The organism is Frigoribacterium salinisoli, from assembly GCF_054781095.1.
Genome location: NZ_BAAGVB010000004.1, coordinates 1 through 226413 on the forward strand (window position 1 = coordinate 1; position 226413 = coordinate 226413).

The 226413-nt window shown below is 74.8% G+C and carries 200 protein-coding genes, 7 tRNA genes, 1 other RNA gene, 4 pseudogenes and 1 riboswitch (1 of these 213 only partly in view); of the genes and pseudogenes, 125 read left to right on the top strand and 87 right to left on the bottom strand.

Annotated features, from left to right (window positions below):
- Nucleotides 1–186 precede the first annotated feature (186 nt).
- Together ACYVHQ_RS09965 and ACYVHQ_RS09970 are read right to left on the bottom strand one after the other, a co-directional pair.
- Nucleotides 187–462, bottom strand: a complete 276-nt coding sequence (locus ACYVHQ_RS09965; RefSeq protein ID WP_460512595.1) for a hypothetical protein — start codon at nucleotides 460–462, stop codon at nucleotides 187–189.
- A gap of 83 nt (nucleotides 463–545) precedes the next feature.
- The gene (locus ACYVHQ_RS09970; RefSeq protein ID WP_460512596.1) at nucleotides 546–911 is read right to left on the bottom strand and encodes a DUF7882 family protein; all 366 of its coding nucleotides are present in this window, start codon (nucleotides 909–911) and stop codon (nucleotides 546–548) included.
- A 365-nt stretch (nucleotides 912–1276) separates the two neighbouring features.
- On the opposite strand from ACYVHQ_RS09970, the gene ACYVHQ_RS09975 reads away from it, so the two are divergent.
- Together ACYVHQ_RS09975 and ACYVHQ_RS09980 are read left to right on the top strand one after the other, a co-directional pair.
- Complete coding sequence (locus ACYVHQ_RS09975; RefSeq protein WP_460512598.1) at nucleotides 1277–1999, top strand: GAF and ANTAR domain-containing protein; 723 nt, start codon at nucleotides 1277–1279, stop codon at nucleotides 1997–1999.
- A 14-nt stretch (nucleotides 2000–2013) separates the two neighbouring features.
- Nucleotides 2014–2772 carry a GAF and ANTAR domain-containing protein gene (locus ACYVHQ_RS09980; protein ID WP_460512600.1) on the top strand — a complete coding sequence of 253 codons (759 nt, stop codon included), beginning with the start codon at nucleotides 2014–2016 and terminating at the stop codon, nucleotides 2770–2772.
- 141 nt (nucleotides 2773–2913) lie between these two features.
- On the opposite strand, the gene ACYVHQ_RS09985 is transcribed toward ACYVHQ_RS09980, so the two are convergent.
- Entirely contained in the window at nucleotides 2914–3942 is a 1029-nt protein-coding gene (locus ACYVHQ_RS09985; protein ID WP_460512602.1) for a YdcF family protein, read from the bottom strand.
- Between the two features lie 68 nt (nucleotides 3943–4010).
- Nucleotides 4011–4858, bottom strand: a pseudogene (locus ACYVHQ_RS09990) (fatty acid desaturase family protein).
- Nucleotides 4859–5505: 647 nt separating this feature from the next.
- Here ACYVHQ_RS09990 and ACYVHQ_RS09995 point away from each other — a divergent pair.
- Entirely contained in the window at nucleotides 5506–6039 is a 534-nt protein-coding gene (locus tag ACYVHQ_RS09995; protein ID WP_460512604.1) for a PadR family transcriptional regulator, read from the top strand.
- Between the two features lie 5 nt (nucleotides 6040–6044).
- Nucleotides 6045–7757, top strand: a complete 1713-nt coding sequence (locus ACYVHQ_RS10000; protein ID WP_460512606.1) for an ABC1 kinase family protein — start codon at nucleotides 6045–6047, stop codon at nucleotides 7755–7757.
- A 32-nt stretch (nucleotides 7758–7789) separates the two neighbouring features.
- Here the strand turns inward: ACYVHQ_RS10000 and ACYVHQ_RS10005 are convergent, their stop codons facing one another.
- From ACYVHQ_RS10005 to ACYVHQ_RS10020, 4 genes are read right to left on the bottom strand one after another with little or no spacing between them, the layout of a single operon-like run.
- Nucleotides 7790–8554 (bottom strand): iron ABC transporter ATP-binding protein, encoded by a 765-nt coding sequence (locus ACYVHQ_RS10005; protein ID WP_460512608.1) that lies wholly within the window; start codon nucleotides 8552–8554, stop codon nucleotides 7790–7792.
- A complete protein-coding gene (locus ACYVHQ_RS10010) occupies nucleotides 8551–9642 on the bottom strand; it encodes an iron chelate uptake ABC transporter family permease subunit (protein WP_460512610.1) in 1092 nt (363 codons plus the stop codon). Before ACYVHQ_RS10010 ends, ACYVHQ_RS10005 begins: the two co-directional genes overlap by 4 nt.
- Entirely contained in the window at nucleotides 9629–10627 is a 999-nt protein-coding gene (locus ACYVHQ_RS10015) for an iron chelate uptake ABC transporter family permease subunit (protein WP_460512612.1), read from the bottom strand. The genes ACYVHQ_RS10010 and ACYVHQ_RS10015 overlap by 14 nt, the downstream gene beginning before the upstream one ends.
- A gap of 47 nt (nucleotides 10628–10674) precedes the next feature.
- On the bottom strand, nucleotides 10675–11649 hold the full coding sequence (locus tag ACYVHQ_RS10020) for an ABC transporter substrate-binding protein (protein ID WP_460512614.1): 975 nt from the start codon (nucleotides 11647–11649) through the stop codon (nucleotides 10675–10677).
- 116 nt (nucleotides 11650–11765) lie between these two features.
- On the opposite strand from ACYVHQ_RS10020, the gene ACYVHQ_RS10025 reads away from it, so the two are divergent.
- On the top strand, nucleotides 11766–12698 hold the full coding sequence (locus ACYVHQ_RS10025; protein ID WP_460512616.1) for an NADP-dependent oxidoreductase: 933 nt from the start codon (nucleotides 11766–11768) through the stop codon (nucleotides 12696–12698).
- Nucleotides 12699–12722: 24 nt separating this feature from the next.
- Here the strand turns inward: ACYVHQ_RS10025 and ACYVHQ_RS10030 are convergent, their stop codons facing one another.
- Complete coding sequence (locus ACYVHQ_RS10030; protein ID WP_460512618.1) at nucleotides 12723–13535, bottom strand: alpha/beta fold hydrolase; 813 nt, start codon at nucleotides 13533–13535, stop codon at nucleotides 12723–12725.
- Nucleotides 13536–13592: 57 nt separating this feature from the next.
- Here ACYVHQ_RS10030 and ACYVHQ_RS10035 point away from each other — a divergent pair, with 57 nt between their 5' ends.
- Nucleotides 13593–14297 (top strand): NAD(P)H-hydrate epimerase, encoded by a 705-nt coding sequence (locus ACYVHQ_RS10035; protein ID WP_460512620.1) that lies wholly within the window; start codon nucleotides 13593–13595, stop codon nucleotides 14295–14297.
- 177 nt (nucleotides 14298–14474) lie between these two features.
- Here ACYVHQ_RS10035 and ACYVHQ_RS10040 read toward each other — a convergent pair whose 3' ends face one another.
- The 3 genes from ACYVHQ_RS10040 to ACYVHQ_RS10050 all read right to left on the bottom strand — a co-directional run bounded on the left by ACYVHQ_RS10040 (nucleotide 14475) and on the right by ACYVHQ_RS10050 (nucleotide 18040).
- Complete coding sequence (locus ACYVHQ_RS10040; protein ID WP_460512622.1) at nucleotides 14475–16022, bottom strand: MDR family MFS transporter; 1548 nt, start codon at nucleotides 16020–16022, stop codon at nucleotides 14475–14477.
- 198 nt (nucleotides 16023–16220) lie between these two features.
- The gene (locus ACYVHQ_RS10045) at nucleotides 16221–17111 is read right to left on the bottom strand and encodes an ABC transporter permease subunit (protein WP_460512624.1); all 891 of its coding nucleotides are present in this window, start codon (nucleotides 17109–17111) and stop codon (nucleotides 16221–16223) included.
- Nucleotides 17108–18040, bottom strand: coding sequence for an ABC transporter ATP-binding protein (locus ACYVHQ_RS10050; protein WP_460512626.1), 933 nt, complete (start codon nucleotides 18038–18040; stop codon nucleotides 17108–17110). The genes ACYVHQ_RS10045 and ACYVHQ_RS10050 overlap by 4 nt, the downstream gene beginning before the upstream one ends.
- A 138-nt stretch (nucleotides 18041–18178) precedes the next feature.
- Between ACYVHQ_RS10050 and ACYVHQ_RS10055 the strand changes: the two genes are divergently transcribed.
- Genes ACYVHQ_RS10055 through ACYVHQ_RS10065 form a run of 3 tightly spaced genes read left to right on the top strand, consistent with a single transcriptional unit; the run spans nucleotide 18179 to nucleotide 20285 of the window.
- Entirely contained in the window at nucleotides 18179–18901 is a 723-nt protein-coding gene (locus tag ACYVHQ_RS10055; RefSeq protein WP_460512628.1) for a DedA family protein, read from the top strand.
- A 1-nt stretch (nucleotide 18902) separates the two neighbouring features.
- The gene (locus tag ACYVHQ_RS10060) at nucleotides 18903–19562 is read left to right on the top strand and encodes a nucleoside/nucleotide kinase family protein (protein WP_460512630.1); all 660 of its coding nucleotides are present in this window, start codon (nucleotides 18903–18905) and stop codon (nucleotides 19560–19562) included.
- A gap of 42 nt (nucleotides 19563–19604) precedes the next feature.
- The gene (locus ACYVHQ_RS10065) at nucleotides 19605–20285 is read left to right on the top strand and encodes a histidine phosphatase family protein (RefSeq protein WP_460512632.1); all 681 of its coding nucleotides are present in this window, start codon (nucleotides 19605–19607) and stop codon (nucleotides 20283–20285) included.
- Nucleotides 20286–20372: 87 nt separating this feature from the next.
- On the opposite strand, the gene ACYVHQ_RS10070 is transcribed toward ACYVHQ_RS10065, so the two are convergent.
- The gene (locus ACYVHQ_RS10070) at nucleotides 20373–21641 is read right to left on the bottom strand and encodes an FAD-binding protein (protein ID WP_460512634.1); all 1269 of its coding nucleotides are present in this window, start codon (nucleotides 21639–21641) and stop codon (nucleotides 20373–20375) included.
- Between the two features lie 248 nt (nucleotides 21642–21889).
- On the opposite strand from ACYVHQ_RS10070, the gene ACYVHQ_RS10075 reads away from it, so the two are divergent.
- Genes ACYVHQ_RS10075 through ACYVHQ_RS10085 form a run of 3 tightly spaced genes read left to right on the top strand, consistent with a single transcriptional unit; the run spans nucleotide 21890 to nucleotide 24328 of the window.
- Entirely contained in the window at nucleotides 21890–23347 is a 1458-nt protein-coding gene (locus tag ACYVHQ_RS10075; RefSeq protein WP_460512636.1) for a peptidoglycan DD-metalloendopeptidase family protein, read from the top strand.
- Between the two features lie 20 nt (nucleotides 23348–23367).
- Nucleotides 23368–23955 carry a GNAT family N-acetyltransferase gene (locus ACYVHQ_RS10080; RefSeq protein WP_460512637.1) on the top strand — a complete coding sequence of 196 codons (588 nt, stop codon included), beginning with the start codon at nucleotides 23368–23370 and terminating at the stop codon, nucleotides 23953–23955.
- Nucleotides 23956–23965: 10 nt separating this feature from the next.
- Nucleotides 23966–24328, top strand: coding sequence for a hypothetical protein (locus tag ACYVHQ_RS10085; RefSeq protein WP_460513172.1), 363 nt, complete (start codon nucleotides 23966–23968; stop codon nucleotides 24326–24328).
- 15 nt (nucleotides 24329–24343) lie between these two features.
- On the opposite strand, the gene ACYVHQ_RS10090 is transcribed toward ACYVHQ_RS10085, so the two are convergent.
- Together ACYVHQ_RS10090 and ACYVHQ_RS10095 are read right to left on the bottom strand one after the other, a co-directional pair.
- Entirely contained in the window at nucleotides 24344–25228 is an 885-nt protein-coding gene (locus ACYVHQ_RS10090; RefSeq protein WP_460512638.1) for a hypothetical protein, read from the bottom strand.
- A 56-nt stretch (nucleotides 25229–25284) separates the two neighbouring features.
- Nucleotides 25285–26157 carry a DNA/RNA non-specific endonuclease gene (locus tag ACYVHQ_RS10095; protein WP_460512640.1) on the bottom strand — a complete coding sequence of 291 codons (873 nt, stop codon included), beginning with the start codon at nucleotides 26155–26157 and terminating at the stop codon, nucleotides 25285–25287.
- 171 nt (nucleotides 26158–26328) lie between these two features.
- On the opposite strand from ACYVHQ_RS10095, the gene ACYVHQ_RS10100 reads away from it, so the two are divergent.
- Complete coding sequence (locus tag ACYVHQ_RS10100; protein WP_460512641.1) at nucleotides 26329–26556, top strand: hypothetical protein; 228 nt, start codon at nucleotides 26329–26331, stop codon at nucleotides 26554–26556.
- 77 nt (nucleotides 26557–26633) lie between these two features.
- Here the strand turns inward: ACYVHQ_RS10100 and ACYVHQ_RS10105 are convergent, their stop codons facing one another.
- Complete coding sequence (locus ACYVHQ_RS10105) at nucleotides 26634–27515, bottom strand: HpcH/HpaI aldolase/citrate lyase family protein (RefSeq protein ID WP_460512643.1); 882 nt, start codon at nucleotides 27513–27515, stop codon at nucleotides 26634–26636.
- A 240-nt stretch (nucleotides 27516–27755) separates the two neighbouring features.
- Here ACYVHQ_RS10105 and ACYVHQ_RS10110 point away from each other — a divergent pair, with 240 nt between their 5' ends.
- The 3 genes from ACYVHQ_RS10110 (at nucleotide 27756) to ACYVHQ_RS10120 (ending at nucleotide 31430) form a co-directional block, all read left to right on the top strand.
- A complete protein-coding gene (locus ACYVHQ_RS10110) occupies nucleotides 27756–29210 on the top strand; it encodes a hypothetical protein (protein ID WP_460512645.1) in 1455 nt (484 codons plus the stop codon).
- A gap of 82 nt (nucleotides 29211–29292) precedes the next feature.
- The gene (locus tag ACYVHQ_RS10115) at nucleotides 29293–30021 is read left to right on the top strand and encodes a hypothetical protein (RefSeq protein ID WP_460512647.1); all 729 of its coding nucleotides are present in this window, start codon (nucleotides 29293–29295) and stop codon (nucleotides 30019–30021) included.
- Between the two features lie 143 nt (nucleotides 30022–30164).
- The gene (locus tag ACYVHQ_RS10120) at nucleotides 30165–31430 is read left to right on the top strand and encodes an Nramp family divalent metal transporter (protein WP_460512649.1); all 1266 of its coding nucleotides are present in this window, start codon (nucleotides 30165–30167) and stop codon (nucleotides 31428–31430) included.
- Nucleotides 31431–31506: 76 nt separating this feature from the next.
- On the opposite strand, the gene ACYVHQ_RS10125 is transcribed toward ACYVHQ_RS10120, so the two are convergent.
- The gene (locus ACYVHQ_RS10125) at nucleotides 31507–32586 is read right to left on the bottom strand and encodes an alpha/beta fold hydrolase (protein WP_460512651.1); all 1080 of its coding nucleotides are present in this window, start codon (nucleotides 32584–32586) and stop codon (nucleotides 31507–31509) included.
- A 188-nt stretch (nucleotides 32587–32774) separates the two neighbouring features.
- On the opposite strand from ACYVHQ_RS10125, the gene ACYVHQ_RS10130 reads away from it, so the two are divergent.
- Nucleotides 32775–33395 (top strand): RBBP9/YdeN family alpha/beta hydrolase, encoded by a 621-nt coding sequence (locus ACYVHQ_RS10130; RefSeq protein WP_460512653.1) that lies wholly within the window; start codon nucleotides 32775–32777, stop codon nucleotides 33393–33395.
- Between the two features lie 37 nt (nucleotides 33396–33432).
- On the opposite strand, the gene ACYVHQ_RS10135 is transcribed toward ACYVHQ_RS10130, so the two are convergent.
- The 8 genes from ACYVHQ_RS10135 to ACYVHQ_RS10170 all read right to left on the bottom strand — a co-directional run bounded on the left by ACYVHQ_RS10135 (nucleotide 33433) and on the right by ACYVHQ_RS10170 (nucleotide 40146).
- A complete protein-coding gene (locus ACYVHQ_RS10135; protein WP_460512654.1) occupies nucleotides 33433–34725 on the bottom strand; it encodes a M18 family aminopeptidase in 1293 nt (430 codons plus the stop codon).
- Between the two features lie 49 nt (nucleotides 34726–34774).
- Entirely contained in the window at nucleotides 34775–35719 is a 945-nt protein-coding gene (locus ACYVHQ_RS10140) for a DNA-3-methyladenine glycosylase 2 (protein ID WP_460512656.1), read from the bottom strand.
- Nucleotides 35716–36300 (bottom strand): DNA-3-methyladenine glycosylase I, encoded by a 585-nt coding sequence (locus ACYVHQ_RS10145; RefSeq protein WP_460513174.1) that lies wholly within the window; start codon nucleotides 36298–36300, stop codon nucleotides 35716–35718. Before ACYVHQ_RS10145 ends, ACYVHQ_RS10140 begins: the two co-directional genes overlap by 4 nt.
- Nucleotides 36301–36404: 104 nt before the next feature.
- Nucleotides 36405–36923 carry a methylated-DNA--[protein]-cysteine S-methyltransferase gene (locus ACYVHQ_RS10150; RefSeq protein WP_460512658.1) on the bottom strand — a complete coding sequence of 173 codons (519 nt, stop codon included), beginning with the start codon at nucleotides 36921–36923 and terminating at the stop codon, nucleotides 36405–36407.
- Nucleotides 36924–37153: 230 nt separating this feature from the next.
- On the bottom strand, nucleotides 37154–37441 hold the full coding sequence (locus tag ACYVHQ_RS10155) for an acylphosphatase (RefSeq protein WP_460512660.1): 288 nt from the start codon (nucleotides 37439–37441) through the stop codon (nucleotides 37154–37156).
- Nucleotides 37442–37443: 2 nt separating this feature from the next.
- Nucleotides 37444–38433 carry an aldo/keto reductase gene (locus ACYVHQ_RS10160; RefSeq protein WP_460512662.1) on the bottom strand — a complete coding sequence of 330 codons (990 nt, stop codon included), beginning with the start codon at nucleotides 38431–38433 and terminating at the stop codon, nucleotides 37444–37446.
- Nucleotides 38434–38567: 134 nt separating this feature from the next.
- On the bottom strand, nucleotides 38568–38840 hold the full coding sequence (locus ACYVHQ_RS10165; RefSeq protein WP_460512663.1) for a hypothetical protein: 273 nt from the start codon (nucleotides 38838–38840) through the stop codon (nucleotides 38568–38570).
- Between the two features lie 97 nt (nucleotides 38841–38937).
- Nucleotides 38938–40146 (bottom strand): alcohol dehydrogenase catalytic domain-containing protein, encoded by a 1209-nt coding sequence (locus tag ACYVHQ_RS10170; RefSeq protein WP_460512665.1) that lies wholly within the window; start codon nucleotides 40144–40146, stop codon nucleotides 38938–38940.
- A gap of 191 nt (nucleotides 40147–40337) precedes the next feature.
- Between ACYVHQ_RS10170 and ACYVHQ_RS10175 the strand changes: the two genes are divergently transcribed.
- Nucleotides 40338–41807: an MFS transporter gene (locus ACYVHQ_RS10175; protein ID WP_460512667.1), complete on the top strand. Its 1470-nt coding sequence runs from the start codon at nucleotides 40338–40340 to the stop codon at nucleotides 41805–41807.
- The gene (locus tag ACYVHQ_RS10180) at nucleotides 41804–42481 is read left to right on the top strand and encodes a thermonuclease family protein (protein ID WP_460512669.1); all 678 of its coding nucleotides are present in this window, start codon (nucleotides 41804–41806) and stop codon (nucleotides 42479–42481) included. Before ACYVHQ_RS10175 ends, ACYVHQ_RS10180 begins: the two co-directional genes overlap by 4 nt.
- A gap of 21 nt (nucleotides 42482–42502) precedes the next feature.
- Here ACYVHQ_RS10180 and ACYVHQ_RS10185 read toward each other — a convergent pair whose 3' ends face one another.
- A complete protein-coding gene (locus ACYVHQ_RS10185) occupies nucleotides 42503–44659 on the bottom strand; it encodes an MMPL family transporter (protein WP_460512671.1) in 2157 nt (718 codons plus the stop codon).
- Nucleotides 44660–44712: 53 nt separating this feature from the next.
- Here ACYVHQ_RS10185 and ACYVHQ_RS10190 point away from each other — a divergent pair, with 53 nt between their 5' ends.
- Both ACYVHQ_RS10190 and ACYVHQ_RS10195 read left to right on the top strand, forming a co-directional pair.
- A complete protein-coding gene (locus ACYVHQ_RS10190) occupies nucleotides 44713–45246 on the top strand; it encodes a MarR family winged helix-turn-helix transcriptional regulator (RefSeq protein ID WP_460512672.1) in 534 nt (177 codons plus the stop codon).
- Nucleotides 45243–46652, top strand: a complete 1410-nt coding sequence (locus tag ACYVHQ_RS10195) for an L-serine ammonia-lyase (RefSeq protein ID WP_460512674.1) — start codon at nucleotides 45243–45245, stop codon at nucleotides 46650–46652. The genes ACYVHQ_RS10190 and ACYVHQ_RS10195 overlap by 4 nt, the downstream gene beginning before the upstream one ends.
- A 75-nt stretch (nucleotides 46653–46727) precedes the next feature.
- On the opposite strand, the gene ACYVHQ_RS10200 is transcribed toward ACYVHQ_RS10195, so the two are convergent.
- The 3 genes from ACYVHQ_RS10200 to ACYVHQ_RS10210 all read right to left on the bottom strand — a co-directional run bounded on the left by ACYVHQ_RS10200 (nucleotide 46728) and on the right by ACYVHQ_RS10210 (nucleotide 50210).
- The gene (locus ACYVHQ_RS10200) at nucleotides 46728–47015 is read right to left on the bottom strand and encodes a hypothetical protein (protein WP_460512676.1); all 288 of its coding nucleotides are present in this window, start codon (nucleotides 47013–47015) and stop codon (nucleotides 46728–46730) included.
- A gap of 298 nt (nucleotides 47016–47313) precedes the next feature.
- Nucleotides 47314–48981 carry a catalase gene (locus tag ACYVHQ_RS10205; protein ID WP_460512678.1) on the bottom strand — a complete coding sequence of 556 codons (1668 nt, stop codon included), beginning with the start codon at nucleotides 48979–48981 and terminating at the stop codon, nucleotides 47314–47316.
- A 356-nt stretch (nucleotides 48982–49337) separates the two neighbouring features.
- Complete coding sequence (locus tag ACYVHQ_RS10210) at nucleotides 49338–50210, bottom strand: aminodeoxychorismate lyase (RefSeq protein ID WP_460512680.1); 873 nt, start codon at nucleotides 50208–50210, stop codon at nucleotides 49338–49340.
- Between the two features lie 62 nt (nucleotides 50211–50272).
- Nucleotides 50273–50415: riboswitch (FMN riboswitch) on the top strand.
- 130 nt (nucleotides 50416–50545) lie between these two features.
- Between ACYVHQ_RS10210 and ACYVHQ_RS10215 the strand changes: the two genes are divergently transcribed.
- From ACYVHQ_RS10215 to ribH, 3 genes and pseudogenes are all read left to right on the top strand, one after another.
- Nucleotides 50546–51316: a riboflavin synthase gene (locus ACYVHQ_RS10215; RefSeq protein ID WP_460512681.1), complete on the top strand. Its 771-nt coding sequence runs from the start codon at nucleotides 50546–50548 to the stop codon at nucleotides 51314–51316.
- A gap of 56 nt (nucleotides 51317–51372) precedes the next feature.
- Nucleotides 51373–51981 (top strand): annotated as a pseudogene (gene ribB, locus ACYVHQ_RS10220) (3,4-dihydroxy-2-butanone-4-phosphate synthase); the annotation flags it as partial.
- 134 nt (nucleotides 51982–52115) lie between these two features.
- Entirely contained in the window at nucleotides 52116–52610 is a 495-nt protein-coding gene (ribH, locus tag ACYVHQ_RS10225; protein WP_460512683.1) for a 6,7-dimethyl-8-ribityllumazine synthase, read from the top strand.
- A 556-nt stretch (nucleotides 52611–53166) separates the two neighbouring features.
- On the opposite strand, the gene ACYVHQ_RS10230 is transcribed toward ribH, so the two are convergent.
- From ACYVHQ_RS10230 to upp, 10 genes are all read right to left on the bottom strand, one after another.
- Complete coding sequence (locus ACYVHQ_RS10230) at nucleotides 53167–53982, bottom strand: dienelactone hydrolase family protein (protein ID WP_460512685.1); 816 nt, start codon at nucleotides 53980–53982, stop codon at nucleotides 53167–53169.
- A gap of 157 nt (nucleotides 53983–54139) precedes the next feature.
- Nucleotides 54140–54697 carry a TetR family transcriptional regulator gene (locus ACYVHQ_RS10235; protein ID WP_460512687.1) on the bottom strand — a complete coding sequence of 186 codons (558 nt, stop codon included), beginning with the start codon at nucleotides 54695–54697 and terminating at the stop codon, nucleotides 54140–54142.
- A 76-nt stretch (nucleotides 54698–54773) separates the two neighbouring features.
- Complete coding sequence (locus ACYVHQ_RS10240; protein ID WP_460512689.1) at nucleotides 54774–55250, bottom strand: GNAT family N-acetyltransferase; 477 nt, start codon at nucleotides 55248–55250, stop codon at nucleotides 54774–54776.
- Nucleotides 55251–55334: 84 nt separating this feature from the next.
- Nucleotides 55335–56126 (bottom strand): NAD-dependent epimerase/dehydratase family protein, encoded by a 792-nt coding sequence (locus tag ACYVHQ_RS10245; RefSeq protein ID WP_460512691.1) that lies wholly within the window; start codon nucleotides 56124–56126, stop codon nucleotides 55335–55337.
- Between the two features lie 81 nt (nucleotides 56127–56207).
- Nucleotides 56208–57665 carry a serine hydrolase domain-containing protein gene (locus tag ACYVHQ_RS10250; protein WP_460512693.1) on the bottom strand — a complete coding sequence of 486 codons (1458 nt, stop codon included), beginning with the start codon at nucleotides 57663–57665 and terminating at the stop codon, nucleotides 56208–56210.
- Between the two features lie 46 nt (nucleotides 57666–57711).
- Nucleotides 57712–59073 carry a cryptochrome/photolyase family protein gene (locus ACYVHQ_RS10255; RefSeq protein WP_460512695.1) on the bottom strand — a complete coding sequence of 454 codons (1362 nt, stop codon included), beginning with the start codon at nucleotides 59071–59073 and terminating at the stop codon, nucleotides 57712–57714.
- Nucleotides 59070–59540: a MarR family winged helix-turn-helix transcriptional regulator gene (locus ACYVHQ_RS10260; protein ID WP_460512697.1), complete on the bottom strand. Its 471-nt coding sequence runs from the start codon at nucleotides 59538–59540 to the stop codon at nucleotides 59070–59072. Before ACYVHQ_RS10260 ends, ACYVHQ_RS10255 begins: the two co-directional genes overlap by 4 nt.
- A gap of 287 nt (nucleotides 59541–59827) precedes the next feature.
- The gene (locus ACYVHQ_RS10265; protein WP_460512699.1) at nucleotides 59828–60316 is read right to left on the bottom strand and encodes a hypothetical protein; all 489 of its coding nucleotides are present in this window, start codon (nucleotides 60314–60316) and stop codon (nucleotides 59828–59830) included.
- Nucleotides 60317–60407: 91 nt separating this feature from the next.
- Complete coding sequence (locus tag ACYVHQ_RS10270) at nucleotides 60408–61187, bottom strand: winged helix-turn-helix domain-containing protein (RefSeq protein WP_460512701.1); 780 nt, start codon at nucleotides 61185–61187, stop codon at nucleotides 60408–60410.
- A 443-nt stretch (nucleotides 61188–61630) separates the two neighbouring features.
- Complete coding sequence (upp, locus tag ACYVHQ_RS10275; RefSeq protein WP_460512703.1) at nucleotides 61631–62263, bottom strand: uracil phosphoribosyltransferase; 633 nt, start codon at nucleotides 62261–62263, stop codon at nucleotides 61631–61633.
- Nucleotides 62264–62340: 77 nt separating this feature from the next.
- Here upp and ACYVHQ_RS10280 point away from each other — a divergent pair, with 77 nt between their 5' ends.
- Entirely contained in the window at nucleotides 62341–62823 is a 483-nt protein-coding gene (locus ACYVHQ_RS10280) for a nucleoside deaminase (RefSeq protein ID WP_460512704.1), read from the top strand.
- Nucleotides 62824–62957: 134 nt separating this feature from the next.
- Here the strand turns inward: ACYVHQ_RS10280 and ACYVHQ_RS10285 are convergent, their stop codons facing one another.
- Nucleotides 62958–63920 carry a cation diffusion facilitator family transporter gene (locus tag ACYVHQ_RS10285; RefSeq protein WP_460512706.1) on the bottom strand — a complete coding sequence of 321 codons (963 nt, stop codon included), beginning with the start codon at nucleotides 63918–63920 and terminating at the stop codon, nucleotides 62958–62960.
- A 61-nt stretch (nucleotides 63921–63981) separates the two neighbouring features.
- On the opposite strand from ACYVHQ_RS10285, the gene proC reads away from it, so the two are divergent.
- On the top strand, nucleotides 63982–64830 hold the full coding sequence (gene proC, locus ACYVHQ_RS10290; protein ID WP_460512707.1) for a pyrroline-5-carboxylate reductase: 849 nt from the start codon (nucleotides 63982–63984) through the stop codon (nucleotides 64828–64830).
- A gap of 61 nt (nucleotides 64831–64891) precedes the next feature.
- Here proC and ACYVHQ_RS10295 read toward each other — a convergent pair whose 3' ends face one another.
- Nucleotides 64892–65563 carry a potassium channel family protein gene (locus tag ACYVHQ_RS10295; protein ID WP_460512709.1) on the bottom strand — a complete coding sequence of 224 codons (672 nt, stop codon included), beginning with the start codon at nucleotides 65561–65563 and terminating at the stop codon, nucleotides 64892–64894.
- Nucleotides 65564–65677: 114 nt separating this feature from the next.
- Between ACYVHQ_RS10295 and ACYVHQ_RS10300 the strand changes: the two genes are divergently transcribed.
- From ACYVHQ_RS10300 to ACYVHQ_RS10315, 4 genes are all read left to right on the top strand, one after another.
- Entirely contained in the window at nucleotides 65678–66205 is a 528-nt protein-coding gene (locus ACYVHQ_RS10300) for an ArsR/SmtB family transcription factor (protein ID WP_460512710.1), read from the top strand.
- Nucleotides 66206–66319: 114 nt separating this feature from the next.
- Nucleotides 66320–66418 carry a 30S ribosomal protein bS22 gene (locus ACYVHQ_RS10305; RefSeq protein WP_003792170.1) on the top strand — a complete coding sequence of 33 codons (99 nt, stop codon included), beginning with the start codon at nucleotides 66320–66322 and terminating at the stop codon, nucleotides 66416–66418.
- A 141-nt stretch (nucleotides 66419–66559) separates the two neighbouring features.
- A complete protein-coding gene (locus ACYVHQ_RS10310) occupies nucleotides 66560–66817 on the top strand; it encodes a glutaredoxin family protein (protein WP_460512713.1) in 258 nt (85 codons plus the stop codon).
- Nucleotides 66814–67116 (top strand): Dabb family protein, encoded by a 303-nt coding sequence (locus tag ACYVHQ_RS10315; protein WP_460512714.1) that lies wholly within the window; start codon nucleotides 66814–66816, stop codon nucleotides 67114–67116. Before ACYVHQ_RS10310 ends, ACYVHQ_RS10315 begins: the two co-directional genes overlap by 4 nt.
- Nucleotides 67117–67212: 96 nt before the next feature.
- Here ACYVHQ_RS10315 and aspS read toward each other — a convergent pair whose 3' ends face one another.
- Genes aspS through ACYVHQ_RS10335 form a run of 4 tightly spaced genes read right to left on the bottom strand, consistent with a single transcriptional unit; the run spans nucleotide 67213 to nucleotide 71583 of the window.
- Nucleotides 67213–68547: an aspartate--tRNA(Asn) ligase gene (aspS, locus tag ACYVHQ_RS10320; RefSeq protein ID WP_460512716.1), complete on the bottom strand. Its 1335-nt coding sequence runs from the start codon at nucleotides 68545–68547 to the stop codon at nucleotides 67213–67215.
- 59 nt (nucleotides 68548–68606) lie between these two features.
- Complete coding sequence (locus ACYVHQ_RS10325) at nucleotides 68607–69377, bottom strand: ABC transporter ATP-binding protein (protein WP_460512718.1); 771 nt, start codon at nucleotides 69375–69377, stop codon at nucleotides 68607–68609.
- Nucleotides 69374–70426, bottom strand: a complete 1053-nt coding sequence (locus ACYVHQ_RS10330; protein WP_460513176.1) for a FecCD family ABC transporter permease — start codon at nucleotides 70424–70426, stop codon at nucleotides 69374–69376. Before ACYVHQ_RS10330 ends, ACYVHQ_RS10325 begins: the two co-directional genes overlap by 4 nt.
- Nucleotides 70427–70470: 44 nt before the next feature.
- Entirely contained in the window at nucleotides 70471–71583 is a 1113-nt protein-coding gene (locus ACYVHQ_RS10335; protein ID WP_460512720.1) for an ABC transporter substrate-binding protein, read from the bottom strand.
- Between the two features lie 116 nt (nucleotides 71584–71699).
- Here ACYVHQ_RS10335 and ACYVHQ_RS10340 point away from each other — a divergent pair, with 116 nt between their 5' ends.
- The 5 genes from ACYVHQ_RS10340 to ccsB are packed head-to-tail and all read left to right on the top strand — an operon-like array spanning nucleotide 71700 to nucleotide 76453.
- Nucleotides 71700–72344: a histidine phosphatase family protein gene (locus ACYVHQ_RS10340; protein ID WP_460512722.1), complete on the top strand. Its 645-nt coding sequence runs from the start codon at nucleotides 71700–71702 to the stop codon at nucleotides 72342–72344.
- The gene (locus ACYVHQ_RS10345) at nucleotides 72344–72958 is read left to right on the top strand and encodes a TlpA family protein disulfide reductase (RefSeq protein ID WP_460512724.1); all 615 of its coding nucleotides are present in this window, start codon (nucleotides 72344–72346) and stop codon (nucleotides 72956–72958) included. Before ACYVHQ_RS10340 ends, ACYVHQ_RS10345 begins: the two co-directional genes overlap by 1 nt.
- Nucleotides 72959–73723, top strand: a complete 765-nt coding sequence (locus ACYVHQ_RS10350; RefSeq protein ID WP_460512726.1) for a cytochrome c biogenesis CcdA family protein — start codon at nucleotides 72959–72961, stop codon at nucleotides 73721–73723.
- Nucleotides 73707–75443, top strand: a complete 1737-nt coding sequence (gene resB / locus ACYVHQ_RS10355) for a cytochrome c biogenesis protein ResB (RefSeq protein WP_460512728.1) — start codon at nucleotides 73707–73709, stop codon at nucleotides 75441–75443. Before ACYVHQ_RS10350 ends, resB begins: the two co-directional genes overlap by 17 nt.
- Nucleotides 75440–76453, top strand: a complete 1014-nt coding sequence (ccsB, locus tag ACYVHQ_RS10360) for a c-type cytochrome biogenesis protein CcsB (protein WP_460512730.1) — start codon at nucleotides 75440–75442, stop codon at nucleotides 76451–76453. Before resB ends, ccsB begins: the two co-directional genes overlap by 4 nt.
- Here ccsB and ACYVHQ_RS10365 read toward each other — a convergent pair.
- Nucleotides 76438–77460 carry an o-succinylbenzoate synthase gene (locus ACYVHQ_RS10365; RefSeq protein WP_460513178.1) on the bottom strand — a complete coding sequence of 341 codons (1023 nt, stop codon included), beginning with the start codon at nucleotides 77458–77460 and terminating at the stop codon, nucleotides 76438–76440. The genes ccsB and ACYVHQ_RS10365 overlap by 16 nt on opposite strands.
- Before the next feature lie 266 nt (nucleotides 77461–77726).
- Here ACYVHQ_RS10365 and ACYVHQ_RS10370 point away from each other — a divergent pair, with 266 nt between their 5' ends.
- The 8 genes from ACYVHQ_RS10370 (at nucleotide 77727) to ACYVHQ_RS10405 (ending at nucleotide 85219) form a co-directional block, all read left to right on the top strand.
- Entirely contained in the window at nucleotides 77727–78059 is a 333-nt protein-coding gene (locus tag ACYVHQ_RS10370) for a hypothetical protein (RefSeq protein ID WP_460512732.1), read from the top strand.
- A gap of 670 nt (nucleotides 78060–78729) precedes the next feature.
- Nucleotides 78730–79638 (top strand): 1,4-dihydroxy-2-naphthoyl-CoA synthase, encoded by a 909-nt coding sequence (locus tag ACYVHQ_RS10375; RefSeq protein ID WP_460512734.1) that lies wholly within the window; start codon nucleotides 78730–78732, stop codon nucleotides 79636–79638.
- Between the two features lie 25 nt (nucleotides 79639–79663).
- A complete protein-coding gene (locus ACYVHQ_RS10380; protein WP_460512736.1) occupies nucleotides 79664–80818 on the top strand; it encodes an AMP-binding protein in 1155 nt (384 codons plus the stop codon).
- Between the two features lie 66 nt (nucleotides 80819–80884).
- Nucleotides 80885–81850, top strand: a complete 966-nt coding sequence (locus ACYVHQ_RS10385) for a 1,4-dihydroxy-2-naphthoate polyprenyltransferase (RefSeq protein WP_460512738.1) — start codon at nucleotides 80885–80887, stop codon at nucleotides 81848–81850.
- Between the two features lie 58 nt (nucleotides 81851–81908).
- Complete coding sequence (locus tag ACYVHQ_RS10390) at nucleotides 81909–82178, top strand: DUF4229 domain-containing protein (RefSeq protein ID WP_460512740.1); 270 nt, start codon at nucleotides 81909–81911, stop codon at nucleotides 82176–82178.
- A 67-nt stretch (nucleotides 82179–82245) separates the two neighbouring features.
- Nucleotides 82246–82617 carry a PLD nuclease N-terminal domain-containing protein gene (locus ACYVHQ_RS10395; protein ID WP_460512741.1) on the top strand — a complete coding sequence of 124 codons (372 nt, stop codon included), beginning with the start codon at nucleotides 82246–82248 and terminating at the stop codon, nucleotides 82615–82617.
- A 58-nt stretch (nucleotides 82618–82675) separates the two neighbouring features.
- Nucleotides 82676–84358 (top strand): 2-succinyl-5-enolpyruvyl-6-hydroxy-3-cyclohexene-1-carboxylic-acid synthase, encoded by a 1683-nt coding sequence (gene menD / locus ACYVHQ_RS10400; protein ID WP_460512743.1) that lies wholly within the window; start codon nucleotides 82676–82678, stop codon nucleotides 84356–84358.
- 9 nt (nucleotides 84359–84367) lie between these two features.
- The gene (locus tag ACYVHQ_RS10405; RefSeq protein ID WP_460512745.1) at nucleotides 84368–85219 is read left to right on the top strand and encodes a PPK2 family polyphosphate kinase; all 852 of its coding nucleotides are present in this window, start codon (nucleotides 84368–84370) and stop codon (nucleotides 85217–85219) included.
- A gap of 4 nt (nucleotides 85220–85223) precedes the next feature.
- On the opposite strand, the gene ACYVHQ_RS10410 is transcribed toward ACYVHQ_RS10405, so the two are convergent.
- On the bottom strand, nucleotides 85224–86453 hold the full coding sequence (locus ACYVHQ_RS10410; protein WP_460512747.1) for an isochorismate synthase: 1230 nt from the start codon (nucleotides 86451–86453) through the stop codon (nucleotides 85224–85226).
- Between the two features lie 67 nt (nucleotides 86454–86520).
- Between ACYVHQ_RS10410 and ACYVHQ_RS10415 the strand changes: the two genes are divergently transcribed.
- The 4 genes from ACYVHQ_RS10415 (at nucleotide 86521) to ACYVHQ_RS10430 (ending at nucleotide 90370) form a co-directional block, all read left to right on the top strand.
- Nucleotides 86521–87243, top strand: a complete 723-nt coding sequence (locus ACYVHQ_RS10415; RefSeq protein WP_460513179.1) for a class I SAM-dependent methyltransferase — start codon at nucleotides 86521–86523, stop codon at nucleotides 87241–87243.
- 5 nt (nucleotides 87244–87248) lie between these two features.
- Entirely contained in the window at nucleotides 87249–88328 is a 1080-nt protein-coding gene (locus tag ACYVHQ_RS10420) for a polyprenyl synthetase family protein (RefSeq protein WP_460512749.1), read from the top strand.
- Nucleotides 88329–88442: 114 nt separating this feature from the next.
- Nucleotides 88443–89813 (top strand): FAD-dependent oxidoreductase, encoded by a 1371-nt coding sequence (locus tag ACYVHQ_RS10425; protein ID WP_460512751.1) that lies wholly within the window; start codon nucleotides 88443–88445, stop codon nucleotides 89811–89813.
- A gap of 68 nt (nucleotides 89814–89881) precedes the next feature.
- On the top strand, nucleotides 89882–90370 hold the full coding sequence (locus ACYVHQ_RS10430) for a YajQ family cyclic di-GMP-binding protein (RefSeq protein WP_460512753.1): 489 nt from the start codon (nucleotides 89882–89884) through the stop codon (nucleotides 90368–90370).
- A 566-nt stretch (nucleotides 90371–90936) separates the two neighbouring features.
- On the opposite strand, the gene ACYVHQ_RS10435 is transcribed toward ACYVHQ_RS10430, so the two are convergent.
- Nucleotides 90937–91803, bottom strand: a complete 867-nt coding sequence (locus tag ACYVHQ_RS10435; protein ID WP_460512754.1) for an endonuclease domain-containing protein — start codon at nucleotides 91801–91803, stop codon at nucleotides 90937–90939.
- Between the two features lie 346 nt (nucleotides 91804–92149).
- On the opposite strand from ACYVHQ_RS10435, the gene ACYVHQ_RS10440 reads away from it, so the two are divergent.
- From ACYVHQ_RS10440 to ACYVHQ_RS10450, 3 genes are all read left to right on the top strand, one after another.
- Nucleotides 92150–92234 (top strand) — tRNA-Tyr (locus tag ACYVHQ_RS10440).
- Nucleotides 92235–92302: 68 nt separating this feature from the next.
- Nucleotides 92303–93127, top strand: a complete 825-nt coding sequence (locus ACYVHQ_RS10445) for an inositol monophosphatase family protein (protein WP_460512756.1) — start codon at nucleotides 92303–92305, stop codon at nucleotides 93125–93127.
- 241 nt (nucleotides 93128–93368) lie between these two features.
- Nucleotides 93369–94568 (top strand): M23 family metallopeptidase, encoded by a 1200-nt coding sequence (locus ACYVHQ_RS10450; protein WP_460512758.1) that lies wholly within the window; start codon nucleotides 93369–93371, stop codon nucleotides 94566–94568.
- 84 nt (nucleotides 94569–94652) lie between these two features.
- On the opposite strand, the gene ACYVHQ_RS10455 is transcribed toward ACYVHQ_RS10450, so the two are convergent.
- Complete coding sequence (locus ACYVHQ_RS10455) at nucleotides 94653–96371, bottom strand: glycoside hydrolase family 13 protein (RefSeq protein ID WP_460512760.1); 1719 nt, start codon at nucleotides 96369–96371, stop codon at nucleotides 94653–94655.
- A gap of 146 nt (nucleotides 96372–96517) precedes the next feature.
- Here ACYVHQ_RS10455 and ACYVHQ_RS10460 point away from each other — a divergent pair, with 146 nt between their 5' ends.
- Nucleotides 96518–97447 carry an aldo/keto reductase gene (locus ACYVHQ_RS10460; RefSeq protein ID WP_460512761.1) on the top strand — a complete coding sequence of 310 codons (930 nt, stop codon included), beginning with the start codon at nucleotides 96518–96520 and terminating at the stop codon, nucleotides 97445–97447.
- Nucleotides 97448–97525: 78 nt separating this feature from the next.
- Here ACYVHQ_RS10460 and ACYVHQ_RS10465 read toward each other — a convergent pair whose 3' ends face one another.
- A complete protein-coding gene (locus ACYVHQ_RS10465; protein WP_460512763.1) occupies nucleotides 97526–98050 on the bottom strand; it encodes a 2'-5' RNA ligase family protein in 525 nt (174 codons plus the stop codon).
- 124 nt (nucleotides 98051–98174) lie between these two features.
- Here ACYVHQ_RS10465 and ACYVHQ_RS10470 point away from each other — a divergent pair.
- The 5 genes from ACYVHQ_RS10470 to ACYVHQ_RS10490 all read left to right on the top strand — a co-directional run bounded on the left by ACYVHQ_RS10470 (nucleotide 98175) and on the right by ACYVHQ_RS10490 (nucleotide 101528).
- Nucleotides 98175–98246 (top strand) — tRNA-Thr (locus tag ACYVHQ_RS10470).
- A gap of 46 nt (nucleotides 98247–98292) precedes the next feature.
- Nucleotides 98293–98366: transfer RNA gene (locus tag ACYVHQ_RS10475), tRNA-Met, on the top strand.
- A gap of 59 nt (nucleotides 98367–98425) precedes the next feature.
- Nucleotides 98426–99631 (top strand): type III polyketide synthase, encoded by a 1206-nt coding sequence (locus tag ACYVHQ_RS10480; RefSeq protein ID WP_460512765.1) that lies wholly within the window; start codon nucleotides 98426–98428, stop codon nucleotides 99629–99631.
- A complete protein-coding gene (locus ACYVHQ_RS10485) occupies nucleotides 99628–100377 on the top strand; it encodes a methyltransferase domain-containing protein (RefSeq protein WP_460512766.1) in 750 nt (249 codons plus the stop codon). The genes ACYVHQ_RS10480 and ACYVHQ_RS10485 overlap by 4 nt, the downstream gene beginning before the upstream one ends.
- Nucleotides 100371–101528, top strand: coding sequence for an FAD-dependent oxidoreductase (locus ACYVHQ_RS10490; RefSeq protein WP_460512767.1), 1158 nt, complete (start codon nucleotides 100371–100373; stop codon nucleotides 101526–101528). The genes ACYVHQ_RS10485 and ACYVHQ_RS10490 overlap by 7 nt, the downstream gene beginning before the upstream one ends.
- A gap of 826 nt (nucleotides 101529–102354) precedes the next feature.
- Here the strand turns inward: ACYVHQ_RS10490 and ACYVHQ_RS10495 are convergent.
- Nucleotides 102355–103227 carry a UbiA family prenyltransferase gene (locus tag ACYVHQ_RS10495; RefSeq protein WP_460512769.1) on the bottom strand — a complete coding sequence of 291 codons (873 nt, stop codon included), beginning with the start codon at nucleotides 103225–103227 and terminating at the stop codon, nucleotides 102355–102357.
- Nucleotides 103228–103318: 91 nt separating this feature from the next.
- Nucleotides 103319–103645, bottom strand: a complete 327-nt coding sequence (locus ACYVHQ_RS10500; protein WP_460512770.1) for a DUF3072 domain-containing protein — start codon at nucleotides 103643–103645, stop codon at nucleotides 103319–103321.
- Nucleotides 103646–103775: 130 nt separating this feature from the next.
- Here ACYVHQ_RS10500 and ACYVHQ_RS10505 point away from each other — a divergent pair, with 130 nt between their 5' ends.
- From ACYVHQ_RS10505 to ACYVHQ_RS10515, 3 genes are read left to right on the top strand one after another with little or no spacing between them, the layout of a single operon-like run.
- Nucleotides 103776–104222 carry an FAS1-like dehydratase domain-containing protein gene (locus tag ACYVHQ_RS10505; RefSeq protein WP_460512772.1) on the top strand — a complete coding sequence of 149 codons (447 nt, stop codon included), beginning with the start codon at nucleotides 103776–103778 and terminating at the stop codon, nucleotides 104220–104222.
- On the top strand, nucleotides 104219–104650 hold the full coding sequence (locus ACYVHQ_RS10510) for a MaoC/PaaZ C-terminal domain-containing protein (protein WP_460512774.1): 432 nt from the start codon (nucleotides 104219–104221) through the stop codon (nucleotides 104648–104650). Before ACYVHQ_RS10505 ends, ACYVHQ_RS10510 begins: the two co-directional genes overlap by 4 nt.
- Nucleotides 104647–105741: a UDP-N-acetylmuramate dehydrogenase gene (locus ACYVHQ_RS10515; RefSeq protein ID WP_460512776.1), complete on the top strand. Its 1095-nt coding sequence runs from the start codon at nucleotides 104647–104649 to the stop codon at nucleotides 105739–105741. The genes ACYVHQ_RS10510 and ACYVHQ_RS10515 overlap by 4 nt, the downstream gene beginning before the upstream one ends.
- A 132-nt stretch (nucleotides 105742–105873) precedes the next feature.
- On the opposite strand, the gene ACYVHQ_RS10520 is transcribed toward ACYVHQ_RS10515, so the two are convergent.
- The 12 genes from ACYVHQ_RS10520 to ACYVHQ_RS10575 form a co-directional block, all read right to left on the bottom strand.
- Nucleotides 105874–106509 (bottom strand): response regulator, encoded by a 636-nt coding sequence (locus tag ACYVHQ_RS10520; protein WP_460513181.1) that lies wholly within the window; start codon nucleotides 106507–106509, stop codon nucleotides 105874–105876.
- Nucleotides 106510–106568: 59 nt separating this feature from the next.
- A complete protein-coding gene (locus ACYVHQ_RS10525; RefSeq protein WP_460512777.1) occupies nucleotides 106569–107936 on the bottom strand; it encodes a sensor histidine kinase in 1368 nt (455 codons plus the stop codon).
- 19 nt (nucleotides 107937–107955) lie between these two features.
- Nucleotides 107956–108762 carry an ABC transporter permease gene (locus tag ACYVHQ_RS10530; RefSeq protein ID WP_460512779.1) on the bottom strand — a complete coding sequence of 269 codons (807 nt, stop codon included), beginning with the start codon at nucleotides 108760–108762 and terminating at the stop codon, nucleotides 107956–107958.
- A complete protein-coding gene (locus ACYVHQ_RS10535; protein ID WP_460512781.1) occupies nucleotides 108759–109679 on the bottom strand; it encodes an ABC transporter ATP-binding protein in 921 nt (306 codons plus the stop codon). Before ACYVHQ_RS10535 ends, ACYVHQ_RS10530 begins: the two co-directional genes overlap by 4 nt.
- Before the next feature lie 155 nt (nucleotides 109680–109834).
- Entirely contained in the window at nucleotides 109835–112078 is a 2244-nt protein-coding gene (locus ACYVHQ_RS10540; protein WP_460512783.1) for an Ig-like domain repeat protein, read from the bottom strand.
- A 316-nt stretch (nucleotides 112079–112394) separates the two neighbouring features.
- Nucleotides 112395–113057 carry a hypothetical protein gene (locus tag ACYVHQ_RS10545; protein WP_460512785.1) on the bottom strand — a complete coding sequence of 221 codons (663 nt, stop codon included), beginning with the start codon at nucleotides 113055–113057 and terminating at the stop codon, nucleotides 112395–112397.
- Nucleotides 113054–114493 (bottom strand): phenylacetate--CoA ligase family protein, encoded by a 1440-nt coding sequence (locus ACYVHQ_RS10550; protein WP_460512787.1) that lies wholly within the window; start codon nucleotides 114491–114493, stop codon nucleotides 113054–113056. The genes ACYVHQ_RS10545 and ACYVHQ_RS10550 overlap by 4 nt, the downstream gene beginning before the upstream one ends.
- Nucleotides 114490–115098: a flavodoxin family protein gene (locus tag ACYVHQ_RS10555; protein WP_460512789.1), complete on the bottom strand. Its 609-nt coding sequence runs from the start codon at nucleotides 115096–115098 to the stop codon at nucleotides 114490–114492. The genes ACYVHQ_RS10550 and ACYVHQ_RS10555 overlap by 4 nt, the downstream gene beginning before the upstream one ends.
- On the bottom strand, nucleotides 115095–115682 hold the full coding sequence (locus tag ACYVHQ_RS10560) for an anthranilate synthase component II (RefSeq protein ID WP_460512790.1): 588 nt from the start codon (nucleotides 115680–115682) through the stop codon (nucleotides 115095–115097). Before ACYVHQ_RS10560 ends, ACYVHQ_RS10555 begins: the two co-directional genes overlap by 4 nt.
- A complete protein-coding gene (locus ACYVHQ_RS10565) occupies nucleotides 115679–117163 on the bottom strand; it encodes an anthranilate synthase component I family protein (RefSeq protein WP_460512792.1) in 1485 nt (494 codons plus the stop codon). The genes ACYVHQ_RS10560 and ACYVHQ_RS10565 overlap by 4 nt, the downstream gene beginning before the upstream one ends.
- On the bottom strand, nucleotides 117160–118926 hold the full coding sequence (locus ACYVHQ_RS10570) for a thiamine pyrophosphate-binding protein (RefSeq protein WP_460512794.1): 1767 nt from the start codon (nucleotides 118924–118926) through the stop codon (nucleotides 117160–117162). The genes ACYVHQ_RS10565 and ACYVHQ_RS10570 overlap by 4 nt, the downstream gene beginning before the upstream one ends.
- Before the next feature lie 166 nt (nucleotides 118927–119092).
- Nucleotides 119093–120298 carry a pyridoxal phosphate-dependent aminotransferase gene (locus ACYVHQ_RS10575; protein WP_460512796.1) on the bottom strand — a complete coding sequence of 402 codons (1206 nt, stop codon included), beginning with the start codon at nucleotides 120296–120298 and terminating at the stop codon, nucleotides 119093–119095.
- A 168-nt stretch (nucleotides 120299–120466) separates the two neighbouring features.
- On the opposite strand from ACYVHQ_RS10575, the gene ACYVHQ_RS10580 reads away from it, so the two are divergent.
- The 6 genes from ACYVHQ_RS10580 (at nucleotide 120467) to ACYVHQ_RS10605 (ending at nucleotide 123998) form a co-directional block, all read left to right on the top strand.
- Nucleotides 120467–120539, top strand: a tRNA-Trp gene (locus tag ACYVHQ_RS10580).
- Between the two features lie 86 nt (nucleotides 120540–120625).
- A complete protein-coding gene (gene secE / locus ACYVHQ_RS10585; protein WP_460512798.1) occupies nucleotides 120626–120907 on the top strand; it encodes a preprotein translocase subunit SecE in 282 nt (93 codons plus the stop codon).
- Between the two features lie 48 nt (nucleotides 120908–120955).
- Nucleotides 120956–121996 carry a transcription termination/antitermination protein NusG gene (gene nusG, locus ACYVHQ_RS10590; RefSeq protein WP_460512800.1) on the top strand — a complete coding sequence of 347 codons (1041 nt, stop codon included), beginning with the start codon at nucleotides 120956–120958 and terminating at the stop codon, nucleotides 121994–121996.
- A 94-nt stretch (nucleotides 121997–122090) separates the two neighbouring features.
- The gene (rplK, locus tag ACYVHQ_RS10595; RefSeq protein ID WP_460512802.1) at nucleotides 122091–122522 is read left to right on the top strand and encodes a 50S ribosomal protein L11; all 432 of its coding nucleotides are present in this window, start codon (nucleotides 122091–122093) and stop codon (nucleotides 122520–122522) included.
- A 77-nt stretch (nucleotides 122523–122599) separates the two neighbouring features.
- Nucleotides 122600–123289 (top strand): 50S ribosomal protein L1, encoded by a 690-nt coding sequence (gene rplA, locus ACYVHQ_RS10600; protein WP_460512804.1) that lies wholly within the window; start codon nucleotides 122600–122602, stop codon nucleotides 123287–123289.
- 115 nt (nucleotides 123290–123404) lie between these two features.
- Nucleotides 123405–123998, top strand: a complete 594-nt coding sequence (locus tag ACYVHQ_RS10605; RefSeq protein ID WP_460512806.1) for a GNAT family N-acetyltransferase — start codon at nucleotides 123405–123407, stop codon at nucleotides 123996–123998.
- A 70-nt stretch (nucleotides 123999–124068) separates the two neighbouring features.
- Here the strand turns inward: ACYVHQ_RS10605 and ACYVHQ_RS10610 are convergent, their stop codons facing one another.
- The 3 genes from ACYVHQ_RS10610 to ACYVHQ_RS10620 all read right to left on the bottom strand — a co-directional run bounded on the left by ACYVHQ_RS10610 (nucleotide 124069) and on the right by ACYVHQ_RS10620 (nucleotide 127605).
- A complete protein-coding gene (locus ACYVHQ_RS10610; protein ID WP_460512808.1) occupies nucleotides 124069–125112 on the bottom strand; it encodes an NADP-dependent oxidoreductase in 1044 nt (347 codons plus the stop codon).
- A 247-nt stretch (nucleotides 125113–125359) separates the two neighbouring features.
- Complete coding sequence (locus ACYVHQ_RS10615; protein ID WP_460512810.1) at nucleotides 125360–126052, bottom strand: YqaJ viral recombinase family protein; 693 nt, start codon at nucleotides 126050–126052, stop codon at nucleotides 125360–125362.
- 362 nt (nucleotides 126053–126414) lie between these two features.
- The gene (locus ACYVHQ_RS10620; protein WP_460512812.1) at nucleotides 126415–127605 is read right to left on the bottom strand and encodes an ROK family transcriptional regulator; all 1191 of its coding nucleotides are present in this window, start codon (nucleotides 127603–127605) and stop codon (nucleotides 126415–126417) included.
- Between the two features lie 183 nt (nucleotides 127606–127788).
- On the opposite strand from ACYVHQ_RS10620, the gene ACYVHQ_RS10625 reads away from it, so the two are divergent.
- The 12 genes from ACYVHQ_RS10625 to rplL all read left to right on the top strand — a co-directional run bounded on the left by ACYVHQ_RS10625 (nucleotide 127789) and on the right by rplL (nucleotide 139892).
- On the top strand, nucleotides 127789–128556 hold the full coding sequence (locus ACYVHQ_RS10625; RefSeq protein WP_460512814.1) for a sugar phosphate isomerase/epimerase family protein: 768 nt from the start codon (nucleotides 127789–127791) through the stop codon (nucleotides 128554–128556).
- Nucleotides 128553–129695 carry a Gfo/Idh/MocA family protein gene (locus tag ACYVHQ_RS10630; protein ID WP_460512816.1) on the top strand — a complete coding sequence of 381 codons (1143 nt, stop codon included), beginning with the start codon at nucleotides 128553–128555 and terminating at the stop codon, nucleotides 129693–129695. Before ACYVHQ_RS10625 ends, ACYVHQ_RS10630 begins: the two co-directional genes overlap by 4 nt.
- A 161-nt stretch (nucleotides 129696–129856) precedes the next feature.
- Nucleotides 129857–131182 (top strand): ABC transporter substrate-binding protein, encoded by a 1326-nt coding sequence (locus tag ACYVHQ_RS10635; RefSeq protein ID WP_460512818.1) that lies wholly within the window; start codon nucleotides 129857–129859, stop codon nucleotides 131180–131182.
- 88 nt (nucleotides 131183–131270) lie between these two features.
- Nucleotides 131271–132266, top strand: a complete 996-nt coding sequence (locus ACYVHQ_RS10640; RefSeq protein ID WP_460512820.1) for a carbohydrate ABC transporter permease — start codon at nucleotides 131271–131273, stop codon at nucleotides 132264–132266.
- Complete coding sequence (locus ACYVHQ_RS10645; RefSeq protein WP_460512822.1) at nucleotides 132259–133098, top strand: carbohydrate ABC transporter permease; 840 nt, start codon at nucleotides 132259–132261, stop codon at nucleotides 133096–133098. Before ACYVHQ_RS10640 ends, ACYVHQ_RS10645 begins: the two co-directional genes overlap by 8 nt.
- A complete protein-coding gene (locus tag ACYVHQ_RS10650) occupies nucleotides 133095–134267 on the top strand; it encodes a Gfo/Idh/MocA family protein (protein WP_460512824.1) in 1173 nt (390 codons plus the stop codon). The genes ACYVHQ_RS10645 and ACYVHQ_RS10650 overlap by 4 nt, the downstream gene beginning before the upstream one ends.
- 55 nt (nucleotides 134268–134322) lie before the next feature.
- Nucleotides 134323–135366: a sugar phosphate isomerase/epimerase family protein gene (locus ACYVHQ_RS10655; RefSeq protein WP_460512826.1), complete on the top strand. Its 1044-nt coding sequence runs from the start codon at nucleotides 134323–134325 to the stop codon at nucleotides 135364–135366.
- A complete protein-coding gene (locus ACYVHQ_RS10660) occupies nucleotides 135351–136283 on the top strand; it encodes a TolB family protein (protein WP_460512828.1) in 933 nt (310 codons plus the stop codon). Before ACYVHQ_RS10655 ends, ACYVHQ_RS10660 begins: the two co-directional genes overlap by 16 nt.
- Before the next feature lie 74 nt (nucleotides 136284–136357).
- The gene (locus tag ACYVHQ_RS10665) at nucleotides 136358–137098 is read left to right on the top strand and encodes a response regulator transcription factor (protein WP_460512830.1); all 741 of its coding nucleotides are present in this window, start codon (nucleotides 136358–136360) and stop codon (nucleotides 137096–137098) included.
- The gene (locus ACYVHQ_RS10670) at nucleotides 137095–138717 is read left to right on the top strand and encodes a sensor histidine kinase (protein WP_460512832.1); all 1623 of its coding nucleotides are present in this window, start codon (nucleotides 137095–137097) and stop codon (nucleotides 138715–138717) included. The genes ACYVHQ_RS10665 and ACYVHQ_RS10670 overlap by 4 nt, the downstream gene beginning before the upstream one ends.
- Before the next feature lie 210 nt (nucleotides 138718–138927).
- Entirely contained in the window at nucleotides 138928–139443 is a 516-nt protein-coding gene (rplJ, locus tag ACYVHQ_RS10675) for a 50S ribosomal protein L10 (protein WP_460512834.1), read from the top strand.
- Between the two features lie 65 nt (nucleotides 139444–139508).
- Nucleotides 139509–139892: a 50S ribosomal protein L7/L12 gene (gene rplL / locus ACYVHQ_RS10680; RefSeq protein WP_460512836.1), complete on the top strand. Its 384-nt coding sequence runs from the start codon at nucleotides 139509–139511 to the stop codon at nucleotides 139890–139892.
- A 103-nt stretch (nucleotides 139893–139995) separates the two neighbouring features.
- On the opposite strand, the gene ACYVHQ_RS10685 is transcribed toward rplL, so the two are convergent.
- On the bottom strand, nucleotides 139996–141474 hold the full coding sequence (locus ACYVHQ_RS10685; RefSeq protein WP_460512838.1) for an APC family permease: 1479 nt from the start codon (nucleotides 141472–141474) through the stop codon (nucleotides 139996–139998).
- Nucleotides 141475–141495: 21 nt separating this feature from the next.
- Complete coding sequence (locus ACYVHQ_RS10690; RefSeq protein ID WP_460512840.1) at nucleotides 141496–143088, bottom strand: helix-turn-helix transcriptional regulator; 1593 nt, start codon at nucleotides 143086–143088, stop codon at nucleotides 141496–141498.
- 191 nt (nucleotides 143089–143279) lie between these two features.
- On the opposite strand from ACYVHQ_RS10690, the gene ACYVHQ_RS10695 reads away from it, so the two are divergent.
- Complete coding sequence (locus ACYVHQ_RS10695) at nucleotides 143280–145175, top strand: ABC transporter ATP-binding protein (protein ID WP_460513182.1); 1896 nt, start codon at nucleotides 143280–143282, stop codon at nucleotides 145173–145175.
- Nucleotides 145176–145197: 22 nt separating this feature from the next.
- Here ACYVHQ_RS10695 and ACYVHQ_RS10700 read toward each other — a convergent pair whose 3' ends face one another.
- Nucleotides 145198–145875, bottom strand: a complete 678-nt coding sequence (locus ACYVHQ_RS10700; RefSeq protein ID WP_460512841.1) for a DUF305 domain-containing protein — start codon at nucleotides 145873–145875, stop codon at nucleotides 145198–145200.
- Nucleotides 145872–146504 carry a DUF3105 domain-containing protein gene (locus ACYVHQ_RS10705; RefSeq protein WP_460512843.1) on the bottom strand — a complete coding sequence of 211 codons (633 nt, stop codon included), beginning with the start codon at nucleotides 146502–146504 and terminating at the stop codon, nucleotides 145872–145874. Before ACYVHQ_RS10705 ends, ACYVHQ_RS10700 begins: the two co-directional genes overlap by 4 nt.
- A gap of 163 nt (nucleotides 146505–146667) precedes the next feature.
- Here ACYVHQ_RS10705 and ACYVHQ_RS10710 point away from each other — a divergent pair, with 163 nt between their 5' ends.
- From ACYVHQ_RS10710 to ACYVHQ_RS10745, 8 genes are all read left to right on the top strand, one after another.
- Complete coding sequence (locus ACYVHQ_RS10710) at nucleotides 146668–148050, top strand: cystathionine beta-synthase (RefSeq protein ID WP_460512845.1); 1383 nt, start codon at nucleotides 146668–146670, stop codon at nucleotides 148048–148050.
- 58 nt (nucleotides 148051–148108) lie between these two features.
- On the top strand, nucleotides 148109–149257 hold the full coding sequence (locus tag ACYVHQ_RS10715) for a cystathionine gamma-synthase (RefSeq protein ID WP_460512847.1): 1149 nt from the start codon (nucleotides 148109–148111) through the stop codon (nucleotides 149255–149257).
- 43 nt (nucleotides 149258–149300) lie between these two features.
- On the top strand, nucleotides 149301–150683 hold the full coding sequence (locus tag ACYVHQ_RS10720) for an MFS transporter (protein ID WP_460512849.1): 1383 nt from the start codon (nucleotides 149301–149303) through the stop codon (nucleotides 150681–150683).
- Between the two features lie 115 nt (nucleotides 150684–150798).
- Nucleotides 150799–151815 carry a LacI family DNA-binding transcriptional regulator gene (locus tag ACYVHQ_RS10725; protein WP_460512851.1) on the top strand — a complete coding sequence of 339 codons (1017 nt, stop codon included), beginning with the start codon at nucleotides 150799–150801 and terminating at the stop codon, nucleotides 151813–151815.
- 331 nt (nucleotides 151816–152146) lie between these two features.
- A complete protein-coding gene (mmsA, locus tag ACYVHQ_RS10730; RefSeq protein WP_460513183.1) occupies nucleotides 152147–153670 on the top strand; it encodes a multiple monosaccharide ABC transporter ATP-binding protein in 1524 nt (507 codons plus the stop codon).
- Entirely contained in the window at nucleotides 153667–155046 is a 1380-nt protein-coding gene (gene mmsB, locus ACYVHQ_RS10735) for a multiple monosaccharide ABC transporter permease (protein ID WP_460512852.1), read from the top strand. Before mmsA ends, mmsB begins: the two co-directional genes overlap by 4 nt.
- Nucleotides 155047–155151: 105 nt before the next feature.
- Nucleotides 155152–156249: a substrate-binding domain-containing protein gene (locus ACYVHQ_RS10740; protein WP_460512854.1), complete on the top strand. Its 1098-nt coding sequence runs from the start codon at nucleotides 155152–155154 to the stop codon at nucleotides 156247–156249.
- A 91-nt stretch (nucleotides 156250–156340) separates the two neighbouring features.
- Nucleotides 156341–156907 (top strand): MOSC domain-containing protein, encoded by a 567-nt coding sequence (locus ACYVHQ_RS10745; RefSeq protein ID WP_460512856.1) that lies wholly within the window; start codon nucleotides 156341–156343, stop codon nucleotides 156905–156907.
- A 42-nt stretch (nucleotides 156908–156949) separates the two neighbouring features.
- Here the strand turns inward: ACYVHQ_RS10745 and ACYVHQ_RS10750 are convergent, their stop codons facing one another.
- Complete coding sequence (locus ACYVHQ_RS10750; protein ID WP_460512858.1) at nucleotides 156950–157513, bottom strand: TetR/AcrR family transcriptional regulator; 564 nt, start codon at nucleotides 157511–157513, stop codon at nucleotides 156950–156952.
- A gap of 266 nt (nucleotides 157514–157779) precedes the next feature.
- On the opposite strand from ACYVHQ_RS10750, the gene ACYVHQ_RS10755 reads away from it, so the two are divergent.
- Both ACYVHQ_RS10755 and ACYVHQ_RS10760 read left to right on the top strand, forming a co-directional pair.
- The gene (locus ACYVHQ_RS10755) at nucleotides 157780–159009 is read left to right on the top strand and encodes a multidrug effflux MFS transporter (protein ID WP_460512860.1); all 1230 of its coding nucleotides are present in this window, start codon (nucleotides 157780–157782) and stop codon (nucleotides 159007–159009) included.
- Nucleotides 159010–159110: 101 nt separating this feature from the next.
- The gene (locus ACYVHQ_RS10760) at nucleotides 159111–159854 is read left to right on the top strand and encodes a phosphatase PAP2 family protein (protein WP_460512862.1); all 744 of its coding nucleotides are present in this window, start codon (nucleotides 159111–159113) and stop codon (nucleotides 159852–159854) included.
- 25 nt (nucleotides 159855–159879) lie between these two features.
- Here the strand turns inward: ACYVHQ_RS10760 and ACYVHQ_RS10765 are convergent, their stop codons facing one another.
- Nucleotides 159880–160506, bottom strand: coding sequence for a hypothetical protein (locus ACYVHQ_RS10765; protein WP_460512863.1), 627 nt, complete (start codon nucleotides 160504–160506; stop codon nucleotides 159880–159882).
- A 131-nt stretch (nucleotides 160507–160637) separates the two neighbouring features.
- The gene (locus ACYVHQ_RS10770) at nucleotides 160638–161009 is read right to left on the bottom strand and encodes an RNA-binding S4 domain-containing protein (protein ID WP_460512865.1); all 372 of its coding nucleotides are present in this window, start codon (nucleotides 161007–161009) and stop codon (nucleotides 160638–160640) included.
- Between the two features lie 144 nt (nucleotides 161010–161153).
- Here ACYVHQ_RS10770 and ACYVHQ_RS10775 point away from each other — a divergent pair.
- From ACYVHQ_RS10775 to ACYVHQ_RS10810, 8 genes are all read left to right on the top strand, one after another.
- Nucleotides 161154–161238 (top strand) — tRNA-Ser (locus ACYVHQ_RS10775).
- 291 nt (nucleotides 161239–161529) lie between these two features.
- Nucleotides 161530–162513, top strand: coding sequence for a D-alanine--D-alanine ligase family protein (locus tag ACYVHQ_RS10780; protein ID WP_460512867.1), 984 nt, complete (start codon nucleotides 161530–161532; stop codon nucleotides 162511–162513).
- Nucleotides 162514–162560: 47 nt separating this feature from the next.
- Entirely contained in the window at nucleotides 162561–163730 is a 1170-nt protein-coding gene (locus ACYVHQ_RS10785; RefSeq protein ID WP_460512869.1) for an MFS transporter, read from the top strand.
- Between the two features lie 23 nt (nucleotides 163731–163753).
- The gene (locus ACYVHQ_RS10790; RefSeq protein WP_460512870.1) at nucleotides 163754–164308 is read left to right on the top strand and encodes a C39 family peptidase; all 555 of its coding nucleotides are present in this window, start codon (nucleotides 163754–163756) and stop codon (nucleotides 164306–164308) included.
- Entirely contained in the window at nucleotides 164305–165453 is a 1149-nt protein-coding gene (locus ACYVHQ_RS10795) for a peptidogalycan biosysnthesis protein (RefSeq protein WP_460512872.1), read from the top strand. The genes ACYVHQ_RS10790 and ACYVHQ_RS10795 overlap by 4 nt, the downstream gene beginning before the upstream one ends.
- Before the next feature lie 100 nt (nucleotides 165454–165553).
- Complete coding sequence (locus ACYVHQ_RS10800; RefSeq protein ID WP_460512874.1) at nucleotides 165554–166741, top strand: ATP-grasp domain-containing protein; 1188 nt, start codon at nucleotides 165554–165556, stop codon at nucleotides 166739–166741.
- Between the two features lie 134 nt (nucleotides 166742–166875).
- Nucleotides 166876–169026: a phosphate acetyltransferase gene (pta, locus tag ACYVHQ_RS10805; RefSeq protein WP_460512876.1), complete on the top strand. Its 2151-nt coding sequence runs from the start codon at nucleotides 166876–166878 to the stop codon at nucleotides 169024–169026.
- On the top strand, nucleotides 169023–170216 hold the full coding sequence (locus ACYVHQ_RS10810) for an acetate/propionate family kinase (RefSeq protein ID WP_460512877.1): 1194 nt from the start codon (nucleotides 169023–169025) through the stop codon (nucleotides 170214–170216). The genes pta and ACYVHQ_RS10810 overlap by 4 nt, the downstream gene beginning before the upstream one ends.
- Nucleotides 170217–170304: 88 nt before the next feature.
- On the opposite strand, the gene ACYVHQ_RS10815 is transcribed toward ACYVHQ_RS10810, so the two are convergent.
- Nucleotides 170305–170985: an SDR family oxidoreductase gene (locus ACYVHQ_RS10815; protein ID WP_460512879.1), complete on the bottom strand. Its 681-nt coding sequence runs from the start codon at nucleotides 170983–170985 to the stop codon at nucleotides 170305–170307.
- 104 nt (nucleotides 170986–171089) lie between these two features.
- Between ACYVHQ_RS10815 and ffs the strand changes: the two genes are divergently transcribed.
- The 12 genes from ffs to ACYVHQ_RS10875 all read left to right on the top strand — a co-directional run bounded on the left by ffs (nucleotide 171090) and on the right by ACYVHQ_RS10875 (nucleotide 195751).
- Nucleotides 171090–171186, top strand: an RNA gene (gene ffs / locus ACYVHQ_RS10820) — signal recognition particle sRNA small type.
- Nucleotides 171187–171488: 302 nt separating this feature from the next.
- A complete protein-coding gene (locus ACYVHQ_RS10825) occupies nucleotides 171489–183314 on the top strand; it encodes an Ig-like domain-containing protein (protein WP_460512881.1) in 11826 nt (3941 codons plus the stop codon).
- A gap of 118 nt (nucleotides 183315–183432) precedes the next feature.
- The gene (locus ACYVHQ_RS10830; protein WP_460512883.1) at nucleotides 183433–185850 is read left to right on the top strand and encodes a DNA polymerase III subunit gamma and tau; all 2418 of its coding nucleotides are present in this window, start codon (nucleotides 183433–183435) and stop codon (nucleotides 185848–185850) included.
- A gap of 3 nt (nucleotides 185851–185853) precedes the next feature.
- Nucleotides 185854–186453, top strand: coding sequence for a recombination mediator RecR (gene recR, locus ACYVHQ_RS10835; RefSeq protein WP_460512884.1), 600 nt, complete (start codon nucleotides 185854–185856; stop codon nucleotides 186451–186453).
- 129 nt (nucleotides 186454–186582) lie between these two features.
- A complete protein-coding gene (locus ACYVHQ_RS10840; RefSeq protein WP_460512886.1) occupies nucleotides 186583–187848 on the top strand; it encodes an aspartate kinase in 1266 nt (421 codons plus the stop codon).
- A gap of 67 nt (nucleotides 187849–187915) precedes the next feature.
- Entirely contained in the window at nucleotides 187916–188977 is a 1062-nt protein-coding gene (locus ACYVHQ_RS10845; RefSeq protein ID WP_460512887.1) for an aspartate-semialdehyde dehydrogenase, read from the top strand.
- 91 nt (nucleotides 188978–189068) lie between these two features.
- Nucleotides 189069–190550, top strand: coding sequence for a malate:quinone oxidoreductase (locus ACYVHQ_RS10850; protein WP_460512889.1), 1482 nt, complete (start codon nucleotides 189069–189071; stop codon nucleotides 190548–190550).
- Between the two features lie 67 nt (nucleotides 190551–190617).
- Nucleotides 190618–191778: an Rv2578c family radical SAM protein gene (locus ACYVHQ_RS10855; protein ID WP_460512891.1), complete on the top strand. Its 1161-nt coding sequence runs from the start codon at nucleotides 190618–190620 to the stop codon at nucleotides 191776–191778.
- A 212-nt stretch (nucleotides 191779–191990) separates the two neighbouring features.
- The gene (locus ACYVHQ_RS10860) at nucleotides 191991–193214 is read left to right on the top strand and encodes a sensor histidine kinase (protein ID WP_460512893.1); all 1224 of its coding nucleotides are present in this window, start codon (nucleotides 191991–191993) and stop codon (nucleotides 193212–193214) included.
- Complete coding sequence (locus tag ACYVHQ_RS10865; protein ID WP_460512895.1) at nucleotides 193211–194407, top strand: hypothetical protein; 1197 nt, start codon at nucleotides 193211–193213, stop codon at nucleotides 194405–194407. Before ACYVHQ_RS10860 ends, ACYVHQ_RS10865 begins: the two co-directional genes overlap by 4 nt.
- Nucleotides 194394–195143, top strand: a complete 750-nt coding sequence (locus tag ACYVHQ_RS10870; protein ID WP_460512896.1) for a response regulator transcription factor — start codon at nucleotides 194394–194396, stop codon at nucleotides 195141–195143. The genes ACYVHQ_RS10865 and ACYVHQ_RS10870 overlap by 14 nt, the downstream gene beginning before the upstream one ends.
- Entirely contained in the window at nucleotides 195143–195751 is a 609-nt protein-coding gene (locus tag ACYVHQ_RS10875; RefSeq protein ID WP_460512898.1) for a thymidine kinase, read from the top strand. Before ACYVHQ_RS10870 ends, ACYVHQ_RS10875 begins: the two co-directional genes overlap by 1 nt.
- 283 nt (nucleotides 195752–196034) lie before the next feature.
- On the opposite strand, the gene ACYVHQ_RS10880 is transcribed toward ACYVHQ_RS10875, so the two are convergent.
- The 3 genes from ACYVHQ_RS10880 to ACYVHQ_RS10890 all read right to left on the bottom strand — a co-directional run bounded on the left by ACYVHQ_RS10880 (nucleotide 196035) and on the right by ACYVHQ_RS10890 (nucleotide 199702).
- Nucleotides 196035–196108 (bottom strand) — tRNA-Pro (locus ACYVHQ_RS10880).
- Nucleotides 196109–196196: 88 nt separating this feature from the next.
- Nucleotides 196197–197150: a metallophosphoesterase gene (locus ACYVHQ_RS10885; RefSeq protein ID WP_460512900.1), complete on the bottom strand. Its 954-nt coding sequence runs from the start codon at nucleotides 197148–197150 to the stop codon at nucleotides 196197–196199.
- On the bottom strand, nucleotides 197147–199702 hold the full coding sequence (locus ACYVHQ_RS10890) for a transglycosylase domain-containing protein (RefSeq protein ID WP_460512902.1): 2556 nt from the start codon (nucleotides 199700–199702) through the stop codon (nucleotides 197147–197149). The genes ACYVHQ_RS10885 and ACYVHQ_RS10890 overlap by 4 nt, the downstream gene beginning before the upstream one ends.
- Nucleotides 199703–199752: 50 nt before the next feature.
- Between ACYVHQ_RS10890 and ACYVHQ_RS10895 the strand changes: the two genes are divergently transcribed.
- A complete protein-coding gene (locus tag ACYVHQ_RS10895; protein WP_460512904.1) occupies nucleotides 199753–199911 on the top strand; it encodes a DUF4177 domain-containing protein in 159 nt (52 codons plus the stop codon).
- Entirely contained in the window at nucleotides 199908–200375 is a 468-nt protein-coding gene (locus ACYVHQ_RS10900) for a RidA family protein (protein WP_460512906.1), read from the top strand. The genes ACYVHQ_RS10895 and ACYVHQ_RS10900 overlap by 4 nt, the downstream gene beginning before the upstream one ends.
- Nucleotides 200376–200449: 74 nt before the next feature.
- Here ACYVHQ_RS10900 and acs read toward each other — a convergent pair whose 3' ends face one another.
- On the bottom strand, nucleotides 200450–202396 hold the full coding sequence (gene acs / locus ACYVHQ_RS10905) for an acetate--CoA ligase (protein ID WP_460512908.1): 1947 nt from the start codon (nucleotides 202394–202396) through the stop codon (nucleotides 200450–200452).
- Nucleotides 202397–202602: 206 nt separating this feature from the next.
- On the opposite strand from acs, the gene ACYVHQ_RS10910 reads away from it, so the two are divergent.
- From ACYVHQ_RS10910 to ACYVHQ_RS10975, 14 genes and pseudogenes are all read left to right on the top strand, one after another.
- A complete protein-coding gene (locus ACYVHQ_RS10910; RefSeq protein WP_460512910.1) occupies nucleotides 202603–203649 on the top strand; it encodes a TadA family conjugal transfer-associated ATPase in 1047 nt (348 codons plus the stop codon).
- Entirely contained in the window at nucleotides 203646–204572 is a 927-nt protein-coding gene (locus ACYVHQ_RS10915) for a type II secretion system F family protein (RefSeq protein WP_460512912.1), read from the top strand. The genes ACYVHQ_RS10910 and ACYVHQ_RS10915 overlap by 4 nt, the downstream gene beginning before the upstream one ends.
- A 118-nt stretch (nucleotides 204573–204690) precedes the next feature.
- Nucleotides 204691–204933: a DUF4244 domain-containing protein gene (locus ACYVHQ_RS10920; RefSeq protein ID WP_460512913.1), complete on the top strand. Its 243-nt coding sequence runs from the start codon at nucleotides 204691–204693 to the stop codon at nucleotides 204931–204933.
- A 2-nt stretch (nucleotides 204934–204935) separates the two neighbouring features.
- The gene (locus ACYVHQ_RS10925) at nucleotides 204936–205274 is read left to right on the top strand and encodes a TadE family type IV pilus minor pilin (RefSeq protein ID WP_460512915.1); all 339 of its coding nucleotides are present in this window, start codon (nucleotides 204936–204938) and stop codon (nucleotides 205272–205274) included.
- Nucleotides 205275–205279: 5 nt separating this feature from the next.
- A pseudogene (locus tag ACYVHQ_RS10930) lies at nucleotides 205280–205666 on the top strand (Rv3654c family TadE-like protein); the annotation flags it as partial.
- 189 nt (nucleotides 205667–205855) lie between these two features.
- The gene (topA, locus tag ACYVHQ_RS10935; protein ID WP_460513185.1) at nucleotides 205856–208753 is read left to right on the top strand and encodes a type I DNA topoisomerase; all 2898 of its coding nucleotides are present in this window, start codon (nucleotides 205856–205858) and stop codon (nucleotides 208751–208753) included.
- Entirely contained in the window at nucleotides 208750–209403 is a 654-nt protein-coding gene (gene tmk / locus ACYVHQ_RS10940; RefSeq protein ID WP_460512917.1) for a dTMP kinase, read from the top strand. The genes topA and tmk overlap by 4 nt, the downstream gene beginning before the upstream one ends.
- Nucleotides 209404–209406: 3 nt before the next feature.
- Nucleotides 209407–210552 carry a DNA polymerase III subunit delta' gene (locus ACYVHQ_RS10945; RefSeq protein WP_460512919.1) on the top strand — a complete coding sequence of 382 codons (1146 nt, stop codon included), beginning with the start codon at nucleotides 209407–209409 and terminating at the stop codon, nucleotides 210550–210552.
- Nucleotides 210553–210566: 14 nt separating this feature from the next.
- Complete coding sequence (locus ACYVHQ_RS10950) at nucleotides 210567–211244, top strand: TetR/AcrR family transcriptional regulator (RefSeq protein WP_460512921.1); 678 nt, start codon at nucleotides 210567–210569, stop codon at nucleotides 211242–211244.
- Between the two features lie 51 nt (nucleotides 211245–211295).
- Nucleotides 211296–211371, top strand: a tRNA-Thr gene (locus ACYVHQ_RS10955).
- Between the two features lie 126 nt (nucleotides 211372–211497).
- On the top strand, nucleotides 211498–212487 hold the full coding sequence (locus ACYVHQ_RS10960) for a Gfo/Idh/MocA family protein (RefSeq protein ID WP_460512923.1): 990 nt from the start codon (nucleotides 211498–211500) through the stop codon (nucleotides 212485–212487).
- A 78-nt stretch (nucleotides 212488–212565) separates the two neighbouring features.
- Complete coding sequence (gene dacB, locus ACYVHQ_RS10965) at nucleotides 212566–214119, top strand: D-alanyl-D-alanine carboxypeptidase/D-alanyl-D-alanine endopeptidase (protein WP_460512925.1); 1554 nt, start codon at nucleotides 212566–212568, stop codon at nucleotides 214117–214119.
- 58 nt (nucleotides 214120–214177) lie between these two features.
- Nucleotides 214178–214765, top strand: a complete 588-nt coding sequence (locus tag ACYVHQ_RS10970) for an isochorismatase family protein (protein WP_460512927.1) — start codon at nucleotides 214178–214180, stop codon at nucleotides 214763–214765.
- Nucleotides 214762–216246 carry an NAD-dependent succinate-semialdehyde dehydrogenase gene (locus ACYVHQ_RS10975; protein WP_460512930.1) on the top strand — a complete coding sequence of 495 codons (1485 nt, stop codon included), beginning with the start codon at nucleotides 214762–214764 and terminating at the stop codon, nucleotides 216244–216246. Before ACYVHQ_RS10970 ends, ACYVHQ_RS10975 begins: the two co-directional genes overlap by 4 nt.
- A 253-nt stretch (nucleotides 216247–216499) precedes the next feature.
- Here ACYVHQ_RS10975 and ACYVHQ_RS10980 read toward each other — a convergent pair whose 3' ends face one another.
- The 8 genes and pseudogenes from ACYVHQ_RS10980 to ACYVHQ_RS11015 all read right to left on the bottom strand — a co-directional run bounded on the left by ACYVHQ_RS10980 (nucleotide 216500) and on the right by ACYVHQ_RS11015 (nucleotide 225400).
- Nucleotides 216500–218380, bottom strand: coding sequence for an ABC transporter ATP-binding protein (locus ACYVHQ_RS10980; protein WP_460512932.1), 1881 nt, complete (start codon nucleotides 218378–218380; stop codon nucleotides 216500–216502).
- Nucleotides 218381–218520: 140 nt separating this feature from the next.
- Nucleotides 218521–219867 carry an MFS transporter gene (locus ACYVHQ_RS10985; protein WP_460512934.1) on the bottom strand — a complete coding sequence of 449 codons (1347 nt, stop codon included), beginning with the start codon at nucleotides 219865–219867 and terminating at the stop codon, nucleotides 218521–218523.
- 187 nt (nucleotides 219868–220054) lie between these two features.
- A pseudogene (locus ACYVHQ_RS10990) lies at nucleotides 220055–220672 on the bottom strand (GTP cyclohydrolase II); the annotation flags it as partial.
- 20 nt (nucleotides 220673–220692) lie between these two features.
- The gene (gene ribD, locus ACYVHQ_RS10995; protein ID WP_460513187.1) at nucleotides 220693–221700 is read right to left on the bottom strand and encodes a bifunctional diaminohydroxyphosphoribosylaminopyrimidine deaminase/5-amino-6-(5-phosphoribosylamino)uracil reductase RibD; all 1008 of its coding nucleotides are present in this window, start codon (nucleotides 221698–221700) and stop codon (nucleotides 220693–220695) included.
- 71 nt (nucleotides 221701–221771) lie between these two features.
- Entirely contained in the window at nucleotides 221772–222425 is a 654-nt protein-coding gene (locus ACYVHQ_RS11000; protein ID WP_460512936.1) for a GNAT family N-acetyltransferase, read from the bottom strand.
- 2 nt (nucleotides 222426–222427) lie between these two features.
- Entirely contained in the window at nucleotides 222428–223459 is a 1032-nt protein-coding gene (gene trpS, locus ACYVHQ_RS11005) for a tryptophan--tRNA ligase (RefSeq protein ID WP_460512938.1), read from the bottom strand.
- Between the two features lie 26 nt (nucleotides 223460–223485).
- Nucleotides 223486–224331, bottom strand: a complete 846-nt coding sequence (locus ACYVHQ_RS11010; RefSeq protein ID WP_460512940.1) for an exodeoxyribonuclease III — start codon at nucleotides 224329–224331, stop codon at nucleotides 223486–223488.
- Nucleotides 224332–224341: 10 nt separating this feature from the next.
- Nucleotides 224342–225400, bottom strand: coding sequence for a YihY/virulence factor BrkB family protein (locus tag ACYVHQ_RS11015; protein WP_460512942.1), 1059 nt, complete (start codon nucleotides 225398–225400; stop codon nucleotides 224342–224344).
- 121 nt (nucleotides 225401–225521) lie between these two features.
- Between ACYVHQ_RS11015 and ptsP the strand changes: the two genes are divergently transcribed.
- Nucleotides 225522–226413, top strand: the 5' portion of a protein-coding gene (ptsP, locus tag ACYVHQ_RS11020; protein WP_460512944.1) for a phosphoenolpyruvate--protein phosphotransferase. It continues 758 nt past the right edge of the window; the window shows 892 of its 1650 coding nt (coding positions 1–892); its start codon is at nucleotides 225522–225524; its stop codon lies off the right edge, out of view.

The window sequence follows — 226413 nt, forward strand, 5'->3', positions numbered from 1 at the left end:
CCTTCGGCACCGACCAGGTCCAGGACGAGATGCTCGTCGGCGTCGCCAAGATCACCGCCGCCACCGAGTAACACCCCGCACCACCCGCACCACCCGCACCACAGCACCACCCGCAGCACCACGACGGCGCCGCCCCCACCACCGGGGACGGCGCCGTCGCCGTGCGCCCGCGGCGTCCGCCCGCGCTCAGTCGTCGTAGAGGTCGCCGTCGAGGACGTCGACCTCGAAGGGTGCGTGCAGGTGGTCGTCCCGGGTCTGCTCGTCGACGTCCTCGGTCTCGAACGTGAGCGGGACGCCGGGGCTGACGAGGACGTCGAGGCGGCTGCCGTCGTGGACGATCACGTGGACGAGGTCGCCGCCGTGGTGCACCGCCTCCGTCGCGGTCCGCTCGACGGCGTCGAGGTCCTGGCCCTGCGCGAGGAGGTAGGGCTTCCCGTCGACCGTCATCGTTGTGCGCAGCATCCGTCCAGCGAACCCGCCGGGGCGGCGCCCGGTGACCCGTTGACCTCTCCCCGTCGAGCGACTACGCGCCCCGCGGGGCGGACTCAGGAGTGCCGGTCGGACCGGACCAGCTGCGGTGAGGAGCGGGGCGCGGCAGCCCCTTGCTGGTCCCCGAGGGGCTCGGCGAGGATCTGCAGCCCCGGTCGGCTGTCGGCCGCCCGCGCGAGGAGCGCGACCCAGGCGTGGTTGATCGTCACGGGGCCGCTGATCCTGAACCGGAACAGGAGGCTGACGGCGGGGTGCAGCCAGATCGTGCTCCGCCCGCTGCCGGCCTGGGGAGGCTCGGTCCAGGAGAGGGCGAAGGCCTCGCGACGGCGGAGCTTGTTGATGACGACGATCTGCAGGTGCGCGAGCGTCCGGTCGTCGCAGCGCAGCTCGGCCGCGCCCCGCTCGTAGATCAGGTGTCCCATGAGGTCGCTCCCGTGGACGGGGCACCACCCCGAGGCGCCGTCCCAGGAGCGTCGGTGGAGACGCGGTGGCGGCCGACGACGGAGGAGCCGTCGGTGGTGCTCCTCGTCGCGGCGCCGCCCAGGAGGTCGTGCGTGCTCGAGGAGGAGCAGGCGACCTGGATCTGGGGCTACCGCTCCTCACGGTAGGGGTCGTCGGGGGTGCGGGGCGAGGTGCGGGCCCGCACCGGGACGTGGGCGGCACGGGTGGCCTACGATGGGGACAGCGGCAGGTACCCGGACCCAGCGCTCCGTCATCCCCTCACCCAGGATCGAAGCTGGATCGGAAGGCCCCATGGACGCACCCACCTCGCTCGCGACGACATCTCGTGGGCACCCCCGTGCGTGACCCCGACCTCGGCGGCGTCGCTGCCGCCGCGCGCGACCTCGCCCTCGCGACCGGGGCCGACGCCGATCTCTGCGGACCCTTCGTACGGGTCCTCGGCGTGTCCGGCGCGGCGGTCTCGACGCTCGGCGACCCGTTCAACTCCGAGACCGTCTGTGCGTCCGGCTCCCGTGCGGCCAGGCTCGACGAGATCCAGATCGACCTCGGCGAGGGGCCCTGCTGGCAGGCCCTGAGGACGAGGAGGCCGGTCCTGGAGCCCGACCTGGAGCGTTCGGCGACGACGGCGTGGCCCGCGGCCATGTCGGCCCTGAGGGAGACGAGCACCGGCTCCGTGTTCGCGTTCCCCCTCGTCGTCGCCGGCATCGACGTCGGAGCCGTCGACCTCTACTCCTGGACCCCGATGACGCTCTCCGACCAGCAGGTCGCGGACGCCGGGCTGCTGTCGCGCGTGCTCGCCCGACAGGTGCTGCACCGGGCCCTCGTGGCTGCCGAGGGGAAGGACGCCGAGACCGGCGTCAGCTCGGGCGTCCACTCCCGCCGAGAGGTCCACCAGGCGACCGGCATGGTCCTGGCGCAGCTGCACGTCACCCCCTCCGACGCCCTGCTCGTCCTGCGCGGACACGCTTTCTCCACCGGTCGGTCGGTGCTCGACGTCGCGGCCGACGTCGTGGCCCGCACGATCGACTTCTCCACCGTCACCGACTGAAGGACCTGAGGACCATGCCCCGTAACCGTGAAGCCCTCCTCGTCGAGACGTTCGTCACCCTGGCGGACTCCCTCGTGGCGGGGTACGACGTCATCGACCTGCTGCAGGCCCTCGTCGACCGTGCCACCGAGCTCTTCGACGCCAGTGCGGCCGGGATCATCCTCGGTCCCGACGTCGAGCACCTGGACGTCATCGCGTCCACGAGCGAGACCAGCCGCATCGTCGGCCTGATGCAGCTCAGGGCCGGGGAGGGCCCGTGCGTGGAGGCCGTCACCACCGGCGCCGTCGTCTCCGTCGCCGACGCCTCCGAGCTGCAGGAGAGGTGGCCGGTGTTCGCCGAGGCCGCGACGGGCTCCGGGTACCTCTCGGTGCACGCGATCCCGCTGCGCCTCCGGGACCAGGTCATCGGGTCGCTGAACCTCTTCAGGGACCACGAGGGCGCCCTCAACGAGACCGACGCGATCGCCGGGCAGGCGCTCGCGGACGTGGCGACCATCAGCATCCTGCAGGAGCGGGTCGTCCAGGACGTCAGCGTCGTGTCCGCCCAGCTGCAGCGCGCCCTCGCCACCCGCGTCGTCATCGAGCAGGCCAAGGGAGTCCTCGCCCACACGCACGGCCTCGACATGGACGCCGCGTTCCGCCTCCTGCGCCACCACGCGCGCAGCACCCAGGCGCCGCTGACCGACGTCGTGGCGGGAGTGGTCGACGGGACCGTGACGATCCCGCTCACGCACGCCCCGCGCCAGGACGCGGCGCGGCCGGAACGGCGGTGACCGACGACCGGGAGGAGGAGCGCCCGGCGAGCACGGCCGCGCCGACGCCACCCACCTCGCCGCCGCGCGACGCCTCGGTGAGGAGCGGGTGCCGCACGCCGACCGCTGAGCGAGGGGTGCCGGCCGCGTCGTCCTGCCCGCTCAGGGCGGCGACGACGAGATCACGACCCCGAGGGCGATGATCGCGACGAGTCCCAGGATCGCGGCGGCGTTGAGGCGCTTGTGCTCGACCATGATGGCGATGTACTCGCGGAGGAACGCGCTGGGCACGTAGTACGTGGCGGTGGGGGAGCCGATGACCTGTGCGGTGCTGCCGATGGACCTGGCGAGCAGGGCCGCGCGCAGCACGTGGTAGTTGTTCGTGACCACGAGGACGTCGCCGGTGCGCCCCGCGGCCTCTTGCACCTCGCGGGAGAACAGGAGGTTCTCGCGCGTGCTGGTGGACGCGGTCTCGGGGTGGACGTCGGCGGGGTCGGCGCCCTGGGCCAGGAGGTACTCGGCCATGGCCTCGCCCTCGGGGCGGGGCTCGTCCGAGCCCTGACCGCCCGAGGGCACGAGGATCGGGCGGGTCGCGTGGGCCGGCACGGAGCGGTAGATGGCGAGGGCCTTGTCGAGGCGGCTGCGCAGCAGCGGTGGCACCTCGCCCCTGATGAGGCCGGAGCCGAGCACGACGAGTGCCGCGGGCTCGCGGGTGTGCCGGTAGCGGCTGTAGACGAGGGAGTACACGGCGAACGCGGTGAAGGTCGCTGCCGCGTACGCGCAGGCGAGCACCAGCAGGAGTCCGAGCGAGATGAGTGCCAGGTCGAGCCCGGCGGGCAGGCGGCGCGCGTCGAGGCCGGTCACGAGCAGGACGCCCAGCGGAGGGACCGTGAGGATCGCGACGCCGACGAGGAGGGACAGGAGGTTGCCGAGGCTGCGTCCCTCGGACCGGAGCATGGTGACGCCGTTGCCGATCAGGAAGACGCCCAGGACGCCGATGAGCACGAGGACGCCGAGGCCCGCGAGCAGCAGCAGCGACGCGAGGAACGGCGGTGCGAGCGCGGAGAGCGCCAGCAAGGACCACCACGCCGCGGCGACGAGGTAGACCCCGTTGCGCAGGCGGCGGACGTCGCGTCGTCGGCTGACGACGTAGAGCGCGGCGAACACGGCGGCCGGGACCAGGAAGAGCATGCCGTCATCCTCCCAGGCGACGGGTCAGGAGTCCGGGGCGACGGTCCTCGGGGGGACGGCCGCGGAGCTCATCGGGGCCGCAGCTCCGTGGCGACGGGGCAGGTGAACGGGTCGCGCGCCCCGAGGCCGACGTCGTTGAGGTAGCGCACGACGATCCGGTACGACTGCACGAGGCCGGTCTCGGTGTAGGGGACGCCGTGCTCGGCGCAGTGGGCCCGCACGAGCTGACGGGCCCGGGCCAGGTGGGGCCGGGGCATGCTCGGGAAGAGGTGGTGCTCGGTCTGGTGGTCGAGGCCGCCCATGGCCCAGGTCACCCACCGGCCGCCCCGGATGTTGCGGGAGGTGAGCACCTGGCGCGTGAGGAAGTCCACCCGGCTGCCCTCGGGCAGCACGGGCAGGCCAGGGCCGCGATGTCGATGTCGGGGTCCTTGCCGACGGTGTTCGGGGAGGCGTGGTGGCGCGTGTGCTTGGTCGTCCACCAGGCCTAGCTGACGCCGACGACGCCGGCGGCGAGCACCCGCCCGACCCGGTCGCCGACGGGGCCGGTCGCGAAGACCTGCCGGTGCGCGACCTCGTGCGTGAGGAAGGCGTACTGCGTCAGCACCACGCCGAGCGCGGCGGCGACGACGAGCTGCCACCAGCTGTCGCCCAGCAGCACGAAGGCGGTGCCCGTCCCGGCGAGTGCGAGGGTCACCGCGCCGAAGACGAGGCCGTAGAAGCCGGTGCGCCGCTCGAGCAGCCCGGCGCCCTTCACCTGGACCAGGAGGGCCGAGTACGTGCTCACGGGGCGGCGCGCGCCGCCCGGGGTGGTCGGGCGGAAGGCCGCGGCCCCGACGGGCGCCGCGGAGGCGGCGGCCGGGGCGTCGGTGACGTCCTGGCGCAGGACGGTCCGGGCGGGGGTGACGGGTGCGGTCATCGTGTCTCCTGGGAGAGGGGGCGGGCGCGGCGAGGGGGGACCGGCCTGGGTCCAGGGCGACGGCAGGGCGACGGCAGGGCGACGGCAGGGCACGGGCGGGAGGGCCCGGGCGGGCGGGAGCGAGTGCGGGCACCTGGAGGTTCGGGTCCCAGGTGCCCGCCCCGTGGCGATCCCCTAGGGAAGGACCGCTCGCGTCCTCGAGGTCTACGGGTGGGACCACGAGGGCGCAAGTCAGGGGTCCGGCGTCGGGCCGGGGGAGGTGGTGAGCAGGAGGGGCTCCCGACAGAGGTGCTGCCAGGACGGACCGTGCCCGGCGCTGGCGACGGGCGACCCCGCCGAGCCGACGTCGTCGAGGAGGGGACGGCCCTGCGTGCGGCCGGGCCCTGAGCAGCGGCCGGTGCGGCGCCCGATCGGACGGACCGTGCTCGTCATGTCGCCTCCCAGATGGTCGTACGTGCTCGAGAAGGAGCAGGCGACCTGGATCTGGGGCAACCGCTCCTCACGCTAGGGCCGATCGTCCTCGGCCGCAAGGGGGTCCGTCGGTCGGTCCCCGGACGGGCTCCCGGGCGCCTGGGCGCCCGCCCGGTGCGGGTCCAGGTCACGGGCATATCGTTCGAGCATCGTTCGACCCTCGACAGGAGACCATCATGAGCACCTCACGCACACCGGGCTCGTTCGGCGTCGACATGGACGGGATGTGGCGGGCCATGGACCAGCTGCGCTCGACCTTCGACCGTCGGGACGGCGCTCGCGCCCCTCGGGGCGAGATCAGGACCGCGATCCTGGCCCTGTTGGCCGAGCGGCCGATGCACGGCTACCAGCTCATCCACGAGATCGAGGAGCGCAGCGGCGGCGACTGGAAGCCCAGCGCCGGATCCGTCTACCCGACGCTGCAGCTGCTCACCGACGAGGGCCTGGTCGTGGCCGAGGAGGCCGAGGGGCGGAAGGTCCACTCGCTCACCGAGGCCGGCCGCGCTGCCGCGGGCGTCGACCCGTCCGACCCGTGGACGCCCCCGCGCTCCTCGGGCGACCGCCGCACGGCCCTGCCCCGGGCCGGGGTCGAGCTCGCGCGCGCGACGGCCCAGATCGGTCGCACCGGCACCGCCGCCCAGGTGGACGAGGCCGTCGCGATCCTCGACGAGGCCCGTCGGCGCATCTACTCGATCCTCGCCCGGGACTGACGCGGGTGGCCTCGCCCCGACCCGACGAGGCCGGCCCCGCGGTGCGCGACCGTGCCGGTCGCGCCCGCTACCGGCGCATCCTGCGCTTCGCCTCGCGCCACCTGGCGGTGACCTGGTGGTTCGAGCTCGTGCTGCCCCGCTTCGGGCTCCGGCGCCTCGCCGAGCGCACGCGGGCCCGTCGCATGCGGCGCTTCGCCCGCGGCTTCCACGCCCTCGCGCTCGACCTCGGCGGCCTCATGATCAAGGTGGGGCAGTACCTCTCGTCCCGGCTCGACGTGCTGCCGCCCGAGATCACCAAGGAGCTCGAGGGGTTGCAGGACGAGGTCACGCCCGTCCCGTTCGCCGGGCTCCGGGCGCTCGCCGAGGCCGAGCTGGGGGTGCCGCTCGACCGCGTGTTCTCCGCCGTGTCCGCCGAGCCCATCGCCGCGGCCTCGCTCGGGCAGGCGCACCGTGCGACGCTGGGGCCGGCGGACCAGGCCGACACGGGCCTCCTGCACGTCGTGCTCAAGGTGCAGCGCCCGGGCATCGACCGGATCGTCGACGTCGACCTCGCCGCGCTCCGCAAGGTCGGCGGTTGGCTCAGCCACGTCCGCCTCGTGTCGGACCGCGTCGACGCCCCCGCGCTGGTCGAGGAGTTCGCCCGCACCAGCCTCGAGGAGATCGACTACCTGCACGAGGCCTCGGCCTCGGCGCGGTTCGCGGCCGACTTCGCCGACGACGACCGCGTGGCCGTGCCCGAGGTCGTGTGGGAGCGGAGCACGCGCCGCGTCCTCGTGCTCGAGGACGTCTCGGCGATCAAGATCACCGATCACGAGGGGCTCCTCGCCGCGGGCATCGATCCCGTCGACGTCGCCCCCGTCTTCGCCGCCGTGATGTTCGACCAGCTGTTCTCGCACGGCTTCTTCCACGCCGACCCGCACCCCGGCAACATCTTCGTGACCCCCGTCGCCGCGGCCGAGGGGGAGCGGCCCTGGCGCTTGACCTTCATCGACTTCGGCATGATGGGCGAGGTCCCGCCGGGCACGCGCACCGGGCTGCGGCGCCTGCTCATCGCGGCGGCGTCGCGCGACGGCCGCGGCATGGTCGGCGCCATGCGGGACCTCGGCGTCCTGCTGCCGACCGCCGACACGAACGAGCTCGAGCGCGCCGTCACGGCCACCTTCGCGCGCTTCGGCGGCATGGGGTTCGCCGAGCTGAGGGAGGTCGACCCCCGCGAGTACCGCGAGTTCGCGGGCCAGTTCGGCGATCTCATCCGGTCGCTGCCCTTCCAGCTGCCCGAGGACTTCCTGCTCGTCCTCCGCGCGGTGACCCTGACCTCCGGCGTGGCGAGCGCGCTCGACCCGGCCTTCAACCTGTGGGACTCGGTCGAGCCCTACGCCGCGCGCCTTGTCCGGGACGAGCGCGGGAACGCCGTCCAGGACGTCGCCCGGCGGACCACCGACGCCCTCGCCGTGGCGGCGCGGCTGCCAGGGCGCCTCGACCACCTCGTCGGCCGCCTGGAGGACGGCACCCTCGAGGTGGGCAGCCCCCGCATCGAGAAGCAGCTGTCGCGCATCGAGCGGACCGCCCGGCGGGTGCTGGCCGCGGTCGTCTTCGGGGCGACGCTCGTCGCGGGCGCCGTCCTGCGGGCCGACGACGACGGCCTGGGCACCGTGCTCCTGGTCACGTCGGTGGTGCCGCTGCTCTACGCCCTGCTCGCCGGTCGGCGAGCGGGGTAGCCGCACCGTCCGGGTGCCCGGCCCCGCGCGCGTCAGTCCCCGCGGTAGTAGACGGCGATCCGTCGCCCCTCGACCTCGTGCACGGTCACGGGGGTGCGGAAGACGTCGGTGAGCACGTCGGCACGCACGACCTCGTCGACCGTGCCCGAGGTGTGGATGCGCCCGTCCCGGAGGGCGATGACCCGGTCCGCCCAGGCGGCCGCGAAGTTGATGTCGTGCACGACGACGACGACGGTGCGGCCCAGCTCGTCCGCGGCACGGCGCAGGTGGCGCATCATGCGGACGCTGTGCTCGATGTCGAGGTTGTTCAGCGGCTCGTCGAGCAGCACGTGCTCGGTGTCCTGGGCGAGCACCATCGCGACGAACGCGCGCTGGCGCTGCCCGCCCGAGAGCTCGTCGACGTAGCGGTCGGCGAGCGGCTCGAGCCCGAGGAACTCCAGCACCTCGCCCACGATGCGGCGGTCGTCGGGACCCGGCCGTCCCCGCGAGTGCGGGAACCGCCCGAAGCCGACGAGGTCGCGCACGGTGAGCCGGGCGAGCACGTGGGCGTCCTGTCGGAGGATCGCGAGGCGCTTCGCGATCTCGGACGAGGGCGTCGTGGCGACGTCGAGCCCGGCCACGCGCACGGTGCCCGACGTGGGCTCGAGGAGGCGGGCGATCACCGAGAGCAGCGTGGACTTGCCGGCGCCGTTGGGCCCGACGAGCGCGGTGATGCCCCCGGAGCCGATGCGGCCCGCGACCGGGCCGAGCACCACTTCGTCCGCGTAGGCCTTGGTCAGGTCCGAGAACTCGATCACGTGAGCGCCTTCTTCCGCAGCAGGAGGGTCAGGAACACCAGTCCGCCGACGCCCTCGAGGAGGATCGTGAGGTAGCCGTTGGCGGAGAAGACGTGCTGCAGCACGAACTGCCCGCCGACGAGGGTGGCGAGGCCCAGGAGGAACGCCATGGGCAGCACGGCCCGGTGACGCCAGTCGCCGGCCACCTGGTAGGAGAGCGTCGCGACGAGGAACCCGAAGAAGGTCATCGGCCCGGCGAGGGCCGTGGAGAACGCCACGAGCACGGAGACGAGCACGAGCACGGTCGTGAGCTCGCGGCGGTACGACAGTCCGAGCGCGGTCGCGTGCTCGGGACCCAGCAGCAGCACGTCGAGCCGGTCGCGCCGACGCCAGACGAGCACGCCGACGACGGCGCACACGGCGACGGCGAGCGGCAGCTCGTCGGCGCCGACGGCGCTCATCCGGCCGAAGAGATCGAGCTGCAGGACGTCGAACTCGGTGGGCGACAGCAGGCGCTGCAGGAAGCTCGAGAGCGAGTCGAAGGCGAGGCCCAGGACGACGCCGACCAGCAGGAGGGTCACGATGCCGCCCCGTCTCGACGTGAGGAGCCACCGGTAGAGCAGGGTCGCGAGCACCACCATGAGCACCGTCTGGGCCACGGTCCACGCCAGCCCGTCGGCGCGCTGCACGGTCGCGCCGCCGAGCGCGAAGACCGCCGTGGTCTGCACGAGCACGTACAGGGAGTCGAACCCGAGGATCGAGGGGCTCAGGATCCGGTTGCCCGTCACGGTGTGGAACGCCACGGTCGCGACGGCCTGCGTGAACGCGACGACCGCCATCGCGCCGACGAAGGTCGCCCGGCGCGGAAGCGTGAACGACAGCGGCCCCTTCACGAACAGGAACAGGAAGCACGCCACGAGCACGACCGCCACGGCGCCGACGAGCACGAGCCGTGCGCGCCAGTCGAGCCGTGCGCGCCGGTCGAGCGGCGCGCGCCGGTCGAGCCGTGCGCGCCGGTCGAGCCGTGCGCGCCGGTCGGCCCCGGCTGCAGGGCCCCCGTGCGGGACGGGGCCGGGGCGGGCCTCCTGCGCGGGATCAGAGTGCGGCACGGGGCCCCCTCGACAGGACGAGCGCGAGGAAGGCGGCGGCGCCGACCACGCCGAGGACGACCGAGGCCGGGATCTCCATCGGCGCCACCACGGTGCGCCCCACGAGGTCGCACGCGACGAGCAGGGCGGCGCTGAGCAGGGCCACCCACGGCAGGTTCCGCCGCACGTCGTCGCCGAGCAGCGCCGACACGACGTTCGGCACGATCAGTCCGAGGAACGGCAGGAACCCCACGACCACGCTCGTCACGCCCGACGAGAGGGCCACGAGCGAGACGCCGAGGACGACCGTGCGCCGGTAGCGCAGGCCGAGGCTCGTCGCCACGTCGCGGCCGAGGCCCACGACCGTGAGCCGGTCGGCGACGACCACCGTCACGACGGCGAGGGCGGCGACCGCCCAGAGCGGTTCGTAGAAGCCGCGCACCACGCTGCTGAAGCCGCCCGACCGCCACGCCCCGAGCGACTGCTGCAGGTCGAACGTCGTCGCGAGCAGCAGGGTGCCGCTGCCGACCACCGCACCGAGCATGATGCCCACGAGCGGCACGACGAGCCCACCGCGGGCGCGGACGCCGCGCAGCACCCCGAGGAACAGCATCGTGCCGACGAACGCGAAGGCGCTGCAGGCGAGCATGCGCACGAGCGGCGGTGCCCCGGGCACGAGCACGAGCATCACGACGAGGCCCAGGCCGGCCCACTGGGTCGTCCCGGCGGTCGTCGGCTCGACGAACCGGTTCTGGGTCACGAGCTGCATCACGACGCCGCCGATCCCCAGGGCGACGGCCGAGAAGACGAGCGCGAGCGTCCGCGGCACCCGGCTGACGAGGAACATCTCGCGCTGCGCGGGGTCGGTGAGCAGGCCCCGCGGCGTGATGTCGTAGCCGCCGATCGCCAGCGACGCCGCCACGAGGGCGAGCGTCACGGCCGCCAGGGCTCCGAGCAGGAGGCGGCGGCGCCGGCGAGCGGGCGGGCCCGCGGGTCCGACCGCCACGGGTCGGGGCGCCCCGGTGGGGTCGGCCGCCCGTGGGGGCGCCGCGGTCACGCGGTGAACGCCGCGGTGATCTGGTCGTACGCCTCCTGGTACGACTGCAGGCTCTCGCGCGTGTAGAACGTGGGGTCGAGGTGGAGGACGTGGTCCTCGCGGCCGAAGGTCGTGCCGGCGAAGGCCTCCTGCGCCGCGAAGACGGCCGCGGCGGGCGAGTCGCCCTCGCCGATCGCGGCGTCGCGGTCCATGACGATGGCCCAGTCGGGGTCGGCCTGGGCGATGGTCTCGGGTGCGAGCCCGGAGTCCCCGTGCACGTCGCCCTCGTCGCCCGCGAAGACGTCGACGAGGTCGAGGGGCTCGATGATGCGGCCGAGGCGCTGGGCGCCGTTGTCGATCCTGCCGCCCGAGACGACCGCCAGGAACACGCTCTCGCCGTCGGTGGCGTCGGCGGCGGCGCGCTCCGACCGCTCGAACGCGGCGACGAGCTCGGCGGCGTCCTGCTCGCGGTCGAAGAGGCGCCCCAGCTGTTCGGCCTGGTGCTCCAGGGACGCGACGTAGCCGCCGTCGTGCTCGTCGCTGCCCGCGACGTCGACGACGGGCGCGATCCGCTCCAGTTCGTCGGTGTACTCCGCGAACCGGTAGCCGCCGATGATGACGTCGGGCTCGGCCGCGGCGACCGCCTCGAGGTCGGGCTCCCGGTGGGTCCCGACGTCGGCGATGTCGTCGTCGGCCAGCCAGTCCTCGAAGCCCTCGCGGGGCAGGAGGCCCTTGGGGGCGGCCACGGGCGTCACTCCCCAGTCGCGCAGCGTCTCGAAGCTCGTGCTGTCGAGCGCGACCACGCGCTCGGGCTCGAGGGGCACGGTGACGTCGCCGTCCCTGCCGGAGATCGTCACGGTGCGGGCGTCGTCGCCGGGTGCGGCGGCGTCGAGCGGGGCGCCCGCGCCCGAGCAGGCCGTGAGGGCGAGGGCGAGGCCGAGCCCGAGCCCGAGGGACGTGAGGGCGAGGGCGGGGCGGGAGCGAGGGGTCACAGGGGTTCCGTCCGGGTCGAGGTCCGACAAGTGAGGCAAGGCTATCCTAACAACCACCCTCGGAGCGAGCGCTGGCGGGCACCGCGCTCGGAGGTCGGCGGCGTAGACCGGGAGCCATGAAGGTCGTCGGAGTCACGCAGTTCGGAGGGCCCGAGGCCCTCGCCGTCCACGAGGTGCCCGAGCCCCACGCGGGCCCGGGGGAGGTCCGCATCGCGGTCCGTGCCTCGGCCGTCAGTCCCACCGACGCCGGGGTGCGATCGGGCGGGCGGGACACGGGCGACGCCCGACCCCCGTACGTCCCCGGCATGGACGCGGCGGGCACGATCGACGAGGTCGGCGACGGCGTCGAGGGGTGGGCGGTCGGCGACGAGGTCATGGCGATCGCCCTGCCGCTCAGCGAGCACGGGGGCGCCTACGTCGAGCGCCTCGTTGCTCCGCTCGGCTCGTTCGCGCGCGTCCCCGCCGGCACGACGCTCGAGCAGGCCGCGACCGTGCCGATGAACGGGCTCACCGCCGTGCAGTCGTTCCACCTGATGGGCCTCGAGCCCGGTCAGGTGCTCGCCGTCACCGGGTCGGCCGGACTGCTCGGCAACTACCTCGTGCAGCTCGCCGAGGAGCAGGGCCTCGTCGTGGTCGCCGACAGCGCCGAGAAGGACCGCGCCCTCGTCGACTCGCTCGGTCCCGACCACGTCGTCGAGCGGGGCGCGGGCTTCGCCGACGCCGTCCGGGCCCTCTTCCCCGACGGCGTCGACGGGCTCGTGGACACGGCCCTGCAGCACGAGGAGGCGCTGCCCGCGCTCCGCGACGGCGGCTCGTTCGTCGCGGTGCGCGGCTGGCAGGGCACCGGCGAGCGCGACGTCCGCTTCGAGCAGGTCATGGTGTTCGGCGAGTACCTCTCGGGCGAGTCGCTCGACGGGCTCCGCCAGGCCGTCGAGGACGGGGTGCTCACCCCGCGCGTGGCCGAGGTGCTGCCCGCGGCCGAGGCGCCCGACGCCCATCGGCGCATGGAGGGCGGCGGCGTGCGCGGCCGCTTCGTGCTCACCTGGTGAGGCGGTCGGCGCCCCGGCCGGACGTCAGCCCTCGACGGCCTCGAGGAAGGTGCGCAGCAGGTCGGTGACCTCGTCCACCGGCAGGAGGCTCGACCCGTGGTCCTGCCCGACCAGCCACGAGAAGCGGGCGTCCGGCATCGCCTTCGCAGCCTCCTGCGAGTGCTGCGCGCGACGCTCGTCGCGCGTGCCCGCCACGAGCAGCGTGGGCGTCCTGACGCCCGCGAGGACGTCGAGCGGGACCCCCGGGCTCAGCTCGGCCGCCTCGAAGTAGGCGCGCAGGGCGAGCGCGTCGTCCTGCGCGAAGGCGAGGCGCGTGCCGGGGTCGAGCGGGCCTCCTGCGCTCTCCTCCCACGCGTCGAGGAACGCGGCCATGTCACCCGTGCCGAGCGCCTCGCGCCAGCGGGGCGTGAAGGTGCGGGCGATGTCGCCGTCCATGGGCGCCCAGTCGCCACCGATCGTCGTGAGGGTGCGCAGCCGCTCGGGCTCGGCGGCCGCCAGCGCCAGGCCGAGGCGCGCGCCGAACGAGTAGCCGACGTAGTGCACCGGGCCGTCGACCGCCCCCGCCGCGGCGGCCGCGTCGAGCACGGCCCGCACGTCGCCCAGGTGCCGGTCGGTGTCGTAGGCGGCGACGTCGTGGGGCGTGCCGCTGCGCCCGTGGCCCCGGAGGTCGACGGCGACGACCGTGAAGTCGCGCTGCAGGTCGCGCAGGTAGCCGAGCCCGCGCCAGGTGCCGCGGGACAGGCCCGAGCCGTGCACGAGCAGCAGCGGCGGCCCCTCGCCCGCGGCCTCCCACGCGATCTCGACGCCGTCGACGGGGTTCGGGGTGGTCGCGCGCATCCGTCCATCCTCCCACCCCGGCGGTCGGCGGCCGGTCGCGCGGGCCACCATGGCGGCATGGACGGGTACTCCGCCGCGCAGGTGCGCGCCGCCGAACGACCGCTGCTCGAGGCCGGGGAACCGCTCATGGCGCGCGCCGCCGCCGGGCTCGCCGCCGAGGTGCGGCGCCGCCTCCGGGCACGGCTCGCCGCCGCCGGGCGGGCCGACCGCGGTCGCGTGCTGCTGCTCGTCGGCAGCGGCTCGAACGGCGGGGACGCGCTGTTCGCCGGCGCCGAGCTCGCCGCCGAGGGGGTCGAGGTCACGAGCGTCGCCCTCGGCTCGCGCGTGCACGAGGACGGCTCCGCCGCCGCCACGGGCGCAGGAGTCGCGACCTCGCCCGTCGACGACTGGCAAGACCCCGCCACGGCCCGCGCCCGCCTCCGCGGGGTCGACGTCGTCGTCGACGGGATCCTCGGCACCGGCACCGGCGACGACCCCGCGCTCCGCGGTGCGGCCGCCGCGGTCGTCGCCGCGCTGCTGCCCGCGCTCGCCGGGGAGGGCGCCCCGATCGTCGTGGCCTGCGACCTGCCGAGCGGGACGGGACCGGACGACGGCGCCGTGCCGTCGCCGGTGGTGCTCCCCGCGGCCGTCACCGTGACCTTCGGGGCGTGCAAGGCGGGGCTGCTGCTGGCGCCGGCCCGCGACCTCGCCGGCGAGGTGGTCGTCGTCGACATCGGCCTCGGCCCTCAGCTCGCGGGGCAGGAGCCGCTCGTCCGCGGCTGAGCCGGCCCGCCCCTCCTGCGCCGCCGCCGCGCGGCCGCGCCGCCGCGCCGCGCCGCCGCCGTGCCGGTCCACCCCAGGAACACGCGTGCACCCCAGGAACGGGTCTGGGGTGCAGGCGGGTTCCCGGGGTGCGGGCGGGCGGGCGCGCGCGCCGGGGCGGCGGCGTGCCGGCTGCGGTCAGTGCCCCATCGGGACGCCGTCGGCGGGCAGGTTCGCCGGGCGGCGCACGAAGAACGCGCCGACGACCGATACGAGCGAGATGCACGCGCCCACGAAGAACGCCGAGCTCACGCCCTCGGCCGCGGCCGTCACGTCGCCCGCGCCGTCGCTGCTGGCGGCTGCCGCGGCGAGCGTCATGGTCGTGATGAACAGCGCGGTGCCGGCCGCGCCCGCGACCTGCTGGATCGTGCTCACGGTCGCCGAGCCGTGCGAGTACAGCTTCTGCGGCAGCGAACCGAGGCCCGAGGTGAACAGCGGCGTGAACGTGAAGGCCAGGCCGATGCTGAGCAGCACGTGCATCGCGAGCACGAACGGGATCGGCGTCGCCTCGTCGACGGTCGTGAAGGCCCACAGCGCGGCGCTCACGACGATCGTGCCGGGCACGACGAGCGGCGTCGGGCCGAAGCGGTCGAACAAGCGGCCGACGACGGGGGCGAGCACGCCCATGACGATGCCGCCGGGGAGCAGCAGGAGGCCCGTCGGCAGCGTGTCGAGCCCGTGCACCTGCTGCAGGTAGAGGGGCAGCAGGATGAGCGTGCCGAAGAGGGCGATCATGCTCACGCCGAGCACGGTGGTCGAGATCGTGAACGCCTTGGAGAGGAAGACGCGGAGGTCGAGCAGGGCCGCGTCCCTCTTCTGCAGCGAGCGCTGGCGCAGGACGAACGCGACGAGCGAGAGGGCGCCGACGACGACGGGCACCCACGCGGGCACCGCTGCCTCGCCACCCTCGCCGAGCGTGGCGAGGCCGTAGACGAGCCCGCCGAAGCCGAGCGCCGAGAGCACGATCGAGAGGCCGTCGAGGGGGGCGCGACGGGGCGTGGAGACGTTGACGATCTTCCAGGCGCCGAGCGCGAGGGCCGCGAGGGCGATCGGCAGCACGAAGAGGAACATGGCGCGCCAGCTGAACGCCTGGAGGATCAGGCCCGAGATGGTCGGTCCGACCGCGGGCGCGACCGAGATGACGATCGAGATGTTGCCCATGGTGCGGCCGCGCGTGGCCGGCGGCACGAGGTTGAGCACCGTGGTGATGAGCAGCGGCATCATGATCGCCGTGCCGCTGGCCTGCACGACGCGGCCGAGCAGGAGCACGCCGAACCCGGGCGCGAGGGCCGCGACGAGCGTGCCGGTGCTGAACAGGGTCATGGCCGCGAGGAACACCGGGCGCGTGTTGAAGCGCTGGAGCAGGAACCCCGTGACGGGGATCACGACCGCCATCGTGAGCATGAACGCGGTGGTCAGCCACTGGCCGGCCGTGGCGGTGATGCCGAGGTCGGCCATGAGTCGCGGCAGGGCCACGCCCATGATCGTCTCGTTGAGGATCACGACGAACGCCGACACGAGCAGCAGCCCGATGACGAGGCGGTCGCGGGCGGCCAGCGCCGCGTCCGTGCCGTCGGGGGCGCGCCCGTCGGCGGCGGCGCCCGTGGGCTCGGCGACCCGGCCGGGGGCGCCGGTGCGGTCCGTCCCGTCGGCGTCGGTCGTGCTGGTGGTCGTTCCGTTCGTCACGGGCGTGCTCCTCGCTCGGGCGGTGCCGACCGGGCGGGCCCGGTCGGGTGCAGCTGGATGTGTCAGGGGGTGCGCGCCCGGGGGATCGGTCCGACGCGGTGCACCGCTCCGGGACAAGCGTCGGCCGGTCGGGATCATTCCCGACCGGCCGATCGATCTGCGCGACGCGTGTCGCTCAGCGCTGGTGCTGCGTGCCGCTCACACGTCGCGGCGCTTCACGAGGGCGAGGCCGATCACGAAGAAGAGGACCACCCAGCCGGCCAGCACGAGCGCTGCCTGCCAGGGGTCCAGCACGATCGCGCCGTCCACCGGCGGCAGCACGAACGGGTTGTCGCTGCCCTCGAGCGTGTACTCGTACATGCGCGTGGCGGCCTGCGCCGGTGAGAACTCCTGCAGGTCGCTCGGCCAGGCCGCGTCCTGCACGCTGTTGACGAGGAGCGCGAACAGGATCGGCAGCACGAAGACGATGCCCACGGCCGCGGCGATCGCGCCGGCGCCGTTGCGGATGATCGCGCCGATGCCGAACGCCATCATCGCGATGAGCGCCACGCTCCCCGCCGCCGCCAGCAGGGCGGTCCACAGCTTGCCGTCGCCGAGGTCGGGGGAGACCCCGGCGCCGTCGAGCAGGGGCAGCGAGACGCCCAGTGCGCCGAGCAGGCCGAGCGCCGAGGCGACGAGCGTGAGCAGGCCCACGAGCAGCACCTTCGCCACCAGTGCCGCGGTGCGTCGGGGCACGGCCGCGAAGGTCGAACGGATCATGCCCGTGCCGAACTCGCCCGTGATGATCAGGGCACCGAGCACGGCCGCGATGAGCTGGGCGAAGACGATGCCGATGGTCAGCGCGGAGAGCGCCAGCTGCTGGTCGAGGCCCTCGGGCGCCGGGGCGCCCGGCGTGCCCTCGGGGCCCGAGCCCGTGACGCTCGAGAGCAGGGCGGCGAAGCCGACGATGACGACGACGATGAGGGCGGCGCACCACCACGTCGAGCGGAGGCTGCGCAGCTTGATCCACTCCGAGCGGAGCACGCCGCCGAAGGTGACGCCGCGGCCGGCGGAGTGGCCGGTGCGGGCGGGAGCGGTGGTCGTGGTCATCGTGCGGCCTCCTGCGGTGCGCCGGTGGTCCCGGCGTGGTACTCGACGGCGTCCTGCGTGAGGGCCAGGTAGGCGTCCTCCAGGGAGCGCTCGACGGGGGTGAGCTCGTGCAGCGCGAGACCGGCCGAGGCCGCGACCTCACCGACGCGCGCGGCGCTGACGCCGCGCAGCTCGACCAGCCCGGGCTCGAGGGCGACGACGTCGGTCGCCTCGGGCCGGACGAGGCCGACGAGGTGGTCGACGTGCGGGCTGCGCACGCGCGCGCCCACGCCGGAGGCCCCGCTGATGACGTCGCGGAGCGGCGAGTCCGCCAGCACCCGGCCGCGGCCGAGCACGATGAGGTGGTCGGCCGTCTGGGCCATCTCGCTCATGAGGTGCGAGGAGAGGAACACCGTGCGCCCCTCGCCCGCCAGGTGGCGGCACAGCTGGCGGACCCAGGTGACGCCCTCCGGGTCGAGGCCGTTCACGGGCTCGTCGAAGATGACCGTCCGCGGGTCGCCGAGCAGGGCGGCCGCGATGCCGAGGCGCTGGCCCATGCCGAGCGAGAACCCGCCGACGCGCTTCTTCGCGACCGGCTCGAGGCCGGTGAGGCCGATGACCTCGTCCACGCGCCTCCTGCCGATGCCGTGCGTCGCGGCCATGGCGAGCAGGTGGTCGCGCGCGCTGCGGCCCTTGTGCACGGCCTTCGCGTCGAGCAGGACGCCGACCTCGTGCAGCGGCGCCCGGTGCGCCGCGTACGAGGTGCCGTTGACCGTCACGGTGCCCGAGGTGGGGCGGTCGAGGCCCACGACCATGCGCATGGTCGTCGACTTGCCGGCACCGTTCGGGCCCAGGAACCCGGTCACCACGCCGGGGCGCACCGTGAACGTGACGTCGTCGAGGGCGGTCTTGGGGCCGTAGCGCTTCGTGAGTCCGTGGGCTTCGATCATGCGGTCGTCTCCATGCTGCCGACCGTACCGAGGGGTCCGCCCCGGGCGCATCCCCCGCTCGGCCGACCCGCGGGGTCGATCCCACGGCCGACCGCACGGTGCCAGGGGCGCGACGACAGCCGTTGCTAGGGTGCCCCGGTGACGATCGCCGCGACCCTCGCCTCCCTGCCCGCCGCCCTGCCCCTGCTCGGCGGCTTCACGCTGTTCGAGCCACAGGAGTTCCTGCCGCAGTTCGGGCCGTGGGCGCTCGGCATCGTCGCGCTCATGGTCTTCGTCGAGTCGGGCGTGCTGTTCCCGTTCCTGCCCGGCGACAGCCTGCTCTTCACCGCGGGCGTGCTGCACGAGCCGCTCGGCCTGCCGATCTGGCTGCTCGCGGGCACGGCCTTCGTCGCGGCGTTCCTCGGCGACCAGGTCGGCTACCTGCTCGGCAACCGCTTCGGCCGCCGCCTCTTCAAGGACGACGCCCGCGTGCTCAAGACCGCCTACCTCGAGAAGGCCGAGGCGTTCTTCGCCCGCCACGGCGGCAAGTCGCTGATCCTGGGCCGCTTCGTGCCCATCGTGCGCACGTACGTGCCGCTGGCCGCGGGCACGGCCGGGTACCGCTACCCGCGGTTCCTCTTCTTCAACGTCACGGGCGCGTTCCTCTGGGCGGTCGGCCTCACGGTGCTCGGTTCGCTGCTCGGGGGCGTGCCGATCATCGCCGACCACATCGACCTCTGGGCGATCGTGCTCGTGCTGCTCTCGGTGCTGCCGATCGTCCTCACCGGCCTGCGCAAGGTCACCGTCACGAGGCGCGAGAAGGCCGCCGCGGCGCGCCTCGAGGCCGAGGGGCGTGCCTCCGGCCGCACGGCGCACGAGTGACGTGAGCGCGCGCCCGATCGCGTCGCCGGCCGACGCCCTGGCCCGCGTGGGCGTGCTCCGCACGGAACGGCCCGGCCGCCGCCTCCTCGTCGGCGTCGCCGGCGAGCCCGGCAGCGGCAAGAGCACCGTCGCGGCCTCCGTCGTCGCCGCGCTGGTCGCGTCGGGGGTGCCGGCCGTCGGCGTGCCCATGGACGGGTTCCACCTCGCCGGCTCGACCCTGGCGCGGCTCGGCCGCCTCGATCGCAAGGGCGCGATCGACACCTTCGACGGCGAGGGCTACCTGGCCCTCCTGCGCCGCCTGCGGGAGCACGCACCGGTCACCGTCTGGGCCCCCGACTACGTCCGCGGCGTCGAGGAGGCGCTCGGCGGCGCCATCGAGGTCGGCCCCGAGATCGAGGTGGTCGTCAGCGAGGGCAACTACCTGCTCGTCGACGAGGGGCCCTGGCGGTCGGTCCGCGACGTCGTCGACGAGACCTGGGCGGTGGAGGTGCCCCGGGACCTGCGCCTCGACCGGCTCGCCGCCCGGCACGCGGCGTTCGGCATGGCGCAGGAGGCCGCCCGGGCCTGGGCGGAGGGTCCCGACGAGGCCGCCGCGCGGCTGGTGCGCCCCACCCTCGTCCGCGCCGACGCGCGCGTCGACGGCGCCGGGGCCTGGGCCTGAGGCGCGGCCGCCTCGTCGGCGGCGGCCCGTAGGCTGGGCGTCATGCGCCTCCTGCTCGTCCGCCACGGCCAGACGCCCGCCAACGTGCTCGGCGAGCTCGACACCGACGTCCCGGGCCCCGGGCTCACCGACCTGGGGCGGCGCCAGGCCGCCGCGCTGCCGTCCGCGCTCGCGGGCGAGTCCCTCGGCACCGTCGTGGTGACCGACCTCGTGCGCACCCACGAGACCGCCGCCCCGCTGGTCGCCGCGCTCGGGATCGAGCCGCTGCAGATCGGCGAGCTGCGCGAGATCAGCGCCGGCGACCTCGAGCGGCGCTCCGACCCCGAGGCCGTGCACGCCTACCTCTCGGCGGTCGTCGGCTGGGCCGAGGGCGACCTCGACCGGCAGGTGCCCGGCGGCGAGTCGGGGCACGAGTTCTTCGCCCGCTACGACGCGGGGATCGCGAGCGCCGTCGCCGCCGCGCACGCCGCCGGGCACGGCACGCTCGCCGTCGTCAGCCACGGAGCGGCCATCCGGTGCTGGGCCGCCGGCCGGTCCACGGGGCGCGACGAGGGGTTCCTCCGCACCCACCAGCTCGAGAACACGGGCGTCGTCGTGGTCGAGGGCGAGCCCGACGACGGCTGGCGGCTGGTCGACTGGCACGGCGACGCCGCGGGCGGGGCGCAGCTCGGGGACGCCGGTCGTCCCGACCCGACGGGCGAGGGCGTGCCCGACGGCCGATAGGCCCCTGGTCGCCACCGGGGTCGTGCCCGACGGGGCGTGCGCGCCGGACCGGGGCCGCGCCTCCTGCGCGGTGGCAGGAGGGGCCGGTCAGCCGAGCAGGCGCTCCAGGTAGGGCCCGCGGAAGGCCCCCTCGGGGTCGACGCGGGCGACGAGCGAGGCGAAGTCGTCGAGCCGTGGGAAGGCCACGGCGAGCTGCTCGCGGGGCATCGACGAGAGCTTGCCCCAGTGCGGGCGGGGCCCCCACGCGCCGAGCGCGCGCTCGACCCGCGGCACCAGCTCGCCGACCTCGCGGGGGTGGTCCTTCCACGTGAACGCGATGGCCAGGCTGTCGACGGGGGTGGGGGAGAGCCACTGGTCGTCGCCCGCGACGACGCGCGTCTCGCAGGTGTGCAGGTGCGGCCGGAGGTCGGCGCCGAAGCGCTGCAGCGCCCGGAGGGCCGCCGCGCCGTGCTCGAGCGGCACGAAGTGCTCGCTCTGCAGCTCGGAGCCCACCGAGGGCGTGGCGTCGATCCTGAAGTGCGGCAGGCGGTCGGGCCAGGCGCCCACGGTGCCGTCCATCGGGGTCATGTGCGACGGTGCCACGTCGTCGGCGGCCGCCACGCGCTCGTGCTCGTCGACCTGCCGGCGTCGCGCGCCGAAGAGCTCGTCGGGGACGTCGACGTCGTCGCGGCCCTCGGGTACGCGCGTCTTGACCAGCAGCTCGCGCACGGTCTCGTCGAACTCGTGGAACAGGCTCACGCTGTAGCCGGCCGCGAGGACGTCGACGAGCGAGTCGTCGACGGCCGACCAGGGCAGGTCGAGGTAGGTGTCCTGCCGCATCCGGAAGCTGGGCTGCACGTCGAGCTCGACGGCCACGACGACCCCGACCGCGCCCAGGGCGAGCACGCTGCCGCCGAAGTCGGCGTCGCCGCGGGCCACGCGGCGCAGCGACCCGTCCGCGCCGACGATCTGGACCGCGGCGACCTGGCTCGCCAGCGACCCCAGGGCCAGGCCCGAGCCGTGCGTGCCCGTCGAGATCGCGCCGCCCACCGAGATGTGCGGCAGGGAGCCCGTGTTGAGCAGGGCCAGGCCCTGGGCCTCGAGGGCGGTCGCGACGACCGCGTAGGTGGAACCGGCCGAGACGGTGGCGGTCCTCCGGTCGGCGGCGACCTCGAGCTGCGCGGGCAGCAGCTCCGTGGAGACGAGCAGGCCGGGACCGTCGGCGACGTCGCTGAAGCTGTGCCGCGTGCCGAGCGCGCGCACCCGGCGGGCGCCGCGGACGAGCTCGCGCAGCTCGTCGACCGACCCCGGCCGGGCGACCCGCTCCGCGGAGTACTCGAGGTTGCCGGCCCAGTTGCGCACGCGTGTCGTCGTCACGGGGGGAGTCTCGCACGCCGAGGTCCGCTCGCGACCGGCGGTGGGGACACGGGCACCGGGGCCGCGGGGCGCCCGCTCGAAGACCTCTCCTCCCCACGACTGGGGTGCGGGGCTTCCCCGCAGGCCTTCGATCCACGGTTTACCCTTCCGCGCTTCCCGCCTAGGCTGGTCCGGATCCTCCCCCCGTCGCCCCGACGGCCGCCGCGCGCGGACGCCAGGGCGGTGACCACCGAACGATTGGCACCTCCTTGACCTCGTCCCGCCGCACGCTGGCCAGCGCCCGTCACCGTCCCGCGATCGCAGGCGCCGGTGCAGGGGTCGGCGCGGCGAAGCGGTTCGGCGGCGCGACCTCGGCGCTGCTGCTGGCGCTCGTGGTCGTCGTGGCGGGCGTCGGCACGAGCTCGCCCGCCCAGGCCGCGAGCTACCCGTCGTGGGACGACGTCGCGGCGGCGCGCGGCAACGAGAACGCGAAGCAGGCGCAGATCCGCGAGCTCCAGTCGCTCATCAGCGGCCTGCAGGCCGACGCGTCGTCGAAGCAGGCCGAGGCCGAGCGCCTCGGCGTCGCCTTCCAGGAGGCGCAGGAGGCCGCCGACCTGCAGGCCGTCGAGGCCGCCGACCTCCAGGCCCAGGCCGACGAGCAGGACGCGATCGCCACGGCGAGCGAGCAGCGCGCCGGGCAGGTGACCGCCCAGCTGGCGCGCACCGGCGGCGGCAACGTCACCACGCAGCTCGTCGGCGACACCGACGGTGCCGACGACCTCCTCTACCGCCTCGGCACCATGAGCAAGCTCACCGAGCAGACCAACGGCATCCGCGAGCAGGCCGTCCAGGACCGCAACACGGCGCAGTCGCTGACCGACAAGGCCGTCGTCGCACGCGACGCCCTCGCGAAGAAGAAGGCCGACGCGCAGAGCTCGATGGACGCCGCCCAGCAGGCCTCCGACGCCGCCGCGGCGGCCGTGGCCGAGAAGGAGGCCAACGAGGGCCAGCTGCAGGCGCAGCTGTCGCTCCTCCAGGACGCCACCGCCGAGACCGAGGCCGGCTTCGCCGCGGGCGTGGCCGAGGCCAAGCGCATCGCCGCCGAGAAGGCCGCCGCCGAGGCCGCCGCCCGTGCTGAGGCCGAGGCCGCGGCCCGTGCCCAGGCCGAGGTCGACGCCCGTGCCGCCGCTGCGGCCGCTGCGGCCGCCGCGGCAGCACCCCGGCCGTCCGCGCCCCGCCCGTCGGCGCCGGCCCCGGCTCCCGCACCGAGCCGACCCGGCAACGGCGGCGTCGTCGCGCCCCCGCCCGCCCAGGGCGGCTCCGGCTGGGTGCGTCCCGGTGGTGGCTACATGTCGAGCCCCTACGGCTACCGCGTCAACCCCGTGACCGGCGTGTGGAAGCTCCACGAGGGCATCGACCTGGCCCCCGGCTGCGGCACGCCGATCTACGCGGCGTCGGCCGGCACCGTCAACTACGCCGGGTACTACGGCGGCTACGGCAACTACGTGCGCATCTCGCACGGCGGAGGCGTGTCGACCGCCTACGGTCACATCCTGAACGGCGGCATCCGCGTCGCCAACGGCCAGCGCGTCGCCGCCGGCCAGCTCGTCGCCCTCGTCGGTTCGACGGGCAACAGCACGGGCTGCCACCTGCACTTCGAGACCCGGATCAACGGGAGCCCCACCGACCCGGTGCCGTTCATGGCCGCGCGGGGCGTGCGCTTCTGAACCGGTGCCACGATGGTGGGGTGACGACGATCGACCCGACCAGCACCTCCGCCCCCGAGGGCACCACCAGCGACGCGCCGTACGCCGTGCACGCGGACGCCGAGCCCACGACCCCCGACCTGCGCCTCGAGCAGGTGCCCTTCGACGACCCCCGTGCCGCGCGACTGCGCGACGACATGGACCGCGAGATGACCGCGCGCTACCGCGACCCGGGCGTCGACGAGCCCGCCGAGCTCGTCGCGGCCCGCGAGGCCGCGCTGCGCCTGTCGGCCGAGCACGTCGTCGCGACGCTGCTCGTGCTCGACCACGACGACCGCGTGCTCGGCCACGCCGCGATCCGCCGTCGCGGGGACGACTGGGAGGTCAAGCGGGTCGTCGTCGTCGACGGCCAGCGCGGTCGGGGCATCGGCAGGAGGCTCATGGCCGAGGTCGAGCGCCTCGCCCACGCGGCCGGCCAGCCCCGCCTCGTGCTGCAGACCGGTGCACGGCAGCCCGACGCCGTCGCGCTCTACGAGAAGATCGGCTACGTGCGGATCCCCCTGATCCCCGAGTACGCGGAGACCATGCCCGCGTCGTTCATGTACGAGAAGGTGCTCGACCGTGCCTGAGGGCCGCCGCGTGCTGTCGGTCCGCGAGGTCGCCCAGCGCCTCGACGTGCCCGTCGAGATGGTGCGGCGGCACGGCCTCAGCGGCCGCGTGCCCGAGGCGACCGTCGTCGCCCTCGAGGCCGAGCCTCCTGCGTGGTTGCTGCAGTCGCGGGCGAACCGCACGGGCGCGCCGGTCTGGGTGGAGCTCGCGTGCGTGGTCTGCGGTCACGCCGAGAAGGAGCGGCCCAAGAAGTGGTGGCCGGAGTGGACGCACCTCAGCTGCTTCCGGCACGCCCCGACCGAGGCGCCGGCCCCCGCCGAGGGCACCGTCCGCCGCGAGGTCGACGGCATCGGCAGCCAGTTCGTCGCGCTCGTCGACGAGCCCGTCGCCTGACCCGGGCGACCGCGGTCAGGCGTAGCGGATGCTGCTCGGCGGCTCGAGCCCGGCGAGCAGGTGCACGTACGCCTGTCGGGCGTCGTCCGCGAGCATCTGCCGCTGGATGTGCTGGTCGTGCCAGTGCACGAGGTCGGCGGGCGTGACGTCGTCGACGTCGTCGGCCACGAAGTACGTGAACGCGACCGCGAGGCCCTCGTGCTCGAGCGTGCGGCGGTAGCCGAGCGGCGCACGGGTGGCGGCGTCGACGAACGACTCCCAGCCGGGGTCGGAGGGGTCGTGCAGCTCCACGTCGACGCGGGGGTGGGCCGCGCTGGCCACGGGTGCGACGACCCTCGTGCCCAGGGGCGCCCGCACGCGCAGCGGCGTCGCGGGGACCGTGCCGGTCCCCGCCGTCGCAGGGCCACCGGACCCGCCGGTCGGGGGCAGCGGAGGCGGCGTGCTCAGGTCGCGCCCCTCGACGACGTCGTCGAGCAGGCGCTCGACGGCCGCGTCGATCCAGCCCGAGAAGAGGGTGAGCAGCCGGACGGTGCTGCGCAGCCACGTCTCGAGCGCCCGACGGTCGTCCTCGTCGAGGTCGTCCCCGCCCAGCGAGTGCAGGTGGAAGTCGGCCGCCTCCACCGACCACTCCCACGAGAGCACGGCCCGGGTGAGCGCGTCGACGCGGGGCAGCACGGCCAACGTGCCGCGTCGCAGGCCCGGCGCGAAGTGCAGCTCGGGCTCGTCGAGCAGGTGTCGGACGGGGTCGGCCGCGGACCGGGCGGCAGGAGGCACCAGGAAGACCGCCTCGACGTCGCGCCACGGCGTCGCGCGGCCCGGCACGGCGTCGTCTCCCCGCAGCACCGTCAGCGAGCGGGCGAGGTCGCCGTGGGTCGCGGGGGTGAGATCGGGGGCGGGCACGGCCGCACATCTTGCCACACCCTCCCGGGCGGGCCTGGGGAGCGCCGCCCGTCGGGTCAGAGCGCGACGTCGGCGGTCTCGGCGAGCGGCAGCCACGTGCCCGCCGTCCCGGCGGGCGGCTGCGCGGTCGGCAGCGGCCGCAGGGCGTCGACGACCGCGAGCTGCGAGAACTCGAGGCCCGTGAGCTCGGCGACGTCGCGGACCGGCACCTGGAAGGTCCGGAACGGCCCCAGCGGCGGCGGGTCGCCGGCCGTGCGGTCGCTCGTGACGCCGCGCGCGAGGTCGGCCTCGTCGAGCTCGGACGACTGGTCGAGCACGAACGCGGCGGCGCGCACGTTCGCCCCGCCGTCCACCGCCCACGCGGCCACCTTGAAGAACAGCAGCGGCAGCTGCACCCCGCGGTACGTCGGGTCGTCGGGCCGCAGCACGGGACCGGTGAACACGGTGAGCCGCTGACGGTGGGCCCGCGCGTGCTCGAGGACGTGGTCCTCGAGGCCGAGCCACAGCTCCTTCGACTGGTTGAAGCCCGACGCCTGGGGTGCCGCGTTCGGGTAGGCGAAGGTGTCGAGGTTCGCCCGGGAGGCCACGCCGGGCGTGCCCCACACCGGGTCGCGCCGGCGCACGAGGTGCCCCCGGTCGAGGTCGTTGCGGGCGTAGAGCTCGCCGCCGACCTGCTCGCCCTCGGGCACGCGCGGGTCGAGGTGCCAGTCGTCGCCCCGTTCGAGGTCGACCAGCCGCGCGCCGTCGACGTTGACCGCGGTCAGGGCCGCCAGCCGTCGCTGCGGGTCGAGCAGCACCGTGAAGTGGGCGTAGGGCAGCGTGCGCACCACGCGGCCGCCCGTGTCGGGCAGGGGCACCCGCACTCCCAGGAACCCCGGGTCGTAGCCGTGCTCGGTGACGTCGTCGGGGGAGTCGGTGGCGATGCTCATGCGGCCATGATGCCGACGGCCACCGACGCGCGGCCGCGGCCCGTGCCTCCTGGCCCCGTCCCTGGACGCGCCCTCCACGGACGCCCCGGCCGCGGACGGCGCGGCCCCCGCGGTGCATCCTGGGTCGTGGCGAGGTGCACGCCCCGCCGCCACACCCGAAGGAGGAGACGCATGAGCGACATCGAGAACCCGCGCGACCCCGCCGACGCCGACGTCGTCGACCCGCTGGTCGACCCGATCGCCGACGACGAGACGGCCGACGACGACACGGTCACGGGCGTCGACGCCGAGCGCGCCGTGCCCACCGGCGTGGACGACTTCGACATCGACATCACGGAGTCCGAGGGACCCGACCTCGAGGCCGGCGACGACCTCGACACCGGGGCCGCCGCCTCCTGACCCGCGGCCGCGATCCGACGGCCGGAGGCCCGCCCAGCAGGGCGCGCCTCCGGCCGTCGCGTCGTGCGCGCCCCGGCTCAGCTGGCGGGCTGCACGCCGAACGCCGTCGCCAGCTTCTCGATCTTCTGGGCCCGGCCGAGGCGCGGCAGGTCGCTGCCGTCGCGGATGACCCGGCCGCGGCCCTCGAAGTCCGCGAGGAAGTCGTGCGCCCAGGCGACGTCCGACGGGGTCGGGCTGATGACCTCGTTGATGACGGGCAGCTGCTCGACGTCGAGGCACAGCTTGCCGGTGAGGCCGAGGGCCACCGCGACCGACGACTGCTCGCGCAGCACGGGATGGCTGCTGCCGACCGTGGGGCCGTCGATCGGGCCGGGGAGACCGCCGATCCGGCTCGCGACCACGAGGCGCGAGCGCGGGTACGCCATCGCCAGGTCGTCGGCGCTCGTGCCCGTGTCGCGGCGGTAGTCGCCGCTGCCGAAGGCCAGGCGGAAGGCGCCGCGTGCCCTGGCGATCGCGGGGGCCTCCTCGATGCCGAGCGCCGACTCGACGAGGGCGAGCACGCGCGTGCCGCCGCCGAGGCGGTCGGCCGTCTCGGTGACGTGCTCGGGGGCCTCCGTCTTGGCGAGCATGACGCCCTGCAGGCCCGGCAGGCCCACGAGCGCGTCGACGTCGTCCGACCAGAACGCGGTGGAGCGGTCGTTGATCCGCACCCAGGCGGTCCCGCCGCCGCGGAGCCAGGCGACGACGTCGTCGCGGGCCGCGGGCTTGCGGGCCGGGTCGACGGCGTCCTCGATGTCGAGGACCACCTGGTCGGCGCGCGAGGCGGCGGCGGGGTCGAACCGCTCGGGGGCCGTGCCGGGGACGAGCAGCCACGAGCGGGCGATGTCGGCGGCGGGGCGCTCGCGCCGTGTGCTGCGGCCGGGGGCCGGGGTGGTCGTGGTCTCGGGGGTGTCCGTCATGCCGTCCTCGCTGCCGTTGTCCTCCGACCACGGTAGCGTGCGCCCGCGCGTCCGCCCCGGTGCCGCCCGGCCGCGCATCCGCCCCGGGCGTCCGCTCCGGGCGTCCTCGCCCGCGAGTCCGCCGAGAGCGGCGAGGCCTCCGGCCCTCGGGCACCGTGCGGGCGTACCGTTCAGCGAGATCACAGGCGCCGCTCTCGACGTCGGCGCCCGTGCCCCGAGCACCGAACACAGGAGTGAGCCATGACCGATCCGAACGGACCCGCGTCCGACCGTCCCGACGACCGCCGCCCCCTCGACGGCGAGCGCGACGGGGACGCGACCGCCTCCGATCAGCGCGACCCCTCCGCTGGTGGCGCGTCCGACGACCACCGCCCCGCCGGAGCCCCCACCGACTTCGGTGCGGCCGACGGCCCCGCGATCGACTTCGGCGCCCCCGCCGCCCCGGCCGGGTCGAGCCCCGCCGACGGCCGGGCCCCGTACGGCAGCGGTGACGCCGGTCGGGGCGAGCCCTCGATCCCGGCTCGTGCGCCCGGCGACGACGCCGACGCGCCCATCGCCGACGGTGGGGACCGTCCCTTCGGCTCGACCGACCGTGACGGCCGTGACGCGCTGCCGCAGGCGGACGTCGACGGCGAGGTCGTCTCGACGGAGCGCAGCGAGCAGGGGCACGGCACGGCCGCCGACCACTCCGAGACGGAGCGCCTCGACGGTGCCGGCGTGGGCATCGGCTCCGCCGCCACCGGTGGCGTGGGCGCAGCCGTGGCCGGCGGGTCGGGCGACGGCGACCGTCGCCCGCTGCACGACGACGACGCGCTGCGGGCCGCCGAGGCGCACCAGGCCGCGCCGAGCGACCGCGGCGACCAGGGCGGCCGCGTGCCCCCGATCGCCGAGCGCACCTCCGACGACCACCGCGACGGCGTGCGCGACGACCGCGACGGCGACGCGCGCGACGACCGCGACCGTGACGGCGACGCGGGCCGCGACCGCGAGGCCCCCCGGGTGCCCGCCTGGTCGACCGCCGGTGCCGCCGGTGCCGCCGGTGCGGCGGGCGGGGCTTCCGGTGCCCGACCGTCCGGCAACTACCCCCTCGTGCACGAGGAGAACCCCGACCGGACCACCGTGCGCCGCCAGACGCTCATCGCCCAGCGCGACGAGTTCAGCGGCATGAAGTTCGGCGCGGGCCTGCTGGGCTGGTTCGCCGCGACGGGCTTCGGCGTGGTGCTCTTCGCCCTCTTCGCCGCCGTGGTCGGCGGGATCGTGGCGAGCCAGGCCGACGGCGCCTCGCGTCAGCAGTACCTCGACGACAACGCGCAGACCGGGGCGATCACCGTCGCGATCGCCGTGGGCGTCATCGTCCTGCTGGGCTACTTCGTCGGTGGCTACACGGCCTCCCGCATGGCCCGCTTCAGCGGCTTCAAGCAGGGCCTCGCGGTCTTCATCTGGGGCGTCGTCATCAGCGTCGTGCTGACCATCGTCGGCCTCGTGGCCGGTGCCCAGGGCGCCGGTGGCCCCATGGGCGACTTCGGCGGCTCGAGCGACGTCTCGCTGCTCGGCTCGCCGGCCCTCGACGCGGTCGTCGCCGTGCTCGTGCTGCTCGTGCTCGCCTTCGGCGGCGCCGTGCTCGGCGGGCTCGCCGGCCAGCGCTACCACCGCCGCGTCGACCGCTTCGAGCCCGTGGAGTGGCCCGAGGCCTAGGCCGCCCCGGCCCGGTCGGCGACCCCCAGCCGGCCGGGCCTACGCTGGTCACGACCAGGACCGCCCAGACAAGGAACCCGTCATGCTCCGCACCCCCCGCTCCTCCGCCACGACGACCGCGCTCGGCCTGCTCACCGCCGGGGTCCTCGCCCTCTCGCTCGCGGCCTGCTCGTCGACCTCGGACTCGTCCGGGCACAACACCGCACCCGTGCACCGCGAGAACGCCGAGCGCGCCGACGAGGCCGGCGGCGAGTCGTCGCCCGCCGAGAGCCCGCTGGCGATGATCCCCGCGTTGACGGACGGCGTCGACACGCAGGTCACCGTCGACGAGGGCTTCGTCGAGGCGCTGACGACGCTCGGGCTCACCCCGGGCACCGTCGGCTCCGCGTCGTTCGCGGACGGCGTCTTCGCGTTCCCGATCACGGGCGGCAACGTCACCTACTTCGACCCGGAGGGCGAGGTCCGCCCCTACGTCCAGGGCGAGATCCAGCACGACGGCTCGGGCATCAGCCTGACGGCCGGCGACACGGTCGTCGAGCTGTCGAACTTCGACATCGATCCCGGCACCTCCGAGCTGTACGGCGACGTCTCGGTCGACGGCACCGTCGCGGCCATGCACGTCGTGGTGTTCGACCTCTGGGGCGGCACCCTCGAGCCGTTGCGCACCGAGGGCACGAACGCGGTGCTCGAGGGCACGACGGTGCACGTGAGCGAGGGCGCCGCCGAGCTGCTCAACGAGGCCTTCGGCACGCAGCAGGTCGAGGGCGGCTTGCTCGTCGGCGAGGCGAAGATCACGGTCGCGACCGAGTAGCCACGACGGTCCACGACGACGGCGCGCCTCCTGCAGGAGGCGCGCCGTCGTCGTCCGTGGACCTCGCCTCGCTCCCGCGCGGCGCCGTGCGGTTCGTCGAAAGCTGGTGTTCGTGGACCCGAACATCTCGCTATGCTCGCAGCATGAGCCGTTCCGCGACCGACGACGCGTCCGCGCCCCGACCGGCCGGGGCCTCCGGACGGCGCCCCCGAGGGCTCCTGCTCGGGCCCGCCTTCGTCGCCGCGATCGCGTACGTCGACCCCGGGAACGTCGCCGCCAACCTGACGGCCGGGGCCGAGTACCAGTACCTGCTGCTCTGGGTGCTCGTGCTCGCCAACGCGATGGCCGTGCTCGTGCAGTACCTCTCGGCGAAGCTCGGCGTCGTCACCGGGCGGTCGCTGCCCGAGGTGCTCGGCGGGCGATTGCGCCGCGGCCCCCGCTTGGCCTTCTGGGGCCAGGCCGAGGTCGTCGCGGCCGCGACCGACGTCGCCGAGGTCATCGGCGGGGCCCTCGCCCTGCACCTGCTCTTCGGGGTGCCGCTCGTCGTCGGGGGCCTGATCACGGGTGCCGTCTCGATGGGCCTCCTGCTGCTCACCCGCTACCGCGGCGGGCGCGTCTTCGAGGGCGTCATCGTGGCGATGCTCGCGGTGCTCGCGGTCGGCTTCTGCGCGGGCCTGCTCTTCGCGCCGCCCTCGCCCTCCGGCATGCTCGGGGGGCTCGTGCCGCGCTTCGAGGGCACCACGTCGGTGCTGCTCGCGACCTCGATGCTCGGCGCGACGGTCATGCCGCACGCCGTCTACCTGCACAGCGCCCTCGCCCGTGACCACCACGGCACCGTCGCCGAGGGGGCCGACCGGCACCGGGTGCTCCGGGCGACGCGCGTCGACGTCGTGCTCGCCCTGATCGTCGCCGGCGCCGTCAACATCGCCATGCTCGTGCTCGCCGCCGCGACCCTCTCCGGGCGCACCGGCACGGACACGATCCCCGGGGCGCACGCCGCCATCGAGCAGGCGCTCGGTCCCGTGGTCGGCGTGCTCTTCGCCGTCGGGCTGCTCGCGTCCGGCTTCGCCTCGACGTCGGTCGGCGCCATGGCCGGCGCCGAGATCATGAAGGGGCTGCTGCACGTGCGGATCCCGCTGCTCGTGCGGCGCGTCGTCACCCTCGTGCCGGCGCTCGTGCTGCTCGCGACCGGGATCAGCCCCACGTGGCTGCTCGTGCTCAGCCAGGTCGTGCTGAGCTTCGGCATCGCGTTCGCCATCGTCCCGCTCGTGCTCGCCACGAGCGACCCCGCGATCATGGGATCGGCGCGGAACGCGCTCGGCACGCGCGTCGCCGCCTGGGCGGCGACGGCCGTCGTCGTCGTGCTCAACGTGGCCCTCGTCGTGCTCACGGTGGGCGGGCAGGCGTAGCCAGCGCGCGCCGCGCCACGGCGTCCGAGGTCCGCGAGCGACCCGGGCACCGGGCCCGGGCAGGGTGCCCGGGCCGCTACGGGGCGTCGGTCGCGCCCTCGGCCCGGTCCTGCGCGCCCTCGGCCTGGTCCTGGGCGCGCTCGTAGGCGCGGTCCATCACCTCGGCGTGGGCGGTCTTGGCCTCGCCGAGCGCCTCGTCGTCGTCGCGCGACACCGCCACGCTCTGCTGCACCCGGGTCGCGACGTCGGCGACGAGGTCGCCGAGGCTCGGGTCGAAGGCCTCGCGCTCGTCGCCCGGGCCGGCGCCGTCGTACTCGTGCACCTCGGGCGGGCCGACGTCGTCGAGCCGGTGCTCGGCGTGCGCGACGCAGAGCTTCGCGACCTCGTTCGCGTGCGCGTGCATGACCGAGTGCGCGGCGTTCGGCATCTCCCAGAGGCGGGCGTGCGGCATCAGCCGCCCGATGCGCTCGATCCACGCACGGTCGGCGACGTGGTCGTGCTCGCCGCGGATCACGAGCGTGTCGGCCTGGACGAGGGGCAGCTGGTCCTCGATGCGGTAGTGCATCATCGCGGGCAGGATGCGCGAGAACCAGCGGATCCCGCACTGCAGGTACGCGGTCACGGCCAGCACCTTCACACGGCCGGGCTCGTGCCACGCCGAGTGCAGGAACCGCAGGGCCTGTCGGACCACGCGCCTCTGCGCCGGGTCGACGACCGGGCCGATGAGCACGAGCGTCGACAGCTCGTGGCGCCGCGCGGCCAGGTCCACGACGACCTGGGTGCCCATGGAGTGGCCTACCACGACCGGGTCGTGCAGCTCGAGCTGGTCGATCGCCGCGCCGACGAGGTCGGCGTACTGCCGGATGCTCATGGCCTCGCCGGGGTGGGGCACGCCCGCGAACCCCGGCAGGTCGAGCGCGTGCACGGGGCCGTACTCGTTGAGGTTCGGGGCCAGGCGCTCGAAGTAGTCGGACGAGACGCCGATGCCCGGCACGAGGACGAACGGACGCTCGCCGCTCGACCCGATGGTGCTGACGCGCGCGTAGACGTCGCCCTGCTGCACGCGCGACACCGTGACGGTGGTCGACGACTGCTCGCGGTCGCGCCGGCGCGGGTGCGGCAGGCGCGGGCGCGGCAGCGGCGGGCGGCGGGTCATCGGACCAGTGTGGCACCGGAGGCCGTCCGCCCTCTGGGCGGCGGCCGCAGCGCGTGCCGCGGGGGCTCCACCGCGGCACGTCGCCGACACCGCGGCACCGACGGACGTGCCGCGGTGTCGCGGACGTGCCGCGGTGTCGGGGACGTGCCGGGCGCGCGCCCGGCCGGGCGCTCTGCCAGGGTGGCCGCATGGACCTGCCCACGCCCTCGAGCTTCCTCCTGCTGCACGGCTGGGAGAACGAGCGCCCGCCGGGGCACTGGCAGCGCTGGCTCGCGACGGAGCTCGCGCGGCACGGGCACGACGTGCGCTACCCGCAGCTGCCGTCGCCGCACGAGCCCGACCCCGCCGCGTGGGAGGCGACGATCCGCGCGAACCTGGCCACGCTCACCGAGGGGCCGGTCACCGTGCTCGCGCACAGCCTGGGCACGATCGCCTGGCTGGCCCTGCAGGCCGGGGACGCGCCCGTCGCGGTCGACAGGGTCGCGCTGGTGGGGCCTCCTGACCTGGCGCTCGTCGCGCAGGAGCCCGCGATGCACGCCTTCGTGCCCGAGGCGCGGATCGGCCCCGCCGACGGGGGCCCGCTCCACCACGGCGCCCGGGGCGAGGCCGTCGTGGTCGCGGGCGACGACGACCCGTGGCTGCCGCGGGGCGTGGCCGACACCTGGCGTGCCCTGCTGGAGGTGCCGCTGCACGTCGTGCCCGGCGGCGGGCACCTCACGCCCGAGAGCGGCTACGGCCCCTGGCCACCCGTGCTCGAGTGGGCCCTCGGCGCCCCCGCTCACCGCGCCTTCGGCGACCCGCTGGCCTGACGCGGGTCGCGGCACGCGCCGGGGCAGGAGGCGCGGCCTACGCGGTCGGGGCGAGGAACGCCTGCGCCGCGAGGGCCAGGTAGCCGGGGTCGTCGGCGCCGCACAGCTCACGGGCCGAGTGCATGCCGAGCAGGGGCACGCCGACGTCGATGGTGCGGATGCCCAGCCGCGTCGCGGTGATCGGCCCGATCGTCGAGCCGCAGGGCACGGCGTTGCTCGAGACGAACTCCTGGAAGGGGACCCCGGCCTGCGCGCAGGCGCGGACCCACTCCGCCGCCCCGAGCCCGTCGGTGGCGTAGCGCTGGTTCGCGTTGATCTTGAGCAGGGGCCCGCGGTTGACGACGGGCTGGTTCGCGGGGTCGTGCCGCTCGGGGTAGTTGGGGTGCACGGCGTGGCCGGCGTCGGCGGAGAGCACCCACGAGGCCGCGGAGGCCCGACGACGGTCGGTGCCGGAGGCGCCCAGGCCGGCCCCGATGCGCGCCAGGACGTCCTCGAGGAAGGGGCCCGCGGCTCCGGACGGCGTCGCCGAGCCCACCTCTTCGTGGTCGAACGCCGCGAAGACGGGGATCGCGTCGAGCTGCACCGCCGCGTCGGCGGCGGCCGTCGCGAGCAGGGCGACGAGCCCGGCGTGCGTCGCCGAGAGGTTGTCCATGCGGCCGGAGGCGAACAGGTCGCCCTCGAGGCCGAGCACCGCGGGGGCCTGCGTGTCGGCGACGACCACGTCGTAGCCGGCGACGTCGTCGCCGCGGAGGCCGGCGAGGCCCGCGAGGTGGCCGAGGACGTCGGCCTCGTCGAGCGGGGTCGCGCCCACGACCGGGGCGAGGTGGCGCTGCGGGTCGAGCTTCAGCCCCTCGGCGTTGACGGCGCGGTCGAGGTGCACGGCCAGCTGCGGGATCCGCAGGAGGGGCCCGGTGCGCACGAGGTGCGTCTCGCCCGTGCGCGTCACCAGCCGCCCGGCGAGCTCGAGGTCGCGGTCGAGCCACGAGTTGAACAGCGGACCGCCGTAGACCTCGACGCCGACCTGCACCCAGCCGCGCGTGCCGGTGGTCGACCTCGGCTTCAGCTTGAACCCGGGGGAGTCGGTGTGCGCGCCGACGATGCGGAAGGGCGTCGTGGCGTGCGCCGTGTCGGGCTGGACCCAGGCGATGACGGCGCCGTCGCGCACCACGTACCGGCGACCCGGACCGGTGGGCCACTCGGCGGTCTCGTCGAGCGCGGTGAAGCCGGCGGCGTCGAGGCGGCGGGCGGCCTCGGCGGCGGCGTGGAAGGACGAGGGCGAGGCCTGGACGAAGCGGGCGAGATCGTCGAGGTGGGGGCGCTGGGGAGTCATCGGGACCAGCATGCCACCGGGCGCCGACGTCCGAGGGCAGGAGGTGGGCTCAGCCGAGCGCGTCGGCCCAGAGGTGGAAGAGCGCGTACGCCCGGTGCGGCGACCAGGCCGCGCCGGCGGCGTCGACCTCGCGCGCGGTGCGGCCGCCCAGGGCACGGCGCAGCACGAGGTCGCCCGACGGCCACGCGTCACGGTCGCCGAGCGCGCGGACGGCGAGGTACTCGACGGTCCACGGCCCGACGCCGGGCAGGGCGAGCAACGTGCGACGGGCCTCGGCCCGGTCGGCCCCGGGGTGCACCTCGAGCCCGTCGGCGAAGGCCGCGGCCACCGCGTGCAGCGTGCGGGCCCGCGCGTTCGTCACGCCGACGGCGGCGCGCAGCTCGTCGACGTCGACGTCGGCGACGGTCCGCGCGGAGGGCCAGGCGAGGAGACCGCCGGCGCCCGGAGCGGCGACGCCGTGCGCCGAGACGAGCCGCCCCGCGAAGGTGCGGGCCGCGGCGAGCGACACCTGCTGGCCGAGCACCGTCGCCGCCGCGGCCTCCCAGCCGACGGGGTGCCCGGTGACGCGGATCCCGGGCCGGCGGGCGAGGGAGGGACCCAGCACGTCGTCGCGGGCGAAGGTCGCGGCGACGGCGTCGAGGTCGGCGTCGAGGTCGAGCCACCGCCGGACCACGTCCACGAGGCCGGCCAGCTCCTCGTCGTCGAGGCGGGCGCCACCGGCGGGCGTGGCCGTCAGGTGGACGTGGTCGGTGGCGAGCCGCAGGTCGAGGCGGACGTGGCCCGGGTCTCCTGCGCCGCCCGGGTCGCTCGTGCGGTCCGCGTCCCTCGTGCTGCCCGGGGCGAGGACTCCGCGCGGCACGACCCGTGCGTGCGTGCACGCCGCACGGTCGACGAGCTCGGCGCCCGGGACGGCGTGACCGGCGAGGAGGCCGAGCGCGTGGTCGAGGTCCCAGGGGCCCGCGACGGGCAGGGAGGTGCTGCGGACGACGGTCACGTGGGCCACACGCCCGACGACCCCCGCCGGTGGCTGCCCACGAGGTGAGTGTCGACGAGGCCGACCGCCTCCATCAGGGCGTGCATCGTGGTCGGGCCGACGAACGAGAACCCGTGGCCCTTGAGCGCCCGCGAGAGCGCGACCGACTCGGGGGACGTGGTGGGCACCTCGGCCGTCGTCGTCGGGCGGGGGGTCTCGGCGGGGCGGTGCGACCAGATCAGCTCGGCCAGGCCCCCGGAGGCCCGCAACGCCACGGTCGCCCGCGCGTTGCCGATCGTCGCGTCGACCTTGCGCCGGTTGCGCACGATGCCCGCGTCGGCGAGCAGGCGGTCGCGGTCGGCGTCGTCGTAGCGCGCGACGACGTCGGGGTCGAAGTCGTCGAACGCGGCGCGGAACGCGGGCCGCTTGCGCAGGATCGTGGCCCAGGAGAGGCCGGACTGGAACGCCTCGAGGCTGAGCCGCTCGAACAGGCCGCGCTCGTCGCGCACGGGCAGGCCCCACTCGTCGTCGTAGTAGGCCCGCAGCAGCGGGTCGACGGCCGCCCAGGCCGGTCGGGCGAGCCCGTCGTCGCCGACGACCAGGCCGGAGGTCGAGGTCGCGCCCGGCGCACGGGTCGCGCCGGCCCCGCCGGGTGCCCCGGCCCCGCCGGGTGCCCCGGCCCCGCCGCTCCCGGCGGGGACGTCGGTCACGCCGCGCCCTCGAGCCGCAGCAGCGCGGTCTTCGCGTCGGCCCCGCCGAGGTAACGGCCCCAGGTGCCGTCGCTGCGCACGACGCGGTGGCAGGGCACGACCACGGGGATCGGGTTCGTCGCGCAGGCCGTGCCGACGGCCCGCACGGCGCCCGGGTTGCCGGTCGCGCGGGCCACGCCGGCGTACGACTCGGTGCGACCGTAGGGGATCGCCTCGAGCAGCCCGAGCACGGTGCCCCGGTAGCCGCCGCTGAGCCGACGGTCGAGCGGCAGGTCGAAGGTGCGGCGGCGACCCGCGAAGTACTCGTCGAGCTGGGTCGCGACCGCGTCGAGCCGCACGGGCGCCTCGTCGACGCGCGGACCGAGGCGGGCCGACAGCGCGGTGAGCTGCGCGTCGTGCCCCTCGACGTCGAACGCGACGCGGACGAGCCCGCGCTCGGTGGACGCGAGCAGCAGGCGCCCGACCGGGCTGTCGACGACCCGGTAGGCGACGTCGGGGTGCGGAGCGTGGGCCATGTCGTCCTCCTGTGGGACCGAGCGTAACCGGGGCCGCCGACACGAGGGGGACCGCGCGGGGGACGGGCGTCGAGGAGGTGGGACCCAGCCGTACCTGCTAGACCTGTCCTGCGCCCTCATCGGCGCTCCCGGTCCGGGGACTCCACGCTGTCGGGTGCGTGTCGAGCTCCCGGACCGGGTCTGCACCGCCGGGCGTCGCCGGCCCGTCGTCGGGCACCGGCCCCGCCGGCTCAGTGCCGCGTGCTGAAGCCGGCCTCGCCGGTCGGCGTCGCGTCCTCGACGGCGACGCCCTCGACCTCGGCCCCGACCGGGCCCTCCTGCAACCAGTCGACGAGGGCCGCCACGGCGTCAGGAGTCCCCTCCGCCTCGACCTGCACGGTCCCGTCCGGCAGGTTCCGCACCCAGCCCGCGAGGCCCAGGCGGTCCGCCTCGCCCTCGGTGGAGAAGCGGAAGCCCACCCCCTGGACCCGTCCGCGGACGACCGCGCGCCTCCTGACCACGTCGACGACGTCGCCCACGATCAGCGGTCCACCGTGGACATGTCGGCGTAGCGGTCGCCCGTCGGGGCCGCGACGTCGTCGAGGCGCGCGACCTGCTCCGGGGTGAGGCGCAGCTCGTCGGCGGCGACGTTCTCCTCCAGGTACGTGCGGCGCTTCGTCCCGGGGATCGGCACGATGCCCTCGCCCTTGGCGAGCAGCCAGGCCAGCGCGACCTGGCCGGGGGCGGCGTCGACCTCGCGGGCGACGGCATCGACCTGTTCGACGATGCGGATGTTCGCCTCGAGCGCGTCGCCGGCGAAGCGGGGCGAGAAGCGCCGGAAGTCGTCCTCGTCGAGCTCGTCGACCGAGCGGAGGGTGCCCGTCAGGAACCCGCGGCCGAGCGGCGAGTAGGGCACGAACCCGATGCCGAGCTCGCGCGTGAGGGGGAGGATCTCGGCCTCGACGTCGCGCGTCCACAGCGACCACTCGGTCTGCAGCGCCGTGATCGGGTGCGTGGCGTGCGCGCGGCGGATCGTCTCGGGCGCGGCCTCGGAGAGCCCGAGGAACCGCACCTTGCCGGCCTGCACCAGGTCGGCCATGGCCCCGACGGTGTCCTCGATCGGCACCAGCGGGTCCACGCGGTGCTGGTAGTAGAGGTCGACGTGGTCGAGGCCGAGGCGGCGGAGCGAGCCGTCGATCGAGCGGCGCACGTACTCGGGGCGACCGTCGACGGGGCGCTCGGCCCGGGCCTCCGGGTCGGTGACGTTGCCGAACTTGGTCGCCACGACCACCTGGTCGCGGTCGACCGAGCGCAGGGCGCGGCCGAGCAGCTCCTCGTTGGTGTGCGGGCCGTACATGTCGGCCGTGTCGAGCAGGGTCACGCCCAGGTCGAGCGCGCGGTGGACCACCCGCACCGACTCGTCGTCGTCGGTGCCCGCCCCCGTGTAGAAGGCGCTCATGCCCATGAGCCCCAGGCCGAGGCGGCCCACCTCGAGTGCGCTGTCGGCCGTGCCGAGTGTCGTCGTCTGCATGCCTCGATGCAACACCCGCGCGCCGTCCGGCGGCCCGGGCCTGCAGGCCGCGACACCCCAGGAAGCCGCCGGCACCCCAGCTCGTGGGCTGGGGTGCCGGCGGCTTCCTGGGGTGCGGTGGCGCCCAGGAGGCGTCAGGCGCCGGCGTCGGGCTTCGGGTGACCGGGGATCGAGTCGCCGCTCATGTTGAGCTCGGACGGGTCGACCTCGACGTCGCCCTCGTCGTCCGGTCCGCCGGTGCCGGGCAGGGCGTTCACGGCGTCGCCGTTCACCTCGCCGTCGTCCATCGCGGGGGAGTCCTGCACGCCGCCCTCCTGGGCCGCCTGCGTGGTGCCCTCGCTGCGGGGGCTGTCGAAGCTGGGGTCGTCGGTGTCGGCCGTGCCGTCTCCGTGGCGTGCGTCCGTCATGGTGGGTCCTTCCGTCGGTGGAGCCTGGGTGGTGCAGGAGTGCGGGGGTGGTGCGGGAGTGGTGCGGGGTGGTGCGATCTCGGGGGTCGGCGCCGCGTCAGGCGACGTCGAGCACGGTCTTCAGCCAGCCGGCGTCGCGCCGGTCGAAGTGCTGGTAGGCGTCGATCGCCGACGTGGTGCCCTCGCGCTGCGTGATGAACGGCAGCGGGTCGAAGGCGCCCGTCGCGACGAGGTCGAGCAGCGGCCGGGTCACGGTGTGGTGGTCGCAGTTGCCCATGCGGATCGTGAGGTTCTTGAGCATCGCGGCGCCGATCGGGTAGCTCGTGACCGTCGGGGCGTAGACGCCGATGATGCCGATGCGGCCGTACTTCGCGACGGTCTCGACGGCCCACTGCGAGGCCTGGCTCGGCGCGTTCCCCGGCACCCACAGGTCGCCCTCGGGCTGCGCACCGGGCGCGACCTGCTCGACCTCCGAGCGGAACGCCTCGGCCTCCTCGGCCGACGGGGCGGCCGGGCCCGAGGTGGGGTGCTGCGCGTCGACGCCCACCGCGTCGATCACCGCGTCGACGCCGCTGCCGAGCGTGAGGTCCTGGACCACCTGGACCGGGTCCTCGGAGTCGAAGTCGATCACCTCGGCGTTCTGCGCCCGCGCCTGGGCGAGGCGGTCCTGCTCGTGGTCGACGGCGATGACGCGGGCCGCACCGAGCTTCCAGGCGCTGGCGATCGCGAGCTGGCCGACGACGCCGGCGCCGTACACGGCCACCGTGTCGCCGGGGCGGACGCCCGCGAGCTCGGCACCGAACCACGCCGTGGGCAGGATGTCGCTGAGCAGGATCGCCTGGTCGTCGCTGACGTTCTCGGGGAGGGGCGTGAGCGTGTTCTGGGCCCACGGCACGCGCACGTACTCGGCCTGGAGGCCGTTCCACGGGCCGGTGCTGGCCGGCCCGCCGAAGAAGCTCGTCCCGGCCTGCGGGCCGTTCGGGTTCGCGACGTCGCACTGCGCGGTGTGCCCCGCGCGGCACTGCGCGCAGACGCCGCACGACACGGTCGAGTTGATGATGACGCGATCGCCCGGGCTGAACCCGCGCACCGCACGGCCGACCTCCTGCACGACGCCGACGGCCTCGTGGCCGAGGACGGTGCCCTCTTGCATCGGTCCCATGGTCCCGCGCACGAAGTGCAGGTCGGTGCCGCAGATCGCGCTGCGGGTGACCTTCACGATCGCGTCGGTGGCCTCGACGATCGACGGGTCGTCGATCGAGTCGAGACGGATGTCCCCTTCGCCGTGCCAGACGACTGCCTTCATGGTGCACCTCCGAGTTGTCAGGGCGCGGGTCGTGCCCGCGGTGCGTGGCACGGTAGGCCGCTCCCGCCTGGGTGCACGCCCAGCGTCGGCGTGGCGTGCGCCGTGCGGACAGCGCAGGAGGCGCGGGCGGCGGGGCCGGGCCGGGACGCGCCCGTCGCGTCGCCGTCGCCGGTCCGCGCCATGATGGTCGGATGACCCGCACGGCTCCGGCCCGCACGCGCAGCGAGCGCCTCGACGAGCTCCCGTTCACCCGCCGGCACGCCCGCCTGCTCACCGGCTCCGGCATCGGCTGGGCGCTCGACGCCCTCGACATCGGGCTGCTGTCGTTCGTCCTCGCGCAGCTGTCGGTGACCTGGTCGAGCGACGCCGGCGCGCTCGCCTGGGTCGCGAGCGCCGGCTTCGCGGGCATGGCCCTCGGTGCGGCCGCGGGCGGCAGCCTCGCCGACCGCTTCGGCCGCAAGCAGGTCTTCGCGGCGACCCTGCTGCTCTACGGCCTCGCGACGGGCGTCTCGGCGCTCGCCTGGTCGGTCGGCGTGCTGCTCGCCCTGCGCTTCGTGGTCGGGCTGGGCCTCGGCGCCGAGCTGCCCGTCGCCTCGACGCTCGTCAGCGAGTTCTCGCCCAAGCGCATCCGTGGTCGCGTCGTCGTGCTGCTCGAGGCCTTCTGGGCGCTGGGCACGATCGGCGCCGCGCTCGTGGGCTTCCTGGTGGTGCCGACGAGCGACGACGGCTGGCGGTGGGCCCTCCTCATCGGTGCCGCGCCCGCCGTCTACGCCGTGTTCGTGCGGCTGCGCATGCCCGAGTCGGTGCGGTTCCTCGAGTCGAAGGGGCGGCACGACGAGGCCGAGGCCATCGTCCGCCGTTTCGAGGAGTCCGCGGGCGTCGCCGCCCCCGCCGCGCACGAGAGCCCCGCCCCCGCCGCGCACGAGGCACGCACGCACGAGGAGCGCACGCACGAGGAGCGCACGCACGAGGAGCGCGCGCAGGAGGCCCGGGCCCGCGACCGCGGCGACGGTGCCGGCCCCAGGGGCGGCGCGACGCACCCCGTCGGCGCCGGTCGGGCCTCCGGCCCCTCGCTGCTCTCGCCCGAGCTGCGCGGCCGCACGATCGCCGCCTGGGTGGTCTGGCTCGCGACGAACTTCTCGTACTACGGCGCCTTCGTCTGGCTGCCGACCCTGCTCGTGCAGCTCGGCTACCCGCTCGTGCGCTCGTTCGAGTACACGCTGCTCATCACGCTCGCGCAGCTGCCCGGGTACGCGGCGTCCGCCTGGCTCGTCGAGCGGTGGGGCCGGCGGCCCACGCTCGCGACGTTCCTGCTGGGCTCGGCGCTCGCCGCGGGGGCGTTCGGGCTCGGCGCCGTGAGCGGCAGCGAGGTGCAGATCATCGTCTCGGGCATGGTGCTGTCGTTCTTCAACCTCGGAGCCTGGGGCGCCCTCTACGCGGTCACGCCCGAGCTGTACCCGACCGCGCTCCGGGCCACCGGTGCCGGGCGGGCGGCCGGCATCGGGCGCCTCGGCTCGATCGTCGCACCGCTCTCGGTGCCGCCGCTGCTCGCCCTGGGCGGGCCGGTGCTGCTCTTCGTCGTGTTCGGGGCGGTGTTCCTCGTCGGCGCGGTGGCCGCGACGCGGCTGCCCGAGCTGCGCGGCCAGGAGCTCGCCGAGTGACGCGCCGCCCCGCCCCGCGCGGTGGCCGCGACGACACGCTCCGCCAGGCGCGCGAGCTCATGGTCGGGCTCGACGAGCTCGTCGCGCCCCGGCGCCGGGGGAGACGACGCCCGCCGCGCAGCGTCGCCCTCGTGGCGGTGCTCGTCGTGGTCGCGATCGTCGTGCTGCTCGTGCCCCGGCTGCTCGACGGCACAGGAGGGGCGTGGCCCGGAGGCGGCACCGGCCCCGGGGGAGCCGCGGTGCCGGCCGAGGTGCCCGACGGTGCCGAGCGCGCCACCGTCGAGCGCGTCGTCGACGGCGACACCGTGGTCGTCGACCTCGACGGCGAGAGCGACCGCCTGCGCCTCATCGGCGTCGACACGCCCGAGACCGTCGCGCCGGGCCGTCCCGTCGACTGCTTCGGCCCCGAGGCGAGCGCCTGGACCACCGAGGCGTTGCCCGCGGGCGCGACCGTCTGGCTCGAGGCGGACCCGACGCAGGGCGACCGCGACAAGTACGACCGCCTCCTGCGCTTCGTGTGGACCGACGCCGGTGCGCTCGTCAACCGCGAGCTCGTCGAGCTCGGCTACGCGCGGGAGGACACCTACGACGAGCCGTACCGCTACCGGGACGAGTTCGTCGCGCTCGAGGAGGCCGCCGAGGCGGAGGGCGCCGGCCTCTGGGGCCGCTGCTGACGCCGTGCCGCCCGACGGGCCTCAGGCCGCGTGCGGCGCCCGCCCGCGGTCCGGCGCCGCAGGGGTGGTCCGGGCCGGCCACCAGAAGCGGTCGCCGAGCAGGAACACCAGGGCCGGCACGAGCACGGTCCGCACGACGAGGGTGTCGAGCAGCACGCCGACGCAGACGATGACGCCGACCTGCGTGAGCGCGACCACGGGCAGCACCCCCAGCACCGCGAAGACCGCGGCGAGCAGGATCCCGGCGCTCGTGATGACGGCGCCCGTCGAGGCGAGGGCGCGGACCATGCCCTCGCGGGTGCCGTGCAGCAGCCGTTCCTCGCGTGCCCGCGTCGTGAGGAAGATGGCGTAGTCCACGCCCAGGGCGACGAGGAAGAGGAACGCGTAGAGGGTGACGCTCGTGTCGAGGGCGGGGAACCCGAGCAGGCCCTCGAAGATCCAGGTCGACGCGCCGAGGCTGGCCGCGAAGGTGGCGAGCACCGAGGTGATGAGCAGGACCGGCGCCACGAGCGAGCGCAGCAGCAGCACGAGCACCACGAGCACCACGACGAGGATCAGAGGCGCGAGCAGGGCGAGGTCGCGGTCGGCGGCCTGGCGGGCGTCCCACGCGGTGGCGTCGGTGCCGCCGACGAGGGCGGCCGAGACCTCGCCGCCGGCGTCCGCGTACCCGTCGCGGAGGGCCTGTACGGTCGCGAAGGCGTCGGCGCTCTCCGGGTCGGCGTCGAGCTGCACGGCGATCGCGGTGCGGCCGTCGGCGGCCTCGCCCGTCGTGGCGGAGGCGACGCCCTCGACGCCCTCCGCGAGGCGGGCGGCCTCGTCGGCCACGGCGGTCGGTGCGAGCACGGTCGTGCTGCTCGTGAGGCCGGCGGCGAACGACCCGTCGACGATCTCCTGGCCGACGACCGAGTCGGGCTCGCCGAGCAGCTGGTCGGTCTGCGACAGGCCCACCGTGGTGCCCGTGAGGCCCGTGGCGAGGCCGCCGAGGGCGAGCACGGCCACGGTCGCGACGAGCGCGGGGCGACGGGCGACACCACGGCCGAGGCGTTCCCAGCCCCGGGGCCGTGCCGTGCGCGGCGACCGGGCCGGCGCCTGCTCGGCGACCCGCGGCACGAACGGCCAGAAGAGCCCGCGCCCGCAGACGACGAGGGCGGCCGGCAGCACGACGAGCGCGAAGGCCAGGGCGACGACGATCCCGACGGCGCAGGCGAGGCCGAGGGCCCGGTTGCCCGAGAGCGAGGCGAGCAGCAGCGTCAGGAGGCTCAGGGCGACCGTGCCGCCGCTCGCGAGGATCGCGGGCCCCGCGCTCCGGAGGGAGGTCGCGAGCGCGGCCCGGGCGTCGGCCCGGCGCGTGAGCTCCTCGCGGTAGCGCGCGACGAGCAGGAGGGCGTAGTTGGTGCCGGCGCCGAAGACGAGCACCGAGAGGATCCCCGACACGCTCGCGTCGACCGTGACGTCGAGGGCCTGCGCGACGGCGCCGGCGACCCGTCCGGCGAGGGCGTCGGCGGTCCCGACCACGACGAGCGGCACGAGCCAGAGCACGGGGGAGCGGTAGGTGACGATGAGCAGGGCCGCGACGACCGCGACGGTGACGAGCAGGAGGCGGACGTCGGCCCCGGCGAACGCGTTCGCCACGTCGTCCTGGAACCCGACCGGCCCCGTGAGGTAGGCGGTCACGCCGTCGGGCAGGTCGGCGGACGCGGCGTCGCGGAGCGCGCTCGCGGTCCCGGCGACGTCGTCCTCCACGGCGCCGGCGTCGAGGGGGACCGCGACCAGCACGGACGTGCCGTCGTCGGACACCTGGGGTCGCACGGCCCCGGGCGTCGTCGAGAGCGCCGCGAGATCGCCCGCGCGCGCCGTGACGGTGGCGACCTGGGCGTCGGTGAGGTCCGCGCCTCCTGCCGACCAGACGACGATGCCCACGGTCCGGTCGGCCGAGGGGAAGCCCGCGAGCAGCTCGGCCACCTCGGCGCTGTCGCTGCTGTCGGGGACGCCCGACGGAGCGCCCGCCTCGCCGTCGGCGGTGGGCAGGGCGACGAAGAGCAGGGCCACGGCCACGGCGGTGCCGACGAGCACGGCCCAGGCCGACCGGGGTCCGCTGACGAGACGGGAGAGCGCGCGCACGGTGATTCCTTCAGCGAGTAGATGTCTTAGTTGCTGAGAGTATTGCACGAGCGGCACGCGGGTGCCCGGCTCCCGGTCCGAGGGGAGACAATGGACGGCAGGAGGTCCCGATGCCCGACCGCGCAGCACCCCGCCGCCTCGACGCGCGCGCCGACGTCGTCCGGCACCTGCAGCGGCTCACGACCGAGTCGCAGCGCATCGCCCAGGCGTTCGCCGCGCGCCACGGCCTCGGGCAGATCGACCTCGAGGCGCTGCTGGCCGTCATGGAGGCCGAGCGCGCCGGCGACCCCCTCACCTCGGGCCGGCTCGGCGAGGCCCTCGGCGTCACCTCGGGTGCCGCGACCGGCGTCATCGACCGGCTGGAGCGCGTCGGCCACGTGGTGCGCCGCCGCGACGACGCCGACAGGAGGCGCGTCCTCGTCCACTACGGCGAGCGCGCCCGCGAGGTGGCCGGTGCGTTCTTCGGGCCGCTCGGTGGCGTCACCGACACCGTCCTCGACGGTTTCACCGACGACGAGCTCGACGTCGTCACCCGGTTCCTCGGCGCGATGAGCGGAGGGATGGCCGAGCACGCCCGCAGCATCGGGCGCCCCGGTCCGGACGGGCCCCCCGCGTCGGACGAGACCGAGAGGATCGCCTCGTGACCGCCGCCGTCGTCGAGCACGTCTCGGCCCTCGACCTCTTCTCGATCGGCATCGGCCCGTCGAGCTCGCACACGGTGGGCCCGATGCGGGCCGCGCGCCTCTTCCTCGAGCCGTTGCGCGCCTCCGGTGCCCTCGCCCTCGTCGCCCGGGTGCGCGTCGTGCTCTACGGCTCGCTCGCCGCCACGGGGGCCGGCCACGGCACCCCCGCCGCCGTGCTCGCGGGGTTGGTCGGGCTCGACCCCGAGACCTGTGACCCCGCGGTCGTCGCCGGGCTGCCCGAGGCCGTCGAGCACGGCGGCGGGCTGCGCCTGCTGGGCGTGCAGCAGGTCGCGTTCGGGCCCGCCGACCTGCGCATGGCCCCGCTCACCCGCATGCCGCGGCACCCGAACGCGATGAGCCTCGAGGCGCTCGACGCCGACGGCGAGCAGGTCGCGAGCGACGTGTTCTTCTCGGTGGGCGGCGGCTTCGTGGTGCGCGACGGCGACGACGAGGTGCCCGTGCCCGCGAGCCCCGCGCCGTACGCCTTCGCCGACGCGGCCGACCTGCTGCGGCTCTGCGACCGCGAGGGCGCCTCCATCGCCGAGCTCGCCTGGCGCAACGAGGTCGCGGTCCACGGCGAGGACGCGGCGCGTCGTGGCCTCGAGGCGCGCTGGGACGCCATGGCCGCCTGCGTCGCCTCCGGCCTCGAGACCGAGGGCGAGCTGCCCGGGTGGATGCGCGTCAAGCGCCGGGCGCACGCGGTCGCCACGCGGCTGCAGCAGCAGGAGGCGCTGGTCCCGGTGGGCGCGCCTCCTGCCCCCGCCCTGCTCGCCGACCTGCCCGCGCAGTGGCTCCAGGCGTACGCGATGGCCGTCAACGAGGAGAACGCGGCCGGCGGGCGCGTCGTGACGGCACCGACGAACGGTGCGGCGGGCATCCTGCCGGCGGTCGGCGTCTACGCGAGCCGGTTCCACGGCACCTCGCGCGAGGTGCTCGCCCGCGACTACCTGCTCACGGCCGCCGCGATCGGCTCGCTCTACAAGCGCAACGCCTCGATCTCGGGCGCCGAGGCCGGCTGCCAGGGCGAGGTCGGCAGCGCCGCGTCGATGGCAGCCGGGGCCCTCACGGCAGTCCTCGGCGGCACGCCCCGGCAGGTCGAGAACGCCGCCGAGATCGCCATGGAGCACCACCTCGGCCTCACCTGCGACCCCGTCGGCGGCTTCGTGCAGGTGCCCTGCATCGAGCGCAACGCCATCGCCGCCGGCACCGCGGTCGCCGCGACCCGCATGGCGCTGCTCGGCGACGGCGAGCACGTCGTCAGCCTCGACACCGTCATCGAGACCATGCGCCAGACCGGCCGCGACATGAGCGCGAACTACAAGGAGACCTCGCAGGGCGGGCTCGCCGTCAACGTCGTGGAGTGCTGAGGGGCTCGGCCGTGCCAGCGGCCGGGCGGGGCGCGTCCGGGACCGACGCGGCCTCGCGGGGATGCGCCGGACGCGTCAGGCGGTGGGCGGCGTCGTGCCGGGTGCGACCTCGGTGGCCGTCGGCGGGCTCGGGCAGCGCAGGTACGTCGGTCGCGTCGCGTCGCCGCGCGTGACGACGTGGTCGGCCATGAGGGCGCCGCAGATCGGGCAGCGCGGCTCGGCGGTCGGCGTCGCGGCGTCCTCCGGCCGGCCGATGCCGACCTGCGCGGGCCCCGCGTAGGTGTACACGAACCGGTTGAGGCGGCCGAAGAACCCGGGCACGCCGTCGTAGGGGTTCAGTCCGTCACCGCGTCGCTTCCCCATGCCGCCAGCCTACGTGCCCCGGCCGTCTCGTCCCTCCTGCCCCTCCTGCCCCGCCCGCCCATCTCAGGAGGGTGTCCACGACACGCGGAGCGATCACCGCCGACAGTACGGAGTGTGGACACGGTCCCGTCCGCGGTATCCACGATGCGTGGGTCGCGCGCCCGTCCGTCCGCGTGTCGTGGACACCCTCGGAGGGGAGCGGGGCGGAAAGGGGCATGACGTGCAGGAGGCGCGGTGCCGGGCCGGCATCGCGCCTCCTGGGGGCGAGGCGGTCGCGCGGGGCGACCGCGTCCGTGCGTCAGGCGCCCGCGGGCACCCTCACGGCGCGCTCGTTCGGCACCGTGTGGGTCATGACGAGGCCCTCGACGTCGCGCGGGCCGTTGTGGCCGAGCTTCGCCAGGCGGGCCAGCTCGTCCTCGGAGAGGGTCTGGGACTGCAGCGGAGGCAGGCCCTTCACCTCGTCGAGCGTGATGCCGAGGCCCTCCCCGACGCGGCGACCGAGGTCGTCCTCGACGAGGTAGAAGTGCCAGAGCATGCGCTCCTGCACCGGGCGCGCGGCCTGCGAGATGAGGTCGACGAAGTTGGCGACGAGGTCGTCGCGCTCCCAGTCCTCCATGAGCAGGTAGCGCTGGCCGGCCTGCGCGTAGTCGTTCGTCCGCTCGATGCGCTTGCGCGTCAGGCGGCCGGTGATCTCGGGGCCCTGGTCGTCGTGCGTCGGGTACTGGCCCTCGCGCAGGCTGCCCTCGGTGATCGACGGCTCGTAGTTGACGTGCGGGTTCGCGCCACCGCCCTGGTGGTACGCCATCTGGCCGTCGCGCTGGTTGGTGGCGACGTCCGCGCCCTTGGGCGCGTTGACCGGCAGCTGCAGGTAGTTCGGCCCCACGCGGTAGCGCTGCGCGTCGGAGTACGAGAACGTGCGGCCCACGAGCATCTTGTCGTCGCTGAAGTCGAGGCCGTCGACGAGCACGCCCGTGCCGAACGAGAGCTGCTCGTTCTCGGCGAAGTGGTTCGTGACGTTGCTCGTGAGGCGCATCGTGCCCACGGCCTTCGCCGGGAACTCGTTCTCGGGCCACACCTTCGTGTCGTCCAGCGGGTCGAAGTCGAGCTCGGGGTGGTCGTGGTCGTCCATGAGCTGGACGCGGAGCTCCCACTCGGGGTGGTCGCCGCGCTCGATGGCGTCGTAGAGGTCCTTCGACGCGTGCCCGAGGTCGCCGCCCTGCACGACCGCGGCGTCGGCCTCGGTCATGGAGCTGACGCCCACCGACGGGATCCAGTGGTACTTGACCAGCTTCGTGCCGCCGTCGGCGTCGACCCACTTGTACGTGTTGACGCCGAAGCCCTGCTGCGTGCGGTAGTTCGCGGGGATGCCGCGCGGGCTGAAGAGGTTCATCAGCATGTGCATCGACTCGGGCGTCTGCGACATGAAGTCGAAGATGCGCGCCGGCTCCTGGCGGAACGTCACCGGGTCGGGCTTGAGCGAGTGGATCACGTCGGGGAACTTGATCGCGTCACGGATGAAGAAGACGGCCAGGTTGTTGCCGACGAGGTCCCAGTTGCCGTCCTCGGTGTAGAACTTCACGGCGAAGCCGCGCGGGTCGCGGGCCGCCTCGGAGGAGTCGCGGCCGCCGATCACCGTCGAGAAGCGGATCGCGATCGGGGTCTCCTTCCCGGCCTCCTGGAAGAGCTTCGCGCGGGTGTACCGCGAGATCGGCTCGTCGCCCCAGGTGCCGGTGGCGGTGAAGGTGCCGAACGCGACGGCCCCGCGCGCGTGCACGACGCGCTCCGGGATCCGCTCGCGGTCGAAGTGGCTGATCTTCTCCAGGAACTGGTAGTTCTCGAGCGTCGCGGGGCCCCGGGAGCCGACCGTGCGCTGGTTCTGGTTGTCGTAGACGGGGTGGCCCTGACGGTTGGTCAGGACCTCGCGGTCGTCACCCTCGGCGGGCGGCTGGGACGAGACGTCGGTCATCGATCGGTCCTTCCTCGGTGCGGAGCTTGCCCGGCCGAGTCTGCTCCTCCTGCCCCTGGGCCGCCCCCGGGTCGGGGGACGCTGCGCTCCCCGGCCCGCGCCTCCTGCCCCGCCCGGCCTCCTGCCCCGCCCGCCCGTCCCGCCCGCTTCACCGAGGGTGTCCACGACACGCGGAGCGGTCGTGACGGGAGCCGCACGTCGTGGACACCCTTCCGGCGACGGTGTCCACGAACGGTGGGCGTCGCGCTGCTGCGTCCGCGTGTCGTGGACACCCTCGGCCGGCAGGACGGGGCAGGACGGTGCAGGACGAGGCAGGAAGCGGCGGCGGGAGGGGCAGGAGGCCCGCCGCCCGCCGCTCAGCGGGTGCGGGAGCGGAGGTGCTCGACCGCCGCACGCGTGAACGCGGCGTCGGTGGCCAGGTCCTCGCCGTCGAGCGAGACGACGGGGGCGAGCAGGCGCCCGCTCGAGGTGAGCCACAGGCCGGAGGCGCGGCGCAGCTCGTCGACGCCGAGGGCGCGGAGCGCGGTCGGTCGGCCCTGCGCCTCGGCCCAGGCGAAGAGGTCGACCTGCGTCGTGCCCTCGAGCACGCCCAGCGCGGGCGGCGTCGAGACGAGCACGCCGTCGACCAGGGCGACGACCGTCGAGTTCGGTCCCTCGAGGACGACGCCGTCGGTCGAGACGAAGACGACGTCGTCCGCGCCGCGGCGCGCCGCCTCGCGGAGGGCGGCCTTGTTGACGGCGTAGGAGAGCGTCTTGGCGCCCTGCAGGAGCCACGGGCTGGTCTCGGCGACGTCGCTGCGGTAGCCGCGGTCGAGGGTGACGACCCGGATGCCGTCCTCGTGCTCGGCCGTGTGGTCGGGCATCGCGAAGGCGTGCAGCCAGCCCGTCGGGCGGTCGCCGAACTCGTCGCCGCGCGACCAGATCAGCTTGAGCAGCACGTGCGCCTCGTCGGCGACCTCGGCGGCCGTGCCGAGCACGAGCCGGCGCCACGCGTCGAGGTCGGGAGCGGGCAGGTCGAGCATCGCCGACGACCGCGCGAACCGCGCGAGGTGCATCTCGACGGCCTGCGGGCGGCCCTCGAAGACGCCGATGCTCTCGAAGACGCCGTCGCCGCGGGTCGCGGACAGGTCGGAGGCGCTCACCTGCGGCAGCGCCGGGTCGACGCGCTCGACGCCGGTGACCTCTCCGGTGGGGTCGGCGTGCAGCAGGAAGAGGAGGGGCGTCGGCATGACGTCACGCTACCGCCGCCCGCGGCTCGGTGTCGGGGCGCGGTGGTACGGTGCTGCTCGAGCAACGCGCTCCGGGGTCAGTGCAATTCTGAGCCGGCGGTCACAGTCCGCGAACCGAGCGCCCTCCTCGTCCGAGGCGGGTGCGAGGCCGAACCGGTGGAACCCCGGTACCGACGGTACAGTCCGGATGAGAGGCAGCGCGTGCCCGGCAGGCCCCGCCGTGGGCGCGTCGGGTGGCCTCGCGACCCCTGTGTCGTCATCGCCCCGGAGCACCGACCGGAGGCCGCCATGACCCGCACCGCACGCACCGCCCGACGCACCGAGGGCGGCGCCTGATGTTCACCGGACTCGTCGAGGCGCAGGGCACCGTCGTCGGCCTCGAGCCGCAGGGCGACAGCGTGCGGCTGACCGTGCGCGGCCCCGAGGTCGTGGGCGACGCCGCGCACGGCGACTCGATCAGCGTCAGCGGCGTGTGCCTCACCGTCGTCGAGCACGACGCCGAGACCTTCACCGCCGACGTCATGGCGCAGACCCTCCGCATGAGCACCCTGGGCGGCCTCGAGCCGGGCCAGCCCGTCAACCTCGAGCGCGCCGCCCGCGTGGGCGACCGCCTCGGCGGCCACATCGTGCAGGGGCACGTCGACGCGACCGCGCGCGTGCTCGAGGTGGAGGACGGCACCGCCTGGCGTCGCGTGCGCTTCGCCCTGCCCGACGACCTGTCGGCCCTGCTCGTCGACAAGGGCAGCGTCACGCTCGAGGGCGTGAGCCTCACCGTCAGCGGCATCAGCGACCCCGGCGCCGCCGAGGGCTGGTTCGAGGTCTCGCTGATCCCCGAGACGCTCGCGGCGACGACGCTCGGCGCGAAGGCGCCCGGCGACGCCGTCAACGTCGAGACCGACGTGCTCGCCCGGCACGTGCTGCGCATGCGCGCCGTCGACGCGGCCGCCGCTGCCGCGGGCCCGGGCGCGGGCCCGGGCCCGGGCGCTGGCGCGGCCGCTGACCCGGGCGGGGCGGCCGCGGGCGGGGCAGGAGGCGCGGGCCGGGGAGCGCAGCGTGGCGCGCCCGCCGAGGCCCCGGCCGGTCGACACGCGGAGGTCTCCTCGTGACCGGGCCCGCCCCCGTGACCGGGCCCGCCGACGACGGGTCGTCGATCGCGGGTGACGTGCACGTCGCGGGCGAGGCGCCCGTCGAGCTCGTGCTCGAGCACCTGCGCGCGGGTCGCCCGGTCATCGTCGTCGACGCGGAGGACCGCGAGGACGAGGGCGACGTCGTGCTCGCCGCCGAGCTGGCGAGCCCGGAGTGGATCGCCTGGACGGTGCGGCACTCGTCCGGGTTCCTCTGTGCGCCGATGGCCCCCGAGATCGCCGACCACCTCGACCTGCCGCCCATGGTCGCGCACAGCGAGGACGTCCGCGGCACGGCCTACACCGTGAGCGTCGACGCGGCGCACGGCGTGACCACGGGCATCAGCGCCAGCGACCGGGCCACCACGCTCCGCGTGCTCGGCGCCGCCGACAGCGTCCGCGACGACCTGCACCGGCCCGGGCACGTGCTGCCCCTGCGCGCCCTGCCCGGTGGGGTGCGCGTGCGGCCCGGCCACACCGAGGCGTCGGTCGACCTCGTGACGGCCGCGGGCCTCCGGCCGGTCGCCGCGATCTGCGAGATCGTCGGGGACGACGGCGAGATGCTCCGCCTGCCCGGGCTGTTCGCGCTCGGCGCCCGCGAGGGCGTGCCCGTCGTCACCATCGCGTCGATCGCCGCCTGGCTCGACGCCCGAGACGCCCGCGACGCCGGAGACGCCCGCGACGCCCGAGACGCCCGCGACGGCGCGGGGACGCGCGGCACCGCCGCGACCAGCACCAGCACCAGCACCACCGACCGGACCGACCCTGAAGGAGCGACCGCATGAGCGGCGACGGAGCCCCCACCGACCACGAGATCCCCGACGCGACCGGCCTGCGGGTCACCGTCGTCGCCGGCACCTGGCACGACGCCATCACCGACGGGCTGCTCGCCGGTGCGCACCGCGTGCTCGACGCCTCCGGTGCCACGACGACGGTGCTGCGCGTGCCGGGCAGCTTCGAGCTGCCGGTCGTCGCCAAGGCTGCCATCGAGGCCGGGGCCGACGCGGTCGTCGCGCTGGGCGTCATCATCCGGGGCGGCACCCCGCACTTCGAGTACGTCTCGGACGCCGCGACGAGCGGGCTGCTGCGCGTCACCCTCGACACCGGTGCGCCCGTCGGGTTCGGCGTGCTCACCCTCGACGACGAGCAGCAGGGCCTCGACCGTGCGGGCCTGCCCGGCTCGAAGGAGGACAAGGGCGCCGAGGCCGCGCACGCCGCCCTCGAGACGGCGCTCACCCTCCGTGCCCTCCGCGGCGGCACCCCGCACCCCGCCTGACCGCCGCCCGCCCCACCCGGCCGGCCCGGCCCGGTCGGCCCGGCCCGGTCGGCCCGGCCCGGTCGGCTCGGCCCGGTCGGCCCGGCCCGGTCGGCTCGGCCCGGTCGGCCCGGCCCGGTCGGCTCGGACCGGTCGGCCCGGCCCGTCCGGTTCGGTCGACGTTCCCCTCTCGTCCGAAAAGGCGACGACCAGGCGCGGGCGGTGCCTCCTGCCGGACCCGCCCTCGGCGTGTCGCGGCGCCGTGGTCGCGTTCGGCGCCGAACGCGACTGCGGACGACCGTGGACGACCGCGGGAGCCCGCAGGAGGCGCGGAGCAGCCCGCCAGCCGGGCGCGCGCCTCGGCGCCGGTCACCGCGCCGGCAGCCCCGGCCCGTCCGGTTCGCTCGGCGTTCCCCTCTCGTCCGAAAAGGCGACGACGAGGCGCGGGCGGTGCCTCCTGCCGGACCCGCCCTCGGCGCGTCGCGGCGCTGTTGTCGCGTTCGGCGCCGAACGCGACCGCGGGAGCCCGCAGGAGGCGCGGAGCAGCCCGCCAGCCGCGCTCGCGCCTCGGCGCCGGTCAGCGCGCCGGCAGCCCGGCGACCTCGTCGACGAACGCGAGCATGGCGGCCCACGAACGGCGGTCCGCCCGCTCCTGGTACTGCGCGCCGTGCTCGGGGGCGTCGGTGCCGGGCACCGCGAACGCGTGCATCGCACCGCTGTAGGTGACGACCTGCCAGTCGGGGGCGCCCGCCGCGCGCAGCTCCTGCTCGAACGTGACCACCGCGTCGTCGGGGACCACCGGGTCCGCGCCTCCTGTCAGCACGAGCACGGGGGCGGTGACGGCTCCCGGCAGCGCGGGGGCGCCGGTGCCGAGCCCGCCGTGGAACGACACGACGCCGGCCACGTCGGCCCCTGCCCTGGCCAGCTCGAGCGCGCCCGACCCGCCGAAGCACCAGCCCATGACGACGATCCGGTCGGGGTCGACGCCCGGCTCCGCCCGCAGGCGCTCCAGGCCTGCCGTGAGCCGTGCCCGGAACAGGTCGACGTCGCCGTAGAAGCGCCCCGCCGTCTCGGCGGTCTCGGACGGCGCCGGGCGCACGCCCTGTCCGTAGACGTCGGCGGCGAGCGCGACGACCCCGAGCCGCGCGAGCATCTGGGCACGCACGCGGACGTGGTCGACGACGCCGTTCCAGTCGTGCACGAGGAGCGCGGCGGGCCGCAGGGCCTCGTCGGCGCCGGAGGCCCGGGTCGCCCGGGCGAGGAACCCCTCGAGCACGGTGCCGCGGTCGTCGTACTCGACGGTGCCGCCCGTGACGGGGGCGTCGGGCACGCCGTCGAGCAGGGCCCGGAGCTCGGGGGACAGGTCGGGGATGAGGTCGGTCGTCTCGGTCACGGCCCGACGCTACGCCGCCGGGCACGCGCCGTGCCCTCGCCGTGCGGTCGGCGGGGCGCCCTCTCCGTACCGGGCCCCCTGCGCCCGAGGCCCTGCCCCCAGCGCCCCACGCCCAGCGCCCGAGGCCCGACGCCCAGCGCCGGACGCGCGGCGCCGGCTACGCGACGAGCCGCGCGACCGCCTGTCGCACGATCTCGGTGCGACGCTCGTGCGGACCCTGGTGCAGGTTCGACCCGGACGGCGTCACGAACCAGGCGAGCACGACGCCGAGCACGAGGGTGGTCAGTTCGTCGGGCGACCAGTCGGACCCGACGTGGCCGGCCTCCTGCGCTGCTCGCACGGCGTGACGGCGTGCCTCGAGCTGCTCGAGGTCGACGACGCCCGGGCTCGGGGCCGCTGCCCCCTCGATCTGGGCCCAGAGCAGGAGGCGCCCGTCGTCGGGGTGCCGGGCGAGATGGTCGTAGAGGCGGGCCGCCCACGAGGGCAGGTCGTCGGCGTCGAAGGGGATCGCGGCGGACCAGCGTTCGATGCTCTCGGCGAGCGTGGCGTCGAAGAGGTCGCGCTTGGTCGCGAAGTGCGCGTAGAGGCGTTCCTTGCTGGCGTGCGCGACGCGGGCGATGGCGTCGATGCGGGCGCCGGAGAGGCCGGAGGCGGCGAACTCGGCGTGGGCGGCCGCGAGGATCCGCTCTCTCGGCGGGGTCTCGAGGCGGGGCACGCTCCGAGTGTACGACCGGACGGGGCCGGCGACCGTGCCGGTGCGCGGCGGAGGGGGCTGCCCGCGGCCCGGTGCGTCAGGCCCCGGCGGGCGCGTCCGTGGTGGCGGCGGCGGCGGGGCGGGCGTCGCGCTCCATGGGCACGTGGGGGATCCCGTCCTCGAGGAACCCCGGCCCCGCCACGACGAACCCCGACCGGGCGTACCAGCCCTCGAGGTGCGCCTGGGCGTCGAGCCGCACGAGGCGCTCGCCGCTGAGCTCGACGCCGTGCTGCACGAGCACCGCCGCGAGCCCCTGCCCCCGGGCCCCGACCGCCGTGGCGACGCGGCCGATCCGTCGGTCGGGTCCGTCGCAGAGCAGGCGGGCGGTGGCGAGGACCTCGCCGTCCTCCTCGACCCAGAGCTGCAGGGCGTCGGGCTCGAGATCGCGGCCGTCGAGCTCGGGGTAGGCGCACTCCTGCTCGACGACGAAGACGTCGACGCGCAGCCGCAGCAGGGCGTAGAGCGTCCCGGGGTCGATCTCGGCGAGGGGTGCGGAGCGGAGCTGCGTGGTCACGGCGCCACGGTACCCGACGGCGTGGCGCAGGAGGCGCGCCCCGGCCCCGCGCGCACGGTCCGGCGGCCGGTCCCCCGTCGCGGCTCAGCCCTGTCGCGTCCCCATCGGCTCGGCGGCCATGGTCCCGCCGAGCACGTCGCGCGCGGCGGCGAGCTTGTCGGCGTCGTCGAAGCGGTCGGCGTGCGCCTCGGCGTCGTCCCGGGCGAGGAACCCGATGGCCTCGCCGGCGGCGTGCGAGACGGGGCAGCGCGTGTTGCGGGACACGCCCCAGACGACGTGGTGGCCCGGAACGTCGAGCGCGAGGGCGGCCTCGACGAGGCGCGCGGCGTCGGCGGGCGACAGCCAGGTCCCGAGGCTGCGCGCGGTGGAGGGCTCGGGCTCGCTGGTCATGATGCGGGCGCTGACGACGACGTGGCCGTGCCGATCGGCGTAGAGGCTGCCGATCGCCTCGAGCAGCACCTTGCTCACGCCGTAGAGCGTGTCGGGTCGGGGAGCCGGGACGTCGTCCCGCGCGGCCTCGGCGACGGGCAGGAACCCGACGGCGTGCACGGAGCTCGCGGCCAGGACGCGGGGCACGCCGGCGCGGTGCGCGGCCTCGTGGGCGGTCCACGCGCTCTCGAGGTTGAGGTCGCGGATCTCGGGCCAGGTCCGCTCGTCGGCGTGCGAGGCGAGGTGCACGAGCAGGTCGCTGCCCCGCACGGCCTCGGTCAGCGCGTCGAGGTCGGTGACGTCGAGCGCCTGCGAGGTCTCGGTCGCCGCGAGGTCGGCAGGAGGCTCCAGGTCGAGCAGGTGGACGGCGTGCCCGGCCGCGGCGAGGTGCGGACGGACGGCCGTGGCGACCCGGCCCGCGCCTCCTGTGATCGTGATGCGTCCCATGCGCTCAGCATGGCCCGGCCGCGGGCGCGGCGCCCGAGGCCGGCCGTGAGCGGGACCGTCAGGAGCGCCGGGGGCGCCGGCTCAGTGCGGCGCCTCGGCGCGCACGCGCACCGTCTGGACGCGGGGCGGGCGCTCGGGCGTGAGGCGGATCTCGAGGCGCAGCACGCCCCGCCCGCCGGGCACGCGCCAGACCAGGTGCGACGGTGCCGTCGACTCCTCGCCCGCCTCGACGTCGAGCCCTGAAGCCCTCGACCCCGACCCCGACCCCGACCCCGCGGCCGCCGACCCGGCAGGGGCAGCCCCCTCCGCCCGGGGCAGCAGTCCGCCGACCCGCTCGGCCTCCTCCTGCCACGCCGTGCGGCGTCGCTCGAGGGGCTGGTCGAGCTCGACGTTCTCGCTGAACAGGCCCGGGGGGACGGCGCCCCCGCGGACGACGCGCTCCACGGCCTCCTGCGCGGCACGCGTCTCGGGCCACGGCGTCACGACGGGGGCGACGCCCTCGTCGGCGAGCACGCCGTCGAGGGCCTGCGTGAGCGGCACCGAGACCTGGGCGTAGGTGGCGTTCTCGAACGCGACGGCGCCGAGGCCCGAGGCCGGGTGCCAGCGCATGTGCGCCGAGAACCCGGGGTAGCCACCGGAGTGCGACACGACGGGCCCGAGGTCCGGGTACTGCTCGACGAAGAGGCCGAAGCCGTAGGCGGCAGGATGCGCGCCCCGGCCGGGCACGGTCCGGTGCGCCTGCTGCATCTCGCGCCGCGACGCCCGCGAGAGCACGCCGTCGAGGTCGCCGCGCCCCTCGGGGTCGAAGGCGCTGGCCAGCCACCGCGCCCAGCGGGCGAGGTCGGTGACCGTGCTGAACAGGCCGCCGATGGGCGAGAACCCGCCGGGGCCGGAGAAGGGCAGCGGCTCCCACGCGTCGCCGTGCCGTCGGTGCCCGGTGGCGACACCGCCGGGGGCGGGCACGTCGACCGTGAACCCGGTCGCGGCGAGGCCGAGCGGGCGCAGGATCGCGGTCTCGACGACCTCGCGGTAGGGGCGCCCGGACGCGTGCTCGACGACGCGACCGAGCAGGGCGTAGCCGAGGTTCGAGTAGGCGAAGGTGGTGCCGGGCACGCTGTCGAACGAGAGGCCCCGGTGCAGGAGGGCGTCGAGCTCGTCGTCGGTGATCGACTCCTGCCGGTCGCCCCAGGGGTCGTCGGTGGGCAGCCCGGCCGCCATGGTGAGCAGCATCCGCACCGTGGGCACGGGGGAGTCCGCGGTGGGCAGGGCCACCTCGGCGAAGGCGGGCACGAAGTCCGTCACCGGCTGGTCGAGCTGCAGGGCGCCCGCGTCGCGCAGGGCGAGGAGGGCCGTCGCCGTGAAGCTCTTGGTGCACGAGGCGATGCGGTAGGCCGTGTCCGCACCGGGCAGGGCGCCGTCGACCTCGCCGGTGGCCCCGACGTGGCGCAGGCCCTCCGGTCCGAACGTGCCCCAGACGGCGCTGGGCGCCCGGTGCTCGGCCTGGCGGGCCTCGAAGACGGCGTCGATGCCGGTGGTCATGCTGCTCCTCGGTGGGGTGCGGTGCGGGGCTGTCGGGCCGGGGGCGTCACGAGCGGCGCATGGTGTCGTAGGCGTCGAGCGCCCGGCGGCGCGACTCCTTGAGGTCGACGATCGGCTCGGGGTACGACTCGTCGTCGACCTCGGGCACCCAGTGCCGCACGTAGTCGCGGTGCGCGTCGAACTTCTGCTGCTGCAGGACCGGGTTGAAGACCCGGAAGTAGGGGGCGGCGTCGGCGCCCGAGCCCGCCACCCACTGCCAGTTCGCGGGGTTGTTGGCCTCGTCGGCGTCGACGAGGCAGTCCCAGAACCACTTCTCGCCGACGCGCCAGTCGACGAGCAGGTTCTTGACGAGGAAGCTCGCGGTGACGAGCCGGACGCGGTTGTGCATGGCGCCGCTGGTCCACAGCTCGCGCATGCCGGCGTCGACGAGGGGGATCCCGGTGCGGCCCTGCTGCCACGCGCGCAGCTCGTCGGGGTCGGGCTCGGGCCAGGGGAACGCGTCGAACTCGCGTCGCAGGTTGACCGAGGCGAGGTCCTCGGCCTCGTAGAGCACCGAGTGGTTGAACTCGCGCCAGACGACCTCGCGGAGGAACGGCTGCGCCTGTTCGCGTGCGGCCGGCGGCAGGTCGCCGCGCAGGCGGTGCCACACCTGGAACGGGCTCACCTCGCCCCAGCGCAACCGGGGGGAGAGGTGGCTCGTGGCCTCCTGGGCGGGGTGGTCGCGCTGGCCGTAGTCGGCGAGCACCTCGGTGGCGAAGTGCTCGAGGCGGTCGAGGCCCGCGGGCTCGCCCGGGGTCCAGGCGTCGCGGAGGCCGCCCGCCCAGTCGGGCGCGGTCGGCAGCAGGGCCCAGTCGTCGAGGTCGTCGGAGCGCCAGTCGCCCTCGGGCTCGGTGAGCCGCTCGGGCGCGGGCAGGGGGGCGCGGGGCTCGGGCATGTCGAGGCAGGCGCGCCAGAACGGCGTGAAGACGCGGTAGGGGCCGCCCTGGCCGGTGCGGACCGTCCAGGGCTCGAAGAGCAGGGACCCCTGGTGGCTGTGCGCGTCGATGCCCGACTCGTGCAGGGCGGTCTTGACGGCGGCGTCGAGCTCGCGCGGACCGCGTGCGTAGCGCCGGTTCCAGTGCACGGCGCCGGCCCCGACCTCGGCCACGACCTCGGGCAGCACGTCGGCCGAGGCGCCGCGGCGCAGCGTCAGGCGCGCCCCGAGCTCGCGCAGCGACGCGTCGAGCGACAGGAGGCTGTGGTGCAGCCACCACTTCGCCGCGGCGCCGATCGGGCGCAGCCCCGGCGTCACGTCGTCGTGCAGGTAGAGCACGACGACGGGACCGCCGCGCTCGACGGCGGCCTGGAGGGCGGGGTTGTCGGCGACGCGCAGGTCGTCGCGCAGCCAGACGACGGTGGGGGAGGTCACGGCGCGACCACCGCAGACCGCTCACCGGGGGCGGCGTCGGCGGTCCGCAGCTTGGTGCAGAGCTCGGTCAGGGCCGAGAGCTCGTCGGCCTCGAGGGCGTCGCCGACGCGGCGCTTGATCGCGGTGGCGTGGCTGACGGCGGTGCGCCGGTAGAGCTCGTACCCCTCGGGGGTCATGGCCACGACGATGCCGCGCGCGTCGCGCGGGTCGGGCTGCTTCTCGACGACGCCGCGCGCCGCCAGGCGGTCGACGAGGCGGCTGATGCTGGGCTGGGTGAGCAGGAGGTGCCGCGTGAGGTCGCGGATGCGGGCCCGGCGGTCGGGCTGGCCCGAGAGGTTGTAGAGGACGTCGTACTCGTTGAAGGAGATCTCGCCGCTCGGGAAGCACTCGCTCAGGTCGCGCATGACGGTCACCTGCGCTCGGAACAGGGCCTCCCAGGCCCCCACGGCCAGGCTCGTCTCGTTCATCGTCTGCACCTCGTCGACGGCTCGTGCCCTCCGGTCCGGAGGCTGTCGACAGTGTACGAGCCGCCACCGTCGCGGGCCCGCACGGCCCCGGACGTGCTGAAGGCCGGCCGCTGACGGCGGCCGGCCTTCTCCCTTGCACCAGAGTGTCCTGCGATCACAGCGCCTCGGCCGCCACAGCGAACGACCTCGACCCGCTCACTGTATAACGACCCGGTAACGGCGTCCAGGGTCCGTTCCTGCGAGGAGCCTGAGCGACACCGGCGGGGAGGACCCCGAGGGGGACGGGCTCAGCGGGCCTCGTCGCCGGCGTCCTCGATGCAGCTGAGCGCGCGCTCGGCCTCGTCGGAGTCCTCGTCGGCCTCGCCGGACGCCTGCGCCGAGGAGGAGCTCGCGGTGCGGGCGTCCTCGTTGAGGGCCGTCCAGGAGCCGTCGAACTCGTCGGCCGAGATGTCGCCGGTCGTCGTCCAGAGCCCCACCTCGTCCGAGAGGACGTTGCTCTCGCCGATCGGCGCCGCGACGTACCAGAGGTCCCCGGCCTGCACGCCGTAGCCGAGCTGCACCGGGTCGTCGTCGACCTCCGACTGCAGCGACTCGAGCGCCGAGGCGTCGACGCGCGTGCAGGGCAGGTCGTCCTGCTGACCGGCGTCGGTGCGCTCGGTGGTCGAGCCCGGCTCCTCACCCGCGGCGTCGATGTTCTGTGCACCTCCCGTGCACGCCGTGAGCGGCACGACGAGGGCGGCGGCGGCGAGGGCACTGAGGAGCATCTTCTTGGTCATGGGGTCGACGGTAGCCACCTGGCGGCCGGAAGGACCGCCTCCTGCCCGTCGGAGGCGGAGCGCAGGAGGCGCGACCCGGCCCCGCCGGTCGTCAGAAGACGTCGGGCGAGGGCGTCGACGCCTGGCGGATCGAGACGTCGGCGTGCCGGTCGAAGCGGTAGCCGACGCCGCGGACCGTGCGGACGATCTCCTCGAAGGCCCCGAGCTTGGAGCGGAGCCGACGCACGTGCACGTCGATGGTGCGCTCGTTCGGTGCCTCGTCGTCGGCGGCGCCCCAGAGGCCCGAGACGATCTCGGTGCGCTCGATGGTGCGGCCCTCGCGCAGCACCAGGTACTGCAGCAGCTCGAACTCCTTGTAGGTCAGCGGCGCGACGTCGCCGTCGAGGAGGACCCGCTTGCGCGAGATGTCGACGACGACGCCGCCCCGGGAGCCGGGCTCGTCCTCGGGCGAGGCCGGGCGGCGATCGGTGCGCAGCGACGGGTCCTGCAGGGCGCGTCGCACGACGTCGACGTCGCGACCGCCGGAGCCCTCGGGGGCGAGCGCGACGGCGGCGTGCGTCTCCGCGCTCGGCGCGATCGTGCGGAGCAGTTCCTTCAGCTGGGCGACGACGGCCGGCAGCGACGTGCCCGAGGCGGCCGCCTCGAGCTCGTCGAGTCCGACGTAGAGCGCGAAGCCGCGCGCCTCGGTGCCCTCGGGGACGGAGCGGGGCCGGGCGGGCGCCGCCGCGCCGGACGACGTCGCAGCGGCGACGGGGGAGGCGGGCACCGTGCTCGGCCGCGGCGCGTGCCGGGCGGCCTCGGCCGGCCGGACGGCGGGGGCGGGACGAGCGGTGGTGGTGGGGACGACGGGGCGGTCGAGCGTGAGGGACATGAGGGGACCTTCGGCGAGGTGCGCCGACGGGACCGTGCGCCGGGGTGCGGCGACGACGGGAGCGTCGGTGCTGATCAGTGTCGGTGTCCCGGCCGGTCAGGGCCTGGGACGGGCGGTGTGCGAGCACACCCGGAGGACGCGCGCCGGAGTGGTGGCGCTGGTGCGTCCAGGAGTCGCGGGCCGGCCAGCGGGATCGCGCTGGGGCCTCGGGTCGACTCGGCGGTACGTGGCCGGATCAGGCGCACATTCGACACAGGACGGCGTGCATCGGCATCATCATGCCGGCGCTCCCGAAGGCCTCGGAGGAGGTCGGGGCGAACACGCTGTCAGTCATGACAGCAGAGCATCGCAGCACCGGGCGCGCCTGTCAAGGACGACCGCGCACGACGACGCCCCCGTCGCCGCGCGGGCGGGGACGGGGGCGTCAGGAGGTGCGGTGCGGCTCAGGCGAGCCCGTACAGGCGGTCGCCGGCGTCGCCGAGGCCCGGCACGATGTAGCCGTTCTCGTCGAGCCTCTCGTCGACCGCGCCGAGCACGACGGTGACGTCGCGGCCCTGCATGGCCTCCTCGACGGCCGCCAGGCCCTCGGGGGCGGCGAGGATGCACACGGCGGTCACGTCGACCGCGCCCCGCTCGAGCAGGTAGTCGATGGCGGCGATGAGCGAGCCGCCGGTGGCCAGCATGGGGTCGAGCACGAAGCACTGGCGGTTCGAGAGGTCGTCGGGCAGGCGCTCGGCGTAGGTCGTCGGCTGCAGCGTCTCCTCGTCGCGGACCATGCCCAGGAACCCCACCTCGGCCGTCGGCACGAGCTTCGTCATGCCCTCGAGCATGCCGAGCCCGGCACGGAGGATCGGCACGACGAGCGGTCGCGGCTGCGAGATGGCGACGCCGACGGTCGGCGCCACGGGCGTCTCGATCTCGATGGGCGTGGTGCGCACGCCCCGCGTGGCCTCGTAGGCCAGCAGCGTCACCAGCTCCTCGGTGAGGGCACGGAAGGTCGGCGCGGGCGTGGTGCGGTCGCGCAGGACCGTGAGCTTGTGGGTGATGAGGGGGTGGTCCGCTACGTGCACTCGCATGGGGTCCACGCTAGCCCAGGCGTGCCTCCTGCCCGACCTGCCGACGGGCGGCCACGCCGTCGTGCGAAGCTGGTCCGGTGACGACGATCCCCGCCCGCTACGCCGCGTGGGCGGGCCTCGCGCTCGCCGAGGCGGAGGCGTGCCGCGCCTCCCGCGACGTGCCCGTGGGCGCGGTCGTGCTCGACGCGGCGGGCGACGTGATCGGCCGGGGCCGGAACGAGCGCGAGCTGCGCCAGGACCCGACCGCGCACGCCGAGGTGCTCGCCCTGCGCGCGGCGGCCGAGAGCACGGGGGACTGGCACCTCACCGGCACGACCCTCGTGGTCACGCTCGAGCCGTGCCCCATGTGCGCCGGGGCGATCCTGGCCGCACGCGTGCCCACGGTCGTCTTCGGTGCCTGGGACGAGAAGGCAGGAGCCGCGGGCAGCGTCTACGACGTCCTCCGCGACCGACGCCTCCCGCACCGGGCGGAGGTCTTCGCGGGCGTCCGCGCCGCCGAGGCGACGGCGCAGCTCGAGGCGTTCTTCGCCGAGCGCCGGGCCGAGGGCGCGCTCGGCTGACGGTCCGGCGACGGGCGACGGGCGACGGGCGACGGGCGACGGGTGACGGGCGACGGGCGACGCGGACATCCGCCGGGTGGTCCGCGGTGCGCAGACCGCGGTCCGCGGACCGCGGTCCGCCGTGCGCGGTGCGGTCAATCCGCGGCGCGGATGACGATGGCGTCGGTGGGCGGGTCGACCCGGCCCGGGCGCACCCACACGTCGGGCTCGACGTAGATCACGCGGGCGAGGGGCACGGCGCGCCGGACGCGCAGCTCGACCGCGTCGATGCCCGCGGCCACCTCGCGCAGCACGGTGCCGCCCGGCATGGCCACCTTGACGGCGACGAGGAGCTCGTCGGGGCCGAGGTAGAGGGTCTTCATGTGGATGATCTGCTCGACCTCGGGGCCGTCGGTGACGGCGGCGCGGATCTTCGCGACGTCGTCGCGCGAGGCGCCCTCGCCGACGAGCAGGCTCTTCGTCTCGATGCCGAGCACGATCGCGACCGCGACGAGCAGCAGGCCGATGAGGAGGGTGCCGAGGGCGTCGTAGACGCCGTTCCCGGTGATCCAGGTGAGCACCACGCCGGCCAGGGCGAAGGCCAGGCCGAGCAGGGCGGCGGCGTCCTCGAGGAGCACGACCGGCAGCTCGGGGGCCTTGGCGCGGCGGACGAACTGCGCCCAGCTCTGCTGGCCCTTGGCCGGTCGCGACTCGCGCACGGCGGTGCGCAGCGAGAGCGACTCGAGCGTGATCGCCACGAGGAGCACGAGGACGGGCAGCCACGGCACGTCGAGGGGCTCGGGGTGCTCGAACTTCTCGACGGCCTCGTAGATCGAGAAGACCCCGCCGACGCTGAACAGGACGATCGAGACGACGAACGCGTACACGTAGCGCTCACGACCGTGGCCGAAGGGGTGCTCGGCGTCGGCGGCCTTCTTCGCCTGCTTGGCGCCGAGGAGGAGCAGCAGCTGGTTGCCGGAGTCGGCGAGCGAGTGCACGCCCTCCGCGAGCATCGAGGCCGAGCCCGAGAAGAACCAGGCGACGAACTTGGTGACCGCGATGCCGAGGTTGGCGCTGAGCGCCGCCACGATCGCCTTGGTGCCGCCCGACGTGCTCACGGTGCCCTCCTCCGTCGGTGCCGCCCACGGCCCCGTCCGCGACCGATCTTAGGATGACGGCATGGTCACCACGCTCCCGCCCACCACGATCCTCGGCGCCGGCTCGATGGGGGGTGCGATCCTCAGCGGCCTGCTGCGCCCCGACGTCGTCGTCGAGGGCGGCGTGCGGGTCACGAACCGCAGCCCGGAGAAGGCCGACGCCCTCCGCTCCGAGGGCGTGACCTCGCTCGCGACGAGCGTCGACCCCGGTGCCAACGCCACCGCCGTGGCCGGAGCGCGCCTGGTGCTCGTCGGCGTCAAGCCGCACCTCGTCGTCGACCTGCTGCGCGAGGTCGCCCCCGCCCTCGAGCCCGGCGCCGTGGTGGTGAGCCTCGCCGCCGGCGTCACGACGGCCACCATGGAGGCCGCGCTGCCCGAGCACGTGCGCGTCGTGCGGTCCATGCCGAACACGCCCAGCGTCGTCGGGCTCGGCGTGACCGGCCTCGCGGCCGGGTCGCGGTCCACGCCCGACGACCTCGAGCTGGCCCGGTCGCTCTTCGCGGTCGTCGGCGACGTCGTGGTCCTGCCCGAGGACCGCATCGACGCCCTGAGCACGATCTCCGGATCGGGACCGGCCTACGTGTTCTTCCTGGTCGAGCAGCTGCAGCGCACGGCGGTCGGCCTGGGCTTCACGCCCGAGCAGGCCGCGACGATGGTGCAGGGCACCTTCCGCGGCGCGTCCGAGCTGCTCGCGCGGAGCGGTCTCGAGCCCGCCGCCGACGCGCCCGCCGAGCTCCGGCGGCGCGTCACGAGCCCCGGCGGCACGACGGCGCGCGCGATCGCCGAGCTCGAGGCGGCCGACCTCGGCGCGGTGCTCGACCGGGCGACGGCGGCCGCGCTGGCCCGCGCGCGCGAGCTCGGGGCGAGCTGACCCGACGGGCAGGAGGCACGACTCCTGCCCGCCCCGGGGCGCACGCCCGGCGCGCCCCGCCTCAGCGGTCGAGCGCCGAGAACTCGTCGAGCCGGCGCGAGTCGCCCGACACGATGATGAGGTCGTGGTCGCTGATGACCGTGTCGGGGCCGGCCTCCTTGAAGCCGCTGCCGGGCGACTTCACGCCGACGACCGTGACGCCGTGCTTCTTGCGGATGTTCGACTGCGCCAGCGTCACGCCGCGCACGGGCTTCGGCGGGTACATCTTGACGATCGCGAAGTCGTCGTCGAACTCGATGTAGTCGAGCATGCGGCCCGAGACCAGGTGCGCGACGCGCTCGCCGGCCTCGGCCTCGGGGTAGATGACGTGGTTCGCGCCGATGCGGGCCAGGATCTTGCCGTGCGACTGGCTGATCGCCTTCGCCCAGATCTGCTGCACCTTCAGGTCGACGAGGTTCGCCGTGATGAGCACGCTGGCCTCGATCGACGAGCCGACGGCGACGACCGCGATCGAGAAGTCCTGGGCGCCGATCTGGCGCAGCGCGTCGATGCTGCGCGCGTCGGCCTGGACGGCGTGGGTGACGCGGTCCGCCCACTTCTGCACGAGCCTCGCGTCGGTGTCGACGGCGAGCACGTCGCGGTCCTGCCGCTCGAGCTGCCCGGCCGTGGCGGCGCCGAAGCGGCCCAGGCCGATGACGAGCACGGGGGCGTCGTGCCGGATCTTGTCGACCACCGATCGTGCTCCTCGTGTCGCCGGGCGGGGCCGACCACGGCTCGTGCCGGGTCGGTGGACAGCCACTGTACCGACCTCTCGCCCCGGCCGTGCCCGCTTCACTACGCTGGTCGCATGCCCGACATCTTCGCCGTGATCGCCGACGGCACGCGGCGCGACCTGCTGCGCGCCCTCCTCGACCGTCGCACGACCGGCTCCGGGTCCGGCTCGGGCTCCGGGGCCTCGGGCGAGCTCAGCGTCTCCGAGCTGGTCGCGGCGCTCGGCCTCAGCCAGCCGACGGTGTCGAAGCACCTGCGCGTGCTGCGCGACGCGGGCCTCGTGCACGTCCGCGAGGAGGGGCAGCACCGCTACTACGGGGTCGAGACGGCCCCCCTCGAGACCGTCGAGGACTGGCTGCTGCCGTTCCTCAGCGCCGACGTGCTCGGCCTCGACCTGGAGGCCCTCGAGGCGGTCGAGGGGTCGCCCGCCTTCGCGGCCTGGGCCGGTGCCGCCGTGCCCGCGCCCCTGCGCCGCGCGGCCGAGAACCTGCCCGACGCCGACGACGTCGGCGCCACGCTCGGGCGCACCGTCGCCGACGCCCGCCACCGGGCCGGGGCCGCGCTCGACCCCGTCCTCAAGCGCCTCGGGCGGCACGGCGACTGACCCCGCGGGGCTCGCTTCGACAACGGGCCCCGGGACGGCTAGACTGCCCGGAGGCATTTTTCCGCGGTTCTGGAACGGACCCGGTCGTCCCGTCCAGCAACGAGTGAGGTCCCCATGGGTTCTGTCATCAAGAAGCGTCGCAAGCGCATGGCGAAGAAGAAGCACCGCAAGCTGCTCCGCAAGACTCGCCACCAGCGCCGCAACAAGAAGTAGGTCGCACCAGCGACAGCACGAAGGCCCCCGACCTCGGTCGGGGGCCTTCGTCGTGCGCCCGGGCCATGGACGTCCTCCCGGGGCCGCCCCCGCGGGGCGTCCTCCCGGGGTCGTCCGAGGCCGGTGCCCTACGCTCGGAGGGTGCCCGCACCCCGCCTCACCCTGCTCACGAAGCCCGGCTGCCACCTCTGCGACGACGCCCGCACCGCCCTCGAGGCCGTGCTCGCCGAGCCCGAGTTCGGCCTGACGTACGAGGAGCGCGACATCCTGGCCGACCCGGCCCTCGCCGCCGAGTACGCCGAGGAGATCCCCGTCGTGCTCATCGACGACCGCGTGCACACCATCTGGCGCGTCGAGCCCGACCGCCTCCGCACCGCTCTGAGGAGGGCCGACGCGTGACCGTCGAGCACATCGTGATCTGGACCCTGGCCGCCACCGACGAGCAGGAGCGCGCCGCCGCGGCCGCCCGCGTCGACGAGCTGCTCAGCGGCCTCGTCGGCACCGTCGGCAGCATCCGCGACCTCGTGGTCGGCGTCAACGGCGCCTACCCCGACAAGAACGGCGACGTCTGCGTCGTCGCGCACTTCGACGACTACGCCGGTCTCGAGGAGTACATCGTGCACCCCGCCCACCAGGAGGTCGCGGCCGAGATCCGCACGCTGGTCACGGGGCGGACGGCCATCGACTTCGAGCGCTGACCGGCGCCTCCTGCCCGTCTCGCGCCCCGGCGCGTGCCACGACGGCCCCCGCTCCTCGAGGAGCGGGGGCCGTCGTCGTCGTGCGACCGGACGTGGTCAGGGGGTGAGGCGCGTCGGGCCGCGGAAGAGGTAGGTCACCTCGCGGATGTTCGGCTGGTGCAGCATGAGCATGAGCACGCGCGCCAGGCCCATGCCGAAGCCGCCGTGCGCGGGGGCGCCGTAGCGGAAGAAGTCGAGGTAGTCGCCCAGCTCGGCCGGGTCCATGCCCTTCTCGCGGATCTGCGCCTCGAGCACGTCGACGCGGTGCTCGCGCTGTGCACCGGTCGTGATCTCGGTGCCGCGGTAGATGAGGTCGTAGCTCTTCGTGAGCTGCGGGTCGTCGTCGTGGCGCATGTGGTAGAAGGGCCGGATCGAGGCGTCGTAGTCGGTGAGGAACACGAAGTCCGAACCGTACTGCTCCGCGACGTACTCGGCGATGCGGCGCTCGCCCTCCGGGTCCATGTCGGCGTCGGCGCGGGGCACCTCGTAGCCGCGCTCGGCGACGATGCGCTTCGCCTCGGCCAGCGGGACGCGCGGGAACGGCGTCGCGGGGACGGTCAGCTCGACGTCGAAGAGCTCGCGGATCTCGTCGCCGTGCTTCGCCACGACCGCGCCGATGGCGTGGGCCAGCAGCTGCTCCTGCATCTGCATGACGTCTTCGTGGCTGTCGATGTAGCTGATCTCGGCGTCGACGCTCGTGTACTCGGTCGCGTGGCGCGAGGTGAACGAGGGGTCGGCACGGAAGGCAGGGGCGATCTCGAACATCTTGCCGAAGCCGGCCGCCTGGGCCATCTGCTTGAACAGCTGCGGGCTCTGGGCGAGGTAGGCGGCACCGTCGAAGTACTCGAGCTTGAACAGCTCGGCCTTCGACTCGCTGGCGGTGGCCATGAGCTTGGGCGTGTGCAGCTCGACGAAGTCGCGCTCGATCCACCAGGTGCGCATCGCGTGCTCGAGGGTGGTCTGCACGCGGAAGATGAGCGCGTTGCGCGGCACGCGCAGGTCGAGGAACCGCCAGTCGAGGCGCTTGTCGATGCCGCTGTCGGCCGCGATGGGCGTCTCGGGGTCGGCGGCGCCGTCGACGACGAGCGTCTCGACCTTGACCTCGATGCCGCCGAGCTTGACGCGCTCGTCGTGCTTGAGCTCGCCGGTGACGGTGACGAAGCTGCCCTGGGCGAGGCCCGAGATCGCCTCGGCCACGTCGTCGGTCTCACCGCGCTCGGCGAGCACGTCGGCCGCCGTCCGGGGGCGGACGAGCTGCACGGCGCCCGACTCGTCGCGGAGGACGACGAACTGCACCTTCTTCTGGTCGCGGACCGTCTCGACCCATCCGGAGACGGTGACGGGCCCGTCGGGCAGCGGGGCGAGGTCCTTGACGAGGGTGCGTTCGATCACGAGGCCCGAGTCTAGCCGCTGGGGTGCCGCACGGCGGTGCCCCGGCCGCTGCCCGGGCGTCAGAGCGGCCGGGGGTCGAGCACCAGGTGCGCCCGGTCCGTGCCGGGGTCGACCACGACCCGGGCCCGGACCCCGTAGACGTCGGCGACGAGCTCGGGCGTGAGCACCTCCTGCGGGGGGCCGGCCGCGACCGCACGACCGTCGCGGAGCACCAGCACGGCGTCGCAGAACAGGAGCGCCAGGCCGAGGTCGTGCAGCGCGACGACCGTCGTGACGGGCAGCGCCTGCACGAGCGAGAGCAGCTCCAGCTGGTGACGGACGTCGAGGTGGTTCGTGGGTTCGTCGAGCAGCAGCTCGCGGGGCTCCTGTGCGAGCGCCCTGGCGATGTGCGCCCGTTGGCGCTCGCCCCCCGAGAGCGTGCGCCAGGCGTGCCCGGCCTTGTCGGTGAGCCCGACGTGCGCGAGGGCGCCGTCGATCGCCCGGCGGTCGTGCTCGCCCTCCCCGCCCAGCAGCGAGCGGTGCGGGGTGCGCCCGAGGCGGACGACGTCGCGCACGACGAGGTCGACGTCGGTGTCCGCCTGCTGCGTGACGGTGGCGACCGCCCTGGCGACCTCGCGCCGGCGGAGCCCGGTCAGGTCGTCGCCGTCGAGCTCGACGCGGCCGGCGTCGGGGCTCGTGGCCCCCTGCAGCAGGCGCAGGAGGGACGACTTGCCCGAGCCGTTCGGCCCCAGCAGGCCGACGGTCGAGCCGGGCGCCGGGTCGAGCGAGACGTCGTCGACCACGAGGCGGCCCCCACGGCGCCAGCTCACGCGCTCGGCCCGCAGCGTCACGAGCGCGTCCGCTTCCGCACGAGGAGCAGGACGAACACGGGCACGCCGACGAGGGCCGTGCCCACGCCCACCGGCAGGGGGCTCGGGGAGAAGGCGACGCGCGACCCCGCGTCGACCCACACCATGAAGAGCGCGCCGAGGACGACGGTCGTCGGGACGACCCGGGCGTGGCGGTGGCCGACGAGCAGCCGCGCCGCGTGCGGCAGCACGAGCCCGACGAAGCCGACGGCGCCGGCGATGCTCACGAGCGTCGCGGTGAGCAGGGCCGTGACGACGAGCAGCAGGGTGCGGGTGCGGCGCACGCTCACGCCCAGCGAGGCGGCGACGTCCTCCCCGAAGGCGAAGGCGTCGAGGGCCCGCACCCCGGCGAGGCAGGCGACGAGCCCGAGGGCGACGACGCCGGCGCTCAGCGCCACGTCGTCCCAGCGGAGGCCCTCGAGCGAGCCGAGCAGCCAGAACATGACGCCCCGGGTCTCGTCGGAGTCGGCGAAGGCGAAGACGACCAGCGAGGTCACCGCCGAGAACAGCTGCGTGCTGGCGACGCCGGCGAGGACGATCCCGGCGGTCCCTGCCGAGGAGGCGCGCGCGAGCAGGAGCACCAGGCCGAAGGCGAGCAGGGCCCCGAGGAACGCCCCGCCCGAGAGGCCGATCGCCCCGCCGCCGAGGCCCAGCACGCCGACGAGCACCGCTCCGGTCGAGGCGCCGGAGGACACCCCGAGCACGAACGGGTCGGCCAGGGGGTTGCGCAGCAGCGACTGCAGCACGACGCCGCACAGGCCGAGGCCGGCACCGCAGGCGGCGGCGACGAGGGCGCGCGGCAGGCGCTCCTGCCAGACGATGGCGTCCTCCGAGGCCCGCACGGGGATCTCGGCCTGGGCGAGGTGGTTGAGGAGGACGTCCCGCACGTTCACCAACGAGACGTCGGCCGGCCCGAGCGTCACCGCGACGCCGACCGAGAGGACGAGGGCGGCGACGCCGGCCGCACCGAGCAGGGCCAGGCGCAGGGCGACGGCGGAGCCGCGTCGGGGGACCGGCGCAGGAGGCGGCACGGCCTCCGTCGCGGGACCGCGCGCGGGCGCCGGTGCCGTCACGGTCACCGGCGCTCGTCCCCGTGCTGGTCGGCCGCGTGCTGGTCGGCCGCGTGCTGGTCGGCCGCGTGCTGGTCGTCCCCGTGCTCGTCGGCCCAGGCGCGGATCTTCTCGAGCGCGTCGACGAAGCGGATCGACGGGTTCATCTCGGCGCCGTGCAGCGCGATGGTGCGCCCCTCCCGCACCGCGTCGAGGTCCTTCGTGAGCGGGTCCGTGCGCAGGAACGCGAGCTTGTCGTCGAGCCGGTCGCCGGGGAACCGGTCGCGCTGCAGGTCGCCGAGCACGAGCACGTCGGGGTCGGCGTCGACGACGCTCTCCCAGCCCACCGCGGGCCAGTCGTCGTCCGCGGCGGCGAAGGCGTTCCGGAGGCCCGTGGTCGTCGCGAGGAGCGACGCCGAGCCGAGCCCGCCCGCGACGTAGGGCGTCTTGGTGTCCGCGAACCAGAAGGCCACCGTCTGCCCGTGGAGGTCCAGGCCCTCGGTGGCGGCGGCGGCACGGGACCGGAGCTCGGCGACGAGCGCGTCGCCGCGCGAGGGCACGTCGAAGACCTCGGCCAGCTCGTGGACCTCCTGGTACAGGGCGTCGACCGTGAGCGGCTCCGTGCGGGTCCCGCCGCCGTTGACGCTGACGCCGTGGTCGCAGTCCGTGGGGGAGAGGTACGACCCGACCCCGGTCTCGTCCAGCCGGTCGCGGGTGACGACGCCGCCCTCGCGGTAGTGGCGGCCGAACGAGGCGGTGACGAAGTCGGGGTCGGCCCCGAGCAGGACCTCGTAGGTGGGGGCGTCGGCGGCGAGGCGGGGCACGCCGGCCTCCTCGTCCGCGAGCGACGGGAGCACGGGATCGGTCCACGACGCCGTGCCGACGAGCCGGTCGGCCAGGCCCAGCGACAGCAGGATCTCCGTCGAGCCCTGGTCGAGCGACGCGACGCGCTGCGGCGGAGCGTCCACGGTCACCTCGTGGCCGCAGTTCTCGAGCACGAGCGGGTAGCTCGTGCTCCCCTCGCCGTCGGTGGGCACGTCGAGCGCGGTGACGGCCTCGGAGGCGCCGCAGCCGGTCAGCGGGACGAGGGCGAGGACCGCGAGGGCGGCGGGGACGGCGCGCAGGCGCTTCGGGATCATGGGTGCTCCTGGTCGGGGGACGGTGCCGAGTGAGCATAGCCTTACCTAACTTCGTCACGCACGCCGACGGCCGCTCGCGGCCCGTCCCCAGGGTCCGCCGACCTACACTGGTCGCCATGCCCGCCCAGCAGATCCACCTCGTCCGTCACGGCGAGGTGCACAACCCCGACCACGTGCTCTACGGCCGCCTCGAGGGCTTCGGTCTCAGCGAGCTCGGGCACCGCATGGCCGCCACCGCCGCCGAGGCCCTGCAGCGCGAGGGCGTGCCCGTGCGCGGGCTCGTCGCCTCGCCCCTCCAGCGCACGCGCGAGAGCGCCGCCCCCTGGGCGCGGGCCTTCGACCTGCCCGTGCAGGTCGACGAACGGCTCATCGAGCCCACGAACAAGTACGAGGGGCGGCGCGCCTCGTTCGGCGTGAAGAACCTCACGGTCCCCGCCGAGTGGCCCTGGGTCGTGAACCCGCTCAAGCCCAGCTGGGGCGAGGCCTACGTGAGCATCGCGGCCCGCATGCTGTCCGCCGTCGAGGAGGCCCGGGCGAGCGTCGACGAGGGCGACGTCGTCCTGGTCAGCCACCAGCTGCCGATCTGGATGGTCCACCGCAGCGTCACCGGCGCCCGGCTCTTCCACGACCCCCGTCGGCGACGCTGCTCCCTCTCCAGCATCACGACCCTCGAGCGCCGCGGGGACGCCTTCGTCGAGGTCGCCTACCGCGACCCGGCCGCGGCGCTCGCCGAGACCGCCGTCGACCTCGGGGCCGTCTGATGCCCGCCCCGACCGGGTCGCGCCTCCTGCGCGCCGCGACGGCCGTCGGCCTCGCCGCCCTCGTGCTCACCGGCTGCACGGCGCAGGGCGACGACCTCGCGCAGCAGTACGGCGACGGCACCACCGAGAACTACATCTCCGGCAACGGAACGGTCACCGAGATCGAGCCCGCCGACCGGGGCGACGTCATCGACTTCACGGGAGAGACCGACACCGGCGAGACCCTGTCGCGCAGCGACCACGACGGCGAGGTCGTCGTGCTCAACTTCTGGTACGCGGGCTGCCCGCCGTGCCGCGCCGAGGCTCCCGCCCTCGAGGAGGTCGCGGAGGCCTACGCCGACGAGGACGTGCAGTTCATCGGCGTCAACGTCCGCGACCAGGCCGCGACCTCGCAGGCCTTCGCCCGCACCTTCGACGTGAGCTACCCGTCCATCGTCGACACCGGCTCGGGCACCGTGCAGCTCGCCCTCGCGGGCACCATCGCGCCCAACAGCGTGCCGACCACGATCGTGCTCGACAAGGAGGGGCGGGTCGCGGCCCGGATCCTCGGCGGGCTCGACGGCACGAGCATCCTCCGCACGCTCGTCGGCGACGCGCTGGCCGAGCAGGCCTAGGTGTACCAGGGCAACCCGTTCTTCGAGGCCGTCGCCGGGGGCCAGCTCGCCGTCGGGCTCCCCGTCGCGCTGCTCGCCGGCCTCGTGTCGTTCCTCTCGCCGTGCGTGCTGCCGCTCGTCCCCGGGTACCTGGGCTACGTCGGCGGGCTGACCCGGGCCTCCGGCGACCCCGACGACGCCCGCCGCGACCGGCGCCGCGTCGTGCTCGGCGTGCTGCTGTTCGTGCTCGGCTTCTCGGTCGTGTTCGTGGGCACCACGCTCGCGTTCGGGGCCGTCGGGTTCTGGCTCATCCAGTGGCGCGACCTGATCACGCGGGTCATGGGCGCCGTCGTGATCGTGCTCGGCCTCGTCTTCATCGGGCAGTTCACGGTGCTGCAGCGCACCGTCCGCTCGTCGTTCGCGCCGCGCACCGGTCTCGCGGGGGCCCCGCTGCTCGGCCTCGTGTTCGGCCTCGGCTGGACGCCCTGCATCGGCCCGACGCTCGCCGCCATCTCGGCGCTGTCGCTCACCAGCGGCTCGGCGGGGCAGAGCGTGCTGCTCGGCATCGCCTACTGCGTCGGACTCGGCCTGCCGTTCCTGCTCGTCGCGATCGGCCTCGGCTGGGCGACACGGTCGCTGTCGTTCGTCAAGCGCCACGTGCGCGTCGTCAACATCGTCGGAGGGTCGCTGCTGGTGCTCATCGGTCTGCTCATGGTCACCGGGCTCTGGTCCGACCTCGTGTCGCGCGCGGGGGCGGTGATCGCGGGCTATGGCACGGTCGTCTGACGGTCCCGCGCTCGGCGGCGACGACCGCACCGACGTCGGCGCCGACCCGCTGCGCCCCAGCGACCACGTCGACGCGGTCGACGAGGCACCGGCAGGAGGCGCCGGTCCGGTCGCGCAGCCCCGGCTCGGCCCCGTCGGCTACCTGCGCTACTTCTGGCGCCAGCTCACGAGCATGCGCACGGCGCTGTTCCTGCTCATGCTGCTCGCCGTCGCCGCGATCCCCGGCTCGCTCGTCCCGCAGCGCACGAGCGACCCGAACGGCGTGGTGCAGTACCGGGTCGACCACCCGCAGCTCTTCCCGGTGCTCGACCGGCTGGGCGTCTTCGAGACGTACTCGTCCCCGTGGTTCTCGGCCGTGTACCTCCTGCTGTTCGTGTCGCTCATCGGCTGCATCCTGCCGCGCACGAAGCACCACCTGCAGGCCCTGCGGGCGCGACCACCGCGCACGCCCGTGCGCCTGTCCCGCCTCGCCGGCTACCGCTCGGTGACCCTCGCCACCGGTGCCGACGACGCGGGCGAGCCGCTCACGCCGACGACCGCGGTCGCCGCGGCCCAGGCGCAGCTCCGGAAGGCCGGCTACCGCACCGAGCTCTACGGCGACTCGGTGAGCGCCGAGCGCGGCTACCTGCGCGAGACCGGCAACCTGCTGTTCCACACCGCGCTCGTCGGCGTGCTCGTCACGGTCGGCGTCGGGGGCGGCTTCGGCTACTCCGGCCAGCGCGTCGTCGTCGAGGGGCAGACCTTCTCGAACGTGCTCAGCGCCTACGACTCGTTCAACCCCGGTCGCTGGTTCGACGAGTCGCAGCTCGAGCCCTACTCGATCGGGCTCGACCGGTTCACGACGACGTACGAAGAGGCCAACCGCGACGCCCTGGGCCAGCCCACCGACTACACGGCCGACGTCACGACGCGCACGCAGGCCGGCGACGAGTCCGCCGAGCGGATCAAGGTCAACGCTCCGCTGTCGATCGGCGGCACGAACGTCTACCTGCTCGGCAACGGCTACGCCGTCGACGTCACGGTTCGCGACGGCCAGGGCGACGTGGCCTTCCGCGACCAGGTGCCCTTCCTGCCGCAGGACGCGGACCTCACCTCGCAGGGCGTCATCAAGGTGCCCGACGCCGTGCCCGAGCAGCTGGGCATGATCGGGTTCTTCTACCCGACCGCCTACGACGCGGGCGACGGGATCCTGCGGTCGAACTACCCCGACACCCTCGATCCCGTGCTCAGCCTCAACGTCTTCGAGGGCGACCTCGGCCTCGACGACGGCGTGCCCAAGTCGGTCTACGCGCTCGACACCGACGACATGACGCAGGTCGCCGGGCTGAACGCGGGCACGAAGGCGCTGCAGCTGCGGCCGGGCGAGACCGCCGAGCTGCCCGACGGGCTCGGATCGGTCACCTTCGAGGGCGTGCAGCGCTTCGCGTCGCTCGACGTGCACCACGACCCGTCGCAGCTGTGGGTCGGCGGGTTCGCCGCGCTCGCGTTCCTCGGGCTCATCGTGGCCCTCTTCGTGCCGCGCCGCCGCGTGTGGGTGAAGGCGCGGGGCACCGCGGACGGGCTCGTGCTCGAGTACGCGGGCCTGGCCCGCGGCGAGGACCCGACGCTCGAGCGCGCCGTGGGCGACCTGGCCTCCCGGCACCTCGTCGGGCTGGGCGTCCCGGAGGACCGCGCACGCACAGCGGGCCTGTCGGACGCCGACCGTACACTGACCCCGTGACCGTCGCAGAGCTCGCCTCCTTCTCGCTCGTCGCCACCTACTCGGCGATGGCCGTCTACACGATCGCCTTCGTCGCGTACGCGCTCGACCTCGCCAAGCGGTCCGGCGACGCACAGCTGCGGGCGACCGCCGACGAGCGCGCCGCCGCCGCTGCCGCGGGGTCCGCTGGTGGTGCGGCGGGCGGCCCGGGCTCGTCGGGCTCCGGCTCGACCATCGTGCTCGAGCGGCAGGCCCCCGCCGGGCAGCCGTCCTCGCCGGGGCGGCCCTCCGCGTTCCAGCGCGTCGGCACCGCCATGGTCGTGCTCGGCCTCGCCGTGCACCTCGCCGCGGTCGTCACCCGCGGCGTCGCCGCCGAGCGCGTGCCGTGGGCCAACATGTTCGAGTTCGCCCTCACCGGCACGGCCATCATCGTCGGCGTCTACCTCGTCGTGAGGCTCTTCGTCGACCTCGGCTACCTGGGCGCCTACGTCACCGGCCTCACGCTCATCCTGCTCGGCGTCGCGACCGTCCACTACTACGTCGACGTGGTCCCGCTCCCGCCGGCGCTCCAGTCGGCCTGGCTCGTCATCCACGTGCTGGTGGCGATCCTCGCGACGGCGTTCTTCGCCCTCGCCGCCGGCCTCTCCGCCCTCCAGCTGGTGCAGGCGAAGCGCGAGCAGGCCCAGCTCGCCGGCCTCCGCTTCATGAGCACGCTGCCCGGTGCCGCCCGCCTCGAGGACCTCGCCTACCGCGTCGCCCTCGTCGGCTTCGTGCTCTGGACCTTCACGCTCGCCGCGGGCGCCGTGTGGGCCGAGCGCGCCTGGGGCCGCTACTGGGGCTGGGACACCAAGGAGGTCTGGACCTTCATCATCTGGGTGCTCTACGCCGGCTACATCCACGCCCGGGCCACGCGCGGCTGGCGCGGGTCGCGGTCATCGTGGCTGTCCATCGTCGGCTTCGCCGCGGTGCTCTTCAACTTCGGCGTCGTCAACGTCTTCTTCAAGGGGCTGCACGCCTACTCCGGGCTGTGACCATGCGTGGCGACGAGGGCTGAGCGCTCGACGGCCGCGTCCCAGGCCGAGCGGACCCGCTCGAGCCACCACGACCTCCTGCCGTCCTCGACGGCGTGCTGCTGCACGAGGTCGGCGTCCACGTCGACGCGGCGCACCGCGATCGACCCGTCGACCGGCGCGAGCGGCTCCGTCGTGACGTCCGCCGCGAGCAGGGCCGCGGTGCCGAGGCCGCAGGCGTAGGCCACGCCGGGGGCGGACGCCGCCAAGTGGGCGCCCATCGAGAGGCCCACCGAGGTGTCGATGGCGCTCGAGACGACGACGGGCAGGCCGGCGGCCTCGACGATGCGGAGCGCCGCCGCCACCCCGCCGAGCGGTTGCGCCTTGACCACGAGCAGGTCGGCGGCACCGGCCCGGGCCACGGCGAGGGGGTCCTCCGCACGGCGCACGCTCTCGTCGGCGGCGACGAGCACGCTGCCGCCGAGGCGGCGACGCAGCTCGGCGAGCTCCGGCACCGTCGCACAGGGCTGCTCGAGGTACTGCAGGTCGTAGGGCGCGAGGGCGGCGGCCGCGGCGACGGCCTCCTCGACCGTCCAGGCCGCGTTGGCGTCGACGCGCACCGCACCCGCGTCGCCCACCCACCGGCGGGCGGCGGCGACGCGCGCGACGTCGTCGGCGAGGTAACCGCCCCGCTCGGCCACCTTGACCTTGACGGTGCGGCAGCCCCGGTAGCGGGACAGGGTCGCGGGGACGTCCTCGGCGGCGACCGCGGGGAGCGTCGCGTTCACCTCGACCCGATCGGTGCGGACCGGTGGCTCGGCGCCCCAGCCGAAGTCGAGCGTCGCCGCGAGCCAGGCAGCGGCCTCGTCGGGGCCGTACTCGACGAAGGGGCTGAACTCGGTCCAGCCCCGCGGGCCCTCGACGAGCAGGGCCTCGCGCTCGGTGACGCCGCGAAACCTCGTGCGCAAGGGGAGGCGCACGACCCTGGCCCCGGCGAGGACCTCGTCGAGGGAGGGGAGCGAGGGGATGGGTGCGGGTGCGGGAGCGGGTGCGGGTGCGGGTGCGGACGCGGACGCGGTGGCGGGTGCGGGAGTGGGGGCGGGAGTGGGCGCGGACGCGGGTATGGGTGCGGGTGCGGGAGTGGGGGCGGACGCGGGTGCGGGCCCGGGGGCTGGCGCGGTGGCCGGCCCGGTGGTCGGCGCCGGCCGGCGCTCGGGCACAGGGGCGGCGGCGGACGGCGACATGCGCCCAGTGTCCCACCGGGTCCGGGCGCGTCGGCGCTACCGTCGGTCGGGTGACCGAACCGCTCGACGTCTTCGAGACGCAGACCCACGACCCCGCCGACGAGCCGCCGCGGAGCCGCCGGCTCGGTGCCGTCTCGTTCGTGCTCGCGGTGGTCCTGCTCGTCGTCGACGCCGTCGCCTTCGGTCTCCTCACCGCCGACCAGGTGGAGCCCGCGGCGGTCCTCGCGCTCGTCGTGCTCGTGGGGTCGGTGCTCGTCGGCGTCGTCGCGCTCGTCGCCGTCGCCACCGCGCGGGGGCGGTGGTGGGGCGTGGCCGGCGTCCTCGTGGCGGTCCTGAGCAACCCGTTCGTCGTCGTGCCGCTCGTCGGGCCGCTCTTCACCTGACGGTCCGCGTCTCCTGCTCGTCGGTCGCTCTCGGCGCCGGACGCGACAGGTCGCCGGCGACACGCCGCACGGGCGGGCCCCGTCCGGGCTGGGCGAGAGCGCCTGGTCGCCTTTTCCGCGTGCCCGCCCGCCTGCCTGTCTGCCTGCCGCGCGCCCGCCGGCCGGCCTGCCTGCCTGTCTGCCTGCCGCGCGCCCGCCGGCCGGCCTGCCTGCCGGCCGGCCGGCCTGCCTGCCGGCCCCGGCCCGCGCCTCCTGCCCGCCCGCCGCTCGCCGCCGCCTGCCGGCCTTCGTCTCCTGCCGGGCCCGGCCCGCGCCTCCTGCCCGGTGGGTCGCGTTCGGCGCCGAACGCGACAGTCCGCGGGCGACACGCCGCACGGGCGGGCCCCGTCCGGGCTGGGCGAGAGCGCCTGGTCGCCTTTTCCGCGCACCGCCCACCGCCCGCTCGCCCGCCCGCCCGCCCGCCCGCCCGCCCGCCTGCCCGCCCGCTCGCCCGTCGGCCCGCGCCTCCTGCTCGTTGGTCGCGTTCGGCGCCGGACGCGACAGGTCGCGGGGGACACGCCGCGCGCGCGGTCCCTGGGGGTCTCCGGGAGGAGCGTCCGGTCGCCTTTTGCGCCAGCACGGGGCAGGAGGTGGCCCCGCGGCCCGGTGGCCCCGCGGATAGGCTCGGGGCATGCAGCACGAGGTGTCCGACCTGTTCGACCCGACCGTCTGGGAGGCCGTCGACGGCTTCGACGACCTCACCGACGTCACGTACCACCGGCACGTGTCGGGGCGGATCGTGCGGGTGGCGTTCGACCGGCCCGAGGTGCGCAACGCGTTCCGTCCGCGCACGGTCGACGAGCTGTACCGCACGCTCGACCACGCACGTCAGAGCAGCAGCGTCGGCGTCGTGCTGCTCACCGGCAACGGCCCGAGCCCGAAGGACGGCGGCTGGGCCTTCTGCAGCGGTGGCGACCAGCGCATCCGGGGCCGCGACGGCTACAAGGCCGAGGGGGCCGAGGCGAACGTCGCCGACCCGGCGTCGGCCGGGCGGCTGCACGTCCTCGAGGTGCAGCGCCTCATCCGCTTCATGCCCAAGGTCGTGATCGCGGTCGTGCCCGGCTGGGCGGCCGGGGGCGGCCACTCGCTGCACGTGGTCTGCGACCTCACGATCGCGAGCGCCGAGCACGCCCGGTTCAAGCAGACCGACGCCGACGTGGGCTCCTTCGACGCGGGCTACGGCAGCGCCTACTTCGCCCGTCAGATCGGCCAGAAGGTCGCCCGCGAGGTGTTCTTCCTCGCCGAGGAGCACAGTGCGCAGCGCATGTACGAGCTGGGCGCCGTGAACCGCGTCGTGCCGCACGCCGACCTCGAGCGCGAGGCGATCGCGATGGCCGAGACGATCCTCACGAAGTCGCCGACCGCGATCCGCATGCTCAAGTTCGCCTTCAACGCCGTCGACGACGGCATCGTCGGCCAGCAGGTCTTCGCCGGCGAGGCCACGCGCCTCGCCTACGGCACGGACGAGGCCGTCGAGGGGCGCGACTCGTTCCTCGAGAAGCGCGCGCCCGACTGGTCGCCGTTCCCGTGGCAGTACTGACGATCGGCGGGCAGGAGGCCCGGGCGTGATCCGCCCGCTGGTCGCGGTCGACGCGCGCCGGCCCGCCGCCGTGCTGGAGGCCCTGCGCTCGGCGCTGGCCGGCGGCCCCGCGGTCGCGCCCCGCACGGACGACGTCGTGCCCGACGACCTGCCCCGGGAGGTGCCGCTGCCCGTCGCCCTCGTGGTGGAGACGAGCGGCTCGACGGGCCGCCCGAAGCGGGTGGCCCTCTCGACCGACGCGCTGCTCGCGGGTGCGGCCGCGGCGGACGGGGCCCTGTCCGGACCGGGCCAGTGGCTGTCGGCCCTGCCGGCGCACTACGTCGCCGGCACGAACGTGCTCGTGCGCAGCGTCGCGGCGGGCACCAAGCCCGTGGTGCTCGGCACGGGGCACGTCGACCCGGCGGCGTTCGTCGCCGCGACGGGTCGCCTCGAGCACCCCGTGGCCTACACGTCGCTCGTGCCCGCACAGCTGGCGACCCTGCTCGACGCCGCCGACGACGACGTCCGCGTCGCGGACGCGCTGCGGCGGTACGCGGCGGTGCTCGTCGGGGGCCAGGCGACGCCGGCCCGCCTGCTCGACCGCGCCCGGGCCACGTACGTCGCCGTCGTGCGCACCTACGGGGCGAGCGAGACCAGCGGCGGCTGCGTGTACGACGGCGTCCCCGTGGGGCGCACGACCGTGGCCGTCGTCGACGGGCAGGTCGAGCTGAGCGGGCCGTCGCTGGCGGAGGGGTACCTCGACGACCCCGAGCGCACGGAGTCCGCCTTCGTCGTGCGCGACGGCGTCCGGTGGTACCGCACGGGCGACGCGGGCACGCTCGACGCCGAGGGTCGGCTCACCGTCACCGGCCGGCTGGACGACGTCATCGTGTCGGGCGGCGAGAAGGTCGCGCTCGGCGTCGTGGAGCGCCTGGTCCGCGAGCACGCGGGGTTGGGCGACGCCGTGGTCGTGCGCGGCCCGCACGAGCGGTGGGGCGAGGTGCCCGTCGTCGTGACGAGCGCGACGATCGTCGACCTCGCCGCGCTCCGCGCCGAGGTCGCCGCGGTGGCCGGTCGCGCGGCCGCCCCCGACCGGGTGCTCGTGGTCGAGGCCCTGCCGCGCACCCCCAGCGGCAAGCCCGACCGACGAGCCCTCGAGCGGTGGGTGGCGGCGACGGCAGGAGGCCCGGGGCGCGCCTGACCGCCGCGGTCGCGTGCGGGAGGCCGCGCCCGGCCGCCGACCGGCCCGCTGGTTAGACTCGCCCCCGTGGCGAAGACGAGGACCTCGAGCAGCACCAAGCGCAGCGGACGACCCGGCGGTCGTCCGGGCGGTCGCCCCGGGCGTCCGGCGCCTGTGACCGTCGGGCCGCGCGACTGGATCGGCGGGGCCCGGCTCCGCACCCTGCCCCTCGGCGTCGCCCCGGTGGCCCTGGGCACCGGCGTGGCGGCCGCGAACGGCGGCTGGCACCTGGGCCTCGCCCTCCTCTGCCTCGCCGTGGCGATCCTCCTGCAGGTCGGCGTCAACTACGCCAACGACTACAGCGACGGCGTCCGCGGCACCGACGAGTTCCGCGTCGGCCCGGCCCGGCTGACCGGCTCGGGGGCCGTCCGTCCGCGCACGGTCCTCCGGGTCGCCCTGGCCTGCTTCGCCCTCGCGGCGGTCGCGGGCGTCGCGGTGGTCGTCCTCACCCAGATCTGGTGGCTGCTGCTCGTCGGCGCCGCGAGCGTCGTCGCCGCCTGGTTCTACACGGGCGGCAAGCGGCCCTACGGCTACAACGCCCTGGGCGAGGTGTTCGTCTTCGTCTTCTTCGGTCTCGTCGCCACGGTGGGCACCACGTTCGTGCAGCTCGAGCGGGTGCCCTTCGACGCCTGGGTCGGCGGAGTCGTCACGGGCCTGTTCGCCTGTGCCGTGCTCATGGTCAACAACGTCCGGGACATCGAGCCCGACGCCCGCGCCGGCAAGCGCACGCTCGCGGTGGTCGTCGGCGACACCGTCGCCCGGGCCCTGTTCGCGTCCTTCCTGCTGCTGCCGTACCTGTTGCTCGTGTACTTCTCGTTCCTCTACTTCTCGGCGCCCTACGTGTGGTTCACGCTGCTCGTGGCCGTGCCCGCGACGGTCATCGGCGTGACCGGCCGGACGCCGAAGGAGCTCGTCCTCGCCCTGCAGCTGGCCAGCTTCGCGGCGCTCGCGTACTCCCTCGCGCTCACGGCGGCACTGTTCGCGACCCCCTGAGGTCGAGCCCGTCGACCGCCGCGCAGGATGCCCAGGGCGGCGCTCGTAGACTCGTCCCGTGAAACCCTGGGTCACCTACTCGATCGTCCGCCTCGGCCTCTTCGCGATCGCGCTCGCCGTGCTGCTGCTGCTCGGCATCGACCCGCTCTGGGCCGCGGTGCTCGCCGCCGTGATCGGCTTCTGCGTCTCCTACATCTTCTTCGCGAAGCTGCGCGCGCAGGTCGCCTCGAGCCTCGCGGCACGACGTGCCGCCCCGCCCGAGAAGCACGTCGACGACGCCGTCGAGGACGACGCCGTCGACGGGCGGGACGCCCGCGAGGGCCCGTGATCACGACTCGGCGTCGGTGCAGCTCGTCCACAGCTGCCGCCCCGCCCGCCCGCCTAGGATCATCGGCATGGTGAAGTTCTGGATCGTCGCGATCGTCGCCGCGGTCGCCTTCATCGTCTACGCGGTCGTCGATTGCGCCTTCGCCCCCGCGCAGCGCATCCGGTCGCTCAACAAGCCCCTCTGGATCGTCCTCATCCTCCTGCTGCCGGTCATCGGCGGCGTGCTCTGGCTCCTGCTGGGCCGGGGCCGCAAGAGCGGGCAGTCCACCACCCGTCGCACCGTGGCGCCCGACGACGATCCCGAGTTCCTCGGGTCGAGCCGTCGTCCGCCGAGCGACCTCGACCGGGAGACGACCGACGAACGCATCCGACGCCTCGAGCAAGAGCTCGCCGACCTCGACGGCGACGACGCCACCGGCCCCCAGGGCAGCACGACCTAGCGGCAGTCCCGCGAGCGACCAGGCGCTCGAGCTCTTCGCCGGCCTCGTCGAGGCGGGGGTGCGCGAGGTCGTGCTCAGCCCGGGATCTCGGTCGCAGGCCCTGGCCCTGGCCGCCGCCGAGTTCGAGCGAGCCGGCCTGCTCCGACTCCGGGTGCGCGTCGACGAGCGATCGGCGGCCTTCACGGCGCTCGGCCTCGCGGTCGAGGGCCGGGCTCCCGTCGCGGTCGTCACCACGTCGGGCACGGCCGTCGCGAACCTGCACCCCGCGGTGCTCGAGGCCCACCACAGCGGCGTGCCGCTCGTGCTGCTCACCGCCGACCGCCCGCGCGAGCTGCGCGGCATCGGGGCCAACCAGACCACCCACCAGCCGGGCCTCTTCGGCGTCGCCGTCGCCTGGTGGCGCGACGTCGAGGCGCCGTCCGACACGACGCACGACCCGGTCGCCGTGCGCGCCCTCGCCCGCGAGGCCGTGCGGGCCGCGCTCGGGCAGGGCTCGGGCGACGACGACCTGCCCGTCTCGCCGGGACCGGTCCAGCTCGACCTGGCGTACCGCGAACCGCTCTCGGCGGCCGTCGAGGCCCTGCCCGAGGTCGATCCCGACGCCGTGCCGGTGCCGCTCGTGCGCGAGCCGCGCCGCCGCCTCCGCCTCGCCGTGGATGACGTCCCGGCGACGGTCGTCGTCGCCGGTCACGCCGCCGGCCCCCTCGCCGAGCGCCTCGCGCGCGAGCTCGGGGCGCCCCTCGTCGCCGAGGTCTCGAGCGGTGCTCGCTTCGGCCCCGCGCTCGTGCCCTCCTACCGCGAGGTGCTGGCCGACCCGGCCTTCGGCGGCCGTGCCCGCCGGGTCGTCGTGCTCGGCCACCCGACCCTGAGCCGCGAGGTGCCCGCCCTGCTGACGCGCGAGGGCGTCGAGGTCGTCGTCGTGCAGGGCGACGCCCCCGAGGCCTACGACCCCGGTCGCGACGCCGTCGTCGTCGACGCGCTCGACGTCGTGGCCGGCCCCGCCGACCCCGACGACGCCGCCCACCGCGCCTGGGTCGGGCGCTGGGTGCACGCCGGCCGCGCCCGGCTCGCGGTCGAGGAGCCCGCCCCCGACCTCGCCGCCGCCGGCTCGGACGACGCCGCGGTGCGCGCGAGGTTCCTGCGCGACGAGGTGGACCTCCTGCGCCGTCCCGTCACCCGGGCGTCGCTCGCGGAGAGCGTCTGGCGCGTCACCTGGCCGCACGACCGGCTCGTGCTCGGCGCCTCACGGCTGATCCGCGAGTTCGACCGCGTCGTCGGCGGCAAGGCCGTCACGGTCCACGCCAACCGCGGCCTCGCGGGCATCGACGGCACGATCGCGACGGCGACCGGCATCGCCCTCGCGGCCGCCCGCGACGCGCGCCGGGGCGGCACGACGCGCGTCGTCGTCGGCGACCTCACGGCCCTGCACGACGTCGGCTCGATGCTGCTCGGGGTCGGCGAGGAGCGTCCCCGCCTGCAGCTGGTCGTCGGCGACGACGGCGGAGGCACCATCTTCGACGGCCTCGAGGTCGCGCGCACGGCGCCCGCCGACGCGATGCGCCGGGTGCAGACGACGCCCCAGGAGGTCGACTTCTCGGCGCTGGCCGCCGCCTACGGCTGGCGGCACGTGCACGCGGCGACGCGCAGCGACCTCGACCGGGCGCTCGTCGCGCCGGGGGAGGGGCCCGTGCTCGTCGAGGTGCCCCTGCGCGACCGAACGCCGCCGGGCGCCCGCACGTAGGCTCGGCCCATGGCCAAGACCTGGACGACCCGACCCGCCACCGCCCTGCTCGCCGACGAGTCGACCTCCCTGGCGGGGATCGACACGCGGTCCACGCCCGGTTTCGAGGGGGACAAGGCCTACGGGGCCCAGGTCCTCGAGTCGGGCCGCGGCACGCTCAGCGAGCTGCAGGAGCAGCTCTTCGCGGGCAGTCGCACCGGTGGGTCGCAGCGCGCCGTCCTGCTCGTCCTGCAGGGCATGGACACCTCCGGCAAGGGTGGCATCGTGCGCCACGTCGTGGGGGCCGTCGACCCGCAGGGCGTGCACCACAAGGCGTTCAAGGCGCCGACCGAGGAGGAGCTCGCGCACGACTTCCTCTGGCGGATCCGGCGCGAGCTGCCCGGCCCCGGCACGATCGGCGTGATGGACCGCTCGCACTACGAGGACGTCCTCGTCGGCAAGGTCCGGGAGCTCGCGTCGCTCGACGAGATCGAGCGCCGCTACGACGCGATCGCCGAGTTCGAGCGCGAGCTCGTCGCGCAGGGCACCGTGATCGTCAAGGTCATGCTGCACATCTCGTACGACGAGCAGAAGGAGCGCCTGCGCGAGCGCCTCGACCGGCCCGACAAGCACTGGAAGTTCGAGCCCGGCGACATCGACGAGCGCAACCTGTGGACCGACTACCAGGCCGCCTACGAAGAGGCGGTCCGCCGCACGTCGACGCCCGACGCGCCCTGGTACGTGGTCCCCGCCGACCGCAAGTGGTACGCCCGGGTCGCCGTGCAGGCGCTGCTCGTCGACGCGCTGCGCGGCCTCGACCTCACCTGGCCCGAGGCGCACTTCGACGTCGACCTCGAGCGCGTCCGCCTCGCCGCCAGCTGAGGCCTCAGCCGAAGGCCTCGACCACGGGCCGGAACTTCATGGCCGTCTCGGCGGCCTCGCGCGCGGGCTCGCTCGCCTCGACGACGCCCGCGCCCGCGAAGGCCCGGACCGTGCCGTCGGCGGAGACCTGGGCGCAGCGCAGGGCGATCGCCCACTCGCCGTCGCCGTCGGCCCCGACCCAGCCGACCGGTCCGGCGTAGCGCCCGCGGTCGAAGGGCTCGAGCTCGCGGACGAGCTCCAGTGCCGCCTGCGTCGGCGTGCCCGCGACGGCCGCGGTGGGGTGCAGCGAGTCGATGAGGTCGAGCGAGCTCGACCCGTCGACGAGCCGGCCCCGCACGTCGCTCGCGAGGTGCCAGAGGTTGGGCAGCTTGAGCGTGAACGGCTGCTCGCCCGTGACCACGTCGGTCGCGTGCCCGCCGAGCGACAGCAGCAGCGAGCGCAGCGCGAAGGCGTGCTCGTCGAGGTCCTTGGCGCTGGTCGCCAGGTCGAGGGCGGCCCGCTCGTCGCTCGCCGCGTCCACGCCCCGGGCGGTGCTGCCCGCGAGCACGCGGGCCGTGACCTCGCCGCGCTCGGTGCGGACCAGGGTCTCGGGGCTCGCGCCGACGAGCCCGTCGACCGCGAAGGTGAAGCAGTCGGGGTACCCGGCCCGGAGGGCGCTCGTCACGGTGCGCAGGTCCGCCTCGGGCGGCAGGTGGCCGACCAGGTCGCGCGCGAGCACGACCTTGCTCACGCGGCCGGCGCGGATCGCGTCGACCGCGCTCGCCACGGCGGCCGCGTAGCCGGCCTCGTCGAGCGCGCCCTCGCGCAGGCGCACGCGCGCCGAGGCGCCGCGCGCGGTCGGCGGCGGGAACTCGGCGCCGTCGACCCGGGTGAGGAACGCGACGCCGCCCCTCCGGCCCAGCACGAGGCGCGGCACGACGAGCACGCTCGCCTCGGCGGAGGCGTCGTCGAAGGCGAAGGAGCCGAACGCGACCAGGCCGGACCCGGGGACGCCCACCTCGTCGTCGACGGTGGCCCGGGCCGCGATCGCGCGCCACGTGGCCGCGGCCTCGCGCATCCTGTCGGGGCCACGGAACTCGAGCCGGACCGCCTCCCCGATGCCCGCGAGCCCCTCGTCGCGACGCACGAAGACCAACGGTCGTCGCGGGTCGACGAGCTCCAGGAGGGGGCTGACGTGGTCGATCCGGGTCGTGCGGACGGTGAGGGCGGGGACGGACGCGGCCGGGTCGTTCACCGTCGCAGCCTACTCGGGAGACCTGCAGCGCATGCCGGTAGGATCGTGCCTCGTGACCAAGGCCGATATGAGCAAGCGACCCGACGTCGTCGCCTCCATGTTCGACGGCGTCGCGCGGCACTACGACCGCACGAACGACGTGCTCTCGGCCGGCAACGCCGCCCTGTGGCGGGTGGCCACCGTCCGGGCGGTCGACGCGGGGCCGGGCGACCGCGTGCTCGACATCGCCGCGGGCACCGGCACCAGCTCGGCGGCGCTCGCCAAGCGCGGCGCCGCCGTGACCGCCCTCGACTTCTCGCGCGGCATGATCGAGGTCGGCCGGGAGCGGCACCCCGACATCACCTTCGTCGAGGGCGACGCCGAGGCGCTGCCCTTCGACGACGACGTCTTCGACGCCGTCACGATCTCGTTCGGGCTGCGCAACGTCAACCGGCCGAAGGTCGCGCTCGCCGAGATGCTGCGGGTGCTCAAGCCCGGCGGCCGTCTCGTCGTCTGCGAGTTCTCCACGCCGCCGGTGGTCGTGGTGCGGGCCGCCTACCGGGCGTACCTGCGGTTCGGCATGCCCGTCGTCGCGCGGCTCGTGAGCAGCAACTCGCCCGCCTACTCCTACCTGGCCGAGTCCATCGCGGCCTGGCCCGACCAGGTCGAGCTCAGCCGGTGGCTGCGCGGCGCCGGCTTCACGCGCGTCGCCCACCGCGACCTCACGCTGGGCGTCGTCGCGCTGCACCGCGGCCGCAAGCCGGGGCGCGCCTCCGGTCGGCCCGCGCGCCGGGGCGGTGGCGAGGGGTGAACGCCGTGCCGCAGACCGGGACCGCTCCCGCCCGCACCTCGCTCGCCTCGTCGCTCGGGCTGGGCGAGCGCCTCTTCGCGTCGCCCGCCGACCGCCGTTTCGTGGCGGCCGTCGACGCCGGCCTCGACGAGGTCGAGGTCGGGCTCACCCGCGAGATCGCGTTCGCCGACGAGCTCGCCGACGTCACGGCGCGCTACCTGCTCTCCGCCGGTGGCAAGCGCGTGCGGCCCACGCTCACGCTGCTCATCGCGCAGCTCGGCGAGGGGGCCACCGAGGGCGTCACGGCCTCGGCCATCGCCACCGAGATGACCCACCTCGCGTCGCTGTACCACGACGACGTCATGGACGAGGCGCAGATGCGCCGCGGCGTGCCCAGCGCGCAGTCGGTCTGGGGCAACTCCGTCGCGATCCTCACCGGCGACCTGCTCTTCGCGCGGGCGAGCCAGATCGTGTCGGCGCTCGGCCACGAGGCGATCCTGCTGCAGGCCCAGACCTTCGAGCGGCTCTGCCTCGGCCAGCTGCACGAGACCATCGGACCGCGCGACGACGACGACCCCATCGCGCACTACCTCGACGTGCTCGCCGACAAGACCGGCTCGCTCATCTCGACGGCCGCTCGGGCCGGCGTGCTGTTCTCCGGGGCGCCGCGCGAGTACCTCGAGCCCGTCGCCACCTTCGGCGAGAAGATCGGCATCGCCTTCCAGCTCGTCGACGACGTCATCGACCTCTCGCCGCAGCTCGAGGAGACGGGCAAGAAAGCCGGCACCGACCTGCGCGCCGGCGTCGTCACGCTGCCCGTGCTCTACCTGCGGGCCGAGGCGCGCACCGACGCCGGGGCGGCCGCGCTGCTCGCCTCCGTCGACCACGCCGTGCAGCAGGCCCACGCCGACCCCGCGACCGTCGACGAGGCGGCCCTCGACGACGTCGTGCGCCAGCTGCGCGAGCACGAGGTCACCACGCGCACGCGCGACCTGGCGCACGCGTGGGCCCGAGAGGCCGTCGAGGCGCTCGCCCCCCTGCCCGACGGCCCGGTCAAGAAGGCGCTCACGCGCTTCGCCGACCAGGTCGTCGAGCGAACCGCCTGACCGGCGGCCCCGAACCCCACGGGGTCCGCGCTCCGGCGCGCCCCGTGTCAGCAGGACACCGGACACCAGAAGACCGAACGGCCGGCACGACGGCCTCAGCAGGAAGAGATCACCGTGACGAAGTTGCGCCTGGCCATCGTCGGGGCCGGCCCCGCCGGCATCTACGCCGCCGACATCCTCCTCAAGAGCGAGCGCTCGTTCGACGTGTCGATCGACCTCTTCGAACAGCTCCCCGCGCCGTACGGCCTGGTGCGCTACGGCGTCGCTCCCGACCACCCTCGCATCAAGGGCATCGTCACCGCGCTGCGCGAGGTGCTCGACCGTGGCGACATCCGCATCTTCGGCAACGTCCGCTACGGCGTCGACATCACGCTCGACGACCTCAAGCAGCACTACAACGCGGTCATCTTCTCGACCGGTGCCATCAAGGACGCCTCGCTCGACGTGCCCGGCGTCGACCTCGTCGGCAGCCACGGCGCCGCCGACTTCGTCAGCTGGTTCGACGGCCACCCCGACGTGCCCCGTACCTGGCCGCTCGACGCGCAGAGCGTCGCCGTCATCGGCAACGGCAACGTGGCCCTCGACGTGTCGCGGATCCTCGCCAAGCACGCCGACGACCTCCTGCCCACCGAGATCCCCGCCAACGTGTACGAGGGCCTCAAGGCCTCGCCCGTCACCGACGTGCACGTGTTCGGTCGCCGCGGCCCGGCGCAGGTCAAGTTCACGCCGCTCGAGCTCCGCGAGCTCGGCGAGCTGCGCGACGTCGACATGATCGTCCACGACGAGGACTTCGACCACGACGAGGCCTCGAGGACGGCCATCGCGACGAACAAGCAGGTCTTCGTCATCGACAAGGTGCTGAACCAGTGGCGACAGCGCGAGGTCGGCCAGGCCTCCCGCCGTCTGCACCTGCACTTCTACGCGGCACCGGTCGAGATCGTCGGCGACGACGGCGGCCGCGTCACCGCGTTCCGGTACGAGCGCACCCGACCCGACGGCGAGGGCGGCGTCGAGGGGACCGGCGAGATCCGCGAGGTCGCCGTGCAGGCCGTGTACCGGGCGGTCGGCTACATCGGCTCGCCCCTCGACGGGCTGCCCTTCGACGAGAAGCGCGGGGTGCTGCCCAACCACGAGGGCCAGGTGCTCGACGACGAGGGCCAGGTCGTGCCCGGCGTCTACGCCACCGGGTGGATCAAGCGCGGGCCCGTCGGCCTCATCGGCCACACGAAGAGCGACGCCATGGAGACCGTGCGCCACCTGGTCAACGACGGCGCCCAGTGGTGGCTGCCGGCCGACCCCTCCGAGGAGGGCGTCGACGCGCTGCTCCGCGAGCGCGGCGTCGAGTACACCGACCTCGACGGCTGGCACCGCCTCGACCAGCACGAGCAGGCCCTCGGCCAGCCCGAGGGCCGCGCCCGGGTCAAGGTCGTGCCCCGCGACGAGATGGTGCGCGTCTCGCGCGAGGACGTCGCGCAGCAGGCGTAGCCGCGACCCACCGGGCAGGAGGCGCGAGGGCGGACGCACCGCGCCTCCTGCCCGGTATCGTGGGGGGCATGGCAGACAGCTCCTTCGACGTGGTCAGCAAGGTCGACAAGATGGAGGCCGACAACGCCCTCCACCAGGCCCAGAAAGAACTCGAGCAGCGGTACGACTTCAAGGGCGTGGGCGCCTCGGTCGAGTGGAGCGGCGAGAAGCTGCTCCTCAAGGCGGCGACCGAGGAGCGCGTCAAAGCCGTCCTCGACGTGCTCGAGTCGAAGCTCATCAAGCGCAGCATCTCGCTGAAGAGCCTCGAGGTGGGCGAGCCCTTCGCCAGCGGCAAGGAGTACCGCATCGAGGCCAGCCTCAAGCAGGGCATCGACCAGGCCGCCGCCAAGAAGCTCGGCAAGATCATCCGCGACGACGCGCCCAAGAGCGTCAAGAGCTCGATCCAGGGCGACGAGCTGCGGGTCCAGTCGAAGAGCCGCGACGACCTCCAGGCGACGATGGCCCTCCTCAAGGCCGCCGACGTCGACCTCGACCTCCAGTTCGTCAACTTCCGCTGACGCGGGCGCTGCTCTTCGCGCCCCGCACTCGTCGTCCTGCGGCGCCGGGTCCCGCGGCCCCCGGGTCGCGCCTTCCCTGCGCCGCTGCCCTCAGGTCGCCTCCTCCCTGCGCCGCTGCCCCTCGTGCGGAAAAGGCGACGACTGGGCCCGGGCCGGGCGCGATGAGGTCCCCCTGAGCGGCGTGTCGCGGCTCATCTGTCGCGTTCGGCGCCGAACGCGACAGCGGTGGCGACGGGGCGGCGTCGGACGGCAGGAGGCGCGCGGGGTCACTCCGGACCGGCGCGGTCGGAGCCCGGCGGCTCAGGTGCTCGGCCGGGTGCGGGTCTCTCCGGCGGCTCAGGTGCTCGGCCGGGTGCGGGCCTCTCCGGCGGGTCCGGGCCTCGGTGCGGGCTCTTGCGGCGCGATGCAGGGCGGTGCAGGGTGGTGCACGCAGCCCAGCGCAGCCCAGCTCAGCCCAGCGCAACACCGCGCAGCGCAGCGCCGCGGAGCGCTGCACTGTGCAACACCGCGCAGCGCAGCGCGGGACCAGCAGGGGCCCGCCGGCTCCCACTGGGAACGGCTCGTGATCAGCGGCCGAGCGTGACCAGGATCGCCCGCTCGACCGCGGGCCAGTCGTCGACGATCTGGTGGTAGGTGAACTCGAGCACGACGTAGCCGGCCGTCACGAGCCGTGCTCGCCTCGTCGCGTCCCGTTCGAGGGCCCGCGGGGTGCCGTGGTGCTCGCCGCTCGTGCACTCGATGACGAGCCAGCCGTCGACGAGCAGGTCGACGCGGATGTCGGGTGCGACCCACACCTGCGGCTCGGCCGTGATGCCCCGGTCGCGGAGCCGGACCCGCACGAGGGACTCGCTGCCGGCCTCGGCGCGGTCGTCGACCAGGTCGACGAGCTGCGTGACCCGACGGCGGCCGAGGAGCCTCCGGACCCGCTCGAGGTCCGGGCGCTTCTCCGCGGGACGGAGGCGCATCGCTGAGTCGAGCACGGCCACGGCCACGTCCGGCGGATGGTGCAGCAGCACCTGAGCGGCAGCGCGGTGCGGTGAGGCGCCCGTCCGTTCACCCGGACCGTAGAGGTGCCCGTCGCGGAGCACGAGCACGCGGGCATCGTCGTCGGCCAGGGGCCGTCCGGCGTCGTCCGGATCCCGGAGGCGACGAGCGTTGTGCGGGACGCTGACGGTGAGCCGGTCGCCCGGCGGGCTCCAGGCGCCGAGCTGCGTCAGCTGCGACGACCCCGCGAGGCGACCGCCGACGCGTGCTGCCCGGACGACGTCAGGAGGCGCGTCCAGCGTCGCGTAGAGCCCGTGCCGGACGCGGAGCACGGTCCCTGCCCGCCACGCCGCCTCGATGTCGACGCGCCGGTGCCCCCGGGCCAGCAGGTCTCGCCGGTGGGCGAGGCCGAGGGCACGGACATCGTGGAGGACGCGGTGGACGCTCATGAGGAGACAGTGGTGCGGCGGCGGGCGGCGCGGGGCGGACGCGGGGCGTCCTGGGGGTCGTTGGTGCGCCTCCTGCGCTGGGGAGGAGGGGTGAAGCCGCCGAACGCGACAACGGTCGGCTCCTCCGCCCGCCCTGGGGCCCTCCCTCCGGCGTGTCGCCGGCGGGAGGTCGCCTTTTCGGAGGACAGGACGAGTGGCGGAGCGCAGGAGGAGCGGGAGGAGCAGGAGGAGCGGGAGGAGCGGGAGGGGGACGGAGGGGCGGCCGCCCGTGGTCCCGAGGGGGGTGCGCGAGCATGTATGCTCGTCTGGCGCCTCCGGTCGGTGACTACACGGGTCGGGCGTGCATGGCAAGTTACCCAAGCGGCCAAAGGGATCTGACTGTAAATCAGCCGGCGTAGCCTTCGGGGGTTCGAATCCCTCACTTGCCACCACGAGACGGACCCGAGCGATCGGGTCCGTTCGTCGTTCCGGGGCCGTCCGGTCCCCGACAGGAGACCGCATGAGCACGCCGTCCACCCCTCGTCCGACGCCCGACGAGCTGCGCCGCGTCGCGGTGCTCGTCGCGACCGAGGCGGCCGACCTCGCCCTGCGCCGACGCCGCGAGGGCGTCGAGGTGGCGGCGACCAAGAGCAGCTCGGTCGACGTGGTGACGCACACGGACCGCGAGGTCGAGGGGTTCCTCCGCGACCGGCTCGCCGAGCTCCGGCCGGGCGACGGCTTCCACGGCGAGGAGGGCGACCCCGACGACTCGACGACGGGCCTCACCTGGGTGGTGGACCCGATCGACGGGACCGTGAACTTCCTCTACGACCTGCCCCAGTGGGCGGTGAGCGTGGCGGTCGTCGAGGGCGGCGCCGACCCGCTGCGCTGGCGCGCGCTGGCGGGGGCCGTGGTCGACCCCTCGAAGGGCGAGACCTTCAGCGCGTCGCGGGCAGGAGGCGCGTGGCTGGGCGACCGGCCCCTCACGGTGGCGGGTCCGCCGTCGCTCGACCAGGCGCTGTTCGCGACCGGGTTCTCGTACGACGCCGCGCGCCGGGTCGAGCAGGCGGAGGCGCTCGTCCGGATCATCGGGCGCGTCCGCGACCTGCGCCGCCTCGGCGCGGCGTCCCTCGACCTGTGCGCCGTGGCGGCGGGCCGGCTCGACGTCTACGCCGAGCGAGGGTTGCACCCCTGGGACCACGCGGCGGGCGTCCTCGTGGCGCGCGAGGCCGGCGCCGTGGTGGTGGGCAGCGGCGGTGCCGAGCCCTCGTCCGAGCTGGTGCTCGCGGCCGCGCCGACGGTCGCCGAGGAGGCGCTCGCGCTCGTGGAAGAGGTCGGGCTCTGAGCGACCGGGGCCCCGCGGTCCGGGGGAGCGCGTGCCTGGGCGCCCGCTGCGGGGACGCCCGGGAGCGACCGTGCGCCCCCACCTGGGGTGGCGGAGTCCGCGCATCCTCGTTACGCTGATGAGGTTCGTGACCCGTTCGTGATGTGCTCCGGCACCGATGTGCCCCGGCACCGAGCGGACCAGGCGAGACGCGTTCCCCCCGGCGCTCCCGCACCCGACGACCCCGAGGACTCCCAAGCACGTGACGAAGTACGAGAAGCTCGCCGAGACCGGCGACGGCCCCACGCCGCGCACCCCCCTCGACGACCCGATCGGCTCGACGTCCGGCACCGCCGCCAGCACGGTCGCAGCACCCGGGGCTCCCGTGCAGTACCTCACCCGTCGTGAGGCGCGCGAGGCCGAGCGTCGCGCCGCCGCCCAGGCCGCCGCCGAGCAGGCTCCCGCCGTCGAGCAGGCCCAGGCCGCCGAGCAGGCTCCCGCCGCCGAGCAGGCTCCCGCCGCCGTTCCCGCCCCCGCGCAGCAGTCGGCCGCGCAGCAGGCGGCCGCCCAGGAGGCCCCGGTCGCCGACCACGTCGCGACCGCCGCCCGGCCCGCCCCGGCCGGGCGCGCCTCCGGCGCCCGTGCCCGCCGCGCGTCGCAGCCGACGCGCCGGACGAGCCACCAGGGCACCGGTGCCCGTCGTGCCTCGGCCTCCGCCCCGACGCGCGCCGAGCGCGCTGCGGCCCTGCCCCGGCCGGCCTCGCGGTCGTCCTTCGGGCGCACCACCAAGAAGGTGACCGTCCTCGGGTCGATGCTCTTCGCCGGCGGCATGCTCGTCGCGACGAGCGTCCCCGCCCTCGCGTTCCAGGTCGAGACGGCCGACCCGACGGCCGCGGCCCGCACCACGCTGGGCACGCAGAGCTTCGTCGCCGACGGCGCGGCCGTCGAGGGCGACGTCACCCGCGACGGCTACTCGGTGACGAGCGCCGCCGCCAAGATCGCGAAGACGGACCCCGACTCGTTCGCGAACGACGTGAACGGCTCGGTGCAGTGGCCGTTCCCGACGGGCGTCCCGATCTCCAGCGGCTTCGGTGCGCGCCAGGTCGCGGGCTGCAGCTTCTGCTCGACCTTCCACCAGGGCCTCGACTTCGTCCCGGGTGCGGGCACGCCGATCCAGTCCATCGCCGACGGCGTCGTCACGAAGGTCGACGGCCCCGGCGGTGCCCTGGGCAACAACGTGTGGATCGAGCACACCGTCGACGGCACCAAGGTCACGAGCGTCTACGCGCACATGCAGACCGGCTCCGTGGCCGTGTCGACGGGCGAGACCGTCAGCGTCGGCCAGAACGTCGGCAAGGTCGGCAGCACCGGCAACAGCACCGGCGCGCACCTGCACTTCGAGATCATCATCGGCGGCGTGCCGGTCGACCCCTACCCCTGGCTCACCGCGAACGCGAACTGAGCGACTCCCCGCGCGAGCGGGGGCAGCGACGACGAGGGCCCGGCAGCAGCAGCTGCCGGGCCCTCGTCGTGGGAGCGGTACGGCTCAGCCGGCGTCGACGATCCAGACGGCGGCGTTGGGCGGCAGGGCCGGGCCCTCGATCGACATGGTCGACAGGGCGACCTCGCCGACCGGCAGCTCGACGATGCCGTCGCCGGTGTTGGCCACGACCGTGACCGCGCCCACCCGGAACGCGACGACGTCGTCGTCGAAGCCCTCGAGCCAGGTCAGCGTGCCCGTCCCCAGGTCGTGCTGCGACCGGAGGCGCAGGGCCGCCCGGTACAGCTCGAGCGTCGACGAGGCCACGCCCCGCTGCTCGTCCCGGGCGTAGGTCGACCAGTCGGCCGGCTGGGGCAGCCAGGAGGCTCCGGTCGGGCTGAAGCCGAAGGCGGGGGAGCCGGACTCCCAGGGGAGCGGCACGCGGCAGCCGTCGCGGCCGTACCGCTCGCCGTCGGTGCGGAACCAGGTGGGGTCGCGGCGGGCGTCGTCGGGCAGGTCGATCGCCTCGGGGAGCCCCAGCTCCTCGCCCTGGTACAGGTAGGCGCTGCCGGGCAGGGCGAGCATGACGGCCGTGGCCGCACGGGCGCGCGCCAGCCCGAGCTCGGGCACGGGCAGGCCCTCGCTGCGCGGTCCGATGCCGTGGCCCTGGGGGTGGTCGCCGGTGAGGGCGAGCCGACTCGCGTGGCGGACGACGTCGTGGTTGCTGAGCACCCAGGTGCTCGGTGCCCCGACGCTCGAGAAGACGCGCAGCGACTCGTCGACGACGGTCCGGATCGCCGCGGCGTCCCAGCCGGTCTCGAGGTACGCGAAGTTGAAGGCCTGGTGCATCTCGTCCGGTCGCACCCAGTCGGCCAGGCGGTCCATGGGGTCGACCCAGGCCTCGGCGACGAGCACGCGCTCGCCGGGGTAGGAGGCGACGACCTCGTGCCAGCTGCGCCAGATCTCGTGCACGCCCTCCTGCGCCCAGTAGGGCGGGGGAGCGGTGTCGCCCAGGCCGCCGCCCATGCTGCCGGCGTCGGCGGGCGGCACGAAGTCGGGGAGGCCCTCGGCCTTGACCAGGCCGTGGGCGACGTCGACGCGGAAGCCGTCGACGCCCCGGTCGAGCCAGGTGCGGAGCACGTCGAGGAACGCGTCGCGCACCCAGGCGTTCGTCCAGTCGAGGTCGGGCTGGGACGAGTCGAACAGGTGCAGGTACCACTGGCCGGGCGTGCCGTCGGCCTCGGTCACCCGCGTCCAGGCGGGGCCGCCGAAGACGGACTGCCAGTTGTTCGGCGGCTCGTCGCCGGCCGGGCCGCGACCGTCACGGAAGAGGTAGCGGGCGCGCGCCTCCGAGCCGGGCCGTGCGGCGAGGGCCTCGACGAACCAGTCGTGCGCGCTCGAGGTGTGGTTCGGCACGAGGTCGACGATGATGCGCAGGCCCAGCTCGGTGGCGCGGGCCCGGAGCGCGTCGAAGTCGGCGAGGGTGCCGAAGAGCGGGTCGACGTCGAGGTAGTCGGCGACGTCGTAGCCGGCGTCGGCCTGCGGGGACCGGTAGAAGGGCGACAGCCAGACGGCGTCGACGCCGAGGTCGGCGAGGTCGGCGAGCCGGGAGGTGATGCCCGGCAGGTCGCCGATGCCGTCGCCGTCGGAGTCGGCGAAGGACCGGGGGTAGACCTGGTAGATGACCGCGCTGCGCCACCACTCGTGGCCCGCCTCGGCGGTGCGCTGGTCGGTGGGCTCGGGTGCCGGGGGCGCGGACGCGTCCGTCGTGTCGTCGAGGGGCATGGCCGCCACGATACGGGAGGCGTCCCACCCGGGGCCCGCCTCCTGCTGAGCCGTGCGCCGGTCCGCTACCGTGGGGGCACCACGACCCGAAGGGACGACCCCTGAACGCTCCCGCCAGCGCCCTCGTCGCCGACCTGTTCGGCGACGTGCCGCCCTTCCCGCTCGCCCTCGGCACGAACGTGTTCGGCTGGACGGTGGGCGCCCCGACCGCCCTCGAGGTGCTCGACGTCTTCGCGGGCGACGGTGGTCGCGTCGTGGACACGGCCGACGTCTACTCGGCCTGGCTCCCCGGCAACGTGGGCGGCGAGTCGGAGGCGATCATCGGGCGGTGGCTGGCCCGGCCCGGCAACCGTGAACGCGTCGTCGTGAGCACGAAGTGCGGCCAGCACCCCGACGCGCCGGGCCTCACGCGCGCGAGCATCCGCAGGGCCGTCGACGCGTCGCTGGCGCGCCTCCGGACCGATCACATCGACCTTTACTTCGCGCACTTCGACGACGACGAGGCGCCCCTCGACGAGACGGTGGGCGCCCTGAGCGAGCTGGTCGACGAGGGCAAGATCCGGTACCCGGCGGCCTCCAACTACACGGGGGCGCGCCTGCGGCAGGCGCTCGCCATCGCCGACCGCGACGGGGCCCACCCCTTCGCCGCGGTGCAGTCGCCCTACAACCTCGTGCGACGGGGCGACTTCGAGGCCGACGTGGCCCCGGTCGCCGACCACTTCGGCCTCGCGGTGCTGCCGCACTCGTCCCTCGCGAGCGGGTTCCTCACCGGCAAGTACCGCGGCGACGGCCGTCGGGGCGACTCCCCGCGCGGCGGGCGCGCGCTCAGCTACGAGACGCCGCAGAACCTCGGCACGCTCGAGGTGGTCGTCGAGGTCGCGCAGCGGCAGCAGGTGTCTCCCGGAGCGGTCGCGATCGCCTGGCTGGCCTCGCGCGACGACGTCGTCGGGGCCCTGGCGAGCGCCCGCACGACGATCCAGCTCGAGGGCCTGCTCGAGGCGGCGCGCGTCGAGCTGACCGCCGACGACCTCGCGGCCCTCGACGCGGCGTCCACGCCGCTCGACGGACGGGGCTGAGCGGCCCTCCCGCCCCGCCCTCCCGGCCGGGCCCTCCCGGCCGACGGTCCCGCGGCCTCCTGCCCTCCGCCGACGGGGTCAGAGGGGCGTGACGACCTTCGCGGTGCCGTCCCAGCGTCGTCCGGACGACAGGGTCGCGCCCTCCAGGGCGGCGCCGTCGGCGTCGTCGAGCGCCTGCAGGGCGCGGGAGAGCTGCTCGGGGGTCATCCGGTGGGCGAGCGTCACGTGCGGCGTCCAGTGGCCGGGGGTCGTGTGCCGGGCGTCGCCCACGGCGGCGCCGAGCGCGTCGTGGACGTGGGCGTGCAGGTCGAGGAGCGCCGTCGTGACCACGACGAGCCGGGCCAGCACGAGCCCGCGCGGCGGTGCCCCGAAGACGACGAGCGCGCCCAGGTCGACGGGCAGGGGCAGCGCGGCGAGGACCTCGCCCAGCCGCTCGTCGGCCGAGTCGTCGAAGAGGGGCCTTGCGGCCAGGGTCACGTGCGGCGCGTTGGTCGCGCCCTGGTGGTCGGCCTGGGTCGGCAGGTCGGCGGCGCGGAGCACCTGCCACTGGTCGCGGACGGCGGCGTCGGTCGACGCGTCGAGGAGCAGTTCGATGCTGTGCACGGTCCCAGTCAACGCGCTCCCGCCGCCGTCGGGTGGACCCGGCGCCGTGTGCGCGGGGGCCCCTGCGCTCTGCTACCATCGACGGGTGCCGATCGGCAGCGGGTCTCCGCTCCGCTCAGGTCACGCCCCGATAGCTCAGTGGTAGAGCACTTCCATGGTAAGGAAGGGGTCGTCAGTTCAATCCTGACTCGGGGCTCTGGTCGTCACCGACCGCACGGTCACCACCGGCGGGCGCCGACCGCGGCGGGGTAGCTCAGTTGGTCAGAGCACACGGCTCATAATCGTGGTGTCGCGGGTTCAAGTCCCGCCCTCGCTACATCCGAGGCCCGGTCCCCCGAGGGGCCGGGCCTCTTCCTTCTCCCGTACGCTGAGACGATGCCCGTCCACCTCCGGAGCATCGGGACGGCCCTGCCGCCCACGGTGCTGACCCAGGACCACGTCCGCGACGTCTTCGCCCGGCAGCCCGACCTCACCAAGCTCGGCCGCCGCCTCGTCGGGGCGGTCTTCGACGCGGCCGGCATCGACACCCGTCACTCGGTGCTCGACGAGCTCGGCGCCGCCGAGCCGGAGCTCGACCTGGGCGCGGACGCGACGGGCCCCGTCTACCTGGACCGGGCCTCCGGCGACATCCTCACGCCGGGCACCGGCGCGCGGAACGCCACCTACGTCGAGCGGGCACCGGGCCTCTTCGAGGGCGCGGCCCGCGAGGCGCTCGAGGCCGCCGCCGGACTCGGGGCGGCCGACGTGACGCACGTGGTCACGGTCTCGTGCACGGGCTTCTTCGCCCCGGGGCCGGAGTTCCTGCTCGTCCGGGCGCTCGGCCTGGCCGAGTCGACGCAGCGCTACCACCTGGGCTTCATGGGCTGCTTCGGGGCCTTCCCGGCGCTGCGGGCCGCGCGCGACTTCTGCCTCGCCGACCCCGACGCCGTCGTGCTGGTGGTGTGCGCCGAGCTCTGCACGCTGCACCTGCACAGCGGCAGCGACCCCGACACGATCGTCGCGAACTCGGTCTTCGCCGACGGCGCGGCCGCAGCCGTGGTCACCGCCCGGCCGGCGCCGGCGGGCACGACGGTGCTCGACCTCGACGCGTTCGAGACGATCCTCACGCCCGTCGGCGAGGGCGACATGGCCTGGTCGATCGGCGACCAGGGCTTCGACATGGTGCTCAGCAGCTACGTCCCGCACATCATCGAGGAGCACGTCGAGCTGGCCCTCGCTCCGCTCTTCGCCCACGAGCCGGCCTTCGCCGACGAGCCCTGGGGCGACGTCGAGCACTGGGCCGTGCACCCGGGCGGGCGGAGCATCCTGGACCGGGTCGAGTCCCAGCTCGCCCTCTCCGAGGCCCAGCTGGCGTCGTCCCGGCAGGTGCTGCGCGAGCACGGCAACATGTCGAGCGCGACCGTCCTGTTCATCCTCCGCCGGATCCTCGAGGGCCGCGACGCGCAGGAGGCCGGGGCGACGTCCGCGACGGAGCTCCCGCCCGCCCCGGGCCCGCGTCCCGGCGCCGGTCGGGTCTGCGCCATGGCGTTCGGCCCCGGCCTCACGGTCGAGAGCGCCCTCCTCACCCGGCGGACGGCGTGACGAGCACCCGGCGGGTGCCCGAGGCACCGGTCCGGGTGCAGCTCGGTCGGCGCGAGACCGACCTCGCCGAGCTGATGGACGACCCGGACTGCGACCTCGAGCAGCTGCGCCTCACCTACGAGCGCTTCGACGTCGTGAACCGGCTGGTGTCGGGCTGGCGGCGCACGTGGCGGCGGCACGTGGTGCCCCTGGCCGTGGAGGCGGCGGGCGCCGGGCGCCGACTGCGGCTGCTCGACGTGGGCTCGGGCGGCGGCGACGTGCCCCGGGCCTTCGCCCGCTGGGCGGCCCGCTCCGGCCTGCCGGTCGACGTGACGGCCGTCGACCCGGACGCCCGGGCGCACGCCTTCGCGACGGGCCGACCCACCGGGGGAGTGACCTTCCGGGCCGCCTCCAGCGCGGACCTCGTCGCCGAGGGCGCCCGCTTCGACGTCGTGACCTCGAACCACGTGCTGCACCACCTCGACGACGCCGCGCGAGCGGCGGTCCTCGCCGACAGCGAGCGCCTCGCCGAGCGCCTCGTGCTGCACGGCGACCTCGAGCGCGGTCGTCTCGCCTACGCGGCGTGGTGGGCGGGGACCCTCCCGGTGCGCCGGTCGTTCCTCCGCACCGACGGGCTGCGCTCGATCCGACGCAGCTGGACCGCCGCCGAGCTGCGGGCCGTCGTGCCGCCGGGCTGGCGCGTCGAGCGGCAGCGTCCCTGCCGCCTCCTGCTCGTCCACGAGGTCCCCGGGAGCGCACCGTGCTGACCCACGACGTGCTCGTCGTCGGCGGGGGGCCGGTCGGTGCCTTCACGGGTGCCCTCCTCGCGGACCTCGGCCTCGACGTCCGGGTGTGGGAGCGGCGCAGCGAGGAGCCCTCGCTCAGCCGTGCCATCGGCGTGCACCCGCCCTCGCTCGAGGCGTTCGACCGGCTCGGCGTCGCCGACGCGCTCGTCGCCGAGGCCGTCACGGTGCGCCGCGGCGTGGCCGTCAGCGGTGGGCGCAGGCTCGGCACGGTGCCCTTCGACCGCGTCTCGGCGACGCACCCCTACGTCGCGGCCCTCCCGCAGCACCGCACCGAGAGCCTGCTCCGCGAGGCGCTCGCGGTCCGCTCTCCCGAGGCCCTCGTCACCGGTGTCGAGGTCGGCACCGTCACGGAGGGGCCCGAGTCCGTCGTCGTCCGCGGCGTGCGCGACGGCGAGCCCGTCGAGGCCGCGGCGCGCTTCGTGGTCGCCGCCGACGGCTGGAAGAGCACGGTCCGCCGCAGGCTCGGCGTCCGCAGCGCGACCCGTCGGTACCCGGACTCGTTCGTGATGGGGGACTTCCGGGACGACTCCGGCCACGGCTCGGACGCCGTGGTGCACCTCGAGCGCGAGGGCGTGGTCGAGTCGTTCCCGCTGCCGGGGGGCGTGCGGCGGTGGGTGCTGCACGTCGACGGGCCCGTGCGCGACCCCTCACCCGAGGCCCTGGCCGCCGAGATCGCGGTCCGCGTCGGCGGCGTCGTCGACCCCACGACGAACAGCATGCTCAGCGGCTTCTCGGTCCGGCGTCGCTTCGTCGAGACGATGGCGCTCGGGCGCGTGCTGCTCGTCGGGGACGCGGCCCACGAGATCAGCCCGATCGGCGGGCAGGGCATGAACCTCGGGTGGGCCGACGCGGTGGCCGCCGCCGACGAGCTGCGGGCGGCGCTCCGCGTGGCGGGCGGGCGTCGGCACGACCCGGCGCGCTTCGCGGCCTTCTCGTCGACCCGGCTGCGTGCCGCGCGTCGTGCCGCCGCGCAGGCCGAGCTCAACATGGCCCTCGGGCGTCCCGCGAGCGGACCGGCCCTCGCCGCGAAGCGGGCCGGCCTCGGCCTGGCCCTCACGCTGCCCACCCGGCGTGCCCTCGCCCGTACCTACGCGATGTCCTGGGGCCGGTAGCCGGCCCCCGGTCCCCGGTCCCTGGCCCGCCGGTCCCCGTCGCCGGTGGCCCCCGTCGCCGGTGGCCGTCGCCGGTGGACGGTGGCTCGTCGTTCGTGGTTCCCGGCGGAAAAGGCGACCGCCAGGAGCCCCGTGGGGGAGCACCAGTCGCCCAGCACGGCGTGTCGGCCGGAGACTGTCGCGTTCGGCGGGGCAGGAGGGGCGGCGGGGCAGGGCGCAACTCGCAGGCCGGCTCCCCCGTCGGAAAAGGCGACCACCGGACGGCGGCAGGAGGGCGCATGCCCCCGCAGGGCGGCGTGTCGGAGTGAGGTTGTCGCGTTCGGCGGGACGGGAGGCGCGGCGGCGCAGGAGGTTCGGCGGGGCGGGAGGTGCGGCAGGACGCAGCTCACTGCCGGGCCCCTTCGTCGTAAAAGGCGACCGTCGGGCCGTGCCAGGAGGTCGGGAGCCCGGACTGGGCGGCGTGTCGGAGTGAGGTTGTCGCGTTCGGCGGGACGGGAGGCGCGGCGGGGCAGGAGGGTGGGCGGGGCGGGAGGTGCGGCAAGACGCGGCTCACTGCCGGGCCCCTTCGTCGTAAAAGGCGACCGTCGGGCCGTGCGAGGAGGTCGGGAGCCCGGACTGGGCGGTGTGTCGAGGTGAGGTTGTAGCGTTCGGCGGGACGGTCAGCGCGGCGGCGCAGGAGGTGCCGCGGGGCGGACAGCGCGGCGGTGCAGGAGGTGCGGACAGCGCGGTGGGGCAGGAGGTGCGGCCCCCAGGGGGGAGCTGCGGGCCGGGTCGGCGTCGGGACCGGCCCTCGAGACCGGCCCTCCCCGCCGGCCTCGCGACGGGGCTAGGCGACGAGGCGCGTGCCGCTGAGGCCGAGCGACAGTGCGACGAGCAGGGCGGCCGCCATGACGAGCCGGAACGTGGTGCGGCTCGGCGGCCGCCAGATCGCGAGGCGCACGCCCACGGCGGCGATGCCCATGACGCCGACGGCACCGAGGAGGGCGACGAAGGTCGACGCACCGCCCGGGCCCACCGGTCCGCCCACCTGGCCGACGACGACGAGGCAGCCGGCGCCGAGCAGCGCACCGAACGCGACGACCCCGCTGCGCACGCGGCCGATCCGGTGCGGCAGGCCCGAGACGCCGGTGCGCGCGTCGTCGTCGAGGTCGGGCAGCACGTTCGTGAAGTGCACGGCGACGCCGAAGACGGCACCGACGCCGACGGCCCACGCGGCAGGAGCCGCGGGCGGCGAGGACGCGAGCGTCACGACGGCGGGCAGCAGCCCGAAGCTGACCACGAACGGCACCACGGAGGCCGCCGTGCGCTTCAGGCCCACGTCGTAGGCGAGGCCGGAGAGCACGAGGACGGTGTGCGCGACCCCGGCCGCGGGGCCGAGCAGGAACGACAGGAGGAGCGCGACGACCAGGCAGGCCAGGGCGGCCGTCCGCACGGTCGCGGGAGACACGTCGCCGCGCACGACGGGCTTGTCGGTGCGACCGACGGCGCGGTCGCGGTCGGCGTCGATCCAGTCGTTCGCCAGGCCGATCGAGAGCTGACCGAAGAGCACGGCGAGAGCCACGAGGACGGTGCGCCCGGGATGGTGGCCGACCGCCACGGAGAGGACGACGGCGAGCACCGTCACGAGGACGGTCGGCCCGGGGTGCGACGACAGGGCGACGGCGCGCAGTCGGGCGGGCAAGGGGGCGGCGGTGGTCATGGGGCTCCGTCGTCGGGGTGCGGTCGTCGGCGGTCCGGGCTCGGCGGCCGCGGGCGTCGTCGCCGCCCGCCCGGCGACGACGCGGGCGGGCTCAGGCCCCGCGACCCGTCTTCTGCTGCAGTCGGTCGATGTGCTCGCTGGCCTCGGCCTTGGTCATGTCGGCGGGGAGCTCCTCGCCGGCCTCGCGCGCGAGCGTGTCGAGGTAGCTCTTCTGCGGCCCGGTGATCGGCTCGTCGCCCGTCACCCAGTCGTCAGGGTCCTTCGAGGCGGTGGTGGAGGAGTCGGGGCGCGCGCCGCCGAGGGTCTCGCCGGGCTCGGCCGCACCCCCCGCGTCGGGGGCGTCGGCCTGGGAGGGCTCGGCCTCGGCCGCAGCCGGGTCGACGGGCGTGATGTCGGGATCGATGTTCGCGTCGCTCATGTCGTGGACGCTACGCCCGACCACCGACGCCCGCCCGTGCGGCGGGCCCGCGCGCGCACCGGCCCCCGCTCGCGACGACGGTCCTCCGGCCCGCCCCGGGAGGTCGGTGGTCCCGCCTAGACTCGTCGCCGTGCCAATCAACCCAGATCTGCAGGGGCGGGCGTTCCCGCCGACGCCGCCCTACCTGGTGGGCCGCGAGAAGGTGCGCGAGTTCGCCCGCGCGACCGGCTCGACGAGCCCCCTCTCGCTCGACCCCGACGCGGCCCGCGCGGTCGGCCACGCCGACGTCGTGGCGCCGCCGACCTTCGCGGTCGTCGTGCAGGAGGCCACGTTGGCGCAGCTGCTGGCCGAGCCCGACGCGGGCATCGACTTCGGGCAGGTGGTCCACGGCGAGCAGCGCTTCAGCTACAGCCGCCCGATCGTCGCCGGCGACGAGCTCACGGCCACGCTGACCGTGACGAGCGTCAAGGCGCTCGGCGGCAACGCCATGGTGACGGCCGCCTCCGAGATCGTCGACGCGGCGGGCGAGCACGTCGTCACCGCGACGTCCACCCTCGTCGTGCGGGGCGACTCGTGAGCGCCGCCGAGGTCGGCGAGGTCGTCGCCGAGACGACGTACGCACTGGACCGGGGCTCCCTCGTCCGCTACGCCGGGGCCTCCGGCGACTTCAACCCCATCCACTACCGCGACGACGTCGCCGCGTCCGTGGGCCTGCCCGGCGTGCTCGCGCACGGCATGCTCACCATGGGCCTCGCCGTGCAGCCGGTCGTCGCGTGGCTCGAGTCGATCGCCGACCCGGGCCAGGCCCCGGGCTGGGTCACGGACTACCAGGTGCGCTTCACGCGGCCGGTCGTCGTCGACCCCGAGGCCGGCGCCGAGGTCACCGTCACGGCGAAGCTCGCCCAGGTCGACGACGACGGCGCGACCGGGCGCATCGACCTCACCGTGACCGCTGCCGGGCAGACCGTGCTGGGCAAGGCGCAGGTGCGGGTGGCGTTCGCGTGACGACGGCCCTCGCCGAGCTCACCACGCTGCGCGTGGGCGGCGAGCCCACGAGGCTCGTCGAGGTCACGACCACGGACGAGCTCGTGGCCGCCGTGCACGACGCGTGGAGCGACGGCGAGCCGTGGTTCCCGCTCGGCGGGGGCTCGAACACGCTCGCGGCCGACGGCCCGATCGACGCGACGGTCGTGCGCGTGCTCACCCGCGGCGTCGAGCGCGTGCCCTCCGACGACGGCCTCGTGCACCTGCGCGTCGCCGCGGGCGAGCCGTGGGAGGACCTCGTGGAGCGCACCGTCGCCGACGGGCTCAGCGGCCTCGAGGCGCTGAGCGGCATCCCGGGGTCCACGGGGGCCTCCCCGATCCAGAACATCGGCGCCTACGGGCAGGAGGTCGCCTCGACGATCGTGTCGGTCGACTTCCTCGATGACGACACCGGCGAGTTCGTGCGCATCCCGGCCGCGAACCTCGGCCTCGGCTACCGCACGAGCATCTTCAAGCAGGGGCGCCGCGGCGTGGTCACCGCCGTCGAGTTCGCGCTCGCCGACGAGTCGGGGCTCAGCCGGCAGGTGGCGTACCCGCAGCTGGCCACCGCCCTCGGCGTCGAGCTGGGCGCGCGGGTCCCCGTGGCCGAGGTGCGCGAGGGCGTGCTCGCCCTGCGCCGGGCCAAGGGCATGGTGCTCGACGCGAGCGACGCCGACACGACCTCCGCCGGGTCCTTCTTCACCAACCCGATCGTCTCGCGCAGCACCGCGGCCGAGCTGCCCGCCGAGGCGCCCCGCTGGGCGACCGAGCCCGAGCCCGCCGACGTGGTCGTGCCGCTGGGCGAGGAGCCCGCCGCGCCGCCGCCTCCCGGCGAGGGCCGGGTCAAGCTCAGCGCCGCGTGGCTGATCGAGCGGGCGGGGGTCCGTCGCGGCTTCGCCCTGCCCGGGTCCCGCGCCGCGGTGTCGTCGAAGCACACGCTCGCGCTCACCAACCGTGGCGGCGCGACCGCCGACGAGGTCGCCGAGCTGGCCCGCTTCGTGCAGGCCCGCGTCGCGAGCGAGTTCGGGGTGCTCCTGCACCCCGAGCCCGTGCTGGTCGGCTTCACGCTGTAGCCCCGCCGCGCCCCGCCGCGCCGCGCCGCGCCGCGCCGCGCCGCGCCCCGCCGCGCCGCGCCCCGCCGGGCCCCGCCGGGCCCCGGGCACGCCGGGGCCCCGCGGGCACGCGGGGGCGCGGGGGCGGGACCGTCAGCGGGGCGCCGTGGGCAGCCAGCCGCGCTCGAGGGCGAGCGTGACGGCCCGGGTCCGGTCGTCGACGCCGAGCTTCTCGAAGGTGCGCAGCAGGTGCGTCTTCACGGTGGCCTCGCCGATGAAGAGCCGTCGACCGATCTCGGGGTTGGAGCAGCCCGCGGCGACCAGGGCGAGCACCTCGGTCTCGCGGGGCGTCAGGGGCGTGCGGGGCGCCTCCTGCCGTCGGGCCCGGCCGACCAGGGCCGCGGCCATCGACGGGGCCAGGGCGACCTGGCCGGCCACGACGGACCGGAGGCCGGCGAGCAGTTCCGCCTCGGGAGCCGCCTTGAGCAGGTACCCGCTGGCGCCGGCCTCGATGGCCGCGAGGATGTCGTCGTCGGACTCGTAGGTGGTGAGCACGACGACCCGCGCCTCCGGCAGCTCGGCGCGCAGCCGGACGGTCGCGCCGACCCCGTCGAGGACGGGCATGCGCAGGTCGAGCAGCACGAGCCCGGGGCGGAGCCGCAGCGCCAGCTCGACCGCCTCGAGGCCGTCGGCCGCCTGCCCGACCACCTCGAAGTCGGGCGTGGTCGCGAGCAGGCTCGCCACGCCCTGGCGCACGATGGGGTGGTCGTCGGCGACGAGCGTCCGCACGCGGGCGGTCGGGGCCGGTCCGGAGGCCCGGGTCGCGTCGGCCGCGCCCTGGTCGCCCGTCACGCGCCGGGTCCCCGGGTCGGCGGGACGGCGACGGGCAGGCGGGCCGAGACCGTCGTGCCGGCCGACGACGAGGCGACCTCGAGGCGCCCGCCGGCCAGCGCGAGCCGCTCCGCGAGCCCGTCGAGCCCGAAGCCGGAGCGCGGGGCGGCGGTGTCGAAGCCCGTGCCGTCGTCGGCGACCGAGAGCACGACGTCGTCGCCGTCCCGGAGGAGCGCGACGCGGGCCGTGGCGGGGCCGGCGTGCTTGCGGACGTTGGCCAGGGCCTCCTGCGCGCAGCGGACGAGCACGACCTGGACGTCGCGCGGCACGTCGCCCGGCCCGGTCGGCGTCGGGAGCCCGCCGAGCCCGACCGGCCCGGTCTGCGTCGCGGGCGCGACGTCGAGGTCGACGGGCACGCCCGACTCCCGCGTGAACCGCTCCACGACGCGCCGGAGGGCGACGACGAGGCCCGTGCCGTCGGGGCCCGGCGAGGCGGTCGCGGCCACGAGGGTGCGCGCCTCGGTGAGGGCGTGACGGGCGGCGTCCTCGATGAGGTCGAGGCGTGCCCCGGCGGCGGCGACGTCGCCGGTGGCGAGGGATCCCCGGGACTGCTGCGCCAGCATGACGAGCCCGGTCAGGCTCTGGGCGATGGTGTCGTGGATCTCGCGGGCGAGGCGCTCGCGCTCGGCGACCGTGCCGTCGTCGCGGGACCGCGCCGCGAGCTCGGCCTGCGCCGCGCGGAGCTCGGCGAGCAGCCGTCCGCGTTCTTCGCCGACGCGGGCGATGCTCGTGATCCACAGGCCGAGCGCGAGGCTGAAGGCGAACGACAGCGCCTGGCTGGTCACGGCGGTGACGAGGGCGTCGCGCGTCGTCCCGACGGACAGCAGGAACCCGGCCCCGACGGAGAGCGACAGGAGGGCCGAGGCGCCGATCGCCTGCGCGGCGCGCGGCACGAGGTTCCAGAGCAGCGGCATGAGGAACGCCTGCTGCACGGCGAGCTGGGGGAGCGCGGCAGCGGCCAGGAGGCCCGTGGCGAGGACCGCGAGGACGGCGACGAGGGCGGGGGCGGTGACCCGGTCGACCCCTCCCCGGAGCGCCGGACGGGCGAGGAGCAGCCAGGTGGCACCGGGTGCCAGTGCGGCGACGGGTGCCCACGGCGGGGCGTCCCGGGCGACCGCGACCAGCACGAGCGACACGACGACGGTGGCCGCGGCGCCGGCGTCCCAGCCCCACGGGGTCGACGTCGCGCTCCGGGCCGACGTCGCGGTCGCGGTCGACGTCGGCGTCGACGCCGGGAACGGGGCCGCGGTCGGTGCGACCGTGGTCGACGCCGGGGACGACGGTCGCGCGTCGGACGCGCCCCGCGCCTCCTGCCCCGTGGTCATGACGCCACCGTAGCGCGCGTCACGCGTCGGTCCTGGTCCAGCGGAAGGTCAGCCGGGCCAGGACGGCGCCGATCACGACGAACCCGCCGAGCACCCCGAGCACGAGCGGCAGGTCCCAGCTGCCCCCCGGTTCGAGCGTCGCGAACCCCTCGGGCAGGAACGCGCTGCGCAGCCCCTGGGCGATCCAGCGCAGCGGGAAGGAGCTCGACACGACCTGCAGCCACTCGGGCAGCTGCGTGAAGGGCAGGTAGACGCCCGAGACGAACTGCAGCACGACCGTGACGGGCACGACGACGGCGGTGGCCGCCCGCCCGCTGCTGGGCACGCGCGACAGCGCGACGCCGAGCAGGGCCGACGCGGTGATGCCGAGGAGGTACACGGCGGCGAGGCGTCCCCAGCGCTCAGGCTCGGTCGGCAGCTCGACGCCGAAGGCGACCCGGGCGACGACGAGCAGCACGACCACCTGCACGGCGCTCGTCACGAGGACCTGCCCCGCCTTGCCGAGGACGTAGGACGATACCGGCAGGGGCGTGCCCGCCAGGCGCTTGAGGGTGCCGTCGCCGCGCTCGGTGGCGATGTCGACCGCGAGGCCCTGCACGCCCGAGAGGAGGATGCCGGCGGCGATCATGCCCGGCAGGTAGTAGGCGGCGGCGGTGACGGCGAGGCCGTCGGCGTCCGAGCCGAAGGACTGCTCCGAGAAGGCCACCGAGAACACGGCGAGCAGCAGGACGGGGAACGCGAAGGTGAAGAAGACCGTGTCGGCCGAGCGGGCGTAGAGGCGGACCTCGTGGCGCGCCCGGGCGAGGCCGAGGGCGAGCGCGTTCACGGGGCCACCGCCTCGGTGCCGCGGGCCGGGGCGCCCGGATCGGGTGCGCCTCCCGTCCCGGCGCCCGGGGAACCGGCCCCCGCCCCGACGAGCTCGAGGTAGACGGTCTCGAGGTCGGGCCGGTGCACCTCGAGGCCCTCGGGCTCGCCGCCGTCGGCGTGCAGCCGGGCCACGAGGGCGGCCGGGGCGTCGGTGCGGACCTCGTGCGGTCCGGTCGCGTCGTGCCAGGTGACGCGGGGCGTCCTCGCCGCGGGCCCGCCGAGGTCGGCGGGGGTGCCCTCGGCCAGCACCCGGCCCCCGTCGACGACGAGCAGGCGGTCGCTGAGCTGCGCCGCCTCGTCGAGGTAGTGCGTGGTGAGCAGGATGCTCGTGCCCTCGTCCGCGAGGGACCGCACGAGCGCCCAGAAGTCGCGGCGCGCCTCGGGGTCGAAGCCGGTCGTCGGTTCGTCGAGGAAGAGCACCTCGGGCCTGCCGACGATGCCGAGGGCCACGTCGACGCGTCGCCGCTGCCCGCCCGAGAGCGACCGGAGGCGCGCCCCGGCCCGGTCGGTGAGGCCCACCGCGGCGATCACCTCGTCGACGTCGCGCGGGTGGCGCCAGCAGCGTGCGGCGAGCGCGACCTCCTCGCGCACGGTCGCCAGGCCCGCGTCGCCCGAGGACTGCAGGACGATGCCGAGCCGGGACCGCCAGGCGAGGCCTCCCCGGCGCGGGTCGGTGCCGAGCACCCGGACCTCGCCGCCGCTGCGGTCGCGGTGCCCCTCCAGGATCTCGACGATCGTCGACTTGCCGGCCCCGTTCGGGCCGAGCAGGCCCAGCGTCTCGCCGGGGGCGACGTCGAAGGAGACGCCGTGCAGGGCGACCGAGCCGCCGTAGGACTTCGTGAGGTCGCGGACCGTGACCGCGGGTGGGTTCGTCATGGTCCGAGCCTCGCGGGGGAGGCGCGGCGGCGGCACCTCCGACCGGTGCACGGGGCGTCCACCGGTCGGTGGACGCCCCGTGCACCGGGGGCCCGCACGTCCCTGCCCTGCACGGCCCTGCACGTCCCTGCCCTGCACGGCCGTGCCGCTCGGGCTCAGCGGACGGTCACGCGTGCCCGGGAGGAGGTGCTCCCCGCGACGTCGGCCGTGCCGGCCCACGAGACGGCGACGGTGACGGTGCCGCGCTTCGACTGCTTCGGGAGGACGACCGTGAGGCGCCCGCGGTCGGCGCTGCGGAGGGTCGGCGTGGCCACCGTCCTCCCGTTCACGGTGACCGTCAGGCGACCGGTGGGTCGCGGGAGCGCCGCGCTCGCGACGGTCACCCGCACGGAGGGCGCCGTGCCCCGGGCCACCGTGGCCCGGACCGGCGCGACGGTGGTCGTGGAGGTGGCCTTCCGCACGGTCACGGTCTGCGTCGTCGAGGTGGAGCCGAGGAACGACGGGTCGGACGGCGTGAAGGTCGCCACGAGGCGCTGCGTGCCGGCCGGCGTGCCGGAGGGCAGGGTCCAGCTGGCGGTGCCCCGGGAGACCGCGACCGTGGCGACCGCCGTGCCGTTGCGCGTGAACCGCACGCTGCCGGCCGGCACCGTGCCCGCGACGGGCGAGACGGTGGCCGTGAGCGTCGTGCCGGCACCGCCGTGGACCTGCGTCGCGGCGGCCCGGCGCAGCGTGGTGGTCGTGGCGGCGCGGTCGACCGTGACGGTCGTCGACGCCGAGGTGGACGCGGCCTGGGTCGCGTCGTCGGGCGTGAACGAGGCGGTCAGGGCGTGGCGTCCGGCTGCGAGGGTCGTCGGCAGGACCGTGCGCAGGGTGCCGGTGGCGTCGGGGCGGCCCTGGGCGAGGACGGTCGAGCCGTCGCGCAGCGTGATCGTGCCGCGCGGTGCCGCGCCGGAGGCCGTGGCGACGACGGTGGTCGCCGTGGCGGCGGCCCCGCGGTGGGTCTGACGGGTGCGGTCGACCGTGAGCCGGGTGGTCGTCGCGGTCGTGCTGGGCGGCGGTGTCGTCCCGAGGGCCACGTCGAGGACGGCGCCTCCGGTCGGCGAGAGCGACCGGACGGAGACGGTGACGCCCCCGCCCGCGCTCGTGAAGCGCTCGCCCGCGTCGAGGTGCGTGTCGCGCGTCGTGGCGGGCTGGCCGGCGACCGGTCCCGCCGCGAGGACGACGGTGCTCTGCGGCGAGCCGGGCGTGCCGAGGGTGCGGAGCACGCGCACGCCGCCCGTGGCCGGGTCGCTGGTCAGTGCGCACTTCGTGAAGCCGGCGCCGACGCTCGAGCAGCGCGGCTGACGGCGTCCGAGCTCGGTGCTGGTGGCGTCGCGGCCGGCGGCCGTGCGGTACTCGACGACGTACCTCGTGCCGGTCAGCGGGTCGACGACGGTGACCGCGCGGGGACCGGTGCGCCCGTCGAGGGCGCTCAGCACGACGCGCTGGCCGGGGGTGCGGGCCCTGAGCTCGGTGGCGTCGGGCAGCCACCCGGCGAGCACGCGCTGGGGGGCCGAGAGGTGCGGGCGGGCCCCCGGGATCGAGTAGCCCATGATGTCGGAGAAGTCGCCGTACTCCTCGACGGGGCAGGAGGCGCTGCTGCTGCTCGCGTCGGCGGCGGTGCGGTAGTCGCTCGCGGCGCCGTCGGCGACGGTGGTGCTGCGGCACATCGCCGAGCCGGCGTGGCCGAAGCCGAGGTTGTGGCCGAACTCGTGGAGGAGCACGGGCACGCCGAGCTGCTGGCCGAGGCCGTACGAGCTGAAGATCTCGCCGCCGGCGCCGCCGACGGTGCCGAAGGCCCTGGTGCCGCAGGCCTCGCGGGTGAGCACGAGCAGGTGGTCGTTCGTGCCGGCCCAGGCGAAGGAGGCGAAGCGGCCGCCGTGGGCGACCCCGCGCACGGCCTGGAAGACCGCGGTGGGGTCGCACGCGTCCCGTCCGAGCGAGCGCTGCTCGACGGCGGCGAGCTGCACGTCCACGCGCCCGCCGGACTCCTCGGCCCAGAACGCCCGCAGGTCGGCGACCGCACGCTGGACGGAGGCGTCGTCGAGACCGGTGACGGTGTCGTCGGCGGTGCTCGCGGTCGCGGCGACGGTGGTGACGTAGACGCGTTCCACGGTGACGTCGCCGGGGGCGGCGTCGGCGGTCGCCTCACCGCGAGCGCGGGTGCGCTGCGGCACCGGCACGGTGTCGCCGGAGAGGTCGGTCGGGGCGGCGGCCGGTGCCGCGGCCGCGGGGGCCGCGGCCGGGGTGGTCCCGGCGGCCGGGGGCGCGGCGCTGGCGGGCGTCGCGACGAGGCCACCGAGGAGCGCGGCGGTCGCGAGGGCGACCGCCGCGAGGCGGGGCAGGGGTGACGAGGGCATGGTGCTCCAGGCGACCTCCGGGCACACGACGGGGAGCCCGTGCGGGGCGTCGGGGGACGCTCCGGCACGGGCAGCAGAGGTCGTGGCGGTGGGGTCGGGTCGGGCCGGTTCAGGGCTGGTCGAACGGGGGGTGGTGGTGCGCGGGTGTCGGCGCCGGGAGGTCGGGTCGGGTGACGTCCGGGCCGACTGACAGCCTCGCCGGTAGATCGATGACGTGTCACCCCCAGTTCGAGCAGCCCCCCCTTCCGGGAGCCACCCGCGGGGGCGGCCGGGAGCCGGGAGGTCGGCGGGAGCGGCACCTCCGCGCGAGCGGGGCTCACCGCCCCGCCGGGCCCGCGAACACGCTCCACGGCATCGGCACGCCCTCGCGGCGCGCGAGCCAGCTCAGCCCGTGCGCGAGCCGCCCGGGCTCGTTGCAGACGGCGACGTCGGCGAGGCCGACGGCCACGTCGCGGGCCGCCGCCACCGTCGAGGCCGCCGCCCGGTCGAGGCGACGAGCCCGGCGGAGGGCAGGAGGCGCGAGCTCGTCCACGAGGCCCCGCACCTCGGGCAGGGACGCGACCACGACCACCGGCCGGGCCACCGCGTCGGGCGAGCGCACGGCGAGCCCGTAGGTCGGCGTCGGGTGCACGACCACGCCGAGCAGGGCGAGGCAGGGGTCCCAGTGGAACCGCGTCGCGCCCGCGAAGGCGCTGGGGACGAGCGCGGCCGTCGCGCTGCCGTCGCGCACGGCCCGACGGGCGTCGTCGAAGTCCTCGTGCAGCTCGACGTCCACCTGCCCGCCCACCGCGGCGACGACCGCGGCCAAGGACCGCGCCGCGTCGTCGGCGGAGGTCCCCGCCGGCCCCAGGGTGGCCAGGCGCAGGGTGCCCCGCCCGTGCCCGACGGTCGCGAGCGCGAGGGCGACCCCGGGTGCGCCGAGGGCGACCGGGGGCGCGACGGGCGCCCCGGGGGCGACCCGCTCCTCCTGGGCGGTCACGTGTCGATGCCCCGGCGGCGGCCCAGGGCCGTCGCGACCCGGGCCTCGTGGTCCTCGCCCCGGCGGCGGTCCACGACCCGCGCGGCCTTCCAGCTGACGAACGCGCCCGTGCTCACGCGCCCGTCCAGCTCGTCGACCGCCTCGACGTCGCAGTCCACCCCGAACCGCTCGGCGACGCGCTCGCGGACGACCGCGGCCGTCCCGGCCGTCGTCGGACGTGCCGCGGCCGTGGGCTGCAGTCGCACGGTGACCCGGTCGCGGCCGTCGACGACGTCGATCAGCACCTGGTAGCCGAGGCAGCCGCGCACGCCCTCGAGCACGGCGGTCTCGATCTCGGCCGGCGTGGCCGAGCCCTCGCCGAGGGGGACCCCGTCGGCGACCCTGCCGAGCACCTCGACCACCGGCCCCGGCAGCTCGCCGGGACCGCGCGGGGCGTCGTGCAGGTGCACGAGGTCGCCCGTCCGGTAGCGGACCAGGGGCTTGATGCCGTCGGTGAGCATCGTGACGCACAGCTCGCCGCGGCCGCGCGACCCCCTCACCTCGCCCGTCGCGGGGTCGAGCACCTCCGGGAGGTAGTTCAGCTCGGCGAACCGGAGGCGGCGCGAGGGGCAGGCCACGCCCATCACGAGGGCCTCCTGCGAGCCGTAGAGCACGTCATAGGTCGTGGCGCCCCAGAGGTCGTCGAGGTCGGCGGCGAGCGCGGGCGTGCAGATCTCGCCGGTGACGAAGAGGACCTCGACGGCCAGGTCGCGGTGCAGGTCGATCCCCTGCTGCTCGGCGGCCCTGGCGAGGTTGAGCAGGACCCCGGGCGTGGCCACGACGACCTGCACCCGCAGGTCGCGCAGCAGCTCGAGCGCGCGGCGGAAGCCCACGACCGGCGAGTACGGCCAGATCTTGGCGGCACAGGCGCCCACGTCGCGGGCGACGTCGCCGAGCGTGTCGCCGAAGGAGTGGATCTCGGTCGGCCCCATGAGCCCGACGACCGGTCGGGCTCCGCCGAAGTGGCGCGCGAAGACGGCCCGCCACGACGCGGCGACGTTCGCGTTGCTCGTGAGGATCTCGCGCTCGTCACGGGGGCACGGCGTCGGCCTGCCCGTCGTGCCGGTCGTCTCGTAGTAGTACGCCGCCTCGTGGAGCTCGCCCGAGAGGACGTCGTCGAGCTCGCGGCGGAGGTCGTCCTTCGTCGTGAACGGCAGTGCGCGGAGGTCGTCCGGCCGGATCGCGGCCAGGTCGACCCCGGCGAGGTGCCGACGGTAGAAGGGCGATCGGGTGCTCACCTTCTCGAGCACGGCCGCGAGCTGCTCGCGCTGCCAGTCGTCGACGACGGACCGGGGGCCGCCGGTCCACCAGGACCGGTGCACCCGCCCGAAGCGGTCGGCGAGGTCGGCGACCGCCGCGCGGGCGGTCGGCAGGGGGACGGGGGGCGTGGCGGTCATGTCGTTCCTCTCGTGGGGGTGGCGGCCGGGACGAGGCGTCGTGCCACGTCGACCATGCGGTCGACGAGGGCGTCGACGGCCTGGAGGCCCTCCTCGTCGTGGAGGGGCGAGGCGCGGCCGTCGGTGTGGAGGACGGCCGGGAAGCCGCTGCCCGGCAGCACCATGCGGTTGAGCAGCATGTTGTGCTGGAGCTGGGCCACGACCTCGGTGTGCGCGTAGCGGCGGCCCACGACGACGACCCCGCCCACCTTGTCCTCGAGCGGTCGCTCGAAGCGGAGGTGGCCGACGCCGGCGCGCTCGACGAAGGCCTGCATGAGGGAGCTCGTCCCGAAGCCGTGCACGGGCAGGGCGTAGACGACGCAGGAGGCCTCGAGGAGCTGGCCGACGAGGGCCGCGACGTCGTCGTCGACGGCGCAGGGCACCGTGCGGGTCGTGCAGTCGCCGCACGGGCCGCACCCGACGAGGCGGTGGTCGCGGAGGGCGAGGACCCGCAGCTCCGCGCCCTGCCGGGCGAACCTCCTGCGCATGTGCTCGAGCACGGTCGCCGTCGCGCCGCCCGGCCGCTCCGACCCGTCGACCGCGACGACGAGCGGGCCGCCGCTCACGCCGGGCGCCCGTCGACGTGGGTGGCGAAGAACGAGCGGAGCATCGCGAGCCCTCCCTCCGTGAGCACGCTCTCCGGGTGGAACTGCACGCCCTCGACCGGGAGCGTCCGGTGGCGCAGGCCCATGACCGCGCCGTCGTCCTCGGCGACGGCCGTCACGACGAGGTCCTCGGGCAGGTCCTCCTCGCTCACGACGAGGGAGTGGTACCGGGTGACGGTCGTCCCCGGCGCGGCACCCGTGAGGACCCCGCGCCCGTCGTGCCGCAGCGTGCTCGTGTCGCCGTGGCGCGGTGCGGCGGCGCGCACGACGCTGCCGCCCCCCGCGACCGCGATCGCCTGGTGCCCGAGGCAGACGCCGAGCAGGGGCACGTGCCCGCCGAAGCGGCGCACGAGCTCGGGGTGGCCCGACGTCTCGGGGCGCCCCGGCCCCGGGCCCAGCACGAGCGCGCGGGGCTGCACCGCGTCGACGAGGTCGCCGACGTCGGGTCCGCTCCGCACGACGAGGGTCTCGTGGCCCAGCACCTGGAGGTACTGGTCGATCACGTGCACGAAGCTGTCGAGCGCGTCGACGACGACGACGGTCACGCGGGCTCCTCCCCGGTCACGGCCCACCACGGGGCGGCCAGCTTGAGCCAGGTCTCGGCCCACTCGTCCTCCGCCGTCGAGGCGATCACGATGCCCGCCGAGGCGCGCAGCGACCACTCGTCGCCCTCGCGGACGGCCATCCTGATGGCGAGGCCCAGCACGGCCGAGCCGCCGCGGCCCACGAGCCCGAAGGCCCCGGCGTAGAGCCCGCGCGGGGACCGCTCCAGGGCGTCGATGACGGTCATCGCCTCGACCTTCGGCGCGCCCGTCATGGTGCCGGCCGGGAAGCAGGCCCGGACGAGGTCGCCGACGTCGGTGCCGGGCCGCAGCTCGGCCTCCACGGTCGAGACGAGGTGGTGCAGGTGCGAGTACCGCTCCACGGCCAGGAGCTCGGTCACCTCGACCGTCCCGGCGCGGGCGACGCGGCCCAGGTCGTTGCGGCAGAGGTCGACGAGCATGACGTGCTCGGCGCGCTCCTTGGGCACGTGCCGGAGCGGGGCGTCGCCGGGGGCGAGGGGCCCGCCGGGCGCGGGTGCGCCTCCTGCCGTGCCCGCGATGGGGCGCATGGTGGCGCGCCGGCCGTCGCTCCGCACGAACAGCTCGGGGCTCGAGGCCACGACCTGACGCCCGTCGACGGTGAACAGGGCCATGTAGGGCGACGGGTTGCGCGTCGCGAGCCGCGCGTAGACGTCGTGCGGGGCCGCGGTCGAGCGCACGCGCACCGCGTGGCCCAGCTGCACCTGGTAGAGGTCGCCCGCCCGCAGGTGCTCGGCGCACCGCTCGGCCCGCGCGAGGAACTCGTCGCGCGTGAGCTCGTCGACCCACCCGGTCGGCGGCGGCACGTCGGGCAGCCCCTCGGGGCGTCGCCCGGCGCGCCCGAAGGTCCCGCGCAGGCGACGGGTGTCGTCGGCGGACCACCCCGCGCCCTCGTGCACCGTGAGGCGGGCCGACCCGGTCGCCAGGTCGACGACCGCGACGGCGCGCACGATGCTGAACCAGGCGTCAGGAGGCACGTCCCGGCCCCCGTGGGACGCGGGCCTGGGCAGGTGCTCGGCGTACCGCACCGCGTCGTAGGCCCACGCCGTGAAGAGCTCGACGGGCGGCTGCCCCTCGGCCGGCGGGCCGTCGCCGTGCACGACCTCGACGAGCGCCCGGGGCAGGCGCCAGAGGTCGCCCGGGGAGGCGAGGCGCAGCCCCTCGTCGGCCACGCGCACCAGGCCGCGGTCGAGCAGGGCGCCGCGCACGGGTCGCACGAGCCCGGGGGCGCCCGTGAGCTCGACGCTCCCGTCACGGACGGCCACGTCGAGGGCGCCCGAGAGGCCGACGCAGGTCGACCGCACGTCGGTCGACGGCCCCTGCCCGCTCTCGAGCAGGAACGCGCGCTCCGCGCCGTGCTCGGCCGCCAGGGCGGCGTGCACGGCCAGTGCGTCGACCTCGCCGAGCTCGTGGTGCCGGGGGACGAGCAGGGGAGCGGCGGTCACGAGGCGCCTCCCTCGGGGGCAGCGACCGTCGACGCGGTGCCCCGGCTGCGGCTGCGCGCCAGCGCCCGGGCCACCGCGTGGAGGGCCGGCGGGGCGTCGAGGGGGTCCGTCCGCACGACGACGACCTGTGCGCGGTCCCGCGCGGAGAAGGCCGCGGCCAGGGCGGCGCGCAGCTCGCCGTCCGTGGTCGGCGTCGCGACGTCGACGAGGTCGGGCCCGACGACGGCGCGGACGAGCGCCGGCCAGTCCCAGGGCACGACGTCGTGGTGCCGTGCGGACGGGTCGCCGAGCAGCCGCTCGATCGTGTAGCCGCCGTTGTCCACCAGGACGAGCACGATCCGGGCACCCGCGCTGCGCACGAGCCCGAGCTCCTGGAACGTCACCCGCGCGGCACCGTCGCCCACGACCGCGAGCACGCGCTCGTCCGGGGCGGCCAGCGCGGCCCCGAGCGCGGCAGGCAGGGCGAAGCCGATCGCGGCCCAGGTCGTCTGCGACTCGAGGCGCGTGCCGGCGGGCAGGTGGGACGCGAGCACGCCGGAGGTGGCCGTCCCCGGGTCGACGACCACCCGGTGCGCCGGGGGCAGGGTCGCCTCGAGCGCCGCCCAGAGCCGCGCCTGCGTGACCGCGGCGGTCGCGTCCGTCGCGGGTGCCGCCGCGCAGGAGGCCCGCGCGGGTCGGGCGCGGACGGTCCCGCCCGTCCCGGCCGCGCCTCCTGCCGCGACGGCTCGACGCGCGGCCACGAGCGCGGCCGTCGCCACCTCGATCGGCACGCGGACCTCCTCGTCGCCCCAGCGGAGGGCGTCCCGGCCGAGGACGAGCGTCTCCCCGACGGAGAGGTCGTGCGCGAAGCCCGCCGTCGCCGCGTCGGACAGCGTGCCGCCGAGCAGCGCGCGGCCGGACCTCGACTCCACCGCCTCGCGCACCCCCGGCGCGGAGAGCGGGCCCTGGTAGCTCCCCAGCAGGGCGGGGTCGTCGTCGTCGACGGCCGTCCGGCCCGCGGGCAGCACGGCGAGCGGGGTGCCCAGGGCCGCGAGCTCCTCCACGGCGTCGCGCAGGCCGCGGCGGTGCACGAGATGACCCAGCACGACGGTGGCGCGGGGTGCCGCGACGACGAAACGGTGGACGAGGGCGGCGGCGCGGTCGCGGACCTCCTGCGCCACGAGGGCGCCGGTGGCGACGACCGATGGGGACGGCACCGGCAGGTCGACGAGGTCGTGGGGCACCACGAGGACCGCGGGCCGGCGGTCGCGACGCCACGTGGTCAGGGCTGCCCCGAGCGCCTCGGGGCGGTCCGGCGCCACCACGTGCACGGCGGCCCCCGCCTCCGCGGCCACGCGCAGCCAGTGCCCGCCGTCGCCGTCGGCCAGCGAGTGGTGCACCGCCGCCCCGCGCCGCAGGCGGTCCGACGCGGGCGCCCCCACGACGTGGAGCACCGCGACGTCCTCCGCGGCCCAGCCCGCCGCCGCGCCCAGCGCGGAGAGCTCGCCCACGCCGTAGGTCGTGCAGACGACGCCCAGCCCCCGGGCGCGCGCCTGGCCGTCCGCGACGAAGGCGGCGCCCAGCTCGGTGCTGCACCCCGCCCAGAGGAGCCCGGGGGTCGCCTCGAGCGCCTCGAGGAGGCGGAGCGAGTAGTCGCCGGGGACGCCGCTCACGTGCCCGACGCCGGCCTCGGCGACGGCGCGCCAGAGCGCGGCGGCGAGGGGGCGCGAGGGGGGGACGGGGGAGGGCTGGACGTCGGTGCGGACGTCGTCTCGAGCGGACATGGGCACCACTGTGGAGCAGGGCCCATGTCGCACGCAACATCGATGTTCACATATCAGTGGCCGGGGGTCAAGGGCCGGTGGGCCGGTCCGTGATGGGGACGCGGTCCGCCCGGGACCGGCCCGGTGCCGCCCCGGGCGCCCGCCCCCGTCCGTCCGGCCGGACGGCTCAGCGGCGGAACAGGCGCTGCAGGCGCTGGACGCCCTCCAGGAGGGCGTCGTCACCGAGCGCGTACGACAGCCGGAGGTACCCGCTCGGCCCGAACGCCTCGCCCGGCACCGTCGCGACCTCGGCCTGGTCGAGGATCAGGTCGGCCAGCTCGAGGGACGTGGTCGGCGTGACGCCGCCCCACGTGCGACCCAGCAGCCCGGTCACGTCGGGGTAGACGTAGAAGGCGCCCTGGGGGGTGGGGGTGACCACGCCCTCGATCGCGTCGAGCTCGCGCACGATGGTGCGGCGCCGCACGTCGAACGCACGGCGCATCGCCTCGACGTCGTCCTGGGGTCCCGTCAGGGCCGCCAGTGCGGCGCGCTGCGACACGTTCGACACGTTGCTCGTGAGGTGCGACTGGAGGTTCGCCACGCCCTTCGCGACGTCGGCCGGGGCGATGAGCCACCCCACGCGCCACCCCGTCATGGCGTAGGTCTTGGCGACGCCGTTCACCAGGACCACCTGGTCGGCCAGCTCGGGCACGGCCTCGGTGATCGACACGGCGCGCACGCCGTCGTAGGTGAGGTCCTGGTAGATCTCGTCCGTGATCACCCAGATGCCGTGCTCGAGGGCCCAGCGCCCGATCGCCTCGACCTCGTCGCGGGAGTGGACGGCGCCGGTCGGGTTCGAGGGCGAGCAGAAGAGCAGCACCTTCGTGGCGGGCGTGCGTGCCGCCTCGAGCTGCTCGACCGTGACGCGGTAGCCCTGGTCGGCGCCCGCGAAGACCTCGACCGGCACGCCGCCGGCGAGCTTGACCGCCTCGGGGTAGGTCGTCCAGTACGGCGCGGGCAGCAGCACCTCGTCGCCGTCGTCGAGGAGGGCTGCGAAGGCCTGGTAGACCGCCTGCTTGCCGCCGTTGGTGACGACCACCTGCGAGGGGGAGACCGTCGTGCCCGAGACGCGCAGGGTCTTCTCGACGATCGCCTCGCGCAGCTCGGGGAGCCCGGCGGCCGGGGTGTAGCGGTGGTTGCGCGGGTCGCGCGCCGCGGCCGCGGCGGCCTCGACGACCGATCCGGGCGTCGGGAAGTTCGGCTCGCCGGCGGCGTAGCTGATGACCGGCCTGCCCTCGGCCTGGAGGGCCTTCGCGCGCGCGTCGACCTTGAGGGTCGCGGACTCGGCGATGGCGGCGATGCGGGACGAGAGGCGGCGAGCTGTCGTGGTCACGCGGCCAGACTAGCGGCGGACTTGGCACCTGCACCGGTCGTCGCCTACACTCGGACGAGCGGTCCTGACGACCAAGCTTCAGCGCGCCCGTGTCCCTCAGCAGAGCGGCCCGGTGCGCGTCCACTCCCCGTAACCGAGCGGGCGGTGGGCATGTCGCGTCGGGCCCGAAGGGCGGTGGCTCAATTGGTAGAGCAGCGGTCTCCAAAACCGCAGGTTGCAGGTTCGAGTCCTGTCCGCCCTGCAGCCCGGGTCGTGTGATCGCACGGACTGATCACGCGGTCGACGGACCCAGGCCCTCGGGCCGGAGCTCGGAAGGTACGAAGCACAGTGGCGAGAAAAGACCTCGACGTCCCGAGTGAGGACGTCGTCGAGAAGGCGAAGTCGGAGCGCTCCGAGAGCCGCAACCCCTTCGCGCGCATCGCCCTCTTCATCCGCCAGGTGATCGGCGAGCTGAAGAAGGTCGTCACCCCGACCCGCAAAGAGCTGATCAACTACACGCTCGTGGTCCTCGTCTTCGTCGTGATCATGATGGCCCTCGTGTCGCTGCTCGACCTGATCTTCGGCACGGGCGTCGGCTACATCTTCGGGAACGGCCCGACGGGCAGCTGAGCCGCCCGCACGCCCGACGCACCACGCACCTGAACGGAAGAAGGACCCTTGCCTGACAACGAGCGCGACGACATCGACCTCGCCCCCGCCGCCGAGCAGTCCTCGGAGGTCGGCGAGACCCAGGAGGGCGACGTCCTCGACGTCGACGCCCAGGGCGACGCCGGCTCGGCCGAAGAGGCAGCGATCTCCGTCGTCTCCGAGGGCGACGAGGGCACCGACGACACGGACGACCTCGACGGCCTGCTCGACACCCTCGCCGAGACCAGCGACCCCGAGGCCGACGCGGTCGTGGACGACGCCCTCGACATCGACGACGCCGACGAGGCCGAGGCCGCCGTCGAGGCGACCGACGACGAGGCCGACGACGTGGCCGAGCAGTCCGTCCAGGACGCCGACGCCGAGATCGCCCACGACGACGTCGAGGTCGACGTCGCCACGGTCGACGACGAGGCCGACGAGCCCGCCGAGGTCGACCCCTACGAGGCCTTCCGGTCCGAGCTGCGCGGCAAGCCCGGCAAGTGGTACGTCATCCACTCCTACGCGGGCTTCGAGCGCCGCGTGAAGCAGAACATCGAGAACCGCATGATCTCGATGACCATGGAGGACTTCATCTACCAGGTGGAGGTCCCCATGGAGGACGTCGTCGAGATCAAGAACGGGCAGCGCAAGCTGGTCACCCGCGTGCGGATCCCGGGCTACGTGCTCGTGCGCATGGACCTCGACGAGGACAGCTGGTCGGTCGTCCGCCACACGCCCGGCGTCACCGGCTTCGTGGGCAACGCCCACAACCCCACCCCCCTCCGCTTCGAGGAGGCCTTCCAGATGCTGAAGAGCCTCGTGCAGGTCCAGGAGGCCGCGCCCGTCGCCAAGGGCGGCGCCAAGGGTGGCAAGGCCGCCCAGCGCGTCATCCCCGCCGAGGTGGACTTCGAGATCGGCGAGACGATCACGATCAAGGAGGGCTCGTTCGCGGGCCTTCCCGGTACCATCAACGAGATCAAGCCCGAGAGCGGCAAGCTCACGGTGCTCGTCTCGCTGTTCGAGCGAGAGACCCCCGTCGAGCTCAGCTTCGACCAGGTCACCAAGCTCTGACAGCCACCCCCTCCACGACCGGAGCCCGCTCGGGCCACCGGGAGAGCCGGCCGCGACCGCGACCGGCTCGAACCCCAGAAGAAGGAACAGAAGAATGGCACCGAAAAAGAAGGTCACGGGTCTGATCAAGCTTCAGATCAACGCCGGCGCCGCGAACCCCGCCCCGCCCATCGGCCCGGCCCTGGGTCAGCACGGCGTGAACATCATGGAGTTCTGCAAGGCCTACAACGCGGCGACCGAGTCGCAGCGCGGCAACGTCGTCCCCGTCGAGATCACCGTCTACGAGGACCGTTCGTTCACGTTCGTGCTCAAGACGCCGCCGGCGGCCGAGCTGATCAAGAAGGCCGCGGGCGTCGCCAAGGGTTCGCCCACGCCGCACACGGCCAAGGTGGGCTCGCTCACGATGGACCAGGTCCGCGAGATCGCCGCCACGAAGCAGGCCGACCTCAACGCGAACGACGTCGACGCCGCCGCGAAGATCATCGCCGGCACCGCCCGCTCCATGGGCATCACCGTCGACGCCTGAGCGTCCGACCACACCAAGCACACAGTGGGAGAGCCGGCCAGGCTCGTCACCACGCTCTCGTGATCAGGAGATCGCACATGGCTCAGAAGTCCAAGGCGTACCGCGCCGCTGCCGAGAAGATCGAGGCAGGCAAGTTCTACAGCACTACCGAGGCCGTCGCCGTGGCCCGTGAGACCGGGTCGAAGAAGTTCGACTCGACCGTCGAGGTCGCACTCAAGCTCGGCGTCGACCCCCGCAAGGCGGACCAGATGGTGCGCGGCACCGTCATCCTCCCGCACGGCACGGGCAAGACCGCCCGCGTCATCGTCTTCGCGACGGGTGCCGCGGCCGAGGCCGCCCTCGCCGCGGGCGCCGACGAGGTCGGTGGCGACGAGCTCATCGAGAAGGTCGCCGGCGGCTACACCTCCTTCGACTCGGCGGTCGCGACCCCCGAGCTCATGGGCAAGGTCGGTCGACTCGGCAAGGTGCTCGGCCCCCGTGGCCTCATGCCCAACCCGAAGACCGGCACCGTCACCCCCAACGTCGCTCAGGCCGTGAACGACATCAAGGGCGGCAAGATCGAGTTCCGCGTCGACAAGCACGCCAACGTGCACTTCGTCATCGGCAAGGCCGGCTTCACGCAGGAGCAGCTCGACGCCAACCTGGACGCCGCGCTCGAAGAGGTCACGCGCCTCAAGCCATCCAGCTCGAAGGGCCGTTACATCACCAAGGGAACGATCTCGACGACCTTCGGTCCCGGCATCCCCCTCGACGTCAACGCCTTCTGATCCCAGAGGCGCGCAGCGTCACCCGGAGGCCGTCCAGCACCAGCTGGGCGGCCTCCGTCGCGTCAGGAGGCCGGACGGACGCCACGGGGACGGCCCCGGCTGGCAGCATGGTCCCGTGAGCCCCACGATCCGCACCGCTGACCAGGGCGACGCCGACGCCATCGCGCACGTCGCCGCCGTCACGTTCCCCCTCGCCTGCCCACCGGGCACGAAGCTCGACGACATCGCGTCGCACGTCACCACGCACCTGTCGCCCGAGGCCTTCGGTCGGTACCTGGTCGATCCCGACCGGACCGTCCTCGTCGTCGAGAGCGAGAGCGAGAGCGAGAGCGCGAGCGAGAGCGAGAGCGAGAGCGGGGACGAGGGCCAGGGCGGGCTGCTCGGCTACGCGATGCTCGTCCGGGGCGAGCCCGCCGACGCCGAGGTGGCCGCGGTGCTGCCGGAGCGTCCGGCCGTGCTGCTCGACAAGTGCTACCTCCTGCCCGCCGCGCAGGGCACCGGGGCGGCGGACCTGCTCGTGGCGGCAGCCGTCCGCGAGGCGGTCGCGACCGGAGCCTCCTGCCTGTGGCTCGGCGTCAACCGCCACAACGCCCGGGCCGCGCGCTTCTACGAGCGGAACGGCCTGCGCGTCGTCGGCCGACGGAGCTTCCGCGTCGGTGACGTCGTGCACGCGGACGACGTGCGGGCCCTCGTGCTCGCGCCTCGCTGACCGCCCGAGGCCGCTCACTCCTCGCTGACCGCGAGAGGTGATTCATCCCTCGCCGACCGCGAGAGGTGATTCATTCCTCGCTGACCGCGAGCACCAACCTCCCGCGGACGTGGCGGCGCTCCAGGCGGGCGTGGGCCTCGGCGGCGTCGGCGAGGTCGTAGACGTCGTCGACGTGCACGCGCAGGTCGCCCGCGTCGAGGAGGCGTGCCACGACCGTCAGGGCCGCGGCGTCGGGGGAGGCCTCGTAGCCCGTCGCCCGCACCCCGGCCGCCGCGGCCCCGGCCAGGACCTCCGACAGGGACCGCGCCGGCGCGTGCACGAGCAACCCGCCGCGACGCAGCGTGGCCGCTGCGGCCAGTGCCGTGGGCACGTCGTCGACGAGGCCCAGGACGACGTCGACGTCGCGCACCGCTCGCGCCAGGTCGGTGCTGCTCCGGTCGACCACCTCGTCGGCGCCGAGGGCGCGGAGCCAGGCCGCGTTCGGCTGGGAGGCCACCGCGACGACGTGGGCCCCGAAGTGCGAGGCGAGCTGGACGGCGAGGTGGCCCACGCCTCCTGCCGCCGCCTGCACCAGGATCCGCTGCCCCTGGTGCGCCTTGGCCACCTCGACGACCATGCCCCAGGCGGTCAGCGCCGCGAGGGGCACGGCTGCCGCCTCCACGTGCGACAGCGTCGTCGGTGCGTGCGCGACCGCCATGGCCGGCACCGTGAGGTACTCGGCGTAGCTGCCCGAGCCCCGCGGCGACAGGGTGGTGCCGAACACGCGGTCGCCCGGGCGCAGGTGGTGCGAGGCGTAGGGGCCCTCGACGACGACCCCGCTGAAGCACCGGCCGAGGACGGCCGGGAAGGCTCCGATGCCGGCGCTGTCGCCCCGGCCGGCGCGGCACTCGGCGTCGACGCTGTCGACGCCCGCCGCGACGACACGGACCAGCACCTCGGAGGCGAGGCGGGCGGGCAGGGGGACGTCGGTCGCGACGAGCTGCTCGGGCCCGCCCGTCCGCTCGATCACGACGGCGCGCATGGTGGCGGTCGGCGTGCTCCGCGAGGTGCCGCCGGCGGGGGCGGCCCCTGCCGTACTGGTGGTGGTGGTGCCCAGGGGTGTGGTCGTCGTCATCGGACTGCTCCGTCCCGCGGCCCGCGCCTCGGCCCTCGAGGTGCGCGGTCGTCGCGCGTCACGTCCCAGTGGACAGGTCGGTTGTTTCGCCCGTGTCACCGCCGCGTGACCTTCTCGGGACGTTCCGACCCGCGTGGGTCCCGCGCGCCCGTCGCCGTGCCCTGCACCGGTCGCCGTGCCCTGCACCGGTCGCGGAGCGGCGCGGCGCACGTCAGGGGTGCGGCGAGACCGGGATCGCCGCGCGCCGTCAGCGCAGCGGGTCGTAGGGCGGCGGCTCGTAGCCCCAGGGGTCGACGGGCGGTGCGGCGGCGAGGGCGTCGAGGACGGCGTCCGCGAGGGTCACCAGGCGGTGGATCTCGGAGTCGTCGCGCTCGACCCAGCGGCACTCGGGCTCGGCGTCGACGGGCACGAAGTCGACGTGCCGTTCCCAGACGACGAGGGTGCGCTCGGCCCCGAGCACGTACTGCTGCCAGGCGACCTGCCGCAGGTACGACCGGGGGATGCTCGACCAGGCCTTCTTGGTGGTCTTGATCTCGGCGAGCACGACCGTGCCGTCGTCGAGCAGGCCGACGCCGTCGGGCGTGGCGAGGTGCCGGTCGCTGGCCTCGGCGTGGAACAACCGCGAGCTGGGGGCGATGGCGTGGTTCTGCAGGACCCAGCGGGCGATCTCGGGCTCACGGGCGCGGCCGTGGTCGGTGTAGGCGTTGCCGCCGAACCCGTTGCCGTAGAGCTTGTCGAGCACGACGGCCTGGACGGCCTTCGCGCTGGACAGCCTGGCCACGTCGGTGGCGGTGATGCCGCGGCTGCGGGCGCGCAGCCAGGCGACGCGGTCGCTCGAGTCGGCGAGCACGCGCGCCTCGTGGGCGGGACGGGCAGGAGGCGCGGGTGCGGCCTCGGGCTCGTCGTCCCAGAGCGAGAGCACCGGTTGCACGAACGTCACGCCTCCATTGTCGCTCGCCCCGCCGACGTCGGGCGACCACCGCCGCGCGCGGCGCCCCGCCGACGTCGGGCGGCACCCCGCTGTGCGCGGCGGGCCGTCGAGCACAGCGGGGGAGCAGGCCGGGGCCACGGCCAGGGATCGTGGCCCCGGTGACGCGGACGGGTCCGCGGACGACCGCACGTTCGGGCGTACGGCGACCGGCCCACGGTAGAGCGACGGCTGTCGTTCACCGAATCGGCGTCGTGATCTGGACAGGGCCCTCCGTGCGTCGTCCCCGAGCCGGCGGAGCCGGTGGCCGGGCGCGGGCCCGGACCGGCGGTGCCGCGCGCGTGGTCGGCGCCCGGGCCGGGCGGGGTGCGGCCTCAGCCGGTCGCGGCGAGCTCGTCGAGGGCGGCGGGGGAGAGCGCGTGGTGGATCGCGAGCATGCTCGCGCCGACGAGGGCCGCCCCGTCGCCGGCCCGCGACGGCACGATGCTGAGGTGCTCGGTCGCGAGCGGCACCGACCGCTGGTAGACGACCTCGCGGACGCCGGCCAGGAGGTGCTCGCCGGCCTGGGCGAGCGAACCGCCGAGGGCGATCACCGAGGGGTTGACCATGTTCACGCAGGTGGTGAGGACCTCGCCGAGGTCGCGGCCGGCCTGCCGGACGGCCTGGACGGCGGCGACGTCCCCCCGGCGCACGAGGTCGACGACGTCGCGGCCGGAGTGCACGTCGTGCCCCTCCCGCCGGAGGGCCGCGGCCACCGCGGGCCCGGAGGCGACCGCCTCGAGGCAGCCGGTGCTGCCGCAGTGGCAGGGGATCCCCTCGCCGCGCGGGACCCGCACGTGGCCGATGTCGCCGGCGATGCCCTGGGCGCCGCGCTGCAGCCGTCCGCCCGAGATGATGCCCGCGCCGATGCCGGTGGCGACCTTGACGAAGAGGAAGTGGTCGGTGCCCGCCCAGGACCGGGTGCGTTCGCCCAGGGCCATGATGTTGACGTCGTTGTCGACGAGCACGGGCACGTCGAGCTGGCGGCGCACCCGACCGGGCACGTCGAAGCCGTCCCAGCCGGGCATGATCGGCGGGTTCACGGGGCGTCCGGTGACGAACTCGACGGGGCCGGGCAGGCCGATGCCGACCCCGATGAGGTCGGCGCGCGTCTTGCCCAGCTCGGCCAGGAGCTCGTCGGCCTGGTCCACGACCCAGCCGAGCACGGCCTCCGGCCCGTCGGCGATGTCGACGCTGCCGCGTCGGCTCACGAGCTCCTCGCCGAGCAGGTCGGTGAGGGCGAGGTGCCCGTGGCTGGCGCCGAGGTCGGCCGCGAGGACGACGCGGGCGCTGCGGACGAGGGCCACCCGGGTGGGCGGGCGTCCCCCCGTCGAGACGGCGTCGGCGACGGGGCCGACGAGCCCGAGCTCGCCCAGGGCGTCCAGGCGCAGGGCGACCGTGGACCGCGCGAGGCCGGTCATCGCGGCGAGCTCCGCGCGGGTGCGGGGCTGCCCGTCACGGAGCAGCTGGAAGAGCTCGCTGGCCCCCGTGCTGCCCAGCGCGGAGGGCCGCGGAGTGTCGGGCATGGGTGCATTGAACCACACGTGACGTCGGACCTCGGACCATGTGCGCCGGGATCCGTTCGACTTTTGCTTGCGCCTCGACAGAAGTCGTGCCACAGTGGCCGCAGGTCGACGACGATCGCCCCCGATCAGGGGTCCTCGCAGGGTCGACCGCGTCCATGCACCTCGACGAGGAGGAACCCCCTGGTGACCACCCCACCGCTCTCGGTCCAGCTGTACACGGTGCGCGACGCCGTCGCCGCCGACCTGCCCGGCACGCTCCGACGCCTGGCCGGGCTCGGCTTCACGCAGGTCGAGCCGTACGCGTTCGTCGACCGCGTCGACGAGTACGCCGAGGCACTGCCCGCCGCCGGGCTCACGGCCCCCACCGCGCACGTCCGCCTCGTCGGGGCCGACCTCGCCCCGATCTTCGCGGCCGCGACCCGCCTCGGCATCGGCACCGTCATCGACCCGCACATCGACGAGCAGCGCTGGACGACGCGCGAGGACGTCGAGGGGATCGCCGCCGAGCTCGCCGACATCGCGCGGCAGGCCACGGAGCACGGCCTCACGGTCGGCTACCACAACCACGCCTTCGAGCTCGAGCGCACGATCGACGGCCGCCCGGCCCTCGAGGTGCTCGCCGAGGCCCTCCCGCCGGAGGTCGTGCTCGAGGTCGACACCTACTGGGTCGCCGTGGGCGGCCAGGACGTCCCCGCCCTGCTGCGGCGCCTCGGCGGCCGCGTCACCGCCCTGCACGTCAAGGACGGCCCGCTCACGAAGGACGACCGGGAGCAGGTCGCCGTCGGCGCCGGGTCGATGCCCGTGGCCGAGATCCTGGCGGCCGCGCCCGAGGCGCTCCGCGTCGTCGAGCTCGACGACTTCGACGGCGACGTCTTCGACGCGGTCCGTGACAGCTACGACCACCTGTCCGGGCTCGCGCTCGGCACCGACGACCTGGGAGCCCTCGAATGACCGACACCGCCGCCCGCCCCGCCGTCGCCTCCGACGGTCGCACGGGCCCGGTCGGCGTCGGCGTCATCGGCGCCGGCGTGATCAGCGACCAGTACCTCGGCAACCTCACGCGGTTCCCCGACCTGCGCGTCCTGTTCGTCGCCGACCTCGACGAGGAGCGCGCCGCCGCGCAGGCGGCGAAGTGGGGGGTGCCCGGGAGCGGCTCCGTCGCCGAGCTCCTCGCGCACGACGACGTCGAGATCGTGGTCAACCTGACGATCCCGGCCGCGCACGTCGAGGTCGCCCTCCAGGCGGTCCGTGCCGGCAAGCACGTCTGGGGCGAGAAGCCGTACGCGCTCGACCGCGAGAGCGGGCAGCAGCTCGTCGACGCGGCCCGCGAGGCCGGGGTCCGCGTCGCCGTGGCCCCGGACACCTTCCTCGGGGCCGGGCTGCAGACGGCCCTCCGGGCGGTCCACGGAGGTGCCGTCGGCACCCCGCTCACCGGCCTGGCCCTGTTCCAGGTGCCCGGCCCGGAGTCGTGGCACCCGAGCCCGGAGTTCCTCTTCGCCCACGGCGCCGGACCGATGTTCGACGTCGGCCCCTACTACCTGACGACGCTGGTGCAGGTCTTCGGGCCCGTGGCCAAGGTCACGGCGACCTCGTCGAAGGCGCGCGAGACGCGCGTGATCGGGTCGGGGCCCAAGGCCGGCACGGAGTTCCCCGTCGAGGTGCCCACCCACATCAGCGCCCTGCTCGAGTTCGAGTCCGGCGCGAGCGCGCAGGCCGTCTTCAGCTTCGACTCGAAGCTGGCCCGTGCCGGCTTCGTCGAGATCGCCGGCACGGAGGGCACGGCCGTCCTCCCCGACCCCAACACGTTCGAGGGCGACACCCTGCTGCACACCGGCGGCGACGAGCCGATCGTGGTGCCCGCGACGGGGACGACCTCGACGCGCGGCACGGGAGTCGCCGAGCTCGCCCAGGCGATCCGCGGCGACCGGCGCGAGCGCGTGCCCGGCGAGCTGGCGTTCCACGTGCTCGACGTCATGGTCTCGCTCGCCGAGTCCGCCGAGCGCCACGAGGGCGTCGTCGTCGCGTCCAGCCTCGAGCCCACCCCCGAGCTGCCGGAGGACTGGGACCCCACCGTCCCGACCCTCGGCTGACCCCGGTGCCGGCCGCAGCGTCGTGGCCGGCACCCACCCCGTCCCCCGTCCCGCACCACCCGACCAGAGCACCACCACAGCACCACAGCACCACAGCACCACCACAGCACCTCCGCCACTCAGCGCAGAGCCCTCTCGAAGACGAGACACCAGGAGAAGCCATGAACACGAAGTTCCGTTGGGCCGCCGCCCTCGCCGTCGGCGCCGTCGCAGCCGGGTCGTTGACCGCCTGCTCGGCGTCCGGAGGATCGGGCGACGACCAGACCATCACCTACTGGGCCAGCAACCAGGCCCCGACCCTCGAGCGCGACGCCGAGGTCCTGCAGGAGTCGATCGACCGCTACACCGAGGAGACCGGGGTCGACGTCGAGCTCGAGGTCATCCCGTGGAGCGACCTCTACAACAGGATCCTCACGGCCGTCTCGAGCGGCGAGGGCCCCGACGTCCTCAACATCGGCAACACGTGGGCCGTGTCGCTGCAGTCGAGCGGCGCCTTCGTGCCCTTCGAGGGCGACGCCCTCGAGACGGTCGGCGGCCAGGACCGCTTCGTCCAGTCCAGCTTCGCCACCGGTGGCGCCGAGGGCCAGGCGCCCACGTCGGTGCCGCTGTACGGCCTCGCCTACTCGCTCTACTACAACACCGCGATGTTCGAGGAGGCCGGCATCACCGAACCGCCCGCCACGTGGGACGAGTTCGTCGAGGACGCCAAGGCCCTCACGAAGGACACCGACGGCGACGGGTCGATCGACCAGTGGGGCGTCACGATGGCGGGTTCGAGCATCTCGAACAACGCCCACCAGGCCTTCGTGCGCGGCCTGCAGAACGGCAGCGAGCTCTACGACGAGGACGGCAACCCCGACTTCACCGCCGACGGCATCGTCACGGGCGTGAAGCAGTGGGTGGACCTCATCGGGGAGGACGGCGTCGTGTCGCCCTCCGACGCCGAGAGCGTCAACGGGTCCGACATGGCCGCGACGTTCGCGGACGGCCAGGCCGCCATGTTCTTCGACCAGGCCCCGGGCGACAACCTCCGCCAGCGCGACTTCACCGACTACGCCGCCGCACCCGTGCCGATGATGTCGGCCGACGCGACCGGCCTGGAGGGCACGCAGAGCCACGTCGCCGGCATCAACATCAGCGTCTTCGAGAACTCGGGCAACAAGGACGCCGCGCTCGACTTCGTGGCCCACCTGACGAGCGACGACGAGCAGAAGTACCTCGCCGAGTCGTTCAGCGCGCTGCCCGTCGTGACGGCCGCCTACGACGACCCCGCGTTCCAGTCGGAGGCGATCCAGCTCAAGCAGGTCACGCTCGAGGACCACGCGCAGCCGATGCCGCTGTACCCGTCGGAGGGCCAGATGGAGACCCTCGTCGGCACCGCGATCAAGGACCTCCTCGCGCAGGCCGCGCAGGGGAACGAGGTCTCCGAGGACGACGTGCGCTCGGCGCTCGACTCCGCCGCCAGCCAGATGAACTCCGCGGGCTGACCCACCAGCCCGTCCCGACGCCAGGAGGCCCGGAGCCGGTCGCGAGACCGGCTCCGGGCCCCGGGCCCGGGGTCTCGAGAGGACCGCCATGACCGTCAACGTCCTGCCCCCCGCCAGCGCGGAGCAGCAGTCGCAGCCCGATCCGCACCAGGCGGCACCGCTGCAGCCCTCCACGCGCAAGAAGAAGCGCTCGTTCCTGCCCTACGCGCTCGTCGCCCCCGCGGCGCTCGCCGAGATGCTCGTCCACATCGTGCCGATGATCCTCGGCGTGTGGATCGCGTTCATCTCGCTCAACCAGCTGAGCATCGCCAACTGGGTCAACGCGCCGTTCGTCGGCATCCAGAACTTCGTCACGACCCTCGACCCGTCCTCGCCGATCGCCGCGCAGCTGTACGGCGCCATCGGCCGCACGGTCGTCTTCACGATCATCGTCGTGGCCATCGCCTGGAGCATGGGCATGCTGGGCGCGGTGCTGCTCACGAGCTCGTTCAAGGGCCGTGGGCTGCTGCGCACGCTCTTCCTCGTGCCCTACGCCCTGCCGTCCTACGTCGGCACCATCGCCTGGGCCTTCATGTTCAACCAGCGCGACGGGGCCATCAACCGGTTCCTGGTCGACGACCTGGGGATCCTCAGCGAGCGGCCCTTCTGGCTGCTCGGCGGCAACTCGTTCTGGGCGATCGTCATCGTCACCGCCTGGCAGTTCTGGCCGTTCGCGTTCCTCATGCTCCTCGCGGCGCTGCAGAACATCCCGAACGACGTCTACGAGGCGGCGAGCCTGGACGGCGCGAGCCTCTGGAAGCAGTTCCTGCAGATCACGCTGCCCATGATCAAGCCGGCCAACGCCGTGCTGCTGCTCATCATGAGCCTCTGGATCTTCAACCAGTTCAACGTGCCGTACGTGCTCTTCGGGCCGGCCTCGCCCGAGGCGGCGACCCTCATCTCGCCGCTCATCTACCAGCAGTCGTTCAACAACTGGAACTTCGGCCTCGGCGGTGCGATGAGCGTCATGCTGCTCGTCGTCCTCCTCATCGCGTCGGCGTTCTACATCCGCATGGTTCTCCCGAAGGGACAGCACGATGATTGAGACCCGCGGCTTCAAGGTCTTCCGCTTCTTCGGACTCGCGTTCCTGTCGTTCGTCGTCCTCGTGCCGCTGTACGTGGTGCTCACGACGTCGATCAAGCCCCTGGCCGACGTGCAGGGCCTCTTCCAGTGGATCCCCTCGCGGGTGACGATCGAGCCCTACGTGCAGATCTGGCAGACGGTGCCGCTGGCGCAGTACTTCCGCAACAGCCTCATCGTCACGATCTCGGCGACGGTGCTGTCGGTGGCGATGGCGGTGCTCGCGGCCTACTCGCTGGCCCGCCTGCGCTTCCGCGGGCAGCGCAGCTTCAGCCTGGTCGTGCTGTCGACGCAGATGTTCCCGGGCATCCTGTTCCTGCTGCCGCTCTTCCTCATCTTCGTGCAGATCCAGCGCACGGTGGGGGTGCAGCTCACGGGCAGCTACCTCGGCCTCATCATCACGTACATGACGTTCTCGCTGCCGTTCTCGATCTGGATGCTGACGGGCTACTTCGCGTCGATCCCCAAGGAGCTCGAAGAGGCCTCGATGATCGACGGCACGGGCCGCCTCGGCGCCCTGTTCCGCGTGATCATCCCCGTCGCGAAGCCCGGCATCATCGCCGTCGCCGTGTACGCGTTCATCACGGCGTGGGGAGAGGTGCTCTTCGCCTCGGTCCTCACCAACCGCGACACCCGCACGCTGTCGATCGGGCTGCGGGCGTACGCCTCGCAGCAGGACGTCTACTGGAACCAGCTCATGGCGGCGTCGGTGGTGGTGTCGCTGCCGGTGCTCATCGGGTTCATGCTCGTGCAGAAGCACCTCATCACGGGTCTCTCCTCGGGCGCCGTGAAGTGACCCACGTCGGCGAGGCGGCCCCGCTCGCCGGGGCAGCGACAGGGGCCAGGGCGTCGACGGGCGCGTGGGCGCGGGCAGGAGGCGCGACCCGCGTCCGCCCCGTCCGCGTCGGCGTCGTGGGCGGCGGCTTCATGGGCCGCGTGCACACGGCGGCGGCCCGGTCGGCGGGCGCCACCGTCGTCGCGGTCGCCTCGTCGAGCGCCGAGAGCGCGGGCCGTGCGGCCCGCGCCCTCGGCGTCCCCGCGGCTCACGCCTCGGTCGCCGACCTCGTCGCCGACCCCGAGGTGGAGGTCGTGCACGTGTGCTCGCCCAACGCCAGCCACGCGGCCTTCGCGCTCATGGCCCTGCGGGCCGGCAAGCACGTCGTCTGCGAGAAGCCGCTGGCGACGTGCTCGGCCGAGGCGGACGAGCTCGTCGCGGTCGCCGAGGCCTGCGGCCTCGTCACCGCGGTGCCCTTCGTCTACCGGTTCCACCCGATGGTGCGCGAGGCACGGGCGCGCGTGGCCACGGGCCGGGTGGGCCGCGTGCTGAGCGTGCGCGGCAGCTACCTGCAGGACTGGCTCCTGGGCGCCGACGACGTCGACTGGCGCGTGGACGCCGCGGCGGGCGGGCCCTCCCGGGCCTTCGCCGACATCGGCAGCCACCTCGCGGACCTGCTGGAGTTCGTGCTCGGCGACCGGATCGCGCGGGTCTCGGCCCTCACGAGCACCGTGCACGCCGTGCGCGCCGGGGCCGCGGTGACGACGGAGGACGAGGCCGCGGTCGTCCTGGCCACCGCCTCCGGCGCCCTCGGCACGCTCTTCGTGTCGCAGGTCGCGCCGGGGCGCAAGAACCACCTGGTGCTCGACGTCGCGGGCAGCGACGAGAGCGTCGAGTTCCGGCAGGAGGAGCCCGAGCAGCTGTGGCTCGGCCGCCGACGCGGCAGCGAGCTACTGCCCCGCGACGCGGCGCAGCTCTCGCCCGACGCGGCCCGGCTGTCGGTCGTGCCGGCGGGCCACCCGCTGGGCTACCTGGACGCCTTCGCCGCGTTCGTGCGCGACGCCCACGAGGCCGTGCGGGGCGGCCGCCCGGAGGGGCTGCCCACCTTCGCCGACGGGCGTCGCGCCGTGCGGGTCACGGAGGCCGTGCTGGAGTCGGCGCGCACCGGCGCGTGGGCCGACGTCCCGTGACGCGCGGGGCGCATCCTGGTCCCGTCCCTGCTGCACCGCCGCACGAGAGGAACCCATGAGCGAGAGCTCCCGTCCCGTCACCCTGTTCACCGGTCAGTGGGCCGACCTGCCGTTCGAGGAGGTCGCCGCGCTCGCGGCCGGCTGGGGCTACGACGGCCTCGAGATCGCCGCGTCGGGGGACCACCTCGACCTCGAGCGTGCCGACGAGGACGACGCGTACCTCCGGTCGCGCCTCGAGGTGCTCGACCGGCACGGGCTCGGCGTGTGGGCGATCTCGAACCACCTCACGGGGCAGGCGGTCTGCGACGACCCCATCGACTTCCGGCACCGGGCGATCGTGCGGCCGTCGACGTGGGGCGACGGCGACCCGGAGGGGGTGCGCCGTCGCGCGGCGGAGGACATGAAGCGCTCGGCCCGGGTCGCGCGCCGGATGGGCGTCGACACCGTGGTGGGCTTCACGGGCTCGAAGATCTGGCCGTACGTCGCGATGTTCCCGCCCGTGCCGCAGTCGGTCATCGACGACGGCTACCAGGACTTCGCCGACCGCTGGGACCCGATCCTCGACGTGTTCGACGACGAGGGCGTGCGGTTCGCGCACGAGGTGCACCCGAGCGAGATCGCGTACGACCACTGGACGAGCGTGCGCGCCCTCGAGGCCATCGGGCACCGCGCCGCGTTCGGGTTCAACTGGGACCCCTCGCACCTGGTCTGGCAGGGCGTCGACGCCGTGGGGTTCATCGTCGACTTCGCCGACCGGATCTACCACGTGGACTGCAAGGACACCCGCCTCCGCCCGCCCTCGGGCCGCGCGGGCGTGCTCGGCTCGCACCTGGCCTGGGGCGACCCGCGGCGCGGCTGGGACTTCGTCTCGACGGGCCACGGCGACACGGCGTGGGAGGACGCGTTCCGCGCCCTCGACGCCGTCGGCTACGCGGGACCGATCTCGATCGAGTGGGAGGACGCCGGCATGGACCGGATGCACGGGGCCCCGGAGGCGCTCGAGCACGTGCGCTCCCTGCTCTGGCCCCGGCCCACCGCGTCGTTCGACGCCGCGTTCTCGGCGCAGCAGGGCAGGATCGACCCGTGCCCCGGACCCTGAAGCCCTCCCAGCGCTGCCTCGTGCTCGTCGTCGACGCGGCGACCGGCAGCTCCACCGTCGTGCTCGAGCGGGACGACCTGCTGCTCGAGGCCCCGAACTGGAGCCCGGACGGGCGCTGGCTCGTCCTCAACGGCGACGGCGTGCTCTGGCGCCTGCCCGTCGACCCGGCAGGAGGCGCGACGGGCCCGCTCGAGCGGGTCCCGATGGTCGGCGTCCCCGAGATCAACAACGACCACGTCGTGGCGCCCGACCAGGGCAGCGTGGTCGTGAGCGCCCGGGACGGCCACCTCTACGAGGTGCCCTGGGGCGGCGGCGAGGCGCGTCGGATCACCCGTGACCACCCCGAGGGGCGCTCGTACAAGCACTACCTGCACGGGATCTCGCCCGACGGCGCGACGCTCAGCGTCGTCGCGGGCGCCCTGCCCGAGGCGGGCGCGGCGCAGGAGGCGTGGCGCACCGACGTCACGCTCGTCGCGGTGGCCGACGGCGCGGTCGTGCCCGTGACGGCCGACGAGCACCCCGACGACGGTCCCGAGTTCTCGCCGGACGGCCGGCACCTCTGGTGGAACAGCGAGCGCGGCTCGACGGTGCCGGGCCACGCGCAGCTCTTCCGGGCCGGCCTCGACGGGGGCGACCTCGTGCAGGTGACGGACGACGACCGGGTGAACTGGTTCCCGCACGTGTCGCCCGACGGCTCGACGCTGCTCTGGCTCGCGTACCCGACGGGCACCCTCGGGCACCCGGAGGACCGCGACGTCGTGCTCCGCACGCTGCCCCTCGGCGCCGACGGGCTGCCCGTCCCGGGGGAGCGGCCGCGCGACCTGCTCGCCCTGCACGGCGGGCAGGGCACGACCAACGTGCCCGGCTGGGCCCCGGACTCGCGCCGGTTCGCCTGCGTGGCGTACCCGGTGGGCTGACGCGCGGAGCGCCTCCTGGTGCTCACGGCGGGATCATCGCGGGCTCACCGGTGGTTCATAGGGAACGCTCGACAATGGGAAGGGTGACCACGACGACCTCCGCCCCCACGCTCACCCGCCCCGACGGCTCGGCCCTGCGCGTGCTCGTCGTCGACGACGAGCACAGCCTCACCGACCTGCTCTCGATGGCCCTGCGCTACGAGGGCTACGAGGTGAGGGCCGCCGCCGACGGGCAGGGCGCCCTCGGGGCCGCCCGCGACTTCGCCCCCGACGCGATCGTGCTCGACTGGATGCTGCCCGACATCGACGGCATGCAGGTGCTCGCCCGGCTGCGCGCCCAGGGCGTCGACGTGCCCGTGCTCTTCCTCACCGCGAAGGACGCGGTCGAGGACCGCGTGGCGGGGCTCACCGCCGGCGGCGACGACTACGTCACCAAGCCCTTCAGCCTCGAGGAGGTGGTGGCGCGGCTCCGCGGCCTGCTCCGGCGTTCCGCCTCCGTCGCCGAGCAGGCCGACTCCCGCATCGTCGTCGGCGACCTCGTGCTCGACGAGGAGAGCTACGAGGTGCACCGCTCCGGCCGGGAGATCGAGCTCACGGCCACCGAGTTCGAGCTGCTGCGGTACCTCATGCGCAACCCGCGGCGCGTGCTGAGCAAGGCGCAGATCCTCGACCGCGTCTGGAGCTACGACTTCGGCGGCCGGTCGAGCGTCGTCGAGATCTACATCTCGTACCTCCGCAAGAAGATCGACGTCGGCGAGCAGCCCATGATCCACACCGTGCGCGGCGTCGGGTACGTCATCAAGCCCACCTCGTGAGCGGGGCCCTGCCCGCCCGGGTCGGTGCGCGCCTCCGGTCCGCGGCGCGCGGCGTGCCCGGCCTCGACGGCCGACCGGTGACGCTGCGCCAGCGCCTCATCGCGAGCATCGTCGCGCTCGTCGTGCTGCTCGCCGTCGCGATCGGCGCCGTGAGCGTGGTCGCCCTGCGCAGCTCGCTCGTCGACCAGCTCGACGCGCAGCTGGCGCAGTCGGTGTCCCGGGCCACGTCGCCCTTCGGCGGCGGGCCGGGCGGCTCGCCCTCGTCCACCCCCGACCAGGACGACCTCAGCGGTCCCCGCCAGGCCCCGGGCACCGTGACGGCGACCGTCGTCGGCGACCAGGTGCAGGCGGTGCGCCTCGACGAGGACGGCTCGGTGCGCTCCCTCTCCGCCGAGCAGCTCGCGGCCCTCACCGCCGACCTCGTCGCGGGGGAGCCGCGCACGGTCGACCTCGGCGCGGAGCTGGGCGAGTACCGGATCGAGGCCGTGCCCGTGCGCTTCGAGGGCCCGTCCGGCCTCAGCTCGGCCTCGGGCGCCCTCGTCGTCGGCCTGCCGACCACGTCGGTCACGCAGACCGTGACGGCGATGGTCGCCGTCATCGCCGTGGTCACCCTGCTCGGGCTCGCGCTCGCCATCGCGCTCGCCGTGGCGGTCGTGCGCAGCGCCCTCCGGCCGCTCGAGCGCATGGCCGACACGGCCCTGCGCGTCGCCGAGCTGCCCCTCGACCGCGGCGAGGTCGCCCTCGCCGAGCGCGTCGCCGAGCCCGACGCCGACACCGGCACCGAGGTGGGGCGGGTGGGTGCGGCCCTCAACCGGATGCTCGGGCACGTCGGCGACGCCCTCACCGCCCGGCAGCGCAGCGAGGAGAAGGTCCGGCAGTTCGTCGCCGACGCCAGCCACGAGCTGCGCACGCCGCTCGCGTCGATCCGCGGCTACAGCGAGCTCACCCGGCGGATGCACGCCGACCTGCCCGACGACGTCGCCTACTCGATGGGCCGGATCGAGTCCGAGTCGCTGCGGATGACCTCGCTCGTCGAGGACCTCCTGCTGCTCGCCCGCCTCGACGAGGGGCGCGACCTCGTCACGGGCGAGGTCGACCTGACCCGCACCGTGGTCGACGCCGTGAGCGACGCGCACGTGGCCGCGAGCGGGCACCGCTTCGACGTGGCGGTGCCGGACGAGCCGGTCACGGTGCCGGGGGACGCCGCGCGGCTGCACCAGGTCGTCGCGAACCTGCTCGCCAACGCCCGCACGCACACGCCGGCGGGCACGCACGTGCACGTGGCGCTCGACGTCGACGAGGCGGCGCAGGAGGCCCGGATCACGGTCGCCGACGACGGCCCCGGCATCGACCCCGCCGTGCTGCCCGTGCTGTTCGAGCGCTTCGCCCGCGGCGACGGCTCGCGCTCGCGCACGGCCGGGTCGACGGGCCTGGGCCTCGCCATCGTGCGGGCCGTCGTGCACGGGCACCACGGCGTGGTCGACGTGCACGGCGGCACGGACGGTGCCGTCTTCACGGTGCGCCTGCCGCTGCACGGGGCCGAGGGCGCGACGAGGGGCCCGCGTGCCGTCACGGCCGTCGTGCCGCCCGGAGTTGCGGGAACGCCCGGCGTCGCCTAACCTGGACCCAGCCCAAGACCGCCGGTTGATCGCTCGTGCTCGCACGAACGATCCGAAGGTTCTCGAGAGAGAGCGCCTGCGCAGGTGTGTGAAGTCGTTCCTCGCTCGTCAGAGCGAGACTCAGCTCCGTGCCCCTGCGCCGGAGCTTTTTTCGTGCGTCCAGCACGCGTGAGGCCTGGGGGCTGCCGGCACATCCACGTAAGGAGAGCCATGGCGAACAAGGAAGCTTCGGTCGCCGAGCTCACGGAGTCGTTCCGTAGCTCGACCGCCGTCCTGCTCACCGAGTACCGCGGCCTCACTGTCGCCCAGCTCAAGGAGCTGCGCAAGGGCATCAGTGCAGACGCGACCTACGCCGTGGTGAAGAACACGCTCAGCAAGATCGCGGCGAACAATGCCGGCATCTCGTCGTTCGACGACGAGCTCACCGGCCCCTCCGCGATCGCCTTCGTGCACGGCGACCCCGTCGCCGTCGCCAAGAGCCTGCGTGACTTCGCCAAGGCGAACCCGGCGCTCGTCGTCAAGGGCGGTTACTTCGACGGTAACCCGCTGACGGCCGCCGAGGTCACCAAGCTCGCCGACCTCGAGTCGCGGGAGGTGCTGCTGGGCAAGCTGGCCGGCGCCTTCAAGGCCTCGATGTTCGGTGCGGCGTACCTGTTCAACGCTCCGCTGTCGAAGGCCGTCCGCACGGTCGAGGCGCTGCGCGAGAAGCAGGCCGCCGACAGCTGACCCGCTGTCGACGAACGAACACCCCCCACTTCCAGCACCACACACCACGCAATTAGGAGAACACCATGGCGAAGCTTTCGCAGGACGAGCTCATCGAGGCCTTCAAGGAGCTCACGCTCATCGAGCTCAGCGAGTTCGTGAAGAAGTTCGAGGAGGTCTTCGAGGTCACCGCTGCTGCCCCCGTGGCCGCCGCCGGTGCCGCCGGCCCCGCCGCCCCCGCCGAGGAGGTCGAGGAGAAGTCCGAGTTCGACGTCGTCCTCGAGGCCGCCGGCGACAAGAAGATCCAGGTCATCAAGGAGGTCCGCGCGCTCACGAGCCTCGGCCTCGGCGAGGCCAAGGCCGTCGTCGACGGTGCCCCCAGCACCGTCCTCGAGGGCGCCAACAAGGAGACCGCGGACAAGGCCAAGGCCCAGCTCGAGGCCGCCGGCGCCACCGTCACCCTCAAGTAGTCCGAGGGCCGGCGAGTCCGGCCCCGCGGCCCCGGCCGCACTGCACGCACGAAGGGCGTCGCTCCAGCAGGAGCGGCGCCCTTCGTCGTGCTCCGGGAGCCGGTCAGGGGCGGGCGGCGCCCGACGCGGCGTCCCTGGCGACGACCGAGTGCCTCCTGCCGTAGCCCAGGTAGATCGCCGTGCCGACGAGCATCCAGAGCGCGAAGGCGATCCAGGTGACGCTGCCGAGGGTGACCATGAGCAGCACGCAGCAGGCGAAGCCCAGCAGCGGCGTCACGGGGTAGAGGGGCACGCGGTAGCTGCGCTCCAGCTCGGGGCGGTCCCGGCGCAGCCAGACGACCGAGAGGTTCACGAGCGCGAAGGCGAAGAGCGTGCCGATGCTCGTCGCGTCGGCGAGGGCCCCCAGCGGCACGAGCGCGGCGGCGACCGCGACGGCCCCGCCGACGATCAGCGTGCCCGCGACGGGGGTGTGCGTCCGCGGCGAGATGCGACCGAGCACGCGGGGCACGAGCCCGTCGCGCGCCATCGACACGAAGATGCGCGTCTGGCCGTAGAGGACCGTGAGCACGACGCTCGCGATGGCCGCGACGGCGGTCACGGCGAAGAGGAACGCGACCCACGGGGCCCCCGTCACGTCGGCGACGATGGTGACCAGCGTCGCCTCGCCGTCGGTGAAGTCGGTCCAGGGCCGGGCGCCGATCGCCGCGACGGCGACGAGGATGTACAGCACGGTGATGATGACGATCGAGGCGATGATCGCCCGGGGGAGGTCGCGCTTCGGGTCCTTCGCCTCCTCGCCGGCCGTCGAGGCTGCGTCGAAGCCGATGTAGGAGAAGAACAGGCGCGACGCGGCGGCCGAGACGCCCGCGGCGCCCATGGGCGCCAGGGGGGCGAAGTTGCCGGCGCGGAACGCCGTGAAGGCGACCGCGATGAAGAAGACGAGCAGGCCGACCTTGACGACCACGAGCAGCGTGTTCACCCACGCGCTCTCGCGGGTGCCGGGCACGAGCACCGCGGTCGCGAGCAGGACCAGGAGGGCCGCCGACAGGTCGAGGACCCCTCCGTCGGCGGGGCCGGCCGCGATCGCGGGCGGCAGCGACAGGCCGAAGACCCGCAGGGCCTCGTCGACGTACTGGCTCGCGCCGACCGCGACGGCCGCGACGGACACGGCGTACTCGAGCACGAGGCACCAGCCGCAGACCCAGGCGAGGCCCTCGCCGAGCGTCGCGTAGGCGTACGAGTAGCTCGACCCGGAGACGGGCACGCTTCCGGCCATCTCGGCGTACGACAGCGCGCTCAGCAGGGCGGCGACGCCCGCGAGCACGAACGCGAGCCACACGGCGGGGCCCGCCAGCGGGACCGCGGTGCCGAGCACGACGAGGATCCCCGTGCCGAGGGTCGCCCCGATGCTGATCGCCGTGAGGTGCCAGACGCCGAGGGCGCGGCGCATCCGTGGGCCGGACGGCCCCGCCCCGTCGGTCCCGCCCGCCGCCTCGGCCGCGAAGGCCTCGAGCGGCTTGCGGCGCAGCAGCTGCGCGCCGAGGGTCAGTGGTCGGGCGTCGGTGGGGGAGTCCTGGGGCACCGCGACATCGTAGCGACCCGGTCAGTCGTCGTCGTGCAGCCCCAGCTGGCGCACGCGCACCATGGCCTCGCGGCGCGACGTCGCTCCGAGCTTGCGGTAGATGCTCCGCACGTGGCTCTTCACGGTGTTGACCGAGATGTAGAGCTGGGCCCCGATCTGGCCGAGGGTCTGGCCCGTCGCGAGGTGGCGCACGATGACGAGCTCGCGGTCGCTGAGGGGCTCCTCGAGCTGCGGGGGCGCCTGGACGACGCTGCCGAGCAGGCGGTCCAAGGGGGCCTGGGTCGCGGCCGCCTGGGGGCGCCGGACGGCCCGCTCGAGCAGCACGTCGCGGAGGTCGCCGGGCAGCACGGCGAAGGGCCAGAGGGCCTGGTTGAGCCCGGCCTGGAGGAGGGCGCGGTCGAACTCGAGGTCGCTGTGCGGCTCGTCGCCGAGGGCCAGCAGCGCCGCCGAGGTGAGCACGTGCACGTGCGCCGCGGTCCGCTCGCTGTGCAGGTCGCCGAGGGCCCGGCACGGGGCCAGCGCCTGCAGCGCGCCCTCGGGCTCGCCGGCCGTGAGGTGGGCGACCGCGACGACCCGGGCGGGGCAGAGCGTGTGCCGGGTGGTGGGGCGCACGTCCACCGCGAGCGCGCGCGCGTCGTCGACGTGGCCGAGGGAGAGCATCACCTCGGCGCGCAGCAGCGCGGCCTCGGCGGCGACGGCGGGCGTGCCGGTGAAGGCGTCGACGAGCCTGGTCACCTTGCCGAGCAGGTCGAGCACCTCGACGTGCCGACCCTCCGCGAAGCGGACGAGGGCCTCGGCGTACCAGCCGACCGCCTCCCACTCGCAGCCCCGCGTCGCGCTGCGGACGTCGTCGAGCGAGCTCTCCCAGCTGCCGGTGTGCTCGCCCCGCTCGAGCTCGAGGAGGAGCTTGGCGACCTGGGCGAGGCCGCCGAAGGAGCTCAGCACGAGGTCGCTGCCGTCGGCCACCTCGACGGCCTCGGAGAGGCACTCGTCGGCGTGGTCGAACTCGCCGGTCAGCACGTGCAGGTAGGCCAGGGCGCCGAGGCACTCGACCCGGTCGGCCGTGCTGAGGTGCTCGGCCGCGAGGCCCTGGGCCATGCCGAGCGCGAAGAGCGCCTGCTCGTGGTCGCCCTCGTGGATCCGCACGAGCGCGAGCTGCAGCGAGAAGGCGGCGCTCAGGGTGATGCGGGCGTCGACGCTGTTGCGGGTGTCCGTCTCGAGCAGGGTGCGGCACACCTCGAGGTGCTCCTGCGCGACGACGACGTTGCCGAGCGCGCGGAGGGTCGCGGCGAGCTGCACGTGGTAGCCGCCGCGCACGTCGATGGGCAGGTCGGGGTCGGCCTCGATGGCCTTGGCGACGCCGCGGAACCAGGGCAGGGCGGCGCTGTGCGAGCGGGAGCCGATCGCCCGGTGGCTGGCCGCGAGGGCGAGCAGGATGCGCGGGCGGCTCCGCCACTCGGCCTCGGGCGTGGAGCGGACGGCGTCGCGCAGGCGGGCGCCCTGGAGGGGCGCGATCTGGCGCCAGCCCTGCTCGATCGCGTCGAGGGCGGCGCGGTGGTCGGTCGGCCGGAGCTCGGTGGGTGGCGGCGCGACGGCCGTGTCGTCAGTGTTCACGGGGTCCTACCTCTGCCGCGGGTCGATCCCCGTCGGGTACGGGGACGTCGTCCCGGTCGGGTCCGGGAGCGGCGTCTGGGGGACCCTCGCGGGTCCCTGGAACAGATCTTAGGCGGAACGGCCGTTCTGTCGCACCGTCCGTACCCGGACTGGGGGTCGGAGGTCGGGCCTACAGTGGGCCGGTGAGCAGCATGCACCCCGTCGCGCCCTCCGGCGGTCCCCGAGGCGGCGGCCCCGGTGCCGGGCCCCGCGGCTCGGGCCGTGGTGCACGCGTCTCGAGCGGCGACGTCGCCGCGCAGAGGGCGGCCAACGCCGCCGCGCCCCGTGTCCCGCACCTCCTGCGCCGCATCGGCGGGCTCTTCGCCCCGCACCGGCGTGCGCTCGCCGTCACGATCGTCCTCGTCCTCGTCGGTGCGGCCGTCAGCGTCGTGCCGCCGCTGCTCACGCAGCAGGCCTTCGACCGGGGGCTCTTCCCCGCGGGCGGACCCGACGTGCCCGTCCTGCTCGAGCTGGTCGGCGCGATGGTCGGTCTCTGGGTGGTCTCGGCCGGCATCGGCGTCGCTCAGACGTACCTGACCGCCACGGTGGGCAACACGGTCATGGGCACGCTCCGCATCCGGCTGTTCAGCCACCTGCAGCGCATGGAGCTGGCCTTCTTCACGCGGACCAAGACGGGCGTCATCCAGTCGCGGCTGCAGAACGACGTGGGCGGCGTCGCCAACGTCCTGAGCAACACGATCTCGAGCGTGCTCGGCAACACCGTCACCGTCATCGCGGCCTTCGTCGCGATGCTGCTGCTCAGCTGGCAGATGACGGTCGTCACGGTGGTCCTGCTGCCGCTGCTCGTCGTGGCCCAGCGCCGAGTCGGCCAGGTGCGGGCCCGCATCGCCACGAAGACGCAGGAGTCGCTGAGCGACATGACCGCGATCACGCAGGAGTCGCTGAGCGTCTCGGGGATCCTGCTGGCGAAGTCGTTCAACCAGCAGCGCGCCGAGGTCGAGCGCTACGCCGCCGAGAACCGCACCCAGATCGGCCTGCAGGTGCGGCAGCAGATGAGCGGCCAGTGGTTCTTCGCGGTCGTGCAGATCTTCTTGTCGGTGGTCCCGGCGCTCATCTACCTCGTGGCCGCCTGGCTGATCCTGCGCGACGTACCGGTGACCGCCGGCACGATCGTCGCCTTCACGACGGTGCAGGCGCGGTTGACGTTCCCCCTGATGGGCCTGCTGCGGGTCGCGCTCGACCTGCAGACCTCGGGGGCGCTCTTCGCCCGCATCTTCGAGTACCTCGACCTGCGGCCCGCGATCACCGACGGGCCCGACCACGGCCCGGTCGACGCCACGCGCCTGGGCCTCGTCGAGTTCGACGACGTGTCGTTCTCGTACCCCGACGCCCAGCCGGGGCAGCGCACCCTCGACGGCGTCTCGTTCCGGGTCGAGCCCGGGCAGTTCGCGGCGTTCGTGGGCCCCAGCGGCGCGGGCAAGACGACGGTGTCGTACCTGGTGCCCCGGTTCTACGACGCCACGGGCGGCACCGTGCGCTTCGCCGGCACCGACGTGCGCGAGCTCGACCAGGAGTCCCTCGTCGAGCACATCGGCGTGGTCAGCCAAGAGACGTACCTCTTCCACGCCTCCCTCGCCGACAACCTCCGCTACGCGAAGCCCGACGCGACGCAGGCCGAGCTGGAGGACGCCGCGCGACGGGCCAACGTGCACGAGACCATCGCCTCGTTCCCCGACGGCTACGACACGGTCGTGGGCGAGCGCGGCTACCGGCTCTCGGGCGGGGAGCAGCAGCGCGTGGCCATCGCCCGCGTCCTCCTCAAGGACCCCGCGGTGCTCGTGCTCGACGAGGCCACGAGCGCCCTCGACGGCATCTCGGAGCGCATCGTCCAGGACGCCCTCGACACCGCCTCGCGCGGCCGCACGACGATCGCGATCGCCCACCGCCTGTCGACCGTGCGCGACGCCGACGTCGTGTTCGTCGTCGTCGCGGGCCGCATCGTCGAGCAGGGCAGCCACGACGAGCTGCTCGCCCTCGGCGGGGCCTACGCCGAGCTGTACGAGCGGCAGGCACCCGCAGCGCCCTGACGGCGCACGCAGGCCCCGGGCGTCAGCGGCGCTCGTCGAGCATCTGCTCCATCGCCGTGATCTCGCTCTCCTGCGTGGTGACGACGCCGGTCGCGAAGGCCAGCACCTCACGGTCGCGGCTGCGCGCGAGCACCGCCTCCGCCATCTCGACGCCACCGCGGTGGTGCTCGATCATGAGCTCTAGCCAGAGGCGCTCGGCGTCGACGCCGTCGAGCTCGGCGAGGCGGCGCAGGTCGTCCGCGCTGGCCAGGCCGGGCATGGGGTCGCCGGGGCGGTGCGTCGGGGCGGTGCTCGCGCCTCCTGCCGGCTCGCCCGCGGCCTCGTGGTCGTGGCCCGCGAAGGCGGCGTCGAGCGTGGGGCGGGTCATCCAGGTCATGCTCGGCTCGCTCGGCGCCTGCGGCACGCCCCACACCTGCAGCCAGGCGTACATCTGCCCGGCCTGCTGCGCCTGCGCCGTCGCGATGTCGTACGCCATGGTCCGCACGGCCGGGTCGTCGGTGCGGTCGCGCACCGTCATCGACATCTCGACGGCCTGCTCGTGGTGCACCTGCATGTCGCGCGAGAACCCCGCCTCGACGCTGTCGGTGCCGGGCACGACGGGCGTCGGCGACGTGAGCCGCCCGATCGCGACGCCCACCACGAGGACCGCCGCGACCGTGAGGACCGCGGCGACGACGAGCCGGAGCCGCGAGGCCGTCACGAGAGGCGGCCGGGCCCGTCGATCCCGCCCGTGCAGGCGGCGCCAGGCTCGGGCGCGTTCGTGCTCTTCCAGTACTTCGTCACGAAGTCCGCGACGGCGGGGTCGTCGACCTCGTCGAAGGTGAGCTGGGCGCCCCAGGCGCTGACCGCCATCGGGGTCTCCATGCCCGGGTAGGGCGAGACGACGGAGTAGGTGTCCGGCGCCAGGGCGCGGAGGTCGTCGATCTGCTGCTCCGTGACCTGGTCGGGGTCGTAGGTGAACCAGACGGCGCCGTGCTCCAGGTCGTGCACGGCGTTCTCGTTCGGCACGGGCTCGGAGTAGACGCCGCAGTTCATCCAGACGGCCGCGTGGTCACCGCCCACGGGCGGGGTCTGCTCGTAGTCGACCGTGCCCGTGACGTGGTTCGCGGTGAGGTCGGAGAAGGTCTGCACGCCGGCGACGTCGATGGAGGCCGGGTCCTGGCGGGGCTGCCCGCTCGTCACGACGAAGGTGACGACGAGGCCGAGCACGGCGACGCCGGCGACCGCCGCCGTCGTGATGCCGATGACCCGGTTGCGCTTGCTCCGGGCCTGCTCGCGCTTCAGCGCGGCGAGCTTCGCCTGCCGGCGGGCGTCGCGCTGCTGCTTCACGGACGGACCCTGCGTGCCTCCCTTGCCGGGCGTCGTAGGGCGGGGGCGGTCGGGCTCAGCCAAGGGGAGGTCCTCTGGTCGGGTCGTGGATGTGTCAACGATCATCCTCCACATCGAGCTGGGAGCTTCGTCACAGACGTCACGTGCTGCCTAGACTCGTCGGATGAAGTACGCGAACTCCGTGCTCGACCTCGTCGGCGACACCCCCCTGGTCAAGCTCAACGTCGTCACCGAGGGCATCGCCGCGACCGTGCTCGCCAAGGTCGAGTACCTCAACCCCGGCGGCAGCGCGAAGGACCGCATCGCGACCAGGATCGTCGACGCCGCCGAGCGCGACGGGCTGCTCCGCCCCGGCGGCACCATCGTCGAGCCGACGAGCGGCAACACCGGCGTCGGCCTCGCGCTCGTCGCCCAGCAGCGCGGGTACCGCTGCATCTTCGTCGTGCCCGACAAGGTGGGCGAGGACAAGCGCAACGTGCTGCGCGCCTACGGCGCCGAGGTCGTCGTCACGCCCACCGCCGTCGCCCCCGACAGCCCCGAGTCGTACTACGGGGTCTCCGACCGCCTCGCCCGCGAGATCCCCGGCGCGTTCAAGCCGGACCAGTACTCGAACCCCAACGGTCCCCTCAGCCACTACGAGACCACGGGCCCCGAGATCTGGCGCGACACCGAGGGGCGCGTGACGCACTTCGTGGCCGGCGTCGGCACGGGCGGCACCATCAGCGGCGTCGGGCGGTACCTCAAGGAGGTCAGCGACGGCGCGGTCGAGATCGTCGGGGCCGACCCCGAGGGCAGCGTCTACTCGGGCGGCACCGGGCGGCCCTACCTGCTCGAGGGCGTGGGCGAGGACTTCTGGCCCGCCGCGTACGACGGCCGCGTCGTCGACCGCGTCGTCGCGGCGAGCGACGCCCGCTCCTTCGCGCTCACCCGGCGGCTCGCCCGCGAGGAGGGCCTGCTCGTCGGTGGCTCGTGCGGCCTCGCCGTCGCGGCGGCCCTCGACGTCGCGCGCGACCTCGGCCCCGACGACGTCGTCGTCGTGCTGCTGCCCGACGGCGGCCGTGGCTACCTCGGCAAGATCTTCGACGACCGGTGGATGGCCGACCACGGCTTCGGCCCGACCGCCGAGGGCACGACGGTGCTCGACGTGCTCGCGGGAGCGACCGGCACCGCGCCCGAGCTGGTGCACGCCCGCCCCGACGACCTCCTGCGCGACGTCGTGGCGCGGATGTCCCGGCACGGCCTCACGGCGCTGCCCGTCCTCGGCGTCGAGCCCCCGGCCGTGCTCGGCGAGGTGCACGGCGCCGTCCGCGAGCGCGAGCTGCTCGACGCCCTCGTCACAGGTCGTGCCGCCCCCGACGACCGCGTGGCCGACGTGACGGGCGCCCCCCTGCCGCTCGTCGGCGCGGGCGTGTCCGTCGAGGCCGTCCTGCGGGCCCTCGACGACGCGCCCGTGCTGCTCGTCGTCCACGAGGGCGCCCCCGTGGGCGTCGTCGACCGCTCGACCGTGCTCGCGCACCTCGCGGCGCGCCCCGTGCCCACCGCCTGACCCGCCACCGCGGTCCCCAGGCTCCACCCTTCCGCTCCACCCCACCAGGAGGACACCCGTGACCCACGGCTTCGACACCCGCGCGATCCACGCCGGTCAGCAGTTCGACCCCACGACCGGCGCGGTCGTGCCGCCCATCTACCAGTCCTCCACCTTCGTGCAGGACGGCATCGGCGGCTTCCGGGGCGGGTACGAGTACGCCCGCTCCGCGAACCCCACGCGCGACTCGCTGCAGACCCTGCTCGCCGACCTCGAGGGCGGCGTGGCCGCCTTCAGCTTCGCCTCCGGCCTCTCCGCCGAGGACGCCCTGCTGCGCGCGACGCTCGCACCCGGGTCGCGCATCCTGATGGGCAACGACGTGTACGGCGGCACGCACCGCCTCGTGGACAGGGTGCACGTGCCCTGGGGCGTGACGCTCGAGACCGTCGAGATGACCGACCTCGACGCCGTGCGCGCGGCGGCCCGGCCCGGCGAGACGGCCGTGCTCTGGGTCGAGACGCCCTCGAACCCGCTGCTCAAGATCAGCGACATCGCGGCGCTCGCCGAGATCGGCCACGCCGCCGGCGCGGTCGTCGTGGTCGACAACACCTTCGCCTCCCCCTCCCTGCAGCAGCCGCTCTCCCTGGGGGCCGACGCCGTCGTGCACTCCACGACGAAGTACATCGGCGGCCACAGCGACGTCGTCGGCGGCGCCGTGGTCGTCGCCGACCAGGCGCTCGCCGAGAAGGTGGGGTTCCTGCAGTTCGGCGTGGGCGCCGTCTCGGCCCCGATGGAGGCCTGGCTCACCGTGCGCGGGATCAAGACCCTCGGCGTCCGCGTGGACCGGCACTCGTCCAACGCGCAGGCCGTCGCCGAGGCGCTGACCGGGCACGCCGCCGTCTCACGTGTCTGGTACCCGGGCCTCGCCGACCACCCCGGCCACGAGCTGGCCGCCCGGCAGATGCGGGCATTCGGGGGCATGCTCTCCCTGCAGCTGGCCGGTGGGCCCGCCGCCGCGCGTCGCTTCGCCGAGTCGACGGAGCTGTTCCAGCTCGCCGAGTCGCTGGGCGGCGTCGAGTCGCTCATCGGCTACCCGCACGAGATGACGCACGCGTCGGTCCGCGGGACCGAGCTCGCCGTCCCCGAGGACCTCGTGCGCCTCTCGGTCGGCATCGAGAGCGAGGGCGACCTGGTCGCGGACGTGCTGCAGGCGCTCGACCGCGCCTGAGCGCCCGACGGGGGACCCCCGGCGGCGGCCGTAGGCTGAGCCGATGAGCTCGCCGACGTCCCCCGCGCCGACGTCGGGGGTCCTGTCGCCGCCGTGGCTGCTCACGACGCTCGGCATGTGCGCGATCATCGGCATCGCGGCGTTCGAGAGCCTCGCCGTGACCACGGTCATGCCCACGGTGGCGCGCGAGCTCGACGGCGAGCACCTCTACTCGCTCGCCTTCGCCGCGCCCCTGGCCACCGGCCTCGTCGGCATGGTCGTCGGCGGCACCTGGGCCGACCGTGCCGGACCGCGGGTCGTCGTCGTCACGTCGATGCTGCTCTTCGCGGTCGGCCTGCTCGTCGTGGGCCTGGCCCCCGACATGCTCGTGCTGCTGATCGGGCGACTCGTGCAGGGGGCCGGCAGCGGGGCCGTGATCGTCGCGCTCTACGTCATGGTCGCGCAGGTCTACCCGCCGCGCCTGCACGCCGCCGTCTTCGCGGGCTTCGCCGCCGCCTGGGTGGTGCCGAGCCTCGTCGGGCCGCTCCTCGCGGGCTGGGTGACGCAGGCCCTCGGCTGGCACTGGGTGTTCGTCGGGGCGCTGGGTCTCGCGGTGCCGGCGTTCCTCGTGATCCTGCCGAGCCTCCGGGCCCTCACCGTGCCCCCGCCCGGGGCGCGTCCGCCCTGGGCCCGGGGCCGCATCGCCTGGTCGGGCGTGGCGGCCGTGGCGGTCCTGGTCCTCAACCTGGTGACCGAGCTGCCGCCGCTCGCCACCGTGGTCGCCGTGCTGGTCACGGGCGTGCTGCTCGTCGTGGCGCTGCGACCGCTGCTGCCCGCGGGCACCCTGGTGGCACGCCCCGGCCTGCCGACGCTGGTGCTGCTCAGGGGCCTCCTGGGCGGGGCGTTCCTCGGGGCCGAGGCGTACCTGCCGTACATGCTCATGGCCGAGCACGACCTCAGCGAGTCGGCGGCCGGGGTCGTGCTCACCTTCGGGGCCGTGTCGTGGGCGGGCGGGAGCTGGCTCCAGGGCCGGCTCGGCGAGGAGCGCCTGTCGCAGGCCGCCGGCATCCGCCTCGGCGTCGTGCTCGTGCTCGTCGGGGTGTCGACCGCCGCCGTCTCGACCGCGCTCGTGCTGCACCCGGCGGTCGTCGTCGCGGGCTGGGTCGTGGGCGGCGCCGGCATGGGGTTCACCTACCCGCGGTTCTCCGTGCTCACGCTGCGCTGGGCTCCCGAGGCCGAGCGCGGCTTCGCCAGCTCCTCCCTCAGCATCGCCGACTCGACCGGGGCCGCCGTGGTGCTCGCGGGCACGGGCGTCGCCTTCGGGCTGCTCGGCGGCGCGGGGGAGCCCCTCGCGTTCGTCGCGGTCTTCGCGGTGGCCGTGGCCGTGGCGCTCGTCGCCGTCGCCGCGAGCGGACGGGCGGTGCCGCGCGAGCTCGTCCGCGCGTGAGCGCCGCGCACGGCCGCGACCGTCGCGGCGCCCCGTCAGGAGGCCCGCGGCGCGGGAGGCATAATGGTCCCGCGCGCGATGTGGCCGGTCACATCGGCGGAGCGACGGAGCGGTGATGCCTGACATCGAGAAGGTGCGCGCTCCCAACATCCGCGACGTCGCCGCTCTCGCGGGGGTCTCGTACCAGACCGTCTCGCGGGTCCTCAACGACAGCCCCAGCATCCGGCCGACGACCCGGCAGAAGGTCCTCGAGGTCATCGACGAGCTGGGCTACCGGCCCAACCAGGCGGCACGCGCCCTCAGCGGCAGCCGCTCGAAGGTCATCGGGATCCTCACGTTGCAGAACGCCCACTTCGGCCCGCAGACGATGATCAACGCGATCGAGCAGGAGGCCCGCGCCGCCGGGTACCGCCTGGGCATCGCGTCGACGACGCGGGACTGGGACGACGTGCGGGCGAGCCTCGACGTGCTGGTCGCGCAGGCGGTGGAGGCGGTCATCGTCATCGCCCCGCAGAAGCGCTTCTTCGACGTGATCGACGAGCACGCGCTGGCGGTGCCGATCGTGGCGCTCGACTCGACGCAGCGCTCGAAGTCGCTCAACGTGTCGGTCGACCAGTTCCGCGGGGCGCGGCTGGCGACGCGCCACCTCGTCGACCTGGGCCACGAGCGCATCGTGCACCTCGCCGGCCCGCAGGACTGGATCGAGGCCGACGAGCGCATGCAGGGGTTCCTGTTCGAGATGGGCGAGGCCGAGCTGCCGGTGGAGCCGCCGATCCTCGGCGACCTGACGGCCGACTTCGGCTACCTGGCGGGCAAGGAGCTCCTCCGTCGCCGCGACTTCACGGCGGTCTTCGCCGCGAACGACCTCATGGCCCTGGGCCTGCTGCACGCGTTCCGCGAGGCCGACGTCGACGTGCCGGGCCAGGTGAGCGTGGTGGGCTTCGACGACTCGCCCTCGGCGGCGCACGTCTGGCCGCCGCTGACGACGGTGCGGCAGGACTTCGACGTCGTCGGTCGGCGCGCGGTCGAGCTCGTCATCGCCGAGATCGAGGGCGGGCGCGAGGTGGACCGGTCGCTGGTCGAGCCGGTCCTCGTGGTGCGCGGGTCGACGTCGCCACCGGCGCGCCGCTGAGGCGAGATCTGCTCGATAACGACTCCGCAACGGCATTTGACAGCGTGGGGGCGCGGGGCTAGCTTGGCTCCAGTCGTGGTGTGAACGGTCACATCACGGGTGCAGGAGGCACGGGTCCGTCGGGTCCGCCCCTCTCGCGCCCGGCAGGCCGCAGGGCCCACGACGCAGCAGAGATCGAACCGCCGGGCCCGCCGCAGGGCACGACGGACGACGACGAAGTCGACCGTGGAGGTCAGTGTGACCCAGCCCGCCGTGCCCAGCGCACCGCACGTGGACCGCGACGCGCGGGGAGGTGCCGGCCGTGGCCGCTGACACCCCCGTCGTGCTCGAGATGCGCGGCATCACCAAGGAGTTCCCCGGCGTCAAGGCGCTCGACGACGTCAGCATGCGCGTGCACGCGAGCGAGGTGCACGCCATCTGCGGCGAGAACGGCGCCGGCAAGTCGACGCTCATGAAGGTGCTCTCGGGCGTCTACCCGTACGGCTCCTACTCGGGCGACATCGTCTACCAGGGCGAGACGATGCGGTTCCGCGACATCCGCTCGAGCGAGGCCGCGGGCATCGTCATCATCCACCAGGAGCTCGCGCTCATCCCCGAGCTGTCGATCACCGAGAACATCTTCCTCGGCAACGAGCCGACCCGCTTCGGCGCCATCGACTGGCGGTCGGCCAAGTCGCGGGCCGTCGACCTGCTCGCCCGCGTGGGGCTGAAGGACGACCCCGACACCGCGATCAAGCACCTGGGCGTCGGCAAGCAGCAGCTCGTCGAGATCGCGAAGGCGCTCAACAAGAACGTGAAGCTGCTCATCCTCGACGAGCCCACGGCGGCGCTCAACGAGGCGGACTCGCAGCACCTGCTCGACCTCATCCGCGGGCTCAAGGGCCGCGGCGTCTCGTCGATCATGATCAGCCACAAGCTCAACGAGATCGAGGCGATCGCCGACTCGATCACGATCATCCGCGACGGCAAGACGATCGAGACCCTCGACGTGCAGGCCGACGGCGTCAACGAGGACCGCATCATCCGCGGCATGGTCGGCCGCAACCTGGCGAGCCGGTTCCCGGACCGCACGCCCAAGATCGGCGAGGTCTTCTTCGAGGTGAAGGACTGGTGGGTGCGCCACCCGCAGGTCGCCGAGCGCTTCGTCTGCAAGGGGTCGTCGATCCAGGTCCGGCGCGGCGAGATCGTCGGGCTGGCGGGTCTCATGGGCGCCGGTCGCACCGAGCTCGCCATGAGCATCTTCGGGCGCTCCTACGGCCAGTTCGTGTCGGGCACCATCGTCAAGGACGGCGAGACGATCGAGCTGAGGACGGTGTCCGACGCCATCGACCACGGGCTCGCCTACGTGAGCGAGGACCGCAAGGTGCTCGGCCTCAACCTGCTGGACGACATCAAGCGCTCGACGGTCGCCGCCAAGCTGCGGAAGATCTCCAAGGCCTCGGTCGTCGACCGCGGTCAGGAGCACACGATCGCCGAGGAGTACCGCAAGAGCCTCCGCGTCAAGACGCCCACGGTCGACGAGGGAGTGGCCAAGCTCTCGGGCGGCAACCAGCAGAAGGTCGTCCTGGCCCGCTGGATGTTCACCGACCCCGACGTGCTGATCCTCGACGAGCCGACCCGCGGCATCGACGTCGGCGCGAAGTTCGAGATCTACAACATCATCCACCAGCTCGCCGCACAGGGGAAGGGCGTCATCGTCATCTCCTCCGAGCTGCCCGAGCTGCTCGGTCTCTCCGATCGCATCTACACGATCTTCGAGGGCACCGTGACGAACGAGATCGCGGCGGCCGACGCCGACGCCGAGACCCTGATGCGGACCATGACGTCCGTGAAGAAGAAGGAGCACGCCGCATGAGTGGCATCAAGGACCTCACGAAGATGTTCGGCGGCAGCACGTCGAACGCGAGGCAGTTCGGCATGATCGCGACGCTCGTCGTGACGATCCTCCTCTTCCAGCTGCTCACGGGCGGGCTCACGCTGCAGCCCGCGAACCTCATCGCCCTGGTCAGCCAGTACTCGTACATCCTGATCCTCGCCATCGGCATGGTGATGGTCATCGTCGCCGGCCACATCGACCTCTCGGTCGGCTCGGTCGCCGCCTTCAGTGGCATCCTCGTCGCGACGGCCATGGACAGCTGGTCCTTCCCCTGGCCCGTGGCGATCGTCTTCGGCCTCGTCGTCGGTGCCGCCATCGGCGCCTGGCAGGGCTTCTGGGTCGCCTACGTGGGCGTGCCCGCGTTCATCGTCACCCTGGCCGGCATGCTGCTCTTCCGCGGTGCCAACCAGTTCGTCGGCGATGCCAACACGGTCCCCGTCCCCGACGCGTTCACGGTCATCGGCGCCGGCTACCTGCCCGAGGTCGGCCCCGACACGGGCTACAACAACCTCACGCTCGTCCTGGGCCTCGTCATCGCGCTCGCCGTCGTCTGGCGCGAGGTGAGCGTGCGACGCACGCAGCGCAGCATGGGCAGCGAGGTCGCCCCGCTCTGGGTCAGCGTCGTCAAGGTGGGCGTCCTCGTGGCGATCGTCGCCTTCGCCGCGACGCTCTTCGGCGGTGGCCGGGCCGGCACGTCGTTCCCGATCTCGGGCATCATCCTGGGCGTGCTCGTCCTGGTGTACGGCTTCGTCACGCAGAGCACCATCTTCGGTCGGCACATCTACGCGGTCGGCGGCAACTCGCACGCCGCGGAGCTCTCGGGCGTCAAGTCCAAGCGCATCAACTTCTTCGTCATGATGAACATGTCGGTGCTCGCGTCGCTGGCCGGCATGATCTACGTCGCCCGTGCCGGTGCCTCCGGCCCGCAGGACGGCCTCAACTGGGAGCTCGACGCGATCGCCTCGGTCTTCATCGGCGGTGCGGCCGTCGCGGGCGGCATCGGCACCGTCATCGGCTCGATCGTCGGTGGCCTCGTCATCGCGTTCCTCAACAACGGCCTCCAGCTGCTGGGCGTCGGGTCCGACCTCGTGCAGATGATCAAGGGCCTCGTGCTCCTGCTCGCCGTGGCGATCGACGTCTACAACAAGAGCCAGGGCCGCCCCTCGATCGTCGGGCTGCTCACCCGTGGCCTGCGCCGCGACGCGAACGGGGTCGCCGCACCGGTCACCCCCGCCGCGATGGACACGCAGGCGCAGGGCGGCGTGGGCCGCGACGGCGCGTCGACGACCTCGACGCCCGCCCCCGGTGGCGACCTGAGCGAGTCGAACCGACCGAACAGCACCACGACCAACTAGACCGCACGACCCGCGGACCCGTCCGACGACGGCCGGGCCCGCCCACGGTCGCCGCTCCTCCCGGAGACGGCGGCACCCACCACCACAGGAGAAAGAAGACACAGCATGCGCAAGATCGCGCTGGCGACCATGGCGGTCGCCGCAGGAACGATGCTCGTCCTCACCAGCTGCTCGTCCTCCCGCACCGACGCGGGATCGGGGGAGGAGGCGTCCGGCTTCGAGCAGGGCTCCACCATCGGCGTCGCGCTGCCCGCCAAGACCAGTGAGAACTGGGTCCTCGCCGGTGACCTCTTCACCGAGGGCATCGAGGACGCCGGCTTCGAGCCCGACGTGCAGTACGCGGCGGCGAGCGGCACGGTCGCCAACCAGCAGGAGCAGATCCAGTCGATGGTGACGAAGGGCGCGAAGGTCATCGTCATCGGCGCGACCGACGGCTCGCAGCTCGGCACCCAGGTCGCCGCGGCGAAGGACGCCGGCGCGACCGTCATCGCCTACGACCGCCTGATCCTCAACACCGAGGACGTCGACTACTACGTCGCGTACGACAACTTCGAGGTCGGCGAGCTCCAGGGCCAGGCCCTGCTCGACGGCATGGCCGAGCGCAAGGGCGACGGTCCGTACACGATCGAGCTCTTCTCGGGCTCGTCCGACGACGCCAACTCGAAGGTCTTCTTCGACGGCGCCATGAGCATCCTGCAGCCGAAGATCGACGACGGCACCGTCGTCGTCGGCTCGGGCCAGACCGACATCAAGCAGACGGCGACCGACGGCTGGAAGCCCGAGAACGCCCAGCGCCGCATGGACTCGCTGCTCACCAGCACCTACGGTGGCGACACCGAGCTCGACGGCGTGCTGAGCCCGAACGACACGCTCGCCCGCGCCATCATCACCTCGGTGCAGCAGGCCGGCAAGGACGTCCCGGTCGTCACCGGTCAGGACTCCGAGGTCGAGTCGGTCAAGTCGATCATGGAGGGCGTCCAGTACTCCACGATCAACAAGGACACCCGCAACCTCGTCGCGCAGGCCGTCGACATGGTGACCGCGCTCTCCGAGGGCGAGACCCCCGAGACGAACGACGACGAGTCGTACGACAACGGCAAGAAGGTCGTCCCGGCCTACCTGCTGCCCCCGCAGATCGTGACCGAGGAGAACGCGGCCGAGGCGTACGCCAACGACCCGACCCTGGGCCCGCTCACGAAGTAGCACCCGCACCGACCAACGGCCGGTCCGCCCTCCGGGGCGGGCCGGCCGTCGGCGTCGGTGGGCGGGCGCGCCCCGGCGGTAGCGTGGGCCGGTGCCCGAGTCCCCGCAGGAGTCCCCGCTCCCGTTCCGCGCGCCGGTCACGGTGGAGCTGCTGCTCGCGTCGCCGCGCTCCCGCTACGTGGGCCGCCCGGCCGACGGTGCCGCGGCCGCCTCCGGCGCCGAGCTGCACGACCAGGTGGAGGTGCGCGCCGGGCTCGGGATCGTGGGCGACCGCTACTTCAACGCACCGGCGCACCGGACCGCCTCGGTGACGCTCTTCGCGGCCGAGCAGCTGGAGCGGGTCGCGCGCGAGCTTCGCGCGGGCCCGCTCGACCCGGCGGCGACGCGGCGCAACGTCGTGCTGCGGGGCCTCGACGTCGACGGCCTGCGCGGTGCGGTGCTCAGCCTGGACTGCGGGGACGGGCCGGTGCGCTTCGCCGTGCACCGACCGGCGTCGCCCTGCGCCTGGATGGACGTCGAGGTCGCGCCGGGCGCGTTCCGGGCGTTGCGCGGGTCGGGCGGCGTGCGCTGCTCGCCCCTCGACGACGGGGTGCTGCGGACGGGACCGGCCGAGGCCCGGGCGACCGTGCCGATCGGGCCTCCTGCGCTCGCTCGGTGACGAGGCGTCGTCCCGGCCACGCCCGTGACGGTGCTCAGCGTCTCAGTGCCACCAGGACGGGGTCATGAGGCTCATGGTGTCGAGCAGGGCGCGCCGGCTGGTGCGCTTGCCGACGAGCCAGGCCTCGATCGCCCCGACGAGCCCGTGCGCGTAGGCGCTCGACGCGATGTGCACGGAGAGGCCCTCGGGCAGCGTGCCCTCGGGCAGGTTCTCGAGGTGCTGCACCGAGGAGGCCTCGAAGTGCCGGGCGAGGGCCTGGTGGATCGAGGCGTCGAGCGCGTCGGGCAGCGCGAGCCGGTAGACCTCGCGGTGCCGGACGACGTGCTCGACGACGCGCTCGAGCGCACGGCGGGTCGCCTCGGGGCAGGCGGTGCCCTCGCTGCGGAAGGTGCGGTCGTCGGCCCGGATCTGGTCGAGCTCGGGCGTGAGCGCCGCGGTGAGCAGCGCGCCCGGCGAGGTCGCGTGGCTGTAGAACGTGGCCCGGTTGATGCCCGCGGCCCGCGTGACGTCGGCGACCGTGATGGTCGAGACCGGCTGCTGGCTCGCGAGCTGCAGCACGGCGGCGTGCAGGGCCCTCGTCGTCTGGACGATGCGTGCGTCGACCATGTCCGTTCCTCCCGTGCGTGTGGCTGTCCCGAGCATAGACGCTGGGCCGACGTGTGACGTACCACGTGTCCGCTCCCGGCGCGACGGGGCGTCCGCGAGGGCCGTCCCGGCGGGCGTCCTTGCCCGACACGTGTCGCACCCGGGGGCTCGGGGGGCTGGTGCGCGTCGGGGGCGACCGGTACGCTCGGTGCCTGGTCGCATCGATTCGACCCGGGCCCGCCGCGGCCGACCCCCCCACCCCTCCCCGCCTCGAAGGACGCCTCTCCGTGACCACGGTCCTCCACCCGGGCGACTCGCTGACGCGCCGTCAGCGGCTCGTCTACGTCGTCGTGCTCGGCGCGCTCACCGCCCTCGGGCCGTTCACGATCGACCTGTACCTGCCGGCCTTCCCGGCCCTCGAGCGCGACCTCGGCGTGAGCTCCGGACTCGTGCAGCTCACCCTCACGGCGACCACGCTCGGCTTCGCCGTCGGTCAGCTGCTCGTGGGGCCGTGGAGCGACAAGGTCGGCCGCCGCCTCCCGCTCATCGTGGCCACCGCGGTCCACATCCTGGCGAGCGTCGGCGCGGCCGTCGCGCCCGACATCGTGTCGCTCGCGGTGTTCCGCGTGCTGCAGGGCATGGGCGCGGCCGCGGGCGGCGTCGTGGCGATGGCGACCGTGCGCGACCTCTTCGGCGGCCTGCCGCTCGTGCGCATGCTGTCGCGGCTGGCCCTCGTCTCGGGCCTCGCGCCGATCCTCGCGCCCGTCATCGGCTCGCAGCTGCTCGCCTTCACCAGCTGGCGCGGCGTCTTCGTGTTCCTCACCGCCTACGGCGCGTTCGTCATCATCGCCGCGATCTTCCTCATCGTCGAGACGCTGCCGCCCGCGCGACGCACCGAGGCCGGCCACTCCAGCCTCGTGCTGCGGTACCGGTCCCTCTTCTCCGACCGCGTCTTCGTGGGCGTCGCCCTCATCGGCGCCATGGTCTTCTCGGGCCTGTTCACCTACCTCTCCGCCTCGTCCTTCCTCTTCCAGGACGTCTACGGCCTCGACGCGCAGCAGTACGGGTTCCTCTTCGCGGTCAACAGCCTGGGGGTCGTCGCGGGCGTGCAGATCAGCGCGAGGCTCGCCCGGCGGTTCGGCCCGCAGTGGATCCTCGCGGGCTCGACGACCGTGCTCCTGCTGTCGGCGACCGCGATCGTCGTGCTCGACTCGGCGGGGGCGGGCCTCGTGGGGATCCTCGTCCCGCTGTGGTTCTTCATCGCCGCGTGCGGGTTCTCGTTCCCGCAGGTCCAGGTGCTCGCGCTCGCGAACCACGGCAAGGAGGCCGGCACCGCCGCGTCCGTGCTCGGCGCCGTCAACTTCGGCTCCGCGGGCCTCGTCTCGCCCGTCGTGGGGTTCCTGGGCATCGACACGGCCGTCCCCATGGCGTCCGTGATGATGTGCACGAGCGCGCTGGCCGTCACCAGCCTGTGGCTCGTCGTGCGCCCCCGGACGGTGCCGCCGCTCGGTCGCTGACCCGGGCCTCCCGCGCGTCGGGGCGCGCCGTGCGGGGCCCGGTGGCCGCCCCCGGCTGCCCGTGCGCGCCTCCTGCGCCTCCGGCGACTACCGTTCGTCGGATGACGCGACCCGCCACGCCGCCCGTCCCCGCCCCGCACGGCCCTGCCGAGGAACGCATCGCCCGGCGCGTGCAGCGTCGCTGGTGGGTCTTCTCGGCGCTCGGCGCGCTCGGCGTGACGCTCCTGCTCGGCGTCGTGATCACGGCGCGCGGCGGCGTCATCGGCGTCGACGAGAGCTTCATGGGCGAGCTCGTCGAGCACCGGGCGGCCTGGTGGGACGTGCCGGCGCTCGTCTTCGACTCCATCGGCGCGGGCGTGGTCGGCGTGTTCGTCGTGCCGATCGCGGTCGCCGTGCTGCTCCTGTTGCACGGACGTCGCTGGGCGGCCCTCTACTGGGTCGCGGCGTCCGTGCTCAGCGCGGGGACCGTGCAGCTGCTCAAGCACACCTTCGGGCGGGCGCGGCCCGAGGACATCCTGGTGGTCAGCGACTTCGGGTCGTTCCCCTCCGGGCACACCGCGAACGCCGCCACCATGGCCGTCGTCCTCGGGGTCGTGCTGCGACGCCGGTGGGTGTGGCTCGCCGGCGTCGCCTACACCGTCGCGATGCTGCTCAGTCGCACGTACCTGGGGGCGCACTGGCTCACCGACACCGTCGGCGGGGTCCTCGTCGGGGTCGGCGTGGCCGTCGTGCTCTGGGCGCCGTTCGCGCACCGGCTGCTGCGCGAGCGCGGAGCGCCGTGGGCGTGGCAGGGGCGCGCGCAGGAGGCCCGGGGCGGGTCCGGCGAACGGGTCCCGCGGGCCTGACCCGGCCCCGGCCGCCCCACCGGGGTCAGGCGGGCCGGAACGCGTCGAAGAGCACGGCGAGCAGCAGCCCGACGACGCCGGCGCCCGCCAGGGCGACGAGCGCCGTCACCCAGCGCCTGCCCTCGTACCAGCGGCGGCCCGACGGCCAGCGGCGGTAGAACTGCGCGAGAGGCACGGGTCGCTCGGACCGTATGAGGGGGACGTCGAGGGCGTGGGCGACCGCCTCGAGCGCCTCGTCGGTCCAGAACGTGCCGCGCAGGCGCAGGAGGCAGGTCCCGTCGGCGGCGAGGGCCATCAGCTGGCGGACCGTCTCGGTCGAGTGCTCGCGGAAGGTCGTGGCGAGGACGACCTCGTGCACGTCGACGCGCTCGACGCGGACCCGCCCACCGTCGAACGGCTGCTTCACCAGCTGCGAGGGCGTGACGGCGACGTGCACCGCCCGGAAGCGCAGCCACGCGAGCAGGCACGCGACGAGGACGAGCCCCGTGACGGACAGCACGGCCGGGACCTGGCCGACCGGGCCGCTCAGCCAGAGGAGCGCGACGAGCACGGGCACGACGGCGGCCACCGCCGCGGTGACGGAGGTGCGGACGAGGGACGCGCGCGGGCGCACCACGACGGCGTCGTCACCCAGCTCCGACGTGCGTTCCACGGCGCCCCCTCGACCCCTTGTCCAGGGTCGTGCGCCCCGGCGCGACCCTCGGTGGTCGCGCAGTGCGATCAGGATAGGGGATCGACGGGTCGGTGGCCCCCAGGGTGTCCCCCCAGCGCGTCCGGCCGCCGTCACCGGTCGCGCAGGCGCTCCAGCTCGCGGCGCTCGCGCTTCGTCGGGCGGCCCGCGCCCCGGTCGCGGACGGGAACGGCGGCGACCTCCTCGCGGGGAGGCGGCGGGGGAGAGCGGTCCTCGTAGGCCGTGGCGGCCACGGGGGCGCCCACGCGCTTGACCAGGCACTGCACGACGACGAGCACGCGCTCCCGCCCGTCGAGCCGGATCCGCACCTCGTCGCCGGGGCGGACCGTCTGTGCGGCCTTCACCCGCTCACCGGCCACGCGCACGTGGCCGGCGCGGCACGCGGCGGTCGCGGCCGAGCGCGTCCTGGTCACGCGCACGGCCCACAGCCAGGCGTCGACGCGCGCCGTCGCAGGGGAGTCCACCCGTCGATGGTACGTCGCCGGCCCCGGCACTGCCGGCCGGCAGGAGGCCCGTCCCGGCCCGGCGCGCGGCTCCCGTCCGCCGGGCCCCGCCGCGTCCGCTACAGTGGACGAGGTCGAGCGCCGGTCACCGCCGTGCGCCCGCCTGGAGGATTCGCCTAGTGGCCTATGGCGCACGCTTGGAAAGCGTGTTGGGTGCAAGCCCTCAGGGGTTCGAATCCCCTATCCTCCGCACCAGATGGCTCCTCTCCCGCTCGGGAAGGAGCCATCTCTCGTTCCAGGCCCCAGCCGCTCGCTCTCGGACGCGTCCCCGTGCCCTCCCTTGCTGATGGGTAGCAAGACCAGTATGTTGGACTGACATAGTACGTACTGAAGGTCTCGGGTCGGCTCGGGGGATCGGCCAACGTCCCCGTCCTCGCCCCCGGGGCGACGTTCTCGAGAGCGAGAGGTGCATCCCATGGGTGACGACACCGGCCCTGCCGGACCAGCGCCAGGTCGCAGGGTGGGCTGTGAACGAGCCTCCGTGCTGGCACGCCTGTCGGGCAAGACGGTGGGCATCGTCTACGGCCCCTCCTCCGTCGAGGACCGCACGTACTCGGACGCCCTCCCGCGCGAGGAGTGGTCTGCTCACCAGATCGTGGCCGCCCTGCACGGCGTGGGGGTCGCGGCGAGGGTGGTCGACCCGACCTCGGAGGCGTTCGTCCGGGACCTGGAGTCGTGCGACGTCATCTTCGTCAACAGCCACGGTCACTTCGGTGAGGACGGCAGGCTGCAGGGCGTCCTCGAGCACCTCGAGCTGCCTTACACCTTCTCCGGCGTCCTGACGCAGGCCGTCGGGCTGGACAAGCTCGTGACGAAGGCCGTCTTCGAGCACGTCGACGTCAGCACGCCTCGTTCGACTCGTGCGCGACCGGTCGATCAGTCCATCGAGGACAGCCCCTTCGGCTACCCCGTCATGCTCAAGGCCCCTGACGGTGGCTCGAGCCTCGGACTCGAGCTGGTGCACGACCGGGGCCAGTTGGAGTCGGCACGCGCCTCGATCGCTGCCCAGCGGTTCGCGACGATCTTCCTCGAGGAGTACGTGCCCGGACGATCGGTCACGGTGAGCGTCCTCGAGACGGAGGGCCGCCTGCAGCCGCTCCCACCGATCGAGGTCGAGACCGACGCGGCCTACTACGACGCTGCGTGCAAGCTCGGAGCAGGGGGCGAGGCGCGGAGCTCGGTGCCCGACGACCTGCCCGATGAGATCATCGAACGCCTCCGGTCGGATGCCGTCCGCGTGGGGGAGTTCCTCCACGCTCGGGGCGCCTTCCGTGTCGACTTCGTGGTCGCACCGAACGGTGACTCGTTCGCCCTCGAGATCAACACGGTGCCTGGCATGCAGCAGTCGAGCAACCTTCCCGAGGCGGCTCGGCACGCAGGCCTGGAGTACGTCGATCTCGTCCTGACGCTGCTGTCCGCGGCGCTCGAGGCGAAGCCGGACCGAGCAGGGCGCGGGTCGCCGTGACCCTCGGGGCGTCCCTGCTGTCGACGCAGATCCCCCCGAGGGGTCCGGTGCGGCGTTTCTTCATCGCGAACCTGGTCGGCACGGTGGGCAGCGGCATCTTCCTCACCACGAGCTTCCTCGCTTTCACGAGGGGACTGGGACTCGAGGCCACCTTCGCCACGACCGCCCTCGGTGCTGGCTTCGCCCTGGGCCTGCCCGTGTCCCTGCTCGTCGGTCGAGCGAACGACAGACTGGGTGCCCGGCACGTCTACGCGGTCCTCCTCGGGGGGCAGGCCCTGGCGATGCTGTCCTACGGCCTCGCCTCCACGCCGACGGCCTTCGCCGTCGTCGCGGTCACGAGCGGGATCCTCGACCGCGGACTCGCAGCGACCTCGGGAGCCCTCATCCACGACCTCGCGGAGCCCTCCGCTCGGACCCTCACCCGAGCTCGGTTGAGGGTCAGCACGAACCTGGGCATCGCCCTCGGCTCGGGCGTCGGCGCACTCGTCCTCACGGTCGACACGACGCAGGCGTACGTCGCCGGGTTGCAGGCGAACGGGCTGCTCTTCGCGGTCGCCCTCGTGTGCGTCCTCACGCTGCCCGTCCGGTCGGGACCGCGCTCGAGGACCGACGGCGGACCGCGCCTGCGGCTCCTGCCGGACGTCAGGTACGTCGTGGCGATCGTCGGCAACGCGCTCCTGTCGGTCAATCCGGTGATCCTGACGGTGGGGCTCCCGCTCTGGCTGACGACCGTCGACGTCGTGCCCCTCGCCAGCCTCTCGGTCGTCGTGGTGTGCAACACGGTCCTCGTCATCCTCCTGCAGGTGTCGTCGGCCCGCCGCGTGACGGACGCGAGGTCGGCGAGGAGGGCCAGTGCGGTGATGGCCGTGGCGTTCTCGGCCTCCTGCGTCCTGCTGACCCTCTTGCCGGGCGTCCCCACGTCCGCCGCCGTGGTCGTCCTCGCCGTGTGGGTGGTGCTCTTCACCGTCGGCGAGCTCCTGCAGTCGGCCGTCGCGTTCCACGCGTCCTTCGAGCTCGCCCCTGACGGACAGCAGGGCATGTACCAGAGCTTCTACGCTCTGGGCCCCGGTGTGAGCAGGGCCGTCGGTCCTGTCGTCGTGACGCTGCTGGTGCAAGGGGCCGAGCAGCTCTCCTGGCTCGTCCTGGCCGGGGTGTTCGTGCTGGGACACCTCATCACGTCGCTGGCCCTTCGCATGCCCCACCCCCGGACCCCCTGATGAACGACCCGACGAGGAGCGACATGGAACACCCACGACATCGCGAGGTGCTACGGACGGCCCAGCACTTCGGGCCCGACGAGTGGCCGCACGGCGCCCTGGTGCGCGGCGAGACCGGCGAGCACTGGGGTGAGCGCAGCTGCGGCATCGCCTGCCTCAGGTCCGTGGTCCACTTCCACACGGGCGTCGCCCCCGACCTGTACGAGCTCCTGTGCCGAGGCCTCGCTCGCGGAGCCTTCGGCGACCGTGGTTGGATCCACGCCTCGCTCGCCGACCTCTCCCGGTCCTACGGCCTCGAGGGTGCGAGCGTCGGCATGGACGGCCTCCCCGTCCTCTACGACCAGATCGACCAGGGCCTTCCGGTGATCGTGTCGTGCAGCCTCGGGTTCCCGGACGACGGCCGGCGGGGCGGCCACCTCGTCCTGGCCACCGGTCGGTCGGCGAGCCCCCGTGGCGACGTCGTCCACGTCATGGACCCCTCACGCCGGGGCCGCGTCCAGCACACCGTCCCCGCGACGCGACTGGCGGCGAGCTGGACCGGACGCGCGATCGTGTTCCGGAAGGCGGTCGCAGGGTGAGGGCCGACGTCTTCGCGGGACTCGGCGCAGTGCCCGACGCCGTGTGGGAGCACACGACGGAGCAGGACTTCTACGGACAGCGTCCCTGGGTCGAGTACCAGGCGGCAGCACGCGGCGTGACCGCGTTCTTCGTGGTGGTCACCGATGCCGACGGCACCGTCTGCGCGGCGGCTCCTGCGTACCTCGTCGAGCACGAGACCAGCGCACCGTACCTGCCCCCGTTCTCGAGGACGGACCAGCGGCGCGCGGACCCGCTCCTCCTCGTCGGGGGACGACGTGGGCACCGTTCCTCTCTCGGTGTCGACACCGACGACCCCCGGGTCGTGGACATCGTCCACGCGTTCGTCGACGGTGTGGTCCAGCTCCGCGACGAGACCGGTGCCGGAGACGCCTGGTGCATGTACCTCGACTCGCCGACCGCAGAGGCGCTCGCCGAGGACCCTCGCATCTCGGGCCCCCACCTGCAGGCGGGCGATGCGACCGTTCCCCTGCACGGTGACGATTTCTCGGACTATGTCGACTCGCTGACCAAGAAGGACAGGGCCCGGGTCAGGGCCGATCGACGGCGCTTCCGGGAAGCCGCGCGCTCCGTCGAGGCACGGCGCCTGTCGGAAGTGGTCGACGTCATGAGCGAGGTCCTCGCCGACCACCAGGCCTCGCACGGCGCCCCGACCTCGGTCGAGACGATGCGTTCGCTCGTGCAGGGCCAGGCGGAACACTGCGACGATGCCAGCAGGGTCTTCAGCTCGTGGTCCGGCCCGAGGCCGGTGGCGGCCACCCTCACCTTCTCGTCCGCCGGGATGGTCTCGTCGAGGGCCTACGGCATCCGCTCGGGTCTCGCGGACGGAGCCTGCGACTACTTCGAGCTGACCTACTACCTGCCCGTCGAGCTCGCGCTCTCGAGGGGGGCGCACGCCCTGCACCTCGGCATCGGCACGCTCCGGACGAAGACGAGGCGGGGAGCCTCCGTCGGGCTCCGGTGGGCCTGTGCCCTGGACGCGAGCGGAGACCCTCCAGTGGACCGTCGCCGCGATCAGGACGTCATGCGGCGCATCGTGGACGACATGGGCGGGACGACGGCCGCCCTCGACGACTGCAGCCGGGCAGCGGTCGCTCGACGAGGTCTGGTGGTCGATCGTGGCTGACGGCTGGTTGGTCAGCGTGGAGCTGCACACGGTCCGGGGCTCTCAGTCCGCGGCGCCCCATCGCGGCCCCCTCGTGATCGGGCCGAGCGAGCACCTCCTCATGGCGGCCAAGGACGCGGGCCTACGGGTCGCCGTCCTCGCCCACGACCCCGGGCAGTACGACATCCGACCCGGCCTCGTCGATCGCTGGATCCAGCTGGCGACGTCGCGGGCCGCCGACATCGTCGACGGGGTACGCAGGCTGCCCGGCCGGGTCGACGCGATCACGAGCTCTGTGGACAACTTCGTCGGGGTCACCGCCACCGCCGCACGGCACCTCGGTCTCCCCGGGCCGGCGGTCACGTCCGCGTGCATCCACCGCGACAAGTCACTGGTCCGTGCCGCGTTGGCCCGGGCCGGGGTCGAGTCCGTCGCCTGGCAGAAGTACGACGTCCAGGACGACTCGACGGGCCACTCCATGGCCTACCCGTTCGTGGCCAAGCCGGTCGACGGTGCGGCCAGCTTCGACGTACGGCTCGTGCAGGACGGCGACGACTTCAGGCGCCTGGTGCACGATCACCGTCGACGGGACTACGGTCGGGGCGTCCAGGCCCGGCGCCAGCTCCTGCTCGAGGAACGCCTGCTCGGCCCTGTCGTCAGCGCAGAGGGCTTCGCCCTGCCGGGGAGCGTGGAGGTCTTCGGCTTCACGGATCGCATCATGGGTCCCGAGCCCGGTTTCGTCGAAGTCGGCCTGAGGTTCGACGAAGGGGAGCCCTTCCCCGGGGCTGCGTCCTACGTCCAGGAGGTCCTCGCCGCCGCGGGCCACACGTGGGGCCCGTTCCACCTCGAGTTCGCCCTCACCCCGACGGGCCCGCGCGTCATCGAGATCAACGCTCGGTTCGTGGGTGCGGGGATGCAGCACGGCCTGGCGCTCACCCGTCCCCTGTCGTGGGCCAGAAGCCACCTCCTGCCAGCGCTGCTCGGAGAGGCCCCGGAGATGGTCGCGAGCGGGCCCGCCGTCGTCGAGCTGCAGTTCGGCTCGCCCGTCGGCGGTCGCCTCCTCGACGTCACGGGCCTGCCCGACCGGCTCGAGGGCACCGATGTCCTCGGTGTGGGGTCGTTCCTCACCCCGCCGTGCGACGTGTCGACGACCATGACGTCGAACGGCGACTGCCTCGGCTTCGTCCTGGCGCACGGCGCGGATCGCGATGCGGCCCAGGCGAGCGCGACGACCGTCCTGCAGGCCGTGCGGCTGACCGTCGAGGACGACCGTGGTGGCGTCAGCCGTCGTCCTCCCCGCCTCTCCTGAGACCAGGACGGGAGCGATCCCGTGCGGTCCCAGGTCGACAGCGGCGGGACGGACGGGACCACCACCTCCTGCACGTCCGCCCAGGACCGCGTCGCACCACGGTGCGCCCAGGGCGCGAGGCCTAGCCTGGAGGCGTGTCGACCCGCATCTACCTCACCTCGGCCGAAGGCCACACCGGCAAGTCCACGATCGCGCTCGGGGTGCTCGACACCCTCAGCCACGAGGTCGGGCGCGTGGGCGTGTTCCGGCCGGTGGCCCGGTCGACCGACGAGCGCGACTACGTGCTCGAGCTGCTGCTCGCCCACGACGGCGTCGACCTCGACTACGACGACTGCGTGGGCGTCACCTACGACGCCGTGCACGCCGACCCCGAGGCCGCCCTCGCGACGATCGTCAGCCGCTTCGCCGCGGTCGAGCGGCAGTGCGACGCGGTCGTCGTGCTGGGCAGCGACTACACCGACGTCGGCAGCCCCACCGAGCTGTCCTACAACGCGCGCGTCGCCGCGAACCTCGGGGCCCCCGTGCTGCTCGTGCTGGGCGGCCGCACCTCCGACGGCCAGCACGCGCGCACCGGTCCCGAGATGCGCCAGATCGCCGAGGTGACCACGGCCGAGCTGCGCGCCGAGCACGCAGGCCTGCTCGCGGTCGTCGCCAACCGGGTCGACCCGGACGCCCTCGACGAGGTCGTCGCGGGCATCGGCCAGGCCCTCGAGGCCACGCCGGCCCGTGGGGTCCCCGTGTGGGCCCTGCCCGAGGACGGCGTGCTCGTCGCCCCGACCATGCGGGCCGTGCTCGAGGCCACCGGCGCGACGCTCGTGAGCGGCGACGACGCCCTGCTCGACCGGGAGGCGCTCGGCGTCGTCGTCGCGGCCATGTCGATGGAGAACGTGCTGCCCCGACTGCGCGAGGGCGCGGTCGTCGTCGTGCCGGGGGACCGGTCCGACGTGCTCGTCGCCACGGTGCTCGCGCACGCCTCCGAGACGTTCCCCACCCTGGCGGGCGTCGTGCTCAACGGCGGCTTCGAGCTCTCGCCCCAGGTCGACCGCCTGCTCGCCGGCCTCGACAGCGCGCTGCCGATCGCCCGCAGCGAGCTCGGCACCTACGACGCCGCGCTCGCGATCACGTCGACCCGCGGTCGCCTGGCCGCCGACTCGCAGCGCAAGCACGACCTCGCCCTCGCCCTGTTCGAGCGCCACGTCGACGCCGACGAGCTGCTGCGCCGGCTGCGGGTCGAGCCCTCTGGCGTCGTCACGCCGCTCATGTTCGAGTACCAGCTGCTCGACCGGGCCCGGAGCGCCGGCAAGCACATCGTGCTGCCCGAGGGCGACGACGACCGGGTGCTCCGCGCCGCGTCGACCCTGCTGCAGCGTGGCGTCGCCCGCATCACGCTGCTCGGCGACGAGCTCGCGATCCGCAACCGGGCCGCCGAGCTGGGGCTCGACCTGGCGCAGGCGGGCGTCCTCGACCCCTTCGACCCGAGCCTCCAGGTGCGCTTCGCCACCGAGTACGCCAAGCTGCGCGCCCACAAGGGCATCTCGGCCGCGATGGCCATGGACACCGTCACCGACGTCTCGTACTTCGGCACGATGATGGTGCAGCTCGGCTACGCCGACGGCATGGTCTCGGGGGCGGCGCACACGACGGCGCACACCATCCGGCCCGCCTTCGAGATCATCAAGACCCTGCCCGACGTCGGCGTCGTGTCGAGCGTGTTCCTCATGGCCCTCGCCGACCGCGTCCTCGTCTACGGCGACTGCGCCGTGATCCCGGACCCGACCGCCGAGCAGCTCGCCGACATCGCCATCTCGAGCGCCCAGACCGCCGAGCGCTTCGGCATCGAGCCGCGCGTCGCCATGCTCAGCTACAGCACGGGCGACAGCGGCTCGGGAGCCGACGTCGAGAAGGTCCGCGCGGCCACCGCGCTCGTCCGCGAGCGCCGCCCCGACCTGCTCGTCGAGGGACCGATCCAGTACGACGCCGCCGCCGACCCGACCGTCGCGGCCGCGAAGATGCCCGACAGCGAGGTCGCCGGGCGCGCGACGGTGTTCATCTTCCCCGACCTCAACACGGGCAACAACACCTACAAGGCCGTGCAGCGCAGCGCCGGGGCCGTGGCCGTCGGCCCGATCCTGCAGGGGCTGCGCAAGCCGATCAACGACCTGTCGCGCGGCGCGCTCGTCGGCGACATCGTCAACACCGTCGCGATCACCGCGATCCAGGCCGGGGCCCAGGCCGACGCCGCCACCGCACCCGTCACCACCACCGCAGAGAAGGTCACCCCGTGAGCGCAGTCCTCGTCGTCAACTCCGGATCGTCGTCGTTCAAGTACCAGCTGATCGACCTCGAGGGCGAACGACGCCTCGCCTCCGGCCTCGTCGAGCGCATCGGTGAGGCCACGGGCCAGACGAAGCACCGCAACGACGTGACGGGGGAGGAGACCAGCAGCGACGCCACCGCGATCGCCGACCACGAGGCCGGGTTCGAGGTCATGCTCGACGCGTTCCGCGAGCACGGCCCGTCCTTCGACGAGCACCCGCCCGTCGCGGTCGGCCACCGCGTCGTGCACGGCGGCGAGGAGTTCGACCGCGCGACGGTCGTGGACGACGACGTGGAGGCGGCCATCGACCGGCTCAGCGCGCTCGCTCCGTTGCACAACCCGGCGAACCTGCAGGGCATCCGGGCGGCGAAGCGCTCCTTCCCCGACGTGCCGCACGTGGCCGTCTTCGACACGGCGTTCCACCAGACCCTGGCGCCGGCGGCGTACACCTACGCGATCGACGCGGAGCTCGCGCGGCAGCACTCGGTGCGTCGGTACGGGTTCCACGGCACCTCGCACAAGTACGTGTCCGAGCAGACCGCGGCGTTCCTCGGTCGTCCGCTCTCCGAGCTCAAGATCATCGTGCTGCACCTCGGCAACGGCGCCTCGGTCGCCGCGATCGACGGCGGCCGGTCGGTCGAGACGAGCATGGGCATGACCCCGCTCGAGGGGCTCGTCATGGGGACGCGCTCGGGCGACATCGACCCGGCCGCCGTGTTCCACCTGCACCGCGAGGCCGGCCTGGGGTTCGACGAGCTCGAGACCCTGCTCAACAAGCGCAGCGGACTCCTGGGGCTCACCGGCTCGGGCGACATGCGCGACGTCCAGGACAGCGCCTCGCGCGGGGACGCCGTCAGCGAGGCGGCGCTCGCCGTGTACCGCCACCGCATCCGGCACTACGTCGGCGCGTACGTCGCCCAGCTGGGCGGCCTCGACGCCGTGGTGTTCACGGCGGGGGTCGGCGAGAACAACGCCCTGCTGCGCCGCCGCACGCTCGCGGGCCTGGACGTCCTCGGCATCCGCGTCGACGACGACCGCAACGAGCTCGCGAGCCGCGAGGCACGGCGCATCTCGCCCGACGGGGCCCCCGTCGCGGTGCTCGTCGTGCCGACCGACGAGGAGCTCGAGATCGCGCGGCAGGCGGCCGCGCTCAGCTGACGTCGCCACCCCGCGACGACACGGGCCCCGGAGGCGCGGCGTGCGCTCCCGGGGCCCGTGCCGTCGGCCGTCGTCGCGGCCGGGGCGGTCAGTACTTGATGGCTGCCAGCGCGTCGGAGACGGACAGGTCGCCCGACACGAGCTCGAACTGGGTGCGCACGGCGGTGCCCTCGAGGATCGAGGTCGCGATGACCTCGGCCACGTCGGCGCGGGGGACCGTTCCGCGGTCGACCGTACGGCCGACCGTGACCTGGCCCGTGCCCGGGTCGTCGGTGAGCCCGCCGGGGCGCACGACGGTCCACTCGAGCCCGTCGCGGGCGCGCAGATCGGCGTCGGCCTCGCTCTTGGCCCGCATGTAGACCTGGTAGACGGCGTCGTCGTCCTCCGCGGGCAGCTGCGCCTTCTCGGGGTCGAAGTCGTCCGTACCGATCGCCGACACCATCACGTAGCGGGAGACGCCCGCGGCCTCCGCCGCGTCGGCGAGCAGGATCGCCCCGTCGCGGTCGATCGTCAGCTTGCGCTCCGCGCCGCTGCCGCCGCCACCGCCCGCGGCGAAGACGACCGCGTCGGCGCCGTCGAGGTGCCCCGCGAGGGTCTCGACGTCGGTGTCCTCGAGGTCGAGCACCAGGGCGCGCGCCCCGGCGGCCTCCAGGTCGGCGACGTGGTCGGGGTTGCGGACGATGCCGACGGGGTCGTGCCCGGCGTCGGCGAGGCGGCGTTCGAGGAGCTGGGCGATCTTGCCGTGCCCACCGGCGATGACGATTCTCATGCGTCCAGCCAACGCCCGCGCCCTGGACGCCCGCCGGACGCGCCGCCCCGTGCGGGACGCGCCGCCCCGTGCGGCACGGGTGCACGGCATGCCCTAGACTCGGTGGCGGCTCCTCACGTGACGCCATCCAGGCCAACTCCCCCAGGGCAGAGATGCAGCAAGGGCAACCGGGCTCTGGCGGGTGCGTGAGGGGTCTTTTTCGTGCGCCCGGGAGGCGCTCGTCGCGTCCGCCGTCACCACCCCCGAACGTGGGCCCTGCGTTCCGCGACCCGACGCTGCGTTCTGCTCCGGCCGCTGCCTAGGATGATCGGACGACGGACCTCACCAGCCGTCGGGAGCGACCCACCACCGCTCCGCACCCGCCGGTCGGACCGGAGGCGCCGACCGCCGGTCGCGCCCCGGGGCACCGGCAGCACCAGCACAACTGCACACCCTCGTGTCCCGTCTCACCAGCGGGCCGCACCGGATCAGGGACGGGGCGACCCGTCGGGAAGAGGCACCACATGCGAAGCCGAGCTGAGGCGCGCCCCGGGCGCACCAGGGTCGCGTTCGGGATCAGGGCGGCCGCGGCCGCCGTCGTCGGGGCGCTCGTCGCCACGGTGACGGTCGTGCCCGCGACCGCCGCGCCGACCGACGTCGCGGAGGCCGAGGCCTCGATGCTCTCGGGCAGCGGCATCGTCGACCTCGACGCGCTCGTCGCGCTCCGCGGTCAGTACACGGCCACCGCCCCCGGTCAGCCGGGCGGCACCGCCCGCGGCGACCTCGACCTCACGGCGCTGAGCAGCGTGAACGCCCAGCTGCCCGGCGGGGTGCGCCTGCTGGGGCAGAACGGGCTGCTGCAGCTCGGCGTCGCCGGGCAGTACGCCTCGACCTCGCCCACCGGTGCCGTCGCCTCCTCCGGCCTCATCGGCGCCGACGGCACCATCGCCGCCGGCAGCGGCGCGCCCGGCACGGGCGCCCGCCTCGACCTGCGTCCGCTGCTCGGTCAGGTGCCCGCCGCGACCGGCGTCGTGTCCGACGTGCAGCTCGGGCTCGGCGCCCTGTCGTCGCGCATCGAGACGACGCGCGGCGTCGACGGCAGCACCACGACGACCGACTACCAGGTCGCGGGTGCGCAGTACGTGCTGACGAGCCCGGCGGTCTCCGGGCTGGCCACGTCGCTGCGGCCCACGCTGACGACCCTCGAGACGACGGTGGAGGGCGCCGCGGGCCAGAGCGGTGCGCTGGGCGGCGTCACCACGACGCTCACGAGCGAGGTCGACCGACTGCTGAGGGCCCTCCCGGCGGCCCCCGTGGCCGTCACCGGCACGACCGTGGACGCGCGCGTCGACCTCGACCTGCAGCCCGTCGTCGACACCGTGCTGACCCGACCGCTCACCTCCGGTCCCGTGACGATCACGCCGAGCACCGGTCGCGTCGTCGTCGACCTCGGCGTGCTCGACGGCCTGCCCGCGAACAGCGACCTGCTCAGCCCGGCCGTGCAGGAGCGGATCACCGCCGGCATCGTCGACGTCCTCGAGCGCCAGCTGCCCGACGCGCTCGTCGCCGCCGTCAGCGACGCCGTCGACAGGACGGCCGTCACCGTCGACATCGGCATCGGCGCCCGTGCCCTGGTGCTCGGGAACGCCGGCAGCGCCACCCTCCGCACGACGACGACCCTCGGGGCCCTCCTCAGCGGCAGCACGCCGGCCACGCCGGCCCTCCAGGTCGTGCAGTCCAGCGGCCTCCTCGGCGGCGTCGTCGGCGGCCTCGCCACGGGGCTCTCGCCCGTGGTCGGCTCCGTCCTCCTGCCCACCCTGGGCGCCGTCTACCAGCCGCTGCTCGGCGGGACGGCCCTCACCCGGCTGACCACGGACCTCCGGACGGTCACCACCGCGGCCGTCAGGGTCCTCGCCCCCCTCACCTCCGTGCTCGACCAGCTCGTGCGCGTGCGCGTCAACGCGCAGGACACGACCGGGTTCCGCGACCCCCGTGGCCTCGACGCGGGCTCGCGGAGCGTGCACGCCGTCAGCCTCACGGTGCTGCCGCTGCTCACGGCGGCCCGCGTCGACCTCGCCACGTCCACCACGCGCGCGGCCGCCTTCGCGCCGCTCGCGATCGCCACCCCCACCGAGGGGCAGCAGTTCTCGGTGCCCACCGCCGACGCCACGCGCGCCGTGACCCTCACGGGCACGGGCGAGCCGGGTGCGGCGGTCACCGCGTCGCTGCCGTCCGGCCAGACCGGCACCGGCACCGTCGGCGCCGACGGCCGCTGGTCCGTGACGATGGCCGGCGTGCCCGCCGGCACCGCCACCGCCACCGTGAGGCAGAGCGTCGCGGGCGCGCCGATCGGCAGCGCGACGCGCTCGTTCACGATCGTCGCGCAGGCCCCCCTCGTCGTCACGGCACCCACCGCGGGCCAGGTCGTGACGGTGCTCGACGCCGACTCGACGGCGACCGTCACGGTGGCCGGCACCGCCACGCCCGGCGCGGAGATCGCCGTCGACCTCGACGGCGGTCGCACCGCGACCACCACGGCCGGCCCGGACGGCGCCTGGAGCGCCCCCGTCGCGGGCGTGCCCGTCGGCACCGCCACGGCGACCGTCACGCAGACCGTGGCCGGCACGACGAGCGCCCCGGTGACGCGGTCGTTCCGGGTCGCCGCCGGAGCCGGGCTCACGGTCACCGCCCCCACCGCGGGCACGGTCTTCCGCGTCCCGGGCGAGGACTCCGTCCGCGACGTCGTCGTCTCGGGCGCGGGCCAGCCCGGTGCCACCGTCACCGTCGACCTGGGCGCGGGCCGCACGGCGACGACGGTCGTCGGCACCGCCGGCACCTGGTCGGTGACGCTCCCCGAGCTGCCGGTCGGCCCCTACACGGCCTCCGCGACGCAGACCGTCGCCGGAGCCACGTCCGCCGCCGTCACGACCACGTTCCGCCTCGAGGCCGCCGCCGGCGTCGTGGTCACCGCCCCGGAGCCTGGCGCCGAGGTCGTCGTCGCCGACGCGACCTCGACCGTGCCCCTGACCGTCACGGGCACCGCCGAGCCCGGCGCCCCCGTGACCGTCGACCTCGGCGACGGCTACGTCGCCAGCACGACGGCCGACGCCGCGGGCGACTGGTCCGTGACCCTGCCCTCCGTCCCCGTGGGCGAGTACCGGATCAGCGTCACCGAGGTCGTCGCCGGCGTCACCTCGCCGCCCGTCGAGCAGCCGTTCGCCGTCGTCGTCGGCGAGCCGCTCGTGCTCGACGCCCCCGCGCCGGGCAGCACCTTCCGCGTCGCGGCGCCCGGCGCCACGACGACCGTGCCGGTCGCCGGCACCGCCCAGCCGGGCGCGACCGTGACGGTCGACCTCGGCGACGGGCTCACCGGCATCACCACGGCCGACGCCGACGGCGACTGGGCCGTCGAGATCGACGACGTCCCCGCGGGAGCCCGCACGATCCGGGCGACCCAGGCGATCGGCGGCACGGTGTCGCCCGAGGCGACGCGCGTCGTCACGGTCGTCGTCGGCGACCCCGTGACCATCGCGAGCCCGGCGCCCGGTGCCACGGTGCGCGTCGCCGAGGCCGGCGACCTCGCCGACGTCGTCGTCACCGGCACCGCCGACCCGGGAGCCCGCGTCGACGTGGGGCTGGGCGACGACCTGGTCGTCACCACGCAGGCGGGCGCCGACGGCACCTGGACCGCGACGATCGCGGGCGTGCCGGAGGGCACGAGGTTCCTCGGGGCCACGCAGACGGTGGGCGGCAGCACGAGCGCACCGGTCGTCCAGGAGCTCACCGTCGCGGCCGGCGCCCCGCTCGCCGTGACGGCTCCCGTCGAGGACCAGGTCCTCGCGGTCGTCGGGCCCGACGGCACGACCGACCTCGTCGTGTCCGGGACGGGGCAGGCCGGCGCCGTCGTCGACGTCGCGGTCGACGGCCTCGCCGGCAGCACCACGGTCGCACCCGGCGGCTCCTGGTCCGTCACGGTGCCCGGCGTGGGCATCGGCGAGCAGGACGTCGTCGTCACCCAGTCGATCTCGGGCTCGACCTCGGCGCCCGTCACGGTGACCGTCCAGGTCGTCGAGGGCGGCGACGTCGTCATCACGTCGCCCTCCTCGGGGACCACCTACCGCGTGGTCGACGGCAGCTCGCCGGTCACCGTGACCGGCACGGGCGTCGCCGGCGCGCAGGTCGTGGTCGGCGTCGACGACCTCGAACGGACCGTCACCGTCGGGCCCGAGGGCACCTGGGAGGCCGTCTTCGAGGCGGTCCCTGTCGGCACCCACGAGATCACGGCCGTCCAGCTGCAGGGCGAGGTCGAGACCCCCGCGACGACCGTCGTGGTCGTCGTCGTCGCCGACGTCGACCCCGTCGTCATCGCGACGCCGGCCGACGGCAGCACCCTCACGATCGTGGGCACCGGACCGGTGGCCGTCCCCGTCACGGGCACGGCCGAGGTCGGCGCGCGCGTCGTCGTCACCATCGGCGACCAGGCGGCCACCACGACGGCCGGTCCCGACGGTTCGTGGAGCGTCGTCGTGCCGGGCGTGCCCGTCGGCGACGCCGTCGTCTCGGTGGTCCAGGTCGTCGGCGACGACGCGGACGACCCGGTCACGGCCGACCTGACGGTCGAGGCGGGGGCCCCGGTCACCCTCACCGCGCCTCCTGCCGGCGAGCCGTTCACGGTGCCGGACGCCGCGTCGACGCTCGACGTCACCGCGCGCGGCACCGCCCAGCCGGGCGCCGTGGTCACGGTGCTCGTCGACGGCGAGGAGGTCGGCCGCACGCCGGTCGACGCTCGCGGCACCTGGTCGTTCCCCCTCGCCGGGCTGCCGGTCGGCACGCACGAGGTGCAAGCCCGCCAGGAGCTCGCGGGCACCACGCAGCCGAGCCCGACCGTCACCGTGGTCGTCGAGGCCGCGGAGGCGCTCGAGGTCGAGGAGCCCGCGGTCGGCGACCGCGTCGTGCTGGCCGACGCCACCTCGACGACGACCGTCGTCGTGAGCGGCACGGGCGAGCCCGGTGCGACCGTCCGGGTCGACCTCGGCGGCGGCCTGGTGGCCGAGGCCACCGTGGGCGCAGGAGGCGCGTGGACCGCGGGCGTCGAGGACGTCCCGGTGGGCACGCGCACCGTCACCGCCGTGCAGGTGCTGCCCGGCGGCGCCGCCGGCGCGCCCGTCACCCGCGTGCTCGTCATCGCGGCCGGTGCCCCCGTCGTCGTGACCGCCCCCGCCGACGGCGAGGTCGTCGACGTCGCGGGCCCGGGCTCCGTCACGGACGTGACCGTCACGGGCACGGCCGAGCCGGGCGCGCTCGTCACCGTCACCCTGGGCGACGGCACCGAGCTCGAGGCCGAGGTCGACCCGGACGGTGCCTGGTCGGTCGTCGTCCCCGACCTCCTCCCCGGCACCGTCGGGTACGAGGTCGTGCAGGAGATCGGCGGCACCGAGTCGCCCGCGCTCGAGGCGTCCTTCACCGTCGCCGCCGTCGCCCCGCTCGACGTGGTCGACCCCGTCGACGGCACCGAGATCACCGTGGCCGGTCCCGGTCGCACCGTGGACGTGCCCGTCTCCGGCTCCGCGGCGCCTGGCGTCGAGGTGCGCGTGTCCCTCAACGGGGCCGCCCCCGTCGTCACGACGTCCGACCCCGCGTCGGGCACCTGGTCGGTGACCTTCGAGGACCTCGCGGACGGCGCCTACTCGGCCTCGGCCGTCCAGGTCGTCCGCGACACCGTCTCGACGCCCGACGTCGTCGGCTTCCGCGTCCTCGTCGGCGCGCCGGTCCTCGTGACGTCGCCGGGCGACGGCGACTCGATCGTCGTCCTCGACGCCGGCTCGACCACGCCGGTCACCGTGACCGGCACCGCGGCCCCCCGGGCCGAGGTCCGCGTCGACCTGGGCGACGACCTCGTCACGACGGTCGTGGCCGCGCCCGACGGCAGCTGGACCGCCACGTTCGACGCCGTGCCCGTGAGCGACCGGACCCTCGTCGTCTCGCAGACGATCGGCGGCACCACCTCCGAGCCCGTCGAGCAGGCGTTCTCGGTCGTCGCCGCCGCCCCGGTCGCCGTGATCGCCCCCGCCGAGGGCGCGGTCACGGTCGTCGCGGAGGACGGGGCGGTCACCGACCTCGTCGTCTCGGGCACCGGTCAGGCCGGGGCCACCGTCACGGTCGACCTCGGCGACGACCTCGTCGCGTCCGGCAGGGTCGACGACGACGGCGCCTGGTCGGTCACCGTGCCCGGCGTCCCCGTCGGCGACCGCACGGCCTCGGTCGTGCAGGAGCTCGACGGCGAGGTCACCGAGCCCGTCACGCGCGACGTCTCGGTCGTGGCCGGCGAGCCGGTCGTGGTCGTCTCGCCCGAGCCCGACGACGAGATCGTCGTGCCGACCGCCGACGCGACGACCCCGGTCGTCGTCACCGGCACCGCGCAGCGGGGCGCGACGGTCACCGTCGACCTCGGCGACGACCTGGTCCGCACCGTGCTCGTCGGCGACGACGGCACCTGGTCGGTCGAGGTCCCCGGGGTCCCCGTCGGCGACCGCACCCTGACCGTCTCGCAGGCGATCACCGGCACGACCTCCACCCCGGTCGAGCAGCCGCTCACGGTCCGCGCGGCCGTGGGCCCCTCGATCACGTCGCCCGACCCGGGCGACGTCACGACCGTCGTCGACCCCGACGCCACCGTCGACCTCCGGGTCACGGGCACCGGCGAGCCCGGTGCGGCGATCTCCGTCGACCTGGGCGGGGGCCGCACGGCCACCGCCACGGTCGACCCCGACGGCACGTGGGCGGCCACCGTCGCCGACGTCCCGGTCGGCGAGCACGTCGCCTCGGTGGTCCAGGCCGTCGCCGGCGTCGACTCCGCCCCGGTGGAGCGGGTCGTGGTCGTGGCGCTCGGCGCCGCGGTCGCGGTGACCTCGCCGGCACCGGGCGACGAGGTCGTCGTGCTCGCCGAGGGCGACGTCGCCGACGTCGTCGTCACGGGCACGGCGCAGCCGGGCGCGACCGTCACGGTCGACCTCGGCGACGGTCGCACGGCCACCGCCGAGGTCGACGACGACGGCCGCTGGTCGGCCACCGTCGAGGACGTGCCCGTCGGGCCGACCACCCTGGTCGTCGCGCAGTCCCTCGCGGGCACCACGTCGCCTCCCGTCGAGCAGCCCTTCGAGGTCGTCGTCGCGGCGCCCCTCGCCGTGACGACCCCCACGGCAGGAGCCGCGGTGCCGGTCGCCGAGGGCGCGGACGTCGTCGACGTCCCCGTCTCGGGCACCGGCCAGCCGGGCGCGACCGTCACGGTCGACCTCGGCGACGGCCGGACGGCCGGGACGACGGTCGGCGCCGACGGCACCTGGTCCGCGACCGTGCCCGACGTCCCCGTCGGCCCGGTCGCCGGGACGGTCGTGCAGGAGGTCCCCGCCGGCAGCTACGACCCCGTCGAGATCGCCTTCGAGGTCGTCGTCGGCGCTCCCGTGCTCATCGACCGCCCGGCCCCCGGCACGACGATCGTCGTGCCCCGGGGCACCGCGGCCGCCGACCTCGTGGTCACCGGCACGGCCGAGCCCGGCGCGACCGTCACGGTCGACCTGGGGGAGGGCCTCGTCGAGACCACCACGGCGAACGACGCCGGGCGCTGGAGCGTCGTCGTCGGCGACGTGCCGGTCGGCGACCGCACCGTCTCGGTCACGCAGGTGCTCGGCGGGCTCGTCACGACGCCCGTGACCCGCGACGTCGCGATCGTCGCCGTGGCGCCGCTCGAGGTGACCTCGCCCGCGGACGGCGGGACGGTCCTCCTGCCCTCCGCCGCGACGTCGGGCGAGCTCGTGCTCACCGGCACGGCCCAGCCCGGGGCGACCGTCACGGTCGACCTCGGCGACGGCCTCGGCGGCAGCACCACCGCGGGCCCCGACGGCGCGTGGACCGTCCCGGTCGCGGGCGTCCCGGTCGGCGACGTCGTCGCCACGGTCACCCAGGCCGTCGGCGGCACGACGACCGCCCCGGTCGAGGTGGCCGTCGAGCTGGTGCCGATCGCGGGCGTCGTCGTGACGAGCCCCGCACCCGGTGACGTGGTCACCACGGCCGACCCCGACGGCACGGCTCCGGTCGTCGTCGTCGGCACGGCCCAGCCGGGCGCGACGGTCACGGTCGGGGCCGGCGACGGCCCGTCGGCCACCGTCACGGCCGACCCCGTCACGGGCGGCTTCACCGTCACCCTGCCGAGCGTGCCCGTGGGCACGGGCGCCGTCACCGTCGGCCAGTCCCTCGGCGACGTGGTCGACCCGACGGTCGCCGTGCCGGTCACGGTGGAGGCCGCCGACGAGGTCGAGGTCGCCGAGCCGGCCGACGGCGAGGTCGTCGTCGTGCTCGACCCGGCCGACGTGGTCGACGTCGTGGTCTCCGGCACGGCCGAGCCCGGCGCGACCGTCACGGTCGACGTCGGCGACGACCGCACCGCGACCGCCCCCGTGGGCCCCGACGGCACGTGGACCGTCACGGTCCCGGGCGTCCCGGTCGGCGAGCACGTCGTCACGGTCGTGCAGGAGGTCGAGGGCACCACGTCCGCCCCGGTCACCGGCACGCTCGAGGTCGTCGTCGCCGCCCCCGTGGTCGTGACGACGCCGCCGGACGGCTCGGTCGTCACGGTGCCCACGGCCGGCTCGACGGCCGACGTGCCCTTCGTCGGCACGGGCCAGCCGGGTGCGACGGTCACCGTCGACCTCGGCGAGGGCCGCACGGGCACCGGCACGGTCGGCCCCGACGGCACCTGGCAGGTCACGATCGAGGACCTCCCCGTGGGTCCCGTCACGGCCACCGTGACGCAGGAGGTCCCGGCCGGCACGACCGCGCCGGTCACCACCGCGGTCACCGTCGTGGTCGCCGACCCGCTCGTCGTCGAGGCGCCGGCGGACGGCACGGTCCTCACGGTCGTCGACGCGGACGCCACGGCGGCCGTGCAGGTCACCGGCACGGCCGAGGCCGGGGCGACCGTCGTGGTCGACCTCGGCGGCGGCCTCGTCGTCACGACGACCGCCGACGCCGTCACGGGCGCCTGGAGCGCGGCCTTCCCGGCCGTGCCCGTGAGCGACCGCACCGTCACCGTGACGCAGTCCTTCGACGGCGTCACCTCGGTGCCGGTCGTGCTCGACCTCCGCGTGGAGGCCGCCGCGCCGATCACGCTGGCCGAGCCGGCGCAGGGCGACGAGCTGCTCGTCGCCACCGGCGCCTCGACGACGCGGGTCACCGCCTCCGGCACGGCCGAGCCGGGCGCCACCGTCACGGTCGTCCTCGACGGCCGCCCGGCGGTCACCGTCACCGCGGACGAGGACGGCACGTGGACGCGCGCCTTCGCCGGCGTCGCCGTCGGCGACCACGTCGTCACCGCCACGCAGACCGTCGGGGGCGTCGCCTCGGCGCCGGTCGAGGCCGCCTTCACGGTGGCCGTGGCCCCGCCGGTCGTCGTCGCCTCGCCGACGGACGGACAGGCCTTCGCCGCGGACGCGGACGGCTCCGCCGACGTGGTCGTGCGCGGCACCGCCCAGCCGGGGGCGACCGTCACGGTCGTGCTCGACGACGGCGCCCCCGTCACGACGACGGCCGACGGCACCGGTGCCTGGCAGGTCCCGGTCGACGCGCGACCCGGCCCGCACGAGGTCGCGGTCTCGCAGCTCGTCGACGGCGTCGCCACCGCCCCGGTGCGCGTGGCCTTCGAGGTCGTGCCCGCCGCCGCCGAGCCGACCGCGCCGCTCACGGTGGGCTCGCCCACCGAGGGCCGGCTCGTGGTCGACGCCGACGGCGACGGCACGGTGGACGTGCCGTTCAGCGGCACGGGCCAGCCCGGCGCGACCGTCACGCTCGACCTCGGCGGACGCACCGTCGGGACGGTCGTGACGGCCGACGGCACGTGGGCGGTCACCGCTCCCGGCCTGCCGGTCGGCGACCGCGTCGTGGTGGTCGAGCAGGTGGTCGGCGGCGTGGTCGTCGACACGGTGGTCCGGGCCGTCACGGTCCGGTCGGTCGCACCGCTCGCGATCACGGCGCCGCCGGCGGGCGCGATCGTGCCCGGCGGGGAAGACGGCGTCGCCGACGTCCTCGTCACCGGGACGGGCGAGCCCGGCGCCACGGGGGCCCTGGCCCTCGACGGCGCCCTGCCGGTGCCCTTCTCGATCGGCACGGACGGCACCTGGTCCGCGACGCTGCCCGGCGTGCGCGCCGGCGACCACGTGGTCACGGCGACGCAGACCGTCGACGGCGCGACGGGCGCCCCGGTCGCGACGGCCTTCACGGTCGACCGCGCCGCGCTCGGCGCGGCCCCGCGCATCACCTCGCCCTCGCCCGACGCGCTGCTCGTCGACGCCGACGGCGACGGGGCCGAGGACCTCACGGTCACCGGCACCGGCCAGCCGGGCGCCGCCCTGGCGGTGAGCCTCGGCGACGGCCTCGTGCGGTCGACCGTGGTCGCCCCGGACGGCACCTGGAGCGTCACCTTCGCCCGCCTGGCGGTCGCGCGGTACGTCCTCGCGGTCGACCAGACCGTCGACGGCGTCGTCACCTCGGCGCCCCGGCAGGAGGTCGTGGTCGCCGCGATCGAGGCCCTCGCGCTGGCCTCGCCCGCGCCCGGCAGCCTCCTGGTGGCGGACGCGTCCGGCACGGCCACGGTGGTCGCGTCCGGCAGGGCCGAGCCCGGCGCGCAGGTCACGGTGGTCCTCGACGGCCGCGGCCCGGTCGTCGTGACCGCCGACGCCTCGGGCGCCTGGAGCGCCACGTTCGCGGACGTGGCGGTCGGCAGCCACGTGGTCACGGCGCGGCAGACCGTCGGTGGCGCGACCAGCGCAGCCGTGTCCTCCGCCTTCGGCGTCCTCGCCGGGGCGGGGGAGCTCGTGGCACCGCCCACGCTGACCTCGCCGGCCGACGGCCAGCTCGTGGTCGACGCGGACGGCGACGGCACGGTCGACCTGCCCGTGACGGGCACCGGCGAGCCCGGGGCGACCGTCACGGTCGACCTCGGGGACGGTCTCACGGCCACGACGACGGTCGGTGCCGACGGCACCTGGTCGGTGCTCGTGACCGGCGTGCCGGTCGGGCCGCACGAGGTGCGCGTCGACCAGGTCGTCGACGGGGCCCCCGCGGGCTCGGTCGTCGGCTCCGTCGAGGTGCGTTCGATCGCCCCGGTCGTCGTCACGACGCCGGCGCAGGGCGCGGTGCTCCCCGGCGGCGAGGTCGGCAGCGCCGACGTCGTGGTCACGGGCACGGCCGAGCCCGGCGCCCTCGGGTCGCTGACGCTCGACGGCGGGGCGGCGCTGCCCTTCACGGTCGCGCCCGACGGCACCTGGTCGGTGACGCTCCCCGGCGTCCCCGCCGGCGACCACGTCGTGGCCGTCACGCAGACGGTCGACGGCGCCACCGGTGCCCCGAGCAGCGTCGCCTTCAGCGTCGACCGCACGGTGCAGGCCGTCGGGCCGACCATCACCTCGCCGGCGCCCGACGCGCTCGTGGTCGACGCGGACGGCGACGGCACCGAGCCCGTGACGGTGACGGGGACGGGCGTGCCCGGCGCGCTCGTGACGGTCTCGCTCGACGGCGACCCGGTGCGCACGGCCACGGTCGGCGCGGACGGCACCTGGACCCTGACGTTCGACGCGGTCGCCCTCGGCGACCACGTGCTCACGGTCGACCAGCTCGCGGGCGGCGTCGTCACCTCGGCGCCGGCACAGGGCCTGACGGTCGCCGCGGTCGCCCCGGTCACCATCGCGGCGCCGCTGCCGGGCAGCCTCGTCCAGGCGGACGCCACCGGCACGGCCGTCGTCACCGTGACCGGCACGGCCGAGCCCGGCGCCGAGGTCTCGGTGGTCGTCGACGGCGGGGACCGCCTCGTGGTCACGGCCGACGAGGACGGCACCTGGGCGGTCACGCTGGACGCGCTCGGCATCGGGCTGCACGTGGTCTCGGCCACGCAGACCGTGGGCGGCGCCACCTCGGCACCCGTCACGACCGCCTTCGCCGTCGTCGCGGGAGCCGCGGTGCCCGGCGACCCGGGCGACCCCGGTGAGCCCGGTGAGCCCGGTGAGCCTGGTGAGCCCGGTGACCCCGGCACTCCTGGTGACCCCGGCACGCCCGGTGGCCCCGGTGCGCCTGGTGAGCCCGGCACGCCCGGTGGCCCCGGCGCTGGTGGTCAGCCCGGCGCTCCCGGCGGGCCCGGGACCGGCGGCACGACCTCGCCCGTGCTGGAGGGGGCCGTCCTGAGCCCGGTCGGGCGCCTCGCCTTCACGGGCGTGGACGCCTCGGCCTGGGCGGTGCTCGGCGCCGCGCTGCTGCTGCTCGGCGGCGCGCTGGCGGCGGCCCGCCGACGTGGGACGCAGGACTGACCCGCGAGGGACGCCGCGCACGACGCCCCCGCCGACCTCGGTCGGCGGGGGCGTCGTCGCGTCCACGGATCGCCTCCGGGGGGTCGGCGACGTCGGGGGTGCCGACTACCCTGGACCCGTGGTCACCGCCCTGTATCGCCGTTACCGGCCAGAGAACTTCGCCGAGCTCATCGGGCAGGCCCAGGTGACCGACCCGTTGCGCACGGCGCTCCGGGCCGACCGCGTCAACCACGCGTACCTCTTCAGCGGCCCCCGCGGCTGCGGCAAGACCACCTCGGCGCGCATCCTGGCCCGGTGCCTCAACTGCGAGCAGGGGCCGACCGACACGCCCTGCGGCGTCTGCGCCTCCTGCGTCGAGCTGTCCCGCGACGGGGGCGGGTCGCTCGACGTCATCGAGATCGACGCGGCGAGCCACAACGGCGTCGACGACGCGCGCGACATCCGCGACCGCGCGGTCTTCGCGCCCGCCCGCGACCGCTTCAAGATCTTCATCCTCGACGAGGCGCACATGGTGACCCCGCAGGGGTTCAACGCGCTGCTCAAGGTCGTCGAAGAACCGCCGGAGCACGTCAAGTTCATCTTCGCGACGACCGAGCCCGACAAGGTGATCGGCACCATCCGCTCGCGCACCCACCACTACCCCTTCCGCCTCGTCCCGCCCGCGCAGATGCTCGACTACGTGCACGAGCTCTGCGAGAGCGAGGGCGTCTCCGCGGCGCCCGGCGTGCTGCCCCTCGTCGTCCGCGCCGGCGGCGGGTCCGTCCGCGACACGCTGTCGCTGCTCGACCAGCTCATGGCCGGCAGCGAGGGCGGCACCGTCGAGTACGAGCGGGCGGTCGCCCTGCTCGGCTACACGCACGCGGCCCTGCTCGACGACGTCGTCGACGCCCTGGGCCTGCGCGACGGCGCTGCGGCCTTCGCGGCGGTCGACCGCGTGGTCCAGACCGGACAAGACCCCCGACGCTTCGTGGAGGACCTGCTCGAGCGCCTCCGCGACCTCATCGTCGTGGGGGCCACCGCAGAGGGTGCCGCGGCCGTGCTGCGCGGGGTCACGGCCGACGAGCTCGAGCGGCTCACGCACCAGGCGGCGGCGTTCGGCGCCGCCCAGCTCTCGCGCGCCGCCGACGTCGTCGCGCGCGCCCTCAACGACATGACGGGCGCGACGTCGCCGCGCCTGCACCTCGAGCTCATGATCGCCCGCGTGCTGGTGCCCGAGCACGACGAGACCGAGCGCGGCGCGCTCGCCCGCGTCGAGCGGCTCGAGCGTCGCGTGGGCGTGCAGGGGCCCGACGCCGCCGCCTCGGTGCCGGTCGCCGCGCCGACCGCGGCCGGTCCTGAGGCCCGCGCCGCCTCCGCCGGTCCCGTGGCGCCCGCCCCGTCCGCCGCTGCGCAGGGTCCGACGGGCACCGCTGCACCGGCGACGCCGACCGCGGGCGGTCGTCCGCAGGAGTCGTCCACCGAGCCCGCCCCGCCGACGGCCGCCCACTCCGCGGCTTGGGCGCAGGCACCCTCCGTCGAGGCCGTCCCCGCCGAACGCGCCCCGGGCGAGCCCGTCGGCCCCGTCTCCCTGCAGCAGATCCGCGACTCCTGGCCCGAGATCGTCGAGGTGGTCCAGCAGGCCAAGCGCACGGCCTGGCTCGTCGTGGTCACGGCCACGCCGCGGGCCTACGCCGACGAGGTGCTCACCCTGACCTTCCCGAGCGCGGTCGACGTCGAGGCCTTCAAGAAGCCGCAGGGCGCCGGCGACGGCGTCAGCGAGCACCTCAGGCGCGCCATCCAGCAGGTGCTGGGCATCAAGGTCAAGTACGTCGCCAAGGTCGAGGGCCCGGTCGAGCCGGGCCCCGGGCAGGGCGACGGTCCGCCGCGAGACGGGGCGGCGCCGGGCGGGTCGGCGCAGCGCGGCGCTCCGGCCGGGGGCGAGCCCGGTGCGGTCGCGTCCGGTCCCGCGGGGCGCGTGACGCCCCCGTCCCCGTCGACGCCCGAGCCGGTGGCCCCGGCCCCCGCGTCGGCCCCTGCCCCGGTGCCCTCCTCGGCCCCGGCCCCGACGACCGCCTCGTCCCCGGCGCCCGCGCCCGCTCGGACGCGCGCGGCGAGCCGGCCCGCCGAGGCGGCGGACCAGGGTCGTGCCCCCGGGCCGGTCACCGGGTGGGACGTCGCGCCCATCCCGCAGTCGGGGCCGCCCGAGCCCGACGAGCCCGAGCACATCACCGAAGAGCCCCCGGGCGGAGCGCCCACCGTCGACGCCGGGACCGCACCCACGCCGCCGAGCGCGAGCGCCGCTTCGGTCCCGGGCCCGGCGACGGCCGTGCCCGCCGAGCGGCGTCCTGCCGCCGAGCCCGCGGCCCCCGCCCCCGGGGCGCCGACGGTGCCCGCCGGGCCGTCCGCGGCGCAGCGACGCGCGGCCGCGGGCGACCCGTTGCGCGGCGTGCCCGCGGGTTCGCGCTACGGCGAGGCGGTGGTGCGCGAGATCCTGGGCGCCCAGTTCCTCGGCGAAGAGACCATCGCGCCCGTCGTGACGCCCCGAGGGAACGAGTAGTCCGTGTACGAAGGCATCGTCCAAGAGCTGATCGACGAGTTCGGCCGCCTGCCCGGCATCGGCCCGAAGTCGGCGCAGCGCATCGCGTTCCACATCCTGCAGACCGAGACCTTCGACACGACGAGGCTCGCCGAGCTGCTCACCGACGTGCGCACGAAGGTCAGGTTCTGCGACATCTGCGGCAACGTCTCCGAACAGGAGACGTGCTCCATCTGCCGCGACCCGCGCCGCTCGCCGGCCACGATCTGCGTCGTCGAAGAGGCGAAGGACGTCCAGGCCATCGAGCGCACCCGCGAGTTCCGCGGGCTGTACCACGTGCTCGGCGGCGCCATCAGCCCCATCGACGGGATCGGTCCCGACGACCTGCGCGTCCGCCAGCTCGTGCAGCGCCTCGCGGACGACACCGTGCAAGAGATCATCATCGCGACCGACCCCAACCTCGAGGGCGAGGCGACGGCCACCTACCTGTCGCGGATGCTGGCGCCCTTCGGCCTCCGCGTCACCCGCCTGGCCTCGGGGCTGCCCGTCGGCGGCGACCTCGAGTACGCCGACGAGGTCACCCTCGGGCGGGCCTTCGAAGGGCGTCGCGTCGTCCAGGGCTGACCTGCCGCCGCGTCGTCCTCGGCCGGTCCGCCGGTCGCGTCGTAACCTCCGCGGCCTTCGTCGTAGGATCGCCGAGACGCCCGGCGGGCGCGCCAAGCACCCGCCGCACCCCCACCTCCTGGAGCGCCCGTGAGCTTGATCGTGCAGAAATTCGGCGGATCGTCCGTCGCCGACGCCGAGAGCATCAAGCGCGTCGCCAAGCGCATCGTGCAGACGCGCAAGGCCGGCAACGACGTCGTCGTCGCCGTCAGCGCCATGGGCGACACGACCGACGAGCTGCTCGACCTCGCGTCCGAGGTCACGCCGATGCCGGGTGGCCGTGAGCTCGACATGCTGCTCACGGCGGGGGAGCGCATCAGCATGGCCCTGCTCGCGATGGCCATCCGCAGCCTCGGGGTCGAGGCGCGCTCCTACACGGGCAGCCAGGCCGGCATGCTCACCGACGCCCAGCACGGCAAGGCGCGCATCGTCGACGTCACCCCGGGGCGCATCCGCGACGCCCTCGACGCGGGCTACGTCGCCATCGTCGCCGGGTTCCAGGGGTTCAACCGCACCACGGGCGACATCACGACGCTCGGCCGCGGCGGTTCCGACACGACGGCCGTCGCGCTCGCCGCCGCCCTCGAGGCCGACGTGTGCGAGATCTACACCGACGTCGACGGCGTCTTCACGGCCGACCCCCGCGTCGTGCCCCGAGCGCGCAAGCTGGACCGCATCACCAGCGAGGAGATGCTCGAGCTCGCCGCGGCCGGCAGCAAGGTGCTCTACATCCGTGCCGTCGAGTACGCGCGGCGCCACGGCGTCACGCTGCACGTCCGCTCGTCGTTCAACAACGCCGAGGGAACACTGGTCGTCGACCCGAAAGAGGGAGAGAACGTGGAAGAGCCGATCATCGCCGGCATCGCCGGAGACCTGAGCGAGGGCAAGATCACCGTCGTCGGGGTGCCCGACGTGCCGGGCAAGGCCGCGCAGATCTTCCGCACCGTCGCCAAGACCGGGGCCAACATCGACATGATCGTGCAGAACGTGTCCGCCGCCTCGACGAGCCGCACCGACATCTCGTTCACCCTGCCGAAGTCCGAGGGCGCGACGGTCCTGCAGGCGCTCGAGGCCGACCGGGTCGAGATCGGCTTCGAGTCGCTGCAGTACGACGACCAGATCGGCAAGCTGGCCCTCGTCGGCGCCGGCATGCGCACGAACGCGGGCGTCTCCGCGAAGCTCTTCACGGCGCTCTACGAGAACGACATCAACATCGAGATGATCTCCACCAGCGAGATCCGCATCTCGGTCGTCACCCGCGCCGACACGCTCAACGACGCCGTGCGCGTCGTGCACACGGCCTTCGGGCTCGACGGCGAGGCCGAGGCCGTCGTCCACGCCGGCACCGGCCGCTGACCCGACCCTCCACCACCACCCCACCACCAGCACCGCCCCGCCCCGGGGCGTCGGACAGGAGCACCAGATGACCGAGGGCCTGCGCGTCGGCGTGGTCGGCGCGACCGGACAGGTGGGCGCCGTCATGCGCCGCCTGCTCGAGGAGCGCGCGTTCCCCGTCGCCGAGATCCGCTTCTTCGCCACGGCCCGCTCGGCCGGGACCACCCTGCCCTTCGCGGGGCGCGAGGTCGTCGTCGAGGACGTCGCCACGGCGGACCCCGCCGGGCTCGACCTCGCGCTGTTCTCCGCCGGGGCGACCGGTTCGCGCCAGCACGCCCCGCGCTTCGCCGAGGCCGGTGCGCTCGTCATCGACAACAGCAGCGCCTGGCGGCTCGACCCCGACGTGCCCCTCGTGGTCAGCGAGGTCAACCCCGAGGCGATCGACCGGGCGGTCAAGGGCATCGTCGCGAACCCGAACTGCACGACCATGGCCGCCATGCCCGTGCTCAAGGTGCTGCACGACGAGGCCGGCCTCGAGCGGCTGATCGTGAGCACCTACCAGGCGGTCTCGGGCAGCGGCCTCGCGGGCGCCGACGAGCTGCTCGGCCAGGTGCGCTCCGCGCTCGAGCAGCCCGTCGAGGGCCTCGTGCACGACGGCCGCGCCGTGACGATGCCCGACCCGCAGATCTACGTGCGCCCCATCGCCTTCGACGTCGTCCCGCTGGCCGGCTCGATCGTCGACGACGGCCTCGGCGAGACCGACGAGGAGAAGAAGCTGCGCAACGAGAGCCGCAAGATCCTCGAGCTGCCCGACCTGCGCGTCAGCGGCACCTGCGTCCGCGTGCCCGTGCTCACCGGGCACTCGCTCTCGATCAACGCCGAGTTCACCCGCGACCTCACGCCCGAGCGTGCGCGCGAGCTGCTCGCCTCGGCCCCCGGCGTCGCCCTGGTCGACGTGCCGACCCCGCTCGAGGCCGCCGGTGCCGACCCGTCGTTCGTCGGTCGCATCCGCCACGACGAGGGCGTCCCCGGCCACCGCGGCCTCGCGCTGTTCGTCTCCAACGACAACCTGCGCAAGGGCGCCGCGCTCAACGCCGTGCAGATCGCCGAGCTCGTCGCCGCGCGACGCGCGAGCGCCGAGCGGGCCTGATCCGCACCGCGCGCCGCGAGAGGGGCAGGAGGCCCGCACCGGGACTCCTGCCCCTCACCGCGTGCACGGCGGCCCGGCCTACACTGGAGCGGTGAGCGAAGCGAAGAAGCCCGTCGACGTCGCCCTGATCGGCGGCGGCATCATGAGCGCCACCCTCGGCGCGATGCTCCACCAGCTCGAGCCGAGCTGGACGATCCAGGTCTACGAGGCGCTCGGCGACGTCGCGCTCGAGAGCTCGAACCCGTGGAACAACGCCGGCACCGGCCACGCGGCCCTCTGCGAGCTCAACTACACGCCCGAGCGGGCCGACGGCAGCATCGACACCTCCAGTGCCGTCAAGGTCAACGAGCAGTTCCAGGTGTCTCGCCAGTTCTGGTCGTTCCTCGTGGCCGAGGGCGCCCTGCCCGAGCCCGCCGCCTTCATCAACTCGACGCCGCACATGAGCTTCGTCTGGGGCGAGAAGAACGTCGAGTACCTCCGCAAGCGGCACGAAGCGCTGCGCGACCACCCGCTCTTCCGCGGCATGGAGTTCAGCACCGACCCGGCCGTCATCCGTTCCTGGGCCCCCGCCCTGATCCCCGGCCGCGCCAAGTCGCAGCCGATCGCCGCCACGCGCATCGAGTCCGGCACCGACGTCGACTTCGGTGCGCTCACCCGTGCCCTCTTCGAGCACCTCGAGGGCGACGGCGCCCGCATCGAGCTCTCGCACCGCGTGACGAACCTCACGAAGCTCGCCGACGGCACGTGGCGCATCAAGCTGCGCAAGGAGGTCGGTGCCACGCCCACGACGGTCGACGCCCGGTTCGTCTTCGTCGGGGCCGGCGGAGGGGCGCTCCGCCTGCTGCAGAAGTCCGGCATCCGCGAGATCCGCGGGTACGGCGGGTTCCCCGTCAGCGGGGAGTTCCTGCGCACGGACGACCCCGAGGTCGTCGCCAAGCACCGCGCCAAGGTCTACGGCAAGGCGGCCGTGGGCTCGCCGCCCATGTCGGTGCCGCACCTCGACACCCGCGTCGTCGACGGCACCGCCAGCCTCATGTTCGGCCCCTACGCCGGCTTCAGCCCGAAGTTCCTCAAGCACGGTTCGCTCCTCGACCTGTTCGCCTCGGTCCGGCCCCACAACCTCGTGCCGATGGTGCGGGCCGGCCTGGCGAACCTCTCGCTGGTCAAGTACCTGGTCGGCCAGCTGGCGGCCAGCAAGGAGGCCAAGTTCGAGGCCCTGCGCGAGTTCATGCCCGCCGCCGACCCCGCCGACTGGTACCGCATCACGGCGGGGCAGCGCGTCCAGGTCATCAAGAAGGACCCTGAGAAGGGCGGGGTGCTGCAGTTCGGCACCGAGGTCGTCGCCGCGGCCGACGGGACCATCGCGGGCCTCCTGGGCGCCTCGCCGGGGGCCTCCACGGCCGTGCCGATCATGTTCGACGTCGTCGAGCGGTGCTTCCCCGACCGGATCGACGCGTGGCGGCCGCTGCTGCAGCGCATGGTGCCGACCTACGGCACCTCGCTCGCCGACGACGAGGCGACCGCGGCCCGTACCGTCGGCACGACCGCGGAGGCGCTGCACCTCTCGCGCTGAGGCGCACGCGTGCGCCGGCGCCGCGCACGGTCTTGACACCCGTTCGAACACGTGTTCGACTGTCACCATGCGGTGGAGCGACCAGGCGATCTCGAACGACCAGGCGTCGACCCTGCCCGGGCTCGCCAAGCTCAGCACGCTCGTGCAGAGCGTGACCACACCCGAGTTCGCGGGGGTCACCTTCCACGAGATCCTCGCCAAGAGCGCCCTCAACCGGGTCCCCGGCGGCGACTCGACGCTGCCCTTCGGCTGGACGGTCAACCCCTACCGGGGGTGCAGCCACGCCTGCGTCTACTGCTTCGCGCGCCCGACCCACGAGTACCTCGACCTCGACGGCGGCGACGACTTCGACCGCCAGATCGTCGTCAAGCTCAACGTCGCCGAGGTGCTCGCGCGCGAGCTGGCCCGGCCGTCGTGGCAGCGCCAGCCCGTCGCGCTCGGCACGAACACCGACCCCTACCAGCGGGCCGAGGGTCGGTACCGGCTCATGCCGGGCGTCGTCGCCGCGCTCGCCGGGTCGGGCACGCCCTTCAGCGTGCTCACCAAGGGCTCGTTGCTGCGTCGCGACGTGCCCCTGCTCGCCGAGGCCGCCCAGCACGTCCCCGTCGACGTGGCGATGTCCATCGCCGTCCACGACGACGAGCTGCAGCAGGCGGTCGAGCCGGGCACGCCCTCGACGGCAGCCCGCCTGGCGACCATCCGCGCGGTGCGCGAGGCCGGGTTGCCCTGTTCGGTGTTCCTCAGCCCCGTCCTGCCCTGGCTCACCGACACGCTCGACCACCTGCACGCCGCGCTCGGGGCGATCCGCGACGCGGGCGCGACGAGCGTCGTCTACAGCGCCCTGCACCTCAAGCCGGGCGTGAAGGAGTGGTGGTCGGCCTGGCTGGAGCGCGAACGCCCCGACCTCGTCGAGCGGTACCGCACGCTCTACGGCTCGGGCACCTACGCCCCCGTCGCCTACCGTCGCTGGCTCGCGGCGCGCCTCCGGCCGCTGTTCGCCGAGTACGGGCTCGAGCGCGGCACGGGCGACCCGGCGACCGGTTCGGCCCGGTCGTCCGTGCACGACCTCGCCGGTGCCGCCGCCGGGGCCCGCGGCGCGGCGACCGGTGCTGCCGCCGCGGTCGGCGCCCTCGCCGGGGGCACCGGGGCCCGCGGTGCGACCCTCCGCCCGCTGCTGGCGCACGAACTGCCCACCGGGGCGCGATCACCGCAGCCGACCCTGTTCTGATCGCGGCCTCCTGGGGTTCGTCCCGGGCGTCACGGGGGCCGCGCCGGTGGCGACGGTCCCGCGACCGACGGCCGTCCGGCGTCCGCCCCGGGGGACGCCCGAGCCGTCCCGCCGCGTCCCGGCGGGCAGCGTCCCCCGGAACCGGGGTACAGATCGGATGCCGATCGTGCCAAGATCGGACGGTCGACGACGGCAGCGAGGGGAGGCCGACCGTGCTGCTGGGCCTGCCCGCACACCTCGCCGCGCAGAGCACGGCGCGGGCGCTGACGCGCGCCTGCCACGGCATCGCCGCCGTGCTGCTCGTGTCCGTCGCGGTCGTCGTCGCGATGATCCAGGCGGCGACCCCGTCGCTGCTGCTCTGGCCTGCCCTGCTCGCGGTGCTCCTCCTGGGCCTCCTGCTGGCCCTCGTCGAGCGCACCCGGACGACGGTCGCCACCGTCGCGTACCTCGCCGTGGGCGGCGCCGCGCTCTACCTCTACGCCGTCACCCTCCTGACGCAGGTCTCGGTCGTCGAGTCCTCCGACGCGTTCACGCTGACCCTGCCCAAGATCGCGCTCGTCATGGTCGGGGGCAGCGGCTCCCGCGGCCGGCACGCCCTGCGCTGGGCGACCTCGGGCTTCGTGGTCGGCGAACTGGTCACGCAGCTCGCGACGTGGCAGACCGGCGGCGAGGCGCAGCTCGACGTCGCGACGCTGCTCGCCTTCGCGCTCGTCGCCGGGACCACCCTGCACGCGGAGGTCGTGCGCGACCGCGTGCGCCGCGAGCAGCCCGTCCTGCACCGGGCCGCGCAGGACGAGGCCCTCTCCGCCCTGCGCTGGGACCTCGAGCAGGAGGCGGCGGCGCACGTGCACGACACCGTCCTCAACCACCTCGCGGCGGTCCGGGCCGCGGGACCGGGGCCGCTCCGGCCCGAGCTGGCGGCGGCGATCACGACCGACCTCGACGACCTCGTCGGCGGCGACTGGCTCGAGGCGGGGGTGGCAGGAGGCCCGTCGTCCCGGCCGCCGTCGGTCGCGTCCCCGACGTCCACGCCGCCGCCCTTCGACGCGGCGGTCGAGCGGGTCGTCGCCGCGGGTCTCGACGTGCGCGTCACGGGCGAGGTCGGGCTCGTCGGCACGCTCGACCCCGTGCGCGCCGAGGCCCTCGCGGGGGCGGTCGGCCAGTGCCTCACGAACGTGCTCCGTCACGCGGGGACGGGCAGGGCCGAGATCGTGGCCTACGGCGACGAGCGCGAGGTCACGGTCATGGTCATCGACGACGGCGTCGGCTTCGACCCCGCCACGGTCGACGAGGGGCGCCTCGGCCTGAGCGGCTCCGTCGTCGGGCGCCTCGCGAGGGTCGGTGGGCAGGCGCAGGTCTGGTCGGCCCCCGGTGCCGGCACGTCCGTGGTCCTCTGCGTCCCCACGGGGCGCGGCGACGACGGGGGCGACCGGTGACGCGCCCGGTCGCCGGCTCCGGTCCCGCACGGCGCTCGGAGGGGCAGGGGGCCCGTCCCACGGCCGACTCGCCCCAGCGCGTCGACCCGCTGGGCGCCACGGGTGCCCGCCCCCTGACGGCGGCGGCGGGGGCGTCCGCGTTCCTCCTCGGCCTCGTGGCGACCCTCCTGGGCCTGGACGAGCTGACGCGGCCCGGCGTCGCCCTGGCCGCCGTGGCCCTCGTCGCCGCGGCGGGGCTCGTCCTCTGGTCGGCGGCCTCGCCCGCGCGCGCCCCCTTCTCGACGCGTGCGGTCGCGGGCGTCGTCCTGCTGGGCGCCGCAGCGACGGCCGCCTCCACGGCTGCCACGTGGGGCGCGAACGTGAGCGTCCGGGACGACTGGGTGCCCTTCGCCCTCGGGGTGCTCGTGCTCGGGCTGGCCCCCTACCGGCCCGGGGCGGACCTCCTGAGGGCCGGCGGCCTGCTCGCGATCGTCGTCGCGGTCGCGACGCTCGTGCAGGCGCCCGGCTTCGCGGCGCCCGTGCCACCGGCCGTGTTCGTGGTCGTCGCGGTCACGCCCGTGCTGGCCCTCGCCGTCGGCGGTGCCGTGTTCTCGTGGACGTTCGTGGCGCTCGTGCGGCGCTGGCGCGAGCAGGCGCAGGCGCAGCGGCGGGAGACGACCTCCGCCCTGCGCGGCCAGGTCGCCCGGTCCGTGCAGCAGGACCGCGTCACCGTGCTCAACCGCGACGTCGTGCCCTTCTTCGCGGACCTCCTGCGCCGCGGCGCGGTGACCCCGGACGACCTCGCCGGTGCGCGGCGGGCGGGCGAGACCCTGCGCGCGACCCTCGTCGCCGAGGCCGACCGGACCTGGCTCGAGGCGCTCGTCGCGTCGCCGCTCACGAGCGTCTCCGGCGAGATCGACGACCCGGCGGGCGCGGCCGCCTTGCTGCCCCACGAGCGACGCACCGTGGTCCGCGCGCTGCTCGTCGCGCTGGGCGACAGCGACGTCGTCGACGGGCGCTCCCTGAGGGTCGCCGTCCGCACGGACGGAGCCCGTGTGGACGTCGTCGTCACCGCACCCGTCACCGCTCCCGAGCCCTTCGTGCGCGCTCGGGTCGAGCCCTGGTCGGCGGTGCTGCGGGTGGTGTTCGCCGACGCCGGCGTCGACCCGACGGGGGCCGCGCTGACACTAAGGTTCTCGTATGACCAGCACTGAGTCGAGCGGTCGCTCGTCCCTCCGTCCGGGCCAGACGGGTCCGGCGTCCGTGCCGTCCTGGAGCTCCGTCGGACCGGGTGCCGACGCCGGTCAGGGTCGACGCGTGCGCCTCGCGATCCTCGACGACCACGAGGTGCTGCTCGACAGCCTCTCCAGCTGGATCAACGTGAACGCGTACGACTTCGACCTCGTGCTCACCGCGCACACCTGGCTGCAACTGGTGCACAGCGACAACTTCCCGACCGACCTGGTCTTCCTCGACTTCCAGCTCAAGGAGCCGGTCTCCATCGAGGCGCGGGTGCGCACCTGCCGGGCCGCCGGCGCGAAGGTGGTCGTCCTCTCCAGCCTCGACACCCGTGAGAGCCGCGAACGCGCCCTCGAGGCGGGTGCGTCGGCGTTCCTGTCCAAGTCGTTGCCCATGCGCGAGGTGATGGACGCCGCCCGTCAGGTGATGGGCGTCGCCCGGGACTCGACGCCCCAGCGCGACTGGCGGCCCCTGCCGTCGGGTGCTGCCGCGCAGACCCGTCCCAAGCTCAGCGCCGGCGAGGCGGAGGCGTTCCGCCTGTACGTGTCGGGGTCGTCGACGAACGAGGTCGCGCAACAGATGAACGTGCAGTACGAGACGGCGAAGACCTATCTGCGCCGCGTCCGCGAGAAGTACGCCAAGGCGAACCGTCCGGCGAGCAAGAAGGCCGAACTGATCCGGCGGGCCGCCGAGGACGGCTACCTGCAGTAGTGGCGAAGCTCTGGTTCCGCTACGGCGCGATGAACAGCGGCAAGAGCACGTCGCTGCTCCAGGCCGCCTACAACTACGAGGAGCGCGGTCAGCGCGTGCTGCTCGCCAAGCCCTCCGTCGACACGAAGGGCGACGACGCCATCGTGTCGCGCCTGGGCGTCACGCGTCGCGTGGACGTCACGTTCCTGCCGACGGACGACGTGCTGGCGACCTTCAGGAGGCTCCGGGCCGAGCTGCGCGAGGCCACCGGCTCCGACATCGCGTGCCTGCTCGTCGACGAGGTGCAGTTCTGCACGTCGGAGCAGGTGGACGACCTGCTCCGGGTGGCGATCCTGGAGGACGTCCCCGTCATCGCCTACGGCATCAGGACCGACTTCCGGACGGTGGCGTTCCCCGGGAGCCGTCGCCTGCTCGAGGTGGCGCACAGCCTGGAGGAGCTGAAGACGATCTGCCGGTGCGGGCGCAAGGCGATCTTCAACGCCCGCACGGTGGGGGACCGCTTCGTGTTCGACGGCGACCAGGTGGCCATCGACGGCGTCGAGGTGCGGTACGAGTCGCTCTGCGGCGCCTGCTACCTGGCCGAGAGCGGCGACCGCCTCGCCTCCTGACCCGCCCGAGGTCTTGTCCGAGCGGCGGACCATGAGCGCGAAGAAGAATGGCTGGACCCGAGGGTCCAGCCATCGTGGTGCCGCCCGAAGGGCGGACCATGAGCGCGAAGAAAGATGGCTGGACCCAAGGGTCCAGCCATCTTCCGTGCCGCCCGCAGGGCGGACCATGAGCACGAAGAAGAATGGCTGGACCCGAGGGTCCAGCCATCGTCGTGCCGCCCGGAGGGCGGACCATGAGCACGAAGGAATTTGGCCGGACCCTAGGGCCCGGCCAAATCACCTGTCGGGGTGGCGGGATTCGAACCCACGACCTCCTCGTCCCGAACGAGGCGCGCTACCAAGCTGCGCCACACCCCGTCGTCTCGCCCGCGTGGTGCTGTGCGGGCGTGGCAACTCCACAAGGATAGCGGATGTCGGGGCGTGTTCGTGACACGCCTCGTGGCGTTCAGGCGGTGAGGGTGACGACGACGGCCTCGGGCGGGCAGGAGAACCGTACGGGCGCGTAGATGGAGGTGCCGAGCCCGGCGCTGATCTCGAGGTGGGCGGTGTGCCGTGCGTGGGACCACGTGGTGAGCCCGCTGACCTTGCTGCGGGGGAGGTCGCAGTTGGTGACGAGGGCCCCGTAGCCGGGCACCTGCACCTGTCCGCCGTGGGTGTGGCCGGCGAAGACGACGTCGGCGCCGTGGGTGACGAAGGCGTTGAGCACGCGCTGGTAGGGGGCGTGGGTGACGCCGACGGAGATCGGCTCTGGTCCGTGCGGGTCGTCCTGCCAGCCGACGTTCTCGCGGAGGTCGTCGAGGTTGCCGGGGAGGCGGTCGAGGCGGTCCCAGCCGCGGTGGGCGTCGCTGGTGCCGAAGAGCTCCAGTCGGGAGCCGCGCAGCTCGAGGGCCCGGGCGGCGTCGTTGAGGTCGAGCCAGCCGAGGTCGTCGGTGAAGAAGCGGTGCATGCGGTCGACGTCGAGGTCGACGGGCGCAGCGGTGGGGGCGCTCTGGCCGCCGAAGTAGCGGAGCGGGTTCTTGGGCACGGGGCCGTAGTGGTCGTTGGAGCCGTCGACGAAGACGCCGGGCACGCCGCGGAAGGGCTCGAGCGCGTACTCGAGGGCCGTGTGGGCGTCGGGGTGGCCGATGTTGTCGCCGGTGTTGACGACGAGGTCGGGCTCGAGCACGGCGAGGTCGCGGATCCACTCCTGCTTCTCGGCCTGCCAGGGGGCGAGGTGCAGGTCGCTGAGGTGCAGGATCGTGATGCTGCGCTGCCCGGGTTCGAGGATCGGCAGCACCTCACGACGGATCGTGAAGCGGTTGCGCTCCACGAGGGACCCCCACGCGAAGGCGCCGAGGCCCACGGCCGCCCCGGCGAGGGCGGTGGCGGCCGTGGCGCGGCCGAGGCTCCGGCCGGTCACGAGCAGGTGCCGGGGTCGCCGCCGTCGGACGTGCCGGAGAGCACGACGCCCACGGCGGAGTCCATCGGGATGGTGCTCCCTGCTGCGGGGTCGGTCCCGACGACGCGGCACTGGTCGTCGTCGTCGCCCGCCTGGAAGCCCCTGACGCTGATGTTCGCGGCGTCGAACCCGGCGCCCGTGAGCTTGGAGACGGCGTCGTCGTAGTCGTCGCCCTGGACCGAGGGCACGGCCGCGGCCTGCGACTGGTCGCTGAGGTAGACGGTCACCCGTGAGCCCCGCGCCACGAGGGCACCCGCAGCGGGGTCCGCCGAGACGACCTGGCCGCGGGGCAGGGAGCTGGGACGCGTGCCGCCGTCGACGTAGCGGAGGCCGACGCCCTGGAGGAGGGACCGGGCGGCGGCGGCGGTGGTGCCCTCGAGCTCGGGCACGGCGACCCCGTTGCCGCGGAGGACGCTGGAGTCGGGCTCGGGGAACGCCTCGCCCGGGTAGACGGTGTTGTTGACGGTCTGCACGCTGCGGAAGAAGGCGTTGCGCTGGTAGGCGTAGTACGTGCCCGGCAGGTTGGAGGAGCCGGTGCGTCGCAGGCTGGTCTTCGCGCCGTCGGTGTTGCCCTGCCACACGGCCGTCGCGAGCTTGCTCGTCGCGCCGATGATCCACACCTGGTCGGCGTCGTCGGTCGTGCCGGTCTTGCCGATCTCGGGCATGCCGTCGTAGGGGAGGGCCCCCACGCCCGTGCCGGAGGTCCAGAGACCGGACATGGCACGGATGGCGCCCGAGGCGACCTGCGGGTCGAGCGCCTGGCGGCACTGGGCGTCCTGGCCGCCGAGGTCCTTGCCGTCGTCGTCGCGGATGTTGTCGATGATGATCGGGTCGCAGTACGTGCCGCCCGAGGCGATGCCCGCGTAGGCCGCCGCCATCGTGAGCGGGGCGATCTCGTTCGTCCCGAGGATCGAGGTCGGGTTCTCGTACTGCAGGTCACCACCGTCGGCGCGGTGCACGCCGAGGCTCTGTGCCGCGTCGCGGATGTCGATGAGATCGAGCTGCTGCGCCATCGCGAAGTAGCCGGTGTTGACGGACTGTGCGGTGGCCTGCGCGGCGGTGATCCTGCCGAACCTGCCGTTGCCGTCGTTCTGGGGCGCCCACGGGGTCGCGGGCCTCCCGTCGGCGGTGAGCCGGAAGGTGCGGTTCGAGGCGTTGACGCTCTCGTTGACGCCGTGGCCCTGCTCGAGCCAGTCGATGAGGGTGAAGGGCTTGTACGTGGAACCGACCTGGAAGCCGGTCGAGCTGCCGTAGTCGCTGTCGGTGCTGTAGTTCACCGAGGACTGCGTGCGGTCGTCGGTGGCGATCTCGTTGAAGGCCGTGTTCTGCGCCATGACGATCACGCGGCCCGTGCCGGCCTCGACGCTGTTGACGACGGAGCCGAGCTTGAGCCGGGTCTCGCTCGCGGGGGCGTAGGTGTCGATCTGCTGCTTGGCGCTCTGGGTGAGGTCGAGGTTGATGGTCGTGAAGACCTCGTAGCCGCCCGTCGCCCAGTTGCGCTCGCGCTCCTCGGCGTTCGCGCCGAGCACGGTGACGTCCTTGATGCTCTTCTTGACGTAGTCGCAGAAGTACGCCGCCGCGGGCACCGAGGTGGCGGAGCAGCCCTGCGTCGCCGGGGTGAGCACGACGTAGGAGGCGACGTCGGTCCCGACGGAGGTGTCGTAGGTGGCCTGGTCGATGGTGCCCTCGGCGAGCATCGAGCGCAGGATCACGTCGCGACGGGCCTTGTTGGCCTCGTAGTTGTCGGGGGAGGACAGGTTGCGTGAGTCGGGGTACTGCACGATCGCGATGAGGCTGGCGGCCTCGACGGGGCTGAGGTCGGCCGCGCTCTTGTTGTAGTAGTGCTGGGCCGCGGCCTGGACGCCGTACGTCTGGTCGCCGAAGTAGGCGATGTTGAGGTAGGCGAGGAGGATCTCGTCCTTCGAGTACTTCTTCTCGAGGCCGATCGCGAACTTCATCTCCTGCAGCTTGCGCTCGATGGAGGTGTCGGTCGCCTCGGCGTAGGCGGCCTTCTGCTCCTCGGGGTCGCTGAGCTGCTGGGCCTGCGTGATGAGGATGTTGCGCACGAGCTGCATGGTCAGCGTCGAGCCGCCACCGCTCGCGCCGAGCTCGCCCGAGCCCACGGTGCCCACGGCCGCACGCACGAGCGAGGTGACGTCGACGCCGCCGTGGTCGTAGAAGCGGCGGTCCTCGCCGTCGACCGCGGCGGACTTGAGGTTGTCGCTGACCTCGTCCCAGCCCAGTTCGACGCGGTTCTCGCTGTAGAGCGTCGCGAACTGGACGGGCTGGCCGTTCGAGGTGCCGTAGAGCGTGTTGCGCTGCTGCAGCTTGCCCAGCTCGATGTACTCGGGGATGCTCTCGAAGACGCCGATGGAGCTCGAGGCGGTCATGCCCGCGACGGCGATGGCGGGGGTGACGCCGATCGTGACGAGGAGCCCCGCGAGGGCGCTGAAGCCGATGAAGCCGAACAGCGCGCCGACGACGGACGTGGGCTTCGATTTCTGGGCAGACATAGGATCAGGGTAAGTGATGCCCCTGTCCCCCGAGCTGAACGGAACCACAAATGGTCCTCTGGGAGTACGTGACGACCCCCCTCATGGTGCACAACAGCACCGCCATCCTCAACAACTGGGGGAGCGAGGGCTGGGAGCTCGTGCAGGTGACCCAGGGGCCCGAGGGCGGGCCGGTGGCCTGGTTCAAGCGCCCGAAGGCCGACGCGTGACCGTCGCCGAGCGCCTCGCCGAGCTCGGCCTGGAGCTGCCCGAGGTCCCGGCCCCTGCCGGTGCCTACCTGCCCGCCGTGCGCGCGGGCTCGTTCGTGCACACGGCCGGCCAGCTGCCCTTCGTCGCCGGCCTGCTCCCGGCGACGGGCAAGGTCGGCGACGCCGACCACCTGGTGGCGCCGGCCGACGCCCAGGCGATGGCCGCGACCTGCGCGCTCAACGCCCTCGCCGCGGCGGCGTCGGTGCTCGACTCCCTCGACCAGGTGGTCCGCGTCGTGAAGCTCACGGGCTTCGTGGCGTCCGACCCCTCCTTCACCGGGCAGCCCACCGTGGTCAACGGGGCTTCGCAGCTGCTCGGCGAGGTCTTCGGCGACGCGGGTCGGCACGCCCGGAGCGCCGTCGGCGTGGCCGTGCTCCCGCTCGACTCGCCGGTCGAGGTCGAGCTGGTCCTCGAGGTCCGCTGACGCGCCTCCTGCCGGCTTCGCGCCGCGCGTGACGAGGGCCGGGCACCGACGTGGTGCCCGGCCCTCGTGCCGTCTCAGCGCAGCGCGTCCGCGATGACCGTCATGACCGCGGTGTCGGCCAGGGTCGTCGTGTCGCCGACCTCGCGGCCCTCGGCGACGTCGCGCAGCAGGCGGCGCATGATCTTGCCCGAGCGGGTCTTGGGCAGCTCCTCGACGAGCGTCACGTCGCGGGGGCGCGCGATCGGCCCGATGCGCTCGGCGACGTGCCGGCGCAGGGCGGCCACGGCCTCCTGCGGGGCCAGCGCGTCGCGCTGCGACGAGCGCAGCACGACGAACGCGACGACCGCCTGGCCCGTGGCCTCGTCGGCGGCGCCGACGACGGCCGACTCGGCGACGATCGGGTGCGAGACGAGCGCCGACTCGATCTCGGCCGTCGAGAGGCGGTGGCCCGAGACGTTCATCACGTCGTCGACGCGGCCGAGGAGCCACAGGTCGCCGTCCTCGTCGCGCCGTGCGCCGTCGCCCGCGAGGTAGCGGTCGCCGAACCGGGACCAGTAGGTCTCGACGTAGCGCTCGTCGTCGCCCCAGATGCCGCGCAGCATCGACGGCCACGGCTCGCTGACGACGAGCAGGCCCGGGTCGCCGTCGGCCACGGGCTCGCCGGAGTCGTCGACGACGTCGATGGTGATGCCGGGGAACGGCACCTGGGCGGCCCCGGGCTTGGTCGTCGTCACGCCGGGCAGCGGGGCGACCATGATGCCGCCCGTCTCGGTCTGCCACCACGTGTCGACGACGGGCGTCGTGCCCCCGCCGATGACCTCGCGGTACCAGGACCAGGCCTCGGGGTTGATGGGTTCGCCGACCGAGCCCAGCAGGCGCAGCGACGTCAGGTCGTGCGCCCCGGGCACCCCGCGGCCCGCCTTCATGGCCGCGCGCACCGCGGTCGGCGCCGTGTAGAAGGTCGTCACGCCGTAGCGCTCGACGATCTCCCACCAGCGCCCCGGGCGCGGGCTGTCGGGCGTGCCCTCGTAGAGCACCTGCGTCGCGCCGTTGGCGAGCGGGCCGTAGACGACGTAGCTGTGGCCGGTGATCCAGCCGACGTCGGCGGTGCACCACCAGACGTCGCGCTCGGGGTGCAGGTCGAACACGGTCGCGTGGGTCGTGGCGACCTGCGTGAGGTAGCCGCCCGAGGTGTGCAGGATGCCCTTGGGCTTCCCGGTCGTGCCGCTCGTGTAGAGGATGAACAGCGGGTGCTCGGCCTCGAACGCCTCGGCGACGTGCGTCGGGGCGGCGGCCGCCATCGCGTCGTGCCACCAGGCGTCGCGGCCGTCGGTCCACGCGACCTCGTTGCCGCCCCGGCGCACCACGAGCACGTGCTCGACCGTGCTGGGGCCGTCGACGGCGAGCGCGGCGTCGACGGCGGGCTTGAGCGGGGCGACGGCGCCCTTGCGCCAGCCGCCGTCGGCCGTCACGACGACCTTCGCCCCGGCGTCGTCGATGCGGGCGCGCAGGCTCTCGGCGCTGAAGCCGCCGAAGACGACGCTGTGCACGGCGCCGAGGCGGGCCACGGCGAGCATGGTGACGACGGCCTCCGGCACCTGGGGCAGGTAGACGACGACCCGGTCGCCGGCCACGACGCCGAGGTCGGCGAGCGCGTTGGCGGCGCGCTGCACGTCGGCGGTGAGCTCGGCGTAGCTGATGGTGCGGCGGTCGCCGGGCTCGCCCTCCCAGTGCAGGGCGACGCGGTCGCCGTGGCCGGCGTCGACGTGCCGGTCGAGGCAGTTCACGGCGACGTTGAGGCGGCCGTCCGCGAACCAGCGGGCGAAGGGCGCCCTGGACCAGTCGAGGGTCTCGGTGGGCGGGGCCTCCCAGGTGAGGCGTTCGAGGGCCTGGCGGTGCCAGAAGGCGAGCCGGTCGTCGGCGGCGCGTTCGGCGAGCTCGGGACCGGCGACGGCCTGCGCGACGAACGCGGGGTCGGGGGCGTACCGGCGGTCGGCGGGGGGCGTGGCGTTCTCGGCCATGGGCGGTTCCTTCGCGTCGTTGCGGGGGTGCGGCACGACCCTACTGCGGGGTCAGCGCAGGAGGCGCGACCTCCCGCGCGTCGCGTCGCCCACGCCCGGCGGTCCCCGCGTCGTCCCCTCCTCCCCAGCCCGTCGCGCGCCGTGCTCCTGCACCACGTCCTCCGGCGGCCCGTGCCCGACCGCCCGCCCTGTCGTGCACTCGGACCATGGACGCCACCACGACCGCGCCGCCTCCGACGGCCGACCCGCCCCTCCTGCCCACCCGCTTCGTGCCCGATCCCGACGACGGGCCCGGCGGCCGGCCGGGTCGGGGCCGACCGGCCTCGCTCGTGCGCGCCTTCGGGCCGCTGGCCCCGATCGTGGCCGACGACCGGGTGACCGACGTCTTCGTCAACGGCGGGCGCGGCACCTTCGTCGACCGCGGTCGCGGGGCCGAGCCCGAGCCGGGCGTGCACCTCTCCGAGGCGGCGGCGCGGGACCTCGCCGTCCGGCTCGTGGCCGCCGGCGGCCGGCACGTCGACGAGGCCTCGCCCTGCGTCGACGTCCGCCTGGGGCGGGGCGTGCGGGTGCACGTGGTGCTGCCCCCGGTGTCGACGGGCGGCACGCTGCTCTCGGTGCGGCTGCCCCGACCGCGGCCGCTCGCCCTCGACGACCTCCGGGCGGCCGGGCTCTTCGACGACGTGGGCACGGCGGGGCTCGACCTCGTGCTGCGCCTCGTGGCCGACCGGGCCAACCTGCTCGTCACGGGTGCCGGCGGCGCGGGCAAGACGACCCTGCTCTCGGCGCTGCTCGGCGAGGCGGACCCCGGCGACCGGATCGTCACCATCGAGGACGTCGCCGAGCTCGTCGTCCGGCGGCCGCACGTGGTGTCGCTCGAGGCGCGCCAGGCCAACCTCGAGGGCGCGGGCGGGGTCGACCTCGCTCGCCTGCTCCGCGAGGCCCTGCGCATGCGGCCCGACCGGCTCGTCGTCGGCGAGTGCCGCGGGGCCGAGGTGCGCGACCTGCTCGCCGCCCTCAACACCGGGCACGACGGCGGCGCGGGCACCCTGCACGCCAACGGCCTGGCCGAGGTGCCGGCCCGGCTCGAGGCCGTGGGAGCCGTCGCCGGGCTGGCCCCGGCCGCCCTCGCCCGGCAGGCCGTCAGCGCGGTCGACGCGGTGCTGCACGTCGAGCGGACGCCGGCCGGCCGGCGCCTGGCACGCGTGGGCCGCCTCCGGCTCGACGGCGACCGCCTGGAGGCGGTGCCGTGGTGAGGGGACGCCGTGTCGCACCGCCCGACGCGGCCGCCACGGTGCAGCGGGTCGCCGTGCTGCTCGGGGCGGGGCTCGCCCCTCCCGCGGCGTGGTCGCTCGTCGCCGAGGCCGCGGAGCACCCGCAGGTGCGCGGCACGGCCGAGGCGGCGGCGGCCACCGGCCTGCTCGACGGGCCGACCGCGGCGGCGCTGCACCAGCTCGCGCCACCGGGGCCGGCGGGGGAGTCCTGGCGCGGGCTCGCCTGCGCGTGGACCGTGGCCGAGCGCTGCGGGGCGCCCCTGGCCCCGTGCCTCCTGCGCTTCGCGGAGGCCCTGCGCGCGCTGGGCGACGCGCGACGCGACGTCGAGGTCGCCCTCAGCGGGCCGCGGGCGTCGTCGCGCGTCGTGCTCGCGCTGCCCGTCGTCGGGCTGGGGCTGTCGCTCGCCCTCGGCGTCGACGTCGCGCCGACCCTGTTCGGCACCCCGTGGGGGTGGGGGTGCCTGGTCACGGCCGGCGGCCTCGTGGCGTCGGCCCGGGGGTGGAGCGCCCGCCTCGTGCGCGGCGCGACGCCGCAGGAGGCCGTCCCCGGGCTGTTCCTCGAGGTGGTCGCCGTCGCGCTCGCGGGCGGGGCCCCGTGGGACGCCGCGCTCGCCGGGGTGCGGCGGTCGTGGTCGGAGTGCCTGGACGGCCCCGTGCACCCCGCGGAGGACGCCGAGGCCGGTCGGGTGCTGGACCTCGCCCGACGGGCGGGCGCGCCGGCCGGGGCGCTCCTGCAGGCCGCCGCCGACGAGCGGCGCCGGGACGTCCGGGCGGCGGCCCGGGTGGCCGCCGAACGACTGGGGGTCACGCTCATGCTGCCGCTCGGGGTGTGCGTGCTGCCCGCCTTCGTCGTGGTCGCGGTCGTGCCGCTCGTCATCGCCCTGCTCTCCTCCACCGCGTGGTGACGGGGGCGGTCGTCCCCGGGACCGGGCCCCGCGCCTCCTGACGAGGTGCCCGACCGCCGACGCTGGTGCCGAGGCGGCCGCCCCGGTCGCCCGCCACCACCACGAGAAGAGGTACGAGATGACCCTGCACCGCACGCCCAGCGCCCCTGCCGCCCGGCCGCGCGACCCCGGGGAGGGGCGCGGCCGCCTGGCCGCCCTGCGGCGCCTGCTGGCGGCCGACGACGGCGCCGCGACGGCCGAGTACGCGATCGTGATCCTCGCCGCCGTCGGCTTCGCCGGCGTCCTCGTCACGATCATGCGCTCGGACGAGGTGCGGGGGATCCTCGGCGACCTCGTCCGCTCCGCCCTCGCGGCGGGCTGACCGTGCCGCTGCGGGGCGACGACGGGGGCGCCACGGTCGAGCTCGCCCTCGTGCTGCCGGTCGTCGCGGTGCTGCTCGGCGTCGCCACCTCGGGCGCGGCCGCGGCCACGGCGGCCGTCCGCGTGGCCGACGCCGCCTCCGTCGTCGCCCGGCAGCAGGCCAGGGGCGACGGAGACGCGGTCGGCGGGACCCTCGCGGCGCTCGTGCCGGGCGCACGCGCCGAGGCGACCGACGTGGGCGACCTCGTCTGCGTCACCGTGCGCCACGACGTGCGGCTGGTCGGCCTGGGCGGCACGGTCCCCCTGTCGTCCCGCAGCTGCGCGCCGAGGGCAGGGCGGTGAGGGGCGTGGGCGGTGGGCCGGCGCGCGGGGCGGTCCGCCGCCGCCCCGGCGGCCCCGAGGGCGCTCGCGGTCGGGCACGCCTCCGCGACCCGCGGGGCGGCGCGAGCGTGCTCGTCGCGGCCGTGCTGGCGGTCGCGGCGGTGCTCACCGTGACGGTCCTGGCCGCCTCGGGGTGGATCGTGGAACGCCAGCGGATCGCCGGCGCGGCGGACGCCGCCGCGCTCGCCGGGGCCGACGCCGTCGCCGGCCTGGCCGCGGACGCGCCCTGCTCCCGGGCCGGGGCGACGGCCGACGCGACGGGGGCGAGCGTGACCTCCTGCGAGGTCGACGGGGCCGTCGTGACCGTCACGGTCCGCAGCCTCCGGCCGGGGCCCGTCGTCTCCGCGCGGGCGACCGCCGGACCGCCCCAGGACGTCGTCGGCCGGAGCGGGCCGTCGGCGCCGGGTGTGTATGGTGTGGCTGGCGACCGTGCGGGTCGGCAGCAGCGTCGCCGGTGGGGGCCGGCAGCCAGCGCCCCCGGTCGTCGTCGTCCTCCCGGTCGGACCGACCGGGACCTCCCCCCGATGTCCCCGAGGAGTCCTGTGCCCGGCACGAAGAAGCTCGTCATCGTCGAGTCGCCCGCCAAGGCGAAGACGATCGCCCAGTACCTGGGCGACGACTACGAGGTCCTGGCGTCCGTCGGTCACATCCGTGACCTCATCGAGCCCAAGAACCTGCCCGCCGAGCTCAAGAAGGGCTCCCTCGGCAAGTTCTCCGTCGACGTCGAGAACGGCTTCGAGCCGTACTACGTCGTGTCCGACGCGAAGAAGAAGACGGTGAGCGAGCTCAAGCGGGCGCTCAAGCAGGCCGACGAGCTCTACCTCGCCACCGATGAGGACCGCGAGGGCGAGGCCATCGCGTGGCACCTCCTGCAGGAGCTCAAGCCGAAGGTCCCCGTCAAGCGGATGGTCTTCCACGAGATCACGAAGGACGCGATCCAGCAGGCCCGCGAGAACACCCGCGAGCTCGACACCGCCCTCGTCGACGCGCAGGAGACGCGGCGCATCCTCGACCGCCTCTACGGCTTCGAGGTCTCGCCGGTGCTCTGGCGCAAGGTCGGCCCGGGCCTCAGCGCCGGCCGCGTGCAGTCGGCCGCCACCCGCCTCGTGGTCGACCGCGAGCGCGAGCGCCTCGCCTTCGTCTCGGCCAACTACTGGGACCTCACGGCCGTCTTCGAGCCGAGCGGCGAGGGCCAGTCGTTCACGTCGCGGCTCACGCGCGTCAACGGCGGCCGCGTCGCCAGCGGTCGCGACTTCGACGACCGCGGTCAGCTCAAGACCGGGGGCGTCGCCCTCGACGAGGCCTCGGCCACGGCGCTCGCCGCGGCACTGCGCCGCGACGACGTCTCCGTCGTCGTCGGCAGCGTCGAGTCGAAGCCCTACACGCGCCGACCGGCCGCGCCGTTCACGACCTCGACCCTGCAGCAGGAGGCCGCGCGCAAGCTGCGCTTCTCCGCCCGGCAGACGATGAGCACCGCCCAGTCGCTCTACGAGAACGGCTTCATCACCTACATGAGGACCGACTCGCCCTCGCTGTCGCAGCAGGCGATCGCCGCGGCCCGCAAGCAGGCGGCGTCGCTCTACGGCCCCGAGACGGTGCCCGAGAAGCCCCGCCTCTACACGGGCAAGAGCAAGAACGCGCAGGAGGCGCACGAGGCCGTCCGTCCCTCGGGCGACACGTTCCGCACGCCCGGCGAGCTCGAGGGCACCCTGCGCGGCAACGAGTGGAAGCTCTACGACCTCATCTGGAAGCGCACCGTCGCCTCGCAGATGGCCGACGCCAAGGGCTCGACGGCCTCCGTCGTCGTCGCCGCCACGGCCCCGACCGACGTCGAGGGCGTGCCGGCGCGCAGCGAGGGCGGCACGCTCGCCGAGTTCGCCGCCTCGGGCACCGTCATCACGTTCCGCGGGTTCCTCGCGGCCTACGAGGAGGGCCGCGACGAGGACCGCCACGGCACCGCCGAGGCCGGCGACGCCAAGCTGCCGCCGCTCGCCGAGGGCCAGTCCCTGGCGCTCGACGAGGTCGAGGCGAAGGGGCACGACACGAGCGCCCCGCCCCGGTACACCGAGGCCAGCCTCGTCAAGACCCTCGAGGAGCTCGGCATCGGGCGCCCCTCGACCTACGCCGCCATCATCTCCACGATCGTCGACCGTGGGTACGTCACCCCGCGCGGCACGGCCCTCGTGCCGAACTGGATCGCCTTCTCGGTCGTGCGCCTGCTCGAGGAGTACTTCGGCGACCTCGTCCAGTACGACTTCACGGCCGGCATGGAGGACGACCTCGACCGCATCGCCGGCGGCGACGCCGACCGCGTGGACTGGCTGAACGGGTTCTACTTCGGCAACGACGACCACCGGGGCCTGCGCACCGTCGTCGACAACCTCGGCGAGATCGACGCGCGCGACATCAACTCCGTCGCCCTCGGCGACGGCCTGACCCTGCGCATCGGCCGGTACGGCCCCTACCTCGAGACCCCGAGCGACGACCCCGAGACGCCCCGCCGCGTCAACGTGCCCGAGGACATGGCACCCGACGAGCTCACCCCCGAGCGGGCCCGCGAGCTCATCGACGCCCCCGTGGTCGGTGACCGCGTGCTCGGCCTCAACCCCGACTCGGGCAAGGAGGTCGTCGCCAAGGACGGTCGCTTCGGCCCGTACGTGACCGAGCGCCCCGTCGAGGAGGCCGGCGTGACCGTCGACGCCGCCACGGGCGAGGTCACCGCCGAGCAGCCGGCCGCGGCCGCCGCCGCGACGGCGACGAAGGCCCCCGCCAAGAAGCCGGCCGCCAAGAAGGCCGCGCCGAAGGAGCGCACGGCGTCGCTGTTCAAGACCATGAGCGTCGACCAGATCGACCTCGCGACGGCGCTGAAGCTGCTCGACCTGCCGCGCACCGTCGGTGCCGACCCCGAGTCGGGCGACGAGATCACGGCGCAGAACGGCCGTTACGGGCCCTACCTCAAGAAGGGCACCGACACGCGCACCCTGCCGTCGGAGGACGCCATCTTCGACATCGACCTCGCCGGTGCGCAAGAGCTCTTCGCCCAGCCGAAGTACGGCGCCCGGCGCGCGAGCAGCGCGCTGGCCGAGTTCGCGGCCGACCCCGTGAGCGGCAAGGCGATCAAGGTCAAGGACGGCCGCTTCGGTCCCTACGTCACCGACGGCGAGACCAACGCGACGATCCCGCGCGGCGAGACCGTCGAGGAGGTCGACTTCGACCGGGCCGTCCAGCTGCTCGCCGACAAGCGGGCCAAGGGGCCGGCGAAGAAGGCGTCCGCCAAGAAGGCACCCGCCAAGAAGGCGACGACGACGAAGGCGGCGACGACGGCGGCCGCCAAGAAGGCGACCGCGACGAAGCCGGCGACCACGAAGGCCTCGACGACGAAGGCCGCTGCCACGACGGCCGCTGCCGCGACCGGCGACGGCGGCGCCACCGCGTCGTGACGGGCGTCTTCGTCACGCTCGAGGGCGGCGACGGCTCCGGCAAGACCACGCAGGCCGACCGGCTCGAGAGCTGGCTGCGCGAGCAGGGGCGCACGGTCGTCCGCACGCGCGAGCCCGGCGGCACCGACCTCGGGCTCGAGCTGCGCCAGATGCTCCTGCACCGACGCGGACACGTCGACCCGCGGGCCGAGGCCCTGCTCTACGCCGCCGACCGGGCCCAGCACGTCGCCACGGTCGTGCGCCCGGCCCTCGAGCGCGGCGACGTCGTGCTCCAGGACCGCTACCTCGACTCGTCCGTCGCCTACCAGGGCGCCGGACGGGTGCTCGGGGGCACCGAGGTCCGCGAGCTGTCCCTGTGGGCCGCCGACGGCCTCCTGCCGCACCTCACGGTGCTGCTCGACCTCGACCCCGCCCTGGGTCGGCAGCGCCGCGAGGGCGACGGCACGCGCGCGGCCTACGACCGGCTCGAGGCCGAGGCCGACGCGTTCCACGGCCGCGTGCGCGACGCCTACCTCGACCTCGCCGGGGCCGAGCCCGAGCGGATCCTCGTCGTCGACGCCTCGCTCGGCGTCGACGAGGTCGCCGAACGGGTCCTCGACCGCGTGCGGCGCCTGCCGGGGCTGACCGCCGACGCACCCGCCGAGGGCTGACCCGTGTCGGTCTGGGACGACCTCACCGGGCAGGCCGACGCCATCGCCGTGCTCCGGGCGGCCGCGTCGCGCGATCCCGACAATGCGGCCATGACGCACTCGTGGCTCATCACCGGACCGCCCGGCTCGGGTCGGTCCAACCTCGCCTACGCGTTCGCCTCGGCCCTGCTCGCGCGTCCCGGCGACGACGAGGCGACCGCGCGGCAGGTCGCAGCGCGCAGCCACCCCGACCTCGCCGTGCTCAGCACCGAGCGGGTCATCATCACGATCGACGAGGTGCGTCGCCTGGTGAGCTCGTCGCAGTTCTCGCCGTCGGTGGGGCGCTACCGGGTCGTCGTCATCGAGGACGCCGACCGCATGACGGAGCGCACCTCGAACCTCCTGCTCAAGGCGCTCGAGGAGCCGCCTCCCCGCACCGTGTGGATCCTCTGCGCGCCCAGCGAGGCCGACCTCATCCCGACCATCCGCTCGCGCGTGCGCAGCGTGCGGTTGCGGACCCCCAGCGTCGACGACGTGGCGCAGCTGCTCGTCGCGCGCAACGGCGTCGCCCCCGACCTGGCCGTCCTCGCGGCCCGGGAGGCCCAGAGCCACATCGGCATGGCGCTCCGCCTGGCCACGAACCCGGAGGCCCGTGCCCGCCGGGGCCGCACCCTCGGGACGGCCCTCGACATCCGCTCGGTGTCCGACGCGGTGCGCGCCGCCGCGACGCTCCTGGCCCTCGCCGGCGAGGACGCGAAGGCCATCACCGAGGAGCGCGACGCCCAGGAGCGCGAGCAGGCGCTCCGCTCGCTCGGCGTCGACCCGGGGGGCACCGTGCCGCCCGCCCTCCGCAGCCAGCTGCGCGCCCTCGAGGACGACCAGAAGCGACGCGCCACGCGCAGCCTCCGCGACGGGCTCGACCGCATCATGGTCGACCTGCAGTCGCTCTACCGCGACGTGCTCCTGCTGCAGCTGGGCGTCGACGGCGACCCCGTCAACGGCGCGATCCTCGACCGCCTCACGTCGGTGGCACGCGGGTCGACGCCCGCGGCGACCCTCACCGTGCTCGACGCCATCGCCACGGCCCGGCAGCGGGTCGAGGCGAACGTCGCCCCCGCGCTCGCCCTCGAGGCCATGCTCGTCGCGGTCAGCCGTCACGGACGCGCGTGAGACAGGATGGGCGCATGAGCGACGTGACGACCGTGCCCGGGCTGCGCGAACGGAAGCGGCTGGCCATGCGCCGGACGATCCAGGTGGCGGTGCTCACGCTCGTGCAGCAGCACGGCCTCGACGCCGTGACCGTCGACATGATCAGCCGTGCCGCCGACGTGTCGCCGCGCACGTTCTTCAACTACTTCGCGACGAAGGAGGACGCGGTCGTCGGCGACGCCCCCGAGCTGCCCGAGGGCCCCGAGCTCGAGCGCTTCGTGGCGGCGGGCGACGAGCCGCTGCTCGACGGCCTCGTGCACCTGCTCGACGAGGCCGTCGACCGGTCCGTGGTCGACCGCGAGCTCGTGCAGCTGCGCCGGGCCGTCCTCAAGGCCGACCCCGACCTCTTCGCCCGACGCGTCGCGAGCGTCCGGTCCTTCGAGGAGCGCCTGGGCGACCTCGTCCTGCGCCGCCTCGAGCGCGACGCCCAGGTGGGCGTCCGGCCCGACGGCGTGGGCGACGACGGGCCCGAGTCGGTCCGCAGCCACGCGCACCTCGTCACCCTGGTCGCCATGGCGACCCTCCGGCACGCCTGGTACGAGTGGGTCGACGACGACGAGGCGCACGAGGGCGACGAGGTCCGCTTCGGCCTCCGTGCCCGCCTCGACGCGAGCTTCGCGACGCTCGAGCGCCTGGTGCAGCGGCGCGCCTGAAGATCCGCTACAGTAGATGACTGTGCCTGAGGGTCTCGACCCACAGGCTCCGCCGCTTTAGCTCAGTCGGCAGAGCGTCTCACTCGTAATGAGAAGGTCTGGGGTTCGATTCCCCAAAGCGGCTCCATCCGACGCCCCGGTCCTCGAGACCGGGGCTTCGTCGTCCTCGGGGCTCAGCCGCTGCCGACGCTCCGGCCACCCCGGCTCCTTCGGGCGTCCGCCACCGCGCGCCCCCGTCCGGTAGACAGGACCCATGACGATCCGATGGGGAATCCTCGGCGCCGGCGGCATCGCCCGGGCCTTCACCTCCGACCTGCGCGGCGCCGGCCTGCCCGTGACCGCCGTCGGCTCGCGCGACGCCGACCGCGCCCGCGCCTTCGCGGCCGACACCGGCCTGGAGGGCATCGCGACGCACGGCAGCTACGAGGACCTCGTCGCCGACGAGTCCGTCGACGCGGTCTACGTGGCGACCCCGCACCCCTTCCACGCCGAGAACGCGCTGCTCGCGATCGCGGCGGGCAAGCACGTGCTCGTCGAGAAGTCGTTCACGGTCACGGCGGACGAGGCGAGCCGCGTGGTCGAGGCGGGACGGGCCTCCGGCGTGGCCGTGCTCGAGGCCATGTGGACCCGCTACCTGCCGCAGAGCGTCCGGCTGCGCGAGCTCGTGCGCGACGGGGCCATCGGCGATGTGCGCCTGCTCACCGCCCAGCACCTGCAGGCGCTGCCGACCGACCCGCGGCACCGCCTCAACGACCCCGCCCTGGGCGGTGGCGCCCTGCTCGACCTCGGCGTCTACCCCGTGTCGTTCGCGCACGACCTGCTGGGCGTGCCCAGCGAGGTGCGGGGCAGCGCGGTGCTCAGCGACCAGGGCGTCGACGCGCGCATCGCGGGTCAGCTGTCGTACGCCTCGGGCGCGACCGCGCAGCTCTTCGCCGCGCTCGACACGGCCGGCGACGACGTCGCCGTGCTGCACGGCACCGAGGGGCGCATCGAGGTCGACGCGACGTTCTACGCGCCCGGCGGCTTCACGGTGCGCGACCTCGACGGCGGCGTCGTCGAGCGCTTCGACGCCGAGGACGACGGCCTGCGCGGCATGCACCACCAGGCCCTCGAGCTGCAGCGCGTCGTCGAGGCGGGCGAGCTCGAGAGCCCCCTGCTGCCCGGTGACGAGATCGTGGCCGTCATGGCGACCATGGACGAGCTGCGGCGCCAGGTGGGCGTGCGGTACGACGCCGACGCCTGAGGCGCGAGGTCCGTCGGAGGGGCAGGAGGCCCCCGGCCGGGGGTGACCGAGCGGTCTGCGTCTCGTACGATGGTCGCCGTGGACGAGCAGCCGGACGACCCCCGCGACACCGCCCCTGCCGGTGGGGCCGATCCGGCTGACGGCCACGCCGACCCCGCCGCTCGTCGTCCCCGCTCGTCCCGCCGCGCGTCGCTCGCGACGGCCCTGCGCCGCCACCCCCGCGCGACGCTCGTGACGGCGGGCGCGCTCGCGTTCGCCCTGCTCGGCTCGGGCGCCGTCGCGGCGGGCGCCGCCTCCGTCGGTCCCGTGGCCCCGACGGCCGCGAGCGCAGGAGGCCCTCCCGAGCCCGCCCCGACCGTCACCGTGACGACGACCCCCGAGGCCGCCCCGACCGAGGCGCCCCCGCGGGCGGTCCCGGCCGAGGTCCCCGCCCCGACGCGCCTGCGCACCTGCTCGGTGGCCGCGGCGGCCGCCGACCCGCGCCTGGGGCAGTTCGAGGGCTCGGTGGTCGACGCGGCCACCGGCGAGGTGCTCTTCGACCGGGCGGGCTCGACGCCCGCCCGCACGGGCAGCGTCCTCAAGACGCTCACGAGCGCGGTGGCGCTCTCGGTGCTCGGTCCCGACCACCGGCTCACGACGACCGTCACGGGCGACGCGGCCACGGGGTCGATCGCCCTGGTCGGCGGCGGCGACGCCACCCTCAGCGCGGGAGGCGGCAGCGTCTACCCGGGCGCACCCACCCTCTCCGACCTCGCCGGTCAGGTGAAGGCCTCGCTGGGCGACCGCCCGGTCACCGCGATCACGCTCGACGCCACCGCCTGGAGCACCGCCGACAAGTGGCACCCGAGCTGGGCGCGCAGCGAGCAGACGATCGGGTACCACTCCGAGGTCACGGCCCTGCAGGTCGACGGGGACCGGGCCACGCCGACCGCCCAGACGAGCCCGCGCAGCACCGACCCCGTGGGTCGGGCCGGGGAGGCCTTCCGGCGCGCGCTCGTCGCGGCCGGCGTGCCCGGTGCCGCGTCCGCACCGATGAGCCAGGGCGCGTCGACCAGCAGCACCGTGCTCGGCAGTGTGTCGTCCCAGCCGGTCTCGTCGCTCGTGGCGACCCTCCTGCCGACGAGCGACAACACGCTCGCCGAGATGCTGGCGCGAGCCTCGTCGCGGGCGGCCGGCGCCGACGGGTCGGCCGCGTCCCTCACGGGCGTGTACCGCCAGGCGCTCGGCCCGGCCTACGGCCTGTCGGTCGACGACATCACGATCGTCGACGGATCGGGGCTCAGCGAGGACAACGCGGTGCCCGCGACGACCGTCGCGAAGCTCATGGTCCAGGTCGGGGCGCGCCAGCAGTCGCTGGGCGTCGTGCTCGACGCCCTGCCCGTCTCGGGCCGCAGCGGCACCCTGGCCTCGCGCTTCACGGGGCCCAACGCCGTCGCCGCGGGGGCGGTCCGCGCCAAGACCGGCTGGATCGACACGGCCTACACGCTCGCGGGCACGATCGACGCCCAGGACGGCACGCGGCTCACCTTCGCCTTCTACGCCATCGGGGACGTCCGCGACAGCGCGCGGGCCGCCCTCGACACGCTCACGACCGCCGTCTGGTCCTGCGGAGGCGACCTCACCACGACGTGATCCCCAGGCGGCGCGTGCGCTGATCGCGGCCGGGACCGCCGAGGGGCAGGATGGAGCCATGACCAGGGCACTCCTCATCATCGACGTCCAGGCCGACTTCACCGAGGGCGGGGCGCTCGGCGTGGAGGGCGGCCACCGCGTCGCCGCGGCGATCACGGAGCACGTGCGGGCCTCGCCGGGTCGCTACGACCTCGTCGTCGCCAGCCGTGACCGGCACCACGGCGACGACGACAACGGCGGGCACTTCTCCGCCGAGCCCGACTTCGTCGACACCTGGCCGGTGCACTGCGTCGACGGCACCCCCGGTGCCGACTACGACCCCGGCCTCGACGCGTCGCTCGTCGACGTGCACGTGGGCAAGGGCCAGGGCGTGCCGGCCTACTCGCTGTTCGAGGGCACGACGGACGACGGCCGGCCCGCCGCCGAGGTCCTCGCCGAGCACGGCGTGACCGACGTCGACGTGGTCGGCATCGCCACCGACCACTGCGTGCGGGCCTCCACCCTCGACGCGCTGCGTGCCGGCCTGCGCGTCCGGGTCCTCGACGACCTCGTCGCGGGCGTCGCCCCCGGCCCGAGCGCGGCCGCCCTCGACGAGGTGCGCGCCGCAGGAGGCTCGGTCGCCCCGTCCGCCGAGGTCCGGTCGTGAGCGCGGCCACCGCCGCCGACCGGCAGCGCGTGCTGGCGGCCGTGCCCACCGGGCTGTTCGTCGGCGGGTCCTGGCGGCCGGCGAGCGACGGGGGCACCTTCGACGTGCACGACCCGGCGACGGGGGAGGTGCTCGTGGCCGTCGCCGACGCGACCCCGGAGGACGGCCTCCTGGCCCTCGACGCGGCCGTGGCCGCCCAGGCCGCCTGGGCGGCGACGTCGCCGCGCGACCGCTCCGACGTGCTGCGCCGGGCGTTCGACCTGCTGCGCGAGAGGGCCGACGACCTGGCCCTGCTCATGACGCTCGAGATGGGCAAGCCCCTCGCCGAGTCCCGGGGCGAGCTCACCTACGGCAGCGAGTTCGTGCGCTGGTTCTCGGAGGAGGCCGTGCGGATCACCGGCCGCTACGGCACCAACCCCGAGGGCACCGGGCGCACCACGGTGCTGCACCGGCCGGTCGGGCCGTGCCTGCTGATCACCCCGTGGAACTTCCCCCTCGCGATGGCCACCCGCAAGATCGCGCCCGCCCTCGCCGCCGGCTGCACGGTCGTCGTCAAGCCCGCCGAGCAGACGCCGCTGACGACCCTCGCGTTCGCCGCGATCCTCGCCGAGGCCGGTGTGCCCGACGGCGTCGTGCAGGTGCTGCCCACGACGCGCGCGGCCGACGTGACGGGGCCCCTGATCGACGACCCGCGCCTCCGGAAGCTCAGCTTCACCGGGTCGACGCCGGTCGGGTCGCAGCTGCTCGCGCAGGCGGCCCGGCACGTGCTGCGCACCTCGATGGAGCTCGGCGGCAACGCCCCGTTCCTCGTCTTCGAGGACGCCGACCTCGACGCCGCCGTGACGGGCGCGCTGCAGGCGAAGTTCCGCAACGTGGGGCAGGCGTGCACGGCAGCCAACCGGTTCTTCGTCCACGAGTCGGTGGTCGACGCCTTCGTCGACCGGGTCGCCGACGCGGTGCGGAGCTACCGCGTCGGGCCGGGCACCGAGGCAGGCGTCGACATCGGGCCGCTCATCGACGAGCGTGCCGTCGACAAGGCCGCCGCCCTCGTCGACGACGCCGTCGAGCGCGGCGCCGAGGTCGTCGTGGGCGGCGAGCGGCTCGAGGGTCCCGGCACGTGGTTCGCGCCCACCGTGCTCCGGGACGTGGCGCCCGGCAGCGAGATCCTGCGGACCGAGATCTTCGGTCCCGTGCTCACGGTCGTGCCGTTCTGCACCGAGGACGACGCGGTGCGGTTCGCGAACGACACCGAGTACGGCCTCGTCGCCTACGCGTTCACCCGCGACCGGGCCCGCGGACAGCGGCTGGCGGAACGGCTCGAGACGGGCATGCTCGGGCTCGACGTCGGGGTCGTCTCGAACGCCTCGGCACCGTTCGGCGGGGTCAAGGAGTCCGGGCTCGGCCGCGAGGGCGGCTCCGAGGGCATCCACGAGTACCTCGAGACGACCTACGTGATGACGCCCGACCCGTTCGGCGCCTGACCGAGCGCCTCTCCGGGGCGAACTGGTCGGATGTCGGGGACGCCGTCGGGGGGGCGGTGTCTCCGTCCGGCGGGTCGGCCAGCCGGGGCTCCGCGTCTCGCGGACACCGTCAGGCGGACGCTGTCCACGATCGGCGGGTCGACCAGACCGTGCTCCGCGTGTCGTGGACACCCCGAGAGAGGGTCGGGCCCGGGCCGGCCCGGGCCGGCCCGGGCCAGCCGGGCCAGCGGGCCCGGGCGGGCCGGACCCTCGCTCAGACCAGCAGCTGGTGCTTCGCCAGGTCGCGGTAGAGCGGCACCGTCTCGACGAGCTCGGAGTGCGTGCCCTGCCCGACGACGCGGCCGCCCTCGACGACGACGATGCGGTCGCTGTCGACGACCGTCGAGAGACGGTGGGCGATGACGATGAGCGTGCGGCCCTCGGCGACCGCGTCGAGGGCGCCGCGGAGGCGCTGCTCGTTGAGCCCGTCGAGGCTCGACGTCGACTCGTCGAGCAGGAGGATCGGCGGGGCGGACAGCAGCGTCCGCGCGATGGCGAGGCGCTGGCGCTCCCCGCCGGAGAGCATGACGCCGTCCTCGCCGACCTGCGCGTCGAGGCCCTCGTCGCCGCGCTCGAGCACGGCCGTGAGGTTCACGGCCTCGAGCACCCGGCGGCAGTCGTCGTCGGTGGCGTCGGGCGAGCCCAGCACGAGGTTGTCGCGGATCGTCCCCGCGAGCACGGGGGCGTCCTGTTCGACGTACCCGATCTGCGCGCGCAGCGCCTCGCGGTCGAGGGCCCGCACGTCGGTGCCGCCGACCCGCACGACGCCCGAGTCGGGGTCGTAGAAGCGTTCGACGAGGGCGAGCAGCGTGCTCTTGCCGGCGCCGGACGGGCCGACGAGGGCCGTGCGCCGGCCCCGCGGCGCCGAGAACGACAGACCGCGCAGCACCGTGAGGTCGTCGTCGGCGGCCGCGACCGCCTCGGGGTCGAGCGTCGAGGCGGACGCCCCCTTCGGGTAGCTGAAGCGCACGGCGTCGAACTGCACGGCCGCGTCGGGGTCGACGGTGCCGGGCGCGGCGTCGGCGACCGACCGGGCGATGACGTCGTCGCGATCGGCCTCGGCGGGGAGGTCGAGGATCTCCTGGATGCGGCCGAGGGCGCCGAGCGCCTGGTTGACGCTGAGCACGGCGCCGAGCGCCTGGCCGAGCGGCATGACCATGAGGAACAGGAACAGCACGAACGACACGAGCTCGGCGACGGTGATGGTGCCGCTCGCGACGCGGAAGCCGCCCACGCCGAGCACGACGAGGAACGACGCCTGCATGGCGATGTTCGAGACGGGCACGACGAGGGCCGAGATGCGCGCCACGTCGAGGCCGCGACGGTACGCGCCCTCGACGTCGCGGTCGACGGCCGCGATCTCGCGGTCGGTGGCGCCCGCGGCCCGGATGGTGCGGACGGAGCTGATGGCGCGTTCCACCGCGGCGGTGAGGTCGCCGACCTTCTCCTGTGCGCGACGGCTCGCGACGCGGATGCGCCCGCTGAGCACGACGACCACGACGACCGAGATCGCGACGACGAGCACGGTGAGCCCCAGCAGCACCGGGTCGATGAGCGCCATGCCGACGATCGCGCCCACGAGCGTCAGGGTGCCGCCGACGGCCTCGACGAGCCCCTGCGTGAGCACGGCCCGCAGCAGCGTGGTGTCGCTGCCCACGCGCGAGACGAGGTCGCCCGTGCGGCGCACGTCGAACTGGCCCACCGGCAGGTGCAGGATGCGCGCCACGAGGCGCCGCCGGCTGCTGAGCACGACGCCCTCGCCGGTGCGCTGCAGCAGGTAGTGCTGGAACCCGCTGAGCAGGCCCGAGACGACGACCAGGCCGACGAGCGCCCACACCAGGATCCCGAGCCCGCGGCCCGCCTCGACGAACGAGATGACCTGGCTGACGAGGAGGGGCTGGGCCAGGGCGGCGGCGGCGCCGAGCACGCTCAGCACGAGGATGAGCACCATGACGCCACGGCGCTCGGTGAGGTAGGGGAGCAGCTGCCCGAACGTGGCGCGGGGCCCCTCGGGGGCCGCGCGGCCGCCACGGCGACGGCGGGCGGGTCGGGTCGTGCTCTCGTCGGTGCCTGCTGCTCCGGTCGTCGTGCTCATGGTGCCTCTCGTGCGGACGGCGGCGATCGGGGGGACCGCCGAGAGCACCGTACTTCGTCTCGCCGTGCAGGACCTCCTGCACGCCCCGACCCGCCCTCGGCGGTGCCGAGGGCGGGTCGGGGGAGGAGGGGACGGGCGGGTCAGCCCACGCGCTCGTAGTCGCGGTCGCGCGTCTCACGGCTCAGCAGCAGTGCGACGAGGGTGATCGCCGCCATGCTCGAGAGGTAGAGGCCCACGAGCCAGGTGCTGCCGCCCGCGGACTGCCACAGCCAGACCGCGATGAACGGGGCGACGGCCGCACCGAGGATGCTCGCGACGTTGTAGCTGATCGCCGAGCCCGTGTACCGCACGTTGGTCGGGAACAGCTCCGGCAGCACCGCGCCCATCGGGCCGAAGGTGAGTCCCATGAGGGTGAAGCCGATGACGAGCAGCACCTGCGCACCGACCACGCCGGCGCCGAACAGCGGGGCGAAGCAGAAGCCGAACACCAGGATCGCCGCGGTCACGACGATCAGCGTCGCCCGGCGCCCGAAGCGCTCGGCGAGCGGGCCCGAGACGAGCGTGAAGATGCCGAAGAACACGACGCCGAAGATGAGCATCCACAGGAACTGCGAGCGCTCGATGCCCAGGCCCGGGGTGGGGCCGCCCGTCTCGGCCGTGCCGTAGGTGAGCGTGAACGTCGTCATGAGGTAGAAGAGCGTGTACGTCGCCAGCATGATGAACGTGCCGAGGACCAGCGGCTGCCAGCTCGTGCGGAACACCCGCGCGAGGGGCAGCTTCGCCACGGAGCCCGAGTCGACGACCTTCTGGAACGCGGGCGTCTCGATGAGCTTGAAGCGCACGTAGAGGCCGATGACGACGAGCAGGGCGCTGAAGAGGAACGGCACGCGCCAGCCCCAGGCGAGGAACGCCTCCTCGCTGAGCGTGCTGTTGAGCACCACGAACACGACGTTCGCGACGATGAACCCGATGGGGGCGCCGAGCTGCGGGAAGGTGCCGTAGATCGCGCGGCGGCCCTTCGGGGCGTTCTCCGTCGCGAGCAGGGCGGCGCCGCTCCACTCGCCGCCGAGCCCGAGGCCCTGGCAGAAGCGGAGCACCACGAGGATCGCCGGTGCGGCCACCGACCAGCCGGGCGTCGTGCCCGCCGGGATGCAGCCGATGAGGACCGTCGCGATGCCCATCGTGAGCAGCGAGGCCACGAGGGTGCCCTTGCGGCCGATGCGGTCGCCGAAGTGGCCGAAGACGATCGAGCCGACCGGTCGGGCGATGAAGGCGACGCCGAAGACGGCGAACGAGGCGAGCCGGGCGACGGCCGGGTCGTCGTTGGCGAAGAAGATGGTCGGGAAGACCAGGACCGCGGCGGTCGCGTAGACGTAGAAGTCGTAGAACTCGATCGAGGTGCCGATGAGGCTCGCGAGCACGACGCGCGAGCGCTTGTTCACGGCGGGTGGGCCGTCGGTCGACGGAACGGTGGTGCTGGTGGACATGCGGGAGGGCTCCCTGACGAGGACGAGGCGCCGGCGGCGTCGACGAGGAGCGCGGTGGTACGGCGCTGCGACTCGGAGCGGAGGAGCGGGCGGACGGTCGTCGCGCGCCCCGGTGCCGGGCACGACCTCGGTGAGGTCGCGCGGGTGGTGGCCGCTCGTGACGGCCGTCGCCCATCGTAGCGCGGGGTCAGAGCGGGTCGGTCGCGCCCCCCGGCAGGTGGTGGCCCATGCGGTCGCGCTTGACGGCGAGGTACGCGGCGGCGTCCTCGCCGACGGGCACCACGAGGGGCACGAGCGCGTCGACGACGATGCCGTGGGCCTCGAGCTGCCGGCGCTTCTCGGGGTTGTTGCTGAGCAGGCGCACGGAGGGCACGCCGAGGTCGCGGAGCACGTCGGCCGCGGCGCCGTACTCGCGGGCGTCCGCGGGCAGGCCCAGGGCGAGGTTGGCGTCGAGGGTGTCGAGGCCGTCCTCCTGCAGGCGGTACGCCCGGAGCTTGGCGACGAGCCCGATGCCCCGGCCCTCCTGTCCGCGCAGGTACACCACCACGCCGCCGTGCTCCTGCACGGCCGCGAGGGCGGCGTCGAGCTGCGGTCCGCACTCGCACTTCAGCGAGCCGAACGCCTCGCCCGTGAGGCACTCCGAGTGCACGCGCACGAGGGCGCCGGGCCCCGGCGGGGTGCCGTCGGGCGCGTCGGCGACGAGGGCGACGTGGTCCGCCGCCGTGACGAGGTCCCGGTAGGCGCGCACGCGGAACCGGCCGTGCCGCGTCGGCACGGTGGTCTCGATCTCCGCGACCACCTGCGAGGGCGTGGCGCCGGGCCCCGTCACCGGTCGCCTCCGCCCTCGGTGCCGACGGCGCGCGCGGTGAGCACCAGGTCGTCGCCCAGCCGCTCGACGCTCGTGGTGCGCAGGCGGCGCTGCTCGCCGATCGTGCCGACGCCCAGGTCGTCGAGGGCCGTGCGCGGCCCGCCGAGCAGCGTCGGGGCGAGGTAGACGAGGTAGTCGTCGACGAGGCCGCGTCGCACGGCCTCGCTGGCCACCGTCGGCCCGCCCTCGACGAGGACGCTGCGCACGTCGCGCCGCCAGAGGTCGTCGAGCACGGCCTCGAGGTCGCGCGTGCCGGTCTCGACCAGGCCTCGCGGGTGACGTCGGAGGGCGGCGTCGGCGGGCACCGGGCGGCGCCCGACGACGACCGGCAGCGGCTGCACGGGCTGCAGCTCGCCGGCGTCGCCCCGCACGGTGAGGGACGGGTCGTCGTCGAGCACGGTGCCCGTGCCCACGAGGATCGCGTCGTGGGCGGCCCGCTGCTCGTGGACGTGCTGCCGGGCGGCGGCACCGGTGATCCACCGGCTCGTGCCGTCGGCCGCGGCGGTGCGGCCGTCGAGGCTCGAGGCCCACTTCAGCGTGACGAAGGGGCGTCGGCGGCGCACGGCGACGAGCCAGCGGCGCAGGAACTCCTCGCCCTCGTCGCGGAGCAGTCCGCCCTCGACGTCGACGCCCGCGCGTCGGAGCCGCGTGGCGCCTCCTGAGGAGGCGTCCCCGGGGTCGTCGACCGCGTGCACGACGCGGGCGACGCCGGCCGCGACGAGCGCGTCGGCGCACGGTCCCGTGCGCCCCGTGTGGGCGCAGGGCTCGAGCGTCACGACCGCGGTGAGGCCCTCGGCCGAGCCGGCGAGGGCGGCGAGGGCCGCGACCTCGGCGTGCGGCGTGCCCGCGCCGCGGTGCCAGCCCTCGGCGGCGACGGTCCCGTCGGGGCGCAGCAGGACGCAGCCGACCCGGGGGTTCACGCCCGTCACCGGTCCCGCTGCGGCCAGGACGAGGGCCCGCCGCATGGCGGCCTCCTCGACGGCGGCGCGTCCGGGGGTGGTCGGCGAGCCCGGGGACGAGGGCGGATCGGTGCGGGTCACGGTTCCTCCGGTCGGGACGGTCGGGAGTCGGAGTCGGAGTCGGGGTCGACGGCGTCGGGGGCCGTCGTGCGGGAGCCGGGGGAGTCGTCGCCGACGGCCGGCCACCCGGCGCGGGGCGAGCGGTCGTCGCCCGGCAGGAGGCGCGCGCGCCAGCAGAGCGGGTGCGGCCCGCTCCGCTCGCGCCCGGGGTGCAGGCCGGGGCCGACGCCCTGGTAGGTGAAGCCGCAGCGCCGGGCGACGGCGGCGGAGGCGTCGTTGCCGACGTAGCCCTCCCAGGTGACGGCCTCGGCGCCCTCGGCGAAGGCGTGGTCGCAGACCCGGTGCAGCGCCGCGGTGACGAGCCCGCGGCCCCGTGCGGCCGGCGTCAGCCAGAAGCCCACGTCGGAGTGCCGCGGGCGCCAGCTGATGACGCCGAGCAGCTCGCTCGACCCCGGGCCGCGGATGCCCCAGGTCAGCTCGCGGCCCGTCGCCCATCCCGGGGCGACGACCTGCTCGAGGAACCGTCGGGCCTCCGTGCGGTCGTAGGGGACCGGGACGGTCGTGAAGCGCTGCACCTCGCGGTCGGAGCAGGCCGTCACGATCGCCTCGACGTCGGCCGGCCCGGGCACCTCGAGGCGCACGCGCGGGGCGTCGAGCACGAAGGGGAGCACGGTCAGGCCTTGCGGACGAACCCGATGCGGTCGTACACGGTCGCGATGGTCCGCTCGGCGATCTCCGCCGCCCGGTCGGCGTTCGCGGCGAGCAGCCGGTCCAGCTCGGCGGGGTCGTCGAGCAGCTCCAGGGTGCGCTCGCGCACCGGGGCGAAGGTCTCGACGACGGCCTCGGCGACGTCGCGCTTGAGGTCGCCGTAGCCCTGGCCGGCGTAGGACTCCTCGAGCTGGGCGACGGGCGTGCCGCCGAAGGCGGAGAGGATCGTGAGCAGGTTGGAGACGCCCGGCTTCGCGCCGCGGTCGAAGCGGATCTCGCGCTCGGCGTCGGTGACGGCCGACTTGACCTTCTTCGCCGTGCGGGAGGGCTCGTCGAGCAGCCAGACGATGCCCGCGTCGCTCGCGGCCGACTTGCTCATCTTCGAGGACGGGTCCTGGAGGTCGTAGATGCGGGCCGTCTCGCGCAGGATGGTCGCCTCGGGCACCACGAAGGTGGTCCCGTACCGGCTGTTGAAGCGGGCGGCGAGGTCGCGCGTGAGCTCGACGTGCTGCTTCTGGTCGTCGCCGACCGGGACGCTCTCGGCCTGGTAGAGCAGGATGTCGGCGGCCATGAGCGTCGGGTAGGCGAAGAGGCCCAGCGAGGCCGCCTCGGTGCCCTGCTTCGCCGCCTTGTCCTTGAACTGCGTCATGCGGCTGGCCTCGCCGAAGCCGGTCAGGGTGTTGAGCACCCAGGCGAGCTGGGCGTGGGCCGGGACGTGCGACTGCACGAAGAGCGTGGAGCGCTCGGGGTCGATGCCGGCCGCGATGTACTGGGCGGCGGTGCGCCGGGTCTGCTCGCGCAGCGTCGCAGGGTCTTGCGGGACGGTGATGGCGTGCAGGTCGACGACGCAGAAGAGGGCGTCGTGCGTCGTCTGCAGCTCGCGCCACTGCAGGAGCGCACCGACGTAGTTGCCGGCGTGGAGCGAGTCGGCGCTGGGCTGCATGCCCGAGAAGAGGCGGGGGCGGCGGTCGCCGTCGGCGGGCGGTGTGCTGGTCATGGGGGTCCTTCGGGGGGCGGTGCGGATCAGAGGTCGTAGTCGACGACGACGGGGGCGTGGTCGGACCAGCGCTGGTCGTAGGCGGCCGCCCGGTCGACGACGTAGGACGTCGCCCTGTCGGCCAGCGCGGGCGTGGCCATCTGGTAGTCGATGCGCCAGCCGGAGTCGTTGTCGAAGGCCTGGCCGCGCCAGGACCACCACGTGTAGGGGCCGGGCACCTCGCCCGCGGACCGACGCCCGACGTCGACCCAGCCGAGGCCCTGGCCGCGGCTGCCGTCGGCGCCCTCGACCTCGGTGCCGGCCTCTCCGAGGAAGCGGTCGAAGTAGGCGCGCTCGCGGGGGAGGAACCCGGCACGCTTGACGTTGCCCTTCCAGTTCTTGATGTCGAGCTCGCGGTGGCCGACGTTGAGGTCGCCGGTCACGACGGCCAGCTCGGCGTGCTCGGCGAGGCGCGGCAGCCGCTCGGCCATGGCGTCGAGGAACCGCCACTTCTCGTCCTGCTTGGGGGTGTCGACCTCGCCCGAGTGCACGTAGGTGCTCACGACGGTCACCCGCCGGCCGGCCACCTCGTAGTCGGCCTCGAGCCAGCGCCCGGCGCTGTCGAAGTCGTCGGGGCCCAGCTCGACGCGGTGCCCGGTCGGGGCGACGCGGCTCGCGACGGCCACGCCCGCGCGGCCCTTGGCCGTCGCCGGGTCGTGCAGGACGGTCCACCCCGGACCGAGCAGGCCCTCGAGGTCGTCGGTGCTCGCGCGCACCTCTTGCAGCGTGAGCACGTCGACGTCGCGCTCGGCGAGCCAGTCGCCCATGCCCTTGCGGAAGGCGGCGCGGACGCCGTTGACGTTGACCGTGGCGAGACGCAGTCGGGTACCCATGCCGACGAGCCTACCGGCGGCCACCGTCCCGCTCCTCGCCCGCCGCGGCGTCCGGGGCGCGGCGCCCGAGGCGCGCCCGCAGGCCCTCGGCCGCCCCGGCCACGACCCGCCGGGCGCGAGCCCAGGGCGTCCGGGCGGCGGCCTCCGCCGCGCGCCGGGCCTCCTCCTCGCGCCGCAGCCGCTCGGCCTCCTGCACGGGGTCGGCGAGGACGCCCACGTCGTCCATGCCGATGGCGATCCAGGCCGCGCCCAGCAGCAGCACCTGGCAGAGCAGCTGCAGCACCACGAGCAGGCCGATGACGGCCGCGAACGAGGCGACGAGGGGGTTGGACCCCGCCGCGCCGAGCACGAGGCCGCCCGCGAGCTTGAGCAGCTCGACCGCGGCCGCGCCGAGCAGGGCGCCCGCGAGCAACCGGCGGCGGGGCACGTGCAGCCCGGCCAGGACCCGATAGAGGGCCACCAGGACGGCCGTGTCGAGCACGAAGAGCACGCCCGCGACGACGAGGCGGAGCAGCACGCGCGCGGCGAGGGAGCCGCCGTCGACGCCCAGCGCGCCCAGCACGGTGCTGGTCGCGGTCGTGCTCACGAGCGAGACGATCGCCGACGCGAGGACCGCGACGCCGAAGGCCAGGGCGAGGGCGAGGTCGCGGAGCACGAGGTGCACGAAGGGCGTCGCGGGCGCGGGGGCCCGGAACATGGTGCGCACCGCGGTGCGCGTGCTCCCGAGCAGCACGACGGCCGAGCCGAGGAGGCCGAGGCCGGCGACGGCGCCCGTCCAGCCGAAGACGCTCGCGTCGAGCAGGAGGTCCGGGTCGACGACGCCCGTGCCGTCCGGGGCCTCGACCAGGCCGGGCACCGACGACCGCACCAGCTCGACGAGCTGCTCACGCAGCACGGCGTCGCCCGACACGACGACGCCGGCCACCGAGAAGCCCACCCAGAGCGCGGCGAAGAGGGCGAAGAGGGCCTGGTACGTCAGCCCGCCCGCGAGCAGGGGACCGGAGGCGCCCACGTACCTCCCCAGGGTCCGCACGGGCCTCGTCCCCGCCACCCGTGCCAGCGTCGCCATGCTCCCAGGGTAGGCGGACGCGCGGTCGGGGGCCGTCCGGCCCGCTCGCGTACGATGACGGACGACCACGGGGCGGCCGAGCCGACCGCACCCGCCGAGGTCGTGAGCGAAGAGGTGGCACGTGGCACTACAGGGCGTTGGAGTCGGACGTGGAGCGGCCGTCGGACCGGTCCTGAAGATGCCCGATGCGCTGCCCGAGCCGGGCACCGACCCCCGCACCGCGGAGGCGGCGGACGAGCACGCGGCCGTCGTCGCCGCGCTCCGCGCCGTCGCCGACGACCTCACGGCGCGGGGCGAGCGCGCCGGCGGCGAGGCGAAGGACGTCCTCGACGCCCAGGCGCTCATGGCCCAGGACCCGTCGCTCGTCGAGGACGTCGAGCAGCGCATCCAGGGCGGTCGCACGGGCGAGCGCGCCGTGCACGAGGCCTTCACGGCGTTCCAGGAGATGCTCCTCGGCCTCGGCGGCTACATGGCCGAGCGCGCCACCGACCTGGGCGACGTCGCCCAGCGCGTCATCGCCGCCCTCCGCGGCGTCCCGGCGCCCGGCGTCCCCGAGAGCGACGAGCCCTTCGTGCTCGTCGCGCCGGACCTCGCCCCGGCCGACACCGCCCTGCTCGACCTCGACAAGGTGCTCGCCCTCGTCACGCGCGACGGCGGCCCCACCTCGCACACCGCGATCCTGGCCCGCAGCCGTTCCATCCCCGCGATCGTCGGCGTCACCGGGGCCCTCGACCTCGCTGACGGCACGGTCGTCGTCGCCGACGCCGCCACGGGCGTCGTCACCGTCGACCCCGACGAGGCCGAGGTCGCCGAGGTCCGTCAGCGCATCGCCGACCGTGCGGCCGCCTCCGCGGCCCCGCTCTCCGACGGCGTCCTCGCCGACGGCACGAGCGTGCCCCTGCTGGCCAACCTGGGCTCGCCCGACGAGGCGGCGGGCGCGGTCGCGCTCGGCGCCGAGGGCGTCGGCCTGTTCCGCACGGAGTTCCTCTTCCTCGGCGCGTCGACGGCGCCCA

Excerpts from the sequence above, each read along its gene's own strand:
- ACYVHQ_RS09965 (WP_460512595.1), bottom strand. The coding sequence starts at position 462 with ATGCTGCGCACAACGATGACGGTCGACGGGAAGCCCTACCTCCTCGCG.
- ACYVHQ_RS09970 (WP_460512596.1), bottom strand. The coding sequence starts at position 911 with ATGGGACACCTGATCTACGAGCGGGGCGCGGCCGAGCTGCGCTGCGAC.
- ACYVHQ_RS09980 (WP_460512600.1), top strand. The coding sequence starts at position 2,014 with ATGCCCCGTAACCGTGAAGCCCTCCTCGTCGAGACGTTCGTCACCCTG.
- ACYVHQ_RS09985 (WP_460512602.1), bottom strand. The coding sequence starts at position 3,942 with ATGCTCTTCCTGGTCCCGGCCGCCGTGTTCGCCGCGCTCTACGTCGTC.
- ACYVHQ_RS09995 (WP_460512604.1), top strand. The coding sequence starts at position 5,506 with ATGAGCACCTCACGCACACCGGGCTCGTTCGGCGTCGACATGGACGGG.
- ACYVHQ_RS10025 (WP_460512616.1), top strand. The coding sequence starts at position 11,766 with ATGAAGGTCGTCGGAGTCACGCAGTTCGGAGGGCCCGAGGCCCTCGCC.
- ACYVHQ_RS10030 (WP_460512618.1), bottom strand. The coding sequence starts at position 13,535 with ATGCGCGCGACCACCCCGAACCCCGTCGACGGCGTCGAGATCGCGTGG.
- ACYVHQ_RS10035 (WP_460512620.1), top strand. The coding sequence starts at position 13,593 with ATGGACGGGTACTCCGCCGCGCAGGTGCGCGCCGCCGAACGACCGCTG.
- ACYVHQ_RS10045 (WP_460512624.1), bottom strand. The coding sequence starts at position 17,111 with ATGACCACGACCACCGCTCCCGCCCGCACCGGCCACTCCGCCGGCCGC.
- ACYVHQ_RS10050 (WP_460512626.1), bottom strand. The coding sequence starts at position 18,040 with ATGATCGAAGCCCACGGACTCACGAAGCGCTACGGCCCCAAGACCGCC.
- ACYVHQ_RS10065 (WP_460512632.1), top strand. The coding sequence starts at position 19,605 with ATGCGCCTCCTGCTCGTCCGCCACGGCCAGACGCCCGCCAACGTGCTC.
- ACYVHQ_RS10095 (WP_460512640.1), bottom strand. The coding sequence starts at position 26,157 with ATGAGCATCGCCACCGACTCCCCCGACGACGTCACCGAGCACGGCTAC.
- ACYVHQ_RS10100 (WP_460512641.1), top strand. The coding sequence starts at position 26,329 with ATGAGCGACATCGAGAACCCGCGCGACCCCGCCGACGCCGACGTCGTC.
- ACYVHQ_RS10105 (WP_460512643.1), bottom strand. The coding sequence starts at position 27,515 with ATGACGGACACCCCCGAGACCACGACCACCCCGGCCCCCGGCCGCAGC.
- ACYVHQ_RS10110 (WP_460512645.1), top strand. The coding sequence starts at position 27,756 with ATGACCGATCCGAACGGACCCGCGTCCGACCGTCCCGACGACCGCCGC.
- ACYVHQ_RS10115 (WP_460512647.1), top strand. The coding sequence starts at position 29,293 with ATGCTCCGCACCCCCCGCTCCTCCGCCACGACGACCGCGCTCGGCCTG.
- ACYVHQ_RS10120 (WP_460512649.1), top strand. The coding sequence starts at position 30,165 with ATGAGCCGTTCCGCGACCGACGACGCGTCCGCGCCCCGACCGGCCGGG.
- ACYVHQ_RS10125 (WP_460512651.1), bottom strand. The coding sequence starts at position 32,586 with ATGACCCGCCGCCCGCCGCTGCCGCGCCCGCGCCTGCCGCACCCGCGC.
- ACYVHQ_RS10130 (WP_460512653.1), top strand. The coding sequence starts at position 32,775 with ATGGACCTGCCCACGCCCTCGAGCTTCCTCCTGCTGCACGGCTGGGAG.
- ACYVHQ_RS10135 (WP_460512654.1), bottom strand. The coding sequence starts at position 34,725 with ATGACTCCCCAGCGCCCCCACCTCGACGATCTCGCCCGCTTCGTCCAG.
- ACYVHQ_RS10150 (WP_460512658.1), bottom strand. The coding sequence starts at position 36,923 with ATGGCCCACGCTCCGCACCCCGACGTCGCCTACCGGGTCGTCGACAGC.
- ACYVHQ_RS10160 (WP_460512662.1), bottom strand. The coding sequence starts at position 38,433 with ATGCAGACGACGACACTCGGCACGGCCGACAGCGCACTCGAGGTGGGC.
- ACYVHQ_RS10165 (WP_460512663.1), bottom strand. The coding sequence starts at position 38,840 with ATGACGGACGCACGCCACGGAGACGGCACGGCCGACACCGACGACCCC.
- ACYVHQ_RS10170 (WP_460512665.1), bottom strand. The coding sequence starts at position 40,146 with ATGAAGGCAGTCGTCTGGCACGGCGAAGGGGACATCCGTCTCGACTCG.
- ACYVHQ_RS10175 (WP_460512667.1), top strand. The coding sequence starts at position 40,338 with ATGACCCGCACGGCTCCGGCCCGCACGCGCAGCGAGCGCCTCGACGAG.
- ACYVHQ_RS10190 (WP_460512672.1), top strand. The coding sequence starts at position 44,713 with ATGCCCGACCGCGCAGCACCCCGCCGCCTCGACGCGCGCGCCGACGTC.
- ACYVHQ_RS10200 (WP_460512676.1), bottom strand. The coding sequence starts at position 47,015 with ATGGGGAAGCGACGCGGTGACGGACTGAACCCCTACGACGGCGTGCCC.
- ACYVHQ_RS10205 (WP_460512678.1), bottom strand. The coding sequence starts at position 48,981 with ATGACCGACGTCTCGTCCCAGCCGCCCGCCGAGGGTGACGACCGCGAG.
- ACYVHQ_RS10210 (WP_460512680.1), bottom strand. The coding sequence starts at position 50,210 with ATGCCGACGCCCCTCCTCTTCCTGCTGCACGCCGACCCCACCGGAGAG.
- ACYVHQ_RS10215 (WP_460512681.1), top strand. The coding sequence starts at position 50,546 with ATGTTCACCGGACTCGTCGAGGCGCAGGGCACCGTCGTCGGCCTCGAG.
- ribH (WP_460512683.1), top strand. The coding sequence starts at position 52,116 with ATGAGCGGCGACGGAGCCCCCACCGACCACGAGATCCCCGACGCGACC.
- ACYVHQ_RS10245 (WP_460512691.1), bottom strand. The coding sequence starts at position 56,126 with ATGGGACGCATCACGATCACAGGAGGCGCGGGCCGGGTCGCCACGGCC.
- ACYVHQ_RS10250 (WP_460512693.1), bottom strand. The coding sequence starts at position 57,665 with ATGACCACCGGCATCGACGCCGTCTTCGAGGCCCGCCAGGCCGAGCAC.
- ACYVHQ_RS10260 (WP_460512697.1), bottom strand. The coding sequence starts at position 59,540 with ATGAACGAGACGAGCCTGGCCGTGGGGGCCTGGGAGGCCCTGTTCCGA.
- ACYVHQ_RS10265 (WP_460512699.1), bottom strand. The coding sequence starts at position 60,316 with ATGACCAAGAAGATGCTCCTCAGTGCCCTCGCCGCCGCCGCCCTCGTC.
- ACYVHQ_RS10270 (WP_460512701.1), bottom strand. The coding sequence starts at position 61,187 with ATGTCCCTCACGCTCGACCGCCCCGTCGTCCCCACCACCACCGCTCGT.
- upp (WP_460512703.1), bottom strand. The coding sequence starts at position 62,263 with ATGCGAGTGCACGTAGCGGACCACCCCCTCATCACCCACAAGCTCACG.
- proC (WP_460512707.1), top strand. The coding sequence starts at position 63,982 with ATGGTCACCACGCTCCCGCCCACCACGATCCTCGGCGCCGGCTCGATG.
- ACYVHQ_RS10300 (WP_460512710.1), top strand. The coding sequence starts at position 65,678 with ATGCCCGACATCTTCGCCGTGATCGCCGACGGCACGCGGCGCGACCTG.
- ACYVHQ_RS10305 (WP_003792170.1), top strand. The coding sequence starts at position 66,320 with ATGGGTTCTGTCATCAAGAAGCGTCGCAAGCGCATGGCGAAGAAGAAG.
- ACYVHQ_RS10335 (WP_460512720.1), bottom strand. The coding sequence starts at position 71,583 with ATGATCCCGAAGCGCCTGCGCGCCGTCCCCGCCGCCCTCGCGGTCCTC.
- ACYVHQ_RS10340 (WP_460512722.1), top strand. The coding sequence starts at position 71,700 with ATGCCCGCCCAGCAGATCCACCTCGTCCGTCACGGCGAGGTGCACAAC.
- ACYVHQ_RS10345 (WP_460512724.1), top strand. The coding sequence starts at position 72,344 with ATGCCCGCCCCGACCGGGTCGCGCCTCCTGCGCGCCGCGACGGCCGTC.
- resB (WP_460512728.1), top strand. The coding sequence starts at position 73,707 with ATGGCACGGTCGTCTGACGGTCCCGCGCTCGGCGGCGACGACCGCACC.
- ACYVHQ_RS10375 (WP_460512734.1), top strand. The coding sequence starts at position 78,730 with ATGCAGCACGAGGTGTCCGACCTGTTCGACCCGACCGTCTGGGAGGCC.
- ACYVHQ_RS10395 (WP_460512741.1), top strand. The coding sequence starts at position 82,246 with ATGGTGAAGTTCTGGATCGTCGCGATCGTCGCCGCGGTCGCCTTCATC.
- ACYVHQ_RS10405 (WP_460512745.1), top strand. The coding sequence starts at position 84,368 with ATGGCCAAGACCTGGACGACCCGACCCGCCACCGCCCTGCTCGCCGAC.
- ACYVHQ_RS10415 (WP_460513179.1), top strand. The coding sequence starts at position 86,521 with ATGAGCAAGCGACCCGACGTCGTCGCCTCCATGTTCGACGGCGTCGCG.
- ACYVHQ_RS10430 (WP_460512753.1), top strand. The coding sequence starts at position 89,882 with ATGGCAGACAGCTCCTTCGACGTGGTCAGCAAGGTCGACAAGATGGAG.
- ACYVHQ_RS10435 (WP_460512754.1), bottom strand. The coding sequence starts at position 91,803 with ATGAGCGTCCACCGCGTCCTCCACGATGTCCGTGCCCTCGGCCTCGCC.
- ACYVHQ_RS10445 (WP_460512756.1), top strand. The coding sequence starts at position 92,303 with ATGAGCACGCCGTCCACCCCTCGTCCGACGCCCGACGAGCTGCGCCGC.
- ACYVHQ_RS10455 (WP_460512760.1), bottom strand. The coding sequence starts at position 96,371 with ATGCCCCTCGACGACACGACGGACGCGTCCGCGCCCCCGGCACCCGAG.
- ACYVHQ_RS10480 (WP_460512765.1), top strand. The coding sequence starts at position 98,426 with ATGCCCGTCCACCTCCGGAGCATCGGGACGGCCCTGCCGCCCACGGTG.
- ACYVHQ_RS10495 (WP_460512769.1), bottom strand. The coding sequence starts at position 103,227 with ATGACCACCGCCGCCCCCTTGCCCGCCCGACTGCGCGCCGTCGCCCTG.
- ACYVHQ_RS10500 (WP_460512770.1), bottom strand. The coding sequence starts at position 103,645 with ATGAGCGACGCGAACATCGATCCCGACATCACGCCCGTCGACCCGGCT.
- ACYVHQ_RS10525 (WP_460512777.1), bottom strand. The coding sequence starts at position 107,936 with ATGACCACGGGGCAGGAGGCGCGGGGCGCGTCCGACGCGCGACCGTCG.
- ACYVHQ_RS10535 (WP_460512781.1), bottom strand. The coding sequence starts at position 109,679 with ATGACGAACCCACCCGCGGTCACGGTCCGCGACCTCACGAAGTCCTAC.
- ACYVHQ_RS10540 (WP_460512783.1), bottom strand. The coding sequence starts at position 112,078 with ATGCCCTCGTCACCCCTGCCCCGCCTCGCGGCGGTCGCCCTCGCGACC.
- ACYVHQ_RS10550 (WP_460512787.1), bottom strand. The coding sequence starts at position 114,493 with ATGACCGCCACGCCCCCCGTCCCCCTGCCGACCGCCCGCGCGGCGGTC.
- ACYVHQ_RS10570 (WP_460512794.1), bottom strand. The coding sequence starts at position 118,926 with ATGTCCGCTCGAGACGACGTCCGCACCGACGTCCAGCCCTCCCCCGTC.
- rplK (WP_460512802.1), top strand. The coding sequence starts at position 122,091 with ATGGCACCGAAAAAGAAGGTCACGGGTCTGATCAAGCTTCAGATCAAC.
- rplA (WP_460512804.1), top strand. The coding sequence starts at position 122,600 with ATGGCTCAGAAGTCCAAGGCGTACCGCGCCGCTGCCGAGAAGATCGAG.
- ACYVHQ_RS10610 (WP_460512808.1), bottom strand. The coding sequence starts at position 125,112 with ATGACGACGACCACACCCCTGGGCACCACCACCACCAGTACGGCAGGG.
- ACYVHQ_RS10620 (WP_460512812.1), bottom strand. The coding sequence starts at position 127,605 with ATGCCCGACACTCCGCGGCCCTCCGCGCTGGGCAGCACGGGGGCCAGC.
- ACYVHQ_RS10630 (WP_460512816.1), top strand. The coding sequence starts at position 128,553 with ATGACCGACACCGCCGCCCGCCCCGCCGTCGCCTCCGACGGTCGCACG.
- ACYVHQ_RS10635 (WP_460512818.1), top strand. The coding sequence starts at position 129,857 with ATGAACACGAAGTTCCGTTGGGCCGCCGCCCTCGCCGTCGGCGCCGTC.
- ACYVHQ_RS10640 (WP_460512820.1), top strand. The coding sequence starts at position 131,271 with ATGACCGTCAACGTCCTGCCCCCCGCCAGCGCGGAGCAGCAGTCGCAG.
- ACYVHQ_RS10645 (WP_460512822.1), top strand. The coding sequence starts at position 132,259 with ATGATTGAGACCCGCGGCTTCAAGGTCTTCCGCTTCTTCGGACTCGCG.
- ACYVHQ_RS10655 (WP_460512826.1), top strand. The coding sequence starts at position 134,323 with ATGAGCGAGAGCTCCCGTCCCGTCACCCTGTTCACCGGTCAGTGGGCC.
- ACYVHQ_RS10665 (WP_460512830.1), top strand. The coding sequence starts at position 136,358 with ATGGGAAGGGTGACCACGACGACCTCCGCCCCCACGCTCACCCGCCCC.
- rplJ (WP_460512834.1), top strand. The coding sequence starts at position 138,928 with ATGGCGAACAAGGAAGCTTCGGTCGCCGAGCTCACGGAGTCGTTCCGT.
- rplL (WP_460512836.1), top strand. The coding sequence starts at position 139,509 with ATGGCGAAGCTTTCGCAGGACGAGCTCATCGAGGCCTTCAAGGAGCTC.
- ACYVHQ_RS10695 (WP_460513182.1), top strand. The coding sequence starts at position 143,280 with ATGCACCCCGTCGCGCCCTCCGGCGGTCCCCGAGGCGGCGGCCCCGGT.
- ACYVHQ_RS10710 (WP_460512845.1), top strand. The coding sequence starts at position 146,668 with ATGAAGTACGCGAACTCCGTGCTCGACCTCGTCGGCGACACCCCCCTG.
- ACYVHQ_RS10720 (WP_460512849.1), top strand. The coding sequence starts at position 149,301 with ATGAGCTCGCCGACGTCCCCCGCGCCGACGTCGGGGGTCCTGTCGCCG.
- ACYVHQ_RS10725 (WP_460512851.1), top strand. The coding sequence starts at position 150,799 with ATGCCTGACATCGAGAAGGTGCGCGCTCCCAACATCCGCGACGTCGCC.
- mmsA (WP_460513183.1), top strand. The coding sequence starts at position 152,147 with ATGCGCGGCATCACCAAGGAGTTCCCCGGCGTCAAGGCGCTCGACGAC.
- mmsB (WP_460512852.1), top strand. The coding sequence starts at position 153,667 with ATGAGTGGCATCAAGGACCTCACGAAGATGTTCGGCGGCAGCACGTCG.
- ACYVHQ_RS10740 (WP_460512854.1), top strand. The coding sequence starts at position 155,152 with ATGCGCAAGATCGCGCTGGCGACCATGGCGGTCGCCGCAGGAACGATG.
- ACYVHQ_RS10750 (WP_460512858.1), bottom strand. The coding sequence starts at position 157,513 with ATGGTCGACGCACGCATCGTCCAGACGACGAGGGCCCTGCACGCCGCC.
- ACYVHQ_RS10760 (WP_460512862.1), top strand. The coding sequence starts at position 159,111 with ATGACGCGACCCGCCACGCCGCCCGTCCCCGCCCCGCACGGCCCTGCC.
- ACYVHQ_RS10790 (WP_460512870.1), top strand. The coding sequence starts at position 163,754 with ATGGAACACCCACGACATCGCGAGGTGCTACGGACGGCCCAGCACTTC.
- ACYVHQ_RS10800 (WP_460512874.1), top strand. The coding sequence starts at position 165,554 with ATGGCGGCCAAGGACGCGGGCCTACGGGTCGCCGTCCTCGCCCACGAC.
- ACYVHQ_RS10815 (WP_460512879.1), bottom strand. The coding sequence starts at position 170,985 with ATGAGAATCGTCATCGCCGGTGGGCACGGCAAGATCGCCCAGCTCCTC.
- ACYVHQ_RS10825 (WP_460512881.1), top strand. The coding sequence starts at position 171,489 with ATGCGAAGCCGAGCTGAGGCGCGCCCCGGGCGCACCAGGGTCGCGTTC.
- ACYVHQ_RS10845 (WP_460512887.1), top strand. The coding sequence starts at position 187,916 with ATGACCGAGGGCCTGCGCGTCGGCGTGGTCGGCGCGACCGGACAGGTG.
- ACYVHQ_RS10855 (WP_460512891.1), top strand. The coding sequence starts at position 190,618 with ATGCGGTGGAGCGACCAGGCGATCTCGAACGACCAGGCGTCGACCCTG.
- ACYVHQ_RS10870 (WP_460512896.1), top strand. The coding sequence starts at position 194,394 with ATGACCAGCACTGAGTCGAGCGGTCGCTCGTCCCTCCGTCCGGGCCAG.
- ACYVHQ_RS10890 (WP_460512902.1), bottom strand. The coding sequence starts at position 199,702 with ATGTCTGCCCAGAAATCGAAGCCCACGTCCGTCGTCGGCGCGCTGTTC.
- ACYVHQ_RS10895 (WP_460512904.1), top strand. The coding sequence starts at position 199,753 with ATGGTCCTCTGGGAGTACGTGACGACCCCCCTCATGGTGCACAACAGC.
- acs (WP_460512908.1), bottom strand. The coding sequence starts at position 202,396 with ATGGCCGAGAACGCCACGCCCCCCGCCGACCGCCGGTACGCCCCCGAC.
- ACYVHQ_RS10910 (WP_460512910.1), top strand. The coding sequence starts at position 202,603 with ATGGACGCCACCACGACCGCGCCGCCTCCGACGGCCGACCCGCCCCTC.
- ACYVHQ_RS10920 (WP_460512913.1), top strand. The coding sequence starts at position 204,691 with ATGACCCTGCACCGCACGCCCAGCGCCCCTGCCGCCCGGCCGCGCGAC.
- ACYVHQ_RS10950 (WP_460512921.1), top strand. The coding sequence starts at position 210,567 with ATGAGCGACGTGACGACCGTGCCCGGGCTGCGCGAACGGAAGCGGCTG.
- ACYVHQ_RS10960 (WP_460512923.1), top strand. The coding sequence starts at position 211,498 with ATGACGATCCGATGGGGAATCCTCGGCGCCGGCGGCATCGCCCGGGCC.
- ACYVHQ_RS10970 (WP_460512927.1), top strand. The coding sequence starts at position 214,178 with ATGACCAGGGCACTCCTCATCATCGACGTCCAGGCCGACTTCACCGAG.
- ACYVHQ_RS10980 (WP_460512932.1), bottom strand. The coding sequence starts at position 218,380 with ATGAGCACGACGACCGGAGCAGCAGGCACCGACGAGAGCACGACCCGA.
- ACYVHQ_RS10985 (WP_460512934.1), bottom strand. The coding sequence starts at position 219,867 with ATGTCCACCAGCACCACCGTTCCGTCGACCGACGGCCCACCCGCCGTG.
- ribD (WP_460513187.1), bottom strand. The coding sequence starts at position 221,700 with ATGCGGCGGGCCCTCGTCCTGGCCGCAGCGGGACCGGTGACGGGCGTG.
- trpS (WP_460512938.1), bottom strand. The coding sequence starts at position 223,459 with ATGACCAGCACACCGCCCGCCGACGGCGACCGCCGCCCCCGCCTCTTC.
- ACYVHQ_RS11010 (WP_460512940.1), bottom strand. The coding sequence starts at position 224,331 with ATGGGTACCCGACTGCGTCTCGCCACGGTCAACGTCAACGGCGTCCGC.
- ACYVHQ_RS11015 (WP_460512942.1), bottom strand. The coding sequence starts at position 225,400 with ATGGCGACGCTGGCACGGGTGGCGGGGACGAGGCCCGTGCGGACCCTG.